The sequence below is a fragment of the Rufibacter sp. XAAS-G3-1 genome (genome assembly GCF_013623775.1).
In the GTDB taxonomy this organism is placed as follows: domain Bacteria; phylum Bacteroidota; class Bacteroidia; order Cytophagales; family Hymenobacteraceae; genus Nibribacter.
This window is the reverse complement of sequence record NZ_JABFAM010000007.1, coordinates 1-230686: the sequence shown is the minus strand read 5'-3', so window position 1 is coordinate 230686 and position 230686 is coordinate 1. Positions and strand designations below refer to the sequence as shown.

At 52.2% G+C, this 230686-nt stretch carries 190 protein-coding genes (1 of these 190 cut by a window edge); 97 read left to right on the top strand and 93 right to left on the bottom strand.

Features of this window, described 5'->3' with window-relative positions; genetic code table 11:
- The 12 genes from HHO50_RS09535 to prfB form a co-directional block, all read left to right on the top strand.
- Positions 1-2052, top strand: partial view of a glycoside hydrolase family 3 N-terminal domain-containing protein gene (locus tag HHO50_RS09535; protein WP_181305784.1) — the 3' portion only. 903 nt of this gene lie to the left of the window's left edge; 2052 of the gene's 2955 nt are visible here — the last part of the coding sequence; its start codon lies beyond the left edge, outside the window; its stop codon occupies positions 2050-2052.
- 22 nt (positions 2053-2074) lie between these two features.
- Entirely contained in the window at positions 2075-3211 is a 1137-nt protein-coding gene (gene bshA / locus HHO50_RS09530) for an N-acetyl-alpha-D-glucosaminyl L-malate synthase BshA (RefSeq protein ID WP_181305783.1), read from the top strand.
- Positions 3212-3318: 107 nt separating this feature from the next.
- Positions 3319-3507, top strand: a complete 189-nt coding sequence (locus HHO50_RS09525; RefSeq protein ID WP_181305782.1) for a hypothetical protein — start codon at positions 3319-3321, stop codon at positions 3505-3507.
- The gene (locus tag HHO50_RS09520) at positions 3504-3890 is read left to right on the top strand and encodes a type II toxin-antitoxin system death-on-curing family toxin (protein WP_181305781.1); all 387 of its coding nucleotides are present in this window, start codon (positions 3504-3506) and stop codon (positions 3888-3890) included. The genes HHO50_RS09525 and HHO50_RS09520 overlap by 4 nt, the downstream gene beginning before the upstream one ends.
- Positions 3891-4001: 111 nt before the next feature.
- Positions 4002-4580 carry an NUDIX hydrolase gene (locus HHO50_RS09515; protein ID WP_181305780.1) on the top strand — a complete coding sequence of 193 codons (579 nt, stop codon included), beginning with the start codon at positions 4002-4004 and terminating at the stop codon, positions 4578-4580.
- Between the two features lie 134 nt (positions 4581-4714).
- Positions 4715-5509, top strand: a complete 795-nt coding sequence (locus HHO50_RS09510) for a 1-acyl-sn-glycerol-3-phosphate acyltransferase (protein ID WP_181305779.1) — start codon at positions 4715-4717, stop codon at positions 5507-5509.
- Positions 5457-5744 (top strand): Asp-tRNA(Asn)/Glu-tRNA(Gln) amidotransferase subunit GatC, encoded by a 288-nt coding sequence (gene gatC / locus HHO50_RS09505; RefSeq protein WP_062542451.1) that lies wholly within the window; start codon positions 5457-5459, stop codon positions 5742-5744. Before HHO50_RS09510 ends, gatC begins: the two co-directional genes overlap by 53 nt.
- Positions 5745-5750: 6 nt before the next feature.
- Positions 5751-8798, top strand: coding sequence for a hypothetical protein (locus HHO50_RS09500; protein WP_181305778.1), 3048 nt, complete (start codon positions 5751-5753; stop codon positions 8796-8798).
- A 9-nt stretch (positions 8799-8807) separates the two neighbouring features.
- Entirely contained in the window at positions 8808-9542 is a 735-nt protein-coding gene (locus HHO50_RS09495) for an ABC transporter ATP-binding protein (RefSeq protein WP_219921501.1), read from the top strand.
- Complete coding sequence (locus HHO50_RS09490) at positions 9539-10090, top strand: cob(I)yrinic acid a,c-diamide adenosyltransferase (RefSeq protein WP_181305777.1); 552 nt, start codon at positions 9539-9541, stop codon at positions 10088-10090. The genes HHO50_RS09495 and HHO50_RS09490 overlap by 4 nt, the downstream gene beginning before the upstream one ends.
- 218 nt (positions 10091-10308) lie before the next feature.
- On the top strand, positions 10309-11379 hold the full coding sequence (locus tag HHO50_RS09485; RefSeq protein WP_181305776.1) for a branched-chain amino acid aminotransferase: 1071 nt from the start codon (positions 10309-10311) through the stop codon (positions 11377-11379).
- A 737-nt stretch (positions 11380-12116) separates the two neighbouring features.
- A protein-coding gene (gene prfB, locus HHO50_RS09480; RefSeq protein WP_181305775.1) for a peptide chain release factor 2 occupies positions 12117-13194 on the top strand; the annotation gives its coding sequence in 2 pieces (ribosomal slippage) (positions 12117-12176 and positions 12178-13194; 1077 coding nt in all).
- Between the two features lie 537 nt (positions 13195-13731).
- Here the strand turns inward: prfB and HHO50_RS09475 are convergent.
- On the bottom strand, positions 13732-14163 hold the full coding sequence (locus HHO50_RS09475; protein ID WP_181305774.1) for a hypothetical protein: 432 nt from the start codon (positions 14161-14163) through the stop codon (positions 13732-13734).
- Between the two features lie 46 nt (positions 14164-14209).
- The gene (locus HHO50_RS09470; RefSeq protein WP_181305773.1) at positions 14210-14716 is read right to left on the bottom strand and encodes a hypothetical protein; all 507 of its coding nucleotides are present in this window, start codon (positions 14714-14716) and stop codon (positions 14210-14212) included.
- 832 nt (positions 14717-15548) lie between these two features.
- On the opposite strand from HHO50_RS09470, the gene HHO50_RS09465 reads away from it, so the two are divergent.
- Positions 15549-16703 (top strand): hypothetical protein, encoded by a 1155-nt coding sequence (locus HHO50_RS09465; RefSeq protein WP_181305772.1) that lies wholly within the window; start codon positions 15549-15551, stop codon positions 16701-16703.
- Between the two features lie 93 nt (positions 16704-16796).
- Here HHO50_RS09465 and HHO50_RS09460 read toward each other — a convergent pair whose 3' ends face one another.
- The 5 genes from HHO50_RS09460 to lon form a co-directional block, all read right to left on the bottom strand.
- On the bottom strand, positions 16797-17588 hold the full coding sequence (locus HHO50_RS09460; protein ID WP_181305771.1) for a S1/P1 nuclease: 792 nt from the start codon (positions 17586-17588) through the stop codon (positions 16797-16799).
- 275 nt (positions 17589-17863) lie between these two features.
- Positions 17864-18592 carry an SDR family NAD(P)-dependent oxidoreductase gene (locus tag HHO50_RS09455; protein ID WP_181305770.1) on the bottom strand — a complete coding sequence of 243 codons (729 nt, stop codon included), beginning with the start codon at positions 18590-18592 and terminating at the stop codon, positions 17864-17866.
- Between the two features lie 482 nt (positions 18593-19074).
- Positions 19075-20481 carry an ATP-dependent protease ATPase subunit HslU gene (gene hslU / locus HHO50_RS09450; protein ID WP_181305769.1) on the bottom strand — a complete coding sequence of 469 codons (1407 nt, stop codon included), beginning with the start codon at positions 20479-20481 and terminating at the stop codon, positions 19075-19077.
- A 282-nt stretch (positions 20482-20763) separates the two neighbouring features.
- Positions 20764-21810: a type IX secretion system protein PorQ gene (gene porQ / locus HHO50_RS09445; protein ID WP_181305768.1), complete on the bottom strand. Its 1047-nt coding sequence runs from the start codon at positions 21808-21810 to the stop codon at positions 20764-20766.
- A gap of 24 nt (positions 21811-21834) precedes the next feature.
- Positions 21835-24333 carry an endopeptidase La gene (gene lon, locus HHO50_RS09440; protein WP_181305767.1) on the bottom strand — a complete coding sequence of 833 codons (2499 nt, stop codon included), beginning with the start codon at positions 24331-24333 and terminating at the stop codon, positions 21835-21837.
- Between the two features lie 195 nt (positions 24334-24528).
- On the opposite strand from lon, the gene HHO50_RS09435 reads away from it, so the two are divergent.
- Positions 24529-26520 (top strand): OmpA family protein, encoded by a 1992-nt coding sequence (locus HHO50_RS09435; RefSeq protein ID WP_181305766.1) that lies wholly within the window; start codon positions 24529-24531, stop codon positions 26518-26520.
- A gap of 374 nt (positions 26521-26894) precedes the next feature.
- Here the strand turns inward: HHO50_RS09435 and HHO50_RS09430 are convergent, their stop codons facing one another.
- The 7 genes from HHO50_RS09430 to HHO50_RS09400 form a co-directional block, all read right to left on the bottom strand.
- Entirely contained in the window at positions 26895-27725 is an 831-nt protein-coding gene (locus tag HHO50_RS09430) for a hypothetical protein (RefSeq protein ID WP_219921500.1), read from the bottom strand.
- A gap of 296 nt (positions 27726-28021) precedes the next feature.
- A complete protein-coding gene (locus HHO50_RS09425) occupies positions 28022-28534 on the bottom strand; it encodes a DUF6702 family protein (RefSeq protein WP_181305765.1) in 513 nt (170 codons plus the stop codon).
- A gap of 106 nt (positions 28535-28640) precedes the next feature.
- Positions 28641-29954 (bottom strand): RIP metalloprotease RseP, encoded by a 1314-nt coding sequence (gene rseP / locus HHO50_RS09420; RefSeq protein ID WP_181305764.1) that lies wholly within the window; start codon positions 29952-29954, stop codon positions 28641-28643.
- Positions 29955-30031: 77 nt separating this feature from the next.
- On the bottom strand, positions 30032-31186 hold the full coding sequence (locus HHO50_RS09415) for a 1-deoxy-D-xylulose-5-phosphate reductoisomerase (RefSeq protein ID WP_181305763.1): 1155 nt from the start codon (positions 31184-31186) through the stop codon (positions 30032-30034).
- A gap of 100 nt (positions 31187-31286) precedes the next feature.
- A complete protein-coding gene (locus HHO50_RS09410; RefSeq protein ID WP_181305762.1) occupies positions 31287-31424 on the bottom strand; it encodes a hypothetical protein in 138 nt (45 codons plus the stop codon).
- Positions 31421-32704, bottom strand: coding sequence for a hemolysin family protein (locus HHO50_RS09405; protein WP_181305761.1), 1284 nt, complete (start codon positions 32702-32704; stop codon positions 31421-31423). The genes HHO50_RS09410 and HHO50_RS09405 overlap by 4 nt, the downstream gene beginning before the upstream one ends.
- Positions 32705-32727: 23 nt before the next feature.
- Positions 32728-34224 (bottom strand): GH3 auxin-responsive promoter family protein, encoded by a 1497-nt coding sequence (locus HHO50_RS09400; RefSeq protein WP_181305760.1) that lies wholly within the window; start codon positions 34222-34224, stop codon positions 32728-32730.
- Positions 34225-34981: 757 nt separating this feature from the next.
- Between HHO50_RS09400 and HHO50_RS09395 the strand changes: the two genes are divergently transcribed.
- Entirely contained in the window at positions 34982-35416 is a 435-nt protein-coding gene (locus HHO50_RS09395; protein WP_181305759.1) for an OsmC family peroxiredoxin, read from the top strand.
- A gap of 64 nt (positions 35417-35480) precedes the next feature.
- Positions 35481-35978 (top strand): hypothetical protein, encoded by a 498-nt coding sequence (locus HHO50_RS09390; RefSeq protein WP_181305758.1) that lies wholly within the window; start codon positions 35481-35483, stop codon positions 35976-35978.
- A 120-nt stretch (positions 35979-36098) separates the two neighbouring features.
- On the opposite strand, the gene HHO50_RS09385 is transcribed toward HHO50_RS09390, so the two are convergent.
- The 5 genes from HHO50_RS09385 to HHO50_RS09365 all read right to left on the bottom strand — a co-directional run bounded on the left by HHO50_RS09385 (position 36099) and on the right by HHO50_RS09365 (position 41526).
- Positions 36099-36737: a peroxiredoxin gene (locus tag HHO50_RS09385; protein WP_181305757.1), complete on the bottom strand. Its 639-nt coding sequence runs from the start codon at positions 36735-36737 to the stop codon at positions 36099-36101.
- A 957-nt stretch (positions 36738-37694) separates the two neighbouring features.
- Positions 37695-38144 (bottom strand): Rrf2 family transcriptional regulator, encoded by a 450-nt coding sequence (locus HHO50_RS09380; RefSeq protein WP_123125065.1) that lies wholly within the window; start codon positions 38142-38144, stop codon positions 37695-37697.
- A 22-nt stretch (positions 38145-38166) separates the two neighbouring features.
- Positions 38167-39591 carry a chromosomal replication initiator protein DnaA gene (dnaA, locus tag HHO50_RS09375; RefSeq protein ID WP_181305756.1) on the bottom strand — a complete coding sequence of 475 codons (1425 nt, stop codon included), beginning with the start codon at positions 39589-39591 and terminating at the stop codon, positions 38167-38169.
- Positions 39592-39687: 96 nt separating this feature from the next.
- A complete protein-coding gene (locus HHO50_RS09370) occupies positions 39688-40623 on the bottom strand; it encodes a bifunctional UDP-sugar hydrolase/5'-nucleotidase (RefSeq protein ID WP_181305755.1) in 936 nt (311 codons plus the stop codon).
- Positions 40624-40755: 132 nt separating this feature from the next.
- The gene (locus HHO50_RS09365; protein ID WP_181305754.1) at positions 40756-41526 is read right to left on the bottom strand and encodes a 5'-nucleotidase C-terminal domain-containing protein; all 771 of its coding nucleotides are present in this window, start codon (positions 41524-41526) and stop codon (positions 40756-40758) included.
- A gap of 587 nt (positions 41527-42113) precedes the next feature.
- Here HHO50_RS09365 and HHO50_RS09360 point away from each other — a divergent pair.
- Positions 42114-42365 (top strand): hypothetical protein, encoded by a 252-nt coding sequence (locus tag HHO50_RS09360; RefSeq protein WP_181305753.1) that lies wholly within the window; start codon positions 42114-42116, stop codon positions 42363-42365.
- 215 nt (positions 42366-42580) lie between these two features.
- Entirely contained in the window at positions 42581-43534 is a 954-nt protein-coding gene (gene ctlX, locus HHO50_RS09355; RefSeq protein WP_181305752.1) for a citrulline utilization hydrolase CtlX, read from the top strand.
- A 387-nt stretch (positions 43535-43921) separates the two neighbouring features.
- Here ctlX and HHO50_RS09350 read toward each other — a convergent pair whose 3' ends face one another.
- Positions 43922-44671 (bottom strand): DUF72 domain-containing protein, encoded by a 750-nt coding sequence (locus HHO50_RS09350; protein WP_181305751.1) that lies wholly within the window; start codon positions 44669-44671, stop codon positions 43922-43924.
- 936 nt (positions 44672-45607) lie between these two features.
- Here HHO50_RS09350 and HHO50_RS09345 point away from each other — a divergent pair.
- The 5 genes from HHO50_RS09345 (at position 45608) to meaB (ending at position 56386) form a co-directional block, all read left to right on the top strand.
- Positions 45608-47443 (top strand): methylmalonyl-CoA mutase subunit beta, encoded by a 1836-nt coding sequence (locus HHO50_RS09345; protein ID WP_181305750.1) that lies wholly within the window; start codon positions 45608-45610, stop codon positions 47441-47443.
- A 493-nt stretch (positions 47444-47936) separates the two neighbouring features.
- Complete coding sequence (gene scpA / locus HHO50_RS09340) at positions 47937-50069, top strand: methylmalonyl-CoA mutase (protein ID WP_181305749.1); 2133 nt, start codon at positions 47937-47939, stop codon at positions 50067-50069.
- A gap of 214 nt (positions 50070-50283) precedes the next feature.
- Entirely contained in the window at positions 50284-52851 is a 2568-nt protein-coding gene (locus HHO50_RS09335) for a zinc-dependent metalloprotease (RefSeq protein ID WP_181305748.1), read from the top strand.
- A 609-nt stretch (positions 52852-53460) separates the two neighbouring features.
- Complete coding sequence (locus HHO50_RS09330) at positions 53461-54630, top strand: YncE family protein (RefSeq protein WP_255478667.1); 1170 nt, start codon at positions 53461-53463, stop codon at positions 54628-54630.
- A gap of 772 nt (positions 54631-55402) precedes the next feature.
- Positions 55403-56386: a methylmalonyl Co-A mutase-associated GTPase MeaB gene (meaB, locus tag HHO50_RS09325; RefSeq protein WP_181305747.1), complete on the top strand. Its 984-nt coding sequence runs from the start codon at positions 55403-55405 to the stop codon at positions 56384-56386.
- A gap of 106 nt (positions 56387-56492) precedes the next feature.
- Here meaB and xerD read toward each other — a convergent pair whose 3' ends face one another.
- Complete coding sequence (xerD, locus tag HHO50_RS09320; RefSeq protein ID WP_181305746.1) at positions 56493-57392, bottom strand: site-specific tyrosine recombinase XerD; 900 nt, start codon at positions 57390-57392, stop codon at positions 56493-56495.
- Positions 57393-57539: 147 nt separating this feature from the next.
- On the opposite strand from xerD, the gene HHO50_RS09315 reads away from it, so the two are divergent.
- The 3 genes from HHO50_RS09315 (at position 57540) to HHO50_RS09305 (ending at position 60001) form a co-directional block, all read left to right on the top strand.
- On the top strand, positions 57540-57998 hold the full coding sequence (locus HHO50_RS09315; protein WP_181305745.1) for a type II 3-dehydroquinate dehydratase: 459 nt from the start codon (positions 57540-57542) through the stop codon (positions 57996-57998).
- A 330-nt stretch (positions 57999-58328) separates the two neighbouring features.
- The gene (locus HHO50_RS09310) at positions 58329-59390 is read left to right on the top strand and encodes an aminotransferase class V-fold PLP-dependent enzyme (protein ID WP_181305744.1); all 1062 of its coding nucleotides are present in this window, start codon (positions 58329-58331) and stop codon (positions 59388-59390) included.
- 38 nt (positions 59391-59428) lie between these two features.
- A complete protein-coding gene (locus HHO50_RS09305; RefSeq protein ID WP_181305743.1) occupies positions 59429-60001 on the top strand; it encodes a MarC family protein in 573 nt (190 codons plus the stop codon).
- 546 nt (positions 60002-60547) lie between these two features.
- On the opposite strand, the gene HHO50_RS09300 is transcribed toward HHO50_RS09305, so the two are convergent.
- A complete protein-coding gene (locus tag HHO50_RS09300; RefSeq protein WP_181305742.1) occupies positions 60548-63370 on the bottom strand; it encodes a S8 family serine peptidase in 2823 nt (940 codons plus the stop codon).
- A gap of 610 nt (positions 63371-63980) precedes the next feature.
- On the opposite strand from HHO50_RS09300, the gene rnhA reads away from it, so the two are divergent.
- Both rnhA and HHO50_RS09290 read left to right on the top strand, forming a co-directional pair.
- Positions 63981-64442: a ribonuclease HI gene (gene rnhA, locus HHO50_RS09295; protein ID WP_181305741.1), complete on the top strand. Its 462-nt coding sequence runs from the start codon at positions 63981-63983 to the stop codon at positions 64440-64442.
- Positions 64443-64657: 215 nt separating this feature from the next.
- Entirely contained in the window at positions 64658-65371 is a 714-nt protein-coding gene (locus HHO50_RS09290; protein WP_370457557.1) for a tRNA1(Val) (adenine(37)-N6)-methyltransferase, read from the top strand.
- 303 nt (positions 65372-65674) lie between these two features.
- Here HHO50_RS09290 and HHO50_RS09285 read toward each other — a convergent pair whose 3' ends face one another.
- Positions 65675-67006, bottom strand: a complete 1332-nt coding sequence (locus HHO50_RS09285; protein WP_181305740.1) for a saccharopine dehydrogenase family protein — start codon at positions 67004-67006, stop codon at positions 65675-65677.
- A 123-nt stretch (positions 67007-67129) separates the two neighbouring features.
- On the opposite strand from HHO50_RS09285, the gene HHO50_RS09280 reads away from it, so the two are divergent.
- Positions 67130-67615: a cytidine deaminase gene (locus tag HHO50_RS09280; protein WP_181305739.1), complete on the top strand. Its 486-nt coding sequence runs from the start codon at positions 67130-67132 to the stop codon at positions 67613-67615.
- Between the two features lie 28 nt (positions 67616-67643).
- Positions 67644-68291: an alpha/beta hydrolase gene (locus HHO50_RS09275; RefSeq protein ID WP_370457556.1), complete on the top strand. Its 648-nt coding sequence runs from the start codon at positions 67644-67646 to the stop codon at positions 68289-68291.
- A 250-nt stretch (positions 68292-68541) separates the two neighbouring features.
- Here HHO50_RS09275 and HHO50_RS09270 read toward each other — a convergent pair whose 3' ends face one another.
- The 5 genes from HHO50_RS09270 to HHO50_RS09250 form a co-directional block, all read right to left on the bottom strand.
- Positions 68542-68934 (bottom strand): VOC family protein, encoded by a 393-nt coding sequence (locus HHO50_RS09270; RefSeq protein ID WP_181305737.1) that lies wholly within the window; start codon positions 68932-68934, stop codon positions 68542-68544.
- Between the two features lie 141 nt (positions 68935-69075).
- Positions 69076-69828 carry an SDR family NAD(P)-dependent oxidoreductase gene (locus HHO50_RS09265; RefSeq protein WP_181305736.1) on the bottom strand — a complete coding sequence of 251 codons (753 nt, stop codon included), beginning with the start codon at positions 69826-69828 and terminating at the stop codon, positions 69076-69078.
- Between the two features lie 7 nt (positions 69829-69835).
- Entirely contained in the window at positions 69836-70594 is a 759-nt protein-coding gene (locus HHO50_RS09260) for a porin family protein (RefSeq protein ID WP_181305735.1), read from the bottom strand.
- The gene (gene ubiE / locus HHO50_RS09255) at positions 70543-71265 is read right to left on the bottom strand and encodes a bifunctional demethylmenaquinone methyltransferase/2-methoxy-6-polyprenyl-1,4-benzoquinol methylase UbiE (RefSeq protein ID WP_181305734.1); all 723 of its coding nucleotides are present in this window, start codon (positions 71263-71265) and stop codon (positions 70543-70545) included. Before ubiE ends, HHO50_RS09260 begins: the two co-directional genes overlap by 52 nt.
- Positions 71266-71422: 157 nt before the next feature.
- The gene (locus HHO50_RS09250; RefSeq protein WP_181305733.1) at positions 71423-73366 is read right to left on the bottom strand and encodes an OmpA family protein; all 1944 of its coding nucleotides are present in this window, start codon (positions 73364-73366) and stop codon (positions 71423-71425) included.
- Between the two features lie 387 nt (positions 73367-73753).
- Here HHO50_RS09250 and yihA point away from each other — a divergent pair, with 387 nt between their 5' ends.
- From yihA to HHO50_RS09235, 3 genes are read left to right on the top strand one after another with little or no spacing between them, the layout of a single operon-like run.
- The gene (gene yihA / locus HHO50_RS09245; protein ID WP_181305732.1) at positions 73754-74368 is read left to right on the top strand and encodes a ribosome biogenesis GTP-binding protein YihA/YsxC; all 615 of its coding nucleotides are present in this window, start codon (positions 73754-73756) and stop codon (positions 74366-74368) included.
- 29 nt (positions 74369-74397) lie between these two features.
- Complete coding sequence (locus tag HHO50_RS09240; RefSeq protein WP_181305731.1) at positions 74398-74775, top strand: energy transducer TonB; 378 nt, start codon at positions 74398-74400, stop codon at positions 74773-74775.
- A 27-nt stretch (positions 74776-74802) separates the two neighbouring features.
- Positions 74803-75267, top strand: coding sequence for a DUF5606 domain-containing protein (locus HHO50_RS09235; RefSeq protein ID WP_181305730.1), 465 nt, complete (start codon positions 74803-74805; stop codon positions 75265-75267).
- A gap of 105 nt (positions 75268-75372) precedes the next feature.
- Here the strand turns inward: HHO50_RS09235 and fbp are convergent, their stop codons facing one another.
- On the bottom strand, positions 75373-76407 hold the full coding sequence (gene fbp, locus HHO50_RS09230) for a class 1 fructose-bisphosphatase (RefSeq protein WP_181305729.1): 1035 nt from the start codon (positions 76405-76407) through the stop codon (positions 75373-75375).
- A gap of 123 nt (positions 76408-76530) precedes the next feature.
- Here fbp and HHO50_RS09225 point away from each other — a divergent pair, with 123 nt between their 5' ends.
- The 5 genes from HHO50_RS09225 (at position 76531) to HHO50_RS09205 (ending at position 82647) form a co-directional block, all read left to right on the top strand.
- Complete coding sequence (locus HHO50_RS09225; RefSeq protein ID WP_181305728.1) at positions 76531-77808, top strand: aspartate kinase; 1278 nt, start codon at positions 76531-76533, stop codon at positions 77806-77808.
- A gap of 338 nt (positions 77809-78146) precedes the next feature.
- A complete protein-coding gene (locus tag HHO50_RS09220) occupies positions 78147-78776 on the top strand; it encodes a peroxiredoxin (RefSeq protein WP_181305727.1) in 630 nt (209 codons plus the stop codon).
- 650 nt (positions 78777-79426) lie between these two features.
- The gene (locus HHO50_RS09215; RefSeq protein ID WP_181305726.1) at positions 79427-80683 is read left to right on the top strand and encodes a 3-deoxy-D-manno-octulosonic acid transferase; all 1257 of its coding nucleotides are present in this window, start codon (positions 79427-79429) and stop codon (positions 80681-80683) included.
- Entirely contained in the window at positions 80680-81603 is a 924-nt protein-coding gene (gene rsgA, locus HHO50_RS09210; RefSeq protein WP_181305725.1) for a ribosome small subunit-dependent GTPase A, read from the top strand. Before HHO50_RS09215 ends, rsgA begins: the two co-directional genes overlap by 4 nt.
- A gap of 585 nt (positions 81604-82188) precedes the next feature.
- Positions 82189-82647, top strand: coding sequence for a peptidylprolyl isomerase (locus tag HHO50_RS09205; RefSeq protein ID WP_181305724.1), 459 nt, complete (start codon positions 82189-82191; stop codon positions 82645-82647).
- Positions 82648-82822: 175 nt separating this feature from the next.
- Here HHO50_RS09205 and HHO50_RS09200 read toward each other — a convergent pair whose 3' ends face one another.
- From HHO50_RS09200 to HHO50_RS09190, 3 genes are all read right to left on the bottom strand, one after another.
- Complete coding sequence (locus tag HHO50_RS09200) at positions 82823-83800, bottom strand: hypothetical protein (RefSeq protein ID WP_181305723.1); 978 nt, start codon at positions 83798-83800, stop codon at positions 82823-82825.
- 381 nt (positions 83801-84181) lie between these two features.
- The gene (locus HHO50_RS09195) at positions 84182-85141 is read right to left on the bottom strand and encodes a hypothetical protein (RefSeq protein WP_181305722.1); all 960 of its coding nucleotides are present in this window, start codon (positions 85139-85141) and stop codon (positions 84182-84184) included.
- 277 nt (positions 85142-85418) lie between these two features.
- Positions 85419-86960, bottom strand: coding sequence for a sigma 54-interacting transcriptional regulator (locus tag HHO50_RS09190; RefSeq protein WP_181305721.1), 1542 nt, complete (start codon positions 86958-86960; stop codon positions 85419-85421).
- Positions 86961-87066: 106 nt separating this feature from the next.
- Here HHO50_RS09190 and HHO50_RS09185 point away from each other — a divergent pair, with 106 nt between their 5' ends.
- Positions 87067-87237 (top strand): hypothetical protein, encoded by a 171-nt coding sequence (locus HHO50_RS09185; protein WP_181305720.1) that lies wholly within the window; start codon positions 87067-87069, stop codon positions 87235-87237.
- 72 nt (positions 87238-87309) lie between these two features.
- Here HHO50_RS09185 and HHO50_RS09180 read toward each other — a convergent pair whose 3' ends face one another.
- Entirely contained in the window at positions 87310-88410 is a 1101-nt protein-coding gene (locus HHO50_RS09180; RefSeq protein ID WP_181305719.1) for a VWA domain-containing protein, read from the bottom strand.
- Positions 88411-88649: 239 nt separating this feature from the next.
- Here HHO50_RS09180 and HHO50_RS09175 point away from each other — a divergent pair, with 239 nt between their 5' ends.
- Complete coding sequence (locus HHO50_RS09175; protein ID WP_370457554.1) at positions 88650-88970, top strand: DUF427 domain-containing protein; 321 nt, start codon at positions 88650-88652, stop codon at positions 88968-88970.
- Between the two features lie 396 nt (positions 88971-89366).
- Here the strand turns inward: HHO50_RS09175 and HHO50_RS09170 are convergent, their stop codons facing one another.
- Complete coding sequence (locus HHO50_RS09170; RefSeq protein ID WP_181305718.1) at positions 89367-90350, bottom strand: acyl-ACP desaturase; 984 nt, start codon at positions 90348-90350, stop codon at positions 89367-89369.
- A 182-nt stretch (positions 90351-90532) separates the two neighbouring features.
- On the opposite strand from HHO50_RS09170, the gene HHO50_RS09165 reads away from it, so the two are divergent.
- On the top strand, positions 90533-91327 hold the full coding sequence (locus HHO50_RS09165) for a class I SAM-dependent methyltransferase (RefSeq protein ID WP_181305717.1): 795 nt from the start codon (positions 90533-90535) through the stop codon (positions 91325-91327).
- Positions 91328-91403: 76 nt separating this feature from the next.
- A complete protein-coding gene (locus tag HHO50_RS09160) occupies positions 91404-92756 on the top strand; it encodes a N,N-dimethylformamidase beta subunit family domain-containing protein (protein WP_181305716.1) in 1353 nt (450 codons plus the stop codon).
- Here HHO50_RS09160 and HHO50_RS09155 read toward each other — a convergent pair.
- From HHO50_RS09155 to HHO50_RS09135, 5 genes are all read right to left on the bottom strand, one after another.
- A complete protein-coding gene (locus tag HHO50_RS09155) occupies positions 92680-93648 on the bottom strand; it encodes a glycosyltransferase (protein ID WP_181305715.1) in 969 nt (322 codons plus the stop codon). The two genes, HHO50_RS09160 and HHO50_RS09155, sit on opposite strands and share 77 nt — an antisense overlap.
- Positions 93645-94922 carry an oligosaccharide flippase family protein gene (locus tag HHO50_RS09150; RefSeq protein WP_181305714.1) on the bottom strand — a complete coding sequence of 426 codons (1278 nt, stop codon included), beginning with the start codon at positions 94920-94922 and terminating at the stop codon, positions 93645-93647. Before HHO50_RS09150 ends, HHO50_RS09155 begins: the two co-directional genes overlap by 4 nt.
- 105 nt (positions 94923-95027) lie before the next feature.
- Positions 95028-96134 (bottom strand): DegT/DnrJ/EryC1/StrS aminotransferase family protein, encoded by a 1107-nt coding sequence (locus HHO50_RS09145; RefSeq protein WP_181305713.1) that lies wholly within the window; start codon positions 96132-96134, stop codon positions 95028-95030.
- A 26-nt stretch (positions 96135-96160) separates the two neighbouring features.
- A complete protein-coding gene (locus HHO50_RS09140; RefSeq protein ID WP_181305712.1) occupies positions 96161-97093 on the bottom strand; it encodes a GNAT family N-acetyltransferase in 933 nt (310 codons plus the stop codon).
- Between the two features lie 216 nt (positions 97094-97309).
- On the bottom strand, positions 97310-97714 hold the full coding sequence (locus tag HHO50_RS09135; RefSeq protein WP_181305711.1) for an FdtA/QdtA family cupin domain-containing protein: 405 nt from the start codon (positions 97712-97714) through the stop codon (positions 97310-97312).
- 164 nt (positions 97715-97878) lie between these two features.
- Between HHO50_RS09135 and HHO50_RS09130 the strand changes: the two genes are divergently transcribed.
- On the top strand, positions 97879-98490 hold the full coding sequence (locus tag HHO50_RS09130) for a YigZ family protein (protein WP_181305710.1): 612 nt from the start codon (positions 97879-97881) through the stop codon (positions 98488-98490).
- A gap of 154 nt (positions 98491-98644) precedes the next feature.
- A complete protein-coding gene (gene corA, locus HHO50_RS09125; protein ID WP_255478666.1) occupies positions 98645-99727 on the top strand; it encodes a magnesium/cobalt transporter CorA in 1083 nt (360 codons plus the stop codon).
- Between the two features lie 798 nt (positions 99728-100525).
- On the opposite strand, the gene HHO50_RS09120 is transcribed toward corA, so the two are convergent.
- Positions 100526-101119 carry a YceI family protein gene (locus HHO50_RS09120; RefSeq protein ID WP_181305708.1) on the bottom strand — a complete coding sequence of 198 codons (594 nt, stop codon included), beginning with the start codon at positions 101117-101119 and terminating at the stop codon, positions 100526-100528.
- Between the two features lie 463 nt (positions 101120-101582).
- Positions 101583-104285, bottom strand: coding sequence for a hypothetical protein (locus HHO50_RS09115; RefSeq protein ID WP_181305707.1), 2703 nt, complete (start codon positions 104283-104285; stop codon positions 101583-101585).
- Between the two features lie 229 nt (positions 104286-104514).
- On the opposite strand from HHO50_RS09115, the gene dtd reads away from it, so the two are divergent.
- Together dtd and HHO50_RS09105 are read left to right on the top strand one after the other, a co-directional pair.
- Complete coding sequence (gene dtd, locus HHO50_RS09110; RefSeq protein WP_181305706.1) at positions 104515-104967, top strand: D-aminoacyl-tRNA deacylase; 453 nt, start codon at positions 104515-104517, stop codon at positions 104965-104967.
- 95 nt (positions 104968-105062) lie between these two features.
- A complete protein-coding gene (locus HHO50_RS09105) occupies positions 105063-105389 on the top strand; it encodes a nucleotide pyrophosphohydrolase (RefSeq protein ID WP_062542532.1) in 327 nt (108 codons plus the stop codon).
- A 911-nt stretch (positions 105390-106300) separates the two neighbouring features.
- Here the strand turns inward: HHO50_RS09105 and HHO50_RS09100 are convergent.
- The gene (locus HHO50_RS09100; protein ID WP_181305705.1) at positions 106301-107008 is read right to left on the bottom strand and encodes a 2-phosphosulfolactate phosphatase; all 708 of its coding nucleotides are present in this window, start codon (positions 107006-107008) and stop codon (positions 106301-106303) included.
- A gap of 208 nt (positions 107009-107216) precedes the next feature.
- Positions 107217-108311, bottom strand: coding sequence for a glycine cleavage system aminomethyltransferase GcvT (gcvT, locus tag HHO50_RS09095; protein ID WP_181305704.1), 1095 nt, complete (start codon positions 108309-108311; stop codon positions 107217-107219).
- A gap of 543 nt (positions 108312-108854) precedes the next feature.
- Between gcvT and HHO50_RS09090 the strand changes: the two genes are divergently transcribed.
- Together HHO50_RS09090 and HHO50_RS09085 are read left to right on the top strand one after the other, a co-directional pair.
- Complete coding sequence (locus tag HHO50_RS09090) at positions 108855-110348, top strand: CHASE3 domain-containing protein (RefSeq protein ID WP_181305703.1); 1494 nt, start codon at positions 108855-108857, stop codon at positions 110346-110348.
- A 42-nt stretch (positions 110349-110390) separates the two neighbouring features.
- Complete coding sequence (locus HHO50_RS09085; protein ID WP_181305702.1) at positions 110391-110831, top strand: response regulator; 441 nt, start codon at positions 110391-110393, stop codon at positions 110829-110831.
- A 745-nt stretch (positions 110832-111576) separates the two neighbouring features.
- Here HHO50_RS09085 and HHO50_RS09080 read toward each other — a convergent pair.
- Both HHO50_RS09080 and HHO50_RS09075 read right to left on the bottom strand, forming a co-directional pair.
- On the bottom strand, positions 111577-112188 hold the full coding sequence (locus HHO50_RS09080) for a ribonuclease HII (RefSeq protein WP_181305701.1): 612 nt from the start codon (positions 112186-112188) through the stop codon (positions 111577-111579).
- A 119-nt stretch (positions 112189-112307) separates the two neighbouring features.
- A complete protein-coding gene (locus tag HHO50_RS09075; protein WP_181305700.1) occupies positions 112308-113264 on the bottom strand; it encodes a DUF3667 domain-containing protein in 957 nt (318 codons plus the stop codon).
- 698 nt (positions 113265-113962) lie between these two features.
- Between HHO50_RS09075 and HHO50_RS09070 the strand changes: the two genes are divergently transcribed.
- The 5 genes from HHO50_RS09070 to HHO50_RS09055 all read left to right on the top strand — a co-directional run bounded on the left by HHO50_RS09070 (position 113963) and on the right by HHO50_RS09055 (position 118851).
- Positions 113963-114280: a DUF485 domain-containing protein gene (locus HHO50_RS09070; protein ID WP_181305699.1), complete on the top strand. Its 318-nt coding sequence runs from the start codon at positions 113963-113965 to the stop codon at positions 114278-114280.
- Between the two features lie 37 nt (positions 114281-114317).
- Positions 114318-115892 carry a sodium/solute symporter gene (locus HHO50_RS09065; RefSeq protein WP_181305698.1) on the top strand — a complete coding sequence of 525 codons (1575 nt, stop codon included), beginning with the start codon at positions 114318-114320 and terminating at the stop codon, positions 115890-115892.
- A gap of 396 nt (positions 115893-116288) precedes the next feature.
- A complete protein-coding gene (locus HHO50_RS21035; protein WP_219921499.1) occupies positions 116289-116438 on the top strand; it encodes a hypothetical protein in 150 nt (49 codons plus the stop codon).
- 132 nt (positions 116439-116570) lie between these two features.
- Positions 116571-118469, top strand: coding sequence for an acetate--CoA ligase (gene acs / locus HHO50_RS09060; protein ID WP_181305697.1), 1899 nt, complete (start codon positions 116571-116573; stop codon positions 118467-118469).
- 118 nt (positions 118470-118587) lie between these two features.
- Positions 118588-118851 carry a GNAT family N-acetyltransferase gene (locus HHO50_RS09055; RefSeq protein WP_181305696.1) on the top strand — a complete coding sequence of 88 codons (264 nt, stop codon included), beginning with the start codon at positions 118588-118590 and terminating at the stop codon, positions 118849-118851.
- A 689-nt stretch (positions 118852-119540) separates the two neighbouring features.
- Here HHO50_RS09055 and HHO50_RS09050 read toward each other — a convergent pair.
- On the bottom strand, positions 119541-119837 hold the full coding sequence (locus HHO50_RS09050) for a LysM peptidoglycan-binding domain-containing protein (RefSeq protein WP_181305695.1): 297 nt from the start codon (positions 119835-119837) through the stop codon (positions 119541-119543).
- A 192-nt stretch (positions 119838-120029) separates the two neighbouring features.
- On the opposite strand from HHO50_RS09050, the gene HHO50_RS09045 reads away from it, so the two are divergent.
- The 4 genes from HHO50_RS09045 (at position 120030) to HHO50_RS09030 (ending at position 122940) form a co-directional block, all read left to right on the top strand.
- The gene (locus tag HHO50_RS09045) at positions 120030-120449 is read left to right on the top strand and encodes a lipocalin family protein (RefSeq protein ID WP_181305694.1); all 420 of its coding nucleotides are present in this window, start codon (positions 120030-120032) and stop codon (positions 120447-120449) included.
- 163 nt (positions 120450-120612) lie between these two features.
- Positions 120613-121395: a class I SAM-dependent methyltransferase gene (locus HHO50_RS09040; protein ID WP_181305693.1), complete on the top strand. Its 783-nt coding sequence runs from the start codon at positions 120613-120615 to the stop codon at positions 121393-121395.
- A 9-nt stretch (positions 121396-121404) separates the two neighbouring features.
- Entirely contained in the window at positions 121405-122283 is an 879-nt protein-coding gene (locus tag HHO50_RS09035) for a UbiA family prenyltransferase (RefSeq protein ID WP_181305692.1), read from the top strand.
- 60 nt (positions 122284-122343) lie between these two features.
- Positions 122344-122940, top strand: a complete 597-nt coding sequence (locus tag HHO50_RS09030; protein WP_181305691.1) for a hypothetical protein — start codon at positions 122344-122346, stop codon at positions 122938-122940.
- Between the two features lie 458 nt (positions 122941-123398).
- Here HHO50_RS09030 and rho read toward each other — a convergent pair whose 3' ends face one another.
- Positions 123399-125396: a transcription termination factor Rho gene (gene rho, locus HHO50_RS09025; RefSeq protein WP_181305690.1), complete on the bottom strand. Its 1998-nt coding sequence runs from the start codon at positions 125394-125396 to the stop codon at positions 123399-123401.
- 279 nt (positions 125397-125675) lie between these two features.
- Here rho and serS point away from each other — a divergent pair, with 279 nt between their 5' ends.
- The gene (gene serS / locus HHO50_RS09020; RefSeq protein ID WP_181305689.1) at positions 125676-126953 is read left to right on the top strand and encodes a serine--tRNA ligase; all 1278 of its coding nucleotides are present in this window, start codon (positions 125676-125678) and stop codon (positions 126951-126953) included.
- 568 nt (positions 126954-127521) lie between these two features.
- Here serS and HHO50_RS09015 read toward each other — a convergent pair.
- From HHO50_RS09015 to HHO50_RS08990, 6 genes are all read right to left on the bottom strand, one after another.
- Positions 127522-127770, bottom strand: a complete 249-nt coding sequence (locus HHO50_RS09015) for a glutaredoxin domain-containing protein (protein WP_181305688.1) — start codon at positions 127768-127770, stop codon at positions 127522-127524.
- A 66-nt stretch (positions 127771-127836) separates the two neighbouring features.
- Positions 127837-128925 (bottom strand): glycosyltransferase family 9 protein, encoded by a 1089-nt coding sequence (locus HHO50_RS09010; protein ID WP_181305687.1) that lies wholly within the window; start codon positions 128923-128925, stop codon positions 127837-127839.
- 202 nt (positions 128926-129127) lie between these two features.
- A complete protein-coding gene (locus HHO50_RS09005; protein WP_181305686.1) occupies positions 129128-130513 on the bottom strand; it encodes a M28 family peptidase in 1386 nt (461 codons plus the stop codon).
- Between the two features lie 106 nt (positions 130514-130619).
- Entirely contained in the window at positions 130620-131615 is a 996-nt protein-coding gene (locus HHO50_RS09000; protein ID WP_181305685.1) for a DUF1028 domain-containing protein, read from the bottom strand.
- A gap of 240 nt (positions 131616-131855) precedes the next feature.
- On the bottom strand, positions 131856-132419 hold the full coding sequence (locus HHO50_RS08995) for a transposase (protein ID WP_181305684.1): 564 nt from the start codon (positions 132417-132419) through the stop codon (positions 131856-131858).
- Between the two features lie 356 nt (positions 132420-132775).
- Positions 132776-134422, bottom strand: a complete 1647-nt coding sequence (locus HHO50_RS08990) for an ABC-F family ATP-binding cassette domain-containing protein (RefSeq protein WP_181305683.1) — start codon at positions 134420-134422, stop codon at positions 132776-132778.
- A gap of 74 nt (positions 134423-134496) precedes the next feature.
- On the opposite strand from HHO50_RS08990, the gene HHO50_RS08985 reads away from it, so the two are divergent.
- From HHO50_RS08985 to HHO50_RS08970, 4 genes are all read left to right on the top strand, one after another.
- Positions 134497-134817: a hypothetical protein gene (locus HHO50_RS08985; RefSeq protein ID WP_181305682.1), complete on the top strand. Its 321-nt coding sequence runs from the start codon at positions 134497-134499 to the stop codon at positions 134815-134817.
- 754 nt (positions 134818-135571) lie between these two features.
- The gene (locus tag HHO50_RS08980) at positions 135572-137242 is read left to right on the top strand and encodes a S8 family peptidase (protein ID WP_181305681.1); all 1671 of its coding nucleotides are present in this window, start codon (positions 135572-135574) and stop codon (positions 137240-137242) included.
- A gap of 805 nt (positions 137243-138047) precedes the next feature.
- Positions 138048-138344: a hypothetical protein gene (locus tag HHO50_RS08975; RefSeq protein ID WP_181305680.1), complete on the top strand. Its 297-nt coding sequence runs from the start codon at positions 138048-138050 to the stop codon at positions 138342-138344.
- Positions 138345-138532: 188 nt separating this feature from the next.
- A complete protein-coding gene (locus HHO50_RS08970) occupies positions 138533-139258 on the top strand; it encodes a porin family protein (protein WP_181305679.1) in 726 nt (241 codons plus the stop codon).
- Between the two features lie 80 nt (positions 139259-139338).
- On the opposite strand, the gene surE is transcribed toward HHO50_RS08970, so the two are convergent.
- Entirely contained in the window at positions 139339-140172 is an 834-nt protein-coding gene (gene surE, locus HHO50_RS08965) for a 5'/3'-nucleotidase SurE (protein ID WP_181305678.1), read from the bottom strand.
- Positions 140173-140306: 134 nt separating this feature from the next.
- On the opposite strand from surE, the gene HHO50_RS08960 reads away from it, so the two are divergent.
- From HHO50_RS08960 to HHO50_RS08935, 6 genes are all read left to right on the top strand, one after another.
- Positions 140307-141029: a hypothetical protein gene (locus HHO50_RS08960; RefSeq protein WP_181305677.1), complete on the top strand. Its 723-nt coding sequence runs from the start codon at positions 140307-140309 to the stop codon at positions 141027-141029.
- 654 nt (positions 141030-141683) lie between these two features.
- A complete protein-coding gene (locus HHO50_RS08955) occupies positions 141684-143435 on the top strand; it encodes a M14 family metallopeptidase (protein ID WP_181305676.1) in 1752 nt (583 codons plus the stop codon).
- Between the two features lie 266 nt (positions 143436-143701).
- Positions 143702-144067 (top strand): BlaI/MecI/CopY family transcriptional regulator, encoded by a 366-nt coding sequence (locus tag HHO50_RS08950; protein ID WP_181305675.1) that lies wholly within the window; start codon positions 143702-143704, stop codon positions 144065-144067.
- Position 144068: 1 nt separating this feature from the next.
- Positions 144069-145421 carry a M56 family metallopeptidase gene (locus HHO50_RS08945; RefSeq protein WP_181305674.1) on the top strand — a complete coding sequence of 451 codons (1353 nt, stop codon included), beginning with the start codon at positions 144069-144071 and terminating at the stop codon, positions 145419-145421.
- Between the two features lie 156 nt (positions 145422-145577).
- Positions 145578-146480, top strand: a complete 903-nt coding sequence (locus HHO50_RS08940) for an ABC transporter ATP-binding protein (protein WP_181305673.1) — start codon at positions 145578-145580, stop codon at positions 146478-146480.
- Positions 146477-147250: an ABC transporter permease gene (locus HHO50_RS08935; RefSeq protein WP_181305672.1), complete on the top strand. Its 774-nt coding sequence runs from the start codon at positions 146477-146479 to the stop codon at positions 147248-147250. Before HHO50_RS08940 ends, HHO50_RS08935 begins: the two co-directional genes overlap by 4 nt.
- 348 nt (positions 147251-147598) lie before the next feature.
- On the opposite strand, the gene HHO50_RS08930 is transcribed toward HHO50_RS08935, so the two are convergent.
- Positions 147599-148303, bottom strand: a complete 705-nt coding sequence (locus tag HHO50_RS08930; protein ID WP_181305671.1) for a hypothetical protein — start codon at positions 148301-148303, stop codon at positions 147599-147601.
- A 264-nt stretch (positions 148304-148567) separates the two neighbouring features.
- Positions 148568-149773: a bifunctional 3,4-dihydroxy-2-butanone-4-phosphate synthase/GTP cyclohydrolase II gene (locus HHO50_RS08925; RefSeq protein ID WP_181305670.1), complete on the bottom strand. Its 1206-nt coding sequence runs from the start codon at positions 149771-149773 to the stop codon at positions 148568-148570.
- Between the two features lie 285 nt (positions 149774-150058).
- On the opposite strand from HHO50_RS08925, the gene HHO50_RS08920 reads away from it, so the two are divergent.
- Positions 150059-150466, top strand: coding sequence for a hypothetical protein (locus HHO50_RS08920; RefSeq protein ID WP_181305669.1), 408 nt, complete (start codon positions 150059-150061; stop codon positions 150464-150466).
- Between the two features lie 698 nt (positions 150467-151164).
- Here the strand turns inward: HHO50_RS08920 and dnaG are convergent.
- Both dnaG and HHO50_RS08910 read right to left on the bottom strand, forming a co-directional pair.
- Positions 151165-153135, bottom strand: coding sequence for a DNA primase (dnaG, locus tag HHO50_RS08915; RefSeq protein WP_181305668.1), 1971 nt, complete (start codon positions 153133-153135; stop codon positions 151165-151167).
- A gap of 207 nt (positions 153136-153342) precedes the next feature.
- The gene (locus HHO50_RS08910; protein WP_181305667.1) at positions 153343-153852 is read right to left on the bottom strand and encodes a DUF6252 family protein; all 510 of its coding nucleotides are present in this window, start codon (positions 153850-153852) and stop codon (positions 153343-153345) included.
- A gap of 421 nt (positions 153853-154273) precedes the next feature.
- Here HHO50_RS08910 and HHO50_RS08905 point away from each other — a divergent pair, with 421 nt between their 5' ends.
- Positions 154274-155377, top strand: a complete 1104-nt coding sequence (locus HHO50_RS08905) for an Mrp/NBP35 family ATP-binding protein (protein WP_181305666.1) — start codon at positions 154274-154276, stop codon at positions 155375-155377.
- 4 nt (positions 155378-155381) lie between these two features.
- Positions 155382-155651, top strand: coding sequence for a NifU family protein (locus tag HHO50_RS08900; protein WP_181305665.1), 270 nt, complete (start codon positions 155382-155384; stop codon positions 155649-155651).
- On the opposite strand, the gene HHO50_RS08895 is transcribed toward HHO50_RS08900, so the two are convergent.
- A complete protein-coding gene (locus HHO50_RS08895; protein WP_181305664.1) occupies positions 155648-155860 on the bottom strand; it encodes a hypothetical protein in 213 nt (70 codons plus the stop codon). The two genes, HHO50_RS08900 and HHO50_RS08895, sit on opposite strands and share 4 nt — an antisense overlap.
- On the opposite strand from HHO50_RS08895, the gene fahA reads away from it, so the two are divergent.
- Entirely contained in the window at positions 155859-157130 is a 1272-nt protein-coding gene (gene fahA, locus HHO50_RS08890; RefSeq protein ID WP_181305663.1) for a fumarylacetoacetase, read from the top strand. The genes HHO50_RS08895 and fahA overlap by 2 nt on opposite strands.
- A 179-nt stretch (positions 157131-157309) precedes the next feature.
- Positions 157310-158212 carry a flavin reductase family protein gene (locus HHO50_RS08885; protein WP_370457551.1) on the top strand — a complete coding sequence of 301 codons (903 nt, stop codon included), beginning with the start codon at positions 157310-157312 and terminating at the stop codon, positions 158210-158212.
- 156 nt (positions 158213-158368) lie between these two features.
- Here HHO50_RS08885 and HHO50_RS08880 read toward each other — a convergent pair whose 3' ends face one another.
- From HHO50_RS08880 to HHO50_RS08870, 3 genes are read right to left on the bottom strand one after another with little or no spacing between them, the layout of a single operon-like run.
- Positions 158369-159604: an alanine dehydrogenase gene (locus HHO50_RS08880; protein WP_255478679.1), complete on the bottom strand. Its 1236-nt coding sequence runs from the start codon at positions 159602-159604 to the stop codon at positions 158369-158371.
- Positions 159604-160050 (bottom strand): tRNA (adenosine(37)-N6)-threonylcarbamoyltransferase complex ATPase subunit type 1 TsaE, encoded by a 447-nt coding sequence (gene tsaE / locus HHO50_RS08875; RefSeq protein ID WP_181305662.1) that lies wholly within the window; start codon positions 160048-160050, stop codon positions 159604-159606. Before tsaE ends, HHO50_RS08880 begins: the two co-directional genes overlap by 1 nt.
- Positions 160043-161605 carry a PglZ domain-containing protein gene (locus HHO50_RS08870; protein ID WP_181305661.1) on the bottom strand — a complete coding sequence of 521 codons (1563 nt, stop codon included), beginning with the start codon at positions 161603-161605 and terminating at the stop codon, positions 160043-160045. Before HHO50_RS08870 ends, tsaE begins: the two co-directional genes overlap by 8 nt.
- A 146-nt stretch (positions 161606-161751) precedes the next feature.
- Here HHO50_RS08870 and HHO50_RS08865 point away from each other — a divergent pair, with 146 nt between their 5' ends.
- The gene (locus tag HHO50_RS08865) at positions 161752-162990 is read left to right on the top strand and encodes an HD domain-containing protein (protein WP_181305660.1); all 1239 of its coding nucleotides are present in this window, start codon (positions 161752-161754) and stop codon (positions 162988-162990) included.
- 93 nt (positions 162991-163083) lie between these two features.
- Complete coding sequence (locus HHO50_RS08860) at positions 163084-163497, top strand: hypothetical protein (RefSeq protein ID WP_181305659.1); 414 nt, start codon at positions 163084-163086, stop codon at positions 163495-163497.
- Between the two features lie 1134 nt (positions 163498-164631).
- On the opposite strand, the gene HHO50_RS08855 is transcribed toward HHO50_RS08860, so the two are convergent.
- From HHO50_RS08855 to HHO50_RS08810, 12 genes are all read right to left on the bottom strand, one after another.
- Entirely contained in the window at positions 164632-166287 is a 1656-nt protein-coding gene (locus tag HHO50_RS08855; protein WP_181305658.1) for a glycosyl hydrolase, read from the bottom strand.
- Between the two features lie 579 nt (positions 166288-166866).
- Positions 166867-168420, bottom strand: coding sequence for an IPT/TIG domain-containing protein (locus tag HHO50_RS08850; protein WP_181305657.1), 1554 nt, complete (start codon positions 168418-168420; stop codon positions 166867-166869).
- Positions 168421-168440: 20 nt separating this feature from the next.
- The gene (locus HHO50_RS08845; RefSeq protein WP_181305656.1) at positions 168441-169625 is read right to left on the bottom strand and encodes a glycan-binding surface protein; all 1185 of its coding nucleotides are present in this window, start codon (positions 169623-169625) and stop codon (positions 168441-168443) included.
- 34 nt (positions 169626-169659) lie between these two features.
- The gene (locus HHO50_RS08840; RefSeq protein WP_181305655.1) at positions 169660-171345 is read right to left on the bottom strand and encodes a RagB/SusD family nutrient uptake outer membrane protein; all 1686 of its coding nucleotides are present in this window, start codon (positions 171343-171345) and stop codon (positions 169660-169662) included.
- 18 nt (positions 171346-171363) lie between these two features.
- Positions 171364-174594 carry a TonB-dependent receptor gene (locus tag HHO50_RS08835; protein WP_255478665.1) on the bottom strand — a complete coding sequence of 1077 codons (3231 nt, stop codon included), beginning with the start codon at positions 174592-174594 and terminating at the stop codon, positions 171364-171366.
- A 1313-nt stretch (positions 174595-175907) separates the two neighbouring features.
- Positions 175908-176063: a hypothetical protein gene (locus tag HHO50_RS21030; RefSeq protein WP_219921498.1), complete on the bottom strand. Its 156-nt coding sequence runs from the start codon at positions 176061-176063 to the stop codon at positions 175908-175910.
- A gap of 61 nt (positions 176064-176124) precedes the next feature.
- Positions 176125-176475: a glycoside hydrolase family 3 N-terminal domain-containing protein gene (locus HHO50_RS21025; protein ID WP_255478678.1), complete on the bottom strand. Its 351-nt coding sequence runs from the start codon at positions 176473-176475 to the stop codon at positions 176125-176127.
- A gap of 126 nt (positions 176476-176601) precedes the next feature.
- Positions 176602-176853, bottom strand: coding sequence for a hypothetical protein (locus HHO50_RS21020; RefSeq protein ID WP_219921496.1), 252 nt, complete (start codon positions 176851-176853; stop codon positions 176602-176604).
- Positions 176854-177241: 388 nt separating this feature from the next.
- Complete coding sequence (locus HHO50_RS08825; RefSeq protein ID WP_181305654.1) at positions 177242-177679, bottom strand: hypothetical protein; 438 nt, start codon at positions 177677-177679, stop codon at positions 177242-177244.
- Between the two features lie 93 nt (positions 177680-177772).
- A complete protein-coding gene (locus HHO50_RS08820; RefSeq protein WP_181305653.1) occupies positions 177773-177955 on the bottom strand; it encodes a hypothetical protein in 183 nt (60 codons plus the stop codon).
- 1 nt (position 177956) lies between these two features.
- Positions 177957-178340, bottom strand: a complete 384-nt coding sequence (locus HHO50_RS08815) for a hypothetical protein (RefSeq protein WP_255478664.1) — start codon at positions 178338-178340, stop codon at positions 177957-177959.
- 142 nt (positions 178341-178482) lie between these two features.
- Complete coding sequence (locus tag HHO50_RS08810) at positions 178483-179289, bottom strand: hypothetical protein (protein ID WP_181305652.1); 807 nt, start codon at positions 179287-179289, stop codon at positions 178483-178485.
- A gap of 526 nt (positions 179290-179815) precedes the next feature.
- Between HHO50_RS08810 and lpxD the strand changes: the two genes are divergently transcribed.
- The 4 genes from lpxD to HHO50_RS08790 are packed head-to-tail and all read left to right on the top strand — an operon-like array spanning position 179816 to position 183685.
- Complete coding sequence (gene lpxD, locus HHO50_RS08805; RefSeq protein WP_181305651.1) at positions 179816-180838, top strand: UDP-3-O-(3-hydroxymyristoyl)glucosamine N-acyltransferase; 1023 nt, start codon at positions 179816-179818, stop codon at positions 180836-180838.
- A 33-nt stretch (positions 180839-180871) separates the two neighbouring features.
- Positions 180872-182266: a bifunctional UDP-3-O-[3-hydroxymyristoyl] N-acetylglucosamine deacetylase/3-hydroxyacyl-ACP dehydratase gene (locus HHO50_RS08800; protein WP_181305650.1), complete on the top strand. Its 1395-nt coding sequence runs from the start codon at positions 180872-180874 to the stop codon at positions 182264-182266.
- The gene (lpxA, locus tag HHO50_RS08795) at positions 182263-183054 is read left to right on the top strand and encodes an acyl-ACP--UDP-N-acetylglucosamine O-acyltransferase (RefSeq protein ID WP_181305649.1); all 792 of its coding nucleotides are present in this window, start codon (positions 182263-182265) and stop codon (positions 183052-183054) included. Before HHO50_RS08800 ends, lpxA begins: the two co-directional genes overlap by 4 nt.
- Complete coding sequence (locus tag HHO50_RS08790; protein WP_181305648.1) at positions 183044-183685, top strand: ABC transporter ATP-binding protein; 642 nt, start codon at positions 183044-183046, stop codon at positions 183683-183685. Before lpxA ends, HHO50_RS08790 begins: the two co-directional genes overlap by 11 nt.
- A 339-nt stretch (positions 183686-184024) precedes the next feature.
- On the opposite strand, the gene HHO50_RS08785 is transcribed toward HHO50_RS08790, so the two are convergent.
- On the bottom strand, positions 184025-185305 hold the full coding sequence (locus HHO50_RS08785) for an erythromycin esterase family protein (protein WP_181305647.1): 1281 nt from the start codon (positions 185303-185305) through the stop codon (positions 184025-184027).
- Positions 185306-185689: 384 nt separating this feature from the next.
- The gene (locus HHO50_RS08780) at positions 185690-186448 is read right to left on the bottom strand and encodes a DUF4197 domain-containing protein (protein WP_181305646.1); all 759 of its coding nucleotides are present in this window, start codon (positions 186446-186448) and stop codon (positions 185690-185692) included.
- Between the two features lie 61 nt (positions 186449-186509).
- Between HHO50_RS08780 and HHO50_RS08775 the strand changes: the two genes are divergently transcribed.
- The 3 genes from HHO50_RS08775 (at position 186510) to HHO50_RS08765 (ending at position 190051) form a co-directional block, all read left to right on the top strand.
- A complete protein-coding gene (locus HHO50_RS08775; RefSeq protein WP_181305645.1) occupies positions 186510-187772 on the top strand; it encodes a competence/damage-inducible protein A in 1263 nt (420 codons plus the stop codon).
- A gap of 161 nt (positions 187773-187933) precedes the next feature.
- Positions 187934-189313, top strand: coding sequence for a dihydrolipoamide acetyltransferase family protein (locus HHO50_RS08770; protein WP_181305644.1), 1380 nt, complete (start codon positions 187934-187936; stop codon positions 189311-189313).
- Positions 189314-189508: 195 nt separating this feature from the next.
- Positions 189509-190051, top strand: a complete 543-nt coding sequence (locus HHO50_RS08765) for a hypothetical protein (RefSeq protein WP_181305643.1) — start codon at positions 189509-189511, stop codon at positions 190049-190051.
- Positions 190052-190445: 394 nt separating this feature from the next.
- On the opposite strand, the gene HHO50_RS08760 is transcribed toward HHO50_RS08765, so the two are convergent.
- Both HHO50_RS08760 and HHO50_RS08755 read right to left on the bottom strand, forming a co-directional pair.
- On the bottom strand, positions 190446-193082 hold the full coding sequence (locus tag HHO50_RS08760; protein ID WP_181305642.1) for a valine--tRNA ligase: 2637 nt from the start codon (positions 193080-193082) through the stop codon (positions 190446-190448).
- Between the two features lie 377 nt (positions 193083-193459).
- Positions 193460-193807 (bottom strand): 4Fe-4S binding protein, encoded by a 348-nt coding sequence (locus HHO50_RS08755; RefSeq protein ID WP_181305641.1) that lies wholly within the window; start codon positions 193805-193807, stop codon positions 193460-193462.
- A gap of 123 nt (positions 193808-193930) precedes the next feature.
- Here HHO50_RS08755 and HHO50_RS08750 point away from each other — a divergent pair, with 123 nt between their 5' ends.
- Positions 193931-194950 carry an acyl-CoA reductase gene (locus HHO50_RS08750; RefSeq protein ID WP_181305640.1) on the top strand — a complete coding sequence of 340 codons (1020 nt, stop codon included), beginning with the start codon at positions 193931-193933 and terminating at the stop codon, positions 194948-194950.
- Positions 194951-195106: 156 nt separating this feature from the next.
- On the top strand, positions 195107-195406 hold the full coding sequence (locus tag HHO50_RS08745) for a hypothetical protein (protein ID WP_181305639.1): 300 nt from the start codon (positions 195107-195109) through the stop codon (positions 195404-195406).
- 133 nt (positions 195407-195539) lie between these two features.
- Here the strand turns inward: HHO50_RS08745 and HHO50_RS08740 are convergent, their stop codons facing one another.
- The 9 genes from HHO50_RS08740 to HHO50_RS08700 all read right to left on the bottom strand — a co-directional run bounded on the left by HHO50_RS08740 (position 195540) and on the right by HHO50_RS08700 (position 207512).
- On the bottom strand, positions 195540-196403 hold the full coding sequence (locus tag HHO50_RS08740) for a nucleoside phosphorylase (RefSeq protein WP_181305638.1): 864 nt from the start codon (positions 196401-196403) through the stop codon (positions 195540-195542).
- A 146-nt stretch (positions 196404-196549) separates the two neighbouring features.
- A complete protein-coding gene (locus HHO50_RS08735; RefSeq protein WP_181305637.1) occupies positions 196550-197518 on the bottom strand; it encodes a rhodanese-related sulfurtransferase in 969 nt (322 codons plus the stop codon).
- A gap of 215 nt (positions 197519-197733) precedes the next feature.
- On the bottom strand, positions 197734-198366 hold the full coding sequence (locus tag HHO50_RS08730) for a NeuD/PglB/VioB family sugar acetyltransferase (RefSeq protein WP_181305636.1): 633 nt from the start codon (positions 198364-198366) through the stop codon (positions 197734-197736).
- A 141-nt stretch (positions 198367-198507) separates the two neighbouring features.
- Complete coding sequence (locus HHO50_RS08725) at positions 198508-199800, bottom strand: hypothetical protein (RefSeq protein WP_181305635.1); 1293 nt, start codon at positions 199798-199800, stop codon at positions 198508-198510.
- Positions 199797-201098, bottom strand: coding sequence for a DUF2851 family protein (locus HHO50_RS08720; protein ID WP_181305634.1), 1302 nt, complete (start codon positions 201096-201098; stop codon positions 199797-199799). The genes HHO50_RS08725 and HHO50_RS08720 overlap by 4 nt, the downstream gene beginning before the upstream one ends.
- Before the next feature lie 153 nt (positions 201099-201251).
- Positions 201252-202085 (bottom strand): orotidine-5'-phosphate decarboxylase, encoded by an 834-nt coding sequence (pyrF, locus tag HHO50_RS08715; RefSeq protein WP_181305633.1) that lies wholly within the window; start codon positions 202083-202085, stop codon positions 201252-201254.
- A gap of 943 nt (positions 202086-203028) precedes the next feature.
- Positions 203029-203682, bottom strand: coding sequence for an outer membrane lipoprotein carrier protein LolA (locus HHO50_RS08710; protein WP_181305632.1), 654 nt, complete (start codon positions 203680-203682; stop codon positions 203029-203031).
- Between the two features lie 38 nt (positions 203683-203720).
- Complete coding sequence (locus tag HHO50_RS08705; protein WP_181305631.1) at positions 203721-206399, bottom strand: DNA translocase FtsK; 2679 nt, start codon at positions 206397-206399, stop codon at positions 203721-203723.
- An 84-nt stretch (positions 206400-206483) separates the two neighbouring features.
- Positions 206484-207512 carry a quinone-dependent dihydroorotate dehydrogenase gene (locus HHO50_RS08700; protein WP_181305630.1) on the bottom strand — a complete coding sequence of 343 codons (1029 nt, stop codon included), beginning with the start codon at positions 207510-207512 and terminating at the stop codon, positions 206484-206486.
- A gap of 145 nt (positions 207513-207657) precedes the next feature.
- On the opposite strand from HHO50_RS08700, the gene HHO50_RS08695 reads away from it, so the two are divergent.
- The 3 genes from HHO50_RS08695 to HHO50_RS08685 all read left to right on the top strand — a co-directional run bounded on the left by HHO50_RS08695 (position 207658) and on the right by HHO50_RS08685 (position 209129).
- Complete coding sequence (locus tag HHO50_RS08695; RefSeq protein ID WP_181305629.1) at positions 207658-207954, top strand: hypothetical protein; 297 nt, start codon at positions 207658-207660, stop codon at positions 207952-207954.
- Positions 207927-208298 (top strand): hypothetical protein, encoded by a 372-nt coding sequence (locus tag HHO50_RS08690; RefSeq protein WP_181305628.1) that lies wholly within the window; start codon positions 207927-207929, stop codon positions 208296-208298. Before HHO50_RS08695 ends, HHO50_RS08690 begins: the two co-directional genes overlap by 28 nt.
- Positions 208299-208391: 93 nt before the next feature.
- On the top strand, positions 208392-209129 hold the full coding sequence (locus HHO50_RS08685; protein ID WP_181305627.1) for a DUF72 domain-containing protein: 738 nt from the start codon (positions 208392-208394) through the stop codon (positions 209127-209129).
- Positions 209130-209315: 186 nt separating this feature from the next.
- On the opposite strand, the gene HHO50_RS08680 is transcribed toward HHO50_RS08685, so the two are convergent.
- A complete protein-coding gene (locus HHO50_RS08680; RefSeq protein WP_181305626.1) occupies positions 209316-210344 on the bottom strand; it encodes an LLM class flavin-dependent oxidoreductase in 1029 nt (342 codons plus the stop codon).
- 162 nt (positions 210345-210506) lie between these two features.
- On the opposite strand from HHO50_RS08680, the gene HHO50_RS08675 reads away from it, so the two are divergent.
- Entirely contained in the window at positions 210507-212963 is a 2457-nt protein-coding gene (locus HHO50_RS08675) for a penicillin-binding protein 1A (protein WP_181305625.1), read from the top strand.
- Between the two features lie 139 nt (positions 212964-213102).
- Here the strand turns inward: HHO50_RS08675 and folB are convergent, their stop codons facing one another.
- The 3 genes from folB to HHO50_RS08660 are packed head-to-tail and all read right to left on the bottom strand — an operon-like array spanning position 213103 to position 215425.
- Entirely contained in the window at positions 213103-213462 is a 360-nt protein-coding gene (gene folB / locus HHO50_RS08670; RefSeq protein ID WP_181305624.1) for a dihydroneopterin aldolase, read from the bottom strand.
- 11 nt (positions 213463-213473) lie between these two features.
- The gene (locus HHO50_RS08665) at positions 213474-214499 is read right to left on the bottom strand and encodes a DivIVA domain-containing protein (RefSeq protein WP_181305623.1); all 1026 of its coding nucleotides are present in this window, start codon (positions 214497-214499) and stop codon (positions 213474-213476) included.
- Complete coding sequence (locus HHO50_RS08660; protein ID WP_181305622.1) at positions 214496-215425, bottom strand: WD40 repeat domain-containing protein; 930 nt, start codon at positions 215423-215425, stop codon at positions 214496-214498. The genes HHO50_RS08665 and HHO50_RS08660 overlap by 4 nt, the downstream gene beginning before the upstream one ends.
- Positions 215426-215509: 84 nt before the next feature.
- On the opposite strand from HHO50_RS08660, the gene HHO50_RS08655 reads away from it, so the two are divergent.
- From HHO50_RS08655 to HHO50_RS08635, 5 genes are all read left to right on the top strand, one after another.
- Positions 215510-216151 carry a 4'-phosphopantetheinyl transferase family protein gene (locus HHO50_RS08655; RefSeq protein WP_181305621.1) on the top strand — a complete coding sequence of 214 codons (642 nt, stop codon included), beginning with the start codon at positions 215510-215512 and terminating at the stop codon, positions 216149-216151.
- 97 nt (positions 216152-216248) lie between these two features.
- Positions 216249-216842: a redoxin domain-containing protein gene (locus tag HHO50_RS08650; protein WP_181305620.1), complete on the top strand. Its 594-nt coding sequence runs from the start codon at positions 216249-216251 to the stop codon at positions 216840-216842.
- 849 nt (positions 216843-217691) lie between these two features.
- Complete coding sequence (locus HHO50_RS08645; protein WP_181305619.1) at positions 217692-217868, top strand: type II toxin-antitoxin system PemK/MazF family toxin; 177 nt, start codon at positions 217692-217694, stop codon at positions 217866-217868.
- Between the two features lie 232 nt (positions 217869-218100).
- Positions 218101-218745: an O-methyltransferase gene (locus HHO50_RS08640; RefSeq protein ID WP_181305618.1), complete on the top strand. Its 645-nt coding sequence runs from the start codon at positions 218101-218103 to the stop codon at positions 218743-218745.
- Between the two features lie 205 nt (positions 218746-218950).
- A complete protein-coding gene (locus HHO50_RS08635; RefSeq protein WP_181305617.1) occupies positions 218951-221134 on the top strand; it encodes a LysM peptidoglycan-binding domain-containing protein in 2184 nt (727 codons plus the stop codon).
- A gap of 761 nt (positions 221135-221895) precedes the next feature.
- Here the strand turns inward: HHO50_RS08635 and HHO50_RS08630 are convergent.
- Positions 221896-223239 (bottom strand): MFS transporter, encoded by a 1344-nt coding sequence (locus HHO50_RS08630; RefSeq protein WP_219921495.1) that lies wholly within the window; start codon positions 223237-223239, stop codon positions 221896-221898.
- Between the two features lie 297 nt (positions 223240-223536).
- Between HHO50_RS08630 and HHO50_RS08625 the strand changes: the two genes are divergently transcribed.
- Positions 223537-224754 carry an SDR family oxidoreductase gene (locus tag HHO50_RS08625; RefSeq protein WP_181305616.1) on the top strand — a complete coding sequence of 406 codons (1218 nt, stop codon included), beginning with the start codon at positions 223537-223539 and terminating at the stop codon, positions 224752-224754.
- Positions 224755-225663: 909 nt separating this feature from the next.
- The gene (locus tag HHO50_RS08620) at positions 225664-226029 is read left to right on the top strand and encodes a hypothetical protein (RefSeq protein ID WP_181305615.1); all 366 of its coding nucleotides are present in this window, start codon (positions 225664-225666) and stop codon (positions 226027-226029) included.
- 135 nt (positions 226030-226164) lie between these two features.
- Here HHO50_RS08620 and HHO50_RS08615 read toward each other — a convergent pair whose 3' ends face one another.
- Positions 226165-226473 (bottom strand): DUF3817 domain-containing protein, encoded by a 309-nt coding sequence (locus HHO50_RS08615; RefSeq protein WP_181305614.1) that lies wholly within the window; start codon positions 226471-226473, stop codon positions 226165-226167.
- Between the two features lie 276 nt (positions 226474-226749).
- Between HHO50_RS08615 and dnaE the strand changes: the two genes are divergently transcribed.
- Entirely contained in the window at positions 226750-230385 is a 3636-nt protein-coding gene (gene dnaE, locus HHO50_RS08610) for a DNA polymerase III subunit alpha (RefSeq protein WP_181305613.1), read from the top strand.
- 120 nt (positions 230386-230505) lie between these two features.
- Positions 230506-230686, top strand: a 181-nt coding sequence (locus HHO50_RS21015; protein WP_219921494.1) for a hypothetical protein, incomplete at its 3' end; no start/stop codon positions are given.

The following is a 230686-nucleotide window of genomic DNA, read 5'->3' as shown; positions in this document are numbered from 1 at the left end:
AACATGAAAGGCGTGACCCGTTACCATGCGCCCGGCGAGGTAGACGCTTTGGCCTTAAAAGCCGGGAATGATGTCCTTTTATTCTCTGAGGATGTGCCCAAAGCCTTCGCCAGCATCCGCCGGGCCATTGCAGACAGCACCATCACCGAACAGGAGATAGAAGTGCGGGTAAGAAAGATGCTGCACGCCAAATACTGGGCCGGGCTGAACCAATATGCGCCTGTCAACCTAGAAAACTTGTCCCAAGACCTAAGCCGCCCGGTAAGCAAAGTGCTACAGCAGCAATTGTACGAGCAGGCGGTCACGGTAGTATCCAACAAGAATGACCTTCTGCCTTTCAGGGTGCTGGACACGACTGAGTTTGCCTCGGTTTCAATAGGCGCAGGTTTGAACAACATACTCTCCCAGACCTTAGACAAATACGCCCCGTTCAAGAAATTCGCGGTTACCAGCCGGTTTGCGCCGGATAGTTTGTATGCCAGTATCACCAGAGACCTGGCCGGGACAGACGTGGTGGTGGTGTCTTTGCACAACCTTAGCAATAACCCTAACAGCAATTTCAATCTGTCGGGCACGGCCATAGAGTTCATTAGGACATTGCAGCGTGACCCTACCAAGAAGGTGGTAGTGGTGGTGATGGGCAACGCGTACAGCCTCAAGAATTTTGAGGGCAGTAACTGGTTGGTCTGCGGCTATGAAGACAATGAGGTCACCCGTAAGGTCATTCCGCAGGTTCTGTTTGGGGCGCTGCCGGCGCACGGCCGCTTACCGGTCACCGCTTCCCCTAAATTCAAGGCCGGTGATGGCATCTCCACCCCTTCCCTAAGTCGCCTGAAATACGCGGTGCCGGAGAGCGTGGGCATGAACTCGGGTACCCTGAAACAAATTGACAACATTGCCCTGGAAGCCATTGCCTACGCCGCTACGCCGGGGTGTCAGGTGCTGGTGGTGAAAGACGGCACCGTGGTACTGGAGAAAGCCTACGGGTACTACACCTATGACCGCACCCAGCCCGTTACTGAGAAAACCATCTATGACCTGGCTTCCATTACCAAAGTAGCCGCCACGTTGCAGGCCGTCATGTTTTTGAAAGACCAGGGCCGCCTCAATTTAGATGCGAAACTGGTCACCTACCTGCCCGAACTGAAGGGCTCCAACAAAGCCACCCTCACCGTACGGGACGTACTTTTGCACCAGGCTGGTCTGGCAGCCTATATCCCTTTTTGGACGCGAACGCTGAAAAATGGCACGTTAAACCCCCTTTACTATGACAGCCTTCCGTCTGCGGCCTACCCTAACCTGGTGGTGCCCGGCGTGTACAGCAACCAACGCCTGGAAGACTCTGTGTGGAAATGGATCGTGAAGTCTGACTTAGCCGGAAAGCGCAACGCCACCGGCAAATTTGACTACCAGTACTCAGACCTGGGGCTGCACCTCATGAAGCGCATGGCCGAGCGGCTCTTAAACCAACCTTTGCCCGATTTTCTGGAGCAGAACTTTTACGCCCCGCTGGGAGCCGCCACACTCACCTTCAATCCATTGAACAAATTCCTGAAAGAGCAGATTGCCCCTACCGCTCCCGGTTCCCAGTTCAACGCCGGTGTTCCGTTGCAGGGAACCGTGCATGACGCCACCGCCGCCATGCTGGGCGGCAAAGCCGGGCACGCGGGTCTGTTCTCCAATGCCAATGACCTGGCCATTCTCATGCAGATGGATTTGCAGAACGGTAACTACGGCGGACAGCAGTATTTCAAGGGTCCGGTTGTGACCGAATTTTCTGAAAACGGCAGCCAAACCAGCCGCCGCGGCCTAGGCTGGGACAAACCAGACCCCCAGGGAAACGGCCCTACCTCTGACCTGGCCCCCATGAGCACCTTCGGCCATACCGGTTTTACGGGCACCGGTACCTGGCTTGACCCAGAGAACAACATTATTTACATTTTCCTGTCTAACCGCGTCTACCCTGACTCTGAGAACGATAAGTTGCTCCAGTATAACATCCGCACCCGGATTCATGACGTAGTATATCAATCGTTAGTCCCTAACCCGTAACTTCGCGGCAAACCTATACAGCATGAAGATTGGAATTGTATGCTACCCTACCTTTGGCGGTAGCGGAGTGGTGGCTACCGAGTTGGGGAAAGCCTTGGCGCAGAAGGGGCATAAAGTCCATTTTATCACCTATAGCCAACCAGCCCGGTTAGATTCTTTCAACGAGAACCTGTTTTACCACGAGGTCAATATCCCCAATTACCCTCTATTCCAGTACCCTCCGTATGAACTGGCTTTGGCCAGCAAGATGGTAGATATTGTGCAGTTTGAGCATTTAGACGTGTTGCACGTGCACTACGCCATTCCGCACGCTTCGGCGGCGTTTATGGCCAAGCAGATCTTATTGACCAAAGGCATCCAGATTCCGGTCATCACCACGTTGCACGGGACAGACATCACACTGGTGGGCAAAGATGCTTCGTATGAACCGGTGGTCACGTTCAGTATTAACCAGTCAGACGCGGTTACCTCCGTCTCAGAGGACTTGCGCCGTGAAACCTATGAGTACTTCCCCATTGAGAAGGAAATTGTGGTGATCCCTAACTTCATCAACCTGGAGCGTTTCCAGAAACAGCGGAAAGAGCATTTTAAATCGGCCATTGCGCCGTTCGGCGAGAAACTGTTGGTACACACGTCCAACTTCCGGGCGGTGAAACGCATTGGCGATGTCATCAAGATCTTCTCCAAGGTTAGGGAACAGATGCCCAGCAAGCTGTTGCTGGTGGGTGACGGCCCTGAGCGCCCCAAAATGGAAAAGCTGTGCCGTAAGCTGGGCATCTGCGCCGATGTCCGGTTCCTGGGCAAACTGGAGGCCGTGGAAGAACTGCTCTCCATTGCCGATGTCTTCCTGATGCCTTCTGAGAAAGAAAGCTTCGGGTTGGCCGCCCTGGAAGCCATGGCCTGCGAGGTTCCGGTTATTTCTTCCAACGCCGGTGGCTTGCCTGAGTTGAACGTGCACGGGGTAACGGGTTTCGTGAGCAACGTGGGCGATGTGAAAGACATGGTCAAGAACACGCTGTTCCTGCTGCAAGACGGCCAGTTGCCTATTTTCAAAGCCAACGCCCTGGCCCGCGCCAAAGAGTTTGAGATCAGCAAGATTGTTCCCATGTATGAGGATGTTTACCTACAGGCCGCAGAGGCTGTTCGTACGCGAGTGTGATATTTGTTTCGTAAGGCACCCTCTTTCAGGAGAATTCTATCGTACTTATAGGGAAATCAGGTTTTACGTTAGTAGTTACATCAAAGAGTTAGGAAAGGGAATGATGAGTGACCACCAAAGACCTTAAAGCGGAAATAATAAAAGTATTGGATAACGTTCCAGAAAACCTCTTGGAGCATGTGCTTGCCTATGTACAGGAAGTAGAGAAGGGTACGGCCACCCAAACCAGGAACGCCCAGCATTTAAAAAAAATACTAGATGAAGACCGAGAGGTTCTAAGAAAACTTGCGCTATGATTAGCCTGCGGGAGGTAGATCAAATCCATACCCTGCTTATTGAGGAATTTGGGGGCGCAAAAGGAATAAGAGATGAAGAAGCCTTAGATGCTGCCTTGCACCGGCCCTACGCAACCTTTGACCAACAGGAACTCTACCCTACTCCGGCAGACAAAGCAGCAGCCCTGATAGAAAGCATCTTACTCAACCACCCCTTCATAGATGGGAACAAGCGAACCGGTTACGTACTAATGCGACTCCTACTTTTACAGTCTGCTCTTGACCTTCAGGCAACGCAAGAGGAGAAGTATGCCTTTGTCATCTCCATTGCCACCGGAGAAAGATCGTTTGACGGTATAAAAAAGTGGATAGAGGAGAAAACGGTACCTTCCCCCACTAGCTAACCACTCACCCCAACCTTGCAAAGAACATTCAGCAGCTATTTTAAGGCTAGATTTACCAAAACAGGCCTAAAACAATAATCAATTTTCAATCCTGCATTTTACGCACCCTTCATGAACCACGAAAAACCACCCCACTCGCTAGAAAACCCCTGGAATACCCTGGAGTCTACCCCCATTTACAGCAACCCCTGGATTAGCGTGCGCGAGGAGCAGGTCATCAACCCGGGGGGTGGCAGAGGTATTTACGGCGTGGTCTCCATGAAAAACAAAGCCATTGGCATCATTCCCGTGGATGACGAAGGCAATACTTGGCTGGTGGGCCAATACCGGTACACGGTGAATGAATATTCCTGGGAAATTCCCATGGGCGGCGGACCGATAGGCATAGACCCGCTGGAATCCGCGAAGCGGGAATTGAAAGAGGAAACCGGCTTTACCGCCGCTGAGTGGACGAACATTGGCCGCATCCATACCTCCAACTCGGTGACCGATGAGGAAGGCTTCATCTTTCTGGCCGAGGAACTGACCGCCGGTGAAACCGAGTTTGAGGAAACCGAAGACCTCAAAATCTGGAAATTGCCTTTGCACGAGGCGGTACGCATGGCCATGGACAGCGAAATCACCGATGCCATTAGCATAGCCGGTCTGCTGAAAGCCGAGAAGATCCTTCTAACCCGCCGCCCCAAATAAACGCTGGTGAGTGGCACTAAGTCTGGGCGGGGCGCGTTTGCCGTTTTAGAGCCGTTTTTCTGAAAACAGGCCAAAAAGGGAGTGACGGCAGGCACATGTGGTGCTTTTCTTAATAATTAGTAATTTTGGGAAAGATGAACGGATTAAAAGGAATCGGCAAAAAAGCATACTCGGTGTGGTGTACCGCCTGGTTTGTGTTACCTTTTCTCACCTCGTACCCACTTTTCAGGTTACTCATTGCCAAGCCCAGCCGCTTGAAGCACGCCCACCATCTGAACCGCCTTTGGTCTAAGTTTCAGTTGCGCATGTACCTGATGCCGGTGAAAGTAAAAGGCGTGGAGCAATTGGCCCCGAACCAGAAGTACGTTTTTGCGCCTAACCACAGTTCGTACATTGACATTCCCATGATTCTGGCGGCCGTACCGGGTTTCCTGAACTTCGTGGGCAAGAAATCCTTGACCAAGGTGCCGTTGTGGGGCAAGATCTATGAGGCGCTGTATATTTCAGTAGACCGTGACAGCCCCATCAGCAGTGCCAAAGCGTACATTGCCAGCAAACAGAGCCTGGAAGCGGGCCGCAGTGTGGTGATTTTCCCCGAAGGCAAGATTTCCCCGGAATCTGGCCGCAAACTGCTGCCGTTCAAAGACGGGCCGTTTAAACTGGCCATTGAGAAACAGGTACCCGTTGTGCCTATCACCATGCCGTACAACCACCTGTTTCTGCCCGATGTGAAAGGCAAACTCATTATCCGGTACCATCCGCTGGAAATGATCATCCATCGGCCTATCTCCACTGAAGGGATGACTTTGAAGGATCTGGAGTTCCTGAAAAGGCAGACCTTCACCATTATTCAAGAGACTTTAGACAAGAAAAACCATGAGCACCAACATAGAAACCTTACGGCAGCTGGCGCACTTAGCCCGGCTTGAGTTTGACGAGACCAAAGAGCAGGAAATGCTCAAAGACCTGAACAACATTCTGGACTGGGTTGACCAACTGCGCCAATTGGACACCCAGAACGTAGAGCCGCTCATCCATATCTCTGAAGAGCTGAACGTGATGCGGGAAGATATCGCGCAAAACACCGTGCGCCATGAAGACGCGCTGCGTCTGGCCCCGCGCAAAGACTCAGATTACTTCCGGGTTCCTAAAGTACTGGAGTAAGCCTGAATGAAGCTTTTCTCTTTCTGGCCGGCGGTAGAGCCCGGCCGCCGTTTTCTGTATTTTCTGTTGGCATTGCTGGTGCTGGGCACCACAGGCCTGAGCATCTACGGGTACTTTGAGGGCCAGCAACTGGTGTTTCCGCTGGAAAAACAAGCGGAGCTGTTTCCCGTTGAGGCCCACCTTCGTCCTTCTTCTCCCCTGCTCACGCCCCTGCGCGTGGAAGTGAACGCCTATCTGGTCACGGAGCGCTATGCCATTGGCGATATGCAGCTTCCGCTCTGGGCTACCTGGATTTATTTTGCCGGTTTGGCCGTGGCACTGGCCTTCTTCTGGACGCTCGCCAGCACCTTGAAACGTCTTCCGTACTACGGGGCGGCCACCTTGGGCATGCTCTGGCTTTCCACGTTCAACCTGGATTTATTGGGCATTTTTTCCCAAAACAGCCGGATCTTACTTCTCATCTCCCTGGGTTCTTTGGGCTTGGGAAGTTTTCTGTTCCAGGCGTTCTGGACGAGAGTCTCTTTTCTGCTGCGTTTTCTGGCCTTTGGCGGGCTTGTCCTGCTCTTAAGTCTGGCGCTGTTCCATTTCTCGCCCTTGCCTGCCCCGCTCACGGCCTTACACGTGGTCAACTACAGCACCCTGGCCAGCTTTGTATTTTCTGTGCTGTTTATGGTGTTGGTGGCCTATGAAAACCTGCACGGGCTGCTTTGGTTCAATACCCAGGCCCAACAGCCGCAACGCCGGTTCGGGCTGGTGCAGTTTGTACTTATTAGTGTGCTGTATCTGGGAAACCTACTGCTGTTGTATCTGCGCCAAACCGGCATGATTCAGTTTGACTTTTCAGGGCTGGATGCCTTACTGGTTTTCCTCTGCTCGGCGTTGGTGGGCCTCTGGGGGTTGAAGCAGCGGCAAGTGCATTACACCCAGTATTTCCGGTTTGAGACCGAGGCGGCTCCGCTGTACCTGGTGCTGGCGATGCTTACGTTCCTGAATCTGGGCTACGCTTTTCTTCTGGCCAATGACCCCCTGGTACAAGCCTACCGTAGTGCCGTTACCCTCACGCATCTTGCTTATGGCGTAGCGTTCTTTGTTTACGTGCTAGTCAACTTCGGGCCGCTTTTAAAGCAAAGATTGCGCGTCTACAAAGTAGTGTATGATCCGCGCCAGCTGCCTTATTTCACCGTGTACCTCATGGGCACGGTTCTGTTGGTGGTGCTTGTCCTGCGCAGCAATTATTCTTTTTATTTCCTGCACCAGGCCGGATATTACAATTACCTGGGAGATCTTTACCGCCAAACCGAAGAACAGCCGCTCCTGGCCGAGCAATTCTACAATGAGGCCAGTGTTCAGTCCCGAAACAATCAACGCGCCAGTTTCTCCCTCGCCGACATGTACCACCAGGGCGGCATGCGTACCCTGGAGATGAACCGCCTGCAGGAAGCCCTGGAAAGAAAACCATCGCCGGAAGGCTATCTGCGCCTGACCAACCTGTTTACGTCTTCCTCAGACCTGTTCGACCATTTGCGGGTGCTACAGGAGGCGGTGAAACATTTTCCTACCCATGCGCCCCTGCTGAACAACCTGGGGCTGCTGTACGGTACCACTTCATTCGCTGACTCAGCAGGATTCTACTTAGACGCGGCTCTGGCCCAAAGCCAGGAACCCGAAGTAATACAAGCCAACCAATTAGCCTATTTAGCGAGCCACGGATTTCCGCAGCAAGCCAAGGAGTTCGCCCGGCAGTACGCGGCCGGCACTTACGGCCCCTTGCTCACGAACCGGATGGCTATTTCCCTGGCTTTGGGTGCCGCCACACCGCAGAATCTCCCTCCCTTGCCCCAGGACAGCCTGCTTAGCACCCAGGCTTTCGCCAGTTTCTATAACCGGCACCTCTTTGCGGGAAACCAGAAAGACCCGGCCACTTTGACCAGGCTCAACATGTTGTTACGGCAGGAAGAGAACCAAGCGTTTCTGGATGACTTGACTTTGGTGAAGTCGCTGCTGCTCCACCAAGGCACGGCCTCTGCTCCGCAACCCGCGCAGGCCAAAGCAACCCTGGAGTTTCTGGCGGCCAACAGCGGCGGAGCGGCGGGCTACTATTATGACATTCTGGGCCAGTGGATGTTGCAAGGCAAATTGTACCCCTTGGCCGCTGATTACTTCCTGAGAGCCCGGCAAGCCGGTTACCGTGATGCGCATTTGCACGCAGTGGTGGCCCTGGCGTTAGCAGGCAATTTCCAGCAGGCCGCGCAAATTGCCTTCGGCACGAATGATTTTCCGGAATCTTGGCAGCAGAAGGCGGCTACCCAAATTGCCATAGCCTCGCAATTAACGCCCGAACAAGCCACCACTGCCCCAGACTCTCTGAAAGTACAGTTCCTGCAGTTACGGGCTGCTTCTTTGCCTTTGGCACAAGTGGAGAACGTAGCGAACGGCATTACCACCCCAGCCTTGGCCCCGGTAGCAGCCTTGCCTTTGGTTCAGCGGTATCTTCAGGAAAACAATTTCACTACCGCTCAGAATCTGCTGCGCATCCATTTTCCGGCCAGTTTCCCTAAAAACAGCCTGAAATCAGAAGCCAATGTGTTGCAGGCGGAGTTGTGGTGGAAAAACGGACAAGTACAGGAATTGACGTCGCAGTTGCCTACGCTCTATTTCAGTCCGCAAGATGCGGGATTTAAACTTTATTACCAGGCTTTGCTGGCCCAGCGTAATAATAATGCCAAAGCCGCGACTAATCTATTCAACCAGCTACTGCAACGGGCACCTTGGTTTGAAAAAGGGCAGTTGGCCGCCGCCGATTTCTTTATCGGCCAAAAGCAACCCATGCGGGCGTATGACCTTTTGCTGGAAGGCATCGGGTATAATCCCACCTCGGTAACGTTGCGCAAAGCCTACGTGAAAGTGGCGTTGAGCCAAGGTTTACGCGACTATGCGCTGCAAGGCCTGGAGCAGTTGGAACCTTTGGTAAGTCCTCAGGAATACCTTACTTTTAGAAAAGAAATAGCCCCCCAATTGCAGGCCAGCGAGGCCCTGCAGCAGGAATGGCAATAAAGAAACCGTATGAGCACCATCATTAAAACCGAGAATATCTCCAAGATGTACCAGATGGGGACTGAAACCATTCATGCCCTGCGGTCTATTTCCATTGAGATAAAGAAAGGCGAATATGTGGCGTTCATGGGCCCATCCGGCTCGGGTAAATCCACGCTCATGAACATTGTGGGTTGTCTGGACACCCCTACCTCGGGCACCTATATTCTGAACGGCAACGACGTCAGCAACATGGCCGACAATGAACTGGCGACGGTGCGCAACAAAGAGATTGGGTTCGTGTTCCAGACGTTCAACTTACTACCCCGCTCCTCTTCGCTGGACAACGTGGCTTTGCCTTTGATTTACGCCGGTTACGGCAAATCTGAGCGCAATGAACGGGCCATGGAAGCGTTGAACAGCGTGGGGCTGGGTTCCAGAGCGCAGCATAAACCCAACGAGCTTTCGGGCGGGCAGCGCCAACGCGTGGCCATTGCCCGGGCACTGGTGAATGACCCCAGCATTATTCTAGCCGATGAGCCTACCGGTAACCTTGACACCAAGACTTCTTACGAGATCATGGGTTTGTTTGAGGCCCTGCACGCCAAAGGCAACACCATTATCATGGTAACCCACGAAGACGACATCGCCCATTACGCCCACCGCATTGTGCGCCTGCGCGACGGGCTGATAGAGTCTGATGAAATGAACCAGAACATTACGGTGCCTGCCCTACAGGCGGCCGCTTTGAACACCTCTGAATGAAAATTTACACCAAAACCGGTGACAAAGGCGAAACCTCCCTCATTGGCGGTACCCGGGTAAAGAAATCACACCTACGCATTGAGGCGTATGGCACCGTAGACGAGCTGAACTCGTTTCTGGGCGTGGTACGTGACCAGGATGTGAATCAGAAACGGCAGGCTTTATTCTCTGAGATACAAGACCGCCTGTTTACCATCGGTTCTACCCTGGCCACTGACCCGGTGAAAGAAGGCAAAGTCCAGACCCCAGACCTCCACCAAGGCGACATAAAACTGCTGGAAGAGCAGATGGATCTGATGGATGAGCAACTACCGCCTCTCCGCAACTTCATTTTGCCCGGCGGCCACCCGGCCGTTTCGTTTTGCCACGTGGCCCGTACCGTTTGCCGCCGTGCCGAGCGCCTGGTGATTGCGCTACAGGAAGAATCGCACGTAGATGACCTGGTGGTGCAATACCTCAACCGCCTATCTGACTTTCTCTTTGTGCTGAGCCGCACCATCGGGTTTGAGCTGGGAGTCAAAGAAATTACCTGGAAGCCTCGTATGTGAGGCTTTTTTTAGAGCTTGTTTAAATTTCAGGTTTGCTGGCTCAACTAGTCAGAGAAAGGTTCTGCGGAAGCGTTTTTTGAGCCGCGTAGCGGCGCTACGGGCCATAGAAAGACGAACGCAGGTTCTTTCTATGGCCCGTAGCGCAAAGATGAAATTTAAGCAGGCTCTTATTCAGAATTGCCAGAATCGCGTATATTACTCACCATATCACCTAATCTATGCAAACAGAATCCATGTCTATTCATACTACCGTTACCACCGCCAGTCAGTTAGCCGATCTTGATTTAGAAAACCTGCAGTTCGGGAAGGTCTTTGCAGACCACATGCTGGAGATAGATTACAAAGACGGTGCCTGGCAACAACCGCGCATTCTTCCTTACGGCCCAATTCAAGTAAGTCCGGCCGCCGCCGCCCTGCATTATGGGCAAGCCATGTTTGAAGGAATGAAAGCCTACAAAACCCAGGAAGGCAACGTGGTGCTTTTCCGGCCGCAGGACAACTGGGCCAGAATGAACAAATCGGCCGTTCGGTTGTGCATGCCCGAGATTCCGGAGGAACTGTTCATGGAGGGTTTGAAACAGTTGGTGGCGTTAGACGCTGACTGGGTTCCGCAGCGCCCTGGATATTCGTTGTACATCCGTCCGTTCATGTTCGGGTCTGAGGGCCTGCTAGGGGTTCGCCCGGCGTCAGAATACAAGTTCATGATCTTTTGCAGCCCCGCCAGCGGGTACTACGCTGAGCCCGTGCGCGTGAAAATTGAAGAGCACTACACCCGTGCCGTGGAAGGCGGATTCGGCTTTGCCAAAGCGGCCGGGAACTACGGCGGATCTTTGCTCCCCGCTAAACTGGCCCACGAAGAAGGCTACCACCAAATCATCTGGACCGATGGCCGTGAGCACAACTACATTGAGGAATCTGGCACCATGAACGTCATGTTCGTGATTGACGGCACCCTGGTCACGCCGGCCCTGAGCACGTCCATTCTGGCAGGTGTCACCCGCGACAGCGTCCTGCAACTGGCCCGTGACTGGGGTGTACCGGTGGAGGAAAGACGCATTAAAGTGCAGGAGATTGTTGATGCTTATAAAGCTGGTACACTGGAAGATGCGTTTGGCACCGGTACCGCCGCCACCATAGCGCACATTCAGTCTATTACCTTTAGAGGGGATGAAATGATGTTACCGCCGGTTGCGGAGCGCACGCTCTCTAACAAGATCTCTGTTGAACTGGATAATATCCGTTACGGTCTGGCGCCTGATCCGCATGGATGGGTGGTGCCGGTGGTTTAAACTCCCTGTTATTTTTTGAATCCGTTTTGGGGCTGTTTTGCGAGAAACGGCCCCAAAACGGATTTTTTTTTGGAGGAGAGACGAGGTAATAGTTGGATCTGCCTTATGCTGTCACCTTGGTTTGTCCGGTTATCGCGTGTTAAGGTGCACGCCTTATGCTATTCCCTTGGCTTGTACGCTTGTTGCGTGGGTGCAAGCGCTGTATTGTTTCATCTGTTCCGCTAAGCGCTCACGGCCGCGAGGCCCCGTCTTCCCCTCGCGCACTGCCCTTTCGGCCTGGGAGGTTCTCTTCTCTTAGCTGAAGTCTATCTATGGCCAAAAGCGAGGCGCGCTCGGGGAAGACTGGAACTGGGGACAGTAGTAAAGGCCATTGTAGCAAAGGCAGTGGCAGTTATTGGTTGTACAAGTTATATTGTCCTTATTCCCTGTGCAAAGGCGTATTCCCCTCCTCGGAGGGGTAGGGGTGGGTTGTGTTTCATATTGCAAAAATGCCTGCTCAAAAGACCTTGCAGTGTCTTCAGACTGGCAAGCGTCTGTGCCAATCGCGTTTTAAGCCTGTTTTCACTAAATCAGGCCTAAAACGCTTTTCTTTGGCGGGGTGAAAGCAACGGGTTCTCTCCTCCTTCCAGATTGTCCAGAGTACAATCCTCACTACAACCTTTTCCACCAACTTTCCTTATAACTAGTATCTTTGTAAAAACGGCTATTGCGCCTATTTGCAGTAGCACACTCCTAATATGACCCAAGAACAAGTAAAAGAATTGAAAGGCCGAGTAGAGGCGTTGAGGAGGTATCTTTGACTACGATACCAAGAAAGAACAGATAACCAGCATTGAGGCGCAATCTACTGCCCCAGACTTTTGGGATGATCCCAAGAAAGCCGAGACGGTATTAAAGGAGGCCAAAAGCCTGAAGACCTGGACCGATGACTTTGAGGTGATGTCTAAGGCGGTAGATGACCTGGAGGTGCTTTTTGATTTCTACAAGGAAGGCGACGTTTCTGAGGAAGACATCACCGCCGAATATAAAGCCGCCGAAGCTTCGGTGGAAGGATTGGAGTTCAAGCGGATGCTCAGCAACGAGGAAGACCAGTTGGGCGCGGTGCTGGAGGTAAACTCCGGCGCGGGCGGAACGGAAAGCCAGGATTGGGCCGAGATGCTGTACCGCATGTACCTCATGTGGGGTGAGCGCAAAGGCTACACGGTGAAACAACTAGACCTTCAGCACGGGGAGGGCGCGGGCATTAAATCGGCGACGCTGCAGTTTGACGGGGATTTTGCCTACGGCTACCTGAAAGCCGAGATTGGCGTACACCGCTTGGTGCGCATCTCCCCTTTTGACTCGGGCGGACGCCGCCACACTTCCTTTGCCTCTGTGTTTGTGTACCCGGTGGTGGATGACACCATTGAGATTAACGTGAACCCCGGGGATATTGAGTGGGATACGTACCGCGCCGGTGGGGCCGGTGGGCAGAATGTGAACAAGGTAGAGACAGCCGTCCGCCTGAAGCACAAACCCACGGGCATTACCATTGCGGTGCAGATTGAACGCTCGCAGCTCATGAACAAGGAGCACGCCATTAGAATGCTGAAATCGCAGCTCTACCAGATTGAGGTCAACAAGCGCAATGAGGAGCGCGACAAAGTGGAAAGCACCAAAAAGCGCATTGACTTCGGTTCGCAGATCCGCAACTACGTGCTGCACCCGTATAAGCTCATCAAAGACATTAGAACAGGCGTAGAACGCACCGATGTGCAGAATGTGCTGGACGGTGACCTGGATGACTACATCAAAGCATTCCTGATGCAGGCGTAAAGTTAGATTTTCTAAAACGAGAAGGCCTTTCCGCAGCAGAGTGGAAAGGCCTTCCTGTTTTAAGGCTGTTTTCTGGCAAAGAGGCTACTACCAACTAAGTACGGAGACAGCATTACGTTATACTATTTGTCCTCCTGGAAGGATCTTGTGGGCGAACTAGAATAGCTTTGATGAAACGCTAATGCCGTTCGCCACCAAGATCCTCCCAGGAGGAAGATAAGTAAGTCAAACTAATTTTGTCCGCGTACTTACTTTGAAGCTGTTTAGAGTTTTATGCCTGTTTTTATAAAAACAGGCATAAAACGGCGATACAAGCGGATGCTTGCACTAGTGTGCAGATAAACCTCCTGTTTCTGGCCTGTTTCCATAAAAGTAGCCTAAAAACAACGGCACCAGCGGACGCTTGCACCAGAGGAATTGCTCTAAACGCCGATTAATGAAAAACTCTAAACAGGTTTTTTATTTGATTTGGCATAAAAGGGATGCTACGGCAAAAAAGGCATCCACAACTACTGCTCCCCGCTTCCAAGCACCTGTCTACTTTCTTGATTCTGTGCCCTGATATTCAGTTTCCTTTGATTCTTCTGGCTCAGTGGGCACAGGAAGCACTTTGAAACGCTTCTTCAGCAGATGATAGTGCCTGGTAGAATCTGCTTTTGCGGCGGGCATTGGCTGCTTTCTTCCTTGCAGTTTAGCCATTGGCATGTTGCTGTAGAACGGCGTCACTTCTTCCTCCTGTTTCGCTGGTGGTGGGGTAGTAAAATCAGGTAGTGCTCTAGCAATAAGGTTTCGCCCGTTCTCTTGAGGCATCTCAAACTTAAAGGCTGACCTGTCTGCCTTCTTTTTAAACTTTAACCGCGGCAATAGTTCAGGACTTTTCTGGGCCTTGGTACTATCAGTAGGTGCCTGGGCAAAAGCTGTTCCAACCGCTAAAAACAGCACGAGCACCGCAAAGATCTTCTTTTCCATTTCTGATGCTTCTTTCTAAACGTAGGTTAATAGGTAAACATAGTTACTATATCGTCACAATGTTGAGGAATTCCTCGTCAGGGTTCCAGCTAAGCCTAATTGGTGCAGTGGGGTCTTGCTTGGTGACTTCCACTTTCTGGATCTGGCGGATATCCGCTAATAAATAATCAGGATTTACCTGCCTGTTGTTCACCAGCACTTTCAGTCTCCGCTGCTCTGCCGGTACCTGGAAATGGTCTAACACTCCGCTTAACCGGTACAGCTGCGGGTTTCCTTTGACAGCCGCCACTACCACGCCGTTTTGGCCTTTGGTGCCATACGGCTTCACCGCCCCAGCATTCTTGTAGACCTGGAGCACCTGCACATCTGACTCGTACACAATCAAACTCTGCCAGTAAGTCTCCTGCGAATTGATGAGCACCAGCGGAACTTTCACAGGAAAAGAAGCAATGGCAGTTTTGGGGTATACTTCTGGCCTTGAGGGCAGCTGCGCAGAGGCAACGCTCCCCGTCACCAGCAGCAGGACAAATGAGAGGCGAAAGGATGTTTTCATATCAAAAGATGAAAAGGTTCATTTCCTTGATACGTTAAATGCAAAGCCAGGGCGCAGGAGAGATCAAAAAACCTTTATGCTTTCTCTTTGATTCTCAGCTTTCCCATCTTTCAGCACTACTATGAAGATAGTGGTTTTTACGGAGCCAACAAAGCTTTAAATTCAATCCTTCTGCTGGAGCGCGCAGTTTGCCTTGGTTTGCATTTTTGGTAAGAAAGCAAAACACGGTAACCGATTTACGCCTACTTCCTGAAAAACAGACCAAAAACACCTAGTGGTGATGTATGCGCCTTGGAAGATGGTGGAGCGCCAGAACCCACCCCAACCCCTCCCAGGAGGGAAATTCTACTTTGCAGAAGATGGGAATGCGTGTAAGAGACCAGGCATGCCTGGTCTCTACGGGTTCTATCAGTAGCACCACTTCTGCTACTTTCCCCAGTTCCAGTCTTCCCCGAGCGCGCCTCGCTTTTGGCCCTGGACAGGCAAAACTAAGAGCGAATATCTTCTCAGGCCGAAAGGGCAGTGCGAGAGGGGAAGGCGGGGCCTCGCGGCCGTGAGCGCATACCGCCAAAGATGAAACAACACAGCACGTGCACCCACGCAGAAAGCGGAAAAGCCAGGGGAATACCGTATGGCGTGCACCCGCCAATATCACCAAAGAAGCCAGTTATGAACCAATAGAGGTATAAAACAGAAATATAAGCCTTGTACCCTTACGTAAAGCTATAGAACCCTTACAGAAGCCCTCCTGTTGAACCCATCCCATTTCCTGCATGTTCACCAAACAGCTACTTCCCTGAATCCAAAGTAGCAGATCTTCAAACCTTTACTGATGAACCTGCACCCATATAGCTCCTTGCCTCAGCAGGGAATAAAAATAGTTGATAAATGCCGCTGGCTTCTGCTTCTTTTTCTGCCCTTCCTGCTGGTCATCGGCGGCGCCGGGAAACCTGCGGCCAAACAGGAGCCTTTGGTACTCAAATCTGAGCAGCTGCCTTTCCAGACCAAGGAGTTTTATGTAGCCGATGTGGTGGACGAGCGCCAGAACCCCAAAGCGGTGGGCTTACTAGTGCCTACCGCCCCTACAACGACCACTGCCGCGCCTCAGGCCGTAGATTTCCAGGGGGGCAGTGTGGCGGCCATCAAGAAATACATCAACGAAAGTTTCTCGCACAACTCTAAAGCCCGCCCTATTATCATGCGGCTGAAAGAATACCAAGTCACAGAGAAGCCGAGGGCCGGGGGCCGGGTGGAAGGACAAGTCCAGATCTCGGCGGCTTTTGAGGTGCAGCGCGAAGGCAAGAGATTACACTTGTTTAATTATAAAAGCGGCGCGCGGTACGCCCGTCCGGTGAACAGTTTGGCCGTGGTGGAACCTACCTTGAGGAAGACTTTGTCTGAATCACTGCGCTACCTCACCCTCTGGATAGACAAAGAGGCGGCCCACAATGAGAAACTGGCGCGGGAAATAAAGGTGCATTTTGAAGACTACAAGCAACACCAAGACGATGATACCCTGTTCTATGACCCAGACCGGCCATTGAACTGGAGCGATTTCAAGGGCGGTTCCCGAATCTCGGGCAATTATGCAGCTACGGTTTTCCCCGGGCTTTCCAATGACATTCACTCTACCGTTGAGAATGGCGTGATTCATATACGGGTCTCTACCAAACCGTACATCCTGCGCAATTTGTCTAAGGTGCTGCCAGATTCCAGAACGGAGTACACCCTCAACCATGAACAGCGCCACTTTGATATCCTGAAACTGGTTTCTGAACATTACAAGCAGCGGTTAAGACCCGAGAAGCTTACCCTGGAAGACTATGAAAGCATTATCAGATACCAGTACCTGGAAGCGCTGTGGGAAATGGACAAACTGCAGAAACAGTATGATGGTGAAACCAGTCACGGCCTCAACCGCGTGGCCCAGGAAAGATGGAACCAGAAGATAGACCAGGAACTGCGCGAACTGAAGATTAAGCCCTAGCTACACCTGTAAACCAAAAAGGCGGATACTCCTCTAAGAGTATCCGCCTTTTTGGTGCCGTTTTTGAGAAAATCGGCTTAAAACAGAAAACGCTTAGCCGAAGATTTCATTCAGCACTCCGGCCAGGCGCACACCGCCTTTTAGAAGCTGATCATTCATGGTTTGCACGTAATCAAAATTATAGCGGTAGCTAAGGTTCTCTCCGGGCTTAGTAATACCTTTGTACAACTGCTGGGCAATCTGGTAAGACTCAAAAAACCAGATAGGGGCCAATTGTTTCTGCCACGTTTTTACCTGGTCTTTGGAGGCAAAATTGAGGGCGGTGGCGTACTCGGTGTAGCTTAACTGTTGGTGCTCCAGCAACTGCGAATCCCATACCCGGTGCAGGTTGGAGGGCTGGTTGAACCACTCCACCCTAATGCGGTTGCCGCCCAGGTCTTCGGGACGGCCAACGTGCATGGGTTGGTGCACATCTCCCACAAAATGGATCAGCAGCCGCAGGTACGTGACCTGCCGGACTTGGGGCAAATCCTTTTTCTTTAGTTCATTCTGAAGAAACTGAATGCGGGTGTAGGCATCTGTGGCGGTGTCCTGCTGGAGAAACGCTTCCACCTCGCTCTGGGTCAAGCCTTGTTTCAGATTCACGTAATGCCATTTATCTAAATAGTCATACGCCGGATCAGACTTGACAAAGTCGGCCCAGTTGCTGGCCATGGCAATGGATTCATTGCCCAGTATCTTTTTGATGTTCTTTCTGGCCTTGGAGGAAAGGTGACGGTCGGCTATTTCGCCCACAATGCGGTGCCCCAGCATGCCCCACGCCATGGACTGGAACGGCAAATACAGGAAGACGCTGAATACAATCAGTTTTTTGAAAACGCTCATGCTTTGGTTGGATGGTTTGGAATCGGAAATACAAAAGTAGGTCAAAAAACCGGCATCGCCCTACCTTAACTGATTCTTGCCTGTTTTCTCGTAAACACCCTTAAAACGCCCTTCATGCCTGTTAAACTTTGCCTTTCGTGCTGCAAACGGCCAAAGAGAGAACCTGCGCTCGCGCTTCCCTCGCTTTCGCAGCGTTGCTATGAGGCTCTGATACAGGCTTCCGTAGAACCTTAACTTGCCAGTTGAGCTTACGAATCCAAAAATTACAAAAGCCCTTAAAAATCACGCACGGAACAAACCACGGCGCTGGCCAGATGTGGCTCTTCCATCAGTTTCATTACTTTTTGGGCCACATCTTCTGGGGACACCAAGGCACCTTGCGCTTTGTAGTCCCTGAACTGCTCAACACTGCTGAACTGCCCTGCATCAGCAGCCCTGATCTGCTCCTGCATCTCAGTGTCAATCAAACCCGGGGACAGAGAGAACACCTGTACACCCGTTCCTAACTGGTCTTGCTCCAGCTGCGCCGTTTGCGAGAGCATGTCCAGCGCGGCTTTGGAGGCGCAGTAAGCCGCCCAACCGTCTTTGGCTCTCTGCCCGGCCCCAGAACTGATGTTCACAATCATTTTTTTGCAGTTGGGGCGGTGCTGGTAGCTTTGCAGAAATAGGTTCATAAGCATGGCCGGCACAATCACGTTCACGTCAAAGACGAACTCAAAGTGCTCATTCTTGCTCTGGCCAACGTAGCCAATCTCCCCAATCACCCCGGCGTTGTTCACCAGCACCAGTTTCTGGGCATCTTCAAATGGCGCGAACACTTTGTGCAGGTTATGCTCCACCCCGGCAATGTCTGAAAAGTCCAGCGGCTGGTGCCGATAGCGGGCATGCGTGATGGTGCTGTTGCGGGAAACGCCCACTACGCAGTTATTTTCGTCCTCTAACAAGGCCTCGGCCAGGGCTTTTCCCAACCCCCGGCTGGCCCCGGTGATGATGTAGTAGTTCATTTCTAATCAATTAATAATTGAGAATTAGGGATGACTGAAACCGAATTCCATTTCAGCATACGCAAAAGTACTCTAGCAGAGTTTAGCTTTCACCGTTGGCCTTGTGGAAGCATTAGTTCTGTTTTCAGCGGTATTTTGGGAAAATGGCCCTAAAACAGAACACTCGCTCGCCTCTGGCGAATGGGGGATACCTGCGGCCTCTGGCCGCCTCTTGGCCTATGCAACCTCTCACTATGGCGCGGAAGTTACTTCCGTGCCATAGATAATTGGTAGTAGTTCTGTTTTCAGCGTCATTTTTGCAAAATAGGCTCAAAACAGAAAGAGCCGCTTCCCTCTGGCAGCGGCTCTTTCTGTTATAGTTTTGTCATCTTGGAATGATCTTGTGAGCGAACTAGAAAGGCTCTGAATAGCTGCTGTTACCGTTTGCCCACAAGATCCTTTCAGGAGGACAAGAGGAAAAAACTAATTCCTAATTTCTAATTCTACAAAATGTATTGGCTCAGGTCGCGGTTTTTCACCATGTCCCGGAGGCGTTCTTCTACCAGTTCTGGGGTGATCATGAGGTGCGCGTTGGGCGGAATGGTGTCTGGCACTTCAAACAAAATATCATTGAGCAGGCGGCTCATGACGGTGTGCAGGCGGCGGGCACCAATGTTCTCCACCTCGGCGTTTACCTCAAACGAGATTTCGGCCAGTTTGCGCAGGGCTTCATCGGTGAAGCTGAGTTCCACCCCTTCGGCCCGGAGCAGTTCTTCGTACTGCTTGGTCAAGGCGTTCTTGGGAAACTTCAGGATTTGGTAGAAATCGTCTTTGCTCAGGCTTTGCAGCTCCACTCTGATGGGGAAACGGCCCTGCAGCTCAGGAATCAAATCTGACGGTTTGGCCACGTGAAACGCCCCCGCGGCGATGAACAGAATATGGTCGGTTTTGATGACGCCGTATTTGGTGTTCACGGTGCTGCCTTCCACAATAGGAAGTAAATCGCGTTGTACGCCCTCGCGGCTTACGTCTGGGCCGCTGCCGCCTTTGCCGCTGGCACTGGCTACTTTGTCAATCTCGTCAATGAAGATCACGCCGGCGCTCTCGGCTTTCTGGATGGCTTCTTCTTTGACTTCGTCCATGTCAATGAGCTTGGCCGCTTCTTCTTCCAGCAGGATTTTACGCGCTTCGGCAATGGTCACTTTGCGCTTCTTGGTTTTCTTGGGCATCATGTTCCCAATCATTTCCTGGATGCCCGCCATCTGCATTTCATCCATGCCCGGCCCCATGACGCCCACGCCCGAGGACGGACTCTGCGACACCTTGATGTCAATCTTGCGGTCTTCCAGCTCGCCGTTCCGGATTTTTTGTCTGAACCGCTCGCGGGTACGCTCATTCAGTTCCAGGTCGCTATCGGGCATCTCAGCAGAGGAATGATTGTTGCCGCCGAAGCCTACCATGTCGCGGTTGCCCGGCTGGCTGATGGGCGGGATGAGGGCATCCAAAATCACTTCTTCCACCAGGAGGGCGGCCTGTTGCTTTACTTCTTCTTTTTTGCGGGTTTTCACCATGTTCACGGCCTGTTCTACCAGGTCACGCACCATGCTTTCCACGTCACGGCCCACGTAGCCCACTTCAGTAAACTTAGAGGCTTCTACTTTGGTGAAAGGGGCATCGGCAATGCTGGCTAGGCGGCGGGCGATCTCGGTCTTTCCCACGCCAGTGGCCCCAATCATCAAGATATTGTTGGGCACAATTTCTTTCTGCATCTCGGGATCCGCGTGCATCCGGCGCCAGCGGTTACGCAAGGCAATGGCCACGTTCCGTTTGGCATCGTGCTGCCCAATGATATATTTATCTAACTCGGCTACAATCTGCCTAGGGGTTAAATACTTACTTGAATCTAGCATATTTATGGAGTGATTGAGAGAATGAGTGCTTGAATGAGTAATAAAAGCCTGCTCATTCTTTGTACTGGTTATCTTCTTTTAAACGGTGAACTACCGGTTTGTTTTAATTTAAGTTCATCTGTTCAGACGCTCACCTGCCTTAACGTCTTATGCAAAAAGTTGTTGGTGAGAACTGCCAACAGCGGTTTTAACGGTTTTCGGCTTCTTTTCCAGAAATCAGCCCCAAAACGCCTATCCCCTTCCCACATCTTCAAATTTCCACATCTTCCCCTCCTACAAACATCAATCCAGCTTCTTTTTCAGGAAACGGTTCAAATCTGTGTTGAGGGTGAGGTAATTGCTGGCCCCGGCTACGTGGTACTTGGCATAGGTGTATTCAAACCGAAAGGCGTGCACTTTGACGGAAGCCCCGAAGGAATACCCGGCCATGCCGCCAACGTTTTCTACCACCAGCTCTTTTCTGCGGAGGTGGTTATAGCCAGCCCGCAGTTGAAAGCCCGGCCCCAGAATAAACTCCCCGCCTACCACAAAGTGCCTGGCCAGCTTATCACCGAAGGTTTTCTCGGCTTTCACTTCTTCGTTGTTCTCGTTGATGGCGCCAGGTTTATCTGGGTCAAGGTAGACAATGTCAAAGCGTTGCAGTTGGTGCGCCGTCACTGACAGCCTGAAAGGGGCGTGTTCTGGTTTAAAGCTGGCCCCAAGTTGAATGTCTAGCGGCATGTCTTCGCGCTCGCCGTTGTCATAGGGCTTCAGCATCACGCCCAGATTCCTGATGGCCAGGCCTATCACAAAATCCTGCTCGGGGTGTTTGAAGGTTCCGCCTAGGTCTACCAGCATGGCTACGGCCTGGTCTCCGGCAATGCTGGAAACGGCAACTTTAGCCGTGCCCCCCAAGGTGAAAGGCGCAATGGTGGCGGCATGCGACAAGGAAACCGCGTAGTCGCGCACGTGAAAGCGGCCCTCTTCTACCCCGGCCTCATTGGTTTGGGTGAACGAACCATAGTCCAGGTACTGGATGCCCACGGCGTTTCGGCCCCAACGGCTGCTTTCAAAGGTGTAGTTGACATTATTCTGGCTTACATCAGCTAAATAATTCAGGTGCGTGAGTCCCAGGTGGTGATTGGTTTTGCCGTGCATCAACGCCGGGTTGGCCCCTGCGGCATTCACGTCTTCCAACCCCGAGGAAACGTTGACCCCGCCCAGCGCCGCTACCCGGGCGTGCGTGGGCACGTCCAGAAACCGAAACACAGAACGCCCTCCCATCTGGGCGGAAGCCGGTTGCCCGGCGGCAACCAGCATTAGACCCCAAAGGAGAAGGCGTTTCTGCATTCGTTTTCCAAAAATAGGCTAAAATCAGCTTTCAGCTTTGGCCGGAACCGCTTCTTCGCGTACCCGCAGCTCTAAAGGTTTGGCCACTTTCTCCGGTAAGAGCGCATAATCAAGCACCTCGTCCACGCGGTCTACATAATGGATGTTGAGGCCTTCAATGTAGTGCGCCGAGATCTCGTTCACGTCCTTGCGGTTTTTCTGGCACAGAATCACATCTTTGATGCCCGCCCGCTTGGCGGCCAGAATCTTTTCCTTAATGCCGCCCACCGGCAGTACTTTTCCGCGCAGCGTGATCTCCCCGGTCATAGCCAAATGCGACCGCACCTTGCGTTGGGTGAACACCGAGGCAATGGACGTAAAGATGGCGATACCGGCGCTAGGCCCATCTTTGGGTACCGCCCCTTCGGGGAAGTGGATGTGCAGGTCATATTGGTCAAAGAGGCGGTAGTCAATGCCCAGTTCATCGGCGCGGGCGCGGAGGTAAGAAACCGCCGTAATGGCAGATTCCTTCATCACATCGCCTAACTGGCCAGACAGGGTCAATTTACCTTTGCCCCGGCTCAACAATGACTCAATAAACAGAATGTCTCCGCCCACCGATGTCCAGGCCAGGCCCGTCACCACGCCGGCGGTTTCGTTGTCTTGGTACAGTTCTTTGTCAAAAATCTCGGGCCCCAGAATGCGCAGCACGTCTTTGGGTTCCAGTTTAGCGGGCCATTCCTCTTCCATGGCTTTGGATTTGGCAATGTTCCGGATCACCGCCCCTAATTTGCGCTCCAGGTTTCTGACCCCAGATTCACGGGAATAGTCTTCAATCACCTTCTGGATGGCCGCCGTAGAGAACGCCACATCTTTGGGTAGCAGTCCATGGTCTTCCTTCTGTTTAGGGATAAGATGGCGCTTCGCGATTTCGGTTTTCTCCTCTACGGTGTAGCCGGTCACCTCAATGATCTCCATCCGGTCACGCAAGGCGGGGTGAATGGTATCCAGCGAGTTGGCCGTGGCAATGAACAGGACTTTAGACAGATCATACTCCACCTCCAGGTAGTTGTCCACGAAGGTGTGGTTCTGCTCAGGGTCTAGCACCTCCAGCAAGGCCGAAGACGGATCTCCCCGGAAATCAGACGTCAGTTTGTCTACCTCGTCCAGAATCATGACCGGGTTGGCGGAGCTTACTTTCTTGATCTGGCTGATGATGCGGCCCGGCATAGCGCCCACGTAGGTTTTACGGTGCCCTCTGATCTCGGCCTCATCGCGTACGCCGCCCAGGGCAATGCGCACGTATTTACGGCCCAAGGCTTTGGCCACGGAACGGCCCAGCGAGGTTTTCCCCACGCCCGGCGGCCCGTAAAGGCAAAGGATGGGCGCCTTCATGTCGTTCTTCAGTTTAAGCACGGCCAGGTACTCCAGAATGCGCTCTTTCACTTTCTCCAACCCGTAGTGGTCAGCGTCCAGAATCTTCTTGGTGCGCTTCAGGTTGAAGTTGTCTTTGGTGTAGTCGTTCCAGGGCAAGTCCAGGAGGAACTCGCAGTAGTTGAGGGAAATAGGGTACTCGGCGGCCTGCGGGTTGAGGCGGCTGAGTTTGTCCATTTCCTTGCTGAAGTGCTTGGCAACGGCTTCGGGCCATTTTTTCTTGGCGGCAGCGGCCCGCATCTTCTCCACTTCCTGCTCTGGGCCTTCCATGCCCAACTCATCTTGCAGCACCTTGATTTGCTGGCGCAGAAAATAATCACGCTGCTGCTCGTCAATATCCGTATGCACTTTGGTGTGGATTTCCTGCTTGATCTCCAGCATCTGGATCTCACGCATCATCAGTTGCAACAGCGTAGTGCCGCGCTCCACGCCGTCATTGATCTCCAGCAACTTCTGTTTCTGGGCTACTTCGGCGTTGATGTTGGAAGACAGGAAATGGGTCAGGAAGCTGGGGCTGTCAATGTTATCCAGGGCCACCTGGGCCTCCTGCGGAATCTCGGGGTTCAGTTTCAGGATTTTGGCGGCCGCCTCTTGCAAAGACTCCACCAGTGCCTTCACCTCTTTGCTGTTCTTTTTGGGGAACGTCTCTGGGCAGTAAGAAACCTTGGCTACCATGAACGGATCTTCCTGGGTTACCTCCTCAATCTTGAAGCGGCTCTGCCCCTGGATAATGATGGTGGTATTGCCGTCTGGCAGCACCAGCATTTTTAAGATCTTGGCCATGGTGCCTACCTCAAACAAATCGTCTGGCGTAGGTTCTTCGGCCGACATGTTCTTCTGGGCCACCACGCCCACGGTTTTGTCGCCGCGGTAGGCTTTGCGTACCAGCCGCACAGATCTCTTCCGGCTTACCGTAATGGGAATGACCACGCCCGGAAACAGTACTGTGTTTCTGATGGGCAGCAGCGGCAAGGAATCAGGGTTATTTTTTTCAGCGCCCTCTAGGTCATCCAACTCTGTGGTGATGATGGAGATCAATTCGCCATTGCCATCATCAGATAAATCAGTCAACATGAGTTGCTGTAGTAGGTTCTCTTGGGTATAATTCATACGTCGTGTCTCTGAGGATGCCAATTTGACAGCAACCCTCCCGTCGGTTCTCTTGTTTGTCTTGAAGATAGATACTTGTCAAGTCCTGTGCCAATATCTGGCGGGAAATCTGTTGCGTTTGGGATAAATTCAGCCTAGAAAGAGCTACATTTGGAAGAGCGTATTGAAATAATGCTTTTCAGATGCTTTTCTGTTATGTCGCGTACTGGGTTTTTCCTTCTTCTTCTACTCACGCAGGTTCTTGGTTTCTCCGCCGCCGGACAGAACAAACCCGCCCTGCGCCTACAGCAACGGCCGGTTTCTGACTCGCTCCGGAAAAAAGCCCCCCAAGCCGAAGTCGCCCTGGATTTCCCTAACATCAACCGCATTCCTTATTACTACCACAAAGCCAAGTATGCCACCATCCTGAAACTGGAGAAGAAAAAAGCCTGGGACAAGGTGCTTCCTCTGCTGGCGGAGTATGTTGGTAACTTCGGGATTGACAATTTTTATAAAGATACAAAACTTCTCTGGCGTTTGGGGCAGCTTTATGAAAGGCTGGGGCAACGGGAGAAAGCAATAGCTTGCTACCGCTTGGTTTTGAAGCACCACCGCACCGACATTAGGCAGGTGCAGCAGTACTATGACTCGCTGGAAAAGAAAAACCAAGACCTGTACGTACCGCTGCACTACTACTATGAACTGGTGGAGTACCGCAAATCTGTGGCTACGTTCAAGCCTCCGCGCGGCGTGTACACCAACATGGGCGATGCCATCAATTCCAAAGCTGAAGACTACGGCCCGGCCGTTCGTTCAGACGAGGAACTGTTCATTTACACCTCGCGCCGCAAAGGCGTGAAAGCCACCGGCACCGATGAAGACCTGTACTTCTCCCGCTTTGAGAATGGGTTCTGGCACGAGGGCGAACCGTTTGGCAAACCCATCAACAGCATGTACAACGAAGGCTCGGCCTGCCTCAGCCGCGACGGCAAAACCCTTTACTTTGCCCGCTGCGAAAGCCCCGATGGCTTGGGCAACTGCGATATTTACTCTGCCACCCGCCTGGCCGATGGTTCCTGGGGCCAACTCAGGAACCTGGGTGCCAACGTGAACAGCAGATCCTGGGATTCACAGCCTACGCTTTCGCCGCAGGAAGATACGCTCTACTTTGCCTCTGACCGTCTGGGCGGTTTTGGCATGTCTGACCTCTATTTCACCTACAAAGGCAAAAACGGACAATGGGCCCCGGCCCAGAACCTGGGCCCCGTGGTGAATACCCGCGAAAGTGAGGTAAGCCCTTATTTCCACCCGCTGTACCAGGTTTTGTACTTCAGCTCGCGGGGACAATTGCTCAACTTCGGGGACTTTGACATCTATAAAGCCTACCGCATCAACGGCCACTGGCAGGAACCCCGCAACATTGGCCCCTTGGTGAACGGCAAAGGCAGTGAGTACTATTTCACCATCAACGCCAATTCCACCAACCTGTACTACGCCCGCTCAGAGCCCACCAACCTCAAGAACCTGGATCTGTACTCGTTTCCGCTGCCCATGGAGGCGCACCCGCTGGCCGTCACCAAACTCACGGGTGTCTTGATGGACTCAGTCACCAACAAACCCCTGAACGGCATTATCTCCATCATTGACCTGGACAACGGCATTGAGGTGGCCTCCAAGTACCTGCGCGAAGACGGCTCCTTTGACTTCGACCTCATTGACAACAGCCGCTACATGATGCTCATTCAGAGCCCCGACTTTTTCTCTATTGAACAGGAGATCAACCTGAAAGAAGATTCTGTGATCAAGATCATGACCAGCCTCATTGACTACAGCATTCCGCTTATCTTCAAGAACCTGGAGTTTGATGAGGGCAAGGCCGAAATAAAAGAGGCCATGAAGCCCACCCTAGACCGCATTGTGCTGTTCCTGGTAGACCATCCGCAGTTAAAACTCAGCATTGAAGGCCACACCGATGCCAGCGGCAACCCCGATGCCAACCTGGAACTCTCCCAATGGCGCGCCCTTTCCATCCAGAAGTACCTGGAGGACAAAGGCAAACTCGCCCCCGGCCGCATTGAGGCCGTAGGCAAAGGCAGCTCAGAACCCATCAAACCCGAACTCACCGTGGAAGACCGTGCCGTGAACCGCCGCGTGGAATTCAAACTGATCAGACCCGCTCCCGGAGCCACTGGCGGAGGTGATTGGTAAGCTCCAGCGTTTTAGGGCTACTTTCCTAAAATCAGCCCCAAAACGCCACTACACCAGGGTGGCACTACGTTAGCAGGCTGTAGGGGCAATCCCTGATGGTTGCCTCTACATCTCAGCACAAACAAAAGGTTATAAACGACAAAAGTGTTTTGAGGCTCTTTCTAGAAAAACAGCCTCAAAACACTTTTTATGTCTTAAGAGCATGCTTAAATTTCATTTTTGCGCTACAAACGGCCATAAAAAGAACCTGCGTTCGCCTTTTTCTCGCCCCGTAGCGCTGCTACGCGGCGAGAAAAACGCTTCCGCAGAACCTTTCTCTGACCATTTTCGCCGGCAAACCTGAAATTTAAACAAGCTCTAACTGATGCTCTTGATTACAGCTTGATGGTGTTTCCTTTCTTATTCCATTTAGGCAATGACGGCAGCGCTGGGGTTCTATCTTCTGGTCTGGGGGCGTCTTTCTTCAATTTTCTGCCGCCCACGTTCACAATAAACCCAATGCTGAAAACGGAGTTACCGGCGGTCATAAAATCGCGGTTCTTCAGCCCGAAGTTGCTGCCGCTGGTGTACTGGAGTTGGATGGAAGGCGTGAGCGTCATGCGGGTGTAGAAGATGGGCTCAAAGAAGATATTGTCCTCCGTGGGTTGTTTGATGTCATTCCGGACAAACTCTCCCATGGTGACATAACTCAACCGTAAGGCGGTGCCGTAGTTCAGGAAGTGCTCATTCCCGAACAGCTTCAGCAGCCGTTTTTTCTTGGAAGAGTAATTCACCTGCATGAAATATTTGTTGAAGGTGGTTTCCTGCCGGTCATAGGTCATGAGGCCTTCTGACGTTTTGTCTTTGTAGGTTCGGTCACTGCTGCCGCGGCCAATACCCGCGTACACTTCCAACACACGGTTCTGGTTAGGCCCAAAGGTGGTAAAGTAGCCGCCGCCCGCCTCTAACAAGTTATGCCTGAAGTCTTTCTTGTCGTTATTGTTGTTCATCATGGCCCCGCTTAGCAGCACGCCCACATGGTCTGTGACGGCATAGGCCGAGTTAAAACTGGCATTGCCCTTTAACGTGATGTGCCCGCTGGTGCTTAACTCTCCTTTGGAGGTTAACATAGGGGTATTAGGCACGTTGGGCATGTACACAGAGGAACAACCAGTGGCCCCCAAACCAACCATGAATCCTACTACCCGAAGAAAGCTTTTTCTCATAAAGTACTCCTAAAATTCAACTCAAACGGCCTCTTCGCTTTCCTCCACCCAACTCTTCTATGAGGCAAAAACAACATTATTCAAATTAACCCCTGCCCCATAAGAAGTGTGAAGACGACCTGTCTTGCTTCCCTATCTGGCAGGTTGATATGGTTCTAATTTATCTAGGGATAAACTCCTTGGCACTAGGTTGCAAAGGTACACGCTTTCGCCGCAACGACTTGCTTGAGCACGTTAAAAAGATGCTGAAAGTAGAGCATACCCCTACGGCCAGTTCCGTGAATTTTCAAAGAAAGCTAGAGGGTTACCGTTTGCTGGGTTTCGCCGGGACGGCAGAGAACGGAGCGTTTTTTGCCAGCCACCTCCAGATTCAGGATGTTGGTCTGATCGTCGAAAATCTCCACTAAAAGGGCATTCTGCACCCACAATTGCCCGGCTGGAACCTTCCCGGCCGGGATTTCCAGGTACAGCCAGACGGCATCAGCCTCTTCCTGCGCGCCCAGGAACTTCTGGGTGGCTCTGGTGCCTTTCACGGCAGAAATGGCTACATGCGCTTGGAGGTACTCGGCCATGAGTTTGTTCACCTTCTCTGAGCGGTCTAACCGGATGGTGGTTTTGTGGCGGCGGCTCAGGGCCTCCTCCAGGTCATCGGCGAAGACGCGCACAGACAGTTCATACGTCTGGTTCTTGGGGTTGTAGCGGGCATCAGTGATGCTGGTGTGGAAGTCATGCGCCCACGCCGCTGCCGGAAGCCAGAGCCCTAGCACTAGTGCCAGCCAAAATGTAGAACCACCTGCTCTTTTCATCATCGTTTTAAACTTCTTCCCATTCTTCCCAAGAAACAGAGAAAGACGCAATTATCTTGCGTCTCCCTTGGCAATTTTTTATCCACAGAATCTAGTTCAACCTCTATAATTAGTTGAATATCAACTTAAAGAAGTCATTAAAGATTGCAAAACCCATCAAACCCAACAGTAACACCATCCCTACTTTCTGGGCGTTCTCCAGGAATTTATCAGAAGGTTTGCGGCCCGAAATAATCTCGTAGGTCAGGAACATGACGTGGCCGCCATCCAAGGCCGGAATTGGCAGGAAGTTCATGAACGCCAACACCATGGAAAGCATGGCCGTGATCGCCCAGAAGTTGACCCAGGAGAAGTTACCGCCAAAGATCTGCGCAATACCTATGGGGCCGCTCAACGCTTTAGACGGAGAAACCTCGGCCCTAAAGATTTTGGCGAAACCTTTGATGTTGGTGGTAATCACCGAGAAGGCTTTTTCAGCGCCGGCGGGAATAGAGGCCAATAAACTGTATTCGCGGGTGGCCCGGGGCAATAACAACTTAGGGTAAAAGCCCAGGGTACCGTCTTGGTCTACGTTTGTTTTCAACGTCACCGGCTGGCCGTTGCGCTCTACCTGCAGGGCAATGGTTTTGCCTTTGTTGGCCTGCAGGGTTTGTTGGAAATCATGGAAAAACTGAACGGGTTGGTTGCCTACCTGCGTGATGCGGTCGCCGGGCTGCAGGCCCGCCGCAGAGGCCGGGCTTTTGGCCTTGACAGAGGCTACCTCAAAGGGTTCGCGGGCCATAATGAAGCCTACCTTATTGCCGTCGGCTAGTTTGTCAATGAGGTTAGAAGGCACGGGTACCTGCACTTGCTGCCCGTTGCGCTCTACGGTGTAAGAACCGTTCTGCCCCAGCAACACATCGGGGCTGTAGACCTCCTGGAATTCAACCAGCGGCTTTCCGTTCACGGCCACAATTTTGTCGCCGTCGCGCAGGCCCATCTGCTCGCCAATCTCGTTGGTCTCAATACCGTATTGCACGTCTTTGGCCAACAGGTAACTCTCGCCGTACATGTACGTAAGCGCGGCGAAGATGATGATACCGGTGATTACGTTGAAGATAATGCCGCCCATCATGACAATGAGGCGCTGCCAGGCCGGTTTGGCCCTGAATTCCCACGGCTCCGGTTCCTGGTTGAGGGTGGCCGTGTCCAAAGACTCGTCTATCATGCCCGAGATTTTCACGAAGCCGCCCAGCGGAATCAGGCCAATCATGTACTCGGTCTCTCCTATCTGCTTGCTTACCAGTTTGGGCGGAAACCCGATGGCGTACTTCTCCACGCGCATCCCAAACCATTTGGCCGTAAGCATGTGGCCCAATTCATGTATTCCTACCAAGATGGTCAGGCCCAGAATTAACTGGCCGGCCATTACTAATGCTTCCATTTACTGTGTTTATAAGGTCTATCCCAAGGCAATGAAGAACTGCCCGGCAGTATTTAGTCGATTGTTTTGAAATAAGATTACGCCTGCAGCAGGCTTAAGGCCAGTTGACGCGCCTCTTTATCGGTTTGCACGTAGTCGTCCAAAGAAGGCGTGGCAATATACGCAACTTTAGCGAGACAGTCAGAGATGAGGTCAGACATCTCCAAAAAGCCTACCTCTTCCCGCAGAAACGCCGCCACCGCCACTTCATTGGCCGCATTCAAGATACAAGGCGCGTTTCCGCCTTTTTCCATGGCTTCAAAGGCCAAACCTAAGTTGCGGAACGTCTCCAGATCTGGCCGCTCAAACGTAAGCTGCGGATAGTTCAGGAAATTGAACCGGGGGAAAGCGGATTTCAGGCGGTTGGGGTAGTTCAAGGCGTACTGGATCGGCAATTTCATGTCTGGCAGCCCCATTTGCGCCTTCAAAGAACCGTCCTCAAACTGAACGAGCGAATGCACAATAGATTGCGGGTGCACCACTACTTCTATCTGATCATTGCGCAACCCGAAGAGCCATTTGGCCTCAATCACCTCCAGCCCTTTGTTCATGAGCGAGGCCGAGTCAATGGTGATTTTGGCGCCCATTTCCCAGTTAGGGTGCTTTAGCGCCTGCGCTCTGGTCACCGTTTGCAGATACTCCTGGTTCTTGCCCCTGAACGGCCCGCCCGAAGCGGTTAAGATGATTTTCTCAATTGGGTTATGGAACTCACCGGCCAGGCACTGAAAAATAGCGCTGTGCTCAGAGTCTACCGGATAAATGTTCACGCCTTTCTCTCGGGCCAGTTGCGTGATCATCTCCCCAGCCACCACCAAGGTTTCCTTGTTCGCGAGCGCGATGGTTTTACCGGCCTCAATGGCTTTGATGGTGGGTTGTAAGCCCGCATAGCCCACCATGGCGGTGAGCACAATGTCAACGGTGTCCATCTGCACCACGCTGTTCACGGCGTTCATGCCCGCATACACTTTGATGGGATGCGATGACAACGCGTCACGCACTTGCTCATACAGGCATTCCTGCGTGATCACCACCGCATTGGGCTGAAACGCGATGGCCTGGGTAATCAAAAGATCGGCGTTGGAATGGGCGGTGAGCACCTCCACCTCAAACGCATCTGGCTGGCCCTGTATCACCTCCAGCGTCTGCGTCCCAATGGAGCCCGTGGAGCCAAGAATGGCTACTCGTTTCTTCATGTAATCTTCTTTAAGCCATTTTAGGCTTGTTTTTACAAAATTAGGCTAAAAACGGGAGGGAACTAGCGCTGGGCGCGATTTCAGGAACCGTGCCAAGAGCTTATTCATTCTTTGCCCGGGCGTGGCTGCACCATGAAGCCTGCTGTAATTCCACCCGGTGTTTTTGTGAGGTAGCCCCCACGTCCTTCACCTGTTTTAGGGCTGGTTTTGGGAAAATAGGCGTTAAACGGGTGTTCATTTGGCGTCTATCTCTTTCAGGATCAGTTTGTCAATCTTGCTGCCGTCCAGATCCACTATCTCTACCTCTACGCCGTTGTGGACAAACTTCTCGCCCACGGCGGGGAGGCCGTTGAGGAAGTGAAGCACAAAGCCAGCCACTGTTTCATATTCGCCGGGATTCTTCTTGATGAATTCCCGCTTCAGTTTTTTATTCAGCTCCCGTACAGGAAGGGAACCGCTCACCAGGTATGAATGATCCTCTCTGCGCACGAAGTTTGTCTCCCGTTCTTCGTCTATATCTGGGATATCGCCCACAATGGCCTCCAGAATGTCATGCAGCGTGATGATTCCCTCCACAGACCCAAACTCATCTACCACCACCCCCAGGTACTGTTTATGTTTTCTGAACAGGGCCAACACCGCACTGGCGTACATGGTCTCTGGCACGTACAGCGGCTCTTTGAGCAGCGTGGTCAGCGGGGCCCGTTGGTTTAAGAGGTTTTCATAGAAGTCTTTGGCGTTCAGGATGCCCAACACCTGGTCTTGGGAGCGGTCATACACCGGAAACTTGGAGTGCGCGCTCACGTGCAGCTTGTGGTTGATCACTTCAAAAGAATCTTGCAGGTTCACCCATTCTACCTCCATGCGGTGCGTTTTAAGGTGCTTGGCTTTCTGCTCTGCGTAGTGGAAAATATTCTGGTGTAGGTCGGTCTCCTCTTTGGCCAGCACCCCTTGCCTGCCGGCGGTTTTGATGATCTGCCGCAGTTCCTCTTCAGACAGTTTCTCCTCTTCGGGTGCTTTGATGCGCAGCAGTTTGATGACCACGTTGGTAGACAGAGACAGCAGCTTGACCAGCGGAAGGGTGCCTTTGGTGAAGATTTTGATAATGGGGGCCACAAACAGCGCTATGGCTTCGCTGTTGCCCATGGCCAGCGTTTTAGGGATCAGTTCGCCAATGACAATGGAAAAGTAGGTAATCAGCCCAATCACCACCACCACCGACAGGGTGTTGGCATAAGGAGCCAGAAAGGAAACCTGCTCCAGCACCACCCGCATGTCATCTGAGAGCGCCGCCCCGCCGTAGGCCCCCAGCACCACTCCAATCAACGTGATGCCCACCTGCACCGCCGACAGGAAATCCTCGGGTTCATCCAGCAAATCCAACACGGTTTGGGCGCTTTTACTGCCTTCCTGGGCTTTCCGCTTCATCCGGTCTTTCCGCACGGAGATGATGGAGATTTCAGAAAGGGCGAAAAAACCGTTTAATAGAGTTAAAATAACAAGAATGAGGATTTCCATAATGAGGGATCAGTTGCTAAAAATTACCCGACCACTTCCAACAAACCATCGGCGAGGGTACGGTCATTGCTCAGCCGGGGCACTTTGTTCTGCCCGCCTAATTTGCCCTGGCGCTTCATGTACTGCTGGAAAGCATTAGGGGGCAAGGCCGTCACTTGCAGGTTGGCCAGGATGTTGCCCGAAATCAGGTCATCATAATAGCTGTTGCGGCGGCGCAGGTGCCAGTTAATGGCCTTGGCAAACCGCTCTGGCTCATGCGGCGGCGTATCAAAGGCAATAAACCACTCGTGGTAAGAGGCTCCTTCGCCCTGGCTTACGTAAGGCGCCACGGTAAACTCGGTCACGGCTACTTCGGGGAACTCGGCCATGGCGTCTTGCAGCGCCCCCTCCACTTCCTCACCAATCACGTGTTCGCCAAACGCCGAGATAAAGTGTTTCAGGCGGCCGCTTACCACCAGTTTATGCGGGAACAGCGAGGTGAATTTCACCGTGTCGCCAATGGAGTAGCCCCACAGCCCGGCGTTGCTGTTTATGATGAGCGCGTAGTTTACGCCGGTTTTCACCTCGCCCAGGGTGAGGCGGCGCGGGTTGGGTTGGTGGAATTCCTCGGCGGGGATAAACTCGTAGAAGATGCCGCTGTTGGCTAACAAAAGGAGTCCGGGGGCATCCTGCTGATTCTGGAACGCGAAAAAGCCCTCTGAGGCGGGGAAAGTCTCAATGGAATCAATTTTGCGCCCAATGCTCTCATACAACTTAGCCCGGTACGGGGCAAAGTTCACGCCGCCGTACACAAAGAGGTTAAAATCTGGGAACACGTCTTTGATGGGCTTGCCGGTGCGGGCCATGATTTTGTCAAAATACATCTGCACCCACGGCGGAATACCCGAGATAAGCGTCATGCGCTGCTCCATGGTCTCATTCACAATGGCCTCCAGCTTGGTTTCCCAATCTTCCAGGCAGTTGGTCTCATAACAGGGCATCTGGTTTGTGCGCAGATAGCCCGGCACGTGGTGGTTCACTATACCCGAAAGCCGACCGGTATTGATGCCGTTGACCTGCTCCAGCACCGGACTGCCGCTCAGGAAAATGAGTTTGCCGTCCAGAAACTGTGACTTGCCGGTTTCATGGATATAATTTAAGAGCGCGTTCCTGGCCCCGTTGATGTGGTTTGGGATAGAGTCTTTGGTGATGGGAATGTACTTGGTGCCCGAGGTGGTGCCCGACGTTTTGGCGAAATACAGCGGCAATCCCGGCCAGAGCACATCCCGCTCCCCTTGCTTCAACCGGTCAAAGTACGGGCGCAGGGCCTCGTAATCGCGCACGGGTACGGCTTGGGCTAATTCCTGGGGGCTCTGAATGTCCTTGAAATAATGGTCTTTCCCGAAGGCGGTATTGGCCGCTTTGCGGATGATTGACTGAAACACCTCCTGCTGAGCCTGGGCGGGCCTCTCCATCCAGCTTTGCTGTTGGGCGTGCACCCACGCCGCCAAAGGTTTACTCAAGAACGCTTTTATTCCCATGTAGACTGTTTGCTAGTGACCGGATAAGGCGGAAAACCTCTAAAAACGCCGGGAGCGCCTCAGGTTTCCGCCTGTGGAATTCAGTAAAGATAGCAATCTTCTGTAAGTTCTTTTCTGCCGGGCTTTCTTTTGCATGTTAGGGTGTCTCCGGAAAATCATAGGTAAGAGCATGTTTAGAATGTGTTTCGTGCTGCAAACGGGCATAGGGAGAACTTGCGTTTGCGCTTTAAATCGCTTGATGGGTGCACGTCTTTTGCTGTTGCCTTGGCTTGTATGCTTGGTGCGCGGGCATGAGCAGGTGCATGCAGTCTGCTGTTCCCTTGGCTTTCCTGTTTGTTCCGTGGGTGCAGGTGCGGCTCTTTGCATAGCTTCCGCTAAGCGCTCGGGGAAGACTGGAACTGGGGAAAGTAAGTAATGACGGTACTAAAAGTAGTAAAGGTAGTAGCGGTTATTGGCAGTAGTGCCCCTATTCTACTGCAAAGGCGTATTCCCCTCCTCAGAGGGGTTGGGGTGGGTTCTGGCGCTCCACCGTCTCCCTCCAAGGCGCACCAATCATGCAAGAGGGGTATTACCTTGGTTGTTTTAGCTTATGATGTCAAAAATAAAAACAAGCTCTAAAACAGAAGTTAGGCAGTGATTTCAAGGGGGTTTCCTGTATTTCTATCGGTTCAGTTTACGTCTGGACACTACTGCCTTAAAACCAAACAAGCTATTTTCTAGTAACTTGAAGGATAACAAACCCAAATCCACAAAAACTATGGCAAATAACACAGGTACAGGCGTCTGGGAAGGCGGCCTGAAAGACGGAAAAGGCACCGTATCTACCCAAAGTGGCACCTTAGATGTCCGCTACTCTTTTGGCACCCGCTTTGAGGAGGATGTTACCGGCACCAATCCAGAGGAATTGGTGGGGGCGGCGCACGCAGGCTGCTTCTCTATGTTTTTGAGCAGCCTTCTGGAAGGGGCCGGCAAAAAAGCTACTTCGGTAAGAACCCAAGCCAAAGTCCATCTGGGGCAGGAAAACGGGCCCTTCATCCGCAAGATTGATCTAACCACCCAGGTGGAAGCCCCCGGCCTGTCTGACGATGAGCTGCAAGAGCTGGCCCAGAAAGCCAAGGAAGGCTGCCCCATTTCCCGGGCCTTGGCCTCTGTGCCCGAAATGACGTTGAAGGCTACCTTGAAAGGCGCTTAGCCTCATTACCATGTCCCGGAACTGGTATCATATTTTCACTATCTTTGCCCAATAATTTTATTGCATGAGATCATTGGCTAGGGTTGGGTTGCGGCCGTCACGCGACCACAAGATTTCCTTCGGGGTACAGTTGGCGTTGGTACTGCTGTGGATGACGTACGGATTGTTCCTTATTTTCACGGAACCCGAAAATGCCGCGAATGACCGCCATTTTATCCATTACGTGTTCCTGGTTCTGGCCTTTGGCTACCTCCTGTTCATTCTGGCGCAGAACACGTCGGTGTTCGGCACACAGTCTTACCTGGAGATCACGCCAGCCTACGTGGTAGAGAAGCGGGGACATTTCAAGAAGAAGATCGCCATTCCCCTGCAGGATGTTCTGGGCATTAGCCTGAACAACGCCTTAGCCCGTTTCACGATGCGTGATGGCACCAAGTGCCAGGTGAACCTTAAACTGATCAGCTCCCGCAAGAGCCAACAGATTGTCAAAGCCAGAATTCTGGAAGTAGCCGAAAAACACGCCATTCCGGTCACTGACACTTCTACTTCTATCCGCAGATAAATCCGTTTAGGGGCTTATTTCCCTAAAACAGGCCAAAAACAGAAGCGGCCGCTCTTTGCAGAGTGGCCGCTTCTGTTTTTGGCCTGTTTTATCAAAAACTCAATGAAAAGCGTGAAATGCTTAGTTCAGGTTTGGCTGAGGGGTAAGACGAAGATAAGGTTTTACCACTACGTGCCCTTTCGGGAACTTGGCTTCTACTTCTTCCTGCTTCACCGAGGGCAGAATCACGCAGTCCTGGCCGTTTTCCCAGTTAGCCGGAGTGGCTACGCTGTGGTTGGCGGTTAATTGCAAAGAATCAATCACGCGCAGGATCTCGGCGAAATTGCGTCCGGTAGAGGCCGGATACGTAAAGATCAGTTTCACTTTCTTGTCTGGCCCAATAATGAACACCGACCGCACCGTGAAAGTATCGCTGGCGTTGGGGTGAATCATGTCATACAAATCAGACACCTTTCTGTCTGAGTCTGCAATGATGGGGAAGTTCACCGTGGTGTTCTGCGTCTCATTGATGTCCTGAATCCAGCCGTGGTGGGAGTCAATGGGATCTACGCTCAAGGCGGCCACTTTCACCCCCCGGCGGTCAAACTCGCCTTTGATTCGGGCCACGGCGCCCAGTTCGGTGGTACAAACCGGAGTATAGTCGCGGGGGTGCGAGAACAACACCGCCCAGCCATCGCCCAGCCATTCATGGAAATGGATGGTGCCTTCTGAGGTTTCTGCGGTAAAATCAGGGGCAATGTCGCCTAATCGTAAAGCCATGGTTTTGTTTTTTCTATTTAGATAAAAGTGAAATACAATAGATTTCTTCCCGCTTAACCCTTAGAGCTTGTTTCAATTTCATCTTTGCGCTGCAAACCTCAAATTTAAACAAGCTCTTAAAACATACCCAAACAGCAGCAGGCCTATAGAATCTCTATAGATGAAGTAGACAAATAAAGAGATCAATTACTGGAAATCCAACTGACAAACAATAAAATTAGTAAGTTGACAAAGAAAGTAGACTTTCACCACCAAGTTCTTCAGTCTTTTGCCCTAGTGGGCAGAGTGGTTTCCCTTTTGAGCCTATTTTTCAGAAAACAGGCCTAAAAGGACTGGAAGACGTTTGTTACCCCGCTGTAGAGACCTAGCACCGCCTTGTCTCTTTCTGCAACGCCCTAAATCTATGCCGGGTCATTCAGGTAAACAAACAGCGACACTGGTAACGTTGAAACCTATTAGCAATGCTTGGGAGACAAGGCCGTGCGTGGTCTCTAGGGGTTCTACCATCACCTCCTCTTCCGTTACTTTCCCCAGTTCCCGTCTTCCCCGAGCGCGCCTCGCTTTTGGCCCTAGACAGACCTCAGCTAAGAGAAGAGAATTTCCCAGGCCGAAAGGGCAGTGCGAGAGGGGAAGACGGGGCCTCGCGGCCGTGAGCGCTTAGCGGAACAGATGAAACAATACAGCACCTGCACCCACGCAACAAATAGCCAAACCTAGGGAACAGCAAAGGCGTGCACCAAAAACTCTTAACAGTACATTAAGAAATGCGCATTAACCCACCCCTACCCTTCCCAAGAGGGGATTTCCTCACTAAGCAGGCAGATGATAAAGTCCAGAAATGAACCATTAGCAGCAATTATTTCTACTAGATACTTCGACTAAGCTCAGAATACCCCACAAAAAAGGCTGTTTCAACCTTCTTTCAGTCAAAACAGCCCCTAAACGGAAACATAAAAGTTAAATCTGGTTGGCCTCTTCCTCCACCACCAACGCAGTAACTTTGGAGAAATCGGCTAGATACGTGGTGTCCAGAATATCACAAGTGGCATCACGAACCCGTTTCATGAGCAAGCGAATCTCACAGGTGGCCTCATCTACGCACTCTTCGCACTTGCGGTAATACAGATGGCTCACGCAGTGCACGGGCGCCAACGGGCCGTCTACCATTCTAATGACGTTGCCCACTGAAATCTGCGCCGGGTCTTTCACCAGGGTATAGCCACCGTTCTTGCCACGGGTACTCTGTACAATCTGCTGCACCTTCAGGTCCACCAGAATGGCTTCCAGGAACTTGCGCGGAATACGCTCAGCGGCGGCAATCTCAGAGATGAGCACCAGACCGCGGTCGTGCTGCTTCGCCAAATAAAGAAGTGCTTTTAGGGCGTACTTGGCTTTTTTTGAAATCATATTAGGGTAGAGAAAAGCGTGATTAAACCGCCTTCACCTTGAACTTCTTCTGCAACTCCTGGATAGAAGCCTTGAATTTTTTGTCGGTATCAATCAGGTCAGAAACGGTCTGTACCGAGTGAATCACCGTAGAATGGTCGCGGCCACCAAAATGGTACCCGATGGACTTGAGCGAGTGGCTGGTGTATTCCTTCGCGAAATACATGGCTACCTGGCGCGCCGTCACAATTTCTTTCTTGCGGGTTTTGGCTTTGAGCGAATCTAAACTTACCTGAAAGTACTCGGCCACGGTTTTCTGGATGAAGTCCAGGTTCACCTCGGTCTCCACATCTTCAATGATGTGTTTCAGGGCTTGTTTGGCCAATTCCAGGTCAATCTCTTTGCGGTTCAAGGAGGACTGCGCTATTAACGAAATCAGCACGCCTTCCAGTTCCCGCACGTTGGTATCTACGCTGTAGGCGAGGTACTCAATCACGTTGTCGGGGATGAGGATTCCGTCACTCTGCATCTTTTTGTAGATGATGGCCATGCGGGTCTCAAAATCCGGGCTCTGCAAATCGGCCGTGAGGCCCCACTTGAAGCGGGACAACAGACGCTCTTCCAGGCCTTTGAGGTCGCGGGGCGGACAGTCTGAGGTCATTACAATCTGCTTTCCGCTTTGGTGCAGGTGGTTGAAGATGTGGAAGAACATCTCCTGGGTTTTCTCCTTGCCGCTCAGGAACTGCACATCGTCAATGATGAGAATGTCCACCAATAAATAGAAATTGGCGAAATCCTGCACGTTGTTCGTCTTCAAAGACTCAATGAACTGGTTCACGAATTTCTCTGACGACACGTACAGCACGAACTTGTCTGGGTTGTTGCTCTTGATGTGGTTGCCTATGGCCTGCACCAGGTGGGTTTTGCCCAAACCTACGCCGCCGTACACCATTAGCGGGTTAAAGGACGTGGTACCGGGTTTGTTGGCCACGGCGTAACCCGCCGAACGGGCCAGGCGGTTGCAGTCTCCCTCTATGTAGTTATCAAAGGTATAGCTGTTGTTCAGCTGTGAGTTGAAGAAGTGCCGGTCAATGGCTTTGGACTCAAACGGGTTCTTCAGGAAGCTACGCTCTGGGCTATAGGAGTTGGAAACGGCGGTAGGTACTTTCTTGGTAGGGATGCTGACGGTCTGCGGTTTGCTGTGGTCGTTGCCCTGGTCTACTATAATAGAGTACTCCAGGCGGCCTTCGCTGCCCAGTTCCTGGAACACCACTTTCTTGAGCAGGCTCACGTAATGTTCCTCCAGCCATTCATAGAAGAATTGGCTGGGTACCTGGATGGTTAATACGTTATTAGCCAAAGACAAGGGCGTAATAGGCTCGAACCACGTCTTGTAGCTCTGCTCGCCGATATTGTCTTTGATAACCTGTAAACAGTTATGCCAGACGGTTATAGAGTCTTTTACCATTAACATCGCTTCTTCCAATCCCGCGTTTAAATGAGTATCGTTTTCTTGAGGGGGTTACAAAAATGGAGAAAAACTCCCGAACAAAAAACTTGAACCTTATGAAATTCTGACACTATAATTTAAAGGCAGAACGGAGGCTGTGGTGGTTGTTTTTGATTTATTTTTTCTGTTGAAGGTAAAATCTATGCGCCCCAGGTTAATGCCCGACCAACCCACCTGGTTCACCAAGGTCACGTGGCCGCTGGCATGGGCAATCTTCTCCGGCTCGTCCAGAAAGGTGTGGGTGTGACCACCGATGATGAGGTCAATGCCACTTACCTGCCGGGCCAGTTTGCGGTCATCTATCTTCTCATACTCATAGGAATGGCCCAGGTGCGAAAGGCAAATCACCAGATCTACGTTTTCCTGCTCTTTTAGCGTTTTCACCATGTTACTGGCGGTCACCACCGGATCCAGGTATTTGGTACCGGCAGAATGATTATCTGCCACCAGACCAGCTAACTGAATCCCCAGCCCGAACACGCCCACGCGTACGCCTTCCTTTACAAATACTTTATACGGCTGGAACCTCCCTTTCAGAATAGTGTCTGAGAAGTCATAATTGGCAATGATAAACGGGAAACCGGCGTGCGGCAGTTGCTTTTGCAGCCCTTCCAGGCCATTGTCAAAGTCGTGGTTCCCCAAAGTAGCCGCGTCATAGGCCATTTGGGTCATGAGTTTGTACTCCAGTTCTCCGCCAAAGAAGTTAAAATACGGCGTGCCCTGCCAGATATCACCGGCATCCAGCAACAGCACGTTTGGTTCCTGCGCCCTAATCTGCTTTACCAGCGTTGCCCTCCGGGCCATCCCGCCCATGCCGCCGTACTTGCGCCCATCGTTGGGGAACGGGTCAATGCGGGAGTGCATGTCATTGGTGTGTAAAATGGTTAGCTTGATGGGCGCGGCCGCAGCATCTGCCAGGCTAGGCAGGCCCAATACCGCCAACCCTGCCGTTCCGGCCACGGTATTCTTTATAAAATCTCTGCGATTCATTGTTTCAAATTGGAAGATGTGCAGATTTGAAGATGAGAAGATGTGGTAATGAGAAGATGTGGCAATGAGAAAATTTGGAAATTTGAAAATGATTTTTCATCTCCACATTCTCACATCTTCAAATCTCCTCATCTAGTTCAAGACTTTCACGCGACCGTCTTTCTGGGCTACTACGGGTTGACCTTGGGCGGTGCGCTGTTTTATTTCTTTCATGATGGCATCACGGGCCAGCAAACCAATTTTCTCCACTTTAAGGGCGTTTTTCAGGAAACCCATGCTATCGCCGCCGTTGGCCAGGTAATCTGAGATAGCCAACGTGTAAGTTTTATTGATATCAAAGGGTTTGCCGCCAATGGAAATGCTTTCCGCCTGGCTGTTGCGCAGGGTGTAGGACGCGTTCGCCACGAATAAGATTTTGGTACGCGCGGCAAAGTCAAACATCTCTTTCACGGTAGCCCCTGAAAGGGTAAGCACCAGCATCTCGTTTTCAAAAGGCATCATCTCAAAGACATCGCCCACGGTAATGGGGCCCTTGTCTATGGGGTTGCGTAACCCGCCGTTGGTCATGGCCCCCATGTCAATGGGCTTACCATAGACCGCCATGGTTTGGCTGCGGCTCAAATCGGCCACAAAATTCCCGAGGGGCGATTCAATGATGCCGCGGTCAATCGCCTCGGGCGCCTGCCCAATCACCTCGTTCATGGTTTGGTCTACCCGGGTGCGGTAAGGCATGATGGTGGTCTCGGCGGTTGGGTCGGCGCTGAGTTGGGTGGTAATCGGAATATCGGTGGTTGGGGAGAGACTGGCGGCAGGAACCAACTCCTTTTGGCACCCGGCCAGCAGCAACGCGACCGCCACGCTCAGGGAGAGGTGGCGAGTACGGAAATATGGGAATAAAGGCATGTTTAAATACTGATTTCATCAAAGGTACTAGGTGCAGCCTGAAAAACCCAACGGCGTATCTGGGCTTGTTTCGGCATTTTAACGCAAAAACAGTTCCAACAGAGAGGGCAGCGCTTCTATTAACCACTTGACTTTTAAGTAGTTTATACCTATACTTGTTTCCTTCCCGGCAAGAGGTGTCCGGAAGAGGGTTACAAGCGCAGAGACCAATGATGCCCCAAATCAACAGGTTCTTTTCTCTATCGTGCGATCATCGGCAGGCAAAGCGGTTACAGCAACTTTGCCCTTCGCACCCGCTTGCCTATAAGCGAGATAGCGCCGCCTGGCCCTCCTTAAGGGCTCTCTTTTCGTCTTCCGGCACAGAGCATGTTTCCCTTCCAAGGCAGGCCATGGCAAGCCCGCCCGCCTGAACAGAACTTCTTCTAAAACGTATATTAGTAACCTTCTGAACGTTTGTTATCCTGCCTTTTCATGCGGCTGGCAAACCCAGAAGATTGGCTCTGATTCCCAGATTTTCCTTTGCGAAAAGGATGGCTTGTGCTTTCAGGCAGATTACTCACAACATAACACCCAAAACCAACACAACCATGAGCACTTCGTATTTACAGTACAGTAAATTCATTCTTCTAAAAGTTAGTTTTGACGCCGTTTTATTTGAGAAAGAGTTCCGGAAATGCCTGCGCCTATTGCTGACCCATGAGATTAGAGAATTGAAGCGCTGGTGCCGGGCTACTTTCCCCAAGAATTTCAGAGGCATTATGGGCCGGTGCTTCCGATATTTCTGGCGGAACAGAACCGCCACCCCTGTTCAACCCAAAACAGGGGCCTCTTTAGCGTAAAAACCCGTTTTTAAGTAATACTCCCATCCCCGTCCCTGGTCTACCACATGACCGGGGGCGGGGATTCTGTTTTTGGGCCATTTTCCAGAAAACAGCCCCAAAACCAGCTACACCCGCCTGGCTGATTTCCCCGCTGCCCGTTCTCCTTCTTTTCCACAGGGTGTACGGTTTCCTGTTTTGGCGTATCTTGCAGAACCCAACAACAAGGCACCGCCATGGAAACCGAAAACAAACGACCCACCCATCCCACCGTTCCGCTCGCCACGCAGGTATTGCTGGTACGCCCGGCCCGCTTCGGCGCTAACCCAGAGACCGCGGCCACCAACGGTTTCCAGCAGGAAGTGCCGCCCGGCGCCGCCGACCAGGTGCAGCAAAAAGCGCTGGACGAGTTCAACCAGTTTTTGCTGAAACTGTGGGCCTCCCGCATTGATGCCGTGGTGCTGGATGACGTGGAAGACCCGGCCACGCCCGATGCCGTTTTCCCCAACAACTGGATTTCCTTCCACAAAGGCGGCAAAGTGGTGCTCTACCCCATGCTCTCCCCTACCCGCCGGTTAGAACGCCACCCTCAGCTGTTCACCCAACTGCAGGAAGAACACGGCCTGACATTTACCCAAGTCATAGACCTCACTTCTTTTGAGAACGAAGGCAAGTTTCTGGAAGGCACCGGCAGCCTGGTACTGGATCGCCAGCACAGAATCGCCTACGCCTGCCTTTCAGAACGTACGCACGTAGAACCCTTGCAGGCCTTCTGCGAGCAATTAGACTACCGCCCCATTGTGTTCCACGCCTTTGACGGCAACGGCCTTCCCATATACCACACCAACGTCATCCTCAGCATTGGTGCCGATTTCGCGCTGGTGTGCCTGGAAGCCATCCCCGACGAAGAGGAACAAGGCCTTCTACTGGAAGCCCTGGTAGACACCGGCAAAGAAATCCTGGATCTGACCCTGGCCCAGGTGAAGAAAATGGCGGGCAATATGCTCCAGGTGCGCAACAAAGCCGGTGAGCCGGTGCTGGTCATGTCTGACAAAGGCTACAAAGCCCTCCGCAAAGACCAGTTTGAAGACCTCAACCACCGCACCAAAATAATGCGCTCAGACCTGCGAACCATTGAAGCCCACGGCGGCGGTAGCGCCCGCTGCATGCTGGCCGAGATTTACCGATAAGTTTTTTGGCTGGCGTTTGCAATAATTCCCCAAACGCTGGCGCGAGTTTCTGACTAGCCTCGCTGCATTGCAGCGAAATCCATGCATTGCTGAAAAGGGCGGTTACTACTCCAGTTACCGCCTATTCACCCCCGCCCTTCGGGCTCCCCTCCTGAATCAGGAGGGGAGCTTTTTCTGCCTGCCGCTGTGTCGCTTCTTCAAAGACCTCGTAGCGTCTTTAGACCTGCGAGCGTTTGTGACAGTGACCTCCACGCCAATCAGGAGATTGGCTGTCCAGAAGTGCGTAGAGCGCTGACGCTAACTCTACGCACAGCGTCCCTCCTGTTTTCAGCCTCTTTTCCAGAAAACAGGCTGAAAGCGGGAAACGGCATAAACTTTTGGTTTAGCTTACAGGTTTTGGATGACCTGCCGCAGCTTTTGCGCATCTGTGGTGGCGTTTCCGCCGATGGTGTTGTTGAAAAAGCACCACACCGTTTTCCCGTCCAGAAGCCAATCTTGGGCCATGTAGGCGAAACGTTCCAGTTCCTCGTCGGGGTAGGCGCCGCGGTAGAGTTGCTCGTGGCCGTGCAGGCGCAGGTACACGGTATTGGTGGTAGCGGCCGCCAAGCCGGGCCAACGCTTGCCTGCACTAATGACCACCAGTGAGATGTCAAATTCCTCCAGCAGTTCCAGCACCTCATCTGTATGCCAGGAGGCGTGCCGTACTTCCAGGGCAAAGACGGTGGTGGGGTACAAGTTGCGCAGTAGCGTGAAGAAGTGGTGGGCAATAAGCTCGTTGAAATGGAAAGAGCCCGGCAACTGCACCAGCACTGGCCCCAGCCGGTCGCCCATGACAAGAAAGCGATCCATCCACTTGCGCAGGGGTTCTTCTATGTTCTGCAGCCGGTTTTCATGGGTGATGGAGCGGTGCAACTTGGGCGCGAATTTAAAGTGAGCGGGCGTGGTCTCCAGCCATTTGAGAATGGTCTTCTCCATGGTGAAATGGTAGAAACTGCTGTTGACCTCGGTGCAATTGAAGTGCTGCGCATAGTACGGCAGCATCTCCGCCGATTTGATGTCTTCGGGGTAGAAGATGCCTTTCCACGCGTAGCTGAAACCGGAGGTGCCGATGTATAGATTTTCCTGGGCGTTTTCCATGCTGCATACAGACGCAGAATCTGAGGTTATGTTTTTCCCTTTTTAGGGTACTTTCTGCAAATCTGGTTTAAAACGAATGAGGAGTGCTGCGCCTGCCTTTTGTTTTTGCTGGCGAGTTATTGCTGGCGTAGCGGCTGGTCTATGCGGTGCCCTTATGCTTGGTTGTTGCATAGCTGCCCTCCGTGCGCTCACGGCCGCGGGGCCCCGTCTTCCCCTCTCGCACTGCCCTTTCGGCCTGTACTGTCTGCCTCTCTTAGTTTTGCCTATCTATGGCCAAAAGCGAGGCGCGCTCGGGGAAGACTGGAACTGGGGAAAGTAAGTAAGACCATAGCATGTACTGAGGTTACATTAAACCGCTCTTCCGGAGTTCCACTCCGGAAGCAACCTGCCGGGGAGTTCCACTCCCCTTCTTTTGCCCGTGGTTCCCGGCGGAGTGGAACTCCCCGGCAGGCAGGTTCGGGAGTAGAACTCCCGAACAGCTAGACAGAACACTTCTGCCTCCTAAAGCAGATACTCCCCCTTTGAAGGGGGTGAAGGGGGATGTTTACACCTGCCGATCCATGTAGTGCTAAATTTATTATGCTGCCTGCTCAATTGACCTCGGAGTATCTTCCAGACCTGCGAGTGTCTGTGCCAATGACGTATGCCACCTCCATTTACACTTCTTCTTTCCCTTTCTACAGGGGCTATTCCACCAAGGAGAATAAAGGAGAGTCTACAGTTGCATAGCTTACTTCGGTTCCAGCTAAATCATCTCATCTTTCAGCCATGATAACAGAACCAGGCACCCATGCTTCCATTCGCTATTGAACCTCCCCCTACTTTCGGGCTTTTTTTGCAAAACCAGGGGTAAAACGGTCATCGTATTTCCGGCGGCAGCCGTAGAACAGTCCGGGCAAAAAGTTATCTTTACCATCGTATACGCCTGTTCTTTTTATGACTGACATTCCCTCCTCTGAGGCATTATTCCCCGGGTTCGGGCCGGTAACGGCTGAGCAATGGATTGCCAAAATAAAACAAGACCTGAAAGGCGACGACTTCGCGGGCCTGCACTGGCAGAGCTATGAGGGTATTGCCGTCGCCCCTTTTTATAGCAGTACCCACGTGCCGCAGAGCGGTGTCCTTCACACTTTGCCAGGGCAGTTCCCGTACCTGCGCACCGCCAAAACCGACAAGAACAGCTGGCTGAACGTCCAACCCATCTATTCTTCGGGCAAGGGCCGCGAGGCGGTAGACAAAGCCGTGGACGCCCTTACGCGCGGCGCCGATGGCATCCATTTCATCATGGAGAACGGCTATGACTTTGATGCCGATTACCTGATCCAGGAAATAGATTTGACCAAGGTACCGGTGTCTTACACCGTTTCTACCGAAGCGGCCAACTTTCTCCACCACCTGTTCACGGGCCTGTACCGTAAAAAAGTTTCGGTCACCAGCCTGAATGGTTTCCTGAAATGCTCCCCTATTCTGTCGTCTGAAAGCTACAAGCAACTGGACGTGGAGCACGCCCTACACTTGCTGGAACAGACGCTGGACGCCCCCAACTTCTACGCCCTCACCATCAACGGCTCGCATTTCAGCAACAAAGGCGCCACGCTGGTACAGGAGCTGGGCATCACGCTGGCCATTGCCGTCTGCTACACCAACAGCCTTACGCAGGAAGGCCTGTCGGCCGAGAGTATTTTCCGGAACATGCAGTTTCACCTTACCGCCGGCACCAATTACTTCTTTGAGATAGCCAAGTTCAGGGCGGCCCGGTTGCTCTGGGCCAAAGTAGTGGAGGCGTTTGGGGTACCGGTGGAGACCGCCAGTGCCTTGCGCATCCATGCTTCTACCTCGCGTTGGCACCAGACCACGCTAGACCCGCATACCAACCTGCTGCGCCACACCACCGAGATGATGAGTGCCATTATGGGGGGCGTAAACTCAGTGGAAGTAGAACCGTTTGACAGCACCTTCCGCGAGGCCAATGCGTTCAGTGAGCGCATAGCCCGGAACATCCCCATCCTGCTGAAGGAAGAGGCCTATTTAGATCAGGCGATTGACCCCGCGGCGGGCTCTTATTATCTGGAGTACCTCACCCGGCAGATGGCGGTAAAGGCTTGGGCGCTGTTCCAGGAGATAGAAGCGCAGGGCGGGTTTATTCCGGCTTCCAACGCGGGCTTCATTCAGGGCATGATCAAGGAAGCCAGCAACCAGAAGTTCAAAGACATTGCCAGCGGCAAAGAGGTGCTGGTGGGCACCAACAAGTTCCCCAACCCCAGCGAGCAGCACGACTATGACCCCGAGAAGCTCATCCAGAGCCGGCAGTATGACAATACCCGCGCCGCGTACTCGTATGAAGTGATGCGCCTGGCCACTGAACTGCATTTCCGGAAGAAGAAACGCCGCCCGCATGCGTTGGTGGTGCACATGGGCACTGCGCTGCAGGAACACATTCATGCTTCCTTCGCCCGCGAGTTCTTCACCTGTTCCGGTTTCACCACCCAGGTACTCAAGTTCGACGATGTTTCAGATGCCCTAAACGGGGTGAAAAACCTGGATGTGCAGGTGATTGTGATGGCAGCCCCACACCAGCAGTTCCAGGAATTTGCTGAGACCTTCGCCAAAGGCATGCGCGCCCAGCACCGCCAAGGCCCGGCCTTGATCTTAGCCGATGACCCCATGCACCTGAAAGACGAGCTCCGCAACCACGGCTTTGACGAATTCCTGTTCCAGGGCTGTGACACCAAAGAGATCATTACCCGGATTCAGGAAAGATTAGGCGCTTGATGCGCGCTGCGCATCAAGTGCCTAATCTTTCCTGAATCCGGGAGTCCTGAGTCCTGAGTTTAGAGTTTAGAGTACTTAGTTAAGATATTGAGTCCGGAGTCTATTGTAAGAAGTTCTGGCTCTTAGGGGCACAAGCCTTGCTTTAGGGTGCGCAATGACAGAGGGAAATTACCATTGCCGATAGCGGCGACAGGCTCCTGACGAGACTTCTCTGCCCCATGTTGTCATCCTGGAAGCGAACTAAACAGGCAGAAGCGATGAAACAGCGTAAGAGGCTTCTATATACCGGGGTGGCCAATGGGCTTTGAAACCTGTTGACAACCACACAAAAGCAATAAGGCAAACTCAAGATGAGCCTTCACACTTAACTAACCAATGACAGCTTTCCCCCAAGATCCTTTCAGGATGACAACATGAGGCAGAAGGAGCTTTTTAGATATGATAACATCCGCAGGAAATCTTGTTACATGATACCTGCTACTTGATACAAACTATGAAACCAGATTTCACCAAGATACCATTCACGTTTCAGGGCTCAATTCCTGAAAAACAGCCCAAAATAGCACCCAAGACCTGGAAAACAGCGGAGCGATTGCCCCTGCAGAACTTCTATACCAAAGAAGACACGGCTGGCTTTGAGCACCTGGACTTTGCCGCCGGACTGCCGCCGTTCCTGCGCGGCCCGTACAGCACCATGTACGTAAAGAACCCGTGGACGATCAGGCAGTACGCGGGCTTCAGCACCGCCGAGGAATCCAACGCGTTTTACCGCCGAAACCTGGAAGCTGGGCAAAAAGGGCTGTCGGTGGCGTTTGACTTGGCCACGCACCGGGGCTATGACTCTGACCACCCGCGCGTAGTGGGCGATGTGGGCAAGGCGGGCGTAGCCATTGACTCCATCCTGGACATGAAGATTCTGTTCGACCAGATTCCGCTGGACCAGATGAGCGTGTCCATGACCATGAACGGCGCGGTGCTGCCCATTCTGGCCTTCTACATTGTGGCCGCCGAAGAGCAGGGCGTGAAACCAGAGCAACTGAGCGGCACCATCCAGAATGATATCCTCAAAGAGTTTATGGTGCGCAACACCTACATTTATCCGCCGGAGCCCAGCATGAAGATCATCGCGGATATCTTCGCGTACACCTCCCGGCACATGCCCAAGTTCAACTCCATCTCCATCAGTGGCTACCACATGCAGGAAGCCGGGGCCACGGCCGATCTGGAACTGGCCTACACCCTGGCCGATGGTCTGGAATACGTGCGTACCGGTCTAGCCGCGGGCATGGACATTGACACCTTCGCGCCGCGTTTGTCGTTTTTCTGGGCCATTGGCATGAACCACTTCATGGAGATCGCCAAGATGCGCGCCGCCCGCATGCTGTGGGCCAAGCTCATCAAACAGTTCAACCCCAAGAGCGACAAATCTCTGGCCCTGCGCACGCACTGTCAAACCAGTGGCTGGAGCTTAACCGAGCAAGATCCCTTCAACAACGTGGCCCGCACCACCGTAGAGGCCCTGGCCGCCGCCTTGGGCGGAACCCAAAGCCTGCATACCAACGCCTTAGACGAGGCCATCGCCTTGCCCACCGATTTTTCGGCGCGTATTGCCCGCAATACCCAGATTTACCTGCAACAGGAAACGCACATCACCAAAACCGTAGACCCCTGGGGAGGCTCGTATTACGTGGAGGCCCTCACCCACCAACTCGCGCACCGCGCCTGGGACTTGATTCAAGAAGTGGAACGGTTGGGCGGCATGGCGAAGGCTATTGAAACCGGTCTGCCCAAGATGCGCATTGAGGAGGCCGCGGCCCGCAAACAAGCGCGTATTGACGCAGGCAAAGACGTGATTGTGGGCGTAAACAAATTCCGGCCAGAAACGGAGGAGAAGCTGGAGATTCTGGACATTGACAACACGGCCGTACGTGAATCTCAGCTAACACGTTTGGCCCAACTTCGCGAAAACCGGGACGAAAACGCTGTGTTCGCCGCCATGGATGCGCTGACCAATGCCGCTGAGACCGGCGAAGGCAATTTGCTGGAGCTGGCGGTGAACGCCGCCCGCGTGCGCTGTAGCTTGGGCGAGATTTCCTATGCCTTGGAAAAAGTATTCGGCCGTCATAGGGCCACCATCAGATCCATATCCGGCGTGTACAGTTCAGAAATATCAGACGACGAGAACTTCGGCAAAGCCCAGGCGCTGGCCGATCAATTTGCTCAACAGGAAGGCCGCCGACCCAGAATCATGGTGGCCAAAATGGGCCAGGACGGCCACGACCGCGGCTCCAAAGTCATTGCCACCTCTTTCGCTGACCTCGGGTTTGACGTAGATCTGGGCCCGCTCTTCCAAACCCCGGAAGAAGTAGCCCTACAGGCCGCCGAAAACGACGTGCACGTGGTAGGCGTGAGCAGCCTGGCCGCCGGTCATAAAACCTTGATCCCGCAGTTGATTGCCGAGTTAAAAAAGCTGGGCCGCGAGGACATCATGGTTATTGCCGGAGGCGTGATTCCCGCCCAGGATTACCAATTCCTGTATGATGCCGGGGTGGCAGGCGTGTTTGGCCCAGGAACGGTGATCAGCGTGGCCGCGCAGGAGATATTGGAGAAGTTGCTGAAGGGGTAATTTTTTCCCCTGGCGCGAGTCTGGAGACTCGTGCCAGGGGAAAATGCCGGTAAAAGCCTGTTTCCTTCCTCTTTTCCTAAAAACAACCCTAAAACGCTACTGCAAAATTTCTCACCTTTCTCCATACCCCATTAAACCTTTCGGCTTTAGGCCTATCTAAGGCAGGTGCACAACACACCATCTAAACCCTTATAACAAGCAAGCTTACACCTTTATGAAGAAATTCTTATTGACGCTGGGGCTGGTTTCCTCCTTTGCCGGAGTAGCCGTGTCCCAGACGCGCCCTACCCAACCCGCCGATTCTACCCGTCGGGTAGCCGGGGCTGCTGGCATGGCCGGGAATGCCGCCCGAAGCGCGAAACCCAAGCCTTACAAAGAGGTTATCACAGACAAAGCCGTTTCCAAATCCGGTTTTTTCAAAGTCCACAAAGTAGAAGACAAGTACTTCTTTGAGTTGGCCGACTCGGTGCTGGGTCGTGAATTGCTGGTGGTGAACCGGATCTCCAAAGCCGGGGCCGAAGTGCGTTCTGCGGCAGGTTACGCCGGGGATCAGATAGGTTCCTCGGTGATCATGTTTGAGAAAGGCCCAGATGACCGTATTTTCATGCGGAAGATCTCTTATGCCACCTACAGCCCAGACAGCACCAAGTCCATGTACCAGAGTGTGCAGCGTTCCAATGTGCAGGCCATTGTAGCCGCCTTCAACGTGGCCGCGTACAGCCCGGGCAACAAAGGCAGCGTGATTGACATCACAGACTACATCAAAGGCGAAAACGAAATCTTCTCCTTTAGCTCGGCGGGTGCTAAGTCCCGTATACGGTTGGGTAATTTTATCCCAGACCGCAGCTATATCCAGAACGTGCGCAGCTTCCCTTCCAACGTGGAAGTAACCACCGTGAAAACGTACGTGCTCACCCCTCCTACCACTGGCTTTGGCGCAGCCCCCTCGGGCGGCGCAGGTGGTTCCTCGGCGTTGAACGGTTCCTCTACCATTGAAGTGAACACGTCTATGGTGGTGCTGCCCAAGAAACCCATGCAACCCCGCTACTTTGACCCGCGCGTAGGGTACTTCACCGTGGGGTATACAGACTTTGACGCCAATCCGCAGGGAGTAAAGGAAATCCAGATGGTGAAACGCTGGAGACTGGAGCCCAAACCAGAGGACGTAGCCAAGTACAACCGCGGCGAACTGGTAGAGCCCCAGAAACCAATCGTTTTCTACATTGACCCGGCTACGCCGAAGAAATGGGTACCCTACCTTATTGCCGGCGTGAACGACTGGCAAAAAGCGTTTGAGAAAGCCGGTTTCAAGAATGCCGTGATCGGGAAAATGGCCCCTACCGCCAAAGAAAACCCGAACTGGAGCCTGGACGATGCCCGCCACAGCGCCATTGTGTACAAGCCTTCTGAGATTGCCAACGCCAGCGGCCCCAGCATCTCAGATCCGCGCAGCGGCGAGATCATGGAAAGCCACATCAATTGGTACCACAACGTCATGAAACTGGTGCACGACTGGTACATGATCCAAGCCTCGGCCATTGACCCCCGCGCCCGCAAAATGGAGTTCTCTGATGAACTGATGGGCGATTTGATCCGCTTTGTGTCTTCGCATGAAGTAGGGCACACCCTGGGCTTGCGCCACAACTACGGTTCCAGCTCTACGGTGCCGGTAGAGAAACTGCGCGACAAGAAATGGGTGGAAGCCAACGGCCACACCCCGTCTATCATGGACTACGCCCGCTTCAACTACGTAGCGCAGCCTGAGGATAACATCACGTCTAAAGGCATCTACCCCAGAATTGGCGACTATGACCTGTGGGCCATTGAGTGGGGCTACAAACTGTTGCCTACCGCCAAAAGTGCCACTGACGAGCTTCCCATCCTGAACAAGATGACCATGCAGGCCCTCAAAAACCGCCGCAACTGGTTCGGGACGGAGACCAATCCAGATGATCCGCACTCCCAGAACGAAGACTTGGGCGACAACGCCATGAAGGCCAGTGAATACGGCATCAAAAACCTGAAGCGTATTCTAGCCAAGCTCCCTGAGTGGACGAAGGAAGAAAACGAGGGCTATGAGAACCTGGAGACCATGTACGGCCAGCTTACCACCCAGTACAACCGGTACATGGGCCATGTAGCCAAGAACATTGGCGGTATTTACGAAAACCCGAAAACGGTGGAGATGGAAGGCGTGGTATATGAGCGCACCCCGGCCTCTACGCAGAAAGAAGCCCTTGAATTTCTGGATGAGCAGTTGTTCACCACGCCTACCTGGCTATTGGCACCAGACGTACTCAACAACATTGGCACCAACCCTATGATTGTGGTCTCCAGAAGCCAGCAGAGCGTTTTAAACCGCCTTATCAGCAACGCAACCCTGACCAAACTGATTGCCGCCGAAGCCATGGACGGCAATAAAGCCTACAAGGTGACCGATTTCTTTGAAGACCTGAACGGCTCCATTTTCAAGGAAGTGAAAAGCAAAAAGGCCATTGATGTGTACCGCCGTAACCTGCAGAAGATCTACGTTGAGCAGTTGATTGACCTGGTGAAACCTGCTCCGGCTCCGGCGTCTACCCAGGCAACGGCGAGCAGAAGACCATCTGCCCCCATCATGGACATTCAGCAGAGCGATGTTATTTCCGTAGCCAAAGCAGAACTAAGAAACATCAGCAACATGATCAAGGCATCGGCGGCAAACCAGTCAGATTCTCTGAGCAACTACCACTTGCTGGATCTTTCTGACCGTATCACCGCAGCCCTAGACCCAAGAAGTTAATCTTCCTGAGGTATCAAACGCAAAAAAGCGGCCCCTTTACCGGGGCCGCTTTTTTGTTTTAGCCCTAACGTCAAACGTAGAGATACCGCCAGTTCTCATTTATTTAGCATTACTACTCTCCTATATAGCCATACAAGAGGCTGATTTCATGTTACTACTCACCCCTTCAGACAAGCTATTTTTCACAGAATCACGGCATCCAGTTCTTTTTACAACACTTACCTTTCTATTGTTACATATATTATAAATAAGTACAAGTTACAGAAAACAGAAATGCTTCCTTTTTATTATCTATAAAGTAGGGGATTTTAGTACAACCAATGGAAAGGATGTGAATGTATGAAAAAGCTGGTGGCAATTTTCTTAACCGGGATGCTCTTCTTGAGCTGTGTTACGCATGTGTCTGATGAAAGCAGTTCCCCTGAGTTGGCTTTCTACCCTCCCCAATTTCAGGCCCTGGCCCAGGACTCAACCTTGGTGCCCCCCTCTTTAAGCTTTTCGGTTCCTGAGCAAGAGTAGCCTCCTCACGCTTAAAACACTTCACTGGCAAGCAGATAAAAATATCTGGCGCAGTCTTTGAAATCTTCCAGCATCTTAAACGTTTGCTAGATGATGAAGAGACTGAAGAAAATTTTACTCCTGCTTCCTCTTGGACTCTTAGCGGTCACGGCATGGGCCCAGAAAGAGGCTACTACCTGGTATTTTGGGCAAAACGCGGGGTTATCGTTTGCTGACCCTTCCAAGCCCGAACCGCTCAAAGACGGAAACATGTTTAGTGAGGAAGGCTGCGCCGTACTCTCAGACGCGCTGGGCAACCTCCTGTTTTACACCAACGGCATGCAGGTCTGGAACCGCAACAAGCAGGTCATGGTCAACGGAGATTCCCTGAAAGGCCATGAATCTTCCACCCAGTCCTCGGTTATTTTGCCCAAGCCCGGCTCCCCCCACCTATACTACCTTTTCACCGCCGACTTCCAGGGCCAGAACCACGGCTTGCAGTACCACCTCATTGATTTGAGCAGAAACGGCGGCTTGGGCGAGGTAATCTCCAAAAACAACCTCATTTTCGCGCCGGTTACCGAAAAACTGACCGCCATCAAACACCGCAACGGCCGTGACTACTGGCTCATCACCCACCGCTGGAACAGTTCGGCCTTTTACGCCTATCTTATCAGCGCCGATGGCATTACCTTCAAACCCGTAGAGAGCCATTTGGGCAGCATCCATGCCGGTGATAACGGCGCCACCATTGGCTACATGAAAGCCTCGCCTACCGGCGATAAACTGGCGGTAGCCACCTGGGCCGCCGTCAATAAGATAGAGGTTTTCAGTTTCAACAATGAAAACGGCAAGCTGGCCATAGCGGTAGACCTGGGCAAATTTGACGAAGCCTACGGCGTGGAGTTCTCGCCAGACGGCACCAAGCTGTACGGCGGCAAGAACGGCATTGCCGGGGGCGAAGCCCGCATCTTCCAGTTTGACCTGGCGGCCGGAACCCCAAATGCCATTGTCCACTCCGGCAAGCAGGTGGCTAAAAGCCTCAGCCGCAAGATTGGCGCCCTCCAATTGGGGCCCGACGGTCGTATTTACGTGGCCCGCAACAACAGCAACTGGCTGGGCGTCATCCGCAACCCCAACGCCCTGGGCCCCGACTGTGACTACAAAGACAGCGGCATCAACCTGGGCACCCAGAAAAGCGCCCTCGGCCTCCCTAACTTCCCCGGCTTCTATTTCCAGAACCTGTCTCCCGCTACCAGCGCGGCTTTGCCAAGTAAGTAAGTAAGTAAGTAAGTAAGTAAGTAAGTAAGTAAAGACTTTCTAATTTTGGAACCGATATCTGATAAGTCTCCCTTTGAAGGCACATCTTGTAGGGAAAATTTCTTTCTTTGTTGTTTTTGCTGTTCGGGAGTTCCACTCCCGAACCTGCCTGCTGCGGAGTTCCACTCCGCCGGGGGCCACGGGCAAAAGAAGGGGGGTGTAACTCCCCGACCGAGTGCTTCCGCCAAAGTGGAACTCCGAAAGAGCGGGAAGAGCGGGGATGGTGTTTTGGGCCTGTTTTGCGGAAAACGAACCTAAAACGCACCAACCCGCTTCCTTGGCCTGTCCCCCGACAGGACGGGAGAAAAGCGGTTCAAGCTGTCCCTCACCTACTTTGGCTTGTCAGGGGACAAGCCAAGGAAAACGATCAGCCGCTTTTTTCCTACAAGATGAGCTTTGAAGGGTATAGGGGGATGACAAAGCCGTGTGAAGAACCGTTAATCTCTTGCTACAGAGCGGCAGACTTTTACATTTACTGCGTTTCTCAACAAGGGCAACCACAAGGGATTGCCCCTACCAAACTCGGGAATGCCATGATCTGCACGAGTAGTCATCCCCCTACCCCCTTCAAAGGGGGATGATCAGATACCGATCTTCAACATGTTGGACTTATGGGTAGGATCATTAAAGGGGGACGAACTGCTTGCCCGGTCTGTTCTTTCCAGATTCTCCACCAGAAGGCAGCACGAATTCCTATTTTTCGCGTACTTTTCTGAAAACAGCCCCAAAACGAGTGCCGAAACGATTTACCCCAGATGCCTACGCTGCCGGAGTTCTATCCGGGAACCGGGTGCTCCTGAGCCGCGCCATTACGTTAGTAGAAAGCACCCTGCCTTCTGACCAAGCCCTGGCCCACGCGGTCATGGAACAGGTGTTGCCCCACGCGGGAAAATCGGTGCGGGTGGGTATTACGGGAGTGCCGGGGGTAGGGAAAAGTACGTTTATAGAGGCTTTCGGGAATTACCTGCTGGAACAGCACGGCAAGAAGCTGGCGGTGCTGGCCATTGACCCTACCAGCCAACGCACCGGTGGCAGCATTTTAGGCGACAAAACCCGCATGGAGACACTGGCTGCCGACCCCAACGCGTATATCCGCCCTTCGCCGGCAGGCAAAACCCTGGGCGGGGTGGCCCGCAGTACCCGTGAGAGCATCTTGCTATGCGAGGCGGCTGGTTTTGACGTGATTTTTGTGGAAACCGTGGGGGTTGGGCAATCTGAGACGGCGGTGCACGAGATGGTAGATTTCTTCCTGCTTTTGATGTTGGCCGGGGCCGGCGATGAACTACAAGGCATTAAGAAAGGCATCATGGAAATGGCCGATGCCATTGCCATCACCAAAGCCGACGGGGCGAACCTCCACCCTGCCAGCAGTGCCCAAGCCGAGTACCAGGGCGCGCTGCACCTCTTCTCGTTGGGAGCCTCTACGTGGAGCCCACGGGTATCAGTCTGTTCCGCGAACGAGAAAACCGGTTTGGCTCCCATCTGGGAGTCTATAACCGAGTATGTACAGTTAACCCAACAAAACGGCTATTTCCATCAACGACGGCAAGAACAGCACCTGCATTGGCTGCGGCACAGCATCCGGCAGCAACTGGAAGAACGCTTCTACCAGCATCCGGCCGTGCAAGCGCAATGGGAAACCATTTCGGGGCAAGTCACGCAGGGGCAGAAATCTCCCTTCGCCGCCGCCGCAGAGTTGTTCGGCTTGCTGCCGTGAGTTTTCAGTTTGTTTTATCAGATCATGTAGGGGCAATCCCGGGTGGTTGCCCTTACACATGCACGATAACAAAACGTACGAAGGGCAACCACCCGAGATTGCCCTGCTAGCTTCTGGGATGGAACTCCTGCATGACTTGTTTCAGGTAATCTCTGTCCAGGTGGGTGTAGATTTCAGTGGTGGTGATGGACTCGTGGCCCAACATTTCCTGCACGGCGCGCAGATCGGCCCCGCCTTCAATGAGGTGGGTGGCGAAGGAATGGCGGAAGGTATGGGGGCTGATACTTTTCTCCAGTCCGGTTTTGGCGGCCAGGTCTTTGATGATGGTGAACACCATGACGCGGCTTAAACTGGTGCCCCGGCGGTTCAGAAACACAAAGTCTTCGTTCCCTTTCTTAATGGTTTGGTGGCGGCGTACGCCATCCAGGTACAGCCTGGTGTATTTGAGGGCGTCGCGGCCAATGGGCACCAGCCGTTCTTTGTTGCCTTTGCCCGTAATACGCAGGAAACCCAGGTCTTCGTACAGGTTGCTTATTTTCAGTTCAATCAGCTCGGTGACGCGCAGCCCAGAACTGTAGAGGGTTTCCAGCATGGCTTTGTTGCGCGTGCCCTCTGGGGTGCTCACGTCAATGGCCTCAAACAGGGTCACAATCTCCTCATAACTCAGCACATCGGGGAGCTTGCGCTGCAGTTTAGGGGCTTCAATGGTCTCGGTAGGGTCGGCGTCCAACAGGTCTTCCATGATCAGGAATTTGTAGAACGCCCTAATGCCGGAGAGCGTACGGGCCTGTGAATGCGTGGTCATGCCCAAGGTATTGATCCATTCCAGAAAGCCCTGCAGGTGGGTGGCCTCCACTTCCATGGGACTTACTTTCTGCTGCGTGATCTCAAAATACTGCACCAGTTTGCGGATGTCGCGCAGGTAGGCTTCTACCGAGTGGCCAGACAGGGATTTCTCCAGTTGGAGGTAACCCTGGAACTGAGTTAGAATGACAGACCAATTCATGCGAGGGGGAGGTAAAAACGAAATATAGGTAATTCTCCCCCTGTTTTGCAAATGGAAAGAAAGGACATAGCTGCCCGAAGGCAGTTATTCCGTACCTTTGGCGCTGTTCCTGGGCACCTTTCTAACCGCCCGGCCAACCGTACCGCTATGAAAATCCTCATTCTCAACGGCCCCAACCTTAACTTGTTAGGCCGCCGCGAAAAATCTATCTATGGCTCCCGCTCCTTTGAAGATTACCTGGAGAAAGACCTCATTCCTTCTTTCCCGGACATAGATATTGAATATTTTCAGTCTAACATAGAAGGCGCGCTCATAGACAAACTGCACGAGGTGGGGTTCCATTACCAGGGCATTCTCTTCAACGCCGGGGCGTACACCCATTCCAGCCTGGCGCTGGCAGATGCCATTGCCGCCATTGAAACGCCCGTGATTGAGATCCATTTTTCCAACGTGTTCGCGCGGGAGGCCACCCGGCACGTGACCTACATTGGCGGCCGGTGCGTAGGCAGCATCAGTGGGTTTGGCTTGGAAAGCTATCGGCTTGGCTTGCAGTACTTTGAGCGGCAGAAGCCCAATAAGGTAGGATTTACCTACACCAAAGCGTAACCAGCGTACGTTTTTTGCGTGTAGGTCAATTCAGCGGGGTACCTGCCAGGCTTTGTTTTGGGCCTGTTTTAAGTAAAACAGCCCTAAGAGCATGTTTAAATTTCATTTTTGCGCTGCAAATGACCATAAAAAGAACCTGCGTTCACCTTTTTATCGCCCCGTAGCACTGCTACGCTGCTCAAAAAACGCTTCCGCAGAACCTTTCTCTGGCCATTTTCGCTTGCAAACCTCAAATTTAAACAAGCCCTAAAACAGGCGCTCGCCCGCACTCATTCCCAGCTCTTTTTGGCTGATCAAACGCTACGTTCCACCACAACCCCTGCTGTCTCCATGCTTAATTTCTATCCGGGCCCGTCCAAAGTCTACCCAGAAGTACGCGAATACCTGACCATGGCCTATGACGAAGGAATGCTCAGTATTCCGCACCGCGGCGAGCGCTTTGTGCAGATGATGCGGGACTTGGTGGGCCTGCTACGGAACAAACTGAACATTCCGCAGGACTACTATCTCTTCTTCACGTCTTCGGCCACGGAGTGCTGGGAGATTCTGGCCCAGAGCCTGACGCCGCACAAAAGCCTGCACCTCTACAACGGGGCCTTCGGCGAGAAATGGTACCAGTATGCCAAGCGGCTGCGGCCAGATTGTTACGGGCAAACCTTTGGGGTGGAAGAAGTGCTGGACGTGCCCAACATTCCGGTGGAGGATGATACCGATCTGATCTGCGTGACCCAGACCGAGACGTCTAACGGCACGCACGTGAGCATGAACACGCTCCTGAAACTGCAGAACCAGTTCAAAGACCCCTTGCTGGCCATTGATGCCACGTCCAGCATGGCCGGGGCCAACCTCAAGTACATACGGGCCGATATCTGGTTTGCGTCTGTGCAGAAATGCTTCGGGTTGCCGGCGGGCATGGCCGTGTTGGTGTGCTCCCCGCGCACTATTCAGCGGGCCAAGGGCCTCAATGACCGCAGGTATTACAACAGCCTGGTGTTTCTGCACGAGAAAATGCTCAATTACCAGACCGCCTACACGCCCAACGTGCTCAACCTGTTCCTGCTCAAGAAAGTGCTGGAGAAACGCCCGCTTATCAAAACCATTGACCAGCAACTGGTGCAACGGGCGCAGGATCTTTACACGTTCTTTGATGAATTAACGGAGATGCAACTATTGGTGGAAAACCCCGAGGTGCGCTCGCTCACCGTGATTGCCGTGAAAGGCACCGACCGCTGGGTACAGGAAGCCAAACGGATTGCCACCGCCGAAGGCATTGCGCTAGGCAACGGCTACGGGCCCTGGGCGAAGAACACCTTCCGGATTGCCAACTTCCCCGCCATCGCTGATGCGGAATATGAGGTACTACGCAATTTCATTTCCAGTCATTATCACTAATTTCGCGGAAACAAACGCCAACCCTGCGCCACCACACCATGCCCCAATTCAGTTTTAAAGAGATTGTTTCCGTAAGCCTTATCCTTTTCGCCATCATTGATATCTTGGGCTCCATTCCCATCATCATCCAGTTGCGCCAGCGCGAAGGCGTGATCCAGTCTGAGAAAGCAACGTTGGTGGCCGGTGCCCTCATGATTGTGTTCCTGTTCTTAGGTGATGGTATTCTGCGTCTCTTCGGGATTGATTTTGCCTCTTTCGCCCTGGCGGGGGCCATTATTATCTTTCTGATGGGCATGGAGATGGTGCTGGGCGTTCACTTGTTCCATTCCAACCCCGAGGTGAAGACCGGCTCTATTGTCCCGTTGGCCTTTCCTTTGATTGTGGGCGCCGGTACCATGACCACGCTGCTTTCCCTGCGGGCGGCCTACGCCTTGCCCAACGTGCTGGTGGGCATTTTGCTTAATCTGGTGTTCGTCTACATTGTCCTGAAAAGCTCCAACTGGCTGGAGCGGAAACTGGGCCAGAACGGCACCGAGGTACTACGCAAAGTCTTTGGCGTGATTCTGCTGGCCATCGCCATCAAGCTGTTCAAAACGCACGTGAGTATTTAGAGACTGTTTTAAGGCTGAATTAGGAAAATTAGGCCGGAAACGGAAACCCACCCATTGCTCTCCTAAGAGGGGAATTCATCGTTTCCATTTTGCGAGAGACCTCACCCCCAGCCCCTCTCCCGCAGAGAGGGGAGTTTGACGGATGCGTTTTGGGGCTGTTTTGTGGAAAACGGGCCATAAACGGCATTGGCAGAGACACTCGCAGGAGCTGCGCGCACCACTACGGGGTCTTTGGAGCAGACGGCATCGCGGAAATAGGTTTTAGCAAGTACTGGCGCGAGACTTTAGTCTCGTGACGTAGGATGAAGCGAGTCTCCAGGCTCGCCGGGAACCACTGGCAGTTTTGCGCAGCGTCGGTTCGTGTAGCCCCTATGTTGGAGACACCGGGGAGCCGAACCCCCCAGAGGCGGCTTTCCTAGGTGCTGCCCCGTTTTAGGCCTGATTTCCGGAAAATAGCTGTAAACCGAAATAGCCTGAAATAAAAACGGGCAGGAAGCCCAGCTTGACGCTGCGTTTCCTGCCCGTTTGGGGTAAAAGGGTGGTATTCTATCTTGCTAACACCAGACGCTTGAACTCTACTTTCCCGTTGTAGATGATACGGCAGATGTACACGCCATTGGCTTTGCCTGAACCGTCAAACTCATACTGGTACGTGCTTCCGGCCGTTACCTGGCCTTTGTGCAAACTCTTCACCAGAGCACCGGTGGGGGACAAGATATCTACCAATACCTCTCCGTTTTCTGGAGCAGAGAACGCAATGGCGGTTCTATCCATGAACGGGTTAGGATACGCGCCCAACTGTACTCCCTGGCCCATAGCCGACACACTTTCTACAGAAGATGTTTGGAGGGTGGCAACAGCCTGGTACACCATGAACTCCCGGATTACCTCAGAGGCAGGTGCAAACACACCGTTCCCGTATTGAGTCGCTTTGATTCTTACTTTACCGGTACCGTGCAGCGTAACCATGTTTCCAGAAACCTTGGCTGGCCCCTGTAGCACGGTGAAGGTAACCGGCAAACCAGAGGTCGCGCTTGCTTCCAGCATGAACGGAGCATCGCCTAACGTCTTGTCTGGGATGGGAGCAAAGCTGATGGTTTGGGTTGCTTTGCTTACGGTAAACGTCTGCGTGACAGACGGCGCGGCTTCATAGATGGAATTACCGGGCTGCGTAGCCATTACGGTGATTTTACCAGTTCCTTCCACTATCAGCAGGTTATTTACAATGCGGGCCACCCCTGTGACTACTCTAAAGACCACCGGCAAGCCAGAGGTAGAGGTTGCCACAAGCGGAATTGGGCCCACACCGTAGGTCACATCTGGAAGCGGGCCAAAAGAAATGGTTTGGGCTACTCCTTCCACCACAAATTCCTGAATCACTTCCATGGCTGGCCTGAACTCGGGGTTACCCCACTGCGCGGCTTTGATTCTGACTACGCCCCGGCCCGTGATCACCAGGCTGTCACCTTCTACATAAGCAGGGCCTTGCAGTACGGTAAATTCAACCGGAAGATTAGAGGTGCTGTACGCCTCTAACTTGATTTTACGCGGATCTGTGATTTTACGGTCTGGAATCTCAAGGAAGGTAATGGTTTGGTTTGCCTTAGTGCCCGCCGTTGCAACTGCTGCGTCTGCCTGGACAAAACCATAGCCTGTCATGAAGTCAAAACCAGTGGAAAAACCCGAGAGGTAGGGATTATCCATGTCAATAGCGGTAGACTTTAATTTGTCTAAGATAGCACCCGGTGACATCTGGCCTTTTTGTTTTTCCTGCATCAACGCCGCTACTGCCGCCACGTGCGGGGCCGCCGCAGAGGTACCGAAGAAGTTAGGCAAGCTATCTGCATCTACGGGAGTGTCAGAACCAAAGAAGGTGTTATTTCCTCCGTCTGGGCCCACCACCTCTGGCTTCATGCGTATCCGCTGGGTGGTATAAGGAGATTCTTGCCCGGTGGTAGAAAGCAATACCGGTGTTCCGCCCAGGGAAGAAAAATTGTTAATCACCGGTCTTGTCAGGTTGGCATTGTACTGGGGAGTGTTGAACCAGGCAACAGCACCCACGGCAATGGCTCCCTGCGCATTGGCGTGGCCATACACGGTAGAGCTGTTGGTGACGTGCTCCGTTGGAACGCCGTTCCCAAAGTCAATCCATTTTATGAGCTGTGGGTCTGGGCCGCTGTACTTTACTACCGCAATCTCAATAGTAAGCGGCGCGTTTCCGTTGTTATTCAACGCGATGTACTCATAGGGGTCACGTCCCTCGTTACTTTGGGCAGAGGCCGTAAACAAGACGTTGTTGAAATACACCAGCAGGTCTAAATCGGTTTTGGCACCGGCGCCGCCACTCACAGAATAGAAGTCATCTGACCACTGGAACATGAGCTGGATACCGCTTCGGGCCGGAATGGTGATGGATTGTCTCAGGTCTCCATTCCCAAAATTGTGGGCCTCGCCCCAGCCCGGAATCGTTACTCCGGAATTTCTGAAGGGCGCCTGGTATGATTTTCTGGCGTTGTTACCGGCCGCACTGAAATAGGAAACGTTTCTTTTCACCACTTCATCTACCGCCTGCGCAATGATGCCGTCCTGGAACATGGGCTCGGCCAGGTAAATGATGTCATCTACCACAATGTTGCAACCGGCATCGGCCAAACCTAAAATGCCATTGGCGAAGGCCGCTTGACCGGGGTTAGCGGTATGGAAGGCGATTTTGGCCCCTGGTGCTACGTCATGCACAATTTCGGCCATGGCGCGGCCTTCATCTGTACCGGTAGGGGAATCTGACAATACCTGAACATCGGCGGGAAGATCGCCGGAGGCCACCCCTGCGGCCACACCGCCGGGAATTACTCCGTAAGAATCTGAAATCACCCCAATTTTGGAACCCAGGCCGGTCACGCCAAATTGCTGACGCGCCACATCTGCCTTAAGGGCACCGTCGCCCTCTGAGGTCACCAATCCTTTTTGGGGAGTGTACGCCGGTGAGGCATGGTTGAGGCTGCTGATTCCCTCCAGTTTCTCAATCTTGTCTACCGGAAAAAAACCAGACACCACCTTTTTGTAGGAAGATCCGTTCTTCAAGCCCAGTTTCTGGAGTTGCTCCAGCAAGGCTTTGCCGTCTGTTTCCTTAGAATAGGCATCAATGGCTACGTATCCATCCATGGCCTGCGCGGGCTTGGCTACCTGTAGCGCAGAAACGTCTTTTCTGGCCATTCGGGCTGAAGCCGTGGTGCTGGTTAAGGAACGTAACGCCTGATCTGCCTTGTAGTTTCCTTTGGATAGGCCCTGGCTTTGCGCCAGGTGCGCATTAAACAGTAAAAATCCGGCGCAGACAAAGAGCCTGCTGACACTTCGTAAATTTTTCTTCATGAAGCTTATGTATTCGTTTAAGTATATATTTTATTAATCCGATTCTAATCTACTAAATAGATTTGATGCAAACCCTACTTGATAGAAAGTAATTATTCTTTGTTTCCCATTGGAAGAAATCGGGTTCATTTAATAGTTGCATTTTGAAGCAGATAATAAGCAACCTCAAAAGCAGATGCCGGGCTTTGTGAAAGTGGGCCGTTTAGGAGTTGTTTTTCGTAAAACAGCCCTAAAACCTTTGAATAGACTCTGCTGGCAGGCAAAGCGAACCAGCGTATAGAACCACAGCCCGGCTGGCAAATGAGGCACTTCGCACCAAGGTTCATCTTACAGAGCCCCATTTTTATCATGGTTTCATCTTTGCATTCTCTGTACGCTTCAATAGTTCACTCTACTTAGAGCTTGTTTACATTTCCAATTCAGGAATTTCCTTGCCCCCATGGAAAAACGTTGGGTTACTGTACGTTTCAGGCCTATTCTTCAAAAAACAAGAGGAAAACAGGCCCCGGCTATTTTTTACGGCAAGAGAGCACCTTAAAATATTCTGGCCCCAGAACGCCGCCGCTTGCGTACAGATGGGTATTTTTGCAGAAGACTAAGCGCATACATTTTGATAGAAGTATTTACCGATGGTGCCTCGCGGGGCAATCCCGGCCCCGGGGGGTATGGCGTTATTCTCCGGTACGGCCCCCACGTGAAAGAACTCAGCGAAGGTTTCCGGAAGACCACCAACAACCGCATGGAGCTCCTGGCGGTGATTGTGGCCCTGGAAGCCATCACCAAACCCGGCATGCCGGTCACCATTTACTCAGATTCAAAATACGTGGTAGACGCCGTGGAGAAGAAATGGGTGTTTGGCTGGGAGAAGAAAGGCTTCACCGGCAAGGCCAACCCCGACCTCTGGCAGCGTTTCCTGAAGATTTACCGCAAGCACCAGGTGCGCTTTGTGTGGGTACGCGGCCACGCCGGCCACGCCGAAAACGAACGCTGCGACCAACTGGCCGTAGCCGCCGCCCTCCAACCCAACCTCCCGCCCGACAAAGGCTTTGAAGCCAACCCTACCGCGGGGTGATAATTTGAAGATGTGGAAATGTGGAAATGAGGAGATGAGGAAATGTGGAGATGTGGAGATGTGGAGATGAAGTTATTGAATTGGATCTTAGCCTTTTTGCTGGAATGGAAACGGTGTTGCACGTATTACATCAAAGCGGCTTAGGGTTTATCTAGAAAATCTCCTCATCTTCAAATCTTCAAATCTCCAAATCTCCACATCTTCAAATCAACAAAGTGGCCAACAACTATTTCCGGTTCAAGCAGTTTCTGATCAGGCAAGACCAATGTGCGATGAAAGTCTGCACCGATTCTTGTGTGCTGGGGGCTTATGCCGAAGTGGAAACGGCCCGCCGTATTCTGGACATTGGCGCAGGCACTGGTTTACTCAGCCTCATGGTGGCCCAACGTGCCCCCGCCGCGCAGCTGGAAGCCGTGGAAATTGACGCGGCTGCTGCCCAGCAGGCTCAGGAAAATATATCCGCCAGTCCGTGGGCTGGCCGGGTGCAGCTGCACCCGGCCAGTTTACAGGAGTTTGGGGCCACCCAGCCCCAACCGTTTGATGTGATCATCAGTAATCCGCCGTTTTTTCAGGCTTCCCTTACATCCGCAGACAAAGCGAAGAACCTGGCCAAACACACGCAATCACTTTCCTTTTCTGAGATCATCACCTTCGCCCAGCGTTTCTTAACCCCAGAGGGCAAATTGCATATTCTGCTGCCTCCGCATGAAGCCAGGGTCTTTGAGCGGGAAGCGCAACAGCGGGGCTTTTATACCTCCAGCACTCTGTGGTTAGAAGCTACGCCCAACGGGAAACTGTTACGCGCCATCCACACCTACTCCCGCCAGACCGGCGCTCCTGCTGAAAGTACGCTGGCCATCAGAGAGAAAGACCATACCTACACCCCCGCTTTCCAGGAATTGCTTAGAGAGTATTACCTGATTTTCTAACGCTGTTTTAAGCCTGTTTTCACCAAAACCGACGGAAATCAGCGCAGAAGAAGAAAGGCAGCGTAATGCCCGTTAGGAAGATCGTTTCAGAACAAAATCTCCACACGGTGAACCACTGTATTCTCTCGTTCTTCTACTTCCCTTACCCTGCTGGGTCTGTACCTCTGGCCAGCAAAGAGCAACAGATAAAGAAATGATGGTCTACGTAGGGACTTCTGCCAAATAACTTTGTAATCCCCACAGTTTCTATTCTCAGATTTTGCGCAGATTCTGAAAAACAGCCCAAAAACGAGAGAACTACGCTTACTGCTCCCGCTCTGTAAAGCAGATTCCAAACTGTTCCAGTTCCTCCAGAATAGGCTCGTAAAGGTCGGGGTGCAGCGGTACCACTACGCCAGTGGCAGACAATTTCCCTTCCAGTAGTAGCTTGGTGGCGATGCCGAGGGGCAAGCCAACGGTTTTGGCCATGGCGGTGTGCACCTCGTCATCCCCCAGCACCACCAGTGATGAGGTCAGTTTCCTTCGGGCACCGTTCAGCTCGTACTCAAACTGGTGCAGCATCACAATCATGTCTTTGTCGCCGGGGCTGAGTTTCCATTTCTGCACCAACAGTCTTTCCAGCGCTTGGGCAGGGGTGGCGTTCTCCAGGCCAATGGGAACCTCGTCAAACAAACCTGTCCATTCCACCAACCGCAATTCCTCTGATTCTGGGGCCAGACCAACTGAAGCCGCCACCCTTTCTTTGAGGGACGCTCCCGGGTGGGTAGCGGGCAGGAAACTCTCCACTAACGCACGGTACGTCATGCGCCCGGAGTCCTCCAGGGTGTAAGAATCATCGGTGAGGCCCAGTTGTACCAGCACCTGCCATGCCTGGCAGTACCCCGGGCGGCGCAGGGTGCCCCGCAGCATGGTGGGGATGTGCTGCAAGCCGTAAGGCTCCCGGTAACTGAGCGAATCGCGGTTGGCGTACCCGTCAAAGTCCCCGAAGCCGTCTACCTGAAAGGATTCTGTGCGCCCGAAAAGCTGCGGGTACGGGATGTATTTGTAGGTGCCGTTCTCTATGTATTTAGCCGTTCCCTGTCCGGCCAGAACCACGTTGCGCGGGTTCCAGGTGAATTTGTAGTGCCAGGGATTGTTGTCAGACTCGGGGGCCATCAACCCGCCGGTAAAGGATTTAAACGAGGTGATGTTTCCGCCCTGCCGCTGGATTTGGTGGATGAGGCGCATGGCAGACAAATGGTCAATGCCGGGATCCAGGCCGCACTCCATCAGGAACGTCAAACCTTTGGCTTGGGCCTCTTCGTGCAACTCTCTGATGTGCGGGGGCACGTACGAGGCGGTGACCAGGTGTTTTCCCTGCCTTAGACAGCCTTGGGCCACCAGCGGGTGAAACAAGGCCGGCAACATGGAGATGACCACATCGGCCCTGCCGATTTCTTCGTTCCGCTGGGCCTCGTTTTGTACATCAAAAGTGAAAGTCCTTACCTGCGCAGATTGCCGGAGTTTGGACGCCAGGTGATCTACAGCCACATCGCCAATGGAAATTTGCCAGCCATACACAGGGGCGTTGGCCAGCAGGTAGTCAATGAGCACGGTGGCAGAGCGGCCAGCGCCCAGGAGCAGAATCTTCTTCATAGTACGGGTTCAGAATGGGGCCTTAAAATGAACATTTTCTTCGGCCCAGACAACTTTCCTTGCTTTTCTAGGCCAACTTATTAACTTTGGCCCCCGTACGTGCCCGTGCGGAAACCGCACTTTATGATAGAACAAGTACAACTCAACATTACCTATGAGGTAGTGTCTTCCATAGAAGAATTAACCGAACAAGAACGGCAGGTGTTCCACCTGGCCCAACAAGCCACCGACAACGCCTATGCCCCCTACTCCAATTATCTGGTAGGCGCTGCTTTGCTCCTCTCAGACGGCAGTACCCACCAAGGCACCAACCAAGAGAACGCCGCCTTCCCTTCTGGGCTCTGCGCAGAACGCACGCTGCTGTTTGGGGTGGGTTCCAATCACCCAGATAAAACCATAGAGCTTATGGCCGTGACCGTTCGGCGCAGGCACGAAAGCCATTTCCTGAAAGCCTGCCCGTGCGGTGCCTGCCGCCAAGTTTTGGCGGAGTACCAGAACCGGCAGCACTCCCCTATCCGGCTGCTCCTGCAAGCCGAAGACGGTAAAATCACCCGCCTCAAATCGGTGGAGGATCTGCTGCCTTTTATGTTCACGAAAGATATGCTGTAAAGTGGCGGCTACCCACAGAACCATTGCTGTGCCGCGCACGGCGCATCTCCATCAACTGGGCACCCTTTCTGCGGAAACCAAGCACCTCTGGATTGCCCTGCACGGCTACGGCCAACTGGCCCGCTATTTCATCCGGCACTTTGAGCCTCTACTAGATGAACAGACGGTGGTTATTGCCCCCGAAGGGCTTTCCCGCTTTTACCTGGGAGAAATGTCGGGCCGCGTGGGAGCCTCCTGGATGACCAAAGAAGAACGCCTCCATGAAATCACTGATTACACCACGTATCTGAATTTGGTGCGCGAAATGGCGTTGCAAGAAGCTCCGCAGGCAGAACTGCACGTACTGGGTTTCTCTCAGGGAGCAGCCACGGCTTGCCGATGGCTGGCGCAGGCACAATGGCCGGTCGCAGAACTGGTGCTTTGGGCCGGCATGTTCCCCGAGGACATGGAAATGGCTTCGGCCAGCCAAACCTTGCTTCACACCCGCCTGACGTACGTATATGGCTTGCAAGACCCTTTCATAGGCGATGGCAAAGTACAGGAACAGCTCGCGCGCGTACAAACGGCAGGCCTGACCCCTCACCTCCTCCCCTTTGCAGGAAAGCATGAACTGAACCGCGAGGTTTTGCTGCAGTTGAAAAACAGGGGTAGTTCTGAGAAAGCAGTGGTAAACTAGAATAGAACACTTGCGGGACGCGAGCGAGTGAAACCTAACATTTCATTTTAGGCCTGTTACCTGGAAAAGAAGGCAAAAACCTTTCTTCTTTGTCATCCTGAAAGGATGACAAAATGGGGGAGAATGCAGGATGAAAGCAGAGAATAGATCAGGATGAAAGCAGGACGAAAAAGAAGGTGTAAGTAGGGCGAATGCAGGCTGCAAAGACAAGACTGGGCATTTACTGGTTACAGTAGCAAAGTCAATCCGGTTACTTCTCCCAGATACCCGGCACTACAATCTCCAGCAAATGCTGGTCTGGGTCACGGAAGTAACAGGACCTGCGGGCATGGGGCCAGGTCTGCTCGTGCTCAATGGTAATGTTGGCTCTCTGTAGCTTCACTTTCCAACCTTCGTACTGCGCGGCTTCGCACTCAAAAGCCAGATGCAGTTGCCCATTGCCGAAGTGGGGCGGCAGGTCTTTGCTTTCGCGGGTTTTCTGCGCGTTGAAACACAGCAACACCGAACCTCCCACTCTAAAAAACACATGTCGCCCGGGTACCTGGCCTATGATGGGCAGGCCCAGCACTTCATTATAGAATGTAGTGGCGCGCGTCAAGTCCTGCACGTACAGACACGTTTCCTTTATTTTGGTGAATTCCATGGACTAGGTCTTTACACCTGCAACGAAACCACGCCGCAGAAAGATTTACCCTTTTCAGGCTGATTTTGCCAAAACAGCCCAAAAGCAGCGAGGCTCACCAGTACATGAACCAGTGAGCCTCGCTGTTCTGAAAGACAGTAATTACTGCTTGTTGATGATGGTGGCTGAGGCCTGAGCGGTTGGCAGAATCAGCACTTCGGCTAAATTCACGTGCTTGGGTCGGGTGACCATAAACAGAATCAGGTCAGCAATGTCTTCCGCTTTGAGCGGTTCAAATCCTTGGTACACGCTGGCGGCCCGTTGGGTGTCTCCTTTGAAACGCACTTCTGAAAACTCGGTCTCTACGGCGCCGGGGTTTATTTCAGATACTTTTATGCCTTCGTGCACCAGGTCAAGGCGCATGGCTTTGGAGAGGGCGTCTACCGCAAATTTACTCGCGCAGTACACGTTCCCGTTGGCGTACACCTCTTTCCCGGCAATAGAGCCTATATTGATGATGTGGCCGGTTTTGCGCTCAATCATGATGGGCAGCACTTCTTTGGTCACGTACAGCAGGCCTTTCACGTTAATGTCCAGCATGGCTTCCCAGTCGTCCATATCGCCGTTCTGGAAAGAAGCCAGCCCGTGGGCGTTTCCGGCGTTGTTTACCAGAACATCCACTGAACGCCACTCGGCGGGCAAACTGGTGAGGGCTGCTCTTACCGCCTCTTTGTTGCGCACATCAAATTCCAGCGGATAGATGTTCTCTGGGCCAAACTGTTGCACCAGTTCTTGCAGCCTTTGGGTACGGCGGCCGCTGGCAATGATCTTAAAGCCCTGCTGAGCTAATGCGGTAGCGGTTGCCCGGCCGATGCCGGAGGTGGCCCCTGTCACCAAGGCGATCTTCTGCGTCATAAGAAACCTATTCAAAATTTAGGTAAAGCGTGATGGTATTGGTGTTGAGTTGCTGAATACTGTTGTTGTACACCGTTGGGTAGGGCTCATGTACGTTGGTGATGCCTCTGGAATACCGTATTTCAGGCGCAAACTTAAAGAAGGGATAGAACATGTCTAGCCCCACGCCATATTCTATGGCAAAGTCCATGCTTTTCACCTGCAGAAACTCCTCCCCTTTTTTCTGTCCGCCCACTACCAGTGAGGGTTTGATGCCTCCTATAAAGTACATCTGGGTGTTTTTGCGCCGCTTGGACTCATATTTCACCAACAGCGGAAGCTCGCCGGCAAAGGTATTCAGTTCCTGCAGTTTGTCTCCGCCCTCAAAGCCGGTCACCGGATTGGCAGGGATGCCTTTGTACTCGATGACCCGGCTGTGGTAGCCCACCCCCGGCTGCGCGCGCAGCACCACATTCTGGTTGAGCCGGTAAGAGGTGATAAAGTTCACGTTAAAGCCGATGCCGGTTTTCTCGTTCACCGAAAAACCCGGATTGGTCTGTATCTGCTCCACGTAAAACTGGGAATGTTCCAGTTGGTACCAAGACCCGTTCACGCCCAGCGAGAAACCCCAGCGCAGGCGTTTGAATTCATAGCCCGGCAGGTTCTCGCCTTTCAGGTTGCCTTGGGCCGCTACTTGCTGACTAATGCCAAACAGAGCCAGCAGGAAGAGGAATACTACTTTGTACCGGTGTAAATGGAGCTGATGCCGAAGGTAAGTGAATGCCATTTTGTGTTTTTAAAGCCGATTCTTTGAAAGATTGCCAGGAAGTTATTGCCGTCTGGGAACGCCTGCACCGATTCTGGCAGGTACGTGTAGGCGGCATTGTCTTTGGAGATCAGTTTCCCGAAAACGGGCAAGATATGTTTGAAGTAGAAATTATAGCCTTGTTTCATGGGAAAAGCCTGGGGTTTGGAGAACTCCAGAATCACCGCCATGCCGCCGGGCTTCAACACGCGCAGCATCTCTGCCAGCCCTTTCTCCAGATTCTCAAAGTTGCGCACGCCAAAGGCCACCGTGATCGCATCAAAGTGGTTGTCGGGGAACTGGATGTTCTCAGAATCGCCTAGCTGCAACTGTACCAGATGGCTCAGGCCGCGCTTGCTTATCTTCTCGCGCCCCACCTGCAACATGCCCTCAGAGATATCAATCCCGATGATCTGTTTTGGGTTGAGTTGCAGGGTTTCCAGGGCAAAATCACCGGTGCCGGTGGCAATGTCCAATATGTGCTGGGGCTTTACCGGTGCCAACAGTTTCACCGCCTTTTTGCGCCAGTAAATGTCTACCCCTGCGCTTAGGAAATGGTTGAGAAAATCATAGCGTTTGGCAATGCTGTTGAACATCTGGGCCACCTGCTTCTTCTTCCCATCTTCCTGGTCTTTGTACGGAACTACTGACATGTACTACTTTTAGTTTAAGGGGGCAAAGCTACTATGCAATAACTAGATTTTCTGCATTATGTTGTCTTCCGTCCTCTTATAATAGCAGAGCCCCGGCCAAATGACCGGGGCTCTGTTTTAAGCCTATTTTCTCAAAATAACGCAGAAATCGGTTCGCTTATTGCTCTTCCTGGCTTCTGATCACGTTGAACTCGGTACGGCGGTTCAGCTGCATGTTCTCAGGAGAATCATTCGGCGCAGCCGGACGACGCTCCCCGTAAGAAACGGTGATCATGCGGTTGCTAGGAATACCCTGTTTGATCAGGTAGTTGTAGGCCGCCATGGCCCGGTTCTCACCCAAGGTCACGTTGTACGCATCTGAGGCACGGGAGTCTGTGTGGCCATCTATGGAAATACGCAGGCTTGGGTTGGCTTTCATGACCCGCACAAGGTTATCCAACTCAGAGATAGACTCAGGGCGCAGGTTGTATTTGTCTGTGTCATAGTAAATTCGTTTGAAAACGAAAGCACCTGTTCCTACACCAGAAGTGTCTTCAAAGGCAATGTAGAAATCTTTCTCAAACACGGTGGTGTCACTCAAAGACAAAGGCACCTCGTACTGCTCAGTGGCTAAGGTTCTGCCATCTCTGGTTAGGGTCACTTGGTACGGACGGGCCGAGAGCACAGATACCTGGTAGTTTCCAGAATCTGGCTTGGTTACGTCACGGTACTCCAGCGGAGCGTTGCTGGCGGTTGTACCAGTGAACACCAGTTCCACACCCGGGATAATGGTAGAGTCACGCAGGCTGTATACATGGCCCCGCACATTGGCATTGCGGATGTAGTTGATGGTGTAAATGTCTTTCTCACCGTAGCCACCCATGCGGTACGAAGAAAGGTACGCGTAAGACCCGTCTGGGCTTAAGCGGTAGTAGGTGTCATCATCTGGCGTGTTTACCGGGTAGCCCATGTTCTCTGGCCTGCTCCAGCGGCGCGCCACGGTATCAAATTTGACAGTGAAGATGTCATACCCGCCCATGGTGTTATGACCGCGTGAGCTAAAGTACATGGTTAAACCATCTGCCGTGAAATACGGGCTATCCTCATCAAAAGCAGTGTTTACATTGTTCCCGAAGTTCTTTGGCGCACCCCAGTCGCCGTTTGGCTGACGCTGGGCATAGTAGATATCAAGGTCACCGTTCTCAGAGAACTGGCTGGTAGAGAAGTAAAGGGTAGAACCGTCTCTGGTAATGAAGGCGTCACTCTCAAACCCTTTAGAGTTGATGTTCTTGCCCAGTTTCTGTGGCTGGCCCCAGTCTCCGCCGTCGCGGCTGGTGACAAAGATATCACCGCCTTCGTCCTGACGGTACATCAACAGTTTAGAGTCATTGTCAAACAACTGGATAGAGGCATCATGGCCGGTACCGTTCAGACGGCTGCTCAAAGATTTAGGCGTTTCCCAGGAATCAACCCCTAAGCGGCGGCTTTCAAAGATATCTTCAAAGTACTCACCGTCTGCTGCTTCTTTCCCACCGGTAACGGCAGCGCTCCGGGAGGTGAACAGCAGGTAATTGTCATCTGAAGAAATAACGGGGCTGTGCTCAGAGAAAGGCGTGTTAATGGTTGGCCCCAGGTTCTTCACGAAGAAATCTTTGGGGTTGGCCACTTCTCTCTTGGCGTTGCGGGCATGTTGGATAAGCAAGGCCGCCTGTTCTTTCCCGTCGGTGTCGCGTTTTCCCAGGGAGGCCTGGTAGGCTTGCGCGTTCTTGATGGCGTTGTCAAACTCATAGTTCACCAGGTCAACCCGCCCCAGCCAGTAGAAAACATCATCATCTACGTTGGGCTTCATTCTGTAGGCCTTGTAGACATACTCGCTGGCTTTTTCCTTGTCAAAGGCAATTAAGCTGATACCTGCCCGGTACATGGCCTTTGCATTATTAGGATCACGCTCCAGGGCACGCTCATAGTAAGGCAACGCCGCCCGGAAATTCGCCTGGTTAAATAGTTTATCTCCGCTCCGGACAAGTTTACGGGTACTCTGGGCCATGACCGTGGAAGCCATGAGAAACAGTGTCAGAAAAAATAATGATGTTCTAAACAACCGCTTGTCTAAGTGATTCATAGTGTAAAGGTAAAAGTTTAGGGATAGTAGCTACTTTATAGGGGAAATAACGAGTAAATGAACCGGTGGTCTGGGGCTGCCTTGTGCCCCTCTCCCAGTAATTGGTGGTCTTTGAAGAGCCTCACAATAATATCAAAAATCTTAAGATTGTTAATTTCTATTTTTAAATTGTTTCAATGCTATTATCAACAAAGTGCCGCAATATAGAAAAACTATCTTAACTGATAATCATATCCACAACCCTTGTACGCCCTACGATACTGTGATTTAAGTTAAATGGTTACTATTTACCTAAGATTGCCCGCCTAGAATTGCCCGCGGCGAGATTTTGAAAGGGTTAGCGGTTTATTTGATACCTTTGTGGTAATAATAAAAGGAGGAAGTACCATGATCATTAAAGATGCAAAGTTCGTTACCAGCAATACCCGCGCCGACTTGTGTCCGCAGACGGATCTGCCAGAATATGCCTTTATTGGTCGTTCCAATGTGGGCAAGTCTTCGCTCATCAACATGCTTACCAACCGGCTTAAACTGGCCAAGACCTCTTCTTTCCCGGGAAAGACCCAGTTAATCAACCACTTCTTAATCAATGACAACTGGTATCTGGTGGATTTGCCGGGCTACGGCTGGGCCAAGGTAAGCAAAGACTCACGGGAAGCGTGGCGCAAGATGATTCTCTACTACATGAAGAACCGGCCTAACCTGGCGTGCGTTTTTGTGTTGATTGACTCACGGCTTCCCCCGCAGAAACCAGACCTGGAATTCATGGAACTTCTGGGAACCATGGGCGTACCTTTTGTGCTTATCTTCACTAAAACAGACAAGCAGTCTGGCATGAAAACTGATATGAACATTTCGGCATTTATGAAGGCGCTGCAGGAAAACTGGGAAGAGTTGCCAAAGTACATGAAGAGTTCCTCTACCTCTAAAGAAGGCCGCGACGAGATCCTTCAGTTCATTAGTGACGTAAACCAGCGGTATCAGGAAGAGCGCCGGGCATAAGTGCTGTTTTAAAGCCTAATTTTAAAGAAATGAACGTAAAACACCTTTTTATTGCCGCTCTTTTCGCATTCTTCACCGCGGGTGCGGTGGCCCAGACCACCAAGCCTGCCACCGCCCAGACCGGGAAATTACCGGTGGCCGAACATTACCCAGGCGGGCAGGATTCTCTGGTGGCGCACCTGCAGCGCAACATCCAATACCCGGCCCTGGCCAAACGCAACCGGGTAATGGGAACCTGCATCATCCACTTCACCCTTACGGAGGAGGGCGCCATCAGCAATGCCAAAATTCTTAAGGAAGTAGGCGGCGGCACCGGACAGGAGGCCCTGCGCGTGGTGAAACTCCTCAAATTCAACGCCCCGGGCTACAGCCAGCAATACAGCGTGCCCGTGAACTTCAAACTATAATCATTCATCATAACCTAACTTAGCTCTATGTCCTTTGACCTGAAAGAGATCGCTTCTATTTCTGGTATGCCCGGCCTCTACAAAATTGTAGCCCCTACCCGCAATGGAATCATTGTAGAAAGCCTCACCGAAAAACCAACCCGGAGTGTCGCCCAGGCCCGGAACAAGGTTTCTATTCTGCAGGAAATCTCTATGTACACCAATGACGAGGAACATACGGTTCCCCTGGCGGAGATCTTTGACAGAATCAGAAAACAGTACGGCTCTGACCTACCGGTAAACGCCAAGTCCAGCACCCAAGAGTTGGCTTCCTTTTTAGAATCGGTTCTTCCAGACTATGACCAGGAGCGCGTGTATGCCTCAGACATGAAGAAGCTGGCGCAGTGGTACACCATTGTGAACCAGTTTGTGCCTTACACAGAGGCCTCTGAAACAGACACGGCCACCGCTGAGAACACTCAGGACGAAACCTCAGCCTCTGCCGAGAAATAATCCCTGACCAGCAGAAACAGCCCATAAACGCCGCGGCCCCCGTCTTAAGACGGGGGCCGCGGCGTTTATGGGCTGTTTCTGCTTAATTTGCCAAAAAGGGGCGGTTTACGCCAACACAGAAGCGGCTCTGGCCGGTCTTTCCCTGGCTACCAGCAAGTTCTCCACTTCATCTACCATTTCCTTAGACCCTATGTAAAAGGTGCAGCGCTGGTGCAGTTCAGAAGGTTGAATCTCCAGAATGCGCTGACGACCGTCAGACGCTTTCCCGCCGGCCTGTTCCACCAGAAATGCCAGGGCGTTACACTCATACAGTAATCTAAGTTTGCCTCCCGGCGATTTCAACGTATTGGGGTACAAGTAAATACCGCCTTTGAGCAAATTTCGGTGGAAATCGGCCACCAAGGATCCAATGTAACGGGCAGCGTAGTTCCGCACGCGGCACAGCTCTACGTAATGCTTGATGCTTTCTGGGAAATGGTTGAAGCCGCCTTCGTTGACAGAATAGATATTGCCATTTTTGGGCGTGGTAATGTTGGGGTGCGACAGGAAGAACTCGCCCAGGGAGGTCTCATACGTAAACCCGTTCACGCCATTGCCGGTGGTGTACACCAGCATGGTGCTGGAGCCATAGATCACGTACCCGGCGGCCACTTGCTCCGTGCCTTTCTGGAAAAAGTCTTCCATGGTAGCCTCCGTCCCTGTCTCAGAGATGCGGCGGTAAATAGAGAAAATAGTCCCTATGGACACGTTCACGTCAATGTTGGAAGAACCGTCCAGCGGGTCAATGGCCACAATGTACTTGCCTTTGTTGTTGCCGGTATGGATCACATCTTCCTCTTCCTCAGAAATAACGGCGCATACCTCGCCGCCGTTGCGCAGAGCCCGTATGAAGCGGATGTTGGCCACCACGTCTAACTTCTGCTGATCTTCTCCCTGCACGTTCTGTTTCCCGTAGGCTCCTCCAATATCTGTAAGACCCGCATGGTTTATGGCGCGGTTTACTATTTTTGCCGCCAACGCTATGTCGCGGAGCAACTGAGACAATTCACCGGTGGCATAGGGGAAATCTTCTTGTTTCCGCATGATGAAACGGTCAAGGGTGGTGCCCACCGGAAGAGCCAGGTTTTCTTTTAGTGTCATAGGATAAGGTAGATAAGTGAACCGATAAGATTACAACAGCTTACTGCTTCATTTACAAAAATAGCAATTAAACAAATACCAAATACACCGTATTTAACACATTTACAAAACACCCGCATTTAAATGATTGTTTACAAATTTGGAGGAGCATCTGTCAAGAACGCCGAAGCGTTCAGGAATGTCTTGCATATTCTGACCACAGTGCCCACTACTGAGAAGATTCTGGTGGTTGTTTCGGCCATGGGCAAAACCACGAATGCGCTGGAGAAAGTGTTTGGGCAGGCGTTCAGGCAAGAAGATTACTCCCATGCGTTGCAGGAGATGCGGCACTACCACCAGGAGATTGCACAGGAGCTTTTCCCGGCAACGGATCACCCGGCATACGCCTCCCTCCAGAATCAATTCACGTATTTAGAAGACGCGCTGCAAACTGTTCAACCCCACGACTTTGACCGGCAGTATGATCAGATCATAAGCGTGGGCGAACTGCTCTCCAGCCTGCTTCTGCATCATTACCTGGGCAGCCGGGGTTTCCAGAACCAGTGGCTCGACTGCCGTGAGTACCTGCGTACCGATGCTACCTGGCGCGAAGGCCGCCTGGACTGGGACTGGACGGAGCAACAGATCCAACAACACCTTCCTGCGGTGCTGCAAGAGAGCCCCATCATTACCCAAGGCTTCATAGGCCGCACCGCCCAGGGTGCCACCACCACGCTGGGGCGGGAAGGCTCAGATTTCAGCGCCGCCATTTTCGCCTACTGCCTGCAGGCCGAATCGCTTACCATCTGGAAAGACGTACCCGGTCTTCTTAACGCAGATCCCAAGCTTTTCCGGGACACCATCAGGTATGAGGAGATTGCCTACCAGGAAGCGATTGAGATGGCGTATTACGGGGCTTCGGTCATTCACCCCAAGACGGTGCAGCCGCTGGCCCAACGCTGCATTCCGCTATACGTGAAATCGTTCCTGCACCCAGACCAGCCGGGTACCGTCATCTGGAATTGCCAGCATGACCGCATTGCCCCTTCCTTTATCCTGAAACAGCACCAATGCCTGCTCTCCTTCCACACCAAAGACTTCGGGTTTATTTCTGAGCAGCACCTCAGCTCCATTTTCCAGGCCCTGAGCAAACATCGGCTCAAGATCAACCTCATGCAGAACTCCGCCATTTCTTTCTCCACGTGTGTAGATGCAGATGAGGCCAGAGTAGAGGCCTTGAAGGCAGAACTGGCCCAAGAATTCGTGATTCTCTACAACCAGCCGCTGCACCTGTTCACCATCAAAAACTATGACCAGGCCAGCCTTGAAAAATTAACCAGCGGGAAGGAAATCCTCCTGGAGCAGCGCAGCCGCCAGACCTTCCAGTTTGTCTGCCGCCCCACCCAGGACTTCCCTCACTAAGCTAAAGCGTTGGTTTAAGCAAGGCCTTGGTAGTCTGAAAGGAGAAGCGGTTTTAGGGCTGTTTTGTCAAAATCACACCCAAACCAAGGGGTAGTCTGGCCGTACCAGACCACTTGAATTCACCTCCAGAAGATTTTTTCATATTTTGCACTATTCCACTTATAGTCAATTGGTTTACTTAAGGTAACCAAGTCCCAAGCATAGTTTAAAGGCACAGAATCTTTCTTTTTTGCAGGGTAAAAGGCCATGTCTTACCTTTGCGCCACAATTCGCGGGGGGTGTTTTCTCTCACCCCAAGGGGATTTTTCTTACAGACACATTTAAAATCACTTTAAACAATGGCAGTATTAGTAGGTAAAAAAGCACCATCTTTTAAAACTACAGCGGTAGTAGATTTAGAATTTGAAGAAGACTTTTCCTTAGACCAATATATTGGAAAGCAGCACGTTGTGTTCTTCTTCTACCCAATGGACTTCACCTTTGTATGCCCCACAGAGATCATTGCATTCCAGGATCGTTTAGAGGAATTCACCCGCAAAGGCGTAGCCGTGGTTGGTTGCTCTACAGACACCCACCAGTCACACTGGGCCTGGTTGAACACGCCCCGCGACAAAGGTGGTATTGAAGGCGTAACGTACCCACTTGTAGCCGATGCCACCAAAACCATCTCTTCTAACTATGATGTATTGGCGGGTCACTATGACTACAATGAAGAAGGCGAACTGATCTTTGTAGGCGAGCCGGTAGCCTACCGCGGCCTGTTCCTGATTGACAAGCAAGGCATTGTACGTCATCAGGTGGTGAATGACATGCCACTGGGCCGCAGCATTGACGAAGCCCTTAGAATGGTAGACGCGTTGCAGTACTTTGAGGAAAAAGGCGAAGTCTGCCCAGCCAACTGGGAAGAAGGCCAAGAAGGAATGGAAGCTACCCGCGAGGGAGTTTCTTCTTACCTGGCTACCCGCTAGTCTCCCACTCCTTACCTTACCAAAAAGCTCCCGCCCTAAACGGGAGCTTTTTTATTGCTAACTAATATTGCGCAGAAAGCGTGGCCCCACCCATTGCTAATTCGTTTTCGGGCTGTTTTACGGAAAACAGCCTGAAAACGCGAAAACCTGTGAGGTCTTAAAGACCTCACAGGTTTTACGTAAACTAGCGCGAGACTCCAGTCTCGTGACTTGGGATGAAGCGAGTCTCCAGACTCGCCGGGAACCACCGGCAGAAATGCGGAACACCCGCTACCAGTTCTCACCTCTATGGGCAAACGTATGGATTTTGGGCTGATTTTGGGAAAACGCCCCTAAAACCGTTCCGTAAAGCAAATGCTAACAAATGGTTAAATTTACCGTCATACTGCGTCTCCCTTGAAATTCCGCTGTATCTTTACTTTACTGGCCGTTTAAACAGCTACACAATGCCAGTAATTCTCGCTTTTAAGTAATTGTACAGAAATAACTATATATTCTTCTCTCCTTGTTTTCCTGGAAGGCTCTAGGTGGCGAACGGCAATGGCGTTTATTGACCGCTTTTCTAGTTCGCCCACAAGATCCTTTCAGGAGGGAAAAATAGATAGGTTAATTTGTCTTGCTACTTAGAGCTTAATAACCCCCGTTAAGTCATGTCAAAGATTCTATACGAAGTTGGTGTACGGGCCTATGGTTTGGGTGTGCGGTTGGCGGCTCCTTTCAGCCCTAAAGCGGCCCAGTGGGTGAACGGACGGAAGGAGATTTTTGAGGAGATAGCCCAAAAGCTTCGGGACAACACCGCACCGGTGGCCTGGTTCCATTGCGCCAGCCTGGGCGAGTTTGAACAGGGCCGCCCGCTCATAGAAGCATTCAAGCAGAAATTCCCCCAGTATAAGATTGTCCTCACGTTCTTCTCCCCTTCGGGCTATGAAGTCCGGAAGAACTATGCCGGGGCAGACTTTATCTTCTATCTGCCGCTAGATACCGCCCAGAACGCCCAGCAATTCCTTTCCCTGGTGCAGCCCACGCTGGCCGTTTTTGTGAAGTATGAGTTCTGGCACCATTACACCAAAGCCCTGCGCCAACGCCATATTCCGCTGTTTTCGGTTTCGGCCATTTTCAGGCCCAACCAGATCTATTTCCGGAAGAACGGCGGCTTTTACCGGCGCATTCTGGAGCGGTTTACGCATATCTACACCCAAAACGCAGCATCGGCCCGGCTTCTGGCCAGCATTGATTTCACCAGAGTGAGCACCGCCGGTGACACGCGCGTAGACCGGGTGCTGCAAACGGCTAAAAACGCCGCGCCCATTCCCGTAGCAGAGGCGTTCAAAGACCATTCGCCCGTGATGGTGATTGGCAGCAGTTGGCCCGAAGACCTACAGGTGCTTCTTCCTTTCATGCAGGAACAGTTGCCTACGCTCAAGTTCATTCTGGCCCCGCACGAAATCAAAGACAAGGAACTAAGCGGGGTGGAAGAGCAATTTGCCGGCCAGGCCATTCGGTTCTCAAAAGCCGATGCCGCTACCGTGGCCTCTTACCGCCTTCTGCTCATTGACAACATTGGCATGCTGTCCAGCCTTTACCAGTACAGCGATTACGCGTACGTGGGCGGAGCCTTCGGGAAAGGTCTGCATAATACGCTGGAACCCGCCGCCTTTGGGCCACCTATTTTCTTCGGGCCCAAATACGCCAAGTTTCAGGAGGCGATTGATCTGGTGGAGGCCGGTGTTGCCTTCAGCGTACACTCCACCCAGGAACTGAGCAAAGCCTTTTCAGCGGTGCATGAGAACCCTGCTCCGCGAGAAGAAATCAAGGCGGCCACCCAGGCATATCTGCAAAAACAGGCCGGGGCTACTGACCGTATCTTAACTTCGTTAGAATATTGGTTACCTTCGCGCCAAGCATGACAGGCACTGTAGTAAAATCAACGGGTTCTTGGTATTTGGTGCGCGACCACGCAGATGGTCTGCTGTACAAATGCCGCCTTCGCGGAAAATTCAAAAACAAAGGCTTAAAGGTAAGCAACCCCCTTGCCGTGGGCGATGACGTGACGCTGGAACCCGAAGGCGGCGAGCAGCAGGGCGTGATCACGGAAATAAAGCCCCGGCGCAACTACATCATCCGGAAGTCTACCCACAAGGCGCATCACGCCCACATTGTGGCCTCCAACTTAGATCAGGCGTTTCTGGTGGTGACGTTGGTTTCGCCGCGCACTTCCTTTGGGTTTATTGACCGTTTTCTGGTGACCGCCGAGGCGTACCAGATTCCGGCCATCCTGCTTTTCAACAAACTGGATTTGTATGACGAGGAAGCCCGGGGCTACATGCACCAGGTCATGCAACTCTACCGCCAGATTGGGTATCCGTGCTATCCGCTTTCCGCCCATACAGGCGAAGGTCTGCCCCAGGTGCAAGGTTTGCTGGCCCAGAAAGTATCTCTGTTCACCGGCCACTCCGGCGTGGGCAAGAGCACCCTGGTGAACGCCCTGGTTCCCGATCTGGACATTAAAACCTCGGAGATTTCGGCGTTCTCAGACAAAGGCGTGCACACCACCACCTTCGCCGAGATGTTTGAGGTGGAACCCGGCACCTATCTCATTGACACTCCCGGCATCAAAGAACTGGGCGTGGTGGAGATGAAGCGCGAAGAGATTGCCCACTACTTCCCCGAGATGCGCGCGCGCCTGAACAAATGCCGTTTCCACAACTGTGTGCACGTCAACGAACCGGGTTGTGTGGTGCAGGAAGCCGTCAAGAAAGGGAAAATCGCCTTACCCCGCTACGAAAGCTACCTGAGCCTGCTGCAAGACGAAGACACGCACCGGTAGGATTTAAATAGTTTTGAGTCTTGAGTCCTGAGTTTGTTTTAGGGCTGTTTTTTGAAAAATGGATCTAAGATCGCTCTTGAATGGCTGATTCGCTTATGATTCCCGATTCCAAAATAATATTGAGGGTTCCCCTCCTTGGAGCTAATCTTGCAGGAAAAAATGAGCGGCTAATTATATTCTGAGAATCCCAGAGAATCAGACCGCTCTTTCGGAGTTCTACTCCGGAAGCAAGCTGCCGGGGAGTTCTACTCCCCTTCCTTTGCAATACCTGCCCGTGGTTCCCAGCGGAGTAGAACTCCGCTGCAGGCAGATTCGGGAGTAAAACTCCCGAAGAGCTAGAAAAGATTTTTTCCCTACAAGATGAGCCTTGGAGGGGGTAAGGGTGGGTTTCGTGTTTCAGAGAAGCCTCTATTAAATGCCTAAAATAGCAGATGTATTTCCTGGTTGGGGGCACATAGGCGTTAGCCCTAAAATTTGTACCTTTGTGCACAGACGGAAGGGCCTGTTAGAACCATTCCTTAGATTCCTTCCGCTTTATTAACACCTTAGCACATTCATTAGCACATTACTTAGCACCTTAAAAAGATGAAAACCGCAGAAATCCATACCCCAAAGGGTGTCATGAAAGTAGAGTTCTACGAGAAAGACGCCCCTAAAGCCGTTGAAAACTTCACTAAACTGGCCAAAGAAGGTTTCTATGATGGCCTTACGTTTCACCGTGTACTCCCAGATTTTGTGATTCAGGGTGGTTGCCCTAACTCCCGCGAAGGTGCCAAAGGCATGCCCGGCACGGGGGGCCCGGGTTACAAAATTGACTGCGAACTAACCGGCGACAATCAGTACCACGACCGTGGCGTGTTGTCTATGGCCCACGCAGGCCGCAACACCGGCGGCTCACAGTTCTTCATCTGCCACAGCCGCAACAACACCGCCCACCTAGACCGCAACCACACCTGCTTTGGGAAAGTAGTGGAAGGCCTGGAGGTGATTGACACCATCAAAGCCGGTGACAGAATTGAGAAGATTGTCGTAAACGAGGCCTAACCAGAATTGGCGGAAAGCTTTTCCTGATTATTATACCATAAGAAGAAATAGCCGGAAGACAGACGTTTTCCGGCTATTTTGTTAAAATCAGCCCTAAAACTGAGTTCAGGGGGTGCAGGCACCAACGCGGCTTAACACAAAAGCAGTCAGTAAACCCAGTACCGTGATGAGCCATCTATTTCCCGCGTTGGTACCACCACCTTCTTAAACTTTTTAGTAGTTTGATTGGGGCAGGCAAATTGTTTAAGGAGATAGACAGAAAGGGCGCTTTTTCCGCGCCGAAACTATCAAAGAAGTCGGCCAAGGTTTCTATATCTTCTGGAGATTCAAAGTCAAAAACCAAATCCTGTTCAGAATACTGCTTTAGCACATAATCAATTATCAAAGATACGCCTCCCTTTCTTTTACCTTCTGGCGTGGAAGAGTTCATAATAAAGGTCAACTTCTTTTTAAACAGAAAGAAAAGTGCTGAGGCCTGCACATGGCCCTCTTCATCTATTGCTATATAAATACTACTCATGCTTCTGTTCTTTGTCTCTTGATAAAGCTGCCGGAGCATTTTGTATTCATACGCTTCACCTATGACCCCTTGAATCTTAGGCGCAACATTTTCATGAAATATTGAAAGTAACGGATTAATATTATCTGTCGCCTTAATAGTTAACCCACTTCTCTTAGCTTTGTTAATGCGCCATCTTCTATCTTTCTTGTACCCAGACACAACACTTTCATATGCTGAGGCCAAGGGTAAATGATAGGTACTGAAAACCTTATGTGTATATCCGTGGAGACCTGCATCTAACAACTCTTCATTTCCTACATTGAAGTCATATCTGGAAATTAACTTTATTTTATTAAAAAGCAGCTCACGTATATCAGCCCAGTCTTTTTGAGATATTTTGGTTATATAGAACAATCCTGATTGTTGAGAAAACAAAGGCTTATGCATATAAAACATTCCAAATTTACGTGCAACTGGGATAGGCAGTACTGCAACATAGGCATTGCCTTCTTCTTTCACAATGGCGTGCCAACCAGGAGATACTATATCCAAATACCAGGATAGCGCATAAATTAAGCCGTTAGGAGCTTTATCAATACAGTTGTCCCAGTAAGATATATTTATCTGGTCATGTGTTAGGTAACGTAGCATTAAGATTAGGAAAGCGAATTGTTTAAAACAAAATAAAGAGAGATGTTTGGGTGGAAAGCTTAGAACCTTTTAGAGTTTTCATTCACCGGCAGTTAATACAATTCCTCTGGGGCAAGCATCTGGTTATACTTTTGTTTTTAGAGCTTGTTTAAATTTGAGGTTTGCTGGCTCAACTAACCAGAGAAAGGTTTAGCTGTACACTGCCGCATGCAGAAGCTTGTACCGTCGTTTTCAGGCTACTTTTACAGAAACAGGCCTGAAACTCTAAACAGCCTCTTGTTATAAATAAGTATTCATAAAAAGAATACCTGTCTTACATCAAAGCGAACTCTATTGAGTCACTTTTCTCTTTATTTCTGGTTCGCAGAAATAAAATCCCATTTACTTTGACTGATACCATTTCATGCGGAGCCTTTTTAGCAACTTTAATGGTGCGGGCAAGTTATTTCTTGAGATAGAAAGAAAATGTGTTTTAACAGAGCCAAAACTACTATAGAAATCAGCAATGTGGTCTACTTCAGGTGCCTCAAAATCAAAAACAATCTCTTGCCCTGCGTACTTATGTAATACATAGTCTACTAACAGTGAAATACCTCCCAGGCGCTTGCCCTCTGGCGTAGAAGCATTGTAGATGTAGATCATCTTCTTGTGGAAGAGAAAGAAAAGCCCCATGGCCAATACCTGCTCTTCTTCATTTTCAACCTGATACATGAAAGCCATTCTGCGGCGTTTCGCCTCGCCGTAAAGTTGCCGAATTAGCCTATATTCATACGCTTCACCTATCACACCTTCAATTTTTGGAGTAACGTACAAATGAAATATATCAAGCATCAAGTCAATGTCAACACTTGGCTTGATGGTTAATTTACTACGCTTCGCTTTGTTAATCCGCCAACGTCTATCTTTTCGGTACCTAGATACTATGCTGCCATAGTCCTGCGAAAGATCCAAATGGTAGGTAGTAAAGAGTCTGCTCTCCAAATCAGCCCCTGTGGTAGGCACTGCCTTAAAGTTCTCAGTATTGAACTCATACCGGGAAATCATTTGGAACTTACTTGTTAACAACCTTCCTATTTCCACCCACTCCTCTTCAGTTATAGGCTGTTGGTAGAACACACCCAATTGCTGGGCAAACAAAGGTTGTCTTAGGTACAAGATACCAAATTTGCGGGCCACTGGAAGGGGCATTACTGCTTCATACTCACCTCTTTCCTCCTTCACTATAGCAGCCCACCCGGGTGAAACAATATCCAAGTACCAAGAAAAGCCATAGATCATCCCATTAGATGCTTTAGTTAGGCAAGCATCCCACTTTTCATAGTCTATGGCAGCATGTTTCAAGTAGCGGAGCATAATAGTCAGGGAAATACCTTCTTCAAACTTAGAAGGAGGAAAAGGCCCAAATTACCAAATTTCCTTTGGAGTTACGTCAACGCACAAAAGAGGTAACCGGAAGCTAAGTTAAATCAATGAATGAGGCACCTCTACTATAATCCATTCACTTTCTCTACGGCATCTTGTAGAGACCAAAACTTCCTTAAACACCAAACCGCCGAGACATCTTTTGCCTCGGCGGTTTGGGGAATTAGCGTTTAGGGCCTGTTTTCAGGAAAACGGCTTAAAAACGGTCATTGTCATCATCGTCGTCATCGTCTTCGCTCAGGGAGAAGCCGCCGCCGGAGAACATGCTGCTGAGTAGGTCTTTGAACTGGAGCCCGGCAGTAAGGCGGTTGCGGGAAATAAGGCTATACTCGGCCAGGCCGTGCAGGCAGAACTCCATCCAGAAGAGGTGCTCGGCTTCGCTCTGTGGCGTGGGCTGGAATTTGTTCACCACCTCAGAAAGGCCCGGCACTTGGTTCAGTTCGCGTTTGTACTCGGCGTCTGAGGCATCGTTGAGCAAATCCAGGGTGTGGCCATCAGAGAACCAGGCGGTCACTTTCTTGTAGGGGTCTTTCTCCTTCTGCTTCTTGAACTTGTCTGGGTCTGGGAAGTAATGCAGGAACTGCGTGCGGATGGCTTTGCCCATTAACCGGTAGGCCACGCCCCCGGCCCCTTCCTGCTCGCCTTCGTACACCAACTCCACCTTGCCGGTGACGGCCGGAACCGCGGCCAGAAAATCTGCGATGCGCACGTGGGTAGTGGCTTCGCCGTTGAGGAGCACGCGTCTTTCGGCAGCACTCACCACGCTCTCGTACGCCGAGATGGTTAGACGGGCCGAGACCCCGCTTTTGGCGTCTACGTACTCACTCTCGCGGGCCTCAAAGGCAATCTGCTCCACCAAGTCATGGATGAGTTCATGGCCTTTCACGCGGTTCTGCTGGGCTTTGGTAATACGCGCCTCCTGTTTGGTGATGCTTTTCCCAATCTCAATGCTTTTGGGGTAGTGCGTGATGATCTGGGAGTCAATCCGGTCTTTGAGCGGGGTTACAATAGAACCCCGGTTGGTGTAGTCCTCGGGGTTGGCGGTGAACACAAACTGAATGTCCAACGGAAGCCTGATCTTGAACCCCCTGATCTGGATGTCGCCTTCCTGCAGAATGTTGAACAAGGAAACCTGAATCCGGGCCTGCAAATCGGGCAGTTCATTGATCACGAAGATACCGCGGTGCGCCCTCGGGATTAAGCCGAAGTGAATCACGCGTTCATCTGAGTACGGCAGCTTCAGAGTGGCCGCTTTGATGGGGTCGGCGTCGCCGATTAAGTCGGCCACCGACACGTCTGGCGTGGCCAGTTTCTCGGTGTAGCGTTCGTCGCGGTGGAGCCAGCCGATGGCGGTTTCATCCCCGTGGTGGGCAATCTGGTCCAGGGCGAAGCGGGAAAGCGGCTGCAAGGGGTCATCGTTCAGTTCAGAACCGGCCACTACGGGAATGTACTCGTCCAGCAATTGCACCAACAGACGCGCAATACGGGTCTTGGCCTGACCGCGCAAGCCCAGCAGGTTAATGTGGTGGCGGCTCAAAATGGCGCGTTGCAGGTCTGGGATCACGGTTTCCTCGTAGCCGTAAATGCCGGGAAACACTTCTTCGCCGCTGCTCAGTTTTTTGATGAGGTTGGCGCGCAGTTCTTCTTTCACGCTTCGCGGCTCATAGCCGGCGGCCTTCAGTTGGCCCAGGGTCTTGATTTTTTGCAGTTGCTCTGCAGGTATATCTGTATAAAGCATGCTTTTAATTGCTGATGGTTGAGTGCTGATGGTTTTGAGCTTGTTTTCCAGAAAACAGGCCGAAAACAGAAAATTTTATCTATGTTTATTTTTGATTTTACTTTCTATGAAAATGTCCTCCCTGGCCTATTTTGCAGCCACCGCTCTTGCGGTTACCGGTGCTTTGTTACGTATGACCCACGTCATTGACAAACCTGTCTTCTACCTCATGATTGCCATTAGCATTGGGTGGGGCATTTGGGGCAACCTTCTCAACAAGCCCAAGGGAGGCAAATAACCCGAACGCTCAGCTCCAATTCCGTTTTCAAGCTCCTTTTAAGAAAACAGCCTGAAAACGGCGGCAGATGAATCACATCCGTTTCTTCTTGTTGCGGCCGTAGTCCCGGAACACCAAATCTCCCAGACCTTTGAGGCTGCTGTAGTACGCCTGCCCGTTGTTCACCTGGGTGAATTCCTCCACAAACTGCTGCAGGTACGGGTCTGTGGCGATCATGAAGGTGGTGATGGGAATGTTCAGCCGACGGCACTGCGCGGCCAGGTTCAGCGTCTTGTTCACCACTTTGCGGTCTAGCCCGAAACTGTTTTTATAGTACTTCAGTCCTTCTTTCAAACAGGTGGGTTTACCGTCGGTGATCATGAAGATCTGCTTGTTGCTGGTCTTGCGGCGGCGCAGCAAATCCATGGCCAGTTCCAGCCCGGCCACGGTGTTGGTGTGGTACGGCCCCACCATGAGGTACGGCAAGTCTTTGACCGTAATCTGCCAGGCATCGTTCCCGAACACAATAATGTCCAGGTTGTCTTTGGGGTACTTGATTTTCACCAGTTCGGCCAGGGCCATGGCTACTTTCTTGGCGGGCGTGATGCGGTCTTCGCCGTACAGAATCATGGAGTGCGAGATGTCTATCATGAGCACGGTACTGGTCTGCGTTTTGTGCTCGCGCTCGGTTACCTCCAGGTCTTGCTCGGTGAGGAAGAAATCATCTGAAATGCCGTGCTGAATCTGCGCGTTGCGGATGGACTCGGTGAGTTCAATTTGCTCGGGCGCATCGCCGAAGCGGAACTCACGGCGGTCGGCCGAGGCCTCGTCGCCAATGCCGGTTTTGGGCGTGGTGTGGTTTCCGCGGCCTCCCCGCTTCAGTTTCCCGAAGATTTCTTCCAGCGCGCTTTTCCTGATTTTCTGCTCGCCCTTGGCCTGTAGCTTGAACTGCCCGTCGGGGCCTTTGTCATCTATGTAGCCGTTTTTCTTGAGGTCTTCAAAGAAATCGCCCAGCCCGTAAGAATCATCGGTGAGGTTGTAGCGCTTGTCCATCTCACTCATCCAAGACATGGCTTCGGCCACGTCACCGGCGGTGAGGGTAATCAATTGGAGGAAAATCTGGAGCAACGAGTCAAAGCCCTTGTCTTTGGGTTCCTCCGGAACGTAATCGGTGAATCTATATCCGGCTGCCATAAAATTCGTTTTGTAGACACAAGATACAGGACGTAAGACACAGAACTTACCTGCCAGGTACTATGCTTTTCTATACCATACCCGCTAATGGCGAGCGCCACACCAAAGGCAAGTAGTGAAAAAATCTTGTGTCTTACGTCCTGTCTCTTGTATCTATCACTAACAACGTGTAAACGGAAATGTTCTTGTGAAAGGTAACCTTCTGCCTTAAAAGGAGTAAATAACAAAAATAAGTCCTATTGAATCATCAACATAATACCATTTCTTTTATGCGCGCCATCTGGAAAAATACGATTCTTGCCGAGAGTGACACCACCATTGAAGTAGACGGAAACTATTACTTTCCGCCTTCCTCGCTGCGGTGGGAGTTCTTCAAACCCAGCAACCGGCATTCTGTGTGTTCCCGCAAAGGGGAGGCGTCGTATTATTCGGTGCAGGTGGGCCATTTTGAGAACCCAGATGCCGCCTGGACGTACCCAAAACCGCAGGAGGAGACCGCAAAAGAGATTGAAGGCTTCATTGCCTTCTGGAAAGGCGTGCAGGTGGTGGGCAAAAACTAAGGCGTACTTTTCGCTCCAGTCGCTCCAGCAATTGCCTACTGACGTTACGCAATCTTGCTGGTGGCTCCCGGCGAGTCTGGAGACTCGCTTCATCCTTTGTCACGAGACAGGAGTCTCGCGCCTGCTTCCGCGATGCCGCCCGCTCCAAAGACCTCGTAGCGTCTTTAAACCTGCGAGCGTCTACGCCAATGCCGTTTCAAGCCTGTTTTCCTGAAACCAGCCCCGAAACGCATTAGCGGAGTCCCCACTGAGCGGGAGTGAAGTGCTTTCTGCGTAACATCAGTTGCAACAGTTAGATGGTGTATAAAGAGTGATTGAAAACAAAAACGCCCTTCAGAAATCTGAGGGGCGTTTTTGTTTTGTTTTATGGAAAAGAGGCCGAAAACGGCTTGGCGCTTAGTTGTCAATCCATTTGAACTTGTATTGCAGTTCTGGGACGCGCAACCGGTCGGCCACCCGGCGCAGGCGGTTGGGCAGGCCCATTAAGTAGTCGCGGGCGCGTTCACCGGCTTCGTTGAGCCCGGTCATGCTGGAGATTTTCCATTCTCTGATGAGGGTTTCCATGATCTCCACGTAGTCTGAAGACGTGTACACGCCAATGCGCTGGGCGGCATCTGTGAAGTGCCCGAAGGTCTGGCCTTGGTCAATGCCTAGTTCGCGCAGGTAGTGGGCGGGCATCACAATCTTCTTGCGCATCATGTCTTCAAAGGCGATCATCATCTCAGACGGGTCTACCTCAAAGATTTTCTTCACAAAAGTTTTGTACGCCTTGGCGTGGCGCCCTTCATCGGCGGCAATGTAGTTGCAGATTCTGGACAGCGTGGTTTCGCCGGCTTGTTTGGCCAGGGCGCCCACGCGGCGGTGCGACACGTTGGTCGCCGTTTCCTGGAACGAGGTGTAGACGAAGCTGCGGTACGGGTCATCATCGGTTTTGATGTCCATGCCGTCGGCAATCAGGTATTGGGTAGAGGCTTCCATCTGGCGCATGTCAATGCGGCCGGTCAGGTACAGGTAGCGGTTAAGCAAATCGCCGTGGCGGTTTTCCTCAGAAGTCCAGCCGCGGTTCCACTTCATCCAGGAACTGTTGGGGTTGGTGTTCACCTCTTTGATGCTCATGATCCAGCTCTCATAGGTAGGCAGGGCCTCCTCGGTGATGGTGTCGCCAATGAGAACGGCAAGTAAGTCATAGGAAAGCTCCCGGGCGCGCTCTTTCAAATCACGGACTTCGTCAAAGAACGAATCCATTCTGGCGTCTGGCAAAAAATCGGCGGGCTGCCAGCTATCTTCCACAGATTTCAGGAACTCAGGTAGGGCCGTGTCCAGGAACTTCTCCACATATATCATCACCTCTGAACGGGTGGCTAAGGCATTATTAATCATAAATTCTTTAGATATGGAAGAACAAATATATTACTTTTTAAGCAGAATGCTTGATGACTGAGCCGAACTCGTACGCAAACCTGCTATTCCAACGCCATATTTCCAATTCTTCTACTACGTAAAATCCTCTTACAAGGTGTCAGTATTTATCTCTGCCCGGGAAACAGCGGTTTTATTTAACTTTGAAAAACACCTTACCCGCCTCTATGCTTTTGCCGCTGTTAAAGAAAATACTTCCGGCCAACGCCCGGCTTTCTCTGCGAAAGCTTTTCTGGCTTTCCAGAGGCTGGCTGTACCTGGGCAATAAGGTGTTTTGCCCGCTGTGTGAGGGTTCCTTCAGAACGTTTCTGCCCTTCGGGAATGAGCGCCGTCTTCAGGCCCTTTGTCCGCGGTGCCATACCCTGGAGCGCCACCGCCTGCTGTGGCTCTATCTGCAGGAGCAAGTAAGAATACAGGAACGTGCCTTGGATGCCCTGCACATGGCTCCGGAGCCTATTTTACAAAAACGCCTGAGAAACCTCCTGAACCTGAACTACCGCAGCGCCGACCTGACCTCACCGGTAGCCATGGATCAGGTTGACCTACAGGCCCTGCCCTACCCCTCGGCCTCATTTGACCTGGTTCTTTGCTCCCACGTACTGGCCCACGTGCCCCAAGATAAGCAAGCCCTGCAGGAACTGCGGCGCGTGCTTCGGCCTACCGGCCAGCTTTTGTTGCAGGCCCGTCTGCACCCGCAGGAAAAAACGCTGGAAGTTGCCCATGCCCTCACCCCCCACCAACGGTTACAGGCGTACGGCCAGGCCGACCGGTTCAGGAACTACGGCCAGGACTTCGCCCGGCGGGTGGCTGCCCAGGGGTTTAAAGTAAAAGAGGTAGAATATGCCCTTGCCCGCACCCCAGAAGAACAAGCCAGATTGGGACTGGGCAAGGGTGAACGTATCTTTGTCGCTACGCCGGTTGCTTATGAGGCTCAGTAAACGAGTAAATAAATTTCTGCTAAGAACGGTTGGGCCGCTCAAGCACTTCGCCTGGCGACTACGCCCCCAGCCCGCTATGCCCCTTGATGACGTAACGCCAGACATGGTGCCGCAGCCGCTGGAAGGGTACTCCGACAAATTTTTCTACAGACCCGGCGAGACCGTCTCTTTCCACCTCAAAGCCGATCTCCCGCAGAATACCCTCCGGCTGCAGCATTGCGGGGCAAACAACGGGTGGCATGAACTCACCGAACGCTTCTTTGACCAATTGCCGCAGAAAGAGGCCGTGCAGGAAGCGCAAGAAGGCTGTCACTGGTCTATTGGCTGGCAGTTTACGTTGCCTCTCACGGCTGCCCCAGGATATTACCGCGCCTTGCTGACCAACCCAACTCTGAAAGGTTCTTCTGAGATTCATTTTCTGGTAGGCGTTTCTGCCCCCGCGTCTAAAGTTGCCGTGCTGGCCCCCGTGACCACCTGGCTGGCGTACAACGCGTACGGTGGCCAGTCGTTCTACCGGAACGCGCTGGGCGAAGGCTACGCGCCTCTAGTCTCTTCCCTGCGGCCCAACACTGCCCTAAGCTATTCCGGCACCCACCCCCTTCAGCATAACCTCCGGATTGAGGCCAATATCTACCATTGGTTTTCCCGACACCACCAAGCAGACCTCTACCCAGACTATTTCCTGGAAGCCCATCCTGATCTTCTAGCAACCTATCAGGTGCTGGTGCTCGCGTACCACGCCGAGTATTTCTCTGAGAAAATGTATACCGCCTTACGAAACCTGGTTTTTCAACAGCATAAACCTTTGCTTGCGCTAGGCGGAAATCAGGTGTACTGGCAGGTACGCTGGCACCAGAACTTTACCCAGCTAGAATGCCGGAAAAACGCCTCTTTTTTCCAAAACGAGGCCAAAAGAGGCGGTCTCTGGCGGCACACCCCTCACCCCGAGGCGCAGCTTATGGGTGCCCACTTCACCGAACCCGGCATGGGCACGTACGCCCCGTACCAGGTTCTGCAACCTGCCCATTGGCTTTTTGAAGGCACCCACGTAAAAAAAGGAGACCGCTTCGGTGAAAAAGGGCTGGACAACGTTCCCATTTGCGGAGATGAAACCGACAAAACCACCTGGAGTACCCCCGCCCATACGCTGGTGCTAGCCAAAGGATTGAACAAAACTTCTGCGGGGGCAGAAACGGTGCACAAAGAAAAAGACGCTGCCTGGGATGGTACCGGCGGCGGTGAGATAACCTTCACGGCGCTTTCTGCCGCTCATGCGGTCTTGAACACCGGCTCCATCCAAAGCGGTTCTGGCCTGGGAACAGACCAGGTTTTCACGCAATTGATCCAGAATTTTATGCGGCGGTACCTCCGTACCTCCACCGGTGGTACCACCGCCGCAGGAACTGCAACGGCACCTGTTGCTTCGTAAGCAGGTGCAGGATTCTGTAGGTAACCGTCATTCCCTGCTCTTCTCTCAACAGATGCAACAGCTGGGCCGCCTCTGGATAATTGGCGGTAAGATAGGCGTGCCGCGCCTCATACCTTATTCTGGTGCTCAAGGCCTCTCTTTCCTGCGGAGTTCTGATTAACTTTTGGGCCTTTTGGATGACTTTGATGGTAGAAGCCAACTGCTTGTCTCCTTTCTGGTACACTTTTCTGGAGAGTGACTTCGCATGCATCCGGCGCTTGCACAAAGGCTGATCCAGGAAATAATAGTCCCAGTTACGTGCCGATCTCACCCAGAAATCAAAGTCCTCATAGGCCAGTGCAGGGTCATAGCCTCCCAGTTCCTCCAGCACTTGCCGCCGTATCATCATGGTGGGCGGGCAAATGAAATATCGGCCCAAAACCTCTGAGAAGACCTCTCCTTGAGCCGGCCTCGGGCTGATCTGCCCAGTGGCAGACCGGGCGTAGAAAAAGCCCAGGGAAGCAGATTGTTCGTCTATGAGTTCGGCGTTGGTGTACACTACTCCGTAAGAAGCGGGCAGTTGCCCGAACGCCGCTACCTGTTGGGCTACCCGCTCGGGGTGCAGGACGTCATCGGTGGCAAAATCAATGATGAACTCCCCCCGGCTGAGTTGCAGGGCTTCATTGAACGAGGCACAGTTGCCTACGTTCTGGCCGTGCCGGATAAACCTGATCTGCGGGAATTCCCGCGCAAACTCCTCCATAATCTCCACACTCCTGTCTGTGCTCAGGTCATCTACCACCAGCACTTCCAGGTTAGGATATGTTTGCGCCAAAACAGAGTCCAAGGCCTCGCGCAGGAACGCAGCGTGGTTATAGCAAAGGCAGATGATGGAAACCAGTGGCACGCTCATTTGTAAAAAAGGTATGAACGGAACAGATATAGGTGAAATACCAGATACAAACCGTTCCCAATAGCACCTGCCAAAGGCAGGCCTTCTATTCCATATATTGGAATAAGCGCCTTCACCAACAGGAGACAGACCAGCGGGAAAAACAGTTGTATGCAGATGTATAATTTCAATTGAGCACGCACAGCTATTACGTATGATAATATCCATGCCACCATCTTCAGAAAGTCTCCGATTAGTTGGTAGTCAAAAAGTGCTTGTGCGGGTAAAAAATCTTTGTTGAATAGGAGCAGGATAAGATATTCCCGCAGCCCTGACACCAGTAACAGTGAGACTCCAAGCAGGGGTACTAACGTAAGGAAGATTGTCCTTATATACCTCTTTAATTCATCTTCCTCTGTTACTAAAGAAGCTACCTTTGGGTAATAGACCATCCCTAAAATTGAGGTATATACCATGGTGTAGCTATCTGAGATTCGGACAACCGCCTGCCACATGCCCGTGTCATGAAGTGAAAACCGGCTGATAGCTACTTCCCGCACAATAAAATCGGCGAGTTTACCGCCCACTAGCGTGGAGACCGCCATGAGAACAAATTTGCCTAATTCCCGGAAAGATTCCTTAGACAATTCAATGTGCCACTTAGGAAGGTATGCTTTGCAATAGACGACAACACCTCCCACTACCCCACTAATGGCCTGCCCAGCCAAAAACAAGAATAGCACTACCGGTAGAGTTACATTCCCAACAGACCACCACATCACCGTAATGGTGCAGCCACTGGTCAAGAGGCTTAAGAAGACATACGCGCGCAGGGCTTGCCTGGCCAGCAATACAGAAAGCCAAAAAAGATGGAGCAGCAGCAGGGTAATCAGAAATACCCCAAGCAACACGTAACCTCCATTTCCCTGGATTACTTCGTTGACATCAAACCGATCCAAAAAAAAGGACGGGAAGATGAAAATGCCTCCTAGAACCCCTACAAAAGTGATCAGGTTAAGCCAAAGGCCCGCCCAAAAAAAGGAAGCGTATCTTTCATCACGCACATTGCCTTGGGCCAGGTGTCTGACCAAGCCCACATTCACGCCACTATTGGGCAGCGTGGTGAGCAGTGCAACAAGGCTTTGAAAGTGAGACAACAAAGCAATTCCACTGGGCCCATAATAGACGGCGAATAATTTATTGACCACCAAGGCACTACCTGCACGGGCTACGGTGGACAATGCCGACCAAATGGAGCCTTGTAGGAATTGTTTCATGTGCTGCTTTCCGGCCATGGCGCAAACTACTAAGAATTGATCTCTGTTGCAGAATCTACCAGCTGTTTAAGGGCTCCTTTTGGAAAATCAGCCTTGAAACAGAGCAAAGAAGGAGGCTGGCTTTCAGCCGAAGAAATGCTGAATCTGCTCTATGACACAGGCCTGCTCCAACTCCGTCATACCGGGGAAGAGAGGCAGGCTCAGGCTGGTGCTGGCTAGTTCTTCAGTGAGGGGGAAATCGCCCCGGCGGTATCCCAACTGCCGGTAGGCTGGCTGGAAATGGGGCGGCACCGGGTAGTGCACCAACGTCTGGATATCTTTCTTTTGGAGGAACTCCTGCAGGGCATCTCGGCGGCTGGTACGGATGACGTATAAGTGGTAAATGTGGTCTGTGCCCGTAGAAACTACCCAAGGTAGGCAAAGGTCACCTACTCCGGCCAAGGCCTGCTGGTAGATTGCCGCTAACCGTTTTCGCTCCGTATTTAGGACATCCAGGCAGGAAAGCTTTACTGACAATACGGCCGCCTGAAGAGAATCAAGGCGGGAGTTGACGCCTGCCTGCGCATACTCATACCGCCTGGACTGTCCATAATTATGGTGTTGCCTTACCCAACTGGCAATGCCGCTATCTTGGGTGACTACCGCACCGCCATCACCTACGGCGCCTAAGTTTTTGGTGGGGTAGAAACTGGTGGCGTTTACCTTCCCAAACGTGCCCACTGGTTTGCCGTTATACAACGCGCCCTGCGCCTGCGCGAAGTCTTCTACTAGCTTTAGGTTATGGCTCTGACACAGGTGCAGGAGTTCTTCCATTTCGCAGCTCTGGCCATATAAATGAATGGGCAGGATGACACTGGTACGAGGCGTAAGCACCGGTAAAACGGTGGCGGCGGTGATGTTATACGTTTGGCTGTCGGGCTCGGCAAAGACGGGTTTGGCTCCCACCTGCTGCACCGCATTGATGGTGGCAATGTAGCCGTTGGCGGGCACCACCACGTCATGGCCGGGGCCTACTCCCAAGGCCCGCAGACTCAGCACCAGGGCATCATACCCATTTCCCACCCCAATCACTTCTCTTCCACCCAAATAGCGGCCAAATTCCTGCTCGAACCCCGTCACGGAAGGCCCCAATATGAGCTGGTTTTTCCGCAACTCCGTCAAGAGGGCCTCTTCTACCCGCTGCTGAAGCCCAACCGGAAAATCACGGAAGGTAAAAAAGGGAACGTGCATGGTATGCCTGAGCTTTGAAGAAAATTTTAGTTGAAGGAAAGAAGGTATTGTTCCTGTAACATTGCTCGGGCACCCATGCTTTCTTTGAAATAGTACAGACTCTCGTTTACGTACTCTCCATCCTGGGAAGATCCAAAGCTAAAATAGCGTTTTGTACTTTTAAACTGAGTAAAAATAGTATCTAAGAAAAAAGGTAGGGCTCGGAGCCTTCTGCCTTCTTCGTTCATCCCTAAATACTGGGCATGAACAACCTGTTCAGATATAAACAATACGCTTCCACCTAACAACTTACCTCCATCATATACCCCATACAGTTGAATATTCTCCGGAAACCGCTTTGCTAGCTGCACCAATTCAGAGGAAGCATGAGCCGGTTGGCGGCCATATTTCCTCTGGAGAATATTTTGCATAATATCCATGAATCCTTCCCACTCCTCACTTTTCTGAACGCGAAGCCCTATTTTACGCGCTTTCTGGATAGACCATCTTACACCCCGGTAATACTTTACCGGGGGAGCCTTTAGGTCAATGACGCTGATTAAATCTCTTGCTGCTAGATGTGCGCCTAACAGCGTCAAAACGGCAATATCTTCGCTGGCTGGTATTCTATGGTAACAATAAGGGATAGCTTTATAGAATATCGTGTAAACTTTCTGTTCCTTTAAATATTCCAAAAGCGAGGCGAACACCTCCCGCATCATAGAAAAAGTCATTGCGGCATCACAAATCACCCCCCCAAAGGTAAGTCCCTTGTGCGTGGCAAAAACGCCGCCGTCCAAATGGGCGGGCAGCACGGCTACTAGCTTCTGTTTACGGAAAAACAGGAGGGACGCATCCTGGTACCTATGGGAATGGTATTCCATGTAATGCCGCTGGAACATAAAATGGCCATTCTTTGCACTTTCCACCAAGTCATTCCATTCTTTTTCGTAGTCAGCTGTATACCTAAGAACCTTCATGTGGTCTTGCCCTTTTTAGAGCATGTTTAAATTTCATCTTTGCGCTGCAAACGGCCATAAAAAGAACCTGCGTTCACCTTTTCCTAGTACCATAGCGCTGTCACGCGGCTCAAAAAACGCTTCCGCAGAACCTTTCTCTGGCCGTTTTCGCCTGCAAACCTCAAATGTAAACAAGCTCTTAGAAAACAACTTTACGGAAAGAGGGTTTGCTTTCGCCTATTTTGAAATAAAACTTTCAAATTCTTCTCTGTCCCTGATATAATCCGTCTCCTCAAAAACGGTGGAGGTCATGCAGCAGAGAATGGCACCGGGCGATGGGTGTACCGTAATCCAGCAGAACGGCGGAATGTACAGCCCTTGGGCAGGCGTAGCTAACGCAAATACTTCTTTTCCCTGGGCCGTCTCCGTTACCACCCGTACGCTTCCCTGCACCACCGTCAAAACTTCTTGGGTGGTGCGGTGGGCATGGCCGCCCCGCTCCGTTTCCTGCGCCTGGGCGAACACCCAAAAGACGCGCCTGGCGGCAAAGGGGAGGCCGGTGGCATCCTGGGTGGAAATCAACGTGCCGCTGGCATCGGGCAGGCACCGGAAGGAAAGCAGGTAGGGTTCAGAAGACATCATGGGGCGCGAAGTTACGCAAAGCAAAACAAATCAGGCGCGCCCTGGCTTCTGGTGGTGCCTCCAGAGAAACGGGTTCCCTTATTCCCTTTTTGAGCCATTTTCCCAAAAACACCCCTAAAACGGGGAAGGCTGCTATTCTGATTCGTTTCGTATTTTTGCGCTCCATGGAGGACACCTACCGCACCATTGCCGCGCCCGCAGAGGGACTGTACAAAGAGAAGGGCAGCAAGTTCATCTCCAAAGCCTACCCGGTGCGCACCGAGGAAGAGGTGAAAAACATCCTGCTCGGCCTCCGGAAACAGTACTTTGATGCCCGCCACCACTGTTACGCCTACCTGCTGGGGGCCGACAAAGCCACGTACCGCGCCAACGATGACGGCGAACCCAACCATTCGGCCGGCGACCCTATTCTGGGGCAGATCAAGTCTTTGGGGCTGAGCAACGTGCTGGTGGTGGTGATCCGGTACTTCGGGGGCGTGAAACTAGGGGTGGGCGGTTTGATCCACGCGTACAAAACCGCTACCGCGGAAGCGCTGGAACAAGCCCAGGTGGTGGAAGGCCATGAAACCGCGCTCCTCACCGTGCGGTTCGGGTACGAACAGATGAACGAGATCATGAAAGTGGTGAAAGACTTTGACCTGCCCGTTAAACAGCAGGACTTCAACCTGGATTGCCGCCTTACTTTAGAAGTCAGGACTAGCCTGCTTGCCCAGATAGAGGGCTTGCTGCAGAAAGGCGGCGGCACTCTCCAAAACGAAACGCCGCCTCTGGTATAGCGTTTTAGCCCTGTTTTCCAAAAAATAGCGCCGAAGCAGGTTTATCCCTACCTTTCCGGTTTACGTATCAAGTCCAGCTTACCCGGTTACGTCTATTCCCAGAACCCACATGCGCATTCCTCCCATTCTTTCTAAACAGCCCACCAAGAGTATCTTGGAAAGAAGCGTTGGCCAAAAGCCCGGCTCGTTGACCATCTCGGCGCAGGCGCTGCCCCCCCGGCTGTTTCTGGTCTCTTTTGACGAAAACCTGCATGAATCCCGGGAGTTCGCCGACTATGACACTCTGCTGGAAGCGTTCCACCAAGCTCCGCACGCGCGGCACTGGATTGACGTGCGCGGCTACGGCAGTATTAAGCTGCTGGAGCGCATTATGGCCGACTTCCAGATCCATCCCCTACAGATGGAAGATGTGATCAATGACTACCAGCGGCCCAAGGTAGAGGAAGACCATAACCGCCTGTTCATTGTGTCCCGCATGATCGCGTTCACGCCCGGGCACGAGCTGGACGATGACCAACTCTCCCTCTTCACCGGCCCCAACTACGTGCTCACCTTCCAAAGCGACTACGAAGATTGCCTAGACCCGCTCCGCGAACGGATCAAGGTGGGCAAAGGGTCTATCCGGAAGAAGTCTGCCATGTATGTGGCCTATGCCATCATGGACGTAGTGCTGGATCATTATTTCCCGGCCATGGCCCAACTGGGCGAGTATGCCGAGGAACTGGAAGACTGCCTGTTCGAGAACCCCAGCAAAAAACTGCTGAGCCAGATTCTGGATCTCAAGCGCGAAGTAGTGAAAATACGCCGTATTGTCTGGCCAGAGCGGGATAAGATCAACGAAATTCTGCGCATGGACGAGCAGCTTATTCCGCATGACCTCAAAATCTACTTCAAAGACATCTATGACCACGCCGTACAGCTCATTGACCTGGTAGACAACTACAAGGAGATCACCAGCAGCCTTACAGACCTGTACCTGTCCAACGTAAGCAACCGCATGAACGAGGTCATGAAAGTCTTAACCATCATCTCCACCATCTTCATCCCCTTAAGCTTTATTGTGGGGCTGTACGGCATGAACTTCTCGCGCGAAAACCCCAGGGGCGGCATCAACCCGCTCAACATGCCCGAACTGTATCATCCCTACGGCTACGTTACTTTGCTAGGCATTATGGGGCTCATCGTATCTGGCATGGTTTATTACTTTTACCGCAAAGGTTGGCTCACCAACCAATAAATTTCTCCTAGGCGAAGTCCGTATTTGGCCTGATTTCAGGAAATCAGCCTGTAAACGCCTTAAAAGAAGGTTCACGTTCATACCATTATTGAAATGATAAGCAGATGGGAATGCGTGCAGAACCCATCCCTACCCCTCCGAGCCTAATCTTGTAGGGAAAAATGAGCGGCTATTTAGTTTCTGAAACTTCCATAAAACTAAGCCGCTCTTCTGGAGTTCCACTCCAGAAGCAAGCTGCCGGGGAGTTCCACTCCCCTTCTTTTACCCGTGGCTCCCGGCGGAGTGGAACTCCGCAGCAGGCAGGTTTGGGAGTAGAACTCCCGAACAGCAAGAAAAGAAATTTTCCCTACAAGATTAGTTCTGAGCAGGGGAATACGCCTTTGCAGGAGACAGGAATGCGTGTAAGAGAAGGCACGGCCTGGTCTCTACAAGTACTTTCCCCAGTTCCCGTCCTCCCCGAGCGCGCCTCGCTTTTGGCCATAGACAGACCTCAGCTAAGAGAAGAGAACTTCTTAGGCCGAAAGGGCAGTGCGAGAGGGGAAGACGGGGCCCCGCGGCCGTGAGCGCTTAGCGGAAACTATGAAACAACACAGCACCTGCACCCACGCAACAAGCAGACAAGCCAGGGAACAGCAGATTGCATGCACCTGCCAATCGCTCTAAAGAAGCCAGTACCAGGCAGAGGCCAAAGCGCAGAAAGGAACCAATTGTAGAATAAAATTCGATCTGTACAAACAAAAAGGCTATACCCTTGTAGAGCATAGCCTTTTTGTTTGAAAGGTATTTTCTGAAATCAACTTACCTCTGAGCCACTAAATCAACATTCAAGTCAAACTCGTTGCTGATGGCTTTGTCGCCCAGGTTGTCAAAGAAAGAGCCTGAACCGTACTTGATGTCATATTTGGTTCTGTCCACTTTGATGTTGGCTTTGGCTTTGATCTGGTTTCCAGCGTGCGTGATGGTAGCCGGGAACTGAACCGGTTTCTTGATGCCCTTGATGGTCAAATCACCGTTCACCAGGTACTGGCCCTTGGTTTTGGTGGGGGTAACTTTCGTGAGCACCAACGTAGCCTTCGGATGCTTAGCCGTCCCGAAGAAATCATCTGACTTCAGGTGGCCCACCAGATCCTGGTTGCTCTTAGGGTCTGTGATGTCTGAGCAAGTGATGGAGTTCATGTCAATGTCAAAAGAACCTCCCAAGATGTTCTTGCCATCGCTGCTGAGCTGACCACTAGCAATGCTGATCGCGCCTGCGTGCTCACCCGTCACCTTGGTGCCTTTCCAGCTCACTTTAGACTGGTTTTTCACAACTTTGTACTCCACGCCTTTACCGGCGAAGGCGAATGTGACCAACGCTACCAGCGCAGCCAATACAGTGTTTCTTAGTTTCATTTCTTTTTGACTTACTGTTTAAGTGATGCAAATGTATAGACAATTAATGTATATACATATAGTTTTTAAAAAAATATTTCCCAGCCTCCTTTGCTGGCTCTGTCCCTTAACAAACCAAACGATAGGAATGGCCGACGAGTCAATTTCCTTCCGCTGTATCGGGAACAGGCCAGGGAAGCGGGTTTGCGCGTTTAGAGCCTGTTTTCCGCAAAACAGCCCAAAAACACCTTAGCAAAACCCTTGCTGTTCGGGAGTTCCACTCCGGAAGCAAGCTGTTGCCGAGTTACCCTCTGCCGGGAACCACGGGCAAAAGAAGGAGAGTGGAACTCCGAAAGAGCGGTCTTGGAAACCTGTGAGGTCCCCAAGACCTCACAGGTTTGCGCGTTTCCGGCCCGTTTTCCCTAAATCAGCCTCAAAACGGAAGTCACCCCAAAGCCCGGGAATTTCTGATAAGGCAAACTTACTAGCGGCCTTGCACCACCGTTTTCTGCAGAAGCTTGTGGTGGGTAGAGAAAATGGTGTATTGGTTTTGCACCTCGTTGTAGCGCACGGTTACCGGGTAGCTGGTAGTAAGGGGCTCTTTCCCTAAAGGTTGGGCCTGCACATCAAACAGATACGCTTTGCGCGGGCCGGTTTCCCAAATCACGTACAGCTTGCGGTCTCCGCCGAAATGGTAATACTGCACTTCTTTGGCCGATGCCGTCACAAAGCGGCGGTCTAGCAGGAGTTTCCCGTCCTGCCCGAACAAAGCCACCCGGCCGGGGTCTGAGCGGGCGATGATAAAGGACTTCCCTCCTGCCTCGGGCACCAGTTGGAACGTGCTGCGGCGGTCTGGGCGTAAAAGCTGCTCGCGCTTGGTGACCTCACCGGTTAAGTCAAACGTGATCACCTGGCCATCTTGGGTTACGGTGGTGAACAGCGAGCGCCGGAACGAAATGCCCACTTTAGGGAAAAGCCCCGAGCGGAGGTTGGCGTTCAGGTTGATGGGGAAGCCCGGGTACGGCTCGCCCTGCGTCCCGAAGGCGTGGATGTACCCATTCTCCAGCACCGCCAGTACCACATTGCGGCCGTTCACTTTTACGTGCTGGGGCGGGGCGGCCAGACGGCTGTCCAGGCGCATGGGGTTAAAGCCCGGCTGTAGGTTCCCCTGCATGTCCAGAATGAAAAGATTGCCCAGGTTATCATCGGCGGCCAGCCGGTAATCGCCGGTTTTGTCGTAGTCAAAGACGGTGAGGCGCTGCAGCCTGATGGAATCGCCGAGCGTGAACGGAAAGTTCTCTTCCTCTGCCCCGTTCTTGTCCATGCAATGCAGGCTGTTGGTGGTGGCGAAGAAGTATTTGGGGCGTTTGTCTGCGCCGTACGGATATTGCAGCACCGGCCCCATTACCCGTGAAGAAAGCGTATCGCTCCAGTTGTGGCGGCCTTTGTCTGTGCCTATGCCGTACAGCACCAACGCTGAGTCCTGCACCACTACTTCATTACTGTTGTCTACCGCAAACTGCGTCAGGAACGGCGGGGAGATGAGGCGGCTCTTGAAATCAAAGGTTTCTTCCTGCCTGATGCCCTGGCTCGCCAACACCGCTTTCACCCTTGATTCTTCCTGGTGCCGCAGCAGGAAACTAGTGTAATACTGTTTTCCCTGGGCACTGAACTGGACACTGAGATAGTTGAATTTCTTGACAATGGTGCTGTTACTGAGCAGGCTTCCCTGTTTCTGCGGGCTCATGGAACGCAACAGCAGGTTCCAGGCATGGCTGGTATTCACGAACAGGCCCAGGTTGTCTTTCTGCTGCGATTCATTCAGAAACGGCTCCAGGGCCTCAGACTTACTCCAGACTTTGCCTTCCTCCACCTCGGTGAGCAGAGACCGCATGGTGGCTACGTCATCGGTGAACAGGATGTAGTTCTGCAGGGTGGTGTAATACGTCTGCTCAAAGCCTTTGAACACGTCGCCGAACAGTTGCTGGGGCAGTTCGCGGGCGGTGAGCAACCGGATGGTGTGCGTACCGTGCTTTTCAACGGTGCCCATGGTTTGGCCAGGTTGCAGGCGGTTCAGCATTTCCTGCGTGAAACGCGGGTTAGCGGACTGCGCAAACAGAACCTTCTCGGGGCTGGACTTGGTGTCATAGGCTTCCAGGTAACAAAGGCCCAACTCGCCCACAAAAGAACCGGACAAAGAATCCAGAAAAGAACCTTCTGGCGGGCCGGGATTTTTCCGGAGGGAATTCATTTTGTTCAGGCCCATGTGCAGCACAATGGCCGCCCGCACCGGCAGTACCTCGCGCAGGTTGAACGTTTTGGCCTCGTGCCCTTGAATTCTGTTGTACAAAGAACCTTCTACCGTCTCTGGATTGGAGAAACCGTTCATGAACAGCCGGTTGTTTTCCAGCTTGAGTTGCAGCATGCTGTTGCGGCAAAGGCTGCTGAGCAGATTCACGTCTTCCAGCAGGTCTTTCTTCAGGAAAACACCCAACAAATCGGGCACGTGCCGGTAGTTGATGAAAACGTTGGCGTACACATCATTCTGACTCAGGTAATTGGTGTTCTCGTAGTCTTTGGCCGGTGACTCCAGCTGCCCGCGGTTTATTTTTCTAATCACCTCTTCCACCAGCACAGAGTTAGGGCTGATGACCAGGTTGTTATGATAACTGAAATACGAAAGATTGTTGCCGTTGTCGCGGTGGATGATGTCGGTGATCTGGAAGCCCTGGTAATCGCGCACCTCTTGGCGGTACACCCCAGATTTGCCCAGGTTCTCTACCAACGTGCGGATGTAGCGGTGCTGCGCTACAGTGTTGACGGGCACGTAATAAATCAACTCATTCTCTGTGCGGCCCAGCACGTGCATGGAAACCAGCACGTTCTTTTTGGTGAGGAAATTACGGAGTTGCTTCTGCCCCCCAGAAAGGCTGTCCAGCAAGGCCAGGGGGTCTTCCATGCGCAGCACAAACGGCATTCTGGACACGGTGGCCCACATATCGGTCTGCTGCAAATGATCCAGGAGGCGCGGCGCGTTGTTGGTTTCCACCACAAAGACGGCATCGTCGGGCACCAGCGTCCAGAGGCTCACCTTTTCCCGGGCGGCCGTCCATTTAGAATACCCATAGTAGCCCAGTGCCAGCAGAAGCACCACACCGCACAGCCAATAAATCGTCTTTTTCGACATCCATGAAAGTTAGGAATACAAAAATAACGGAAAAACCACCGTTTCAGCGTTCGCTCTGTAGAATTTGAAGAATGTGCGGTACACGGCCTTGGCTGCGGGTTTTCTTTTTAACTTGCCGCTTCGGGATTGAGTGCTTGAGGGAATGAGAGAAGGAGTGAATGGTTTTTTGCTTCTTTTCCTGAAAATTCGCTTAAACCAACGGCAAACCAATTAAACCAATTCAGAGAATATGCGCGTCGTGCTACAGCGGGTGTCCCAGGCATCTGTCACCATTGAAGGAACCGTTACCGGACAAATTGAGCAAGGCCTCTTGGTACTGGCGGGCTTCACCTCAACAGATACCCCGGAAGACCTTTCCTGGATGGCCAAAAAGGTTGCCCAGCTCCGGATTTTCTCTGACGCCGAGGACAAGATGAACCTGAGCGTGCAAGACGTGAACGGCGGCATCCTGCTCATTAGCCAGTTCACGCTGTATGCGCTCACCAAGAAAGGCAACCGCCCCTCCTACCTCAACGCCGCCCCGCCCGCCGTGGCCATCCCGCTCTACGAACAGTTTCACCAACTACTGGCGCAGGAACTAGGCAAACCCGTGCCCACCGGCATCTTCGGCGCCGATATGAAAGTGGCCCTCGTCAACGACGGCCCCATCACCATCACCATTGACTCGCAGAACCGGGAGTAAGCGGGTCAGTTGACAGTGATTGGTTGTTAGTGATTAGAATTGTAGAGTAAAAATTGGACTCAGAACTCCTGACTCAGAACTCAGAACTAAAAAAGATGACCCTAGAAGAAGCCCAACAAGCCGTAGATACCTGGATCAAAGACGTAGGCGTCCGGTATTTCTCTGAACTGACCAACCTGGCCATCCTCACCGAGGAAGTAGGCGAAGTGGCCCGCATCATCGCCCGGCGCTACGGCGACCAGTCGTTCAAGAAAAGTGATGAAGAGGTAGACCTGGGGGCAGAAATGGCCGATGTGCTGTTTGTGCTCATCGCGCTGGCGAACCAGACGGGCGTGAACCTAACGGAAGCCTTCGCCAAAGGCATGGAGAAACGCACTTCCCGCGACAAAGACCGCCACCAGAACAACCCCAAGCTGCGGTAGCTCTTCTAAAACAAAAGGCTTCCGTTTAGCGGCTGTTTTTAAGAAACGGCCGCTAAACGGAAGCCTTTGATTTCTCTCGCTCGCGTCCCGCGTGTGTGGGTTACCATCGGCCTCTGGCCGAGTTAGGGAAACTTGCTTATACCCCTATTGAATGATTGATGCGCCGAAACCTACCCCTCCGCGGGGGGAATACGCCTTTGTTGGGGATAGGAGGCAATACAACCAATAACCGCTACCATGGCGCGTATTTACTTCCGTGGCTTATTGCAGTCACACCAAGAGTCACGCAAGTAAATCCGCGCCATGGTAAGTCCAATTAAAATAAAAAGAGCTCACCTGCAAACCTCTGTTCCTTTCCCCAGTTCCAGTCTTCCCCGAGCGCGCCTCGCTTTTGGCCCTGAAAAAACATCAGCTAAGAGAAGAGAACTTCTCAGGCCGAAAGGGCAGTGCGAGAGGGGAAGGCGGGGCCCCGCGGCCGTGAGCGCTTAGCGGAAGCTATGCAAAGAGCCGCACCTGCACCCACGTAAAAAGCGGACAAGCCAAGGGAACAGCATATTCCATGCCCCCCTCATCTCTCCAAAGAAGCCAAATCAAAGCGCAGAAAGGAACCAATAGTGGTATTACTCACTTACGCTTCATCCTTCTAGCGACGGGAAGACGCACGTACCCCACTCTCCCGGGATGCACCCGTTTTACAGGTAATTCACCCAAAAAGGCCGCAAAACAGGCTTTCGCTTTTAGAGCTTGTTTACATTTCAGGTTTGCGCTGCAAACGGCCATAAAAAGAACCTGCGTTCGCGGTTAAGTCGCCCCGTAACACTGCTACGCGGCTCAAAAAACGCTTCCGCAGAACCTTTCTCTGGTTAGTTGAGCCGGCAAACCTCAAATGTAAACATGCGCTTAGCCGAACCTTACTCCGCCGGCACCAAAAAATCTTCTTTCAAGACCGGCACTACGGTGTAGGTATCTTCCTGCAGGCAGAATTCAATGTCTTTTAAGATGTGGAGGCGTTCCAACCGCTGCACGTGCGATGATTTGGAGAGGAAACCCAGCAGGTCTGGTTTGGCGGTTCGGTAAAGGTGGTAGGCGGCCAGCGTGGCGTCATGGTTTAACTCGAAATCGCCCTCCAGGCGTTCAGCCAGGGCACCGGCAAAAAGGGTGTCTTCCAGGTTGAACAGGCCTTTCCAGCCCGCACAGACCACGACTACGTCTTTATTGGCTTTGCGCAGATAGTCGGCGACGGCTCCCACGTTGAGGAAAGCGCCCACCAGTACTTCATCCGCAGCGCGGGAAAGCCGGATGGCCTGGGTGCCGTTGGTGGTGGTAATAGCGAGCAGACGGCCGGTGCGGTCTTCCTCTAAATAGTGTAAGGGCGAGTTGCCCAAATCAAACCCTTCGGCTTTGACGCCGTCCCGCTCGGCGGCCACCAGATAGCCCAGGTCGCGGTAGGCGAGGCAGGCTTCCAGTTCACTCACGGGCGCAATGTGGGTGATGCCGTTGGCCAGGGCGGTCACCATGCTGGAGGTGGCGCGCAACACATCTACGGCTACGGCAATCTTTCCGGTTAAATTATACAAGGGCAACAGCTCTGGGCTGAAGCAAACGTCTAGGGAAGGCATAAAAAGAGTTCTGAGTCTTGAGTGCTGAGTCTTGAGTGAATGGAAAGAGTGCTGATTTAGATGAAAAAATTTGGCGTTTAGGGGCTATTTTCTCAAAAACAGCCCCTAAACGCCAACAAAGGTTCTGCGTCTTGAGCCGAAAAATTCACGTTTCCAACTCAGGACTCTGGACTCAAGACTCAGAACTCCGTTACATTGACTCAGAACTCTAAACCGTAGGTTTATAAAACGGCAGTTTCACTACCTGGGCTTTGAGTTGCTTGTTCCGTACTTTGATGAGAATCTCGGTGCCGGGGGCGGTGTATTCATTTTGCAGATAGCCCAGGCCAATGCCTTTGCCCAAAGAGGGCGACATGGTACCGGAGGTTACTTCGCCAATGGGGGCACCCTCGGCGTTCACGATCTCGTAGTGGCTGCGCGGAATACCCTGCTCCATCATCTCAAAGCCGATGAGTTTGCGGCGCACGCCTTGCTCTTTCTGGGCTTTGAGCGCGGGGGCGTTGGTGAAGTCTTTGTTGAATTTGGTGATCCAGCCCAGCCCGGCCTCCAGCGGCGAGGTAGTATCGCTGATGTCGTTGCCGTAGAGGCAGAAGCCCATTTCCAGGCGCAGGGTGTCGCGGGCACCCAGGCCAATGGGTTTGATGCCCACGGGGGCACCGGCTTCCATGATCTTCTGGAAAACTTCTTTGGCGCTCTGGTTGGGCACGTAGATTTCAAAGCCGCCCGCGCCGGTGTAACCGGTGGCCGAGATGATCACGTCGGGCTGACCGGCGAACTGGCCTTTGTCAAAGGTGTAGTACACCATAGAGGCCAGGTCAACGGAGGTGAGCGGTTGCAGGGCTTCAATGGCTTTGGGGCCTTGCACGGCAAACAGAGACATCTCGTCTGAGACGTTCTTCAGCTCGGCCCCGTGGGTATTGAACTGGCTGATCCAGTTCCAGTCTTTTTCAATGTTGGAGGCGTTGACCACCAGCATGTATTCCTGGGGAGCCAGGCAATACACCAGCAGGTCATCCACAATGCCGCCTTGGGTGTTGGGCAGGCAAGAGTACTGGATTTTGCCGGGGGTTAGTTTAGAGGCATCATTGGTGGTCACGCGCTGGAGCAAGTCCAGGGCCTGGGGGCCCGAAACCAGAAACTCGCCCATGTGCGACACGTCAAAAATACCTACGGCTTTGCGCACGGTGTGGTGCTCATCCAGGTCTGAACTGTAGCGTACGGGCATGTTGTAGCCGGCAAAAGGCACCATCTTCGCGCCCAGTGCTTCGTGCACATCATTGAGGGCAATTTTCTTCAATTCCATATAGCTGTGATTTAAGAAGCTGGGTTAAGAAAGGCAAAAATACAAAATTCAGGCGGGTTTCTAAACCTTCTGCCCTGCTCTTTGCCTTGCCAAATACCTTACGCCAAAAGCGGTTTTAAGAGCTTGTTTACATTTCATCTTTGCGCTGCAAACAACCAGAAAAAGTACCTGCGGTCGCGGTTGCGTCGCCCCGTAGCGCTGCTTAGCCCCTCAAAAAACGCTTCCGCAGAACCTTTCTCTGGGTAGTTGAGCCTGCAAACCTCAAATCTAAACATGCTTTAAGGCTGTTTTAAAGAAAAGAGGGTAAAAACACTCTTGTGGAAGTCAGGCCCCCAATGAGGAAGCCCCCAGGCCGTTTTTGGCCTGTTTTGCTTAAAAGTCTGCCAAAACGTGACTAGCTGAAAGCGCACCGCTCCAAATCAAGGGTGCTATAAGTAGAGCAAAAATTCTACTTTTGTAGCCCCGGGTTTCTGAAAAGAGAACGGGCGGCTGTTTCTGTCTTTCATTCGGGAAGTGGGTTCCGCTTCTCCTAGCGCACGCGATATGAATCTTTCAACCAAGCTCTTCGCCGGCTTCGTTCTTATTTCGTTTCTGTTCACCTCGGTGGCCATTGTCAATTACCGGTTGTCTGAGGATGTGATCTCCAACTCCAACTTTGTGACCGACTCCCAGAACATTACCCGTACTTCGGCCTCGCTGCAAAGGAACCTGATAGACATGGAAACCGGGATGCGGGGCTTTCTTCTGACCGGGAACGAAACCTTTCTGGCGCCTTACTATTCTGCCGAACCCCTGCTACCCAGCCAGTTCAACCTGCTCAGGGAATACATGAAGGAGAAGCCCGAGCAGATCAAACGCATACGGGAGATTGAAGACCTGCATTCTAAGTGGCGCAACGAGTTTGCCGAGCTGCTCATTGCAGAGAAGAAAAAGGAAAACACCAAAGGAAACCCCACGCGCGGCATCCATGCCCTGGATCACGGCTTTCTGGTCTTGAACGAGGAAGGGAAACGCCTCACCGACCAGATGCGGGTGTACTTCAAAGACTTTAACGCCATTGAGTACAAGGTGCGGGATGTACGCAGAAAGCGGTTAGAGGAAAGTATTGCCAACACCCGCCGTATCTCCACCACGCTCACGGTCATCTCGGTACTGCTGGGGCTGGGCTGGGCCTACTACATTACGCGCCTCATCTCGCGCCGCATCATGAAAATGGTTCACCTGGCCGACAAAATATCGCACGGCGAATACAAAACCCAGATTGAGGACGATGCCCACGACGAGCTCACCCGCCTCACCGACTCGCTGAACCGCATGGCCGCCACCATTGACAAGACGTTTACCGAACTGGACAGCAAAAACAAGGAACTAGACCAGTTTGCCTACGTGGTGTCCCATGACCTGAAAGCCCCGCTGCGCGGAATTGAGAACGCCTCACGCTGGGTAGAGGAAGACATGGGCAAAGAGCTTCCGGGCCACATTCAGGAATACCTCATGATGATGCGCATACGGGTGCACCGCATGGAAAACCTCATTAACGGTATTCTGGCGCTGGCCCGCATTGGCCGCTCTAACCTGGAGGAGGAACAAGTAGACGTGCAGGCCCTGCTCTATGAGATTGTAGACATGCTTAATCCGCCGGTGGGTTTCAAGATCCATATTCCAGAGCAGTTGCCCACCGTACAGGCCGCCAAAGTAGAGTTGCAGCAGGTTTTCTCCAACCTCATCAGCAACGCCCTCAAGTACCACCACGCCGCCGCCGGCAACGTGACCATTGCCTACCAGCAGATAGAAGACCAGCATGAGTTCTCAGTGATAGATGACGGCCCGGGCATTGAAAAAGAGTACCACGACCGTATTTTCCTACTTTTCCAAACCCTGCAGGAACGGGATGCCGTAGAGAGTACGGGGGTTGGTCTGGCCATTGTGAAAAAGATCATTGAACGCCGCGGAGGCTCCATTTGGGTTACCTCTACCCTGGGCAAAGGATCTGTTTTCACCTTTACCTGGCCCATTCTCACTTTGGTTGAAGCCTGATTACCTACTATCTTTGACGTTTACCAATATTTCAAAAGAACCATGAGTGATTCGCAGACGAGTATTTTGTTAGTGGAAGACGATTATCTTGATGCCATGAGCGTGGAACGTGAGCTACGAAAAATCAAGGTAATGGTGCCGCTACACAAAGCCAAGAACGGACGCGAGGCCCTGGCCATGCTGCGGGGCGAACCTGGTACCCCCAAGTTAGACCCACTGCCCAATCTCATCCTCTTAGACATTAACATGCCTAAGATGAACGGAATAGAGTTTCTGGAAGAGCTACGCCGCGACCCTTACCTTTCGCACCTGAGCGTGTTCATCATGACTACCTCCAACGAAGACTCAGACCGCCACGCAGCCAAAAACCTGCAGGTGAGCGGCTACATTGTGAAACCCCTCACCTTTGACACTTTCAACGACGGCGCCTCCAGCCTGGACAGCTTCAGCCTTTTCCTGGATCTGCTGAAACTGAAACCATAAGAATCCTTCCAAAAGCCAGTAAAAAGCCGTGGGGCGTTTAGGGTTTGTTTTTCTAAAAACTGCCCCTAAACGCCCCACGGCTTTTCTGGACTCGTGTAAACCAATCTTACCTTCCGCGGGAGATAGCCTCTCACCCCCCTCTCCCACGGAGCCATGCTGGTGCGTTTTTGAGCTGTTTTGCGGAAAATAGGATCTAAACGGCATCGGCACAGACACTCGTAAGTCTAAAGACACTACGAGGTCTTTGGAGCAGGCGGTATTGCGGAAGTACCAGCAATACGTGGATCAGCAGGTGTAAACATCCCCCTTCGCCCCCTTCAAAGGGGGAGTATCTGTTTTAGAAAGCAAAAGTATCGAACTAATGGATATGGGCTCTACAACTTTCCCCATTTCCAGTCTTTCCCGAGCGCGCCTCGCTTTTGGCCATAGACCAACACCAACTAAGAGAAATAAACTGTGCAGGCCAAAAGGGCAGTGCGAGAGGGGAAGACGGGGCCTCGCGGCCGTGAGCGCATACCGCATAAAATGAAACAATACAGCACCTGCACCCACGGAACAAACGGACAAGCCAAGGGAACACCGTATGGCGTGCACCTGCTAAGTACCCACGCAACAAACAGAAAAGCCAAGGAAACAAACAGCGAAAGACGTGCACAAACTAATCACTCTACCAAAGCCACTTCCAGACAAATGCCAAAGCGCAGAAATAAACCAATAAGGGTATAATCTTTTTCTGCGAACCCTCTTAAACGGACTTCCTTACTCTCGCAGACTCTGCTTCCGGCAATAACCTAAACGTCATTCTATGGTGCGGCGAAGCGCCATATTCCCTGATCGCATTTCGGTGGACTTTGGTAGGATACCCGGCGTTCTGTTCCCATTTGTACTCCGGAAATTCAGCTCCTAACCTGATCATCCGTTCATCGCGGTGGGTTTTAGCCAGAACAGAAGCCGCCGCAATATGGAAGAACCGGCTATCTCCTTTCACCATGCAGGCGTGCGGCACGTCTTTGTAGGGCGTAAACCGGTTCCCGTCTACCAATAAATATTCTGGCGTGATAGGCAGCAGATCTAGGGCGCGGTGCATGGCCAGAAAAGAGGCGTTCAGGATATTGATCTGGTCAATCTCCCGCGGGCTCACCTCGGCCACGGCCCAATGCAGCGCCTCGCGGCAGATTTCCTCACGCAGCTGATCCCGCTGTTTGGCGCTCAGCAATTTTGAATCGGTGAGCAGGGGGTGAAAGTAATCTGGGGGCAGCACCACGGCACCCGCCACTACGGGCCCGGCCAGGCACCCGCGCCCGGCTTCGTCCAATCCTACTTCCAGCAGTTTTCCGCTATGGTTTGCGATGAGCATGTTTACTCTTGGCTTGTTTGATTTCCTATATGAAACAGACAAAGAAGGCAAAAAAATTCTGTTTCCTGTTTCTGACAAAGTTTCTCCCGCCGTTTTCCCAAAACTTCAGAAATGCCAAATCACACGATAAGGAAGTTTATGAATACGGCAAAAACCAAGAAAGTCAATAATACCACTACGTACATCGCCTGCACAAAAACGGCCTTGCCCAGGCTCTTCCAAACTCCTTGCCTAAAGAAGTGGCGCAGCGCCAGAAACAAATACAGTAGGATTAGAAGGAAACTGGTAAGGTTAAGAAAAGACGCTGAGATGACGTTTGACAGCAGAGCTGAGAGCGCGAGAATGATGAAAGCAAAACAATGGAAATGGATGGAGAAAATCAGGTGCTCTACGTAAAGCCTCTTCTGCCTTAGGTAAAAACCTTTTAGGATAAGCGCAAAAAACGGCATTAGCAGAAACATCAGGAAAGAGAGCGTTTTCAAGATCTTCTGGTCTATTTCCTCATCGGTTTTGGTGAGGAACTCTTCCTCCTGCCTTTCCATGAACTTATCATATTTGCGGTGAGTTTCACCCAGAACTCCAGGTGAGGCTTGGGTCTGGGGGGTACCAGGGCTGCCCCTTTCCCCTGGGTCTGCATCCCTCTCGAAATCAAAGGTGATAAGTCCGAAGAATATACTCCGGGCTCCTTTTTCGCCGGGCTTCAGGTCTTGTATGGAAGACAATGGTTTGCCCGGTTGCTCCGGTGTTCCCGGATGGCCCGTAAAGAACGACACAATCAGAAAAAAGAAGAAACTGATGAACACGTACAGCCTGAAGGGTGGCACATACGCAACCCGCCGGTTCTGGACAAACTCCTCCGTCAATCTCCCGGGCTTGGCCAGCAGCAAACCCATTGTCTTGAAGAATTTAGAGTCGAAATGCAGCGTATTCTCCAGCAGTTCTAAAAACAGATGCTTGGCCGGCAACCGGAAATCATGGTTTTCCTGGCCGCAGTTGGGGCAAAAATTATCGGCATCTTTAAAAGAGTAGTGGCAGTTGGGGCAAACCAAGAACTTTTTGTGGGCAACATGTGACATACCAGGATAAATCTACTTCAAAGACGCACCAAGATAAACTTTTTCAGGAAAAGAATAAGAGCTTGTTTCCCAGGCTCTTATTCTTAGCAGGTGCCCACGCATGCCTTGAACCTATGAAGGGTTATTTACTGCGGTTACGCAATCTTGCTGGTGGTTCCCGGCGAGTCTGGAGACTCGCTTCACTCCCCATGTCACGAGACTGAAGTCTCGCGCCAGTTGGTTCTAAACCTGTGAGGTCTTGGAGACCTCACAGGTTCGCGCGTTTTGGGCCCGTTTTCCGAAAAATAGCCCCAAAACGCACAGCGGGGCTGGAAGGCCTCTCTGCTTTCCTTGGCTTGTCCCCTCAAGCCAATATATAGAGTGGCAGGCTGAGACGCTTTTCTGCCGTCCTGTCGGGAGACAGCCGGGGAAGTGGGAAAACAGCCGCTAAACGTCTCTCTCCCAGCGCAAGGGCAGTTAGAAGTCTATTTCCAAACAGGCCCAGGCAGACGCTTGCGGCGCTAATAAAATGGCAAACTTTAGACGGGTTCCTTAAAAAGAAAACAAAAGACATACCTTCCTTGCCAGATTATTTTGAGAGGCGACAGTACCTTTTAAGAAAAAAACAGCATATTTAGAAGTTGAATATATTGCTGTTTAGCTTGATACTGGCAAATAGCTGCCATCGGCTGTGCCCCTATTCCTTAAATTGGAAACCTATGCAAGAAAGAAAACAACCTGCGCAGAAGCCCCATGAGATTTTAGAAAGTCCCGATTTCAAGAAACTGGTCAAGAAACGGTGGTCGGTTTCTCTCATTCTCACTTTCACCATGCTGGTAGTGTATTTTGGGTTTCTGTTGCTGGTGGCGTTCAACAAACAAGTGCTGGCTACCAGAATTGGGGAGTACACCACGCTGGCCATTCCCATTGGCCTGGGCATTATCCTGTTCGCCTGGGTTCTCACGGGCATCTATGTTTTCTGGGCCAACAGCGACTATGACACTTCAGTCCAGAACCTGAAAAACAGAATCTCTTAGTATCCTTTCTCCTCGCTAACTGACATCAACTAGCACTATGCTCCTGTCTTTCCTTCTGTTACAGGCCACTCCCAGCACATCCACGCTGGGCACCGCCAACCCGGTCTCCATTGGCATGTTCTTTCTGTTTGTGGCCGTTACGCTCTACATCACGTATTGGGCGGCCAAGAAAACCAAAACCGGTTCTGAGTTCTACGCCGCGGGCCGAAGCATCTCGGGTTTCCAGAATGGCCTGGCCCTGGCCGGTGATTACATGAGCGCCGCCTCTTTCCTGGGCATTGCGGGCATGGTGGCCACCAAAGGCTACGACGGTCTTATTTACTCCATCGGGTTTCTGGTAGGCTGGCCGCTCATCATGTTCCTCATTGCCGAACCCCTCCGGAACCTGGGCAAATACACCTTCGCCGATGTGGTGGCCTTCCGGCTGCGGCAGCGTCCCATCCGGATCGTGTCTTCGGTGGGCTCTTTGCTGACCATCGCTTTCTATCTGATTGCCCAAATGGTGGGTGCCGGGGGCTTGATCAAAACGCTCTTCGGGCTGGACTATGAGATTGCCGTGGTGGTGGTAGGCTGCGTGATGACCCTGTATGTACTGTTTGGCGGCATGATTGCCACCACCTGGGTGCAGATCATCAAAGCGGTGCTGCTGTTGAGCGGGGCTACGGTGTTGGTGCTGCTGTCGCTGGCCAAGTTCGGCTTTAGCCCCGGCAACCTGCTGGAAGCGGTAAGCACCCAATACGGGCAAGAGATGCTGTCGCCGGGCGGTTACATCACCAATCCGTTTGATGCGCTTTCGCTGGGACTGGCCCTCATGCTGGGCACCGCCGGACTGCCGCACATTCTCATGCGCTTCTACACCGTGCCAGATGCCAAGGCCGCCCGTAAATCGGTGTTTGTGGCTACGGGATTCATCGGGTATTTTTACTTGCTCACGTTCCTGATCGGGTTCTCGGCCATGGCGTTGGTGGGCAAGCCGGCTATTGAGGGCATTGACAAAGGAGGCAACATGGCGGCCCTGCTCCTGGCCGAACAAACCGGCGGCACGGCCTTTCTGGGCTTCATTGCCGCCGTGGCGTTCGCGACCATTCTGGCCGTAGTGGCCGGGTTAACGCTATCTGGGGCTTCCAGCATTTCGCATGATTTGTACGTGCACGTATTCAAAAACGGAGTCTCTGACGAGAAAGGCGAGATGAAAGTAGCCAGGCGGGCCACCGTAGCGCTGGGTATTCTCTCTATTCTGCTGGGCCTGGTATTCAAAGGCCAAAACGTGGCGTTCATGGTGGGGCTGGCGTTCTCCATTGCCGCCAGCGCCAACTTCCCGGCCCTGCTCATGTCCATCATCTGGAAAAAGTTCACCACCAAAGGAGCGGTCTGGAGCATCGCCACCGGCGCTTTCCTTTCCCTGGTTTTGATTGTGCTAAGCCCCACCATCATGGTAGACATCATGGGCTATGACGAGGCCATTTTCCCGCTGAAGAACCCGGCGCTGGTGTCTATGTCCGGGGCGTTTCTGGTGGGGATCATCGTTTCCCTACTGCAACCGGAACCCGCCGCCGCCGCTAAGTTTGAGTCTGAAAAGCTCAGGACATACCTGGGCGTAGGCGCGGAGTAATCTGCTCCTGTTCACATGCGTTTTGAGGTTATTTTTAAGAAAACAGCCTCAAAACGCATGTTGAAACAGGGAATGGCATTGGCGTAGACGCTCGCAGCTCTGAAGACGCTACAAGGTCTTTGGAGGGGGCGGCATTGCGTTAGTACCAGCAATACGTGGATCAGCAGGTGTAAACATCCCCCTTCAAAGGGGAAGTATCTGCTTTAGAAGGGTCAATACTAGAGGTAGAGTTCAGCCAATACTCTCTGCTCCTTTCCCCAGTTCCAGTCTTTCCCGAGCGCGCCTCGCTTTTGGCCCTGAATAGACATCAGCTAAGAGAGAAAGACTTCTTAGGCCGAAAAGGCAGTGCGAGAGGGGAAGACGGGGCCCCGCGGCCGTGAGCGCTTACCGTCTAAGATGAAACAACGCAGCACCTGCACCCACGCAAAAACAGCCAAGCCCAGGGAACAGCAAAAGGCGTGCAAAAACAAACAGCATGCACAAAGCCACTACGCCAGCAAAAACAACCAGCGTGCACAAAAGCCACCGCCCGGCAGCAGAGAATAGCAAACTGCAGCACCCCACCATTTACCGCCTACTTTCCAAAAAACCCACTAAAAACGGAATACCTCCCCTCATTTCTTGGCTCCTTCCCCAGAATTTCTATATTTAAGGCCGCAAACCGAACCAACAGACAAAATGGATTACCGCATAAAATCATTTGAAGAGTACCAGGACACCTATAAGAAAAGCGTAGAGCAGCCCGAGGAGTTTTGGGCCGGCATAGCCGAGAACTTCACCTGGCGAAAAAAGTGGGACAAAGTACTGGACTGGAATTTTGAGGAGCCCAACGTGAAATGGTTCGTGAACGGCAAACTCAACATCACCGAGAACTGCCTGGATCGCCACCTGGAGAAACGCGGAAACAAACTGGCCCTCATCTGGGAACCCAATGACCCCAAGGAACGCTTCATCCGGTTCACGTACCGCGAGTTGCACGAGAAAGTCTGCCTGATGGCCAACATCCTCAAGCGCAACGGCGTGCAGAAAGGCGACCGTGTGTGCATCTACATGCCCATGATCCCCGAACTGGCGTTCAGCGTGCTGGCCTGCGCCCGCATTGGGGCCGTGCACTCAGTGATCTTCGCGGGTTTCTCGCACACGGCCATGGCCGATAGAATCAACGACGCCCAGGCCAAAGTAGTCCTGACCTCAGACGGACTGAACCGTGGCCCCAAGCAGATCCCTGTGAAGCGGGTGGTAGACGAGGCCCTGGAAGACTGCACCAGCGTACAGAAAGTGATTGTGGTAGACCGCGTGGGTTGGGCCGTGAACATGGTGGAAGGCCGCGATGTCTGGTACCATGAGGAACTCCAGCACGTAGACAAAAACTGCCCCGCCGAGGAAATGGATTCTGAGGACATGCTCTTCATCCTGTACACCTCCGGCTCTACCGGCAAACCCAAAGGCGTGGTGCACACCTGCGGCGGCTACATGGTCTACACCGACTATACCTTCCGGAACGTGTTCCAGTACGATGAGAGCGACATTTACTGGTGCACCGCCGACATTGGCTGGATTACCGGCCACTCCTACCTGCTGTACGGCCCGTTGCTGTCAGGGGCTACGTCGCTGATGTTCGAGGGCGTACCGTCTTTCCCAGATCCGGGCCGCTTCTGGCAAGTGATTGACAAATTTGGCGTGAACATCTTCTATACCGCGCCCACGGCCATCCGTTCGCTCATGGCGGCCGGTTTAGACCACGTGCTTTCGTACAGCTTGGACTCGCTCAAGGTATTAGGATCGGTGGGCGAGCCCATCAATGAGGAGGCCTGGCACTGGTACCACATCCACGTGGGCAAAGAGCGCTGCCCGGTGGTAGACACCTGGTGGCAGACCGAGACGGGCGGCATCATGCTGACCTCGCTGGCCGGAGTCACGCCCATGAAACCCAGCCACGCGGGCTACGCACTGCCCGGCATCCAGCCGTTGCTGGTAGACCAGAACGGCGACGAGATGACCGAGAACGAGAAAGAAGGCTACCTGTGCATGAAGTTCCCCTGGCCGGGCATCATTAGAACCACCTACGGCGACCACGAGCGCTGCCGCCTAAGCTACTTCACGGCCTACAAAGGCCTGTATTTCACCGGCGACGGCGCCAAACGCGATGCCGATGGTCTGTGGCGCATCATTGGCCGGGTAGACGACGTGATCAACGTATCTGGGCACCGCTTCGGCACCGCCGAGATTGAGAATGCCATCAACCAGAACAAGCACATTGTGGAAAGCGCCGTGGTGGCGTACCCGCACCCCGTAAAGGGCCAGGGCATCTACGCGTTTGTGGTCTGCGGCGACGCGGTGCCGGGCAATCCGGAGAACCTGCGCGCTGAGGTCATTGAAACCGTGGTTGACCAGATCGGAAAAATCGCGAAGCCAGACAAAATCCAGATTGTGAGTGGCCTACCCAAAACCCGTTCCGGGAAAATCATGCGCCGCATCCTGCGCAAGGTGGCTGAGGGCGACATCTCCAACCTGGGCGATACCAGTACGTTACTTGACCCAGATGTGGTGGAGGAGATTACCCAAGGGGCCTTATAGGCCCCTTTTTTCTTTTCCCATGCAAAAGTAAAATCAACCTTTTAAGCTAGGGATAAGTAAAGAATAGAACTGGTTTCACTTTCAGAAACCATGGATCTGACTCTAAATTCCTTATCCCATGAACCTAAACTTTGAACACGACCAAGAGGCCCAGCAGTTTACCGCCCTGCTGGACAACGAAGATATTGGAGAACTGGCCTATGCCCTTCCAGACGAAGGCACCATAGATTTCCAGCATACCTTCATTGAAGCAGAACACCGCGGCAAAGGCTACGCCGACCAACTCATCAAACACGGCTTAGACTATGCATCCTCAAAGGGATTGGAAGTGCGCGCCACCTGCCAGGCCGTGGCAAGTTACCTGGAACGGCACCCGCAGTAAGCCTTTTTGGGCCTGTTTTCTGGAAAGTAGCCCTAACAGCGGCGCGGCCAAGGCTTGCGTGCGGCCCCTCAAAATCCCCTACAGCTTTAAACTTAAACAGGAACGGCAGGTACTTTACCCGCCGTTCCTGTTTAGGGGCTGTTTTGGCGAAAATAGCCCTTAACTTGACTTTAGTATTTTTAGAAAACAGAAAAAGAGCCTTCAGGATTTAAATGGCCTTACCCAATCCTGCACTCTTACTGTTCGGGAGTTCTACTCCCGAACCTGCCTGCTGCGGAGTTCCACTCCGCCGGGAACCACGGGCAAAGAAGGGGAATAGAACTCCCCACCCGGTTGCTTCCTGAGTGGAACTCCGTAAGAGCGGTGCCTTCAGGACTTAAATGGCCTTACCCAATCCTGCCGGTGGTTCCCGGCGAGTCTGGAGACTCGCTTCATCCTAAGTCACGAGACTAAAGTCTCGCGCCAGTTCACTCTAAACCTGTGAGGTCTTGGAGACCTTACAGGTTTAGGCGTTTAGGGCCCGTTTTCCCTAAAACAGCCCCTAAACGCCAGTTAATAAGCTAAAGCATGTTTGAATTCTTCTCTATGTACGGCAAAGGCAACATGTAAACATGCCTTTAAACAGGAAAGAGAGCCCGCCACCATGGCAAACTCTCTTTCCTGTTTAAAGAAGCTCTCCCGAGCGGCTTTTAGGCCTTCGGGATTTTGAGTTGCCACCCCACTTCAATGAGATCGGGGTTCTTGATTTTGTCCAGATTGGCCTGGTGTATCTTATGCCACTGCTGGGCATCGCCGTAGAAGTTCTTGGCGATTTTGGAGAGGGAATCTCCGCCTTTCACGGTGTACGTGTCAAAAGCCGGTTGGGGAGCGGCGGCTGGTGGGGCGGCAACCGGTTGCGCAGGAGCCGCGGGCTTTGCTACGGGTTGGGCCACGGGCTTCTGTACCGGCTTCTCCTCCCCTTTTTTCAGAAAATCAAATAATCCCATAGTTATATTTTTTTGGTTAAGCTGTCTTCTTTCAATAAAAGTATGCAACTGGCATACAGGCTAATTTCTACGCGCCCTTCTTAGATAAGTTTGTTTATTTTAATAGAACTGTGCGTAAAAACCCACGTATGAAAAACCGTGTTTGCCTGCGGCGAATACGTAGAACCCTGAACCAATCTTAAAACTATGAAAATGAAAATTGCATTACCGGCCACTCGGTTGTTCACGCTTGTTTGCCTGGTTTGGCTAAGTGCCTTCTCCTTCAGCTGTGGCAACAAGGCAGAGGACGGCGGCAACTCCCAGATGATTTCCGGCACTACCAGCAAAATCTGGAAAGCCAGCAAAGAAACCACCGCCTCCGGCGACAAAGACAAACTCACCTCAGAAGAGAAACAGGAGCAGATCCAGTTCTTCGCCAACGGCAACTTCACCCAGACCTCTGAAACGGCTTCGGCGAACGGCACCTGGGTGTACAGTGCGCCCAACAAGACCCTGAGCCTGACGTACGCCAACAACAACGTGAGCGAGAACTTCACCGTGACGGAACTGGACGACGACGACCTGAAACTACAGGCCCCAGACGGTTCTACCCTTACCTTGAAAGCTGAGTAAACCCGCCTGGCCTTAGAAGAAAGCCCACTCAAACTCATTTGGGTGGGCTCTTTTTTGCCTTTTTCGGGCTACTGGTTAAAATTGCTGATTGCCGTATACAACGGTGGTTTGCGCCTGAATTTCAAAAAACGTATCATTAACCCGAGGTTCCTTTACACGCCCCATGAAATTCCGTCTGCACCTGTTTGAACTGGAAGACCAGCCTTGGTTTCCGCACGTGGTGCGGCAGGGCATGATGGATGTGCTGCGGTTCCTGATCACGGCCCTGGGCATTTACAAACCCATTGTCCCGCTCCTGCGGCAAGCGCTGGCCCACACCCGCCAGACGCATTTGGTAGACCTTTGCTCCGGGGCCGGGGGCGGCATTCAGCAGATCTGGCAGGAGTTGGAAAAACAGGCCGGCCACCAGATTTCCATTACCCTTACAGATAAGTACCCCAACGTAGAGGCCTACCAATTTCTGGCAACCCAAAGCAACGGCGCCCTGCAATTTGAGAAAGCCCCCGTAGATGCGACCGCCGTACCAGATGACCTGCCGGGCTTCAGAACCGTTTTCTCGGCTTTTCACCATTTCAGGCCAGAAACGGCCACCGCCATTCTTGCTGATGCGGTGCGGCAAAACCAGGGCATTGGCGTATTTGAAGGGGCCGGAAAGCGCTGGCATGAGTTACTGCTGGTGTGGTTCGTTTTCCCGTGGCTCATTCTTTTGATTACCCCTTTCATTAGGCCGTTTACCTGGAGCCGCTTGTTTTTCACGTACCTCATTCCCCTCATCCCCCTGGGAACCGTCTGGGACGGCACCGTTTCTTTGCTGCGCATGTACACGCCGGCGCACTTAGAGAAAATGGTGGCCGCGATAAACGCGCCGCAGTACACCTGGCACATTGGGCGGGCGCGGCATTGGAGCGGCACCGGCGTGTTGTACTTAATAGGATATCCTTCGTAAACTGTAGCCATGAACTCCTCCTGGTCAGATGCCTGGCGCTTGCTCCGCATCCCGTTTTCCTTGTTCCTGATGCCTATTTTCTGGTTCGCGCTGAGCGCCGAACCAGAGGTGTCATTCTGGAGAACCGTGGCCGTGTTTCTGATTCTGCACCTCTTGGTTTATCCCGCCAGCAACGGCTACAACTCGTACTATGACCGCGACGAGGGCAGCATTGGCGGCCTCAAACATCCGCCCAAAGTCACCAAGTCTCTCTACTGGCTGGTGTGGGGGTTTGATGTGCTGGCGGTGGTGCTTTCGGCGCTGCTTTCCTGGTATTTTGCGGCCATGGTGTTGCTGTATCTGTTGGTGTCAAAGGCGTACAGCTATGAGGGGATCCGGCTCAAAAAGTACCCAATCCTGAGCACCTTGGTAGTGGTGGTATTCCAGGGGGCGTTCACGTTTGCCATGGTGCAGAAAGGCATCGGCGTGGCCGATGACATTCTGCTAAGCACCAATAATCTGCTGCTGGCGCTGGTGAGTTCTTTGTTTCTGTGCGGCTCTTACCCACTCACGCAGGTGTACCAGCACGAGGAGGATGCCCGGCGCGGAGATCAAACATTGAGTCTGAAACTGGGTTTGTGGGGAACGTTTCTTTTTGCCGCTAGTAGCCTGTTGGTAGCCACGGCCCTGCTTTTTTACACCTATTGGCGGCGCGACGAAGGGTGGCACAGTCTCTTTTTTCTGGTGGGTACCGGGCCGGTGTTGGTGGTTTTCAGTCAGTGGCTTTTACAGGTGAGGCGTACCCCTTCGGCGGCAAACTTTGAGAATACCATGCGCATGAACAAGGTCTCTTCCCTGTGCATGAGCTTTTCGTTCGGGCTGATTGTATTCTGGCAACTCTGGACTTAAAACGCGCGAACTCTGGCTGGTGCGGCACGTACACCTTTTTTGGGCCAACTCTCTGAAAACATGCACAAAACTTATTGGGTAGCGGTACTGGCCTTCCTGTTCAGTTGCCAATCTTCTTCAGAAGAAACTACTACTTCCACTTCCGCCGGAACCTCCACCTCCTCAGAAAAGGATAAGACCGATACAAAACTGCCCGTGCAACACATTGTGCAACGCACCCATCTGTTCTCCTCAGACCAGAGACCCGACTATTTCCGGTTGTCCCTGCACGGCACCTCCATTTCTGAGGGCGAGGTAGAATTCACCATCACCACCCAGGACGGCCAGAAAATCTACGAAGAAAGCTTTCCTGCCGCCGATTTAGAGGCCAGCCTGGTCTACGAGATGAAAACGCCCACCGCCACCAATTCTGAGCGCGAAGCCTACATCATCAAACGCATGGACAATTTTGTGCAGCCCGCTGACTTTGTTTCGCCGGCCATTGCCCCCAACGCCCCAGTACAGGCTTCCTTTGTGAATGAAAGCACCTGGAAACGCATTCAAGCCAACCCCAAAGCCATCGGGTTTAAATACCTCTTAGGCAAAGAAGACGGACGGCTACTGGTCTATGATCCTGAAAAGAAAAAAGCAGTTCGGTACGGGAGTTTTGGCGGCTAGCTGGTTGGTAGTTTTCAGTTTTCAGTGTTCCCTCTGGCGCGAGTCTCTGACTCGTGTCTAGGGATGATGGGTAGTCTCTGACTACTCTCGCTGCCTTGCAGCGAGAGTACGCATTGCTGAGAAGCAACGCTTGTTGCTCCGGTTACCCCTATTTACCACCCCGCCCTTCGGGCACCTCTCCTAAACTAGGAGGGAGTTTCTGCTTGCTGCTACTTATCATTTACTCCAAAGACCTCGTAGCGTCTGGAAGACCTGCGAGCGTCTGAGCCAATAGCTTCTCCGCTTTCGGCTCCCGGCGAGCCTGGAGCCTCATTTCATCCGTACGCACGGGACTGGAGTCTCGCGCCAGGTGATTTAATTCAGGCTGTTTTGCGCTTACTTTTCTGAAAACAGGCCAAAAACAAGAAGGCCCCACAGAAATCTGCGGGGCCTTCTTGTTGTCAAGTATATTCTAAAGACTAACTATTCATGGAGATCAGGAACTCGTCGTTGTCTTTGGTGCCTTTCATGCGGTCTTTCAGGAATTCCATGGCCTCTACGGAGTTCATGTCAGACATGAATTTACGCAGGATCCAAACACGGCTGAGTTCGTCGCGATCCATGAGCAGGTCTTCGCGGCGGGTACCGGAAGCCGGAACGTCGATGGCTGGGTACACGCGCTTGTTGGCCAGTTTGCGATCCAACTGGAGTTCCATGTTGCCGGTTCCTTTGAATTCCTCGAAGATTACCTCGTCCATCTTAGAACCAGTGTCAATCAAAGCCGTGGCGATGATGGTCAAAGAGCCGCCGTTCTCCACGTTACGGGCCGCCCCGAAGAAGCGCTTCGGTTTGTGTAACGCATTGGCATCCACCCCACCAGATAGGATTTTACCGGAAGAAGGAACCACGGTGTTGTACGCCCGGGCCAGACGAGTGATAGAATCTAGCAGAATAACCACATCATGGCCGCACTCTACCATGCGCTTGGCTTTGTCCAGCACAATGCTGGAGATTTTCACGTGGCGCTCGGCCTGTTCGTCAAAGGTAGAGGCAATCACCTCGGCTTTTACGCTACGGGCCATGTCGGTTACCTCCTCGGGGCGCTCATCAATCAACAGGATCATGAGGTACACTTCGGGGTGGTTTTCAGTGATGGCGTTCGCTATCTCCTTCAGCAATACTGTTTTACCGGTTTTGGGTTGGGCCACAATCAAACCACGCTGTCCTTTCCCTATGGGGGCGAACAAATCCATGATGCGGGTAGAGTACTGGCTGGAGCGGGTGGTCAGTTTCAGGCGTTCTTCCGGAAAAAGAGGCGTTAAATGCTGGAACGGAATGCGATCTCTGATTTCCTCGGTGGTACGGCCGTTCACGGAGTCTACCTTCAGCAACGCGAAATATTTCTCGCCTTCTTTGGGTGCCCGCACGGTGCCTTTCACGCTGTCGCCGGTTTTCAAACCAAACAACTTAATCTGCGACGGTGACACATAGATATCATCTGGGCTGGCCAGGTAATGGTAGTGGGCAGAGCGCAGGAAGCCGTAGCCGTCCTGCATCAACTCCAGCACGCCTTCGTTCGCAATAACGCCGTCAAACTCGCGGTAATTGGCGCTATTAGCGTTATTCTGTTGTTGCTGCGGCCTGGGCTGGCTCTGCTGATTGGGCTCGCGGCGGTTTTGCCAGTTGGGGTTGTTATTGTTATCGCGTGGCTCACGGGGGGTATTTTCCCTTGGCTCGCGTGGTTCTCTGGGCGCGTTCTCCCTAGGTTCTCTGGGGGCGTTTTCTCTTGGCTCCCGGGTGGTATTTTCCCGAGGCTCACGGGCCTGGAGTTCCCTTGGCTCCCGCTGCTCTCTGGGTTCACGCGGCACCCGTGGGGCAGGCTCTCTCTGTTCCCGGGGCTCCCGTTGTTCACGTGGTTCGCGTGGTTGCGGTTGAAGATCACGCGGCTGCGGGCGGTTCTCGCGGGGCTCAGGACGGCTTTCGCGGGGCTGGGGCTCCCTTCCTTCAGAACGGGACAGTTCCCGTGCTTCGCGAATGTCGGGGCGCAGGGCCTGCGGCGCATGGAGTCTGTCTTCCCGCACCGTTGCCGGGGCACGTTCTGCTCTCACGGGACGCTCAGCAGAGGTAGTTCTGGTTCGGCCACGGGCCGGAGCAGCTGCCGGAACATCTTCCGGGACAGCTTGCACCGGTGTTTCCTGCACTGGTGCTGGCATGGCAACAGGGGCGTTGTCCACCACCGTCTCCGGAACGGGCACATCCGCTACCGCTACCGCAGCATCGGTCTGTTCGTCTGCCTTCTTAGATGTTTTTTTATATTTTTTGGGGAGATTCTCAAGGGGGGTAACGGCTTGCTGATCCAGGATTTTGTAGATCAGGTCTTGTTTGCTGAGCTTCTTGAAGTTCGTGACGCCGAGGTTCTCAGCAATCTCTTTGAGTTCTGAAAGAAGAGAATCCTTCAACTCGTCAATGTTGTACATAAATTGAATTAATTAGCTATTCGGTTTAAATGCATAGCGGTTGCAGAGCGCAACAGGCAGACGGATTAAAACAGGAAAAAATTGGTGTGTAAGACGTACTGGAGAACCCGGATGACGGTCGTTCAGAAAATGTACTGCAATGTTAGACAGCCTTGTTCTATTTTACAAGCAATACGAGAAAATTAATATATAAAGTTACACAAATTTTCACAAAAACCTGCCTATTGCCGCAGCCTATCCAAAATATTCTATTTTTGCGTACACATAACCAGACGCACCATGTTACAGATACCCGTTTTACGCGAGCATACCGATCTTGTTCTTGCTGGCCTGCAGAAAAGAAACTTCCCTAACGCCGCCCAGGAAGTACAGGCTTTGCTGGACTTGGATCAGAAACGCCGCACCCTGCAAACCGAGCGTGACGAGCTCCTGGGCCGGGCCAACGCCTTGGCCAAGGAAATAGGCGGCCTCATGAAAAGCGGCCAGAAAGACCAGGCCGAGGCCCTCAAAACCGAAACCGCCGACCTGAAGCTACGCACCAAAGCCCTGGACGAGGAAGTACAGAGTCTGGAGCAAGCCCTGCAGCAGGGACTCTACAAAATTCCCAACATTCCGCATAGCAGCGTGCCCGCCGGCCGGTCTGCCGAGGACAACGAAGTGGTACTGGAACATGGTTCTATCCCGCAACTGTCCGCAGGCGCGCAACCCCACTGGGAACTCATCAAGCAGTATGACATCATTGACTTTGAATTAGGTATCAAAATAGCCGGGGCCGGATTTCCCGTGTACAAAGGCCAGGGCGCCCGTCTGCAGCGCGCGCTCATCAACTTCTTCCTGGACGAAGCCATGAAAGCCGGTTACACCGAAGTGCAGCCCCCCATTGTGGTGAACGAAGCCTCGGGCTACGGCACCGGCCAACTCCCCGACAAGGAAGGCCAGATGTACCACGCCACCGCCGACAACCTCTACCTGATCCCTACCGCCGAGGTGCCCATCACCAACCTCTACCGCGACGAGATCATTGCCGAAGGCAAACTTCCCATCAAAAACGTGGGCTACACGCCTTGTTTCAGAAGAGAGGCCGGTTCCTGGGGGGCAGATGTGCGGGGTTTGAACCGCCTGCACCAGTTCGACAAAGTAGAGATCGTGCAGATCCAAACCCCGGAAAAATCCTACCAGGCGTTAGAGGAAATGAGCCAGTACATCCAGGGTCTACTCCAGAAACTGGAACTTCCCTACCGCGTGCTCCGCCTCTGCGGCGGCGACATGGGCTTCACCTCGGCCCTCACCTATGACATGGAAGTGTATTCCGCGGCCCAAGGCCGATGGCTGGAAGTCAGTTCCGTCTCTAACTTTGAAACCTACCAGGCCAACCGGTTGAAACTGCGTCAACGTACCGAGGGTGGGAAACCGCAGCTGCTGCACACCTTGAATGGCAGTGCCCTGGCCTTGCCGCGTATTGTGGCCGCATTGCTGGAGAACAACCAGACGCCGGAAGGAATTAAGTTACCGCAGGCCTTGCACGCTTACCTTGGGTTTGAGATGATTACCAAATAGCGAAGTTTTCCTTTCAAGGATTGAAAAGGCATTTCAGGTCTGTTTTAAGTAAAACGGGCTTGAAACGTCTTCTCCTTTTTGGCCATTTAAATGGCGTTCCCAGATTTGATTTATCTCTTCTTTGGAAACCTAGAAGTGCATGCAGTTTGCCATTGCTAGCGTGGCGGATGGTTGATGCGGTGCCCTTATGCTTGGTTGTTGCATGGTTTCCCTCCGAGCGCTCACGGCCGCGAGGCCCCGCCTTCCGCCCTCGCGCTGTAATTTCTCCTCACCTGCATCGCTAACGCTCAGAGGTGGTCGAACTCTAGGCGCTCAAGCGAAAGGCTGTAAATAGAAATACCTGGGAGTAAGCAGGTTAAGTAAGCGCTGGCTGCTTTAACGGGCTGCTCAATACAAAGGAATCGTTAATAAAGAACCGCTGGCGCGAGTCTCCGATTCGTGTCTACCGTGCAGCGCGACAGACGCATTACTGGTCTTCGTATTTTAACAATCACTTTCTAAGGCAAAACCAAATCCTCCCGTTTCAAGCCTATTTTCACCAACAAAGCCCAAAACCAGCTCTTGGTTTTTACTGGTTATCCGCCAAGGCGACATGTAACTCTTCCGGCGAGGGATTTTTTAGGGGCTTCTGCTCTCCAATTACCACCATTGGGAAGCGGACTCGGCCGCGGTTCATGTCCTGGATGGCCTGCATGGCTTCGTCGCTTTGCTCTACGTTGAGGTAGTCGTAGGCCACGTCATGGGTTTTGAAGTAGTCTTGGATCGCGATGGTTTTCTTGCACCAATCGGCACCGTATAGAAGGGGTTTGGCAGCCATAATAGTATTTGTTGGTCTGCCGTTTTCTACGTCTTTCCCAGAAAACAGGCTGAAAACGACTTCGCCTTAAAGAGAGGAGGCAGACTGATCCAGGACGGGCAACTGGAAATCGAATTTGATTTCGCGCATGCACCGGAAGTGGCGCTCCGGACATTTGGAGTAACCGATTTTAGAGCACGGGCGGCAATACAGGTTCTTCACTTCCAGCACCTCAAAATCCTGGGTGTAAGGGTACATCCCGAAGGCGGGCACGGTGTTGCCCCAAATGCTGTAAATCTTCTTCTGAAAAGCCGCCGCAATGTGCATGAGACCAGTGTCATGGCTGAAGACCGCCTGCGCCTGCCGTACCAGAGAAGCTGAGCCGTTGAGGTTGTACTTTCCGCAGGCGTCGTAAATGACCGTCCGGTGCGTGGGGCGGGGAGATTCGCTCGAAAAGTAAGGCTCTGAGGTGAAGTACATCTCTATCATGCGGGCTACTGCGGCATCCTCTTTGCCACCCAGCAACACAATTGGGCCGTTTATCTTCTCGCAGAGCTCTATCAACCGGTCTACCGGCAGGCGTTTGGTGTAATGCTGCGCCCCTATCGCGATGGCGTAGTAACCATTGTGGTGCGATGCGGGCAAAGTGGACAGGTCTACTTTGTCTTTCTCCGGAATGAAATAGTCTAACCCTCGCCCATCGTTGGTCACCGCCAGAGCCGCTGCCGTGGCCAGGTAGCGGTCTACGATGTGCACGTCTGGCATTTGGTCTATCTTGAACTTCACCAGCAGCCATTTGCGGTAATTCAGTTTGTCGAAGCTTCGGCTAGGGCGACCCAGGCGGGTCTTCAAAATGCGGGTGCGCAGGTTGTTATGCAGATCCAGCACCAGATCATAGTTCTCGGCTTGCAGTTGGCGCAGCAGGTCTTTCAGAGAGGTCTCCAGGCAAAACACTTTGTCCACGTACGGGTTGCTGGCGATGATGTTCCGGAACGCGGCCTTCGTGCAGAAATGCACTTCGGCCTCCGGCACCTGTTCTTTCACGCACCTAATGACCGGCGTGGTGAGCACAATATCGCCAATGGAGGAGAACCGGATGATGAGGATCTTTTTCAAGGAATCGCCGTTTAGACCTTCGGCAAAGGTACGGGTTGCGGGGGAGATTTCCTGCGCCATTCCTAAGGCCAATCAGAGAGCATCTATCAGCATTGCGTCATAACGTTTTGGGCATCATTCCCACAAAACGGCCCTGAAACGGAAAGCCTCTCCGCTGGCGCGAGCGGCAAGCTCGCGCCAGCAGTTTACCAAAGTAATCCTTCTAAAACAGAAAAGCCTATGACTTTCATCACAGGCTTTTCAAAACAGGGCTGAGCATTTTTTATAACCCGTACTTGTCAATCAAATACACCAAGGCGGCCATGGAGGCACCGCCTAATTCCAGTTCGCGGCGGTTTACTTTGTCAAAGGTGTCGTTGGCGGTGTGGTGGATGTCAAAGTAGCGCTGGGAGTCTGGCCGGAAGCCGATGAGGGCGACGCGGTCATCTTTGAGCGGCCCAATGTCGGCCCCGCCGCCGTTGCGGTCAATGTCGTGGAGGCCGTAGGGAGCCAGCAGCGGCTTCCAGGCGAACGCTTTCTGGAAAGCGGCCTCGGTGGTGGTGGCAATCCCGAAGCCGCGCGGCGTGAACCCACCGGCATCTGACTCAATGGCGGCAAGGTGTTTCTCGCCCTGTTTCTTGGCGACCTCGGCGTATTTGGTGCCGCCGCGTAGGCCGTTCTCCTCGTTCATGTACATGACGGCCCTAATGGTGCGCTTGGGTTTGTAGTTCATGGCGCGCATCAGGCGCAGCACTTCCATGGATTGCACGCAACCGGTGCCGTCGTCATGCGCGCCTTCGCCAATGTCCCAGCTGTCCAGGTGGCCGCCTACCACAATAATCTCGTCGGGTTTCTCAGAGCCTTTGATTTCCCCGATGACGTTGTAGCTGAGCACATCGGGCAGCCACTGCGGGTTCATGCGCAGGTGGAACTGCAGCTTCTCGTCTTCTTTCAGCAACTTGCTCAGCAAATCGGCGCCTTTGGTACTGATGGCGACCGCCGGGATTCTGGGCGCATCCTCGGCGTAGCGCAAACCGCCGGTGTGCGGAAAATCATCGGTGTTGGAAGCCATGGAACGCACCACCACGCCTACCGCGCCTAGGCGACCGGCCTCTGAGGGCCCGCTGGAGCGCTGGTCTACGGCCCCCCGGTAGGCGTGTCCGGTGATAATGTGGGTTTGGTCAAAGCCCCGGTTGAAAAACACAATCTTGCCCTGCACTTTCCGCTTGCCCAGTTTCTTGAGTTCATCCAGGCCGTTTACCTCAATCACTTCGGCGGTGAGTCCGTTGGCCGGCGTGGCTACGGAGCCGCCTAGGGCCAGCACGTTCACTTCCCGCGTGGGGGTAATTTTTGAGTTCACGATGGCGGCGTATTCCTTCTCGCCCCGTACCCAATGCGGCACCATCACTTCCTGCAGATACACGCGGTCTAGACCCATTTTACTCATCTCCTGCCGGGCCCATTCTACGGCAGCCGCAGCTTGCGGTGAACCGCTCAACCGGGCCCCGATGTGGCTGGTGAGGTAGCGCAGTTGTTCATAGCTCTGGCCTTGGGTAAGCGCCATGTCATAAATCTTGCGGATGTGTAGGGAGTCCTGGTTCTGAGCACTGCCCGCCAGCGGAAGACTGAGGGCGACTGCTAGGGTGATCTTTTTGAGGGAGCGAAGCATGTTGTTTGTAGGGTTGGGTAATTTCTAAGCTGCGAGTTACAACCCACCGCGCAGAAAGGAAAATAATGCGCTGAATTTTCAGCAGTCGTTTTGCCGGAGAAAGCGGTTACCTGGTTCCGAGGATTTTCTTCAAATCTGCCGCTGAAACGGTCAGCAATCCTACCGGCGGGAGGCGTTCGGTGAGGGTGCGCCAGTTCTTATCGGCTTTGAAAACGGGTTCCAGGATTTTGATGGCCTCATCTACTTTACCGGTGTTCGCCAGCGTGATGCCGTGCCAGTACTGCATCTCCAGGTTGTTGGGTTGCAGCCGTTCGGCGGCGCTGTATTCTTGCATGGCCAGGGCCATGTCGTTTTTCTCCACGGCCAGGTCGCCGTTGTTCATGTGCTCGTAGGCGCGCTGCACGGTAAGCAGCCGGCGGAGTTCCTGTAAGGGCACCTCGTGGTCATCTACCCGCAAATCCACCAGCCGCTCGTCCCAGGGCTTTTTGTTGCTTTTGCCCGGCACCACCAGCAAGGCCGCCGATTGTCTTCCCCTGATGTCTCCACCTTGCGCTTCGGCGGCATCCAGCACGGCCAGCATCCGCTCGGCTAACGGCAAATGGGCATTCTGTTCAAACGCCTTCGCCATGGCGGGCCATACCGTCTCATTCAGCATCATGTTGGCTTGCACCGAGAAGTTCTTGCCTGTGATGTGCCCGGCGTAGGTAACGCATTTCTTGCCGGTGTGCGTGGCTACACCGCCTTTGGCGTCCAGAATCGCCACCTGGCGCACCTCGCGCCCGATATCATTGGACAGCAGAATCTTCAGCGTTTCCTCCGCGGATTTCCCCTGTTTCATCAGCGCCAAGCCACGCAGCCCGAAGGATTTGTTCGTGAACGACTGGGTGGCCACCACGCCCACGCCAGCCTCGCCCCAACTCACTGAGGCACCCACCGAGAACCAATGGCTTTGCACGGCCACCGCCATCTCGCCGGTTTTGGGGTCACGGGCCACAATGGAATAAGTATGGGCGAAGGGTTCCTGGGGTTTATAGACCTGCGCCGTAGCCGGTTGGGCAAGAGCTAAAGTGCCGAGGCCAAATAGCATTAAAAGCTTTTTCATGAAGTAATTTCTAAGTAAACAGATGTGAAAGATACTGAAATTCAACTGTGGATTTACACTCTGCTTGGTAGCGTCGTTACCCTGTAACGACGTGGCTCCATGAAACGGGAAAGCCTCTGCCAGAGAAAACCTTTCAAGGACTTTGTTGCATAGGCGCTTCCTGGTTAGGAGGAGCGGTTCTGCTGCGTAGAACCATGTCGTTACAGGGTAACGACGCTACAGATAGAGGAAGGGGGAGACTCAGGGTTTATAGAATCGGTCTCCTTGCCAGTTGACGGGATTGGAGAGAATGTACTTCTCAATGTGCACCAATTCGGGCTGGTTTCTGATGATGCGGTCATGGAACCTGGGTTGCCAACCGAAGGGCTCGGTGCTCACGCTCCTGATCATTTTTGTACAAATAGACTTGTAAAAGCCAATAATATGAGACACCGAGCCCGCCTTTGGCGATATGGAGGTCATGTATTCATCTTTTCCCGTAGCGGCGTTACTGGATACTGCCAACTCGTCCCCTAAAACCGAATCATTACGAACCGTTCCCTCCAACCCAATAATGCCATGCACATGGTTGGGCATGACTATAAATTCGCCTAGAAAAAGGCGGAGCCAGTGATGTTCCAGCTCCAGCCAGTAATCATGGGCAATTTGGCCCTCATCAGACAAGACCATTTCTCCGTTCACTACTTCGCCAAAGAAAGGATAACGGTCTTGCGTGCAGATGGTGATGAAATACATACCTCCTAGCCGGTAATCATAACCGGTGAGGCGACGGGCTTTTTTGGTGAAGGCATCATGTTTTGACATAGGGTTATGGCAAATCCAGGCGCTCCTTCTAAACGAAAAGGCCAACTATCTGTTTCGAATATAAATGTAGCGTCGTTACCCTGTAACGACGTAGCTCTACGCAGCAGAACCGCTCCTCCTAACCAAGGAACCGCCTATGCAACAAAATCCTTGAAAGGTTTTCTCTGGCAGAGGCTTTCCCGTTTCATGGGGGCGCGTCGTTACAGGGTAACGACGCTACATTTTCCTGTTTCGAGCCTATTTCCTGGAAATGAAGGTTGAAGCGCTATTCTTCTAGTAAGCTGGAACATCAGCATAAAAAATCCCCACCGCCTTTTTTTGCTGGCGGGGATTCTCAATATAAACGAAGATACTACCTAGCCGGTCACTACTTTGCGCTCAATCTCCCGCAGGTTTTCCATTTTCTTGTTGCGCAGGAAACCGTTGATGTCCTCAAAGTGCTCTTTGATGCGCTTGTTCCCGAATTCAAACACTTTTTCGGCGAGGCCGTCCAGGAAGTCACGGTCGTGGGAAACTAAAATCAACGTGCCGTCAAAGGCTTTGAGGGCGTCTTTCAGGATGTCCTTGGTTTTGATGTCCAGGTGGTTGGTGGGCTCATCCAGAATGAGCAGGTTCACCGGTTGCAAGAGCAGTTTGATCATGGCCAGACGGGTTTTCTCACCGCCAGACAGCATTTTCACTTTCTTCTCCACGGTATCGCCACTGAACATGAAGGCGCCCAGAATGTCTTTGATGCGGGTGCGCATGTCGCCTACGGCAATCTGGTCAATGGTCTGGAAAACGGTCAGTTCCTCGTCCAACAATGAAGCCTGGTTCTGCGCGAAGTAGCCAATCATGGAATTGTGCCCCAGTTGGAGTTTGCCGTCATAGTCAATCTCGCCCATAATGGCTTTGATGAGCGTGGACTTTCCTTCGCCGTTCTTGCCTACAAAGGCTACTTTCTGGCCGCGCTCAATCGTCAAAGACGCGTCTTTGAACACAGTGTGGTCGCCGTACTTCTTGGTGAGTCCTTCCACAATAACCGGGTAGTTGCCGGAACGGGGCGCGGGCGGAAACTTCAGGTTCAACGCCGAGGTGTCTACTTCGTCTACCTGAATGATCTCAATCTTCTCCAGCATTTTCACGCGCGACTGTACCTGCAGCGTTTTGGAGTAGGTTCCTTTGAAACGGTCAATAAACGCCTGAATGTCGGCAATCTCTTTCTGCTGGTCGTCAAACTGGCGCTGCTGCTGCTCGCGGCGCTCTTTGCGCAACTGCAAGTACTGCGAGTAGTTGACTTTATAGTCGTAGATACGGCCCATGGTCACCTCAATGGTGCGGTTGGTGATGTTGTCCACGAAGGTCTTGTCGTGCGAAATCACGATGACGGCTTTGGCGTTGTTCACCAGAAAATCCTCCAGCCACTGCACCGACTCGATGTCCAGGTGGTTGGTGGGCTCATCCAGCAGAATCAGGTCTGGTTTCTGGAGTAGGATTTTGGCCAGTTCAATGCGCATGCGCCAGCCGCCGGAGAACTCACTGGTATTGCGGTTAAAGTCTGCGCGCAGGAAGCCCAATCCTAAAAGCGTCTTTTCCACCTCGGCGTCAAAGTTGATTTCCTCAATGGAATAATATTTCTCGCTGAGTTCAGATACGTCCTCAATCAGCTTCATGTAGGCATCAGATTCGTAGTCGGTGCGGGTTTCCAGCTGGCTGTTGAGCTCGTCCATTTGGGCTTTCATCTCCAAAATCTGCCCGAAAGCTTTGGACGCTTCGGCAAACACGGTGCTTTCGTCTTTGGTGAGCAGGTGCTGCGGCAAATACGCAATCACCGCCTCTTTGGGCGCCGATACTTTGCCTTTGGTGGGTTTGTTGGCCCCGGCAATGATCTTGAGCAGGGTCGATTTTCCGGCGCCGTTCTTCCCCATGAGGGCGATGCGGTCGGTTTCATTGATGTTGAAGGTGACGTTACTAAAAAGAGCCGAGCCGTTAAATTCAACGGCGACCGAATCAACTGAAATCATGGTGCGTTTACGATTAGAACACAAAGATACTAGGATTTCCCTGATTGCCCCGCACCTGAAAAACCCCAGAAGGCGTGGAACATGCGGGCATAATTCCGCAGGAAAACAATGCAACACCAACCTCTCATATTTGGCTCCATTTCTGGCTTGTTTTCAGCAAAACACGCCAGAAACGATCTCATAAAGGTAGCCCTGCAAAAATAATGATCAACGAAACCAAACATTCGCTCGCCTCTGGCGAGTGTGGGTTACCTGCGGTCTCTGGCCGCTTCCTACTATATTGTGAAGCATTCGCAAAATGGCGGGACGCCGGAGGCGAGCGAGTAACATCATTACTTTTCAAGGACTATCCTATTAAAGAGGGCGAAAATAGCAACGGTTTGCCCTCTTTCTAAGAACAAGGAAAGATACCTACTTCCTTTATCCTCCTGAAAGAATCTTGGGGTGAACGACAACATCGCTTTTCAAAGCTTACTTCGCTATGATAAGGAGTTGGTGGAACGCCAGAACCCACCCCAACCCCTCCCAGGAGGGGAATGAATCTTTGCAGGAGATGGGAATGCGTGGTAGAGACAAGACAGTGCCTGGTCTCTACAGGTTCTATTATTACTGCTCCTTTCCCCAGTTCCAGTCTTCCCCGAGCGCGCCTCGCTTTTGGCCATAGATAAACAGAAACTAAGAGCGAATATCTTCTCAGGCCGAAAGGGCAGTGCGGGAGGGGAAGACGGGGCCCCGCGGCCGTGAGCGCATACCGCCAGAAATGAAACAATACAGCACTTGCACCCACGTAAAAAGCAGAAAAGCCAAGGGAACAGCAGAAATGTGCATACCTACCAATCTCTCAATAGAAGCCAGTTAAAGCGCAGAAGCCAAGGTTCAGAAAGGAACCAATAGGGGTACAAGATCTTTCCAAGACGATAGAAAACACACCCTAATCGCCACCGGCTACTTATTCTCTGCTGTTTGCCCGCTCAGGCATTTTGACCCTTCTTTTCTAAAATCAGCCTTAAAACCGTAGCCCCAAAAGAAAGAACCTGCCAGAGACATGGGATTTATGAAAAATGTGTACCTTTTCAAAAAAGAACCTTTCCTTCAAGGCACACCCTTCCCAATACATACGCTTGGAATGGTTTTTGCCGTTTTGCAACTATGACTATTCTTAAGAAAACGATACAAAGAGCCTCGGCCAGCCTGCTCCTGGCTGGCTTTTCTATGTTCCCGGTACTGGCGCAAGATGATCCGGTAGCCTCCGTTGCAGAGTTAGACCAGACGTACGTGAACTGGCACAACCTGGATCCTACACAGGACAGAATCCAGGGCATAAGTGTGAACAAAGCGTACAAAGAGCTGCTAGCCAACAAAAAAACCAAGAAAACCATTGTGGTGGCGGTGATTGACAGCGGGATAGATATTTTCCACGAAGACCTGAAAGGCAAGATCTGGACTAACCAAAAGGAAGTAGCGGGCAACGGCCAGGACGATGACCAGAACGGGTACGTAGACGATATGCACGGCTGGGGTTTCCTGGGCAACGCCAAAGGCGAGAACATACGGTACGAAACCTATGAATACGTACGGCTGCTAAGAAAACTGGCCCCGGCCTACCAGAACGTTTCTTCTATCAAAGAAGTACCGCTGGCCCAGCAACCCGAATACAAAACGTACCTGCTGGCCAAACAGGCCTATGACAAAGAATTGGCCAAATACAAGGAAACCAAGCAAACCCTCGCCGCTTTTGAGGAAGTCCTGGTTCGGGTACAGAACGTACTGGCCACACATCTGCAAACCAAAGAATACACGCTGCAAGACGTGCAGCGCATCTCCACCCCAGACCAGAACGTGATGAATGCGCGCGCCTGGTTAATCAGCAGGTACAGCCAAGGGCTGACGGTAGAGTCGTTCCTCAAATACAAAGAGCATACAGATACGTTCCTGGAGAAGCACCTGAACCTGGAATTCAACCCGAGGGCCGTCATCGCAGACAACCCAGAATCTATTACTGATACCCAATACGGCAACAGCGATGTAGTTGGCCCCAGACCAACCCACGGCACCCCGGTGTCTGGCTTGATTGCCGGCCTGCGCGGGAACAACCTGGGCATTGACGGCATTGCCGAAGATGTGCAGATCATGGCCTTGCGGGCCGTGCCCGAGGGCGACGAGCGCGATAAAGACATCGCGCTGGCCATCCGCTACGCGGTAGACAACGGTGCCAACATCATCAACATGAGCTTCGGGAAGAGCTTCTCGCCGCAGAAATCGTTTGTGGATGAGGCCGTGAAATACGCTGAGTCTAAGAACGTGTTGCTGGTGCACGCCGCCGGAAACGAAGCCACCGACAACGACAAAGTGACGCATTACCCCAGCAGAGTTTTGAATGACGGAAGCCAGATCAAAACCTGGATTGAAGTGGGTGCCTCGTCCAGAATGCTGGGCAAAGATATTGTGGGCGTGTTCTCCAACTACGGCAAGCAGACGGTAGACCTTTTCGCGCCGGGTGTAGACATCGTTTCTCTGGCCCCGGAAAACAAGTATGGCAAAATGGATGGCACCAGCTTTTCGAGTCCCGTGGTGAGCGGCGTGGCGGCGTTGGTGTGGTCGCATTACCCTGAGCTAACGGCGGCCGAGTTGAAAGAAATCATCCTGAAATCGGCTACGGTGTACCCCAAAGAAACCGTGCTCTATCCGAGTTCGGGAGGTGAATCATCCCGTAATAAAGCGAAATTCACGGATCTGTCCAGCACCGGCGGAATTGTGAATGCGTACAATGCCTTGGTATTAGCCGAGAAAACCGTTTCCCAGAAGAAAAGCAAAAGCTAACCTTCCCCTTTTTCTCGATAACATTCTTCAGAACTGCCCCTGGTCTTAGCTCAGGGGCAGTTCTGTTTTAGGGCTATTTTCGGGAAATCAGGCTGAAAACAACAAGAAAGGAATCTGCTCTTTTTTGGGGTTGCATCTGGCTTCTTTGGAGAGTTTGGCAGGTGCACGCGGTTTGCTGTTCCCTTGGCTTGTCCGTTCCCTGCGGGGGTGCAAGTGCTGTATTGCTTCATCTCTGGCGGTATGCGCTCACGGCCGCGGGGCCCCGTCTTCCCCTCTCGCACTGCCCTTTCGGCCTGAGCCGTTTGTCTCTCTTAGTTTTGCTTATCTATGGCCAAAAGCGAGGCGCGCTCGGGGAAGACTGGAACGGGGGAAAGTAGCAGAGGTTTGCAGGTGAGCTCTTGTTATTTTTAATTGGACTTACTATGGTGCGGATTTACTTCCGTGACTTTTTGCAGTCATAGCAAGAGTGCTAGGACTATCTTTACAAGATTAGCCTGGGAAGGGCAGAAGTAAGCTCTGGCGCTCCACCATCTCCTCCAAAGGCGCACCACTCGCTCTATAGCGGTATAATGCTGTTTTTAGCTCAATCACTTTCAGCCCAGACAACTTCTTCCCGTCACTTTATTGGCAAATAGCAAGCTCGAAGAGTGACACTGCCTTTCCTTTTAGTTTATTTCACTATTTTATGTTCACCACAAATGAAATTATTTTTTTTCACATGAAGTATGTTTTACTTAGAGATAACCAAATAATGGATATATTTGCTACAATTCCAGCAAAACCATTCTAAAAATATAACTATAAGATGAAACGTTTACTTAAAAAAGCGATTACTCCTTTCCTGCCGTCTTACCAGGTAGTTTGCACCACTTACCAGATTATTCCTGGTTTACCCATCACTAAAAAGTTATCTACCCACTCCTTTGACAAAGGTGCCTCTAAAGAAGCGAAAGCATTCTACGGCAAAGTGGTTTCTTCTGAATTTACAAGAAAGCTGGCTCCGGTAGAAGTACAGTTAAGAATAGCTGGCATCACCATCAAGAAAGCCCAGTACGGCCCCATCCAGAACTTTGACAAGAAGAAAATCGCTTTTCAGGCGTAGTTCATTTCGGTTTTTACTTGCCATTCTTGCGCATCAATTTCAATGGAAGTTGGTTTATAGGAGGCTTTTAGGAAAACAGCCTTAAAACCACCAATAGAAGCAACATAAGAAAAGCCCTTCCCTAACCAGAAGGGCTTTTCTTTAGAACCGCCGCTAAACATCTGCGAGAGCCCACCCTACCTTACTTTATGAACAAAAGATTTACCCTCCTTTTACTTTATCTAGCACTCACTATTGGCGGCGCCACGGCACAGGCTACCCTTATTCCTAAAGCTGGCCTAAGTTTCAGCGACTATAAACTAGTGAACACGTTTGGCAACAAAACAAAGAAGTTCAATGAACCGGGCATCATGGCAGGAGTAGCCCTTAATCAGCCCTTTTCCAAACTGCCGTGGTTATCAGTTCAGCCCGAACTCATATACATGCAAAAGAAGTATACTTCTCAAAGCTATTTCACTATCCCTTACCCTGTAGAAGCAGACGTTTGGTTTCATAAGACCAGCAGAACCCTAACCTATGTAGAGATTCCTATTCTTGTGAAAGCGACCCTGACAAAAGGAAAATGGCTTGGATACGGGAATGCTGGCCCAGCTATTGGGTACGCAGTTGCCGGAAAGCATACATCAGGCAATCTTGAGGAAAACACTGATTTCACCCATAGTAATAGACTGGAACTTAGTGCTCAGGCTGGTTTGGGCTTAGGGAGGGCAATAGGGCGTGGCACTTTATTTCTAGATGCCCGCTATAGTTTGGGATTAACACCCCTTCATAAGGCTCATACTACTACCATAAACATTACCCTTCCTGAAGAAGAACCCTTCGTGGCGGATATTCCCTTAGAAGCCGACCATAAAAGCAGAGTACTTAGTTTCTCAGTTGGGTATGCTTTCCCGTTGAACACTTCTCTTTTTTAAAGCTTTAGCAAAGCCAATATAACAGCCCGAAAATGACTTGCGTTTTCGGGCTGTTTTGGCAAAAACAAGGGGAAAACAACTTACCCCTCGGCTATTCCGCTTTCTAAGGTTTTGGTGCCGACGGGTGGTTTCACACCCGGGTTCAGGTTCCAGTCGTTGTTCAGCAGGCTCATGGCGTAGTTGGCGGTCATATCAAACTGGCAGGGCACTACAGATACGTAATTCTGGGCCAGGGCCGCCTCATCGGTGTCCTCGCCTTTGTCATGGTTCACGAAATTGCCGGTGAGCCAGAAGTAGGTGCGGCCGCGGGGATCTTTGCGTTCGTCAAATTCCTCTTCCCACTTGGCGCGGGCTTGGCGGCACACCTTTATGCCGGCAATGGGCGTGTCAGATTTTTTAGGGAAGTTCACGTTCAGGGCTACTCCGGCCGGAATACCATGCTCCAGGGCCTGACGGGTAATCAACTCTACGTATTCTTCGGTGTGGGAGAAATCAATGTCATGGCCGTAGTCACAGAGCGAGAACCCGATGGCGGGCAGTCCCTCTATGGCCGCCTCAATGGCCGCCGACATGGTGCCGGAATACAGCACGCTGATGCTGGAATTGGAGCCGTGGTTGATGCCGCTCACCACCAAATCTGGTTTGCGGTCTTTGAGCACATGGTGTTTGGCCAGTTTCACGCAATCGGCGGGCGTGCCGGAGCACTCGTATGATTCCACCGTGTCAAAGGCCAGCGACCTGTCCAACCGCAGCGTATTCCCGATGGTGATGGCGTGCCCCATGCCAGATTGCGGCCCGTCTGGGGCCACCACCACTACCTCACCTATTCTCTGCATCACCTTCACCAGCGTATGAATACCGGGCGCGGTGATACCATCGTCGTTAGACACTAAAATCAAGGGCTTCTTCGCCATAATCCGTTCAAAAGTTTAAAGCCAAATTAGGTTGTATACGCGCCATTGTCAAATAGAATTGGAGCAACTTCAAACCACGGCTTGCGTTATGCGGGAAGAAGCAGTACCTATGCCGTTCTAAAACCGCTAAGCCCATGAAAAAGACCATCCTTTTGTTTAGCGCACTGGTGGCGCTGGCCGCCTGCAAGCAAGACGCCCCTACGGCAGACAATGCCCACGACACCCAGATAGAAGAAGCCGCCGGCGACATTTCCACCGATGCCACGGAAACCGCTTCGGAAAGCCCCGATGGCTCCATGCCCGCCCCCGCCCCGTCAGAGCCCATGTCTGAAGAGCCGCTGCCCGGTGCCACCTCTACCGCCTCTACCCCGCCCTCTACCGCCAACCCGCTCTTTAACCTGACCCTGCAAAGCGGACAGGCGGGGGCCGTGAAAATTGGCATGTCCATAGACGAACTGAGAAAAGCCTACGGACAGAACAAACTTCGGGAAATAGACCATACGCTGGAAGGCACCACCACCAAGGCCTATGAAGTGCTGGGCGAACGCCACCGCCCCGACCTGCGCGTGGAGCAGGAATGCGCGGGTGCCGCCTGCAAAGTATCCCGCATTACGGTGCTCAACCCCGCCTTCAAAACCTCTAACGGATTGGGCATTGGCAGCACCCTGGGAGACCTGAAGAAAAGCATCAACATTACCCGCGTGGGTACCGGCGAAGGCAATTTTGTGGCCATCTCTGAGGATTCCAGAATGAGTTTCGTGCTGGACATGCGGGGCATCCCATCCACCCGTTGGGCCAATCTGCAGGTGAAAGACGTCCCTAACTCTACGTTGGTATCTGGCGTGATGCTTTATTAACTCCCCTCCCCGTGGGAGAGAGATCCGGAGAGGGGAGTTTTGCTGATGCGTTTCGGGGCTGTTTTGCAGGAAACAGGCTGTAAACGCGGAAACCGGAGTTATTAGATATCTATAGAGACCAGGCACTGCCTTGTCTCCGGCACGCATTGCTTTCTATGGTTGGTCTTTTCTGCGGGTGCAGACACCCTCCCTTCGCCCCAGCGCTTTGGGGCTGTTTTGCGGAAAACGGGCCAGAAACGGCATTGGCCCAGACACTCGTAGGAGCTACGCACACTACGAGGTCTTTGGAGCGGGCAGTATTGCGGACAACAGGCTGGAAACGCAAAAACCTGTGATCTTGGAGACCTCACAGGTTTAGAAAGTACTGGCGCGAGACTCCCGTCTCGTGACATGGGAGGAAGCGAGTCTCCAGACTCGCCGGGAACCACCGGCAAGAGGGCGTGACGTCAGGTATGAAGTGATGCCTTTTGTGGTGATTATAGCCTCTTTTCAGAAAAACAGGGGGAAAGTAGAATGCCAGATAGCAGCTACTTTCAAGTTAATTCCTACCCGCAGTTTTTGGGTTTCGGGCTTTTCTTTAACAGAGGCGGGCGGATTGATTTTCCTTTTTTCCTGCAGATTCCCTAACATTACTTCTTTATTTAGCTCGCACCCATGCTCCTGACCCTCCTCTCTACCCTAGGTACCCTTTTTCTTACTTCTCCCGCGCCAGACTGGCAGACACCTTACGAGAAAAGTAACCGCCACCAGACCGCCACTTACTACGAGTGCATTGACTACTATCAGCGCTTAGACCAGGCGTATCCAGAAATCAAGATGACACCCGTGGGCATGACCGATGCCGGAAAACCGCTGCACACGGTGGTCATTTCCACCGATGGTGATTTTGACCCGGCTTCCCTCCACCGCAAAGGCAAAACGGTATTGCTGGTGCAGAACGGCATCCATCCGGGTGAGCCCGAGGGCATAGACGCCACCATGATGCTCACGCGCGACTTGGTGCAGAACAAGAAACTGCGCGCGCAACTAGACAACGTGGTGCTGGTGATTATTCCCGTGTACAATATCGGCGGAGCGCTTAACCGAAACAGCCACACCCGCACCAACCAGAACGGGCCGGAGAGTTACGGCTTTAGAGGCAATGCCCGCAACCTGGATCTCAACCGCGACTTCATCAAGGAAGACTCTAAGAACGCCAAGGCCTTCGCCACCATCTTCCGGACTTGGGATCCCGAGGTGTTCGTGGACAACCACACCAGCAACGGCGCCGATTACCAGTACACCATGACGCTCATTCCCACGCAGCACAACAAACTGGGCGGCGCGTTGGGCACTTTATTGAAACAGCAGATGATTCCGGCGCTGTACAAGGGCATGGAGAAACGCAAATGGCCGCTGGTGCCCTACGTGAACTCCCGCGGCGAAACTCCGGAGACCGGCATCTTCGGCTTCGCCGATTTGCCCCGCTACGCCTCTGGGTACACTACACTATTTCAGACGCTGGGCTTCATCCCCGAGACGCACATGCTCAAACCATTTGACAAACGGGTAGAGTCTACCTATGACCTTATGCTGGAGTTCCTGGACTACACCGCCAAAAACGGCAAAGCCATTCAGGCCGCCCGCCAGAAAGACCGCGCCGCTCTGCAAACCCAACAGGAATTTGTTTTGAACTGGGCCCCGGATACCACGCAGGTAGAAACCATCCAATTCAAGGGTTACGAGGCCAAATACAAACCCAGCCAGGTGAGCGGCCAGCAGCGGCTGTACTATGACCGCAAAGCGCCGTTCACCCGGCCCGTGAAGTTCTTTGACACCTTCCGCCCTACGCTTACAGTTACCAAACCGGTAGCCTATCTCATTCCGCAAGCCTGGAGCGAGGTCATTGAACGGCTGCAGCAAAACCAGGTAGAACTGAAACGCCTGAGCAAAGACACCGTCCTCACCCCCGAGACCTACTACATCAGCGACTACAAAACCGCCCCGCGTCCGTATGAAGGCCATTACCTGCACAGTGAGGTACAAGTCAGGAAAGTGCAGCAGCCCATCCAGTATTTCGCCGGTGATTACGTGGTGTATTTAAACCAGGTCAGCAACCGCTTTTTGGTAGAGGTATTAGAGCCCCAAGCGCCCGACTCGTATTTCGCCTGGAACTTCTTTGACTCTGTGCTGGGTCAGAAAGAGCATTTTTCGGCTTACGTGTTTGAAGACTTGGCGGCCCAGTACCTGAAACAAGACCCTAAATTAAGAGCGGCTCTGGAGGAAGCCAAAGCCAAAGACCCTAGCCTGGCAAAAAGCGCCCAGGCTCAACTCAACTTCATCTACCGGAACACCCCGCATTACGAGAACACGCACCAGCGGTACCCGGTGGCCCGCTGGCAAGGCGGAGCTTTACCCATTCAGTAAGCTCATGTTATAGGGCTGATTTCTTAAAAACAGGTTAAAAGAGACATTTCTGGATAATAATGGTAGTCTGAAACAGAGCCCTCGCTCGCGTCCCGCGAGCGAGGGAAATCATTCCTTCTCTAGGTTTAGAAAGAAAACTACATCTCAAAAGCCTCTTTCTCCATCAGAAAGAGGCTTTTGCTTCTAGGTGAAAAAATAATTCGACCTGAGACACATCTTATTACGAAATTTTCGTAGTATTACGAATACATCGTAAACACCAGCCTATGGAGAAACTGACCCAACAAGAGGAAGATGCCATGCAGGTCATTTGGGAAACGGGAGGTGGCTTTATCAAGGATTTCCTGGAGAAACTACCGGAGCCTAAACCGCCTTACACTACGCTGGCTTCCACGGTGAAGAACCTGGAGAAAAAGGGCTTCGTGGAAGCGCAGAAACTTGGCAACACTTACCGCTACTCGCCGCTCATTAAAGCCGAGGAGTACAAGAAGAAATTCATGAAGGGCTTTGTGGGCAATTACTTCCAGAACTCCTACAAAGAACTGGTAGCCTTCTTTGTGAAGGAGAAACAACTCAGCCCAGAGGAACTGAAGGAGATTATGGACATGATTGAAAACCAAAAGCCTGAATAGCATGCCAGCGCTCCTTTTGTATCTTCTGCAAGTGAACGTGGGCTTGGGGCTGCTGTACCTTCTGTATCAGGCGGCCCTGCGGCAGACTACTTTCTACACCTGGAACCGCTGGTTTCTGCTGGTGGGCTTGGGGCTGGCCACGGGATTCCCGTTGGTTGGCTTCTCTGGGCTGTTGCCTGAGAAACCGCAGCTGTACCAAACCATCTCCAGGTACTCGTCTAACTGGCAACCTCTGGAAGTGCCGTCTTCGGCAGATGCTGCGTTTGATGTCTGGCAGATTCCGGTGGCCGTGTTTTGGCTGGGGTTGGGTGTGATGGCGGCAAGGTTCTGCGTGCAGTTGGCTTCTTTGTATTCCATTCACCGTAGGTCACGGCCAAGTAGTTTCCAAGGGATCCCTTTCAGGGAGGTGCGGCAGAGCTTGCCGCCTTTTTCCTTCGGGAACACTATCTATTTCAATTCGCAGCGGCATCCGCAGGAAGACTGGTTGCCTATTCTTCGGCATGAATACACGCACGTGCGGCAAGGGCATACGCTGGATATTCTGCTGGTAGAGTTTGTCACGCTCGTCCATTGGTTTAACCCTGTGGTGTGGCTTTTGCGCAAAGCCCTCAAACAAAACCTGGAATTCCTCACAGACCAGCAAACGGTAGCGGCAGGCATTGACCGGAAACGGTACCAATTCTCGCTGCTGCAAACGGCTGGGGCCTCGCCTTTCTCTTTGTCAGCTTCATTTAGTTACCACTCCCTTAAACACCGCATCATGATGATGAACAAAACTCCATCGGCCAGGGTGCAGCGGCTTCGCTTTCTGGCGGCTACTCCCTTGCTATTCGTGTCTTTGCTGGCGTGCCATACCATTGTAGAACCTTCTCCGCCTTTGATGACAGAATCTACTGCGGCAAAAGAAGGTTTTCTAGACCCTCAGGAACAGTACAAAGCCTTTCTTTTAAAATACCAGAAAGTTATGAAATTGACCTGGTATCCTGACACTTTAATGCTGCACCTGGTATCTGGCGAGACGGAAAAGTACCCCCGCACGCCGCAGGGCATGGCCGCCGCCCAGAAAAAGTACCCCAACCTGCCCACAGAACCAATGTTCCCACCCCCCCCGGAAGAAGCCGCATTGGCTCCGCCTCCGCCGCCACCTCCGGTTAACATAGATTTGCCCGAAGAATTCCAAAAGCGCAACCCTACAGTAAAAGGGCTAAGCGTGAGCGAGGGAAGTTTATACGTCGTCTTTAAAGACGGAGAAGTAGAGAGTTTCGACACTACTCCGGCAGGATTAACCGCTTTTGAGAAAAAGTACGGCCCTATGCCACCTCCGCCGCCGCCTGTCCGGAAAACAAGTAAGTAGATTTTGGCTTCCTTTCGCGAAAAGAGGCCCAAAACAGAAATCCCGCCCCAGTAGCGGGCTTTCTGTTTTTAGACGAGTTAGGGAAACTCGTAATTCTGCCAAATCCTTCTAGCTTTGTACACAGGCTGCAAAGCCATTCTCTAACCAAAAACAGATTTGGCAAACGTATTAGACATTCAGGGATTGAGCAAGCGCTACGGCAGCGTGCAGGCCCTGGATCAATTGAGCATCAAGGTGCCCGAAGGCAGCATCTACGGATTGCTGGGCCCCAACGGCAGCGGCAAAACCACCACCCTGGGCATTGTGCTGGACGTCATCAATGCCAGCGCCGGCACTTTCCAGTGGTTTGGGCAGCCCTCGTCCAAAAGCACCAAACGCCGCCTGGGTGCGCTGCTGGAGACCCCAAACTTCTACCCATACCTAACCGGCGAAGAAAACCTGCGCGTGACCGCCGATGTGAAGCGCACAGACCACGCCCGCATTCCAGCGGTACTGGAGACGGTAGGCTTGGCGCAGCGCAAAGACTACAAGTTCAAGGGCTACTCGCTGGGCATGAAACAACGTTTGGCCATTGGAGCCGCGCTGTTGGGCGACCCCGAAGTGCTGGTGCTGGACGAGCCCACCAATGGACTAGACCCCGAAGGCATTGTGGAGGTGCGTCAATTGATTCAGCAGATTGCGGCGCAGGGCAAAACCATCATTCTGGCCAGCCACTTACTGGACGAGGTGGAAAAAGTCTGCACCCACATGGCCGTGCTGCGCAACGGCAAGCTGAAAGCCGAAGGCCCGGTTTCCTCCATTATGGCAACTTCTGACCTGGTGTTTATCTCCGGCGGAGCCCCGCTGGAAGCCCTTTTGCAGATCGCCCGTACGTTGCCGTTCGTGACAGAAGCCCGCCAAATAAACCAGCAAATTCAACTCGCCCTAAAACCTGAGACCGACAGTTCAGAACTGAACCGCGCCTTCTTCGCCCAGGGCATTGCGCTGGGCCAACTGGTGGTGCGCAAGAAAAGCCTGGAAAGCCAGTTCCTGGAAATCATCAAAGCCGATTCTGTATGACCTCACTCCTACGCATAGAGCTCCGTAAGCTCCTGCCCTACTCCACCTTTTGGGTGCTTCTGCTGCTGCAGTGCAGTCTTGTGTTTATCTTCTTCTACGCCCGCGGCCACATCCTTATCAACGGGAAAATGGCCGGGGCAGAACTGTACCAATTCCCGAAGCTCTGGATGCACCTCACCTACATCTCCAGCTTCCTGAACCTGATTCCGGGCATTCTCATGATTATCCTGGTTTCTGATGAATACACCTTCCGGACGTTGCGGCAACAGGTGATTGACGGGTTCTCCCGCGCTACCCTGGTGCAAAGCAAATACACGGTCATTCTGCTGCTGGCGTTTCTTTTGGCAGCCTACGTGCTCATGCTGGGCTTGGGCTTCGGGCTGTACTACGGAGAAAATACCGCAGGCACGGCTGTGTTCACAGACGCGCAGTACGTTTTCTATTATCTGGTGCAGTTGGTGGGTTACATGACCTTCGCCATGCTGGTCGCGTTTCTGGTCAGGAAGACAGGCTTGGGCATTATGGTGTTTATGGCGTACACCCTGGTGATAGAACGCCTGATTCATTGGCAAACTCCAGATGCCATAGACAAATATTTCCCCATGAAAGTCTTGGGTGCCCTTACGCCCAGCCCTCACGCCGAAATGGAACAACTCATGCTGGGCATCACCGATGTTCTCACACCCCTACAGGCCTTGGCCCCAGTTGTTCTCTACATCACCCTTTTCTGTTTTCTCTCCTACCAGTTGCTCCGCTCCCGCGATCTGTAGAGGGTGTTTTAGGCTTATTTTCTGAAAAACAGCCTCAAAACAGAATAGAATTACTGACGCTGTTCGGGATTTCCAATCCCGAACTACCTAAAGCGAAACAAAGCTTCCCTGAGCCCGCTCTTCCGGAGTTCTACTCCCAAACAGCAAGGGTTTTTGAAGAACTCTGTTAGAAAAATTCCCCTCTTGGGCGTGGGGGGGGTCACTTTACAAGATAACTCACCAACAACCTGGCATCTGATTTAAGCCTGTTTTCAAGAAAGAAGGCATAAAACGGAAAAAAGCAGAAGGCCCGCTAAACTCACGCCAGCGGGCCTTCTGCTTTAAAACGAGTTCTCCCGTTAGGCTAATTTAGTCTACCGAAGTGGTTTTCACTTCTGGCTGGGAAATGGCCCCCAAATAACTCACAATCTTGGCTAAGTCTGGCAGGCTGGTGTATTTGAGCTTGTTTTGCTTGATGTAGTCCTTCATCACGTTTTCTTTCTTACCGTAGATGACCTCCAGGTCTTTCTTCACGTTCCGCAGCTCTTTCACCTTGCCGTTGGGCAGCAGGATAAAGAAATTCTCTAACCGCTGCTCCACGTACATGGGGCCACCCACCGGGTAATTTCCGTACGGATAATAATACCTGCTGCTACGGTACATGGGGTCACGGCTTATGTCGCGGCGGGTCATGGTTTCGCGCTTGAGCAGGCCGTAGTTTCCAATCACAATCTGCTCAAAAAAAGCCGGCGCCAGAAAGTCGCTGTAGTCATTCCCGAAGTTCCAGCGTTGGGTCACGAACACCCGGCGGTAGCGTCCTTCATTGTCCAAGCCCTCGAAACCGCGCACCGCAATGGGCGAAAACGCCACCACCGAACCATCGGGCTTGTTGATCCTGACCATATCCTCTGACCGGTGATAGGTGATTTTTCCGTTCACGGAGTCGCCCGAGGCCAAATACACCCTGCCCATCGGCCACTCATCAACCAGCCCGGTAGACTGCGCCATGGTGTTGGCTGCCCATAAAAACAGTACTACCAAAAGCCCTCCCGCTTTTCTTACCATCGTCTTCATCTTTATGTTCCTCTTACTATAATACAACAAGGTTCTTTAAAAAAGATACTTCAAAAATCCTGAGAAGGTTGTCTAATTCCCAGTACTTTACAACGTAGATGCCAGGTATTTTCGTGTGTCTTGGGCTCTTGTCTTGGAGGGTTGCTCCCTTCCTGGTTTCTCTCCAGAATCAGCTTCAGGAAATATACTCAAAAAGGTAAATAGAAGTAGCTCTGTATTCAATAAAAGCAAAAAGGCGGAAGTAAAACCTCCGCCTTTTTGCTTTTATAATTTTTTCAGGATCATGTGCCCTAATTTGTCTCGTTTAGTGGTTAAGTACCGTTGGTTGTGCTCGTTGGGCGTAATCTCAATGGGCACCTGCTCTACAATCTGTAGGCCGTACCCAATCAGGCCGGTTCTTTTGCGCGGATTATTGGATAGGAGCCGCATTTTGGTCACCCCTAAGTCCCTGAGGATTTGCGCCCCAACGCCGTAATCCCGTTCATCAGTCCCGAAACCCAGTTGCAAATTGGCTTCCACGGTGTCCAGTCCCTGCTCCTGCAGTTTATAGGCTTTCAGTTTGTTCAACAACCCGATGCCGCGGCCTTCCTGGTTCATGTACACGATCACGCCTTTGCCGGCTTGCTCAATCACCTCCATGGCCTTGTGCAGCTGCGGCCCGCAGTCGCAGCGGCAAGACCCGAAGATATCACCGGTCACGCAGGAGGAGTGCACGCGCACCAACACCGGTTCGCCTTCTTCCCAAGTGCCTTTGACCAGGGCCAGGTGCTTGGCGTTGTTGCTGAGCTGGGTGTAGGCGTACAGATCAAAATTCCCCCAATCGGTGGGCAGCTCCACGGCGATCTCGCGCTCAATGAGGCTCTCTTTCTGTAGGCGGTAGGTGATGAGGTCTTTGATGGAGATGAGCTTGAGGTCGAAGCGCTCGGCTACTTTCTCCAGGTCGGGCATGCGGGCCATGGTGCCGTCTTCGTTCATGATCTCCACCAGAACGCCGGCCGGAGCCAGACCCGCCAATTGGGCCAAATCTACGGCCGCTTCGGTGTGCCCGGCCCTCCTGATCACGCCTTCCTTGCGGGCGCGCAGCGGGAAAATATGGCCGGGCTTGCCCAAGGAGGCCGGATCGGTTTTAGGATCGGCCAGCGCCAGAATGGTTTTGGCGCGGTCTGAGGCCGAGATGCCCGTGGTGCAGCCGTAACCCAGCAAATCCACCGACACGGTGAACGGGGTGGCGTGCAGGGCGGTGTTGCGGCCCACCATCAGTTCCAGGCCCAGCTCGTCGCAGCGTTCCTCGGTGAGCGGCGCGCAGATGAGGCCCCGGCCGTGGGTGGCCATGAAATTGACGATCTCGGGAGTGATTTTCTCGGCGGCGCAGATAAAGTCGCCTTCGTTCTCGCGGTCGTCATCGTCTACCACAATCACAACTTTGCCGGCTTTTATGTCTTCTATGGCGTCTTCTATTTTGTCTAGCATGGTTGAGAGCATTTTATATCAAGCCGGTTTGCTCCACAGGGTGAGGTGGCTTTGAAAAAACAAAGATAACGGTTTTTGACAGCTTCTGGGGATCAAGGCCAGGAAACCGCTAACGCACTCCAAGGCAAGGCGTTTTGAGCCTATTTTCCGGAAAACACCCCCAAAACAAGGCAAACCAAAAGGACCCCTCACCAGACGGATGATTTTGGTTATATTTGTATTTAGAGCATGCTCTTACAGACTCGTTAAGGGAAACGTTTTCCAGCCGCCTGAATTCTGCGATCAATGGACAAGAACTTTTTACATTTCACCAACAGCCTGGGCCGCAGGTACTGCACCATCCGCTACCTTGAAACCAACCAAACGCTGCACCTCATCTGGAAAGGAACCGCCAGCCCCGAAAGCATTGCCCACGTGCGCGCGGGAGTGCTGCAGATGCTCTCTACCTACCCGTGCCAGTCTATTCTAAGCGACATCCAGGAGTTCTTCCATGCGTCTTCCAAAGTACTCAAAACCCTTACGGCCGAGGATTGGGATCAGAAGTCAGCGAATCTGGGGGTGAGATACATTGCCCACATCCTGAAAGCAGATGCCGAGCTCCCCACCCCCACCGCCCCGAACAGCTTACCGGAAGTGAAGTATTTCAACCACCCGGCAGATGCCCTGGAATGGCTGAACGCCAAGACAACCTGAGCGACTAACGCTTACTTTCCTGCGCAACCCCTCACTCTGCACCAGCGCGATGGCACCCCTTTTCACCCTAAGCTTGACACGTGGGCCGGGCATTTGCCGACTTACGGCAGGGTAGACCTCACCCCCAGCCCCTCTCCCACGGAGAGGGGAGCCCCGCTGATGCGTTTTGGAACCGTTTTGCGGAAAACAGGCCGTAAACGCGGAAATCGGTGAACACCGCTCTTTCGGAGTTCCAATACCCTCTTTCGCCCGTGGTTCCCGGCGAGGGTAACTCCGCAGCAGGCGGGTTCAGGAGTAGGCAGATTCGGGAGTAGAACTCCCGAACAGCAAGGGCTTTGCCAATGCATTTCGGGGCTGTTTTAGGAAAAACGGGCCGGAAACGGCATTGGCATAGACACTCATAGGAGCTGTGCGCACTACGAGGTCTTTGGAGCAAGCGGCAGCGCGGAAGCAGCACATTAGAGAGCACTGGCGCGAGACTTTAGTCTCGTGACAAAGGATGAAACGAGTCTCCAGCCTCGCCGGGAACCACCGGCAGAATGGCGTAACAGCAGGTCTAGTTCTAAGGCAGCGTTCTTAATGAAAGAAGAAGAAAGTAAAAAGCGCCTTCTGTTTTGGGCCTTTTTTCATGGAAACAGGCCCAAAACGGAAGGCAACCGCTTCCTGCGTTTCCTTTGATAGCAACCTTAAACAAGCCCTCAGCTTACCACAATACCCAACAGATCAGCAATCTGCTTTTCAAACTCTTTGAGGGCTTTGATGGTGCGCAGGGTCTTGTCCAGTTCCTGGTCTGAGGTGAGGCGGGGAAGCGTGTCCATCTGGTCTTTGATCATGAGTTGCACGTTGCGCCATTTCAGCCGAAGTACCTCGCGCTCCGAACCATAGGATATCAAGTCGCTCTCGTGGGGAACGATGATTTCGTGGGTGGCCCAACCTTTGCTCAGTTCATATTTCTCGCTGAGCAAGTCTACCACCTCGGTGCGGACTTCCTTTTCCTCGTGCTGCATGAACTCCGAGGCGGTGGGCAGAAACCCTTGTTCCAGCTTGAGGCGGCACAGATCGAAGAGCTTCTTGTAGATGGGCGTCTTAAACTCAATGTCCTCCAGCTCGCCCAGCATGAATTGGCTGGCGGTGAGCCCCTCCTCCACCTCCTTGTCGGCGTAGTTCAGGATAAAGCGGATGACCTCGCGCTCGCGGGTGCGGAGCAGGCTGCTCTGGTCTATTTCCTGCTGGCCTTCCTCTTCGTACTGGGCGGCCTCCGCAGCAGCGGCAGCCTCGGCTTCAGCGGCCATTTCCTCAAAAGAGCCAGGGGCGTAAGATGATTTCTGCGACGGCTGTGAACGCTGCGACTTCTGCTCGGTGAGGTGGATTTTGTTGTACTCCGAGATCAGCACCTGCTCGTCTATCCCGAACTGCAGGCTGCACTGCTTCAGGAAAACGGAACGCTTGATGGCATCGGGAATCTTGGCGATGGAGACCACCATTTCCCGGATGGCCTCGGCCTTTTTAACCGGATTGTCTTTGGCTTCCTGCGCGTACAGCTCAGATTTGAAGGAGATAAAGTCCTGCGCGTGCTTCTCCAGGTATTCTTTGAACGCAGTATCGCCCACCTTCCGGATATAGCTGTCTGGGTCATCGCCATCCGGGAACAAGACCACGTTCACGTTCAGGCCGCCTTCCAGAATCAGGTCGATGCCGCGCAATGAGGCCTTAATCCCGGCCGGGTCACCGTCATACAAGACCGTGATGTTTTTGGTGTAGCGCCCGATGAGCTTGATCTGGTTCTCGGTGAGGGACGTGCCCGAGGAAGCCACCACGTTCTCAATGCCGCCCTGGTGCAACGACAAAACATCCAGATAGCCTTCCACCAGATAACAGTTGTCTTCCTGCCGGATGGATTGCTTGGCCTGGAACATGCCGTACAGCACATCACTTTTGTGGTAAATAGGCGACTCCGGCGAGTTGACGTACTTGGGTGACTTCTTGTCGTTGGTCTTAAGCGTACGCGCTCCAAAACCGATGGTGCGCCCGCTTACGTTCTGGATGGGGAACATGACGCGCCCCCGGAAGCGGTCGTACTGCTTGCCTTCCTCCTGCTTGACAATGGTGAGGCCGGTTTCCTCCAGGTATTTCAGCAAAAAGCCTTTTTCCAGCGCCGCCTTGGTGAAATCGTCCCAACTATCTAGGCTGTAGCCCAGCTCAAACTTCTGGATGGTGGCCGCCGAGAGTCCGCGCTGTTTAAAGTACGGCGCGCCGATGCTCTGCCCCTCGTCATTCTTGTGAAGCGCGTTTACGAAGTACTTTTTCGCAAAGTCAGATAAAATGTAGAGGCTGTCGCGCTCGTTCTGGGCCTGCACCGCCGCCGGGCTTTGGTCTTCGGCAATGTCAATGCTGTACTTTTTGGCCAGGTACTTGAGCGCCTCCACGTAGCTGGTGCCCTCCACGTCCATGATGAACTGCACCGCGTTGCCCGCCTTGCCGCACCCGAAGCACTTGTAAATGCCTTTGTTGGGCGCCACGCTGAACGACGGGGATTTCTCGTGGTGGAAGGGGCAGCACGCCCACAGGTTCTGGCCCTTCTTCTTCAAACTCACAAAATCACCCACTACCTCCACAATGTCGGCTTGCAGGATGATCTGGTCAACAACTTCTTTCTTTATCAGGGCCATGGGTACGCAGAAAAATAAGGCGGTAGACAAAGATACAGATTTAGGGATTGGATGTCTGGGGTTGGGCTGCGGATATTTCCTTGCCCATTTCCAATGCCACTACCTCAGCCGCTTACTTAAAACAAGAAACGCCAGCAATTCTTACTGGCGTTTCTGAGCGCATGGTGCGTTTTGAGGCCTTTTTTGGAAAAAAATCCTTATAACAGGCTAATCCAGGTTAGAGACCTTCCCGTGGAATTCACCTTGGGTGAACGGGAGGATTTCTGAGGTAAGATTGCCGTTTGCGTCTATTTTTTTACCTACAAACTGGAACGTACCTCTAAGTGTTTTCGTGTCTGGGTTCCACTCGGTAATGACTACCTCGGCGTTCTCGTCACTTTCATCCAACGGATAGGCGCTCATAAATACATCACCCCCAACCATTTCATAATAACGCGCCACGCCTTTGTTCGGCAGTTTATACGTGCCTACTCCGGTAAATGCAACTGAAAGGTGAATCCTGCCATCTGCTCTGAAGCCTGCAATGTGTAGGGAATCCTCGATATTATAGTTTTCACCCTCCCTTAAACCAATAACAGGTACTTTTTCGGCCTCCCATTTGACACCGTCTTTGTTTGCGACAAAGTAATTCTCTGGGGCGGGTTCATCCTCTTCCTCACAGGAAAAGACAAACAGGAGTGCTAGCAATGAAAAAAGGAGGGCACGCAGATGTTTCATGAGATATTATATAAAAAATCAAAGTTAACCACCCATTCCAACATTCCCAAGCAAGTATTCAACATTATTATTCCATGTCATTATTTAGAATACTTTCTATTTACAAGTTGCATTCTGGATCTATTTTCCTAAAAAGAAGCCATAATCTCCTCTCTTATGCTTCAACGGGCCGAAAAGCTTAGTCAGGCAACAGGTAGCGTTTGGCAGTGACTTCCTATGACCAATTCGCTGCATTTGCCTCTTCAGGTGAGTAGGTTTGAGAGATACGCCAGCGGAGAAACTCACGGGCAAAAGCCCCCTTTTTCCTGAAACTCCTGTTTTGACCTTACTTTTAGGAAACCAGCCTTAAAACGGCTTCTGGTAGCTTGTTACACAGATAGTGTGTATCTTTGTGATAGCGAATTTTAGCGCGGTAGAACCTATGGCAATTACCCAAGAAGACGTATTAAAAGCCCTCAGCTATGTAGAGGAGCCAGATTTAGGCAAAGACCTGGTGACCTTGAACATGATTGAGGACGTGCAAATAAATGGTCTGGACGTGGCTTTCACGGTGATCCTGACCACCCCCGCGTGCCCCCTCAAAGACCTTATCCGGAACGCCTGTATCCGGGCCATCCACACCATGGTAAACAAAGAGGCGAACGTGACGGTGCACATGACCTCCCGCGTGACCTCGGCCCGCCAAGACAACCAGGCGCTGTTGAAAGGCGTGAAAAACATTATTGCGGTGGCCTCCGGTAAAGGTGGCGTGGGTAAATCTACCCTTACTGCCAACTTAGCCGTGGCGCTGGCGCAGTCTGGGGCCAAAGTTGGCTTGGTAGACGCCGATATCTCCGGCCCGTCAGTGCCTACCATGTTCGGAGTGGAAGACGCCCGCCCCCAAGTGTACCGTATGCCCGATGGCCGCAACCTCATTGAACCCATTGAGAAATACGGCATCAAGCTCATGTCCATCGGGTTTCTGGCTCCCGCTGAGAGCGCGGTGGTGTGGCGCGGCCCCATGGCTAGTTCGGCGTTGAAGCAGTTTATCACCGAGGTAGACTGGGGCGAATTGGATTATTTGCTCATTGACCTCCCGCCGGGAACCAGCGACATCCACTTGACGTTGGTGCAGACAGTACCGGTAACGGGCGCTATCATTGTGACTACCCCGCAGAAAGTGGCCATTGCCGATGCCGTGAAAGGTTTGCAGATGTTCCGGCAGCCGCAGATCAACGTCCCTATTCTGGGATTGGTGGAAAACATGGCGTACTTCACCCCGGCCGAGTTACCAGAGAATAAATACTATATCTTTGGACAAGGCGGCGGCCGTGACCTGGCAGAGCGCTACGGCGTTCCGTTCATAGGGGAAGTTCCGTTGGTGCAAAGCATTAGAGAAAGCGGAGACCAGGGTGCTCCGCAGATCCTGCAGGAAGGCACTCCCGCCTCGCAGGCCTTTGAAGGAGTGGCGCAGGAAGTGGCCCGGCAGGTTTCCGTGCGGAACGCCAGTCTGGGCAAAACCAAAGTAGTAGAAATTAAAGCGTAAAATAATGGCAGAAAACGCACTAAACGAGATTTTAATCCAGCAAGTGGAGCAAGCCTTAGACTCCATCCGCCCGTACCTGAAAACAGACGGCGGAGACGTAAAGGTGCTGGACATCACCGAGGATCGGGTGGTTTTGCTGGAACTGTTAGGTGCCTGCGGCTCTTGCCCCATGTCTGCCATGACCTTCAAGGGCGGCATTGAGCAAGCCATCATGCGCGCCGTACCAGAAATCAAAGGCATTCAGGCGGTGAACCTCACCCCCATGGACGTTTAACCACGAATAATATACGTTTCAAACTCCCGTTCATCACGCAGGCAGGGCCAGTGATGAACGGGAGTTTTTGTTTTTTGTATTTTCAAAAAAGGAGCCCTAAAACAGAAATTCACCGCCGTTTTGAAAGGATGCAGGGCAGAAAACAAAATCTCATTCCCATTTCTCACGTAGCTTTCTATCTTTGTTTTACCACCCACTGCTACCGCCATGCTCACCGCCAACGACCCATCGCTGCATTCCTGGATTCAGATTGCGCCAGATTGTGATTTTCAGATCCAGAACCTACCCTTCGGGATCTTTCAGACCGAAGACCGGGATGCGAGAGTAGGCGTAGCCATTGGCGACTATGTGTTGGATGTGTACGTGCTCACGCAACATGGGCTTTTTGACATGCTGGACGTGGAAGACCCTACTGTGTTCCACCGTCCTTATCTCAATGACTTCATGGCTTTAGGACGGGTGATCTGGCGACAGGTACGCGGCCGCATCTCAGAACTGCTGCGCAACGACAACCCAGAGATCAGAGATAACCGGGCACTCATGGCCGAATGCTTGCTGAAGCAGAAAGACGTGCAGATGCTCATGCCCGTACAGGTGCCTAACTACACCGATTTTTATTCCAGCATGGAGCACGCCACCAATGTAGGCTCCATGTTCCGCGATCCGGCCAATGCGCTGCTGCCTAACTGGAAGCACCTGCCGGTAGGGTACCATGGCCGTGCGTCTTCCATTGTTCCGTCAGGAGTACCCATCAGAAGACCAAAAGGCCAGACCAAACGCGCAGATGTTCCCGTTTTCGGGCCTACCAAACAGTTGGATTTCGAGCTGGAAATGGCGTTCATCACTGGGCAGCCTACTGAGTTAGGCACTTCGCTCACCACCTTAGAGGCCGAGGAATATATTTTCGGGATGGTGTTGTTCAATGACTGGTCGGCGCGGGATATCCAGGCGTGGGAATACGTGCCGTTGGGCCCGTTTCTAGCCAAGAACTTTGGTTCTTCCATCTCGCCGTGGGTGGTGACGCTGGATGCGCTGGAACCATACAGGGTAGCTGGCCCGGTACAAGACCCCAAGGTGCTGCCCTACCTGGACTTCAGCGGAAACAAGAACCTGGACATCAACTTGGAGGTGACCTTGCAAGCGCCTACCCTGCCCGAGGAAGTTGTTATCTGCCGTTCCAACTACAAACATCTGTACTGGAACATGAACCAACAGCTGGCGCACCACACTAGTAACGGCTGCAATATTGAAGTGGGCGATCTATACGCCTCCGGCACCATCAGCGGCCCCACCCCAGCTTCTTACGGCTCTATGCTGGAGCTTACTTGGCGTGGCACCACCCCCTTGCAGCTTCCCAACGGCACCGAGCGCAGGTTCCTCCATGACGGCGACGTGATCACCATGCGCGGCTACGCCGAAAAGAACGGCATCAGGGTTGGTTTTGGCGAAGTACGCACGGAGATTCTGCCTACCTTATAGGAATTTGGAGATGTGGAGATGTGGAAATGAGAAAATGTGGAGATGAAGTAATTAGGAGATTTGAAGATGCATTTCAATCCCTATTATCGCATTTCTACATCTTCTCATCTCCACATCTTCTCATTTCCTAATTACTTCATCTCCACATCTCCACATCTTCTCATCTTCAAATCTGCTTCGTGAGAACCTTCGACCCCAGAGAAATACCTACCAGCCAGTTTCATAGCCTCATGCTGGGAGCTATTGCACCCCGGCCTATCGCATTCGCCAGCACGGTTGATCTGGACGGCAATGTGAACCTGAGTCCGTTCAGTTTTTTTAATTGTTTCGGGTCTAATCCGGCGGTGCTCATTTTCTCTCCTGCCCGCCGCGTACGCGACAATACCGGCAAGCACACGCTGGAAAACGTGCTGGAAACCGGCGAAGTGGTCATCAACATCGGGAATTACGCTTTGGTGGAGCAGATGTCTTTGGCTAGCACCGAGTACGACAAGGGCGTGAATGAATTTGTGAAAGCGGGGCTTACGCCCGTGGCGTCCACCTTGGTAAAACCGCCCCGCGTGGCCGAGGCTCCCGTGGCCTTTGAGTGCAAAGTACTGGAAGTAAAACCCATTGGTGAGCAAGGCGGAGCCGCCAACTTGGTCATTTGCGAAGCAGTTTTGTTGCACGTGCGGGAAGAAGTTTTCGGGGCGGATGGCAAAACCATTGACCCGTTCAAACTGGACGCCGTGGCCCGCCTGGGCGGCGACTGGTACCTACGGGCCCAAGGCGATTGCCTGTTTGAACTGCCTAAACCGTTACAGAACAAAGGCATGGGCATTGACCAACTGCCCGCGCACATCAAGAACAGTTCTGTACTCACCGGCAACAACCTCGCCCGCCTGGGAAACACCCAGAAACTGCCAACTACGGCTGAGATTCAGGAATTCAGAAACGAACCCATTTACCGTTACTTAGTCCAAACCCATCAGCAAAACTTTCAAGAGCTAGAAAGGCAACTCCATTTACTAGCCCAGAAACTCCTGGAAGAAGGCCGCGTGCCAGAAGCCTGGAAAGCATTGCTCACGCTTGAGAATTCCTGATTCCCGTTTTTGGGCTGTTTTTTGAAATAAAGGCTTAAAACAATAACTAAAACTGATCCCTCATTAGGACTACAAAACAAAAAGCGTTTCGGGCCTGTTTTCTGGAAAACAGGCCCGAAACGCTTTTTAGTAGGCGTATGGTAAGGATGAGAACTGTTAGTTTCTCACCGCAATCATCAGGCTCAACTCCTTGTAGCGCATGTTGAATTTCTTCGCGATGGAGGCGTTGGTGAGGCTGCCTTTGTAGATGTAGACGCCGCTGCGGTAATGTTCATGGGTGAAGAGGGCCTCGTTGACGCCGCCGTACTTGGAAATCTCCAGGAACATGGGTGTAAAAATATTGCTCAGGGCTTTGGTAGCGGTGCGGGGCACGCGCGACGGAATGTTGGGCACGCAGTAATGGATGACGTCATACTTGCGGTACACCGGACGCTTGTGGGTGGTCATTTCTGAGGTCTCAAAACAACCACCTTCGTCAATGCTCACGTCTATAATCACCGAACCTGGGGCCATTTTGGCCACCACTTCCTCGGCAATCATGCAGGGCACCTGACCATCTTCCGCGGTCACGGCCCCAATCACCACATCGGCACCCTGGATTTCGCGGTGCAGAATGGTATGGTCTAAGGTAGAGGTAAACAACTGGGTGCCCACGTTCTGCTTGAGGCGGCGCAGTTTGTAGAGATGGTCGTCAAACACCTTTACCTCGGCGCCCAAGCCCAAAGCGGCGCGGGTCGCATATTCGGCCACGGTTCCGGCCCCGATGATGACTACTTTGGAGGGCGGCACGCCGGTGATTCCGCCTAAAATCACGCCTTTGCCTTCGTTGCTGCTGCTCAGGTACTCGGCGGCAATCAGCATGACGGTACTGCCGGCAATCTCGCTCATGGCCCGCACCACGGGCTTGGTATCTGATTTGTCTTTGAGCAACTCAAACGAGATGGCATTGATTTTCTTGCGGCAGAGCGCACTAATGTATTCTGCCGTAAGCGAGCCAATTTGCAGGGCCGAGATAAGCGTCTGGCCCGGTTTGAAGAACTCCAGTTCATCTAAGGTGGGCGGCGCTATTTTCAGCACGATATCGGCTTCATAGACTTCTTTGGTGGAGTAGACAATGACGCCGCCCGCCTCTGAGAACTCGTGGTCTGAGTATTTGGAGGGAGCCCCGGCCCCAGATTCAATGTAGACTTCGTGCCCATTTTCGGTTAGTTGTTTCACAGACTCGGGCGTGAGCCCGATGCGGTTTTCCTGCAGGGAAGATTCTTTGGGAATGCCAATGAACAGATTCCGCTTGCGGGTCTCTATGGCCAACATTGACTCTTTAGGCATCAGACTGCGGGCGGTGGCCTTGGTCAGGGCCTCAAACCCGGTCTTCTCCGTCATTTCCTCCATCATAGTACTCTCATGCTAATAATACGCGCCTCTTCGGCTTCTCCGGTTTCAATAGACACCTCAACCGCGTCTGTAGGCAGCAAGCCTGCCACCTTAGACGGCCACTCAATGAGACACAGGTTGCCCGAACTGAAGTATTCCAGCGCGCCCATGTCCAGTGCCTCGGCCTGGTTTTCGACCCTATAAAAATCAAAATGGTAAATGAGTTCCCCGTCTTCGGTCTCGTACTCGTTCACGAGGGAGAAAGTAGGGCTGCTGACCGGTTCCTGCACCCCTTTTTGGGCGCAGATTGCCTTGATAAAAGTGGTTTTACCGGCCGCCATCTCACCTTCAAACAAAATTATCTTTTTTTGCCCGATAAATGACAATAATTCGGCGGCGGCCTGGGGTAAATCCGCTTTTGTTGCAATGGAAAGAGTTTGCTGGCGCGCTTCAGGCTCAGGCATTTTTAGTGGACAGGGTGATGAATGGAATAATACACTCTTCCAAAGAGACGCCGCCGTGCTGGAACGTGTCTTTGTAGTGGTTCACGTAGTAGTTGTAGTTGTTGGGGTACGCGAAGAAGTCATCGTTCATGGCGAAGACGTAGGCCGTAGACACGTTGCTTTTGGGCAGGTGAAAACGCTCGGGCTTACGGCATACCAACACATCTTTCTCGGTGAAGCCCAGGTTCTTGCCGTGCTTGTAGCGTAGGTTGGTGTTGGTGTTGCGGTCACCCACAATCTTGAAAGGCTTTTTCACGCGCACGGTGCCGTGGTCGGTGGTGATGATGAGACGGCCTTTCTTATCTGCGATGGCTTTGAGCGTGTCAAACAGCGGCGAGTGCAGGAACCACGAACGCGTGAGCGAACGATAGGCCGCCTCGTCGGCCGCTAACTCCCGAATCATCTGCATGTCAGTGCGGGCGTGCGAGAGCATGTCCACGAAGTTGTAGACAATCACGTTCAGTTTGTTGTTGTCCAGGTTACTGAACTTAGACAAAAGTTCTTTCCCGGCCGTGTTGTTCGTGATCTTGTTATAGCTGAACTTCTCATTCACTTTGTTCTGCTGCAACTGAATCTGCAGGAAATCTTCTTCGTGCAGATTCTTGCCTTCCTCCTCGTCGTCAGACACCCACAGGTTAGGGTACTTCTTCGCGATATCGGCGGGCAGCATGCCCGAGAAAATGGCGTTACGGGCGTAGGCGGTGGTGGTAGGCAGAATGGAGTAATACATCTCCTCCTGCTCCACATTGAAATAGTCGGTGATGATAGGCTCCAAGACTTTCCACTGGTCGTAGCGCAGATTATCTATCAGGACGAAATACACCGGCACGTCGCTTTCCTTCATCATGGGAAACACGCGGTCTTTGAACAGACGGTGCGACATTAACGGAATCTCATCGGTCTCATCATTCACCCATTCCTCGTAGTTGTCCATGATGAATTTAGCGAAGTTGGTGTTCGCCTCATCCTTCTGCATGTTGATGACCTCGGCCATGCTCTTGCCTTCAGTGTCAGCGATCTCCAGCTCCCAGTACACCAGTTTCTTGTAGACATCGGCCCATTCCTGGTAACTCAGGCGTTCGCCGAAGGCCATGCCCAACGTCCGGAAATCACGTTGGTACGAGCTATTGGTTCTTTCCTCTACCAGGCGGCGGTTGTCCAGAATCCGCTTCGCGGAAAGCAGGATTTGGTTAGGGTTGATGGGTTTGATGAGGTAATCGGCTATTTTAGAACCGATGGCCTCTTCCATGATGTGCTCTTCCTCGCTTTTGGTGATCATGACCACGGGCAGCGTAGGACGGGCCGCTTTGATCTCGGCCAACGCTTCCAGGCCGCTGAGGCCGGGCATATTTTCGTCTAAAAAGACAAGGTCAAACGTCTGTTCCTGCACCTTCTCTACGGCATCGGCCCCGCTGTTCACGGGGGTGATGTCGTACCCTCTCTCGGTTAAAAAGAGAATATGCGGCTTGAGTAGGTCAATCTCGTCGTCCGCCCACAAAATACTATATCTTTGCATGGCTTTTATTGGGTTTCATAGCGTGCGTGATGGTTGGCGTTTTAGGCGTTATTTTCGCAAAACTGGCCTAAAACCAAGGCAATCTTCGTACATATACGCATGCCAACATCTTTATCGACAACGGACACTAGAAGAACTTAGTTATCTTGAATAAGAAAAAAATCTTCAACGACCCGGTTTACGGCTTCATCACGGTTCCGTCTGACCTGCTGTTTGACATTATCCAACACCCGTACTTTCAGCGCCTGCGGCGGATAAAGCAGTTGGGCCTTACGGAGTTTGTGTACCCCGGCGCGCTGCATACCCGTTTTCACCACGCGCTGGGCGCCATGCACCTCATGAGCATCGCGCTGCAGAGCCTGAGCGGCAAAGATAACATCATTACCGACAAAGAGTGCGAGGCGTCTATGGCGGCCATTCTGCTGCATGACATTGGCCACGGCCCTTTCTCGCACGCGCTGGAAACGGCCATCTTTGACCAGGTGCCGCATGAGCAGATTTCGCTGCACCTCATGGAACTCCTGAACCAAGAGTTCGGCGGCCGTCTGCAACTGGCCATTGACATCTTCACCGACAATTACCACCGCCATTTCTTCCACCAACTGGTGTCCAGCCAACTGGACGTAGACCGTCTGGACTACCTCAACCGTGACAGTTTCTACACCGGCGTCTCTGAGGGCAAAATTGGGGCCGACCGCCTGCTCAAGATGCTGAACGTGCATGAAGACCGCCTGGTAGTGGAAGAGAAAGGCATCTATTCCATTGAAAGCTTTCTGGTGAGCCGCCGCCTCATGTACTGGCAGGTGTACATGCACAAAACCGTGACCAGCGCTGAGCAGATGGTGATGAAGATCATGCAACGGGCCCGCGAACTGACCCAGCGCGGTGAGGAAGTACCCGCCAGCGCCAACCTGCAGTACTTCCTGCGCGAAAGCCTTTCCATCCTGGATTTTGAGCGTGACCCCGGCATTATGAGGCGGTTTGTTTCTTTGGATGACTACGACGTCTGGAGCGGTATCAAAGCCTGGGCCGAGCACCCCGACAAGATCCTGAGTTATCTTTCTACCTGCCTGCTGGAGCGCAAACTCTTCAAGATCATGCTCTCCCCTACGCCCTTTGACATAGAGTTTCTGGTAGGCGTACGGGAATTGGCGCAGGAGCACTTTGACATTTCAGCAGAAGAGGCCCATTACATGGTGGTGGAAGGCATCATCAGCAACAACGCCTATCAATCTGGCGAGGAAAACATTAACGTATTGACCAAACAGAGCCTGGTGGTAGATGTGGCTGTGGCCTCAGACCTGCCCAGCATCCAGGCCTTGAGCAAAAAAGTGGAGAAATACTACGTCTGCTATCCCAAGGAGATCACCCGCATGAGCCTCTGATCACCTGGGGCGTTTAGCGGCTACTTTCTCTAAAACAGGCATAAAACAGAGTATACTCATAAAAGCGTACGTACCTGCAACCTAACCAACCCCATGATCATCTACCAGAGTGGCTTAATCACCTTAGACTATGACCCGGCCACTGATATACTTTACATTAAGTGGCCCGATGTGCAGGACTTTTTGGTTTTGGAGATCAGGCAGGCGCTACGGATCTTGGTAGACCACATCAAAAGCTACGACATCAAGAAACTCCTGATTGACTCCAGCCAAGCCTCTCTGGAGATACCCGGTGCCGAGTACAAAGACGTTCTCAAGGAGTTCGGGCAAAACCTGATGCAAACGCGTCTGGAGAAAATGGCCCGCCTTCTTACCCCAAACCCTACCCGCGAAGACAAGGTGGAGGAAGCCCGGCAAGAACTGCGTTTCCCTATTCCCTTACGCACTTTCACAGACAAACAAGAGGCTGTTGCCTGGCTGAAAAGCACGGTGGTGGAGCAAGCCTAACGGTGCTTTTCCTACCACATCTTGCGGGGTTGCTGTCAGTTTCTGTCCTCTTTTTCTTAAAACACCCTGGAAACGGGTCACCAGACTACGCTTGGCTTGCCACACCCAAGTTCTATTGGTCTATTCTTGCGCTTCTGCCTGGGAGGGGTTTTTATTGCGAAAATCTCTTCATGGGAGGGGTAGGTTGCTGCGCGTTTCCTGGGCCAGCTCAACTAGAGCGCTAATGCGGTTAGCGGGTGTGCGCCTTTCGCTGTTCCCTTGGCTTGGCTGTTATTTGCGTGGGATTGGATGGTGCATGCCGTTTGCTGTTCCCTTGGCTTGGCCGCTTGTTGCGTGGGTGCAAGTGCTGTGTTGTTCCATCTTTGGTGGTATGCGCTCACGCCCGCGGGCCCCCGTCTTCCCCTCTCGCACTGCCCTTTCGGCCTGGGAAGTCCTTTGCTCTTAGTTGATGTCTATTCAGGGCCAAAAGCGAGGCGCGCTCGGGAAAGACTGGAACTAGGGAAAGTAAGTACCCCCCTTTTTCTAAGGCACTATGGTGCGGATTTACTTCCGTAACTTATATCTAACTTCCGCAGAAAGCCGTCCCTAGCCCCCCTCTCTAGTAGAGAGCGGGAACCCCGCTGATGCGTTTTGGGGCTGTTTTTCGGAAAACGGGCCTAAAACACAGAAACCGCTTCTCCGGCCTGCCCCCAACAGGCCGGAAACAAAGCGTCTCAGCCTGCCATTCATCTATTTTGGCTTGTCAGGGGACAAGCCAAGGAGAGGGCGAGAAACCCGAACTCCCGCAGAGAGAAGAACCTTACTGGTGATGCGCTTTTAGGGCTATTTTGCGGAAAACAGGCCGGAATCACGGAAACTGGTGCTCACGGTGTAGAGTAAACTGGCGCGAGACTCCAGTCCCGTGACCGGGAATGAAGCGAGTCTCCAGACTCGCCGGGAACCACCGGCCAGAGGGCGTTATAGCAGGTATAAATACCTGAGAAAAAGTCACGGAAGTAAATCTGCACCATGGTAGGGGTTAGCTTCAAGGCACAGAGTTGATATTGGCATTAGATCTCAAGTATACCTCCCCTATCAATTGCCCGTTTTTCACTGGTTTTGCAGAAAACAAGCTTGAAACGGGGTAGATGGCACCTACTCTTTGATGATCTTGAGTGTAGTCGTGCCATTCACTATAACCAGGTAGAACCCTGGGCGCAGGCTTGTCATGGAGACCATTACTTCTTTTCCGCTGGTTTTTAGCTTTAGTACACTGCTTCCGACCTGGGTATACACGTCAATGGTTTGGATGGCCTTACTTCCTTTCACTCTCAGTTGGTCTTGTACCAGGGTGGGGTAAGCGGTGAAAGCACGTTGATCGGTTTCCATGTCTTTTATACCGGTCACTATTTGGTCTTGTCTGGTGTAATTTCTAAGGTTGGGCATTTCGTCTAGCGTGATGACGTACTCATGGGCGAACATCTTTTTCCAGAGGTCAAGCGGGTTATATCTACTTTCACGGGTATAGTTGCCGTACCAAGGCATGTACCAAGACCAGGCAGCCCCGTCTTTGACCAGGTTGTCTACCTCTGGGAAAGAACCGGTTTCGCTTAAGGTCAGCATCTTTTTGCCGCCGTACCGGTTGTTCATATCGCTGAACTCCAGCACCTGTGAGGAGTGATCGCCGTCTTTGTACACATCTCTGCCTACCAGGTCTACATATTCATCGCCGGGGTACCAGTCATCATCGTTCGGTTCGCGAGTCCAGACCCAGATAAGGTTCTTGAGGCCATGGTGGTTTACCATGCGGTCATACATCAAACGCCAAAGGGTTTTCAAAGGCGCACCACCTTTGGCTCCCCACCAAAACCATCCGCCCGCCGCTTCGTGCAAGGGCCGCCAGATGACTGGTACATGCTGGCTTTGGAGTTCTTTCAACATACCAGCGATGTAATCAATATCGGCCAGCATGGCTTTATACTCCGCAGAGCTTGGGTCAGCTACTTTGGAGATATTGAAGGTAGTGCCGGTGGGCTTGGACGTATTACGGGTATAGAATTCTTCGGTGGTGCGCGAAGGATCACGCCAGTGCCACAGCATAGCAGGTATGCCGTTCCGTTCGTACCAGGTTTTGGCATCAATGATGGGGGCTTTGTCATTGTACCAGGCATATCCTCTGCCGCTATGCATAAGATCTAAGCCCAACAGCGCCGGTTCTTTGCCGGTATTTTGTTTTAGCCAGGTAGACTCATCAAAGCTGTTGAGGGTCATCACGCCAGAGATAATTTTATCGCCGTAATTATCCAACAGAAAATCATACAACGCTCTGGCTTCTGGGGTTGGGTTAGGGTTAACCAGTTGTTGGTTCAGGTTGAATCTGTTAGTACCCTCTACCTCTTCAAATTCCAGATAGTCAATATTGATCCAGCCCCAAGACTTGATGATCTTCACCTGGTGCTGCCCCGCTGATAGTTGCAGGGCGGCCACCAATTTCAAGGTGGAATACTGGGTCTGCGAGAAGGAGAAATCCAGCGTATTCCCGTCTACCTCAAACTTATTGATCTTGCTCCCGCCCGTAGAGGCCGCCCTGATGTAGATATTGTAAAACCCGGCTTTAGGGGGCGTGGCATTGAAAGTGAGGTTGCCATCTTGCTGCGCTACAAAAAAGCCGCCGGAACAGGTAGTGCAACTCTGCTTTGTGGCTCCACCCGCCAGCGTGGCGTTTTCGGCTTCATATTTTTGGGCAGATGCCTGAAGTGAGAAGACAAACGGCAATAATAGAAGAAGGAGTCTGGTATAGCTTTTTCTCATAGATGCAGGTTCTTGCTGGCCATTGAACTCTTTAAAAACTTCTTTCATCCTGTAAACGGAAAGAGCATTCACCAAAGTTAAGCGAACCCCTACCATTCTGGTTAACACAATTTTATCAATGAATAGCCCATATACCTACTTTTGGTTCTGGTTAACTACACACTCATTTGGATGTAAGCTTAAGAGCATGGAAGCTGTTTAGAGCTTTACACCTGTTTTCATAAAAACAGGCTAAAAACGACGGCACAAGCCAATGCCTGCGGCAGTGGACAGACAACCCTCTTGTTTTTGGCCTGTTTTTATGAAAATAGCCTAAAAACGACGGTAAAAGCGGGCACTTGCCCCAGGGGAATTGCTTTAGAGCATGTTTAAATTTCATCTTTGCGCTGCAAACGGCCAGAAAGAGAACTTTTATCGCCTTCGTAGCGCTGCCACGAGGCGCAAAAATTGCTTTGGCAGAACCTTATTCTTGCGGACTGAGCCAGCAAACCCAAAAGTTGAACATGGCCTAAGACTTTGATGCACAAAAAAGGGAAGAACATTTCTGCTCTTCCCTTTTTTGTTTGGTTAACGGAGTTTTTAGATCAATTCTATATCATCAATGAAGACGGTATTAGGATTGGTTCCGTAGTTTTTGAAATAAAGCTCTGCAAGTCCGCCAGACAAATCGCCTAGGGCACTAATAGGAACTTCAATGACGGTGTACTCTCCAGATCTCACGTCAAACGCATAATCATCACCCGTGACACCGGCCAAGTTCTTCGCCGACACTGAATAACGGGTAGTAGCGCCCGTTCCACCGTAAATGTAGAACTTGATCTTGGTATAACCCGCCAATACGTTGGCTTTGTTGGGGTGCAACTGCATGGCGCCATACACGTCATTGTAACTAAGTTTGATGGCTTTGGCACCGCGGGAAACATGCTCGGCATTGCCCATGTCTTCCAAGCTTTTGCCCCAACCACCCCATAGCTGCCAATCAGCGTTCAAGGCATCGTTGTAAATGAAATAGGCCGGACGATCTATCTTCACATCCAACACCATATCCGTTTTCACGGTATAGTCTTTAGTGGTTACAAAGGTGAGCACTCCTTTCAAAGCATCACTTGGCACCTTCACCACCAGTTGGGTAGGAGATTGGCTTACGAACGTTGCCACAGAAGCGCCACCGGTAAAACTGATACTTTTCACCATGTCTAGGTTGGTACCGTTGATTGTAAGGTTGGCACCTGGTTCTACCGGAGTTGGGTTGAAGCCCGTAATGGCCGGCAAAATAATGGCGATGGTTTGGGTACTAGGTACCTCTTCCATAGACAGGGCCACCAAAGTGATTTTCCCGCTAGAGGCATTATCGGGCACTTTCACCACCAACTGCGCTTCTGATCTGCTCACAAAGGCAGAAACCACTGCTTCTCCTACCCCGGTAAACTTTACGCGGCTTACCAAATCAAGATTGGTACCGGTAATGGTCAGGTTGTCGCCATGCTTCAAAGCGGCAGGAGCCAATCCTGTCACCGCGGGCAAGGTAATGGCAACCTCTTGCTCCGTCTCTACTACCAAAGGCTCAGTACCACCGGTATATAGGATGAGGCTGCCAGATTTAGCCTCCATGGGCACGGTCACCACCAATTCTGTCATGGATTTGCTGACAAAGGTTGTTACCCGGGTAGGCAACGCGCCAAACTGCAGACTGTCTACCCAGTTCAGGTAATTACCCGTGATGGTGATGTTGGTTCCTGGCTTTGCTGATGCCGTGATACCGGTGACCGTAACAGGAACCTCAAAGCTCAGATCTGTTTTAGAAGCAATTTCGGTACCATTGGCCAACTTCAGAGTTACTTTTCCTTCTTCGGCGGCAGTTGGTACCACTAACTCAATCAAGTCAGAAGACTGTGAAGTAAATTGGGCTTTGGCAACCAGCGCTCCCCGAAGTTGGATGGACTCCACTTGATCTAGGTTGCGGCCAATGAATTTGATTTTGTCGCCATGCTTGGCCCCGGTAGGCCCAAAGCTCAGCAACTCCACCTGACCTGAATTCATTGCGTCATCATCGTCATCACAAGAAGAGAGGAATCCAATGGAAACCATTAGAAACGCCACCAGTAATAATCTCACTTTATAAAGGTTTTTCATATTCAGAGCTCTCTAAAATTTTATGGATTCATAGTTGGCACTACCCGCATGTTGTCCAGGGCAAAGTTTGCATTTACTGGGTTGGGGCCACTGAAGTGGAAAGAAACACCATAACCGGAAGGGGTATAAGCAAAGCTTCCATTCGCTTTCCAGAAATCCTCCCACGGAAGAGTGACAGTCCGCCAAGTACCGTCGGTATTGATATTGTTTACCTGCCAGTTGTAAAAAACATTACCCCTTAAACTTGCGATATCACCAGGGCCCATATGCATCCGGTAATGTGCGCCCGTTAAATCTGCTAATGTATTAATCTCAAACTTCAGGCTGTATTTACCTGGATTTGCGAACGCATCTGCCGGTATATTCTTAGTTTCCAAAGCCGCGGCACTGTTGTTTGGCCCTACATACGTTTCATACCATGCCCAAGCCGCCAAGTTCTGGTTTATGCGAAGGTATTTACCATTGACCGGCTTGATTGCCGCATCATTGTCTCTGATGTAATTTGGCCCATGCCATAACCCACTGGTAGTTGCAAGTAAACCAGGTTCATCAAAACTGGCAATGACATTCCTGTTGTCACGGAACCAGAAGTCTGACTCAGTTGCTCCAAAATTAGAAGAGATTGTGATAGGGCCCGGTTGCGCACCCGCTGGCACGGTTACTTCTAAGGTTTTATAGTCTCTACTGATAGACACGATTTCGCCTTGAGCGCCGCCCGTGAAAGTAACCGTGAGCGGTTCGTAGAAGAAATCACCCACAATGGTAGCCACATCTCCTGTGTTGACGTACTCGCTCTGCATCCGGTCAATTCTTGGCTCACTAATGTCTACCGTAAAGTCGTGGATCAACTCTTCTCCGTTGGTGAAAATGATTCTCATTTTATTGCTGATCTCCAACGGGATATTACTGGGGACACGCGTGATGACCGTAGTATTCGTGATCAAGGTAGGTGAAAGAAATGCTTCCTGATCATTAAACCAGATCTCACGGGTATTCTGCAGATTCTGCCCCACAATGGCAATCATGCTACCTTGCCCAGCTTTTGTGATAAGGGAATCTGAAGAGGAAGGCCGGGTAACCCTAATATAGCTAACCATGGGTTTACCACCGTTCGGAAGATCATCATCTTCTGAACAGCCTGTAAATACTCCAGCCATTGCAACAGCAATGAACAGGAACAGCAATGTTTTTAAATGTATTTTCATATGATAGATATTTCTATTTGTGATCAGCAGACACTTAATCTTTGAATTCATAAGGCACCGGAGGATTCCTTAAACTTGGTGCCTGGCTTGATTCTGCGGCAGGAATTGGGAGAAAGAAGTTTCCGGAGTTAGCAGTAGCCATTCTTTGCAATTCCCCTCTTTTAGTAAAGGTCCAGGCAGTAGGGTTTGGCATACGATCTGGCGTGATCAAGTACAATCCACCCCGATCTTGACTGTTAATGATTGTGTATGCCTCCTGTGGATCATAATAATGTAATCTTACAAGGTCATACCAAGCTAAGCCTTCCATGGCAAACTCTTTTGTACGCTCTTCAAAGATATCATTCCATGTGAGCGGGCCTTCAAAGACGGGCAACCCGGCACGCATGTGCACCGCATTGAAATAGCCAAGTGCCTTGCCGTCTGAGGTAGATGTGTTGTTTCCTAAAGCAGCTTCTGCATAAATCAGATACATCTCTGCAAGCCGCAACATATACGTGTTGTTAGGGTATCTTTGCGTGGTAGCATTTCCTCCCAAATCTTTTGCTTTCCCAACCACATATTTCTTAATGCTGGCAAAGCTTTGGTCTGCATTGGAGGCTGGTGCCGGGAAAACCAGTGGCTCAGTGATTTCGGTTGTACCTTCCATCCTAACCGTTCTGGAAATTTCAGGGTAACTAGCACCGGGCAACATGTACGTAGCTTTTAACCGCTGATCAAGCGTGAAACCAGGCTTGGCACCGTCTTGTTGGATAAGCCCATCATAAAGGCTCAGCATCCACCAAGAGGCTCCCAGGTCACCTCCCCAGCCATCTCCGTTCGCGATGGAATTATCAAATGTGATCTGCGACACCATGGTATTGGCATAGCCATAGCTTGTAGTAAATACCCATTGTTGCTCAAACAAAGATTCATTGTTGTTGTCATAAGGGTACCTGAACAAATCTGCATAGTTAGGTAGAAGAGCCTTGCCGCTCATGGTGATGACCCGTTCAGCATACTCCTTGGCCTTATCTAAGAACTCCTGCTTTCTAGTACCGCCAGTAGACTCCACCCCTGCACGGGTTAAATAGGTTCTGGCAAGCATGCCCTCAGCAGACCACTTGGTTAGCCGTCCTGGCTGCAGGGCAGTGGCCGGCAGATTTGCTGCCGCAAAAAGGTAATCTCTGGTAATAAACTCCCAAACACTTTCTACTGTATTGCGGGTTACGGCAGAGTTGTTCAGCAATGCAATGTTGTTTTCAATAATTGGAACAGGGCCATAATTAGAAACCAGGTAAGAATATGCAGTGGCCCGCATGAATCTTGCCTCTGCAATAGCGTGGTTTTTAACGTCCTGGGTCACCTCTGCGCCAGCATAACTGTTCAAATTCTGGATGAGCGTATTAGATTGACCAATTACAATGAAAAAAGCACGGTACGCTTCATTATTTGAAGTAGAGACTTCTGTGGTATTGAACAACACGTCATCTCTAAACCCCCAGGCCCGGAAAGTTGTCCCTCCCCTTAAATCTCCCAGCGCCCATGACGCTTTATCAACATAATCCTTCCACACCACACTGTAAAGGGGAGCTGAGGCTGCTAATACCTGTTCATTATTCTTAAAGAAATTGGCGTCAACCAACGTATCTTGCGGGGGTCTATCTAGAAACTCCTCCTCACAGCTTGAGAATATAGACAAGACCGTGAGTGCCCCTATGTATAAATAATTATTTTTCATTTTACTTAATCCGTTAAATTAAAAGTCAATACCGAAGTTTACTGAGTAAACCGGGGTTAATGGATAACGACCATAGTCAACTCCAATCGCAGCATTGTTAGCGTTTTCCAAGCCCCCCACGTGCGAACCTACCTCTGGGTCAAAACCTGAATAACCAGTTATTGTCCAAATGTTCTGTGCACTAGCCCCAATTCTCACCGCTTTGATGTACTTCTGACGACCAAACAAAGAAGAAGGCAAGTTGTACGTAAGCGTCACGTTTTTAAGTCTCACAAAGGAGCCATCTTCTACATACTTATCTGTATGGCGCTCAAAGTTGTTGTTTTTGTTGTTTGAATTCATTCTGGCCACCGTTGTACCAGGGTTTAGCAGATAAGGATTGCCTGCTTCATCCATTCCTACTTTAGCGTAATTGAATGTACCCACAAATAGGTTTTGGCCAAGGTTGATATTGTTTGGATTGCTGTTCTCATTACGTAACCAGTTGTAGATATCATTACCAATGGTGCTGGTGATCAGCACACTCAGGTTAAAACCCTTATAGGAGAAGCTGTTGGTTAAACCTCCGTAGTATTTAGGCCAGGGATTACCGATATAGGTTTGGTCATATCCGTCAATGATTCCGTCTGGGGTGCCTTCCGGGCCACTAAGGTCTTTGAACTTTACATCACCCACCCAAACACTGTTCTCTGCAATTGGCAAAGGTTGGCCATTTGCGTCACCAGGACGTGGGCTATTCCTCAGGTCGTCCATATTCTGGAAAATACCATCTTCAACATATCCGTAGAACAACCAGGGCGCTTGCCCCACCACCGTACGTTGCGCCCATTCTAACCACTCTCTAGTGGTACGGGTCAGGATACTGTTTTCAGTAGAAAGGCTCTTCACCTCAGTTTTGAAGTGAGATACGTTAAAGTTTGTTTCCCATGTGAAACCACCTTTGTCCATGTTGATGGTGTTCAAATTGACAGTCCAGCCTTTATTCTGAAGAGAGCCGATATTCACTGTTGGCGCTCCAACAGCACCGTTTCCGTTAGTGCCCATGTACCATGGCAGGGTAGCAGGCAGAATCAGGTTATCTGTGTTTTTGATGTAGTAATCTGCTTCTAGCTGAATCTTGTTTTGGAACAGACCTAGGTTAATGCCAAAGTTATTGGTTTTGGTTTCTTCCCATTGGAAACCAGGGTTAGGATATCTGTTTGGAAGAAAACCTGTTCCCCAAGGCGTAGGGCCGGGAGCAAGCGTCCCGTAAATGGCGCCACCCCCTTGTGCATTGCTACCCGTAAGGCCAATTTCATACCGCAATCTTAGATCACTGATGAAAGGAACCTGGAAAAACTCTTCGTTGGAAACTCTCCAGGCAGCTGAAACAGAGGGGAAGTACCCCCACTTATTCTCTGGCCCGAAGAACACGGAACCATCTGCCCGGAAGGCAGCCTGAACAATGTAACGGTCTGCAAAGTTGTAGTTGATACGGCCCAGGAAAGATTCCATAGCCCAGTCACCGTGTCCTCCTTCGGCTACGCTGGTAAGGATGTCTCCGGCATTGAGGTCAAGTATATCATTGGTTTGGAACCCACGCCTTTCCCCGAAAAGGTTTCTCCAGGTAGATTCCTGAGATTCGTGGGTAACCATCGCATTGATGCTATGCCGGCCTAACTGCTTCTGGTATTGCAGCATTTGGTTCCAGTTCCAGTAAGTATTCAGATTGTGTCTGTTCTCCAGTTCGGCAGTGGGGTTGGTTTGATACCCAAAGCGGTAGGTGGGAAGGAAATAAGTTGAGTTAGAGAAGTTCACGTTCCCATTCAACGAGGTACGGAATTCTAGCCCTTCCATGATTCTAAGACCAACTGTTAAACCACCTAAGGCTTGCCTTCTGGTTATTTCATTGGTAGTGATGCTCGCCAACCCGATAGGGTTAGCCGGGGTAAACTGTTCAGAAGTATTCCCTCCAACCACAACGGTACCCCCACCAAAGGTACCATCTATGTTCCGTACCGGTATATGCGGGGGCAACCGAATGGCTCTTGAGATCAGGTTGGATTGCGTAGACGCTAATTGCTCATCTGTCTGGGCATAATTAAAATTACCCGCAATTGTAAGCCAGTCTTTTGCTTTGTTATCTAAATTCAAACGAACAGAATACCGGTTGAAGCCTGAACCTAAGGCTATACCTTCCTGGTTCATGTATTCCCCAGACAGATAGTAGGTTGTTTTTTCACCACCTCCGCTTAAGCTCACCTGGTGCTTTTGCATAGGCGCGCTTTGGAATAACTCTTTCTGCCAGTCTGTTCCTCCCCCTAACAAGGAAGGGTCTCTGAACTCCTCCCTAACCGTACCGCCCGCAATGGCTTTGTATTCAACTTCCATTTGGGCATACTGCCGCAGATCCATCACGTCTAACCTTTTTGGTGCAGTCTGGATACTATACAGGTAACCATAATTTACCCGTACTTCACCAGCCTTTCCACGTTTGGTTGTAATAAGCACAACGCCGTTAGTGGCTCTTGAGCCGTAAACGGCTGTGGCGGAAGGCCCTTGCAGGATTTCCATGCTTTCAATATCAGATGGATTTATGGCGGCTAAGGGGTTTGTTCCACTAGCGGAGTTAGTAGGCATAATCTGCACACCATCTATTACATAAAGTGGCTCATTAGTACCGCCAATAGTGTTTACCCCCCTAATGTTTACAGAGATACCTCCCCCCGGAGCACCCGTATTCTGGGTAACATACACCCCGGGTGCCCTACCCTGGAGTGCCTGCTCAATGGTAGTGTTTACTGTTCTTTCTATTTCTACGGCACTAATGTTGGTCTGAGCGCCGGTAATGTCATTTCTCCGTAACTCGCCATACCCGGTCACTACTACCTCGTTCAGCGTCTGGGCATCTTCCCGTAGAGCCACATTAAGGGCGGTATTGGTGCCTACCGGCACTTCCTGGGCTATGTAACCAATGAACGTAACCACCAGAACATCTGTGTTGGCGGCTTCTAAGGAGAAGTTTCCGTTTGCATCAGTAGAAGCCCCATTTGTGGTGCCCTTCACTACCACGCTCACACCTGGCATCCCCGTATTGTCAGTGGCCGAGGTTACCCTACCGGTAACGGTTCGTCTGGCACCCTGTGCCAGACCATCAAAGGCCTGAGTGAAAATAGCCATTATGAGGACTATCATCACCCAGACTGTCTTAGGCTTTAAGACACACTCACTTTGTTGGTAATCTTTGTCTGAGTACAAGTTTTTAATCATAGGGTAAGTAGATTAGGTAGTAAACATAATATGGTTGAAAAAGAGCATGGCCAGGAGAAACAAGCCACAGGGCTATTTAAGTATTCTGCAATGAGCCCAGATTTACCTTAGGCACCTGGCACCAATCCTGATCTGGGGTCAGAAAAGGGAGCCACTTTGTGCCTTTGTCTTATATGAGGAGAAGAATCTTCTTTTTCACACTTCCCTTCACTTTCTTATCTTATAGAAGATCCTTTTGAAGGAAGATCCTTTTGAAGAGGGTTAGCAGCTATACAAAACTAACAAGGTTTTATGCACCCATATAATACTCATTTATCAATTATTAGATTGATAACACCTTTTTCGTTTATCTATGTGCCATCGTTGGCATAAACAGGTGAAAATTTCTTGTTTTAATAAAATACAAGCACACGAAGCAACAATATAGACTATTTTAAAGAATTTACAATATTTCATGCCTTTTATCAGATTTACATAATGATAATTTCCTAATGAGTTGGGGCAGCAACGGGCGCAGAGAATACAAAATTCCTAAATAAACTAATTTTTTAAACTTAAAGTCATACTAAAGGGGCAATTCATAGTGGTATTTTTTTAACGAATTTTGAGGCAATCTCCCAAACTAGCATTTGAATAAAAGATTTTCAGAAGAGGGCAGGTGGTACCGAAAGGCTGACCAGCGGAAGCTACCTGCAGCCTTTGTCCGCTTCTGGGCATTTTTTAATACAAAGCGGCGGGACACCGCAGGTAGCGCACCCTCGCTAGAGATAAACGAGGGGAATCTTCCCTTTTAAAGCACATCAGTGATGGAAGCGCTTTCCATCCCCTCGTGTTTTTAGAGCTTGTTTAAACATTGGATTCGTAAGCTCAACTGGCAAGAGAAAGGTTCTATGGAAGCCTGTTTTTGAGCCTAGTAGCCGCGCTACGAAGGCGATCAAAGCGCGAACGCAGGTTCTTGCTATGGACATTTGCAGCACGAAAGACAAATTTCAAACAAGCTCTCAATCACTTTTCGGGAAAACAGGCTAAAAACCGCTTACATTCTCTGTCATTCTGAAAGGATTTTGTGACCGAAGAGCAATATCCTATACAGCTTTTACAGCTTGCTCTCAAGAACTTTCCAAGATGACAGGTACGAGAAAGGCGGGCAACCTGTGAATAAGGAAGGGGTAGGAACTTTAGCCCGAAGTTACCTGATGCAGCAGAACCCCTATTTCAAGCAATCTCGTTTCAGGGCTATTTTCTTAAAAACACCCCTAAAACGGAAAGAGCCGCAGCCTACAGGACTACGGCTCTTTCGTAACAAGCTTAGCTTAAGCTACGTGGTACATGACCGGCAAGATGCGACGTACTTTTTCATCAATAAGCGCTTCTTTCACTTGGCCACTTTTCACCAAGGGAATCACCGTGCCGCCCAGCAGAAACTTGTTGTAGTTGATATTAGCCATCTGCAACAAATCGGTGCCCATTTCAATATCGGTGCCGTTGTTGATGGCTTCCTAGTATTCAGAACGGCTCCCCAGTCGCTGATCACCAAACCTTTAAGACCCACTTTCCTTTCAGGATGTCATTGATGAGGTACTGGTTATGGGTGCTGTACTGACCTCTGAATTTGTTAGAAGCGCCCACAATGGTTAAGGCACCGCCTTGGGTGATGGCGGCTTTGAAAGCAGGTAGGTAAATCTCGCGTAGGGCCCGCTCGCTCATTTCTACGTTTACTTTGGCGCGTTTAATTTCCTGGTTATTGCCGGCGTAGTGCTTCACACTGGCGGCAACCCCTTGGTCTTGCACTCCTTTTATATAACCAACGGCCATGCGCGCGGTCAGATACGGGTCTTCGCTCAAATACTCAAAATTACGTTCGTTCAAAGGCGTGCGCATGATATTGACGCCGGCCCCCAGAATCACGTCTTCGCCTCGCTGCCCAATACCTCCCCGAAGGCGTATCCCAGCTCGGGATTCCAGGTAGCGGCCAAAGCAACGCCGGTGGGAAGATAAGCGGAGGAGTCATTGCCTGCATTGTCCAGCGACCAGTCGCGGCCGTACCGCCTGCGGGCCATCTGACATCACCATCTCAGGAACACCCAAGCGCGGAACTCCGCCCGAGGAAAAGGAAGACACCCCGTGAATCATGTTCACTTTCGCCTCCTGGGTCATTTTCCCAATCAACTCATTTATTTGGGTTTCATGGGTCATGTTGATGCCGCTGCCCTCCTGGCCTGCGGAGGAACTGGCATTAGAGTTAGAATTCTGCTGCACCTTTTCTGAAGTGGAACAAGCCATTGCCATTACCACAAAACCAAACTGGAAAATCGTCTGAGACGGGATAGTTTGTAAGTCATTTTTTGAAAATTGGGTGTAAAACAGAATGGTACCGGCCGGGGCCGATGGGTGAGTGATGGTTTCCTCTGCTGCTTATCTCTTGACAATCTTAATGGTGCTCACGCGGGCTCTGTACCTGGCTTTGAGGACATACAACCCCGGTGCCAGGGCCTCTCCTACCGTAGCTTGCCCGAACTGCTTCCCGCTTCCACCAAGGCTCCGGTCAACGTCCTGATTTCATAGGTGAACCCATGAGGCGCCTGAACGCGCAGCTCCTTGGCGAAGGGATTGGGCCCGTACTTAAGCTCTACCTCTCGTTCATCGGCTATGCCATTGATAACACCGGGAATATTGCCGTAGAGGATGCCCCGCCCGGCCGTGGCCAGGTATCACCGGTGATGTCATTGATGCCGCCAAACGGGTGCTGGTCATCCGTAATTCTCCCCCAGGTGGCACCTGCATCATCTGAGCGGAAAAAGCCCATTTGATTATTCACCTTTCCTACTAGGTACACCGCTGGATACGTGTTACCGTCTTTCGCTTTCCCGAACCCTACTTTGGTGGCTTCCTGCACGTTGGTAATCTTAGTGAAAGAACCTGCCGAATTGGTGGAGCGGTACAGTCCTCCGTTCTGGTTTGTCAGCCACACGTCACCCTCCACTCCGTAGGTGGGATGAATATTGGAAGCCCATAGCTGCCAACTGGCCACGGTAGGCAAGCCGGTAGCAGCCGCCGTAAAAGAGGTGCCTCCGTTGGTACTCACCAAGACACGTCCGGCATCGGTCTCATATAAACAACGTGCTAGGCCGTCGGCCGTAGCATGATGTTTATACGAGACCGATGCCCTATGCTCTTTTTACTGGCGAGGAGATTGTCTTAAGTTGCTATTTGCTGGCTTTGCTTTTCTGACAGCGGCAACTCTTTTAGATTCTGTTTTGCGCTTTTTAAAGAATTCGCTAAGCGCTTTTTCCTCTTCTGCGGTCAAAGGCTCCTGTCCGCCGATATAATCAACGTCCAACTCTATTTTCTTTGCTTTCATCCTATTGGTTTTTAAAATATCGGTTAATGAGTTTCAGGGCTGAAGTCGTCTCAATTACCATTACGCGCCCGCCGAAGTGCATTGCACCGAGAGTTTTCTCATAATGCTCTATCAACTGGGTTTTGGAGATGAAGGAAACGTTGCCTTCGTGTCCACGCTGAAAAGAGAGTTTGCAGGCAAACGCAACCAAGTTGCCGGGAACTCCGGAATACATCTTGCCGCTGCCCTTATTGAAAGGGGCACTCTCAACCAAATGCATATAGACGTGGTCTTCTTTTACCTCAAGGCTTATGATCCTTGAATGATTGTCGGATTGTTGACGATGGTAAGTTTGTAAATATCCTTTACAGGTTCCTTGAATTCCGCCCGCCAATTGAAGAGCCAACCGTTCTTTTTTGTTACGGTTTTTAAGTCCGCATGGGTAAGTACAGATATTTCCGTGGCGAAGCTGTCGCCCGTTACAACGTTCTCTATGCTGTTGGTAAGCTTATCGATGATAAAGTCAAGCCCAGTCTCTTTCTTACTTTTCACATATCTAATTTACGAAGAATCCTTGAATATCGACGTTTTTGATTTTTAGCATTGGGCATAACATACCGATAGAACTTACGGGCGTTCACCCGGTCGGCCATGGGCTTCAGATTCGCTTTGGAAATGCCAGTGGCGGCCCTCCAACTGGTGCCCCGGTTGGTGGAATAATAAACCGACGTTACTCCAGATGGAGCCCACACCAACGTATTCCCATCCGCGGAAACCGCGATGGTTCCGCCCCCGTTTGCCCCAGCAGGAGCCGAAGGAAAAGAAGTCCAGGCAGTACCGCCGCCTATAGAGTAAGCCCCATATTTCCCATCGGTATTGTTGAACACCCGCACCATGAAAGCAGGCTGATGGGCTGCGTAGTCAATCCAGGTATTGGTGCCGTAACGTGGGTTCAACCTGCCGGCAGTTGGCGAGACATCTAAATTATCATGCCGGAAACCGTCTAGGTCACCAATGGCACTCACCAAGGGGGCTCCGGCCGGTGGACTGACCAGTTTCAGGGGTACCGTTTCTTCCAGGCCTTTGTTCTGAAACGTCCAGGCGACGGGGCGGTTTTGGTCGGCTTCCCGCAGGTTCGTGGTCTGGTAAACGCCGTAGCCCGTCACAAACCAGGCTGTGTTCGCATCAAAAGGGTCAATCTCAATATCTCCCAACCAGTGCGGACTAGAAACTGCCGCGTACGGAGCCAAGGAATGGTCACGGGTCGCGTTTCCTAAAACAGGTTTACAGGTAGAGCCCCCGTTGGTGCTGCGGCAAATTTCATCGTTGGGCCACCAGCGGTTTAAGGTAGGCATGACCAGGATGCAAACCATTCAACACTCCATCTTCCCCCAAAACATCTTTTAGCCTTTAGACCTAGCTTTGCCTCACAGGAATTGGGCTTCCCGCTGACGCTTCAAAGCCTAGGCAAGATAGGCGTTTTTAGCAAAAATTCTGGATGCATTCTTTAGAACCCTTGAGACTGGCTTCTATTTTAAGCCTGTTTTTATCAAAACAGCAATAAAACTGAAAGTAGCTATCTTTGCTCTGAATGTAGATTTCCATATTTCAGCCCCACCTGTTTTACTTTCGTTTATAAAAAATAAGGGCAAAAACGCCAAAAATGCGCTTCGTTCGTTATCTCTTTAAAAAGCAATCAGCCCCACGCGACAACTCTGTTTCAGGGGTGTTTTTCAGAAAACAGCCTTAAAACCATACATGGCCCAACCATTGACACCAGGAATGGTTATGTTATTACTTCTGAAAGGGTTGGATCTGTTTGGGCAAGTCCTGCTGGCTGAATGTATCATCGGTTAAAAATTGTTTCCTTAACTTTGCCCTATGGAATTCACGGTACAACAGATTGCTGATTTACTCCAGGGCCAGGTGCAGGGAGACGGTAACGCCCAGGTAAACAAACTGGCGAAGATTGAAGAAGGCACCCCCGGCGCCCTTTCTTTCCTGTCCAATGCCAAGTACGAGCACTATCTCTATACCACGGGTGCCACGGCGGTGATCGTTTCCAAAACCTTGGAACTAAAGCAGCCGGTAACGGCCAACCTCATTCTGGTGGAAGACCCGTATTCGTCCTTTTCTACGTTGCTGGAAGTCTACCAGCAAGCCGTAGCTGCTTCTAAACAAGGCGTGGAAGAACCTTGCTTCATAGGAGAGAACTCCACCATTGGCGAGCAGCATTACAGAGGCGCTTTCTCTTACATAGGCAAGAACTGCCAAATTGGCCGCGGCGTGCACATCTATCCGCAGGTGTACATTGGCGATAACGTGACCATTGGCGACCATACGGTGCTGTTCGCGGGCGCCAAAGTGTACGCCGACTGCGTGATTGGAGCTTCCTGCACCATCCATGCCGGGGCTGTGATTGGCAGTGACGGGTTCGGGTTTGCGCCGCAGAAAGACGGCTCCTACAAAGCTATTCCGCAGCTAGGCAACGTGGTGCTGGAAGATAACGTGCGCATTGGGGCCAATACCACCGTTGACTGCGCCACCATGGGCTCTACCATCATCAGAACCGGCACCAAGATTGACAATTTGGTGCAAGTGGCGCATAACGTAGAAATCGGGCGGCATACGGTGGTGGCGGCGCAGACGGCTTTTGCGGGTTCTTCCAAGGTGGGCAACTACTGCACCATTGCCGGTCAAGTGGGCGTGGTGGGCCACGTGAGCATCGCTGACAAAACCATAGTAGGCGCTAAATCAGGCATTTCCAAGAACATCAAAGAAGAAGGGACTTTCGTGCAAGGAGCACCGGCTTTTGACTATAAACAGAATCTGAGGGCCATGGCGGTTTTCCGGAAACTACCCGAGTTGCAGAAACAGGTAGACGAACTCAGAGAAAAGCTTTAACTTTAGCCCCTCTTTACCCCTATTTAGTGCTTCATGAACGATAAACAGCATACCATAAAGGCACCGGTGACGGTTTCTGGTATTGGATTGCATACTGGCGTGGTGTCAAACATGACGTTTCTGCCCGCTCCCATCAACCACGGGTATAAATTCCAGCGCATTGATTTGCCGGAGCAGCCCATTGTAGACGCCGACGTAGACAATGTGGTAGACCTCTCCCGCGGCACGACCATTGAGCAGAACGGCGCCCGCGTGAACACCGTGGAGCACGTACTGGCCGCTTTGGTGGGGTTAGAGATTGACAACGTCCTCATCCAGATTGACGGCCCAGAGCCGCCCATCATGGACGGTTCTTCTATCCTGTTCGTGCAACCATTGTTGGAAGTAGGCCTGGAAGAACAGAACGCTTTGCGTAACTTCTTTGAGGTGCCCGAGGAAATCATGTTCCGGGACGGTTCCCGCGAAACCGAAATCGCCATTCTCCCGCTGGATGATTACCGCGTGACCGTGATGGTAGACTACCATTCGCCGGTTTTGGGCTCGCAGCACGCCTCTTTAACTGATTTGCGTCAGTTTAAAGACGAGATCGCCTCTTGCCGCACCTTCTGCTTCCTGCACGAGATTGAAATGCTCTACAAGCAGAACCTGATCAAAGGAGGCGACTTGAGCAACGCCATTGTGGTGGTAGACCGCGTGGTGGAAGACAATGAACTAGATTATCTGTCTGACCTTTTGAAGAAGCCGAAAGTGGCCGTAAAGAAGGAAGGAATTCTGAATAACGTAGACCTGCGCTACAAAAACGAACCGGCCCGCCATAAACTCCTGGATCTCATTGGGGACTTAGCGTTGGTAGGCCGTCCGTTGAAAGGCCAGATTCTGGCGGCAAGACCAGGGCACGCATCCAACGTGGCGTTTGCCAAGAAGATCAAGAAGTACATCAAGGAAACGTCTGTGAAGAACGTGCCGGTGTATGACCCCAAGAAAACGCCGGTGATGGACATCAACCGCATCATGCAGACGTTGCCGCACCAGTACCCTTTCGTGCTCATTGACAAGATCATTCACCTGGATGCTACAACCGTTACGGGCGTGAAAAACGTAACTATGAACGAGTCGTTCTTCCAGGGGCACTTTCCGGGGAACCCCGTGATGCCGGGCGTGATCCTGATTGAGGCCATGGCCCAGACCGGCGGTATTTACGTGCTGAGCACCGTGCCAGACCCAGAAAACTACTGGACGTATTTCATGGGCGTAGACAAATGCCGTTTCCGCCGGAAAGTAGTGCCCGGTGACACCATTATTTTTAAATGCGAACTGTTGGCGCCTATTAAACGAGGGATAGCTAGAATGCAGGGCCAGGCGTTTGTGGCCGGGCAATTAGTGATGGAGGCCGAGATGTTAGCAAGTATCGTAAGAAAAGACGCATGAACCAGCCACTAGCGTACATCCACCCCGAAGCCAAAATCGCCACCAACGTGGTGGTAGAGCCGTTCACCACCATCTCTAAAAACGTGGAGATTGGCGAAGGCACCTGGGTTGGCCCCAACGTGACCATCATGGAAGGCGCCCGCATTGGCAAGAACTGCCAGATTTTTCCGGGCGCCGTAATCTCAGCCCCGCCGCAGGATTTGAAATACAAAGGCGAGCCGTCTACGGTTTCTATTGGGGACAACACCATCATTAGAGAGTGTGTGACTTTAAACCGGGGCACGGCTTTGGATAAAAACACCACCGCTATTGGTAACAACTGCCTCATTATGGCCTACGTACACGTGGCCCATGACTGTATCATTGGCAACAATGTGATTGTGGCCAACGGCGTGCAATTGGCCGGCCATATTGTGATTCATGACCACGTGTTCATTGGCGGCACCTCGGCGGTGCACCAGTTTGTGAGCATAGGGGCGCACGCCATGGTTTCTGGCGGGTCACTGGTGCGCAAAGACGTGCCGCCGTTCATCAAAGCCGCCCGGGAGCCATTGTCCTACGCGGGCGTCAACTCCATCGGCTTGCGCCGAAGAGGGTTCACCAACGAGCAAATCACCGACATTCAGCAGATTTACCGCATTCTGTTCATGAGCGGCCTGAACACGGCCTCGGCGGTAGAGAAAATTGAGATTGACTTAGCGCCTAGCTCAGAACGCGACGAGATTGTGAATTTCGTGCGCAATTCTGGCCGCGGCATTATCAAAGGCTATCAACGCGATGCAGATTAAGCTTTCCTCGTTAGGCAAGCGTTTCAATTACGAGTGGATTTTCCGGAATCTGTCCTATGAGTTTGTCTCAGGCAAGGCCTACGCGGTGCTGGGGCACAACGGATCTGGGAAATCCACTTTGCTTTCCATTCTCAGCGGGTTCCAACTTCCCTCAGAAGGTGCTGTCTCCTACTCCCTGGCCGGAAAAGAGATTCCGGTAGAGGAACTGTACCGTTCGCTCTCTATGGCGGCCCCGTACCAGGATTTACTGGAGGAGTTCACGCTGGAGGAGATGATTCAGTTCCATACCCGCTTCAAGCCTTTGCGCGGCATCGCCGCCCCACAACTTCCTGATCTGCTTCAGCTACAGGCGGCCAGACACAAACTGGTGCGGGACTTTTCCTCGGGCATGCGCCAACGCCTGAAATTGGGCTTGGCCATTTATTCTGATTCTCCCCTTCTACTACTGGACGAACCTACCACAAACCTAGACCAAGCCGGTGTGGCGTGGTACCTGGAGCACCTGGAACGGAACCGGCAAAACCGTTTGGTCATCATCGGTTCCAACGTGCCCCACGAGTACAGTTTCTGTGATGAGCGATTGCCCATCAATGAATTTCACTACAAAGCCCCTGAGCGGAAGAAAGGGTAATTTCAGCTTGCGTTTAGGGCCTATTCTGAGAAAAATAGCCTAAAAACGGGTGTTCTAGGTAGGTGTAGGGGCAATCCCTCGTGGTTGCCGACAGAACCGAATAGGGCAACCACACGGGATTGCCCCTACATTTCAAAAATCAGCCCCAAAACGCTCGCCCTATGGCGCGGAAGTAACTTCCGCGCCATAGGGCCATAGGTGCCTACAGGGAATCCGTTTCATGCCCGTTTTCTCAAAATCAGCCGGAAAACGAAAAAAGCCACCTAAAAGGTGGCTTTCCCATATATGTAGTAAGATGGCGCAAGTACTTCTCTAGAAACAGCTTTACAGCCGATTTGTTTACTCGTTGGCCGGATACATTTCTGGCGGTTCTTTTTCTTTGGTCTTCACAATGAACGGCCGGAGCGCCTCAGTTTCATCCAGGTACAGGAAGGCGTCATAGCGTTCCGGGATGATGGTGGGCACGTAATTGCCGTACTTTTCGCGGTTGGGGTCATACACCACGCCAATGGCCCGGTGGTCTAGCTGCTGCCGGGCTTCATTGATTTCGCGGAGTTCGCGGGAAAGTAAGAGCTTATCCGTTGCGCCAAGATTATGGAGCCAGTCTTCCCAGGAACCTTTGCGGGCGGGCGGCACTTCCATCTTCTTCATGGGAGAACCCCACGAGTCACCGGCAATCACAGAGCCTTCATAAGACCCGAAACCGGCCAAATACACGTTTTCTCTTCCGTATTGCTCACGGGCCAATTGCCCAATGTTGACCATTCCGGCGCGGGCCATGTCGGTGAAGCGGGCGTCGCCCACGTGGGTGTTGTGTTCCCAGATGATGGCTTTGGAATTGGGGCCGTGGAAATCCAGCAGGCGGTTCAGGGTTTCCATCATGTGCCCGTCACGCACGTTCCAGGAGTTTCCGCCGCCGCGCACCATGGCTTTGTAGTATCGTTCGGCGTTCACGGCCACCAAGGCGTTTTGCTCCGCGTCAAAAACGGCTTCGGAGTTACCGGGCTCTTCTCTTTCCCGTTTACCCAGTTCCTTTAGCATGGAGATCACTTCGCCTTCGCAGTCTTCAGAGACGTACGCCACGGCGCGGGCGTATTCCTGCGGGTCAGAACTGTAGGGCTCAAAGCATTTGAAGGCTTCTTTGGCGGCTTTCACCGCTTGGCCGTCCTTCTTCTCCAGATACTTCATGATCTGCTGCAATGAATCCCAGAGACTGTACACGTCTAAACCATAGAAGCCGATTTTGTTTGTGTTGGGCCGGTCATTGTTTTCTTTGAGCCACTCTACCAGGGCCGCCACTTCCCAGTTGCCCCACATCCAGGTAGGCCAGCGGTTGAAGTGTTTCAGGACGTCAGACACCTTGGTGCCTGGTTTGCAGTAGCCCCGTATAAATTTATTGATTTGGTAGCAGTCTGGCCAGTCGCCTTCTACCGCGATGAAGGTAAAACCTTTCTCTTCTATGAGGCGCTTGGAAATGGCGGTTCGCCAGGAATAGTATTCTGAGGTTCCGTGCGAGGCTTCCCCTAACATCACGATACGGGCATCTCCAATATCCTCCAGCAGAACGTCTAAATCAGCTTTGTTCTCTAGCCGGTGGTACGGCAGTTTTGAATAAGTCATGGAATTTGAGGGAAATATGAACTCCTGCCTTTTACCCCGCATTGCTTTTAAAAGTTTGCTTGATTTTGCCCTATTTTTTCAGAATAAGGTTAAAAACCATTTTATGCCAAACCTTACTTCTTAGAATAACCAAATTCAAGAGTTTCTTAAAGGCACCTTGTTGGTCAACTGGCATTTTTTCTGACACTGAGCCGCAAGGATTCTTCTACATTCCTTTCTAAATCAGAACGGTACGGCACCCAACCAGAACCCAGACCTGGTGTTTGCACAGGAAGAACCCTGGTAAAAAGCGTATAGCCGTATTTGACCTTCTTTAGATAAAGGACAACAAAAAGGGCAGCCGCACCAAGTACGGCTGCCCTTTCCTTAATGCTTAAGTACAAGTTATTGCCGGGAACCAAACACGCGCTTCAGCAGCTCGGTGGTACGGGCAATTGGGTTTTCCCTGATGTTGGCTTCTTCCTGGGCGACCAAGGTAAAGAGACCGTCAATGGCTTTTTGGGTCGCATAGGACTCCAGATTTGGGTCGGCTTTCTTCACCAGCGGAATCTTGTTGTAGCGGTTCACCAGGTCTGAATAATATTTGGTGGCACTTACTTTGTCCAGCGACTGCTTCATGATCGGGCTGAACGCGCTGGTCAATTGGCTGGTAGTAGTCCGTTTCAGAAACTGCGTAGCGGCATCGCGCTCACCGCGCAGAATGTTCCAGACATCGCTAAACGTTAATTGCTTGATGGCGTTCAGGAAGATGGGAGCGGCACTTTTGGCGGCATCTTCGGCTCCGCGGTTCAGGGTGAGGATGAATTTATCTACTTCAGAACCTAGCCCAAGCGTACGAAGGGTATTTTCCACGCGCTGCACATCTGGCGGAAAAGGAATCCTGATTAAGCTGTTTTTATAAAACCCATCAGTTTGCGAAGCCTGCGCCGTGCCTTTGTTGATGCCCTGAGAAAGTGCTTGTTTCAGACCAGAAGCCACCTCAGACTGAGTTAAGGCCCCGGTTTGCCCCGGTTGTCCGGTTTGCTGCATTACGCCTCCAATGGCCTGCTGCACCTGGGCGGTAGTGCAGGACGTGAGGCCGAATAAAATGAAGCTGCCTAAAACAAATACCTGCGAGACTAGTTTCTTCCTACGTGCGTACATGTGTATTACTTTTAATCCGAGAATGCTCTAAGAGCACATACGCATAAATCAAGCCAAATAAATGAAAAGAGAAATATCGGCAGAGATCATGACCATAGGCGATGAGTTGCTGTACGGCCAGGTGGTGGACACGAACTCGGCCTGGCTAGGGCAGGAACTAGGGAAAACCGGCATCAGGGTAAAGCAAATCACCAGCATCTCAGACAACCCAGACGCCATCTGCGAAGCCCTTACCCAAGCCATCTCCCGGGCCGATGTGGTGCTAATCACCGGCGGCCTGGGCCCCACCAAAGATGACCTTACCAAACACACCCTTACCCGCTACTTCAACACGGAATTGCAACTGCACCAGCCGTCTTTAGACGATGTGGAAGCCATCTTTAAACGATTTAACCGGCCCATGTTGGAGGTGAACCGGCAGCAAGCCTTTTTACCGGCTTCCTGCACGCCCGTTAGGAATACCTTGGGCACCGCGCCGGGCATGTTGTTTCAGGAGCAAGACACCGTGATTGTGTCCATGCCGGGCGTTCCGTTTGAGATGAAGCAGATGGTTACCGCCACGGTGCTGCCGTACCTGCAACAGCGCTTTCAACTGCCGCAAATCATCCACAAAGTGGTGCAAACCATTGGCATTGGCGAGTCCTTCCTGGCCGAGCGAATTGCCGAGTGGGAAGACAATTTGCCTGCCAACCTGAAACTAGCCTACCTTCCCTACTTAGCCGGCGTACGTCTGCGCCTGACCGGAATCTCGCAAGAGGGTCTTGATTTAGAATCGCAGCTACAGGAGCAGGTAGACCAGTTAACGGCGCTTATCCCCCATAACATTTTCGCCTACGGCGAAGTGACGCTGGAGGAAGCTATTGGACAATTGTTGAAAGAACGTAACCTCACCATTTCCATGGCTGAAAGCTGTACCGGCGGCTTGGTGGCGCATAAACTAACCAGCGTACCGGGCAGTTCGGCGTACTTTATGGGCAGTGTGGTGGCCTATAGCAACGAAGTGAAGAAAGCGCAGTTAGGCGTACCACCAGAAATTCTGGAACAGCATGGTGCGGTGAGCGAGGAAACGGTGAAAGCAATGGCCCAGGGCGTACGCCAACTCCTGAAAACCGATATCGGGGTTTCTACCAGCGGCATTGCCGGGCCAGACGGCGGCTCGCCCGAGAAACCCGTGGGCACCATCTGGATTGCTTACGCCGATGCCCGCCAAACCATAGCCCGCCAGATCAATTACAACAAAACCCGCCTGCTCAATATGGAGTACACCGCTCTGCAAGTCATGGAGCTAATCAGGCAAAGTTTGCGGGTACGGGTTGAGGAATAAGCAAAAAAGCCTAAATTTGCCTAACAACAGTTAGGTTCCCTAGAAACTTTACGGCTTAGCAGTGTTCATTCGCTGTTTTTCAGTAACATTGCATGAACCCGTCTCCTTTCCTGACTGCGGTATTCTGTTCACTTCAACCAAAAACTGACTTACTTATACATATGGCTCTTGTAGAAATGGTGATGCCCAAAATGGGCGAAAGTATCATGGAAGGCACCGTGCTTAAATGGTTAAAGCAAGTGGGCGACACCATTGAGCAAGACGAGTCTGTGCTGGAAGTAGCCACCGATAAAGTGGACACCGAGGTACCTGCCATTCAAGGCGGCGTACTGCAAGAGATTCTGGTACAGGAAGGCCAGGTAGTTGCCGTAGGGGCTCCTATTGCCATCCTTAACACCGGCGGTGATGAACAACCAATTCCTTCGGCACCAGCCCAGGAAGAAACGCCCGTTACGCAACCTACTGCGCAAGAGACCGCTCAGCCTGCTGAAGCCACTCAGGCACCGGCGCAAACTTCCCAGCGGTTAGAGCAACCTGCGTCTGGTCGTTTCTACTCACCGCTGGTCTTGAACATTGCCCGCGAGGAAGGAATCGCCATGCAGGAGTTAGAATATATTCCGGGTACCGGAAAAGAGGGCCGCGTGTCTAAGAAAGATATTCTGGACTATGTAGCCAACCGCCAGAACGATGGTTCCCCCGCTGTCAACGCTCAGCCAGCAGCAGTTCCTGCCGCGCCCCAGGTTTCTGCTCCGCAACCAGCGCCACAGCCACAAGCGGCTCCTGTTGCAGCGGCTTCGCAAGCTTCAACTGCCCCGGCGCAGTCGTACAGCGGCAATGTGGAGATTATTGAGATGGATCGCATGCGCAAGATGATTTCGCAGCGTATGGTAGACAGCAAGCGCATCTCGCCGCACGTGACCTCGTTTGTAGAGGCCGATGTGACCAACATTGTGAACTGGCGGAACAAAACCAAAGACGCCTACAAAAAGCGCGAAGGCGAAAACCTCACCTTTACGCCTATCTTCATTGAGGCCATCGTGAAAGCCATCAAAGACTTCCCGATGATCAATGTGAGCGTAGACGGTGATAAGATCATCAAAAAACGCGATATCAACATCGGCGTGGCCGTGGCCCTTCCATCCGGCAACCTGATTGTGCCCGTGATCCATAACGCTGACCAGATGAACCTGAACGGCATCTCCAAGCGCCTGAACGATCTGGCCAACCGTGCCCGTATCAACAAACTAACGCCTGCTGATTTAGCTGACTCAACCTACACCATTTCCAACGTAGGTTCTTTCGGGAACGTGATGGGGACGCCTATCATCATGCAACCGCAGGTAGCCATTATGGCCGTGGGCGCGATCAAGAAGAAACCAGCCGTGATTGAAACCCCGGAAGGCGACTTGATCGGGATCCGTCAGTTCATGTTCTTGTCGCACTCCTATGACCACCGTGTGGTGGATGGTTCTTTGGGTGGCATGTTCGTGCGCCGCGTGGCGGATTACCTGGAAGCCTTCGACCCGAACACCAGCATTTAATTTGAAGATTTGGAAATAAGGAGATTTGAAAATGATCTCTTATTAGCAGAAAGCCTCTCCCTTGCCGGAGGGGCTTTTTTATTAGCTACTTTGGTCAAGTTTTCCCTAAAACAGGCATAAAACAGAAAGAGACAACCCGCCCCGGCAGAATATAGTAAAAGTCTTATCTTGTATAGACCAGCTACTTACTGACCTATGAAAAACGCCCTTCTTCTGCTTCTGATCGCCTTTTTATTGTTTCTGGCCATTTTCTTCTATTGGAAACAAAGTCAGGCCGAGAGCCAATTAGCCCTAGCCAACGAGAAGATCAACAGCTTAGAGCAGCAAGTGGCTCGGTATTCGCGTCCAGCCCCAATGGACACGCTCCAGCCGACCCAACCTCAGCAACCTGTTCAAGAAACTCCGGAAACCGTTGAGAAAGTAACGCCTCCTGAGTCTGCCACCTTTGAAGAAGAGATTGGTACGCTTACCGAATCCGATATTCAGCGCCTGAAACGGAAAGGCCTCAAAAACCCCGAAGCAGATTTGATGAATGACCTCATGCGCAAACAGAAGACGTTGCTCACCACGTCTGGTACCATGGGTGGCACCATGGCTATTCAAGATGTCCGCATTTTGAACGACCGACACGCTCTTGCCTATTTTGAGGATGGACACAATGGTGGTTACCTGCTCCTCCGCTATGCCGTTAACAATGGCGCTATCACCTGGACAAAGCTAGATACTTCCACGCTGTAGTGTTTTGAGCCTGTTTTCGGAAAATTAGCCCCAAAACGTAAAACCTTACAGGTTTAGAAACCAACTGGCGCGAGACTCCAGTCTCGTGACGTAGGATGAAGCGAGTCTCCAGACTCGCCGGGAACCACGAACCAGATTATGGCGCGGATTTACTTCCGTGACTTTTACTCAGGTTACTGCAAGTCACGGAAGTAAATCCGCGCCATATGGTGTACAGCAATGCTTCCTGTTGCTGCTGAAGCAGCGAGGGTAGTCTCCAGACTACCCAAGATCCGTAGGCACGAGTTGTAAACTCGCGCCAGCATTGGGACATAGATTACCCAAAAGTATTGTAAACCAAAAGCGGCTGCTCATTTGGAGCAGCCGTTTTCGGTTTCACTTAATTATTTTCTCACTATCCCGCTGGCAAGGCAGACAAGCTTTGCTCCAGGGCAGCAATCTTAGCTTCGGCATCTGATTGCTTTTTGCGCTCTGCGTTGATGACAGCATCTGGGGCTCCGCTTACGAAACGCTCATTACTCAGCTTCTTAGCCACACTGGCCAGGAAACCTTTGGTGTATTCCAGTTCCTTCAAGATGCGTTCGCGCTCCGCGGCGGCGTCAATGTTGCCTTCCATCGGGATGAAGAACTCGGTACTGTCTTCTGCCACAAAGGAAAGAGCATTGTCTAGCTGCTGCTCGGTTTCCTGAATCTCAGAAAGGTTCGCCAGTTTGCTTACCAATGTCTCATAACCGGCGATGGCGTTTTTGCCTTCTGCCAGACGTACGTACAGTGCCAGCTTTTTAGCCGGAGAGATGTTCTTGCTGTTCCGCTGGTTCCGGATTTGGCCTACGACGGTCAGCACATAGTCGGTTTGCTTGAGCAGATCGGCATCTACGCGGCCCTTTTCTGGCCAGGCAGCTACGACCAGGCAGTTTTTAGGCGCGCGGGCCTTCATGGAGTTCCAGATTTCCTCGGTGATGAACGGCATGAACGGGTGCAGCACTTTCATCAGTTTCTCCAGGAAGTCATTGGTGGCCTGCAAGGTAGCCGCATCAATGGGTGACCCGAAGGCGGGTTTGATCATCTCCAGGTAATTGGAGCAGAAATCATCCCATACCAGTTTGTAGACCGTGAGCAAAGCATCTGAAATCCGGAACTTGTCAAAGTGGTCTTCCAGCACGTTTAGCGCTTCGTTGAACTTAGAATCGAACCACTTGATGGCTTTCTCGTTCGGGTTGGGCAGGGTCTCGTCTACTTCCCAGCCATTTATTAGGCGGAAGGCATTCCAGATTTTGTTGCTGAAGTTCCGGCCCTGCTCGCAGAGTTTCTCGTCAAACAGCAAGTCGTTCCCGGCGGGTGAACTGAAGAGCATGCCCGCGCGCACGCCGTCGGCGCCGTACTGCTCAATCAGCAGCAGCGGGTCTGGGGAGTTGCCCAAGGATTTGGACATTTTGCGGCCCTGCGCATCACGCACGATACCGGTGAGGTACACGTTTTGGAACGGCAGTTCTTTGCGGAACTCGTAGCCGGCCATGATCATGCGCGCCACCCAGAAGAACAGAATCTCCGGGGCAGTCACCAGGTCATTGGTGGGGTAGTAGTACAGAATATCCTCATTGTCCGGGTCTTTGAACCCGTCAAACACCGAGATCGGCCACAGCCACGACGAGAACCAGGTGTCCAGCACGTCTTCGTCCTGGCGCAGGTCAGTTAATTGCAGATCTGGGTTACCAGTCTTGGTGCGGGCTTCTTCCAGGGCTTCCTCCGCCGTGCGGGCTACCACAAACGTGCCGTCTGGCAGGTAATAGGCCGGAATCTGCTGGCCCCACCACAATTGGCGCGAGATACACCAATCGTGCACGTTTTCCATCCAGGAACGGTACATGTTCTTGAACTTGGCCGGGTGCAGCTTGATGGTATCGTTCATCACGTTCTCCAACGCGGGCTTGGCCATCTCGTCCATTTTGCACCACCACTGCATGGAGAGCTTCGGCTCAATTACGGCATCGGTGCGCTCAGAGAAACCTACGTTTGAAACGGAGTCTTCCACTTTCTCCAGCAGGCCTTGGGCATCCAAATCCTTCGTGATTTTCTTCCGCACCACGAAGCGGTCTTCCCCTACGTACAGGCCGGCGCGTTCATGTATGGTTCCGTTGTCGTTGAGCACGTCAATGCTGGGCAGGTTGTGTTTCACGCCCAGTTCGTAGTCATTGATGTCGTGGGCCGGAGTCACTTTCAGCACGCCCGTCCCGAACTCGCGGTCTACGTAGGCATCAAAGATGATGGGAATGGCGCGGTTCACCAATGGGATGATGGCTTTCTGGCCGGCCAGATGCTTATAGCGCTCGTCTTCGGGGTGTACACAGATAGCTACGTCACCCATGATGGTCTCGGGGCGTTTGGTGGCTACGGTGAGCACCTCGTCAGAGCCTTCAATGGCGTAGCGCAGGTAGTACAGTTTGCCGTTTACCTGCTTGAAGTTTACTTCCTCGTCAGACAGCGCGGTCATGCCCTGCGGATCCCAGTTGACCATGCGCACGCCGCGGTAAATCTGGCCTTTGCGGTACAGATCCACGAATACCTGAATCACGGCATCGGTCAAGGACGGTTCCATGGTGAAACGGGTACGATCCCAGTCGCAGGAAGCACCCAGCTTTTTCAATTGATCCAGAATGATGCCGCCGTATTTCTCTTTCCACTCAAAGGCGTGTTGCAGGAATTCCTCGCGGGTAAGGTCGCTTTTGCTGATGCCTTTTTCCTTGAGCATGGCTACCACGCGGGCTTCGGTGGCGATGGACGCGTGGTCCGTTCCCGGTACCCAGCAGGCTTCTTTGCCTTGCATGCGGGCGCGGCGCACCAGCACGTCCTGGATGGTGTTGTTGAGCATGTGGCCCATGTGCAGCACGCCCGTTACGTTGGGTGGCGGAATCACCACGGTATAGGGCTGCTTCTTGGGGTTCGGTTGGGACTTGAAAAAGCCGCGCTCCAGCCAGGTGGCGTACCACTTGTCTTCTACTTCTTTGGGATTATAGGTCTTTGGAATGGACATTTTGGTTTGGTATCAGGTAGCAGGTAGCAGGTAGCAAGAAAATGTTTACTATCTGATGCAGTGCCACAATTGAAAGGCAAAAATAGCAAATTGTAATTAGAAGCCTGTAGATGTTACCGATTAGACCTCAGACTTGAAAAGGGATTTCCGTTTCGGGGCTGTTTTTTGGAAAACAGGGAAGAAACGCAGTTGGCAAAGACACTCGTAGAACCTTCGGACACTACGAGGTCTTTCTTCCGCTGGCGCGAGCTTGCAGCTCGCGCCAGCGATCAGAACCGATTCTCGTTTTGGGGCTATTTCACAGAAAACGGCTCCAAAACACGAAACAACAAAAAACCCGCACGGGGCGGGTTTCCTGAGTAGCTTTTATCTAAAGATTAGCTGGCGTGCAACCACTCTTTTTTGGCTAACAAGGCTTCCTCGGTCTCGCGGTAGTCTGGGTCATCTACGCAGCAGTCTACGGGGCAGACGGCAGCGCACTGGGGTTCCTCGTGGAAACCGCAGCACTCGGTGCACTTGTCAGAGACTATATAATAGAATTCGTCAGAGATGGGCGGCTGCGGGGCTTTGCCGTCCACAAGTACTCCGCCGTCAATCTCTACCTGGGTCAGAGAGGTACCGTCTCCCCACGTCCACTGCACACCACCTTCGTAGATGGCCGTGTTGGGGCACTCCGGCTCACATGCGCCGCAGTTGATACACTCATCCGTGATCATTATCGCCATAATCGTATCTCCTGTTTCTTTTTAGTAATTTTGCACCACTATAGGTACGCCATTCTGTGCGCAAAAGTAATACGTAGCGCGCATTGTATCAAACGTTTCTCACGCATTGACTGTTACCCCTTCATGCTAACTTTAGAACACAGACTTTCCGCATTCATAAAACTAGGCGATTACCTCCGGAATCTTCCGCAGGAGGAGCGCGAATACCTGGCCCGAAGAGCCGGACAGCACAATAACTTCTTTGACCTGCCCAATGTTTCCGCCGCGCTGGATGGAATTGCCGGTATGCTGGAGAAAAACCAATTGACAGCCTGGTTGGCAAGCTACAACTTCCCTCAGGTGAATGAAGCGCCTAAAAAGGTAGGCGTAGTGATGGCGGGCAATATCCCGGCGGTTGGTTTTCATGATGCGCTTTGCATTCTGCTGGCCGGGCATATTTTGCAGGCCAAACCCAGTTCAGATGATCCTTTCCTGCTTCCGCACCTGCTGAGCAAATTGGTGGAGATGGAACCTGGGTTTCAGGAGCAGATTCAGCTGGTGCAAATGCTGAAAACCTCTGATGCCATCATTGCCACCGGTTCAGACAATACGGCCCGCTACTTTGAATACTATTTCGCGAAGCGGCCGCACATCATCAGAAAGAACCGCACCAGCGTGGCCGTGCTCACCGGAAAGGAAACCAAGGAAGAACTGACCGCCCTGGGCGATGACATTCTGCGCTACTATGGCCTGGGCTGCCGCAACGTAGCCAAGGCGTTCGTGCCGGCCGGGTATGACTTCACACCGTTCTTTGAGGCCGTTGAATACAAGAAAAACATTGTGGACTTCCACAAATACCGGAACAACTACGACTACAACAAGTCCATTTACCTGGTGAACGCCGTTCCGCACCTGGACAACGGTTTTCTGATGGTCACCGAAAGCCCGCAACTGGTCTCCCCTATTTCGGTGCTGTTTTACGAAACCTACGCCCATGACCAAGAACTGGAACAGAAGCTGGAGGCCGTCAAGGAGAAGTTGCAGTGCGTGGTTTCGCAGGAAGCCATCTGGCCTAACAGTTACGCCTTCGGGCAGGCGCAATGCCCGGCCGTAAGCGATTACGCCGATGGCGTGGACACCATGGCCTTCCTTTTAAAACTATAATCCTGTTTTAGGGCTGTTTTTAACAAAACAGCCCTAAAACGATTTTTAAACCTCTGCCAACACATTTTTCGTAGCCTTATTGTGTGAAATGACGTTTGTGAATGTAATAAATTCTTTATTCATTGGCTTACAGACTAACACTTAACCACGCTTACCATGGAAAACAATGCGCCCCACTACCAACTAATTGACAAGGAGATCATTCCGCAGTTACAGTTCGGCCCAGATGATGTGCTTGAGGAAAAAGAGTTGAAAGTGAAACGTCAACATGCCTTGGAGCGGGCCAGCCGATTGGGCAACGGTTACCAGGGCAAGGTAGAACTTTCTTTCCAGGTAGCTACCGGTGACGTACTTCGGGTACAGACCACCATCTGGCAAGCCGACAAGGAATTCACCACCATCAAAGCGGGCGTGACGCTGCCTACCCACTCTATTTTAGGAGTAGAGTTCTTTTAGAAGATTTGCCTGAACCAGGTGCTCAGAAGTAATCGCTCATCACTATTCTGCCATTTAAAGCGATGACGTATTTTGCCTATAAATGAAAAAGCCTTTGTAGATCAAAGGCTTTTTCATTTATAGGCTATTTCTACTAAATCCGATCCAAAACTTTCAAGATCAAATCATCAATCACCTGGTCTGCGTTCTGGGCAAATTGGTGGGTGATGCGGTTGGCCACAATGGCGTTCAGGGAAAGCACCTCGTGCCCCAATAGACGGCCCAGGCTGTAGATACCGGCGGTCTCCATCTCGAAGTTCGTAAACTGCACCTCCTCGAAGCGGAAGGCACTCAGCTTTTGAATCATATTTTCAATTTTAGGCTGTAAACGCAGCAACCTACCCTGCGGAGCGTAAAAACCGGGGCAAGTGAACGTATTGCCATGGATCATGTCAAAGCCTATCTGCTCCCGAAGGATGTCTGACCCTTTGGCGCAGTACGGCAGAAAGCCTATGCCTAACGCCAGTTGCAGGTTCACGGCAATCTCGGTCTCGTAGCCGGTCTCCATGAGCGGATAGAACTGCATGAGGGTATCCAGCCCTAAAGCGTACTCGGTGGCCAGGTGGCTACCCAGCGGTACGTCTTCCTGCAACGCGCCAGAAGTCCCAATGCGGACAATCTTGAGGGATATACGGTTTTCCGGCTCCAGCGCCTCACGGCTCACAAAGTCTATGTTCACCAGCGCATCCAGCTCGTTCATGACAATGTCAATGTTATCCGTTCCTATGCCGGTAGACACCACCGAAATGCGTTTGCCTTTGTAGTAGCCCGTGTGCGTCACAAACTCGCGCTTAGCTACCTGCACCTCAATGGAATCAAAATGGCGGCTCACCCGTGCTACGCGGTCTTGGTCGCCCACGGTGATGATGGTATCAGAGATCTGCTCGGGCAACAGGTTCAGGTGGTAAATGCTGCCGTCGGCGTTCAGGATCAATTCAGATTCCGGGATACGGGACATAGTTTCATGGTTTAAGGTGAGACAAAAGAAAGTTGGGCTCTAACAACATACCGTTTTTGAGGACGGATGCTGTGGGTAAATGTAAAAAAGCGCCAACTTCTTGCTTTGCAGCAACAAGCGGCGCTTTCCTATGAAAGTAGTATCGTTTACACGGCCTTTGGTTGCTCCGTCTTGCGGCGGGTCAGACCTTTGTACGGGTTGTAGCCGTTGGTGTTCTTTTGATAATACCCGGTGCCGTCGTACGGGCGCTTGTCGGGGTGTTCCTGGCAGGTGGTGGAGCAGGCGCCGTCCATTTGGGTGCCGCAGCTTTCGCAGATGGGCACGTGCAGGTTGCAGTGCGGATTGGCGCAGTTCACCATCCTCGCCGAGGGCGTATCACACACGTGGCAACGGGAAATGACCACCGGGTTCACCGTATTCACATCTACGGCCACGCGGTTATCGAACACGTAGCACTTGCCTTCGAAGTCCTCGCCACCGGCTTCCATGCCGTACTTGATGATGCCGCCGTGCAGTTGGTACACGTTCTCAAAGCCTTTCTCCAGCAGAAACGCGCTCGCTTTCTCGCACTTGATGCCGCCGGTGCAGTACGTCAGGATTTTCTTGCCCTCGTACTTCTCCTTTAGCGCATCAATCTGCTCCGGAAACTCCCGGAAGTTCTCAATGTCCAGGGTCACGGCGTTTTTGAACTTGCCCATGCTGTGCTCATAGTCAGAGCGCACGTCCAGCACCACCACGTCTTCCTGGTCTTTCAACTCCTTGAACTCCTGCGGCGACAAATGCACGCCGGTGCGTTCGGTTGGGTCGATGTTCCGCAGACCGGCATGTACAATCTCGGGTTTGTGGCGCACGTGCAGTTTGGTGAAGGCGTGCTCCTCGGCGTAGTCAACTTTAAAGTCGATGCCGGTAAACCGGGGATCAGCTTGCACGGCGGCCATGTAGGCTTCGCAGTCCTCCACCAGGCCAGACACCGTTCCGTTCAACCCCTCCGGGGCGACGATGATGCGGCCTAACAGATTCAGTTTAAGACACAACAGGTGGTGCTCCTCGCGGAACAGCTCCGGGTCTTCAATCTTGGTGTAATGGTAATAGAGTAGGATACTGTAGGTTTTCATACGGCTTAGTTTCAGACTAAGTGTCGTTAAGGTGTTAATTGAATGATGGGCTGATGTGCTACTTTTGGCAACAACGGCGTTCGCATTTTGGTGCGAATTTAAGGAAAACAGCCCGAAAACAGAAAATGACAAAAAACAGTCCTGAGTCTTGAGTTCTGAGTCAATCTATAACTCCAAATCTTGAATCTTATGTCTTACGTCCTGTGTCTAAAGAATTACACAGGCTTAGCCGGATTCCCGAAAACCGTTTGCTTGGCGGCCACATCGGCCACTACCACCGCTCCGGCACCCACGCGGGCGTTTTTCCCGATCTTCACGCCAGATACAAGCACGGCTCCGGTGCCAATGAAGGCTCCCTCGGCAATGGTTACGCCGGCGTTGACCATGGCACCAACGCCTAACTGCACATGATCTGCTAATACGGCGTTGGTATCTACCACGGCCCGGGCCCCAATGATGCAGTTATCCCCCAACTTCGCGTTGGAATTCACGATGGCACCGGCCTGGATAAAGTTTCCGTGACCCAGCCAGGCATGTTCTGAAACATAGCTGAACTTGTGGATGGCATTCACCGGAACCACTTTGTAGTCTTCTTTCAGCATGTTGGTCATGCTTTTGCGGGCAGCGGTGTCCTCAGCGGCCACAAACACGTCGCATTTCTTGCCCAGGAGTTTCAGGATACTTTCGTCCTCCGTATTGCCCATGACGGTGATTTCGTTCACTTCCTTCTGCTGCAGGGCTACCTGGTCATCCAGGAAGCAATACACCACTACGTCGTTGCTCTGGAAAGCATCTAACGCCAACACTCCCAGTTCCTGGGCTCCTAATATGATTACCGGATTTTGCATATCTCTCTTGACTTGTGTGTAAGAACAGCCTGGTTTGGTATAGCTTACGAAAACAGAACTACCCTGCGTTTTCGTCCCCTTTTCTAAAAACAAGGTCAAAAACGATTTTGGTGCAAAAATAGGGAAAGAAAACGGAATAGCTTAACGCAACCGCTTTGCCCGGCCCTTGAGCCAAGCCGGAACAGGCCCCCAAGCCAAAACGACAAGAAGAAAAAACGGCAGCAACGGTGCCCGGTACCGGTGCAGAGAACCCAAATTAGGCGTAGGCAGCGTCACCAGCACCGCCGAGATACAGAAAAACACCAACAGCACCGCCAAGAAAGATGGCAGCGCCGGGACTTCCCGTCTGCGCAGCAGATGGACAAAAGTTAAGCCAACGAGCCCCAACAACAGTAAGTTTTCAAAGGCCATTCCCTTATAAACCACCGGAGACGGCTCCCATAGAAAAGGCCTGAAAAGCATCTGCAGGATAGCTGACGGAGCATGCAAGAACACAGAAGTAAGAGTAGGTTGCAGATTGGGGAAGGACAACAATGGGTTAGCCGGATCAGAGACCGCTATCAGGCTTTTATAATTCCAAACAATGTGCCGGGCAAAGAAATCCAGATTGAAGGTTGGGTGGGCAAAAGAGGCGATTACTGAACCTAAAAGCAGCAGCGTTCCCCACGCTAAGAATTGGTTTCTTCTAGTCTGCCACCATTTGGCTTTCGGCGTGAGCCATTCCATCAGCAGCCAGGCGAACAGCAGTACAAGTAAAACCGCCGCCAGGAAAAATTTTATTTTCCAGAGCAGGTACGTGCTGCCACCTAAAAGAAGCATCTTCCCTAAAACGTTACCAGTATGCCTAACCGGAGAAACCTGCAGGAAGAGTCCGGCGGTGAGGCAAAGGCTGCCCATAAACACACTGTCTTTCGAGACCCCGCTCGTCCAGAAAACGACAGAGGGGAAAAACAAGAACGCTATAGCCGAAGCAGTCCCATAAGCAGGGAAATGGGTATTCAGCTTTTCAACTAAAAACCAACATCCCCAGAAACTGAACACGGAAAGATACAAGCCACTGAACCAGTAAGAATGGCCTGTCATAAAGTATAACAGGCTCAGCAGTTTAATAAAGAAAAAAGAATTAGAATACTCTGGCCACCGGGCAAAACCGATTGGGATCTCTCCTGGCTCATTAAAAAACAGCAATCGGAAATACTGTTCAGGATGATGGCTGGCCGCTTCTACCACTCCCATTGCCTGGTCATGAAAGCCCCAGGTATCTCGGCCACCTAAATACCTTTGATACACCAAACCCAACAACACTCCTCCCGTCAACTTCAAGATCAAAGCTGGCCAGAAAAATCTGCGCATTGTCTCATTTCTTGCTGACCGCCAGAGCAGATAGACCAAAAAGAAGAAAACCGGGAAGTGCAGCCAGTTCAGCAGGTTCATGCAAGGGAAAGGTTCTGTTTCATCAGGCGGTGCCCGAGGACGCAATGTACGCATTTACGGGGCGCGCAGTACATTTGGTACAGGCCAATCAAGGCCTGGGAATCTGCCGCGCTGGAATGGGGAAACCCAAGGCCAGTATACAAGCGGGTCACTTTATTCTGTTCTTTGGCCAGGCTCTCCAGCAACTCCACGGCTTTGTCCTGATAGGCAGCATTGTCCATGCGCCTACTATACGCCACCAGCAACGGAGCCACCACATTGATCAACAGTCCTTGAATGCTTTCCTCCCCAATCATGGGAAAAGGCTGCGCCGATGCTTTACCGGGGCTATCTGGTTTCTGCCAATAGGCAGGAGGTGCCTGGCGGAAGAAGCTGACATACGCTTCCTTGGTTTCACAGGCCGCCATGCCAGACCACAGATGGGGATGGGATTGCAGCACGGCAAACCACTGCCCTACCCTGATTGCCGGAAAATTAGCGGGCCTGAGCCGGAGGAAGTTCCAGGCGCTTTTAGGCAATGGTTCTGGCAAAGAATGTTTTTGAGACAGGTACCTGTGCTCATTGGCTAAACGAACAAGATGCTCCTTCTGCCCTTCTCCTTCTTGCCTGGTTAGCATGCCCGCTTGCCCAAACACCAGTGCCTCCAGTTGCGGGGCAGATGATCTGTACCTGTTCACCAGACTCAGCGGTAGCGCGCGCGTGAGTTGCAGAAAGCCCTCCTGGTTGATCTTGAACCCGAACCCCGCGGCTAAAGTCTGGTAAACGGTGCTTTCCCAGTCTTGCCGGTTCTGTTCCAGGCGTTCCAGTACCAGGCTTGCTTTCAACTCCAGGCGCTCCAGCAGCGTCCTGTCCATCATGGCAGATTTGAAGATGCTTTCCACCTGCCCAGCCTGCCCCGCACAGGGAATCACCTCTTGGCTCCAGGTTAACTCCTGGTACTTCGCCTGCAAGGGCACCACTACTCGTCCCTGTAGTTCCAGGGTGGGCATAGGCGTGCCTTCTTCCCGCAGTACGGGTCCATCATTTTCCCACACCACGTGGAGCACCACCTGGTTGTATTTGGCGTCATGCTGGTGTTGGTGCCGGCGCCAGTCAGAGGCTTTCAGATGCAACTCCACGCTGCCCACCCATTCCGTTTCTCCTATTCTAATGCGGGCACCGGAGAAATCCGGCCCGGCATCCAAGCGGTTGTAGAAACCCGGATGCAGGATCACTATCTCGTCGCCCACCGTAGTCAGCAACTGTTCCTTCCCGAAGTATTGATAGCGCCAGATGTAGTGCAGGAAATCCTCTTTCATATAAAACCGGAACAGCCTTTCAAGTCTCCTATGAACATACGCAGGAAGACACGAAAGGCTGTTCTGGCTAGGCTGCCGTTTCAAAGCCGGTTTCACAAAAACAGGCCTAAAACGTAACACCATGCTAGCCTCGCCAGATGGCTGGAGATTCACCTATTGCTGCGGCAGATACTCATTCAGGTGCCTATCCATTTCCCGTTGCACCGCCAAAGCGGCGGCGCGGGCTTTCTCCGCGAAATCCTCGCCCTGAGAAGCATAGATAATCTTGCGGGCCGAATTCACCAGCAGACCGCACTGCTTGTTCATGCCATATCTGGAGACTTCCTGCAGGCTACCGCCTTGCGCGCCCACGCCGGGCACCAGCAGAAAATGGTCGGGCGCCAGTTCCCTCACGCGTTCAATATAATCGTGGCGGGTGGCACCAATTACGTACATCATGTTGTCAGCGGTGCCCCAGGCCTGGCTGTTCTGCATGACCTTCTCAAACATGAAGTACGATTTACCCTCAGACACCACGCTCAACATCTGAAAATCATCATGCCCGGGATTAGAGGTGAGCGCCAACAGAATCACCCACTTGTTGGGGAACTGCAGAAAAGGGGTCACCGAGTCTATGCCCATGTACGGGGCCACGGTGAGAGAATCAAAGTTCATTTGCTCAAAAAAGGCCCGGGCGTAGAGCTCTGAGGTATTTCCAATATCGCCGCGCTTGGCATCGGCAATGGTGAAAATATCCTTCGGAATCACGCTTAGGGTACGCTCCAGGCTTACCCAGCCTTTAGGGCCGTGCGCCTCATAAAAGGCGATGTTGGGTTTGTAGGCTACGCACAAATCTGAGGTAGCTTCAATGATCTGCCGGTTGAACTCAAAAAGGGGGTCTTCCAATTGAAGCAAATGCGGCGGAATTCTCTTTATGTCCGTGTCTAACCCAATGCAGAGGAAGGAACGTTTGCGCTGGATCTGTTCAAAAAGTTCTTGTCTGGTCATGATAAGGCGGTACAATAGGTTGGTACAAAGCTAACCCGTTTTCGCATTGTTTTCGGGAAAACAGCGCGAAAATAGATGATGGTGGAAGGATTGGGAGGGATGTTTTCTGCGGATGATGTGGTGTATGCCAGTGCTGACGTAATGGTCTTTCTCTGCTGCTGGGAAGTGGCTTTCTGCCTGCGGTTTGCTGTTCCCTTGGCTTGACCAATTAGTGCGTGGGCTACTTAGTTTGTGCCTGCAGTTTGCTGTTCCCTTGGCTTGTCTGTTTAATACGTGGGTGCAAGTGGTGCATTGTTCCATCTTTGGCGGTATGCGCTCACGGCCGCGGGGCCCCGTCTTCCCCTCGCGCACTGCCCTTTCGGCCTGGGAAGTCTGTCTCTCTTAGCTCATGCCCGTCCAGGGCCAAAAGCGAGGCGCGCTCGGGGAAGACTGGAACTGGGGAAAGTAGCAGAAGCGGTGATGATGGGAACCCGTAGAGACCAGGCAGTGCCTGGTCCCTACGGGTTCCCATCTCGTGCAAAGGCTAATCCCCCTCCTCGGAGCTAAGCTTGTAGGGAAAAATGAGCGGCTATTTAGTTTCTGGAACTTCCATAAAACTAAGCTGCTCTTCTGGAGTTCCACTCCCCTCCTTTTGCCCGTGGCTTCCGGCGGAGTGGAACTCCGCAGCAGGCAGGTTCGGGGGTAGAACTCCCGAACAGCTAAAAAAAGAATTTTTTCCCTACAAATTTTCCCCCTACAAGATGAGCCTCGGAGGGGCAGGGGTAAGTAGTTCTGTCTCCTCACCCAATGCCGCCTGCTTTCAAGACCTTGTAGCGTCTTTAGACCTACGGGCGTCTCTCCATTTTGCGGCTGTTTTCCGAAAAAGAGCCCAAAAACAAAAAGGCTTCCGCTTTACAGCGGAAGCCTTTGATAAACTTGATTTGTGAAAAGCCCTACGCGCCCATTACCGCAAATCAACCACGTTGATGCCTTTGTATTTGCTCTTGTCAAAGGCAAACGTGGCGGCTGTTACCGGCGGATTTGGCGTGAACTTGTTGATTTTATAGGTGTAGCGGTTGCCGTTCTTCCGGAACATCTTCCATGACTTAAGGGAGTTGTCTTTCTTGCTGATATGTAACCGTACCTTGAACACCTGGTTATCACGGTCATTGGGGGTCAGGTCAATCACGTGCACGGCCTCGCCACCTTCTTTCTCCTCGCCGGCATGCACGTAGCGGTAGCCTTTTTTGTAGAGGGTATAAATCTGGTTGGGCGTCATTTCCTGCTCATCGGGGTCGTTGTCAGAGATGGTGACCTCGTTCTCTTTCTTCATGATCGTCCAGATGGTGGCACCGTTGTTGATGATTTCCTGCCCTGCCACGGCCAAACGGAATTTATTGCCAGACACCGTGATGTCACCGCTGATGGATTCTTTCGCCTTCGCCGATGGGCTTTCAACGGTTTGGGTAAAGCCTACCTTGAAGGCGTTCATGGCTTGGTATTTCTTGCTCATGGCATCCAGAATCTTTTCGGCCTGCGGGTCTTTCTGCACGTTCTGGGCGTGGGTCAGTTGAACCACGGTGAACAGTACGAGCAGAAGTGAAAAATATCGTTTCATGTTTTTTATCTAAGTTGAAATGAATGCACCGTAAATGCTTACGGTTGCATACTATTCAATAACTGTTCCAAACTGTATTCATCCGGAATTAAAACTTCGCGGGCTTTGCTGCCCTCAAACGGCCCCACAACTCCGGCAGCCTCCAATTGGTCAATCAGACGACCGGCGCGGTTATACCCCAGTTTCAGACGACGTTGCAGCAAAGAGGTACTTCCCTGTTGGTGCGTGACCACAATACGGGCGGCCTCCTCAAACATGGCGTCTTTGTTGCTCGGGTCGAACTCGGCTTTGTCGTTTCCGCTTTCATCGCCCAAGAACTCCGGTAACAGATACGCGTCTGAATAGCCTTGCTGCTCGCCAATGAAATCACAGATTCGGTCTACTTCGGGCGTGTCCACAAACGCGCATTGCACCCTAATCAGGTCTGAGCCCAGCGAGAACAGCATATCGCCCTGGCCAATCAACTGATCGGCCCCGCCGGTGTCCAGAATGGTACGGGAGTCAATCTTAGACGTTACCTTGAAAGAGATACGCGCCGGAAAGTTGGCTTTGATGATACCTGTAATGACGTTCACACTTGGCCGCTGCGTAGCCACCACCAGGTGAATCCCGATGGCGCGGGCCAGCTGTGCCAGACGCGCGATAGGCGTTTCCACCTCTTTGCCGGCGGTCATCATCAAGTCGGCCAATTCGTCAATCACCAGTACAATGTACGGCATGAATTTGTGGCCTTTCTTCGGGTTCAACCGGCGCTCCACAAACTTGAGGTTGTATTCTTTGAGGTTCCGGCAGCCCGCGTCTTTGAGGAGGTCATAGCGCTGATCCATCTCCATACAGAGCGAGTTCAGCGTGTTTACTACCTTTTTGGTATCGGTGATGATGGCTTCGTCCGTGTCTGGCAACTTGGCCAGGAAGTGGCGCTCAATCTTGTTGAACAAAGACAATTCCACCTTTTTAGGGTCAACCAACACAAACTTGAGTTGCGAAGGATGGCGCTTGTACAGCAACGAGGTCAAGATCGCGTTCAAACCAACCGATTTACCCTGACCGGTGGCACCCGCCATGAGTAAGTGCGGCATTTTGGCCAAATCTGTGATAAACACCTCATTGGTGATGGTTTTCCCGAAGGCGATAGGCAGTTCCATCTCGCTCTTCATGAACTTCTCGGTGCTCAGGATGGACTTGATGGAGACCATCTCCTTTTTCTTGTTCGGCACCTCAATCCCGATGGTTCCTTTGCCCGGAATAGGAGCGATAATCCGGATACCCAAGGCGGCCAAACTTAGCGCGATGTCATCTTCCAGGCTCTTGATTTTGGAGATACGCACCCCCGCCTCGGGCACGATTTCATATAAGGTAACCGTAGGCCCAATGGTGGCTTTGATGCTGGCGATGCCGATGTTGTAGTTCCCGAGCGTTTCTACAATGCGGTCTTTATTGGCTTCCAATTCTTCTTTGGTTACCTGCACTTTCGCCACGCCGTAGTCGGTGAGTAACTCAATGGATGGGTACTGGTAACGCGGAAGGTCTAAGGTAGGGTCGTAGTTCTCGCTTACGGCAATGTCTGCTTCATCTTCCGTAGCCAGGTTGGCAATATCCAGTTCTACCTCTTCTTCCGGCTCTTCTAACAGCACCTCCTCCTCTACTTCCAGGGCCAAGGGAACGGATGGAACAGGAACGGTAGCTCTAGGCGTGATGGGCAGTTCCGCCACGGGGAACACTTCCTCCTGCGGTTCTTCTACTTCGTCTTCCTCGTCGTAGTCCTCCTCATAGAATTCCTCTTCCGGCAGGTCTTCGTCCTCAAACTCGTCTTCCACTTCCTCTTCTTCCTGCTGATGTACTAAGAAAGGAGCCGGGAAAGCGGGTTCCTCCTCTGGCTCTAAAGAACCCGACGGATTGGTGAGGTGGTTCATACCCGCCGATGGCGAGGCGTATACCCCGGATTCAGGTTGTTCTACTGCTGCTGTCTTTTCTGCTCCAGAGGCAGGGATCGCCAGTTTAGGGAACCTTGGCCGGCCCAGCGTGGTAATATTGAAGAAGAACATGACAAACGCGATTAACGCAAAGCCCATCAACAGGCCGGTACCCCAGCCCAACAGACTTTGCAGCCACAGCGCGGTCTCATACCCAATGCCACCGCTCATAAAGCCGTACGTATCAGCAGATTTATTCAGTAGCACCAGGTAACCGGCGGTCACGCACCCCCACAGCAGCCCGAACAGGCAAAGGGTCACCACCGAGGAAAGCGTGATAGACGTGCGCCGGAAAACAATTTTATACCCCACGTAGAAGACCACCGGGATAAAGAAAAACGAGGCTATGCCAAACCAGCGGTTAATGAAGTAATCTGAGATCCAGGCACCAAACAGGCCCAGCCAGTTCTCAGATTCCAACCCGGCCGCCTTCACGTCATCGGTGGTCACAGACTCCACAATGCTTTGGTCGGCGGTGCCCGTGAACAGGAAAGACACAAACGCAATGGTCAGGTACAGCGAGGACAATAGGAAGAAAAACCCAATGAACAGCTGCAGCCGCCGGTCTTTGAGGAAGTTAAAAGATATCTGCGGTTTGGGAAGTGTCCTTTTGGGCTTAGCCTCTTTCGGCTCTTTCACAGCGCGCGATTCTGCCTTCCCCCTTGGTTCATTCTGCTGAACCCTGGGGGCATTCTTAGGCCGCGGAGCAGTCCCTACTTCCCGTTTGTATGTGTTCGTTGCCATGCTGTCTCCAAACTTCAAATCTACACTATTCCGTTCAATAAGCCTTGAACAATTTACCTGTATATGGTTTTCAGAATATAGTATTTATCTAAGCAACCGCTGATTAATCTGTTTGACCAGTCCGGGGCCCTCGTAAATAAAGCCCGTGTACAATTGGACTAAATCGGCCCCGGCCGAAAGTTTCTCCAGCGCGTCTTCCGGGGTCATGATGCCGCCCACGCCCACCAACCTTACCTCTTCAGGCAGTTGCTTTCTCAGGTAGCGCAACACCTCAGTAGAGGCGCTGGTGAGGGGTTTGCCGCTTAAGCCCCCCATCCCAATCTCAGTGATTCTGGTTCCCGATGTCTGCAAACCGGCCCGGCTGATGGTGGTGTTGGTGCCAATGACACCGGAGAGCTGCGTTTGCGCGGCAATCTCCACAATGTCGTCTAACTGGGCATGGTTCAGGTCTGGGGCTATCTTTAGCAGCAGGGGCTTGGGTTTGGCTTTTCCCTGGTTCCGGTTTTGCAGGTTGCTCAGCAGATCACGCAGCGGTTCCTTTTCCTGTAACGCGCGCAGGTCTGGCGTATTGGGCGAACTCACGTTCACCACAAAATAATCTACCACGTCATACAGGGCGTCAAAGCAGTAGAGGTAATCTTGCAGGGCCTGCTCATTGGGCGTGACCTTGTTTTTGCCGATGTTGCCGCCCACAATCACGCTGCTCTTCCGGCTCCGGAGCCGCTCCACCGCTTTTTCTACGCCCTCATTGTTAAAGCCCATGCGGTTGATGATGGCTCCGTCCTGCGGAAGGCGGAACAGGCGCGGCTTGGGATTACCCGCCTGTGGTTTAGGCGTGAGCGTACCAATCTCAATAAACCCGAAACCCAGCTCGGCAAACTCATCAATCATGCGGGCATCTTTGTCAAACCCAGCCGCCAAACCCACCGGATTAGGAAACGTGAGGCCAAAAACCTTCCGCTCCAGCCGTTTGTCGGTGACCTGAAACATGCCCCGGCTAAGGGATTTGGCCAACGGCAACTGGTACGCGTTTTTCAACGCGGCAGTGGTAAGATGGTGCACCTTTTCGGGGTCTAACTGGAAAAGTAACGGACGGATGAGATTTTTATACACGGCAAAACAGGTTTAGGCAAAGATAAAAAGAATCACCCGCCAAAGAGCCACTCGTTTTTACTTTAAACCGCCAAAAATCCCCTAAAAACAGAATTGCGTTGTTTTCCTGTACTACCTTTGCCGGTGTTTATCTTTTCACAAGCCCATGAAAGCCAGTAAAAAATGTCCTCACTGCGGCCACTGGTCTACCTGGAACCAAGACACTTCTGACCGTTGCAAACACTGCCAGGGGCTGTTAGACCCCGCCGCGTTTGAACGCCAGCAAGCCCAGGAAGAACGCAAGGAGGAGGAAAAAAAGCGCTTCACCGTTAATCTCATCCAGATTCACCCTACAGATTCTGCCTTCGCCAAATTCTGGAAAAGCATAGGGTTGGGCTTTCAGTTGGCCTTTGTAGGCATTGTCTCTTTCATTTTATGGCTCATCGCACTGCTGGCCGGGTAAATTGGCGCACCTTTTCGCCCTTGTTCTGGCTTTTGGCCGCCCTGTACCTGGGGCACCGCTGTCTGGCCTGGTTAGCCCTACCCCGCCCAGACTGGCTGAAGTTCTATTTAGACGATCTGCTCTGCTTGCCGCTTATCCTTACGGTCACGCTCTTTCTGATGCGGCTTCTTTACGGCCCCACCGTTCGCTTCTCGGTGTACCATGTTGGGTTTGTGGCGGTGTATGTCTCCCTGGCCTTTGAGCTGCTCTTCCCTCTGTTCCTGCCGCGCTACACCGGTGATTGGTGCGACGTGGGGTTGTACGCCGTTGGCGGATGGGTTTTCTACCGGTTTCTGAACGTCTAAGGCTTGCTTCCGTTTTAAGGCCGAATTTCTAAAAACACGGTTAAAACGGAGCTTCCGTTCCAACCGGCGACTGCGGTTGCGTATAAGCGGGCTATGCAGGAAAAAGGAACCATCTACATCGGCACCTCGGGGTGGCACTACAACCATTGGAAGGGAAACTTCTACCCGCCGGGGGTTACGTCCAAGCAGTTCACCCAGCATTATCTGCGCTTCTTCAGGACGGTAGAGATCAACAATTCCTTTTACCGCCTCCCTACCGCCGAGACCTTTGCCGCCTGGCGCGCCAGCGTGCCCGATGATTTTCTGTTTGCCGTGAAAGCCAGCCGCTACCTTACGCACATGAAAAAGCTGAAAGACCCGCAGCAGGGTTTGGCGCAGCTATTGGGCAATGCGCAACACCTGGAAGAAAAACTGGGGCCAATCTTGTTCCAACTGCCCCCCGCCTGGCGCCTGAACCTGGAACGCTTCCGAGATTTCCTGAAAGCCCTGCCCCCCTACTACCGTTACACCTTTGAGTTCCGAGACCAGAGTTGGTACTCGCCCCACGTGTATGCTTTATTGCGGCAACACAACCATGCCTTCTGCATCTATGACCTGGCCGGGCACCTGTCACCGCTGGAGATCACCGCCGATTTTGTGTACGTGCGTCTCCACGGCCCCGAGGGGAAATACGACGGCAGCTATTCAGAAACCGCTTTGCAGGAATGGGCCACCCATTGCCGCACCTGGGCGCAAGCAGGGAAAGACGTGTACGTGTACTTTGACAACGACATGCATGGCTACGCCCCATACAATGCCATCCGCTTGCAGGAACTAGTGCGGGTTCAGTGACATCTTCAAGGAGAATGCGTTTAAGAGGTGTTTTCGTAAAAAGAGGCCAAAAACAGGTTTATCTTTCTCACTCTTCCAGTTTACCTGGCGCGAGACTCCAGTCTCGTGACAAGGATGAAGTAAGTCTCCAGACTCACCGGGAACCACGAAGAATACAACCGACAACTGACAACTGACAACCATCAACTACCCCCGCGCCTCCAACCCATACGCCTCCGCCAGCAACTCATAGCTCCGCAATCTATCCTGAAAATCATAGGTGATGGTGACTACCACAATCTCATCCACATGATAGGCTTCGGCTAAGGCATCCAGTTTCGTTTTCACCTGTGTTGGCGTGCCTACCACCATGCGCTGGCGGTTGTACTGTACCTGCCCTAGTTCATCGGGCTCCAAATCGTTGTAGAAGGCTTTGGCTTTCTCTACGGAGGGCACGCCGCCCGACTTGCCCTGCCGGATGTGCAGCATGAGCATGTCCATGGAGAGTTGCAGTTCTTTGGCGCGTTCCTCGGTATCAGCGCAAATGACAAAGATGCCGAAGTTCCCGGCGGGTTCTTTCAATACCGCCGAGGGAGTGAACCGCTTTTGGTAGGACTTCATCATCTCGGGCCCGCCGTTGGGGTTAATGAAATGCGCGAAGGAGAACCCCATGCCAAAATGAGCCGCAAACACACCGCTTTGTCCGCTGGAACTCAACAGCCACCGCTCAGGGGTAGTGGCCGAACGGGGCGTTACCTTCACCTCGGCCGCCTCGGAACCATTGAGGCCGTCTTGCAGGTAGCGGTCTAGGTTGATGAGCTGGTCAACAAAGTCCTGCTCGTTGAACTGATTGTAGGGGTTGAGCAAGGCGGCGGTTTTACGGTCGGTGCCGGGGGCGCGGCCAATGCCCAGGTCAATGCGGTTAGGGTACAAAGCTTCCAACATCCTAAAGTTCTCGGCCACCTTCAACGCACTGTAATGCGGCAGCATCACGCCGCCCGAGCCAATGCGCAGGTGTTGGGTGTGTGCCGCCAAATGCGGAATCAAGACTTCGGGCGAAGGCCCCGCCAGCCCTAGTGAGTTATGGTGCTCAGAAACCCAAAATCTGGTGTAACCCAGTTTATCGGCTAGCTTGGCCAATTGCAGCGTTTCTTTCAAGGCCTGCTCGGCGGTGCCGCCTTCCCGTACCGGCGATTGGTCTAAAATACTTAACTTTATCTTTTTCGCTTCAGCCATCTGCGTCTTTTCGTTAGAATTCCATGAGTCCGGCGGGTGCAGGAAACAACCGCTGCCTCTGTTTTACGGCTAATTTGGCGGAAACGTGCCAGAAACGGCGCAACCTTTGTAGTATCATTGGGGTAATCATAGCTTTTGCCTCGGTTTAGACGTTCCTAACGCATGCCCTTTTTTAACTCATACTTCGGCAGTTTTTCTGATTGGCTGAATACCCGGCGCAAACGGTGGCTGTCCAGGCATGGGCAAAAACTGAGCATGGGCTACTGGCGATCATTGAACCGAAAAGGTTGGTTCCGCGTGCTGGGCAAGGCAGCAGCGACGGTGTTGCTGGTGCTTTTCGTGTTCTATCTGGCGGTGTACTTCGGGTTGTTTGGCTGGCTGCCCACCAAACGGCAGCTAAAGTCGGTGCAGAACAACATGCCCTCAGAGGTCTACACCGCCGACAGCGTCTTGATTGGCCGTTATTTCATCCAAGACCGCACCAACGTAGCCTATGACCAGATTGCCGAACCGGCCATCAAAGCCTTGGTGGCTACCGAAGATGTCCGTTTCTATGAGCACGATGGCGTAGATTACCGAAGCCTGGCCCGCGTGTTCGTGAAAAGCCTCTTATTACAGAATGAAAGCTCCGGCGGGGGCAGTACACTCAGTCAGCAGTTGGCTAAAAACCTGTTTCCGCGTAAAGATGTGGGCTTTCTGTCTATGCCCGTGAACAAGCTGCGCGAGGCCATTCTGGCGCGCCGTTTTGAGGCCATTTACACCAAAGAAGAGCTATTGGCGCTGTACCTGAACACCGTGCCCATGGGCGGAAACGTGTACGGCATAGAATCGGCGGCGCGGCGTTTCTTCAGCACCTCCGCCGATTCGCTCAAGACCGAGGAGGCCGCCGTGCTCATTGGTTTGTTGAAAGGCACCACCTCTTACCACCCCAAGCTTTACCCAGAACGGTCTAAGCTGCGCCGCAATGTGGTCTTGGCCCAAATGGCGAAATACGGCTACCTCACGCCTGCGCAGAAAGATTCCCTGCAAAAACGTCCGCTTACACTCAGGTACAACCCGTACTCCCACCACAGCGGTTTGGCCCCTTATTTTAGGGAGCATCTGCGCGAAGAACTGGGGCAGTGGGCCGCCCTACAGAAAAACGGGGAGGGCGACCCTTACAACCTTTACAACGACGGCCTCAAGATTTACACCTCCATTGACAGCAAAATGCAGCGGCACGCCGAACTGGCGCTTCGGCAGCGCATGAAAACGTTACAGGTGGACTTTGACAAACACTGGGGAAATAAATCGCCGTGGGCGGGCAAACCCGATGTGGTGCAAGCCGCCAAACTACGCTCGCTCCGCTACAAACGCCACAAAGCCGCCGGTCTTTCTGAAAACGAGATTGATAAAATCTTCAACACGCCCCGCAAAATGCAGGTATTCCGGTGGCGGGGCGAAGTGAGCCGTACCATCACCCCCATGGATTCCTTGCGGCATTACCTGCGCTACCTGAACGCCGGTTTTATAGCCATGGAACCTAACAGCGGTTTTGTACGGGCCTGGGTAGGCGGCATCAGCCATAATTATTTCCAGTACGACCACGTGCGCTCCCGCCGTCAGGTAGGTTCCACGTTTAAGCCCATCGTGTACGCCACCGCCCTGGAAAGAGGAATTACTCCTTGCTCCTATTTCCCGAACGAGCGCCGTGTCTTCCCTGAACACGAGAACTGGTCGCCCCGCAACGCCAATGACCAATACGGCGGCGCGTATTCCATGCTGGGAGCGCTTTCGCAGTCCATTAACACAGTGTCGGTGAACGTGGCCTTGCAGGCGGGAATCTCGAATATCATCCAGACCGCGCATAATCTAGGCATTACGGGCGAACTTCCCTCCACCCCTTCCTTGGCGCTGGGCACTGCCGATGCCAGCCTGCTGGAGATGGTGGCTGCCTACGCCTCTTTGGCGAACGGCGGTTACCAGATAAAGCCCCGTTACCTCCTGCGCATCACCGACCGGCAAGGCACCATCCTCTTTGACCAATCCAACCCGAACGGCCAAGGCAAACAGGTGCTGTCCAACCAAACCACGGCCCTGCTGCGCCCTATGTTGGAGAGCGTGATCAGCGAGGGCACCGGACACCGCCTGCGCAGTGATTATCGCCTGAAAATGGGCATTGCGGGCAAAACCGGCACCACCCAATCCCAGGCCGATGGTTGGTTTATCGGGTTCACGCCAGATTTGGTGGCCGGGGCCTGGGTGGGGGGCGAAGACCGCCGCATCCGCTTCCGGAATTTGGAACAGGGCGGGGGCGCCAACACGGCGCTTCCCATCTGGGGCACCTTCTTCCAGCGCCTCAGCAATGACCGCGCGTACCGCCGGTATGGCTACAGCCAGTTCTCCCCGCTTCCTTCCTACCTGCAAGGCTACCTCAATTGCCCACCCTACCAGCCGCCGTATGTGGAGGCACCGGTAGAAGAAGACCGAGGGATTGAAGGCTTATTCAAAAAAGGTGGCAAAAAGCTGAAAGACTTGTTTAAACGGAGAAACAAGGAAGAAAAAGACTGGCAGAAAGACCTGGAGAAAGAACTGGAAAAGAAAGGAAAAGGCAGAGGCCGCTGGGCACGGGAAGATTAGGTTGCAGGGGCAACCACTAGGGATTGCCCCTACAAACCGCACAAAAAAGCCTCACCTATTTTTCACAGGTGAGGCTTTTTATCTTATCTGTTTTTACACTGATTTTTCAAAAACAAGCCTAAAACAAGGTTCAATTAATTCAAGCTACGCGCTTCTCCAGCGTGACCTTGGCCTTGTGGCAGATGCCGCCCAGCGGTGGGTTGAACTTGGAGACGCTCACTTTCACCTGCTGCACAAACGGGAATTCCTGCATGACGGCTTCCATGATACGATGCCCCAGGTGCTCCAAAAGGCGGGCGGGAAGGCTCATCTCGTGGAGGACTAGTTTGTAGAGTCGCTCGTAGTTCACGGTCTCGTCCAGGTTGTCTGAGGCGGCGGCGGCGTGTAAATCGGTTTGGATGTAGAGGTCTACGCCGTATTTATTGCCTATTTTCTGTTCCTCGTCATAAAACCCGTGGAAGGCGAAGAACTCCATGCCTTCCAGCGCAATCTGCCCCATAAACGCTGGAACTAGATTTCGTCAAAGAAAGAACCGCCACCGGCGGCTACCGCGGGGGCCGGTTTGGCCTGGGTAGTCATGGGAGGCTGTACTTCTGGGGTGGTGGGCACCGGACTCTCCCGCTCTGGCGCTGGCTCCTCTACCGGCGTTGGGCTGGGTGCGGGCGGAATGTCTGGCTTGGGCTCTTCTCTGCGCGGAGGGTCAATGGACGGCGTTGGAATATGCGGCGGTACTATCTCTGGGGTACGCGGGTGCACATCTGGGGCCGGGTTGTGCATGGGCGTGGGCGGAATGGTGCCCGGCGTGGCCGGAATTGACTCGCGGCTACCGCCACCGCCTATTTCATAGGCCTGCGGCTGGTCTGTGAAAGCCGAGGCGGGCACATTTATCGCTTTGGGCGCCGATGTTACCGGGGCTGCGGGCGTTGAGGTGAATGCGTTCATAGTGGTATCTTTTTCGTCATCGGGCCGCTGCGCTTTTATTTGGGCGGCTCTTTGTAAGATACTGGCAAGGGAGGCTTTAGGTTTTGACTTGGTTTTCTCCACCTTGTCCAGCGCGTCTGAGGCCAGGTTCTGCAGGTCGCGCACCATGTTCTCCAGGTAATCTTCCAGGCGCAGGTAATCCTGCTCCAGGTTCTTCACCTCGGCATGCATTTCCGCTACGGTTTTGTCTGCCTGTAGGTACGCGCTTTCCAGCACGCTGCGGGCTTTCTGGCGGGCGGCCTCCAACACCTGGTCGGCTTTGAGTTGGGCTTCGCGAATCTGCAGGTCGGCAGATTTGGTGGCTTGGTCTACAATGCTGGTGCTGGTGTCCTCGGCGGTCTTGAGGGTTTTGTAAAGTGATGATTCCACCTCGCGCAGTTTCTGGACTTCACGGCCGGCCACTTCCAACTTCATTTTCAGGTCTTTGTTCTCGTCCTGCAATCGCTCCCACTGCTGGGAAAGCGTGAGCAGAAACGCCTGAACTTCCTCCTTGTCCAAGCCCCTAAACGCTTTCTCAAACGTTTTCTGTCTGATTTCTAACGGTGTAATCTTCATATTTCCTTCAAGGTTAACGCCCAAACCGCAATGCTGCGGTCATCACTACACGAAACTAACTGATTCCAGTGAGCCGACCAAAACAATTTGTTGACCGAGGTGCCGTGCCCCGCGTGCCGGGCTTTGTCTATCACTTTCAATAATTTAAACGTCTGCGCATCCCACACCTTCACAGATTTGTCCATGCTGCACGTGGCAAACAGCCGCCCGTTGGGGCTGAACGCGATGTGGTTGAGCGTGAACAAATGTGCGATGATGCTGGTGTGTTCCTGGTACTGGTTTTCTGCGTTCCATACGCGCAAATGGGCATCTCGGCTACCGCTTAACAGGTAATTCCCGTCTGGCGTGTAGGCCACCGTGAACACCGAGCCGGTATGCCCTTCTAACGTCTGCTTCACGTGCAGCGTCTCCCTGTCCAGAATTAAAATGCGGTAATCGCTTAAACCCAGCGCCAGCTCTGTTCTCTGCGGATGCAGGGCCACGCTGCGCACGCTTTTCTCTGCAAACCGCACGGCTTTCTGCACTTCCAGCTTTTCCAGGTCTACCATTACCAGAGAGCCGTCGCCTAAAGCGAGGTACGCCTGCTGCGCCTCCCAAGAGTATTGGATGTCAAAAATGGCGGCGGGCGGCAGGGGAATGGTTTTCACGATGGCTTTCGCCGAAAGATCCAGCACTTCCAGGCTGTTGTGGTTGTGCCCAATCAAAAGCCAATTGCGTTCTGGCACGTACTTGAGCGCGTACACGCTGGAACTGACTTTGGCCACCAGTTCGCCGGTTTCGGGTTGGGTCAAGTCCCACTGCACCACCAGGCCATCGGCCCCGGCCGAAAAGAATTTCTGGGGCTCAGGCGCGCATTCCAACGTGTAAACGCAGTCGCGGTGACCGGTGAGCGTGGTGATTTTCTGTACCTGAAACGGGCTGGCCATGATCTACGGGAAAAAAGGATGGAAGCTATTTTTGCCTAAATTTACCAAAATCAGCCTAAAAACCGTTTCCGCACTTCTCATTCTATGCCGCTCCATCAACTCCATCCCATTTCTGCCACTTCGCTCTTAGGACTTTGGCGGGTAGAGGAATCTGCGGAGGCGCTTCGCGCACGTTTGCTTTCCCTGCGGCCCGGCCATGAAATTCCGGTGTTCAAGGCGGAGACCCGCACCCGCGAATGGCTGGCGGCCCGGGTGCTGGCGTATACTCTGCTGGAAAAGCTTTCGGCCCCTTCCATTTACCTGCAACGGCTGGAAACGGGCGGGCCGGTCTGCTCTGATGCCGTGTGGCAGGTGTCTCTTACGCACTCTGGCGCTTGGGTGGGGGCCATTGCCTCCTGCTCACACCAAGTTGGCATAGATATTGAAATACTGGGAAACAAGGCCCCTCGGCTAGCGCCGCGGTTTCTGAACGAGGCGGAGCTAACCGCTGCCCATGCTGATGCGGAGAAAATACACCTGTACTGGAGCGCCAAAGAAACGCTTTACAAAGTGTACCAAAACAAAAAGCTGGATTTCAAGGAGCATCTGCTTCTGGAAGATTTCCATGGGCAACCGGCTGGTGCGTTTACCGGGCGCGTGGTGACAGATACTTTTGACCAGACGTATACGGTTCACTATGAGGTACACCCCGATTTTGTTCTGACGTACGTGCTGGGCCCACGGTAGAAAAGAGTAGCTTGCAGAGAACCGGCTGTTTCATTTTGATTCATCTGAGAGGCTGTGCTCTCTGAGAGGCCAACGTTATATTTTAGCACCTGACTATATGAGAACATATTTTACTTTACTGCTGGCCCTGGCTTTCACCAGCACCGCCTTTGCCCAAACCGGTTACCGCCTAGGGGCCAAAGTAGACAATTTCACGTTAAAAGATGCCCAGAACCAGTCGGTTGAACTGTCTGGTTTCAAAGACGCGCCGGTACTGGTGGTCGTCTTCACCAGCGTGAGTTGTCCGTATGCCAAACTGTACGAAAACCGCCTGCAGAACCTCTCCCAAACCTATGCTGGCAAAGGCGCGCGGTTTGTGTACGTGAACACCAACATTGGCCTGGAAGAAGGCAGCCAAACCGACAAAGCCCAACCCGACCGCCCCAGCCCAGCCAAATTCCCGTACCTGGTAGACGAAGGGCAGCAACTGAGCAAACGGTTTGGGGCCACCAAAGCCCCCGAGGTATTCGTGCTCCAGAACTCCGCCGACGGCTTCTACCTCCGCTACAAAGGTGCCATAGACGACAATCCGCAGGCCGAAAACTACGTGAAGCAACGGTATTTAGCCAGTGCCCTGGATGCCCTGTTAGCGGGCCGTTCGGTTGCCAACGCGGAGCAACGCGCCACGGGTTGTTTGATTAAGCGGTTTTAAGACTTAGCTCGCAACTTACTAATAATCAGAATTTTAATCTGCTTTTGAGCTATTTTCTGTAAAATAAGCTAAAAACGAAAATGCTTCTCAATGACGGACTGTTCTGAAATGGCTTGAACACATTTCCGGTGCGCTAACTTTTACCCATAAAAATTGCATATTCACAATATAGGAACGACAGAGATCATAAGAGAAATCATACGGCTGCCGATAGACAAACGACTTAAAATAGTGGAGCAAACGCTTAAGTCTATTAGGGAAGCAGAAAATAAGAATCAGTTGGAGAGAGCGGCAGCGGCACTTTATACAGATTATTCTTCTGATAAAAACCTCACCGCTTTCTCTGAACTGGACTTCGAGGTTTTTTATGAAGCAAGGTGAAGTTTGGCTGATTAATCTAGCCCCCACGGTTGGCTCTGACATCAAAAAAGACCAGACCAGCCATTATTGTCAATGAACCTGTTTAGAGTTTTTCATAAACCGGCATTTAGAGCAATTACCCTGGTGCAAGCGTCTGCCTGGGCTGCCGGTTTTAGGCTACTTTCATAAAAACAGGCCTTAAACAGGTGGTTTATCTGTACACTGCCGCAAGCAGCTGCCTGTGACGCCGTTTCCTGCCTGTTTTTATGAAACAGGCAGGAAACTCTAAACAACTTCAATGATAATGCGTTAGGGAAATTGCCTTTGAAGGTGATTATACCTTTAGAGCATGTTTAAATTTCATCTTTGCGCTGCAAACGCCCAGAGAAAGGTTCTGCAGAACCTTTCTCTGGTCATTTCCGCTGGCAAACCTCAAATGTAAACATGCTCTTAACTGATTGGAAAGACCACTATGAGATAGCCCCATAGATGGTAAAAATAGAAGCAGAAAAGAATAATAGCCTCTCAAAACCTTCGGCAGCAGATTGCTTCCAAGTAAGCTCTCTATCAGAACTTCGTTTTGTGAAGAAACTAAGACAAATAGCAGCAGAACAGCAAGAAGAAGTGAAGGCTGGTTTAACTAAAGTCTTTACTATTGATTGCTAAACCATTCTTTCCTTAAGATACTTCTATGTCGCACTGCATTGCGTGGCAGACGCAAGGTTTTGCGTCATTAACGTAGACCTCACAGGTTTTGAAAACCTGTGAGGTCTTTCCGTTTTCGGGCGTGTTTTCTAAAATCAGCCCCAAAACGTCACTCTCCTACCCTCCGCTGCTGTACCTTTGCCCCAGGAATCATTTTCACATCTTCTTATCTCCAAATCTCCAAATCTAAAAAATGGACTTCCTGGACTCAGACCTGAATGCCTACGCCGAGGCGCATACTACTCCCGAGACACCTTTGCTGCACCGCCTCAACCGTGAGACGCACCTGAACGTGCTGAAACCGCGCATGCTCTCGGGGCACTTGCAGGGGCGCACGTTGGCTATGTTCTCGCAGATGCTTCGGCCGCGCCGGGTTCTGGAGATTGGCACCTATACCGGTTACTCCGCGCTTTGTTTGGCCGAAGGATTGACGGATGATGGCGTGCTGCACACCATTGACGTGAATGACGAGTTGGAAGACATGGTGCGTGGCTACATTGCGGAGGCAGGGCTGGAGCAGAAGATTCAACTGCACATTGGGCAGGCCGCTGAAGTGATTCCAACGCTCCATGAGCAGTGGGATCTGGTGTTTATTGACGCCGATAAAAAGAGCAACGGCCTGTACTATGATATGGTGCTGGATCATGTGCGGCCGGGCGGCTTCATCTTGACGGACAATGTGCTCTGGAGCGGCAAGGTGGTAGAGAAATTCAGGCCCAAGCTGGACAAAGACACCGAGCTGGTGCTGGATTTCAACCGCAAGGTACACGAAGACCCGCGGTTAGAAAACCTCCTGCTGCCTATTAGAGACGGCATTTTGGTGGCCCGCAAGAAGTAATCCACAAATGTGGACAAACCCGTGGAAAAGACGGTGGATAAATTTTACCTGCCCTCTTCTTCCTTTACCCCCTCAAAATCGCCTACTTTGCAACAGAACCTATTGCTACAACCTATTACTTGATAGCAACTTAGCTACTAGTAATTCCAGTTTTACAAGAGCATAGCGTTTTTTCTATTCTTTTACCCATTCCCTCGATAATCAGATGAAAAAATCTTTATCGCTCCTGTTGCTCAGTCTGTTGTGTTTCATAGCGCAAGCCCAAAGCCCGGTAGTTCCCAATAATATTTACTTCGCCGATCTCCACCTACAGATACGGGAAGACGCCCGCGCCGACATCCAGAAACTGGTAGATGCGTTGACCAAGCACCCCGGCTACTTCCAGAAAAAGGTAGAATTAGCTGATGCCTATTTCCCGTTTGTGGAGCAGGCGCTTAAACAGGAAGGCGTACCTACAGACTTCAAATACCTGGTTCTGCAGGAAAGTGGCCTGGTGTCTGATGCCGTGTCTACCTCTAACGCCGTCGGGTTCTGGCAGTTCAAAGAAGCGTCTGCCACAGAGTTGGGCGTAAAAGTGAATTCGCAGGTAGATGAGCGCAAGCACATTATTGAGTCAAGCCGCGGCGCGGCCAAATACATGCTGCGCAGCAACGCCTATTACAAAAACTGGTTCAACACCCTGCTTTCCTATTACCAAGGCCTGAACGGCACCAAAGCCCTGACCAAAACCGCAGACATTGGGGCGAAGAAAATGGAGATCACGAGCCAGACAAACAAATACCTGCTCACGTTTCTGGCGCACAAAGTGGCCTACGAAAACGCCATCGGCAAGAACCCTACCCCTACCATCACCCTGCAGCCGGTAAAAGCGACTCCGGGACAGACCCTCACGGAGATTGCCATGGCGGCCCAGGCTGATGCGGCCGAGGTGGAGCGTTACAACAAATGGCTGATGGCCTCCAGGGTACCCTCAGACAAAGAATACACCGTGATGGTGCCGTACGTTTCTGGTGCTGCGCGCCCGGTGCTGGCGAGTGCCGGGCCCGTTAGAAAGCAAAACAGCAGCACAACGACAAGAACCACCGCAGTTAGATCCCAAGACAGCATTGGCAGAATCAAAGGCTTCTTCCAGACCCTCAAGGCGAAGCTGAACAATACGTACGTTCCTACCTCTGTGGTAGCGCAGGCCGGTGACACCAAAGACATGCTGGCCCTCAAGGGAAACATCTCCACCAGCAAATTCTTACGCGTGAACGACATGCAAGCCTCTGATGAGATTGTACCCGGCCAAACCTATTACTTCCAAGGCAAGCTCAACAAAGCCAAAGACACCGAGTACCACGTAGCGCAACGCGGCGAAACCATGCACGCTATTTCGCAGCTGTACGCGGTAAAACTAAACAAACTCTTGTCTAAAAACCGCATGACCAAAACTGAGCGGCTGGAACCCGGCCGTGTGGTATGGCTGCAGGAAACCAGACCAACCAGCATTGAGGTAGAGATAAGACCACTGGAGGAGGAAACCCCCAAAGAAGTCATAGCTCTTAAACTTGAGCCGGCTACTCCGGCTTCTACTACTGCGGCTACTCCTAGACAAGGTTCCATCAGCGTGGAAGTGGAAGACACCGCGGCGGCCTCGTACGTGCGCAAGACGCCCCAGGGAGAGGCGGCTCCCGCCGGTGCCTATCCGGCCAAGAGCCCTGCCGTAGCGGCAAAGCCAGCCGCCGTTCTGGAGCGCAAAGCCCCAGATGAACCAGTGGTTGCCGCTGTAAATGCCCCGGTCACGCAGCCAATCCCGGCTTCTGGCAAGCACGTGGTAGAGAAAGGCGAAACGCTGTACTCCATCTCCAGAACTTACGCCATTCCCATAAAAGACCTGCTGGCGTGGAATCACTTAGATGGCAGCGAGCCTTTGGCCTTGGGCAAAGAACTTTCCTTAACCGGTTCAGCTTCTGCCACCTCCAACCTTACGGTTGACACTGCCGCGCCTGCTTCCACTACGTCTCCGGTGAAAACAGCGCCTACCGTCGCAACTTCTGACGCTGGCGTAACTGAGCACACCGTGGCAGCCGGTGAGACCTTGTACGCCATCTCCCGCAAGTACGGCGTGTCTTTGCAAGATATACAGACCTGGAACGAACTGGGCACTGGCTCTATCTCCATCGGGCAGAAACTGATTGTAGCCGCACCCGCCACCGCCCAGGCCGAAGCGCCTGAATCTGCCCCCGCTACTGGCGAGACCATCACCCACAAAGTTGCCGCCGGCGAGTCTATGTATGCCATCTCCCGCAAATACGGCGTTACCATCCAGCAAATCATGGAATGGAACAACAAACCAGACTTCAACGTGAGCATTGGTGAAAACCTGGTGATCAAACCGAAACAATAAGGCAGTACACCCTAAAAACAGAGAGAGCCAACTGTAAAAGCCGGCTCTCTCTGTTTTTAGGGTGTTTTTTGTATTCTGGATGAAATCTAAGTAACTGGACAGAAATAACTATATCTTCTTCTCTCTTTGTCATCCTGACAGGATCTCGGTGGCGAACTAGAAAAGCTCTTATTGAAAGTAATTGCCGTTCGTGACCAAGATCCTTTCAGGAAAACAAAATAGATAGTTTAATTTGTCCTGCTACTTAACCACCCCGCCCTTCGGGCACCCCTCCTAAATTAGCTCATCTTGCAGGCAAAAGACAGTAGCCATATCAATGAAAGAGCAGGCGCTTTCTACCGTTCCCGCTCTTTCGGATTTAACAATCCGAAAGGACTCTGTTGGGGATTTATCAATCTCCGTATCTACCCAACTGGCGCGAAGGGGATTGGTAAATCCCCGGCAGAGTGGTTCGGGATTAGAAATCCCGGACAGCAACGTTGGTACAAGTTTCCCTACAAGAGGAGCCTTGATCAAGAGGGGAGTTTCTGCTTGTCACCGCTATACCGCTTGGTCAAAAGACCTCGTAGCGGCTGGAAGACCTGCGAGTTTCTGTGCCAATGGCCTCTAAATTACCTCTCTATTCTATGGCGCGGGTTTACTTCCGTAATTCATGAGCAAAAGTCACGAAGTAAATCCGCACCATAGAAAAGCAGGGAAGATACTTCTTGCAGGAATCTGCGTTCCTGTTTTTAGCCTACTTTTTGGAAATCAGCCTGTAATCACATCTTGCCTCCCTCTGGTGGAGAAGACAACCGGGAGGCGGCTTGCAGGCCTTGGGCTATTTCGGGCAGAATGCCTAAGCGTTGGTAAATGGGCCGGACTAACTGGCGCGATTTGGGAAGGCTCATGACAAACGGCACAATGCTCAGCAGACAGATGATACCGCACCCCAGCAGCGTATAGGCAACGCCAATCCGTTCGGCAAACCAACCGGCCAAAAGACTGCCAATGGGGGCCATGCCCATAAACGCCATGGAATAAAAGCTCATCACGCGGCCGCGTTTGTCATCGTCTACAATGGTCTGGAGGAGCGTGTTGCTGGAGGCCATGCGCAGAATCATGCCCAGGCCCACCACAAAAATACTCAGCATGGCTAGGAGCATATTGGTAGAAATAGCAAATGCAATGAGCCCCAGGCCAAACAGAACGGAAGCCCACACAATGACCCGGGCCAACCCCAGCACCGATTTCCGGGAGGCCAGGTAGAGCGCGCCCAGCAAGGCCCCTACCCCCGAAGCCCCCATCAGCAAGCCCAGGGTGCTGGCATCTCCGCCCAGCACGTCCCGGGCAATGGCGGGCATGAGCACGGTAAACGGCATCCCGAAGAGGCTGAGCGTGGCAATGAGAATGAGAATATCGCGGATGGGCGCAAAGCCGAACGCGTACCTAAATCCTTCGCCCAGGGATTTCAGCACCTTAGTGTCCTGCGTTTTTATTTCAGTTCGGGGCACCCGCATCAGCAGCAGGGAAGCCAATACGGCCAGGTAACTGAGGGCGTTGACCAGAAAACAAACGCCCTCGCCCAGCGTGGCAATCACCCCGCCCGCCACCGAGGGGCCTACCAGACGCGCCATGTTGAACATAGAGGAATTCAGGGCGATGGCGTTGCTCATGTCTTCGCGCTTTTCTACCAGTTGCACCACAAAAGACTGCCGCGCGCTCATGTCAAAGGCGTTCACAATACCGGCAAAGACACCCAGGGCCATAATGTAGGTGATGGTGACGGTTCCGGTGAGCACCAACGCAGCCAACACGCTGGCTTCCAGCAAGAACAGGAACTGGGTAACCAGCAGCACCCGGTGCCGGTTGAACCGGTCTGAGATAACCCCGGCAAACGGGGCCAGCAGAAAAGACGGGATCTGGTTCGCGAAACTGACCATGCCCAGCAGGAACACCGAATCGGTGAGGCGATAGACAAGCCAACTCATGGCAACCTGCTGCATCCAGGTACCAATGAGGGAAATGCCCTGTCCCATGAAAAACAGGCGGTAATTGCGGTACTTCAGGGCCCGGAACATGTCGCCCAGCCGAGAGGGTTTATTTGTGGAAAGAGTATCTGCCATTTGATCAAAGCCCTTTTAGGCCGAAAATGTGTACGAGCAGAACCTACTTTTATGTTCCCATTCACCCGTGCCTGGGACACTCTTTTCTGCGGCGTGGTAGAAGCCATGGCGCTTTCTTTTGTTGCTTTCCATCTGCTTCGGCCAAGCCGATTTTGTTTTTACGTTACGGCCAAGGGTACCGCCCAATCGCATCAGCTATTTCCTTTTCTCTGCCTAACTGTATCTTATGGGAGTTAGCCTCGTAAGGAATCACTTAGATGGTTTAGAAATAAATTTACAAATCTTCAAGCAACAGGTATGAAATATCCATTGAAACCGCTTCATGAGCAGGTGATCGTGATTACGGGTGCTTCCAGCGGCATCGGGCTGGCGACCGCCCGGGCTGCGGCCAAGAAAGGCGCTACGGTAGTATTGGCAGCCCGCAACCGCGAGGCCCTGATTGCCATTGAACAGGAAATCAGAAATGAGGGCGGCAAAGCCTTCCATTGCGTGGCCGATGTGGGCCGTAAAGAGGAGGTGCAGTGGATTGCGGACGTAGCCCTGCATGAATGCGGCGGTTTTGACACCTGGGTGAACGATGCCGGGGTCTCCATCTACGGCCGTCTGGACGAAGTGAGCGACGAGGACAACCGCCGCCTGTTTGACACCAACTTTTGGGGCATTGTCTATGGCTCTCTGGTAGCGGCGCAACACCTAAGAACCAAAGGAGGCGCCATCATCAACCTGGGCAGTGAAGTCTCTGACATTGCCATCCCGCTGCAAGGCATGTATGCTGCCAGCAAGCACGCCGTAAAAGCCTTCACAGATGCCCTGCGCATAGAGTTGATGGAAGACAAGGCCCCGGTTTCTGTCACGTTAATCAAGCCCGCCGGAATTGACACGCCTTACCCAGAGCACGCCAAAAACTACACCCACAAAGCCCTCACCCTGCCGGCCCCGGTGTATGCGCCAGAGGAAGTGGCCGCCGCTATTCTGCATGCGGCCGTGCATCCGCACCGCGACATCATGGTAGGCGGCGGCGGCAAAGCGATGAGTGCCCTGAACAAAAGATTCCCGGGTGCCATGGATTGGATCAGTTCCAAGATCATGAGCAAAGAGCAAGTGGAAGATGCGCCGCCCGTAAACAGATCCGGTTCCCTGCACCAACCCTCCACGGCGGGCAACGTGCGCGGCAACTACAAAGGCCATGTCATGAAAACCAGCCTTTACACCCGTGCTGTCATGCACCCCGTAGCCACCAGCGCCATCTTCGTAGCCGCTGGTGCCGCCGTTTATGCCCTGATGAACAGAAACGCCCTAAAAAACATCAGCCTTCCCAAATACGGCCGAGAGTCTGAAAACGACAGCCAGCCGGAAGGTGAGGTTCTGATAGTGACCACTACCTATCTGGAGGATGACACCTATACCGGAGGCGCGTCTACTTTAGGAGATGACTTCCCCGCAGGAAGCACCACCTACCCAGACAATGACCGCTACCCAACAGGCGGCAGAAACCTTGGCAGTGACACCTTATAAGATCATTGGTAGAGGTTAGCCTTTCACACAATGCTTCTATTTAGGAAAGGGTATTTCCGGACTGCTTCTTCAGCCGGAAATGCCCTTTCTTTTTTGGTTTATGGCTCGGTTAAGCCTTCTACTGTTTTGCCATACCCTACTAAGCTGTTTAGAGTTTTACGCCTGTTTTCATAAAAGTAGCCTAGAAACGGGTCACAAACGGATGCTTGCGGCAGTGTACAGATAAACCTCCTGTTTTTGGCCTGTTTTCATAAAAACAGGCCAAAAATGCATGGCACCTGCCAGAGAAATTGCAACAGAGGAATTGCTTTAAAGGCCGATTAATGAAAACCTCTAAACAGGGTTACCATCTTAAATGATTGATGCGCCACAGAAAGAGATGGCGGGCAGACAGAACCCACCCCTCCGAGGAGGGGAATACCTCTGAGCTAATCTTGTAGGGAAACTTTAAAAAGTTGCTGTTCGGGATTGTTAAATCCGAAAGAGCGGGAACGGTAGAAAGCGCCTTCTCTTTCATTGATATGGCTACTGTTCTTTTCCTACAAGATGAGCCTCCAAGGAGGGGAATATGCCTTTGCAGAAGAGGGGAATGCGTCTTTACAGAAGAAAGGAATGCGTGAGAGACAAGGCAGTGCCTGGTCTCTACGGGTACTTTCCCAGTTCCAGTCTTTCCCGAGCGCGCCTCGCTTTTGGCCCTGGACAGACCTCAGCTAAGAGGAACAGACCTCCCAGGCCGAAAGGGCAGTGCGAGAGGGGAAGACGGGGCCCCGCGGCCGTGAGCGCTTAGCAGCCACTATGCAAAGAGCCGCACCTGCACCCACGGAGAAAACGGACAAGCCAAGGGAACAGCATATTCCGTGCACCTGCTAATCTCCCCAAAGAAGCCACCTCCAGACAGATACCCACTTTTTGACCCGCGGGCGAATTGTGCGCATGACCCAGGCCATTTGCACCAACCCAGAATGCATTGGAATGGGCCTGGAAGAAGACACGGCCATTCTGGTAACCCAGGGCGGGCACGTAGAGGTAGTAGGCAGCGGCCTGGTGACGGTGGTAGACGGAATGGGCATTACCCAAACCAACATCTATGACATAGGAAACGGGGAACCCTTCACCGCCAAAAGCCTAAAAGTACACTTGCTGAGAGACAAAGACGAGTACGATGTTCCCTCTTACAAAAGATTTCAGTTACAGGAACCAGTCATTCTGTTTAGAGCCTGTTTAAACTTTGGGTTTGCTGGCGAAAACGGCAAGAGCAAGGTTCTGCCAAAATAGTTTTTGAGCCCCGTAGCAGTGCTACGAAGATGATAAAAGTGCGAAGGCAGGTTCCTACTCTTGCCGTTTTCGCCAGCAAAAGCCATAGCAGAAGTAGCGTTTTGGGGCTGTTTTTTAGAAAAAAGCCCCAAAACGCTACTTCTGCCGCTCTTCGTTGGCTATCTTCCTATCAAGCACAAACGTCCCGAAGGGAATCAGTGAGGCCACGAAGGCCATTACCACTTTCCCGAAAGACCATCTGTACTCCCTCCACACCTGAACCAGCAGCGCCACAAACAGGATAAACAGCAGACCGTGCGCCCAGCCCACGTATTTCTGCACTTCAGGAATGCCTGCCATACGCTTCAACGGCATGGCAATGAACAACAGAATAATATAAGAAATACCTTCCAGAACAGCGATAGTCCGGAACCTGTCAAGGGTTGTCTTAAAAGAGAAGTGCATGTACGTAAACAGTTAGATAGCGCAAAGGTACACCCAACCGCCTAAACCTCTCACATTTTACGGCACACTTGCCAGATTATTGCGCCTCCCTCCTGATTTTGCCTCAGCTCTTCCCTTTTCAGTTTAGCGCCTGATTTCCAGAAAACAAGCCCAAAACACAGGGGCAAACCCCAAATCCCCGATCTGTTTCTGGGCTATTTTCCGTATCTTCGTAGTCCTTTCGCGCTTCATTTTTGACTCGTGACTCAAGACTCAGAACTCAAGACTCTTACCACCGTGCCAGATTTTTCCCACCTCCACACCCACACCCAATACTCGCTTTTAGACGGGGCCGCCAGCATCAGCGGGCTCATGAAAAAGGCCCAGGCCGATGGCATGAAAGCCGTGGCCATGACCGACCACGGCAACATGTTTGGGGCGTTCAACTTCGTGGCCGAGGCCAACAAGTACAACGTGAAACCCATTGTGGGCTGCGAATTCTACCTGGTGGCAGACCGGCACCAAAAGTCCTTCAGTAAAGAGGCGAAAGACGTACGCCACCACCAATTGCTGCTGGCCAAAGACCAGGAAGGCTACCAGAACCTGGCCAAGCTCTGCTCCTACTCTTACATTGACGGCCTCTACAGCAAATGGCCGCGCATTGACAAGGAACTGCTGGTCAAATACCACAAAGGCCTCATTGCCACTTCCTGCTGTATCGGGGCGGAACTTCCGCAGGCCATTCTCTGGAAGGGCGAGGAAGAAGCCGAAAAACTGTTGCAGTGGTGGCTGGACTTGTTCGGTGAGGATTTCTACATCGAGATTCAGCGCCACGGCCTCATGAACATTGACGGCACCGGCCTGAGCCAGGAAGACGTAAACCAGGTGCTGCTCAAGTGGGCCATCAAATACAATGTCAAAGTCATCTGCACCAACGACTCGCACTACGTAGAGCAAACCGATTGGAACGCGCACGACATCCTTTTGTGCGTGAACACCGGTGAGCAGGAAAGCGTGCCCGTGGGCGATTTCCAGACGCAGTACTTTAGGTTAATGTCGGGTAGCGGCGAGGTAATCTATGACACGCTCACCAACATCAGAAACACCTACGGCAACGACGAGAACGTGCGCCGCATGTTGTACCGCATTGAGGAAGAGCAGCAGAAACCAAGGCCGCAAGACCGCTTCGGGTTCCCGAACGACCAGTTCTACTTCAAGTCTCAGGCTGAGATGAACAAGCTGTTCGCGGACGTGCCGTTTGCCGTGGACAACACCAATGAAATAGTGGACAAGATCACGCCGCCCAAGCTGCAGCGCGATATCCTGCTGCCCAACTTCCCGCTTCCTCCGGAGCACCCTACGGCTGATTTGTTCCTGCGTCACTTAACCTTTGAAGGCGCCAAGAAACGCTACCATGAGATTACGCCAGAGGTGGAGGAACGCCTGAACTACGAGTTGGGCATCATTGAGACCATGGGCTTTGCCGGGTACTTCCTTATCACCCAGGACTTCATCAACAAAGGCCGCAGCATGGGCGTGGCCGTGGGCCCGGGCCGGGGTTCGGCGGCGGGTTCTGCCGTGGCCTACTGCGTGGGAATCACCAACATCGATCCTATCAAGTACTCGCTCCTGTTTGAGCGTTTCCTGAACCCTGAGCGGGTGTCTATGCCCGATATTGATATTGACTTTGACGACGTGAACCGCCAGCGCGTGATTGACTATGTGGTAGACAAGTACGGCAAAACGCAGGTGGCCCAGATTATCACCTTCGGCACCATGGCCGCTAAATCTTCCATCAAAGACGTGGCCCGCGCCTTGGATTTACCGTTGTCTGAAGCCAACGAACTGGCCAAGATGGTTCCCGAGGTTCCCGGCACTACCCTTGCCAAAGCCTTCACCGAATCGCCGGAGCTTTCCTCTATTCGTGACGGAAATGACCTACGCGCAAAGGTTCTGAAACTAGCTGAAAAGCTGGAAGGCTCTGTTCGGAACACCGGTATCCACGCGGCGGGGGTAATCATCGCGCCAGATGACATCACCAACTACATTCCGGTTTCTACCTCCAAGGACTCTGACCTCTTGGTGACGCAGTTTGATGGGAAAGTGATTGAGAGCGCGGGCATGCTGAAGATGGACTTCCTGGGCCTGAAAACCCTGTCCATTCTGAAAGATGCCATGGCGCTCATTAAGCGAAACCACGGCGTGGAGATTGACATTGACAACATTCCGCTGGACGATGAGAAAACCTATGCCCTTTACCAGCGTGGCGATACCATCGGGACGTTCCAGTTTGAGAGCGAGGGAATGCGCATGTACCTCAAAGACCTGAAACCGACCAATATTGAGGACTTGATTGCCATGAACGCCTTGTACCGACCGGGCCCGATGCAGTTCATCCCGAACTTCATTAACCGGAAGCAGGGCAAGGAAGAAGTGGAATACCCGCACATCTTGTTGGAGCCGCTCTTGAAGAATACCTACGGCATCATGGTGTACCAGGAGCAGATCATGCAGACGGCGCAGGTACTGGCGGGCTACTCCCTGGGCGGTGCCGACTTGCTGCGCCGCGCGATGGGTAAGAAGGACATGAAGAAAATGGCCCAGGAGCGCGAGAAGTTCGTGGCCGGTGCCAAAGAGATTCATAACATTCCCGCCAAACAGGCTTCGGAGGTGTTTGACGTGATGGAGAAGTTCGCGCAGTACGGCTTCAACCGCTCGCACTCCGCCGCCTACTCCGTGGTGGCCTACCAAACCGGTTACCTTAAAGCCCACTATCCTGGGGAGTACATGGCCGCCGTGTTAACCCACAACATGAACGACATCAAGAAGGTGACGTTCTTTATTGAGGAAGCACGCAAGCAGCAGATTCAGGTTTTGGGCCCGGACGTGAATGAATCCATTCACCAGTTCAACGTGAACCAGCAAGGGCAAATCCGTTTCGGGATGGGGGCCGTGAAAGGAACCGGTGAGGCCGCCGTCGAGGCCATCATTGAGGAACGCGAGAAGAACGGCAACTACACCGACATCTTTGACTTCGCCAAACGCGTGAACCTGCGGGCCGTGAACAAAAAGACCTTTGAAAGCCTGGCCCAGGCCGGAGCCTTTGACTCGTTTGAACGTTACCACCGCGCTCAGTACCTGGAAACACCGGAAGGCGAAAGCATCAACCTCATTGAAAAGGCAGTAAGATTCGGGAACCAGTTTCAGGCCGAGAAAAACGCCGCCCAGCAGTCTTTGTTCGGTGGTGGCGGGGCGGTAGACATGCCATTGCCCAAAGTCCCGGACGTACAGCCCTGGACGTTGACCGAAATGCTTCGCCGTGAGAAAGAAGTGATTGGTTTCTATCTCTCCGGCCACCCGCTGGATCAGTTCAAGCTGGAGATTGACTCTTACTGCACCTGTAGTCTAGACCGGATTGAGGAGTTCAAAGGCCGCGACGTGAACGTGGCCGGCATCATCAGCAACGTGGTCATGCGCACCGGTAAAAACGGCAACCCATTCCTGCTCTTCTCTTTAGAGGATTACGAAAATACCATGGGCTTGGCCCTGTTCGGAGAAGACTTTGTAAAGTTCTCGCCTTACGTGAAAGAAGGCATGTACCTGTTCATCAGAGCCAAAGTGACGCTCCGTTACAAATCTGAAGACCAGTGGGAGTTAAAGCCGCTCTCCATGCAGCTGCTAAGTGACGTGGCTGAGAAAATGGCAAAGGGCGTGCGCCTGGACATTGATATTAGAAACATCAACGCCCTGTTGATTGACCGTCTGGAGGAAGCCGCCATCGCCAGTCCGGGTCAGAAGAAACTGGAATTGGTTTTGACGGAACCGGGAGAACGCTTGGCGGTGGAGTTGTTTTCTAGGAAGTACAGGATTGATCCGAAGGTGTTTTTGCAGAATGTGAAAGAGTTGGAGGTGGCGACGTGTCAATTGATATAATTTGTAATATCCAATAGAAACTTTATGGAAGCCTAAGTAGGAACATTGGTTCTTAGTTAGGCTTTCTCAACTTACGATTGTTTATTAGCAAGTTGTAGTTGTTTATAATAACTTAAGTGCATGTTAAAGTCATACTTATTAATAAAATCAAGTGTTTTCTGTAAGTCTAATTTGACAACCCTGCTCTTCCGGAGTTCCTACTCCGGAAGCAACCTGCCGGGGAGTTCCACTCCCCTTCTTCTGCAACACCTGCCCGTGGTTCACGGCGGAGTAGGAACTCCGCAGCAGGCAGGTTCGGGAG

Coding starts and splice junctions, on each gene's coding strand:
- bshA (WP_181305783.1), top strand. CDS start 2,075: ATGAAGATTGGAATTGTATGCTACCCTACCTTTGGCGGTAGCGGAGTG.
- HHO50_RS09520 (WP_181305781.1), top strand. CDS start 3,504: ATGATTAGCCTGCGGGAGGTAGATCAAATCCATACCCTGCTTATTGAG.
- HHO50_RS09515 (WP_181305780.1), top strand. CDS start 4,002: ATGAACCACGAAAAACCACCCCACTCGCTAGAAAACCCCTGGAATACC.
- HHO50_RS09510 (WP_181305779.1), top strand. CDS start 4,715: ATGAACGGATTAAAAGGAATCGGCAAAAAAGCATACTCGGTGTGGTGT.
- gatC (WP_062542451.1), top strand. CDS start 5,457: ATGAGCACCAACATAGAAACCTTACGGCAGCTGGCGCACTTAGCCCGG.
- HHO50_RS09500 (WP_181305778.1), top strand. CDS start 5,751: ATGAAGCTTTTCTCTTTCTGGCCGGCGGTAGAGCCCGGCCGCCGTTTT.
- HHO50_RS09495 (WP_219921501.1), top strand. CDS start 8,808: ATGAGCACCATCATTAAAACCGAGAATATCTCCAAGATGTACCAGATG.
- HHO50_RS09490 (WP_181305777.1), top strand. CDS start 9,539: ATGAAAATTTACACCAAAACCGGTGACAAAGGCGAAACCTCCCTCATT.
- HHO50_RS09485 (WP_181305776.1), top strand. CDS start 10,309: ATGCAAACAGAATCCATGTCTATTCATACTACCGTTACCACCGCCAGT.
- HHO50_RS09475 (WP_181305774.1), bottom strand. CDS start 14,163: ATGGAAAAGAAGATCTTTGCGGTGCTCGTGCTGTTTTTAGCGGTTGGA.
- HHO50_RS09470 (WP_181305773.1), bottom strand. CDS start 14,716: ATGAAAACATCCTTTCGCCTCTCATTTGTCCTGCTGCTGGTGACGGGG.
- HHO50_RS09465 (WP_181305772.1), top strand. CDS start 15,549: ATGAACCTGCACCCATATAGCTCCTTGCCTCAGCAGGGAATAAAAATA.
- HHO50_RS09460 (WP_181305771.1), bottom strand. CDS start 17,588: ATGAGCGTTTTCAAAAAACTGATTGTATTCAGCGTCTTCCTGTATTTG.
- HHO50_RS09455 (WP_181305770.1), bottom strand. CDS start 18,592: ATGAACTACTACATCATCACCGGGGCCAGCCGGGGGTTGGGAAAAGCC.
- hslU (WP_181305769.1), bottom strand. CDS start 20,481: ATGCTAGATTCAAGTAAGTATTTAACCCCTAGGCAGATTGTAGCCGAG.
- porQ (WP_181305768.1), bottom strand. CDS start 21,810: ATGCAGAAACGCCTTCTCCTTTGGGGTCTAATGCTGGTTGCCGCCGGG.
- lon (WP_181305767.1), bottom strand. CDS start 24,333: ATGAATTATACCCAAGAGAACCTACTACAGCAACTCATGTTGACTGAT.
- HHO50_RS09435 (WP_181305766.1), top strand. CDS start 24,529: ATGTCGCGTACTGGGTTTTTCCTTCTTCTTCTACTCACGCAGGTTCTT.
- HHO50_RS09430 (WP_219921500.1), bottom strand. CDS start 27,725: ATGAGAAAAAGCTTTCTTCGGGTAGTAGGATTCATGGTTGGTTTGGGG.
- HHO50_RS09425 (WP_181305765.1), bottom strand. CDS start 28,534: ATGATGAAAAGAGCAGGTGGTTCTACATTTTGGCTGGCACTAGTGCTA.
- rseP (WP_181305764.1), bottom strand. CDS start 29,954: ATGGAAGCATTAGTAATGGCCGGCCAGTTAATTCTGGGCCTGACCATC.
- HHO50_RS09415 (WP_181305763.1), bottom strand. CDS start 31,186: ATGAAGAAACGAGTAGCCATTCTTGGCTCCACGGGCTCCATTGGGACG.
- HHO50_RS09410 (WP_181305762.1), bottom strand. CDS start 31,424: ATGAACACCCGTTTAACGCCTATTTTCCCAAAACCAGCCCTAAAACAG.
- HHO50_RS09405 (WP_181305761.1), bottom strand. CDS start 32,704: ATGGAAATCCTCATTCTTGTTATTTTAACTCTATTAAACGGTTTTTTC.
- HHO50_RS09400 (WP_181305760.1), bottom strand. CDS start 34,224: ATGGGAATAAAAGCGTTCTTGAGTAAACCTTTGGCGGCGTGGGTGCAC.
- HHO50_RS09395 (WP_181305759.1), top strand. CDS start 34,982: ATGGCAAATAACACAGGTACAGGCGTCTGGGAAGGCGGCCTGAAAGAC.
- HHO50_RS09390 (WP_181305758.1), top strand. CDS start 35,481: ATGAGATCATTGGCTAGGGTTGGGTTGCGGCCGTCACGCGACCACAAG.
- HHO50_RS09385 (WP_181305757.1), bottom strand. CDS start 36,737: ATGGCTTTACGATTAGGCGACATTGCCCCTGATTTTACCGCAGAAACC.
- HHO50_RS09380 (WP_123125065.1), bottom strand. CDS start 38,144: ATGATTTCAAAAAAAGCCAAGTACGCCCTAAAAGCACTTCTTTATTTG.
- dnaA (WP_181305756.1), bottom strand. CDS start 39,591: ATGGTAAAAGACTCTATAACCGTCTGGCATAACTGTTTACAGGTTATC.
- HHO50_RS09370 (WP_181305755.1), bottom strand. CDS start 40,623: ATGAATCGCAGAGATTTTATAAAGAATACCGTGGCCGGAACGGCAGGG.
- HHO50_RS09365 (WP_181305754.1), bottom strand. CDS start 41,526: ATGCCTTTATTCCCATATTTCCGTACTCGCCACCTCTCCCTGAGCGTG.
- HHO50_RS09360 (WP_181305753.1), top strand. CDS start 42,114: ATGAGCACTTCGTATTTACAGTACAGTAAATTCATTCTTCTAAAAGTT.
- ctlX (WP_181305752.1), top strand. CDS start 42,581: ATGGAAACCGAAAACAAACGACCCACCCATCCCACCGTTCCGCTCGCC.
- HHO50_RS09350 (WP_181305751.1), bottom strand. CDS start 44,671: ATGGAAAACGCCCAGGAAAATCTATACATCGGCACCTCCGGTTTCAGC.
- HHO50_RS09345 (WP_181305750.1), top strand. CDS start 45,608: ATGACTGACATTCCCTCCTCTGAGGCATTATTCCCCGGGTTCGGGCCG.
- scpA (WP_181305749.1), top strand. CDS start 47,937: ATGAAACCAGATTTCACCAAGATACCATTCACGTTTCAGGGCTCAATT.
- HHO50_RS09335 (WP_181305748.1), top strand. CDS start 50,284: ATGAAGAAATTCTTATTGACGCTGGGGCTGGTTTCCTCCTTTGCCGGA.
- HHO50_RS09330 (WP_255478667.1), top strand. CDS start 53,461: ATGATGAAGAGACTGAAGAAAATTTTACTCCTGCTTCCTCTTGGACTC.
- xerD (WP_181305746.1), bottom strand. CDS start 57,392: ATGAATTGGTCTGTCATTCTAACTCAGTTCCAGGGTTACCTCCAACTG.
- HHO50_RS09315 (WP_181305745.1), top strand. CDS start 57,540: ATGAAAATCCTCATTCTCAACGGCCCCAACCTTAACTTGTTAGGCCGC.
- HHO50_RS09310 (WP_181305744.1), top strand. CDS start 58,329: ATGCTTAATTTCTATCCGGGCCCGTCCAAAGTCTACCCAGAAGTACGC.
- HHO50_RS09305 (WP_181305743.1), top strand. CDS start 59,429: ATGCCCCAATTCAGTTTTAAAGAGATTGTTTCCGTAAGCCTTATCCTT.
- HHO50_RS09300 (WP_181305742.1), bottom strand. CDS start 63,370: ATGAAGAAAAATTTACGAAGTGTCAGCAGGCTCTTTGTCTGCGCCGGA.
- HHO50_RS09285 (WP_181305740.1), bottom strand. CDS start 67,006: ATGAAGAAGATTCTGCTCCTGGGCGCTGGCCGCTCTGCCACCGTGCTC.
- HHO50_RS09280 (WP_181305739.1), top strand. CDS start 67,130: ATGATAGAACAAGTACAACTCAACATTACCTATGAGGTAGTGTCTTCC.
- HHO50_RS09270 (WP_181305737.1), bottom strand. CDS start 68,934: ATGGAATTCACCAAAATAAAGGAAACGTGTCTGTACGTGCAGGACTTG.
- HHO50_RS09265 (WP_181305736.1), bottom strand. CDS start 69,828: ATGACGCAGAAGATCGCCTTGGTGACAGGGGCCACCTCCGGCATCGGC.
- HHO50_RS09260 (WP_181305735.1), bottom strand. CDS start 70,594: ATGGCATTCACTTACCTTCGGCATCAGCTCCATTTACACCGGTACAAA.
- ubiE (WP_181305734.1), bottom strand. CDS start 71,265: ATGTCAGTAGTTCCGTACAAAGACCAGGAAGATGGGAAGAAGAAGCAG.
- HHO50_RS09250 (WP_181305733.1), bottom strand. CDS start 73,366: ATGAATCACTTAGACAAGCGGTTGTTTAGAACATCATTATTTTTTCTG.
- yihA (WP_181305732.1), top strand. CDS start 73,754: ATGATCATTAAAGATGCAAAGTTCGTTACCAGCAATACCCGCGCCGAC.
- HHO50_RS09240 (WP_181305731.1), top strand. CDS start 74,398: ATGAACGTAAAACACCTTTTTATTGCCGCTCTTTTCGCATTCTTCACC.
- HHO50_RS09235 (WP_181305730.1), top strand. CDS start 74,803: ATGTCCTTTGACCTGAAAGAGATCGCTTCTATTTCTGGTATGCCCGGC.
- fbp (WP_181305729.1), bottom strand. CDS start 76,407: ATGACACTAAAAGAAAACCTGGCTCTTCCGGTGGGCACCACCCTTGAC.
- HHO50_RS09225 (WP_181305728.1), top strand. CDS start 76,531: ATGATTGTTTACAAATTTGGAGGAGCATCTGTCAAGAACGCCGAAGCG.
- HHO50_RS09220 (WP_181305727.1), top strand. CDS start 78,147: ATGGCAGTATTAGTAGGTAAAAAAGCACCATCTTTTAAAACTACAGCG.
- HHO50_RS09215 (WP_181305726.1), top strand. CDS start 79,427: ATGTCAAAGATTCTATACGAAGTTGGTGTACGGGCCTATGGTTTGGGT.
- rsgA (WP_181305725.1), top strand. CDS start 80,680: ATGACAGGCACTGTAGTAAAATCAACGGGTTCTTGGTATTTGGTGCGC.
- HHO50_RS09205 (WP_181305724.1), top strand. CDS start 82,189: ATGAAAACCGCAGAAATCCATACCCCAAAGGGTGTCATGAAAGTAGAG.
- HHO50_RS09200 (WP_181305723.1), bottom strand. CDS start 83,800: ATGCTACGTTACCTAACACATGACCAGATAAATATATCTTACTGGGAC.
- HHO50_RS09190 (WP_181305721.1), bottom strand. CDS start 86,960: ATGCTTTATACAGATATACCTGCAGAGCAACTGCAAAAAATCAAGACC.
- HHO50_RS09185 (WP_181305720.1), top strand. CDS start 87,067: ATGAAAATGTCCTCCCTGGCCTATTTTGCAGCCACCGCTCTTGCGGTT.
- HHO50_RS09180 (WP_181305719.1), bottom strand. CDS start 88,410: ATGGCAGCCGGATATAGATTCACCGATTACGTTCCGGAGGAACCCAAA.
- HHO50_RS09170 (WP_181305718.1), bottom strand. CDS start 90,350: ATGATTAATAATGCCTTAGCCACCCGTTCAGAGGTGATGATATATGTG.
- HHO50_RS09160 (WP_181305716.1), top strand. CDS start 91,404: ATGCCCCTTGATGACGTAACGCCAGACATGGTGCCGCAGCCGCTGGAA.
- HHO50_RS09155 (WP_181305715.1), bottom strand. CDS start 93,648: ATGAGCGTGCCACTGGTTTCCATCATCTGCCTTTGCTATAACCACGCT.
- HHO50_RS09150 (WP_181305714.1), bottom strand. CDS start 94,922: ATGGCCGGAAAGCAGCACATGAAACAATTCCTACAAGGCTCCATTTGG.
- HHO50_RS09145 (WP_181305713.1), bottom strand. CDS start 96,134: ATGCACGTTCCCTTTTTTACCTTCCGTGATTTTCCGGTTGGGCTTCAG.
- HHO50_RS09140 (WP_181305712.1), bottom strand. CDS start 97,093: ATGAAGGTTCTTAGGTATACAGCTGACTACGAAAAAGAATGGAATGAC.
- HHO50_RS09135 (WP_181305711.1), bottom strand. CDS start 97,714: ATGATGTCTTCTGAACCCTACCTGCTTTCCTTCCGGTGCCTGCCCGAT.
- HHO50_RS09130 (WP_181305710.1), top strand. CDS start 97,879: ATGGAGGACACCTACCGCACCATTGCCGCGCCCGCAGAGGGACTGTAC.
- HHO50_RS09120 (WP_181305708.1), bottom strand. CDS start 101,119: ATGAAACTAAGAAACACTGTATTGGCTGCGCTGGTAGCGTTGGTCACA.
- HHO50_RS09115 (WP_181305707.1), bottom strand. CDS start 104,285: ATGTCGAAAAAGACGATTTATTGGCTGTGCGGTGTGGTGCTTCTGCTG.
- dtd (WP_181305706.1), top strand. CDS start 104,515: ATGCGCGTCGTGCTACAGCGGGTGTCCCAGGCATCTGTCACCATTGAA.
- HHO50_RS09105 (WP_062542532.1), top strand. CDS start 105,063: ATGACCCTAGAAGAAGCCCAACAAGCCGTAGATACCTGGATCAAAGAC.
- HHO50_RS09100 (WP_181305705.1), bottom strand. CDS start 107,008: ATGCCTTCCCTAGACGTTTGCTTCAGCCCAGAGCTGTTGCCCTTGTAT.
- gcvT (WP_181305704.1), bottom strand. CDS start 108,311: ATGGAATTGAAGAAAATTGCCCTCAATGATGTGCACGAAGCACTGGGC.
- HHO50_RS09090 (WP_181305703.1), top strand. CDS start 108,855: ATGAATCTTTCAACCAAGCTCTTCGCCGGCTTCGTTCTTATTTCGTTT.
- HHO50_RS09085 (WP_181305702.1), top strand. CDS start 110,391: ATGAGTGATTCGCAGACGAGTATTTTGTTAGTGGAAGACGATTATCTT.
- HHO50_RS09080 (WP_181305701.1), bottom strand. CDS start 112,188: ATGCTCATCGCAAACCATAGCGGAAAACTGCTGGAAGTAGGATTGGAC.
- HHO50_RS09075 (WP_181305700.1), bottom strand. CDS start 113,264: ATGTCACATGTTGCCCACAAAAAGTTCTTGGTTTGCCCCAACTGCCAC.
- HHO50_RS09070 (WP_181305699.1), top strand. CDS start 113,963: ATGCAAGAAAGAAAACAACCTGCGCAGAAGCCCCATGAGATTTTAGAA.
- HHO50_RS09065 (WP_181305698.1), top strand. CDS start 114,318: ATGCTCCTGTCTTTCCTTCTGTTACAGGCCACTCCCAGCACATCCACG.
- HHO50_RS21035 (WP_219921499.1), top strand. CDS start 116,289: ATGAAACAACGCAGCACCTGCACCCACGCAAAAACAGCCAAGCCCAGG.
- acs (WP_181305697.1), top strand. CDS start 116,571: ATGGATTACCGCATAAAATCATTTGAAGAGTACCAGGACACCTATAAG.
- HHO50_RS09055 (WP_181305696.1), top strand. CDS start 118,588: ATGAACCTAAACTTTGAACACGACCAAGAGGCCCAGCAGTTTACCGCC.
- HHO50_RS09050 (WP_181305695.1), bottom strand. CDS start 119,837: ATGGGATTATTTGATTTTCTGAAAAAAGGGGAGGAGAAGCCGGTACAG.
- HHO50_RS09045 (WP_181305694.1), top strand. CDS start 120,030: ATGAAAATTGCATTACCGGCCACTCGGTTGTTCACGCTTGTTTGCCTG.
- HHO50_RS09040 (WP_181305693.1), top strand. CDS start 120,613: ATGAAATTCCGTCTGCACCTGTTTGAACTGGAAGACCAGCCTTGGTTT.
- HHO50_RS09035 (WP_181305692.1), top strand. CDS start 121,405: ATGAACTCCTCCTGGTCAGATGCCTGGCGCTTGCTCCGCATCCCGTTT.
- HHO50_RS09030 (WP_181305691.1), top strand. CDS start 122,344: ATGCACAAAACTTATTGGGTAGCGGTACTGGCCTTCCTGTTCAGTTGC.
- rho (WP_181305690.1), bottom strand. CDS start 125,396: ATGTACAACATTGACGAGTTGAAGGATTCTCTTCTTTCAGAACTCAAA.
- serS (WP_181305689.1), top strand. CDS start 125,676: ATGTTACAGATACCCGTTTTACGCGAGCATACCGATCTTGTTCTTGCT.
- HHO50_RS09015 (WP_181305688.1), bottom strand. CDS start 127,770: ATGGCTGCCAAACCCCTTCTATACGGTGCCGATTGGTGCAAGAAAACC.
- HHO50_RS09010 (WP_181305687.1), bottom strand. CDS start 128,925: ATGGCGCAGGAAATCTCCCCCGCAACCCGTACCTTTGCCGAAGGTCTA.
- HHO50_RS09005 (WP_181305686.1), bottom strand. CDS start 130,513: ATGCTTCGCTCCCTCAAAAAGATCACCCTAGCAGTCGCCCTCAGTCTT.
- HHO50_RS09000 (WP_181305685.1), bottom strand. CDS start 131,615: ATGAAAAAGCTTTTAATGCTATTTGGCCTCGGCACTTTAGCTCTTGCC.
- HHO50_RS08995 (WP_181305684.1), bottom strand. CDS start 132,419: ATGTCAAAACATGATGCCTTCACCAAAAAAGCCCGTCGCCTCACCGGT.
- HHO50_RS08990 (WP_181305683.1), bottom strand. CDS start 134,422: ATGATTTCAGTTGATTCGGTCGCCGTTGAATTTAACGGCTCGGCTCTT.
- HHO50_RS08980 (WP_181305681.1), top strand. CDS start 135,572: ATGACTATTCTTAAGAAAACGATACAAAGAGCCTCGGCCAGCCTGCTC.
- HHO50_RS08975 (WP_181305680.1), top strand. CDS start 138,048: ATGAAACGTTTACTTAAAAAAGCGATTACTCCTTTCCTGCCGTCTTAC.
- HHO50_RS08970 (WP_181305679.1), top strand. CDS start 138,533: ATGAACAAAAGATTTACCCTCCTTTTACTTTATCTAGCACTCACTATT.
- surE (WP_181305678.1), bottom strand. CDS start 140,172: ATGGCGAAGAAGCCCTTGATTTTAGTGTCTAACGACGATGGTATCACC.
- HHO50_RS08960 (WP_181305677.1), top strand. CDS start 140,307: ATGAAAAAGACCATCCTTTTGTTTAGCGCACTGGTGGCGCTGGCCGCC.
- HHO50_RS08955 (WP_181305676.1), top strand. CDS start 141,684: ATGCTCCTGACCCTCCTCTCTACCCTAGGTACCCTTTTTCTTACTTCT.
- HHO50_RS08950 (WP_181305675.1), top strand. CDS start 143,702: ATGGAGAAACTGACCCAACAAGAGGAAGATGCCATGCAGGTCATTTGG.
- HHO50_RS08945 (WP_181305674.1), top strand. CDS start 144,069: ATGCCAGCGCTCCTTTTGTATCTTCTGCAAGTGAACGTGGGCTTGGGG.
- HHO50_RS08935 (WP_181305672.1), top strand. CDS start 146,477: ATGACCTCACTCCTACGCATAGAGCTCCGTAAGCTCCTGCCCTACTCC.
- HHO50_RS08930 (WP_181305671.1), bottom strand. CDS start 148,303: ATGAAGACGATGGTAAGAAAAGCGGGAGGGCTTTTGGTAGTACTGTTT.
- HHO50_RS08925 (WP_181305670.1), bottom strand. CDS start 149,773: ATGCTAGACAAAATAGAAGACGCCATAGAAGACATAAAAGCCGGCAAA.
- HHO50_RS08920 (WP_181305669.1), top strand. CDS start 150,059: ATGGACAAGAACTTTTTACATTTCACCAACAGCCTGGGCCGCAGGTAC.
- dnaG (WP_181305668.1), bottom strand. CDS start 153,135: ATGGCCCTGATAAAGAAAGAAGTTGTTGACCAGATCATCCTGCAAGCC.
- HHO50_RS08910 (WP_181305667.1), bottom strand. CDS start 153,852: ATGAAACATCTGCGTGCCCTCCTTTTTTCATTGCTAGCACTCCTGTTT.
- HHO50_RS08905 (WP_181305666.1), top strand. CDS start 154,274: ATGGCAATTACCCAAGAAGACGTATTAAAAGCCCTCAGCTATGTAGAG.
- HHO50_RS08900 (WP_181305665.1), top strand. CDS start 155,382: ATGGCAGAAAACGCACTAAACGAGATTTTAATCCAGCAAGTGGAGCAA.
- fahA (WP_181305663.1), top strand. CDS start 155,859: ATGCTCACCGCCAACGACCCATCGCTGCATTCCTGGATTCAGATTGCG.
- HHO50_RS08895 (WP_181305664.1), bottom strand. CDS start 155,860: ATGGCGGTAGCAGTGGGTGGTAAAACAAAGATAGAAAGCTACGTGAGA.
- HHO50_RS08880 (WP_255478679.1), bottom strand. CDS start 159,604: ATGGAGGAAATGACGGAGAAGACCGGGTTTGAGGCCCTGACCAAGGCC.
- tsaE (WP_181305662.1), bottom strand. CDS start 160,050: ATGCCTGAGCCTGAAGCGCGCCAGCAAACTCTTTCCATTGCAACAAAA.
- HHO50_RS08870 (WP_181305661.1), bottom strand. CDS start 161,605: ATGCAAAGATATAGTATTTTGTGGGCGGACGACGAGATTGACCTACTC.
- HHO50_RS08860 (WP_181305659.1), top strand. CDS start 163,084: ATGATCATCTACCAGAGTGGCTTAATCACCTTAGACTATGACCCGGCC.
- HHO50_RS08855 (WP_181305658.1), bottom strand. CDS start 166,287: ATGAGAAAAAGCTATACCAGACTCCTTCTTCTATTATTGCCGTTTGTC.
- HHO50_RS08850 (WP_181305657.1), bottom strand. CDS start 168,420: ATGAAAAACCTTTATAAAGTGAGATTATTACTGGTGGCGTTTCTAATG.
- HHO50_RS08845 (WP_181305656.1), bottom strand. CDS start 169,625: ATGAAAATACATTTAAAAACATTGCTGTTCCTGTTCATTGCTGTTGCA.
- HHO50_RS08840 (WP_181305655.1), bottom strand. CDS start 171,345: ATGAAAAATAATTATTTATACATAGGGGCACTCACGGTCTTGTCTATA.
- HHO50_RS08835 (WP_255478665.1), bottom strand. CDS start 174,594: ATGATTAAAAACTTGTACTCAGACAAAGATTACCAACAAAGTGAGTGT.
- HHO50_RS21030 (WP_219921498.1), bottom strand. CDS start 176,063: ATGGGCACCGATTTGTTGCAGATGGCTAATATCAACTACAACAAGTTT.
- HHO50_RS21025 (WP_255478678.1), bottom strand. CDS start 176,475: ATGCGCACGCCTTTGAACGAACGTAATTTTGAGTATTTGAGCGAAGAC.
- HHO50_RS08820 (WP_181305653.1), bottom strand. CDS start 177,955: ATGAAAGCAAAGAAAATAGAGTTGGACGTTGATTATATCGGCGGACAG.
- HHO50_RS08810 (WP_181305652.1), bottom strand. CDS start 179,289: ATGCCTACCTTAAACCGCTGGTGGCCCAACGATGAAATTTGCCGCAGC.
- lpxD (WP_181305651.1), top strand. CDS start 179,816: ATGGAATTCACGGTACAACAGATTGCTGATTTACTCCAGGGCCAGGTG.
- HHO50_RS08800 (WP_181305650.1), top strand. CDS start 180,872: ATGAACGATAAACAGCATACCATAAAGGCACCGGTGACGGTTTCTGGT.
- lpxA (WP_181305649.1), top strand. CDS start 182,263: ATGAACCAGCCACTAGCGTACATCCACCCCGAAGCCAAAATCGCCACC.
- HHO50_RS08790 (WP_181305648.1), top strand. CDS start 183,044: ATGCAGATTAAGCTTTCCTCGTTAGGCAAGCGTTTCAATTACGAGTGG.
- HHO50_RS08785 (WP_181305647.1), bottom strand. CDS start 185,305: ATGACTTATTCAAAACTGCCGTACCACCGGCTAGAGAACAAAGCTGAT.
- HHO50_RS08780 (WP_181305646.1), bottom strand. CDS start 186,448: ATGTACGCACGTAGGAAGAAACTAGTCTCGCAGGTATTTGTTTTAGGC.
- HHO50_RS08775 (WP_181305645.1), top strand. CDS start 186,510: ATGAAAAGAGAAATATCGGCAGAGATCATGACCATAGGCGATGAGTTG.
- HHO50_RS08770 (WP_181305644.1), top strand. CDS start 187,934: ATGGCTCTTGTAGAAATGGTGATGCCCAAAATGGGCGAAAGTATCATG.
- HHO50_RS08765 (WP_181305643.1), top strand. CDS start 189,509: ATGAAAAACGCCCTTCTTCTGCTTCTGATCGCCTTTTTATTGTTTCTG.
- HHO50_RS08760 (WP_181305642.1), bottom strand. CDS start 193,082: ATGTCCATTCCAAAGACCTATAATCCCAAAGAAGTAGAAGACAAGTGG.
- HHO50_RS08755 (WP_181305641.1), bottom strand. CDS start 193,807: ATGGCGATAATGATCACGGATGAGTGTATCAACTGCGGCGCATGTGAG.
- HHO50_RS08750 (WP_181305640.1), top strand. CDS start 193,931: ATGCTAACTTTAGAACACAGACTTTCCGCATTCATAAAACTAGGCGAT.
- HHO50_RS08745 (WP_181305639.1), top strand. CDS start 195,107: ATGGAAAACAATGCGCCCCACTACCAACTAATTGACAAGGAGATCATT.
- HHO50_RS08740 (WP_181305638.1), bottom strand. CDS start 196,403: ATGTCCCGTATCCCGGAATCTGAATTGATCCTGAACGCCGACGGCAGC.
- HHO50_RS08735 (WP_181305637.1), bottom strand. CDS start 197,518: ATGAAAACCTACAGTATCCTACTCTATTACCATTACACCAAGATTGAA.
- HHO50_RS08730 (WP_181305636.1), bottom strand. CDS start 198,366: ATGCAAAATCCGGTAATCATATTAGGAGCCCAGGAACTGGGAGTGTTG.
- HHO50_RS08725 (WP_181305635.1), bottom strand. CDS start 199,800: ATGAACCTGCTGAACTGGCTGCACTTCCCGGTTTTCTTCTTTTTGGTC.
- HHO50_RS08720 (WP_181305634.1), bottom strand. CDS start 201,098: ATGAAAGAGGATTTCCTGCACTACATCTGGCGCTATCAATACTTCGGG.
- pyrF (WP_181305633.1), bottom strand. CDS start 202,085: ATGACCAGACAAGAACTTTTTGAACAGATCCAGCGCAAACGTTCCTTC.
- HHO50_RS08710 (WP_181305632.1), bottom strand. CDS start 203,682: ATGAAACGATATTTTTCACTTCTGCTCGTACTGTTCACCGTGGTTCAA.
- HHO50_RS08705 (WP_181305631.1), bottom strand. CDS start 206,399: ATGGCAACGAACACATACAAACGGGAAGTAGGGACTGCTCCGCGGCCT.
- HHO50_RS08695 (WP_181305629.1), top strand. CDS start 207,658: ATGAAAGCCAGTAAAAAATGTCCTCACTGCGGCCACTGGTCTACCTGG.
- HHO50_RS08690 (WP_181305628.1), top strand. CDS start 207,927: ATGGCTCATCGCACTGCTGGCCGGGTAAATTGGCGCACCTTTTCGCCC.
- HHO50_RS08685 (WP_181305627.1), top strand. CDS start 208,392: ATGCAGGAAAAAGGAACCATCTACATCGGCACCTCGGGGTGGCACTAC.
- HHO50_RS08680 (WP_181305626.1), bottom strand. CDS start 210,344: ATGGCTGAAGCGAAAAAGATAAAGTTAAGTATTTTAGACCAATCGCCG.
- HHO50_RS08675 (WP_181305625.1), top strand. CDS start 210,507: ATGCCCTTTTTTAACTCATACTTCGGCAGTTTTTCTGATTGGCTGAAT.
- folB (WP_181305624.1), bottom strand. CDS start 213,462: ATGGGGCAGATTGCGCTGGAAGGCATGGAGTTCTTCGCCTTCCACGGG.
- HHO50_RS08665 (WP_181305623.1), bottom strand. CDS start 214,499: ATGAAGATTACACCGTTAGAAATCAGACAGAAAACGTTTGAGAAAGCG.
- HHO50_RS08660 (WP_181305622.1), bottom strand. CDS start 215,425: ATGGCCAGCCCGTTTCAGGTACAGAAAATCACCACGCTCACCGGTCAC.
- HHO50_RS08655 (WP_181305621.1), top strand. CDS start 215,510: ATGCCGCTCCATCAACTCCATCCCATTTCTGCCACTTCGCTCTTAGGA.
- HHO50_RS08650 (WP_181305620.1), top strand. CDS start 216,249: ATGAGAACATATTTTACTTTACTGCTGGCCCTGGCTTTCACCAGCACC.
- HHO50_RS08645 (WP_181305619.1), top strand. CDS start 217,692: ATGGTAAAAATAGAAGCAGAAAAGAATAATAGCCTCTCAAAACCTTCG.
- HHO50_RS08640 (WP_181305618.1), top strand. CDS start 218,101: ATGGACTTCCTGGACTCAGACCTGAATGCCTACGCCGAGGCGCATACT.
- HHO50_RS08635 (WP_181305617.1), top strand. CDS start 218,951: ATGAAAAAATCTTTATCGCTCCTGTTGCTCAGTCTGTTGTGTTTCATA.
- HHO50_RS08630 (WP_219921495.1), bottom strand. CDS start 223,239: ATGGCAGATACTCTTTCCACAAATAAACCCTCTCGGCTGGGCGACATG.
- HHO50_RS08625 (WP_181305616.1), top strand. CDS start 223,537: ATGAAATATCCATTGAAACCGCTTCATGAGCAGGTGATCGTGATTACG.
- HHO50_RS08615 (WP_181305614.1), bottom strand. CDS start 226,473: ATGCACTTCTCTTTTAAGACAACCCTTGACAGGTTCCGGACTATCGCT.